Source organism: Bradyrhizobium sp. HKCCYLRH2060 (assembly GCF_051168135.1).
Lineage (GTDB): Bacteria > Pseudomonadota > Alphaproteobacteria > Rhizobiales > Xanthobacteraceae > Bradyrhizobium.
The window spans coordinates 340,943-566,826 of record NZ_JBNPUK010000001.1 but is presented as its reverse complement, the minus strand read 5'-3'; the positions used below and the strand labels follow the sequence as shown (position 1 = coordinate 566,826).

General features: G+C 66.2%; 208 protein-coding genes, 2 tRNA genes and 1 pseudogene (1 of these 211 cut by a window edge). 88 read left to right on the top strand and 123 right to left on the bottom strand.

The annotated features are described in order from the left end of the window. A protein-coding gene (locus ACQR10_RS02480) for an outer membrane lipoprotein carrier protein LolA (protein WP_410051387.1) crosses the window boundary here: on the top strand, positions 1-67 show its end. 722 nt of this gene lie to the left of the window's left edge; the window shows 67 of its 789 coding nt (coding positions 723-789); the start codon falls outside the window, past its left edge; its stop codon occupies positions 65-67. Positions 68-86: 19 nt separating this feature from the next. Here the strand turns inward: ACQR10_RS02480 and ACQR10_RS02475 are convergent, their stop codons facing one another. Next, positions 87-1,157: a DUF2336 domain-containing protein gene (locus ACQR10_RS02475; protein ID WP_316215437.1), complete on the bottom strand. Its 1,071-nt coding sequence runs from the start codon at positions 1,155-1,157 to the stop codon at positions 87-89. 230 nt (positions 1,158-1,387) lie between these two features. On the opposite strand from ACQR10_RS02475, the gene ACQR10_RS02470 reads away from it, so the two are divergent. The 3 genes from ACQR10_RS02470 to ACQR10_RS02460 all read left to right on the top strand — a co-directional run bounded on the left by ACQR10_RS02470 (position 1,388) and on the right by ACQR10_RS02460 (position 5,872). After that, on the top strand, positions 1,388-2,926 hold the full coding sequence (locus ACQR10_RS02470; RefSeq protein ID WP_316215436.1) for a YifB family Mg chelatase-like AAA ATPase: 1,539 nt from the start codon (positions 1,388-1,390) through the stop codon (positions 2,924-2,926). A gap of 99 nt (positions 2,927-3,025) precedes the next feature. Next, on the top strand, positions 3,026-3,502 hold the full coding sequence (locus ACQR10_RS02465) for a hypothetical protein (protein ID WP_316183044.1): 477 nt from the start codon (positions 3,026-3,028) through the stop codon (positions 3,500-3,502). 135 nt (positions 3,503-3,637) lie between these two features. Then, complete coding sequence (locus tag ACQR10_RS02460) at positions 3,638-5,872, top strand: PAS domain-containing hybrid sensor histidine kinase/response regulator (RefSeq protein WP_316215435.1); 2,235 nt, start codon at positions 3,638-3,640, stop codon at positions 5,870-5,872. Positions 5,873-5,920: 48 nt separating this feature from the next. On the opposite strand, the gene coaA is transcribed toward ACQR10_RS02460, so the two are convergent. The 7 genes from coaA to hisB all read right to left on the bottom strand — a co-directional run bounded on the left by coaA (position 5,921) and on the right by hisB (position 10,685). Then, positions 5,921-6,877: a type I pantothenate kinase gene (gene coaA, locus ACQR10_RS02455; protein ID WP_315800864.1), complete on the bottom strand. Its 957-nt coding sequence runs from the start codon at positions 6,875-6,877 to the stop codon at positions 5,921-5,923. A 32-nt stretch (positions 6,878-6,909) separates the two neighbouring features. Continuing rightward, positions 6,910-7,233: a phosphoribosyl-ATP diphosphatase gene (locus ACQR10_RS02450; RefSeq protein WP_316183042.1), complete on the bottom strand. Its 324-nt coding sequence runs from the start codon at positions 7,231-7,233 to the stop codon at positions 6,910-6,912. Positions 7,234-7,310: 77 nt separating this feature from the next. Next, on the bottom strand, positions 7,311-8,087 hold the full coding sequence (hisF, locus tag ACQR10_RS02445; protein WP_316183041.1) for an imidazole glycerol phosphate synthase subunit HisF: 777 nt from the start codon (positions 8,085-8,087) through the stop codon (positions 7,311-7,313). An 11-nt stretch (positions 8,088-8,098) separates the two neighbouring features. Further along, positions 8,099-8,833, bottom strand: a complete 735-nt coding sequence (gene hisA, locus ACQR10_RS02440; protein ID WP_316215434.1) for a 1-(5-phosphoribosyl)-5-[(5-phosphoribosylamino)methylideneamino]imidazole-4-carboxamide isomerase — start codon at positions 8,831-8,833, stop codon at positions 8,099-8,101. Between the two features lie 59 nt (positions 8,834-8,892). Further along, positions 8,893-9,543 carry an imidazole glycerol phosphate synthase subunit HisH gene (gene hisH, locus ACQR10_RS02435; protein ID WP_316215433.1) on the bottom strand — a complete coding sequence of 217 codons (651 nt, stop codon included), beginning with the start codon at positions 9,541-9,543 and terminating at the stop codon, positions 8,893-8,895. Next, positions 9,540-10,064, bottom strand: coding sequence for a DUF2628 domain-containing protein (locus tag ACQR10_RS02430; protein ID WP_315800869.1), 525 nt, complete (start codon positions 10,062-10,064; stop codon positions 9,540-9,542). Before ACQR10_RS02430 ends, hisH begins: the two co-directional genes overlap by 4 nt. Before the next feature lie 27 nt (positions 10,065-10,091). Then, positions 10,092-10,685: an imidazoleglycerol-phosphate dehydratase HisB gene (hisB, locus tag ACQR10_RS02425; RefSeq protein ID WP_316215432.1), complete on the bottom strand. Its 594-nt coding sequence runs from the start codon at positions 10,683-10,685 to the stop codon at positions 10,092-10,094. A gap of 195 nt (positions 10,686-10,880) precedes the next feature. Between hisB and hslV the strand changes: the two genes are divergently transcribed. The 4 genes from hslV (at position 10,881) to ACQR10_RS02405 (ending at position 14,755) form a co-directional block, all read left to right on the top strand. After that, entirely contained in the window at positions 10,881-11,441 is a 561-nt protein-coding gene (gene hslV, locus ACQR10_RS02420; protein WP_315750519.1) for an ATP-dependent protease subunit HslV, read from the top strand. Between the two features lie 3 nt (positions 11,442-11,444). Continuing rightward, a complete protein-coding gene (locus ACQR10_RS02415) occupies positions 11,445-12,044 on the top strand; it encodes a DUF2585 domain-containing protein (RefSeq protein ID WP_316215431.1) in 600 nt (199 codons plus the stop codon). Between the two features lie 50 nt (positions 12,045-12,094). Then, positions 12,095-13,399 (top strand): ATP-dependent protease ATPase subunit HslU, encoded by a 1,305-nt coding sequence (gene hslU, locus ACQR10_RS02410; protein WP_316215430.1) that lies wholly within the window; start codon positions 12,095-12,097, stop codon positions 13,397-13,399. A gap of 234 nt (positions 13,400-13,633) precedes the next feature. Beyond that, complete coding sequence (locus ACQR10_RS02405) at positions 13,634-14,755, top strand: hypothetical protein (protein ID WP_316215429.1); 1,122 nt, start codon at positions 13,634-13,636, stop codon at positions 14,753-14,755. Between the two features lie 3 nt (positions 14,756-14,758). Here the strand turns inward: ACQR10_RS02405 and ACQR10_RS02400 are convergent, their stop codons facing one another. The 3 genes from ACQR10_RS02400 to ACQR10_RS02390 form a co-directional block, all read right to left on the bottom strand. Further along, a complete protein-coding gene (locus tag ACQR10_RS02400; RefSeq protein WP_316215428.1) occupies positions 14,759-15,334 on the bottom strand; it encodes a Smr/MutS family protein in 576 nt (191 codons plus the stop codon). 12 nt (positions 15,335-15,346) lie between these two features. Continuing rightward, positions 15,347-16,969 (bottom strand): murein transglycosylase A, encoded by a 1,623-nt coding sequence (gene mltA, locus ACQR10_RS02395; RefSeq protein WP_316215427.1) that lies wholly within the window; start codon positions 16,967-16,969, stop codon positions 15,347-15,349. A 167-nt stretch (positions 16,970-17,136) separates the two neighbouring features. After that, on the bottom strand, positions 17,137-17,838 hold the full coding sequence (locus ACQR10_RS02390; protein ID WP_315800876.1) for a Tim44/TimA family putative adaptor protein: 702 nt from the start codon (positions 17,836-17,838) through the stop codon (positions 17,137-17,139). Between the two features lie 384 nt (positions 17,839-18,222). Between ACQR10_RS02390 and secB the strand changes: the two genes are divergently transcribed. Further along, on the top strand, positions 18,223-18,711 hold the full coding sequence (gene secB, locus ACQR10_RS02385) for a protein-export chaperone SecB (RefSeq protein WP_315716797.1): 489 nt from the start codon (positions 18,223-18,225) through the stop codon (positions 18,709-18,711). A gap of 60 nt (positions 18,712-18,771) precedes the next feature. On the opposite strand, the gene dnaQ is transcribed toward secB, so the two are convergent. The 4 genes from dnaQ to ACQR10_RS02365 are packed head-to-tail and all read right to left on the bottom strand — an operon-like array spanning position 18,772 to position 21,623. After that, entirely contained in the window at positions 18,772-19,470 is a 699-nt protein-coding gene (gene dnaQ, locus ACQR10_RS02380) for a DNA polymerase III subunit epsilon (RefSeq protein WP_316215426.1), read from the bottom strand. 56 nt (positions 19,471-19,526) lie between these two features. Continuing rightward, positions 19,527-20,126 (bottom strand): dephospho-CoA kinase, encoded by a 600-nt coding sequence (coaE, locus tag ACQR10_RS02375; RefSeq protein ID WP_316215425.1) that lies wholly within the window; start codon positions 20,124-20,126, stop codon positions 19,527-19,529. 37 nt (positions 20,127-20,163) lie between these two features. After that, a complete protein-coding gene (locus ACQR10_RS02370) occupies positions 20,164-20,772 on the bottom strand; it encodes a Maf family protein (protein WP_315800880.1) in 609 nt (202 codons plus the stop codon). 11 nt (positions 20,773-20,783) lie between these two features. Beyond that, entirely contained in the window at positions 20,784-21,623 is an 840-nt protein-coding gene (locus ACQR10_RS02365; protein WP_315800881.1) for a pyruvate, water dikinase regulatory protein, read from the bottom strand. Positions 21,624-22,038: 415 nt separating this feature from the next. Between ACQR10_RS02365 and hemJ the strand changes: the two genes are divergently transcribed. The 7 genes from hemJ to ACQR10_RS02330 all read left to right on the top strand — a co-directional run bounded on the left by hemJ (position 22,039) and on the right by ACQR10_RS02330 (position 30,177). Further along, entirely contained in the window at positions 22,039-22,461 is a 423-nt protein-coding gene (gene hemJ / locus ACQR10_RS02360) for a protoporphyrinogen oxidase HemJ (protein ID WP_315800882.1), read from the top strand. A 240-nt stretch (positions 22,462-22,701) separates the two neighbouring features. After that, a complete protein-coding gene (gene rho, locus ACQR10_RS02355) occupies positions 22,702-23,967 on the top strand; it encodes a transcription termination factor Rho (RefSeq protein ID WP_315740414.1) in 1,266 nt (421 codons plus the stop codon). A gap of 163 nt (positions 23,968-24,130) precedes the next feature. Beyond that, positions 24,131-25,468, top strand: coding sequence for a tRNA uridine-5-carboxymethylaminomethyl(34) synthesis GTPase MnmE (gene mnmE, locus ACQR10_RS02350; protein WP_316215572.1), 1,338 nt, complete (start codon positions 24,131-24,133; stop codon positions 25,466-25,468). 225 nt (positions 25,469-25,693) lie between these two features. Continuing rightward, positions 25,694-27,571, top strand: a complete 1,878-nt coding sequence (gene mnmG / locus ACQR10_RS02345; RefSeq protein ID WP_316215424.1) for a tRNA uridine-5-carboxymethylaminomethyl(34) synthesis enzyme MnmG — start codon at positions 25,694-25,696, stop codon at positions 27,569-27,571. 12 nt (positions 27,572-27,583) lie between these two features. Continuing rightward, entirely contained in the window at positions 27,584-28,243 is a 660-nt protein-coding gene (gene rsmG, locus ACQR10_RS02340) for a 16S rRNA (guanine(527)-N(7))-methyltransferase RsmG (protein WP_316215423.1), read from the top strand. A gap of 34 nt (positions 28,244-28,277) precedes the next feature. Continuing rightward, positions 28,278-29,129 carry a ParA family protein gene (locus ACQR10_RS02335; RefSeq protein WP_315800885.1) on the top strand — a complete coding sequence of 284 codons (852 nt, stop codon included), beginning with the start codon at positions 28,278-28,280 and terminating at the stop codon, positions 29,127-29,129. 151 nt (positions 29,130-29,280) lie between these two features. After that, positions 29,281-30,177, top strand: coding sequence for a ParB/RepB/Spo0J family partition protein (locus ACQR10_RS02330; RefSeq protein WP_315800886.1), 897 nt, complete (start codon positions 29,281-29,283; stop codon positions 30,175-30,177). A gap of 354 nt (positions 30,178-30,531) precedes the next feature. On the opposite strand, the gene holA is transcribed toward ACQR10_RS02330, so the two are convergent. Genes holA through leuS form a run of 3 tightly spaced genes read right to left on the bottom strand, consistent with a single transcriptional unit; the run spans position 30,532 to position 34,741 of the window. Further along, on the bottom strand, positions 30,532-31,560 hold the full coding sequence (holA, locus tag ACQR10_RS02325; protein WP_316215422.1) for a DNA polymerase III subunit delta: 1,029 nt from the start codon (positions 31,558-31,560) through the stop codon (positions 30,532-30,534). Positions 31,561-31,578: 18 nt separating this feature from the next. Then, the gene (gene lptE / locus ACQR10_RS02320; RefSeq protein ID WP_315800888.1) at positions 31,579-32,130 is read right to left on the bottom strand and encodes an LPS assembly lipoprotein LptE; all 552 of its coding nucleotides are present in this window, start codon (positions 32,128-32,130) and stop codon (positions 31,579-31,581) included. Next, a complete protein-coding gene (gene leuS / locus ACQR10_RS02315) occupies positions 32,117-34,741 on the bottom strand; it encodes a leucine--tRNA ligase (RefSeq protein WP_316215421.1) in 2,625 nt (874 codons plus the stop codon). The genes lptE and leuS overlap by 14 nt, the downstream gene beginning before the upstream one ends. A gap of 324 nt (positions 34,742-35,065) precedes the next feature. Between leuS and ACQR10_RS02310 the strand changes: the two genes are divergently transcribed. Beyond that, on the top strand, positions 35,066-36,052 hold the full coding sequence (locus ACQR10_RS02310) for a GGDEF domain-containing protein (protein WP_315800933.1): 987 nt from the start codon (positions 35,066-35,068) through the stop codon (positions 36,050-36,052). 20 nt (positions 36,053-36,072) lie between these two features. Here the strand turns inward: ACQR10_RS02310 and ACQR10_RS02305 are convergent, their stop codons facing one another. Beyond that, complete coding sequence (locus ACQR10_RS02305) at positions 36,073-37,770, bottom strand: sensor domain-containing diguanylate cyclase (protein ID WP_315800890.1); 1,698 nt, start codon at positions 37,768-37,770, stop codon at positions 36,073-36,075. 108 nt (positions 37,771-37,878) lie between these two features. Between ACQR10_RS02305 and ACQR10_RS02300 the strand changes: the two genes are divergently transcribed. Further along, on the top strand, positions 37,879-38,565 hold the full coding sequence (locus tag ACQR10_RS02300; RefSeq protein WP_315800891.1) for a YggS family pyridoxal phosphate-dependent enzyme: 687 nt from the start codon (positions 37,879-37,881) through the stop codon (positions 38,563-38,565). Between the two features lie 24 nt (positions 38,566-38,589). Here ACQR10_RS02300 and ACQR10_RS02295 read toward each other — a convergent pair whose 3' ends face one another. Together ACQR10_RS02295 and ACQR10_RS02290 are read right to left on the bottom strand one after the other, a co-directional pair. Next, positions 38,590-39,375: a 2-keto-4-pentenoate hydratase gene (locus tag ACQR10_RS02295; RefSeq protein WP_316215420.1), complete on the bottom strand. Its 786-nt coding sequence runs from the start codon at positions 39,373-39,375 to the stop codon at positions 38,590-38,592. Between the two features lie 19 nt (positions 39,376-39,394). Beyond that, positions 39,395-39,916 (bottom strand): L,D-transpeptidase family protein, encoded by a 522-nt coding sequence (locus ACQR10_RS02290; protein ID WP_316215419.1) that lies wholly within the window; start codon positions 39,914-39,916, stop codon positions 39,395-39,397. Positions 39,917-40,190: 274 nt separating this feature from the next. Between ACQR10_RS02290 and ACQR10_RS02285 the strand changes: the two genes are divergently transcribed. Next, positions 40,191-40,877: a response regulator transcription factor gene (locus ACQR10_RS02285; protein ID WP_315716813.1), complete on the top strand. Its 687-nt coding sequence runs from the start codon at positions 40,191-40,193 to the stop codon at positions 40,875-40,877. Positions 40,878-40,943: 66 nt separating this feature from the next. After that, positions 40,944-41,387 (top strand): cyclic nucleotide-binding domain-containing protein, encoded by a 444-nt coding sequence (locus ACQR10_RS02280; protein ID WP_315716814.1) that lies wholly within the window; start codon positions 40,944-40,946, stop codon positions 41,385-41,387. Positions 41,388-41,613: 226 nt separating this feature from the next. Here ACQR10_RS02280 and ACQR10_RS02275 read toward each other — a convergent pair whose 3' ends face one another. The 4 genes from ACQR10_RS02275 to rsmI form a co-directional block, all read right to left on the bottom strand. Beyond that, on the bottom strand, positions 41,614-42,429 hold the full coding sequence (locus tag ACQR10_RS02275; protein WP_315805600.1) for an exodeoxyribonuclease III: 816 nt from the start codon (positions 42,427-42,429) through the stop codon (positions 41,614-41,616). Between the two features lie 115 nt (positions 42,430-42,544). After that, positions 42,545-43,486 carry a glutathione synthase gene (gene gshB, locus ACQR10_RS02270; RefSeq protein ID WP_316215418.1) on the bottom strand — a complete coding sequence of 314 codons (942 nt, stop codon included), beginning with the start codon at positions 43,484-43,486 and terminating at the stop codon, positions 42,545-42,547. Between the two features lie 33 nt (positions 43,487-43,519). Next, positions 43,520-43,930 (bottom strand): YraN family protein, encoded by a 411-nt coding sequence (locus tag ACQR10_RS02265; RefSeq protein ID WP_316215417.1) that lies wholly within the window; start codon positions 43,928-43,930, stop codon positions 43,520-43,522. Beyond that, positions 43,917-44,876, bottom strand: a complete 960-nt coding sequence (gene rsmI, locus ACQR10_RS02260) for a 16S rRNA (cytidine(1402)-2'-O)-methyltransferase (protein ID WP_316215416.1) — start codon at positions 44,874-44,876, stop codon at positions 43,917-43,919. Before rsmI ends, ACQR10_RS02265 begins: the two co-directional genes overlap by 14 nt. Positions 44,877-45,180: 304 nt before the next feature. Here rsmI and ACQR10_RS02255 point away from each other — a divergent pair, with 304 nt between their 5' ends. Continuing rightward, positions 45,181-46,389: a penicillin-binding protein activator gene (locus tag ACQR10_RS02255; RefSeq protein ID WP_316183022.1), complete on the top strand. Its 1,209-nt coding sequence runs from the start codon at positions 45,181-45,183 to the stop codon at positions 46,387-46,389. Positions 46,390-46,402: 13 nt separating this feature from the next. Here the strand turns inward: ACQR10_RS02255 and hemW are convergent, their stop codons facing one another. The 3 genes from hemW to rph are packed head-to-tail and all read right to left on the bottom strand — an operon-like array spanning position 46,403 to position 48,901. Then, positions 46,403-47,560, bottom strand: coding sequence for a radical SAM family heme chaperone HemW (gene hemW / locus ACQR10_RS02250; RefSeq protein ID WP_316215415.1), 1,158 nt, complete (start codon positions 47,558-47,560; stop codon positions 46,403-46,405). Continuing rightward, positions 47,547-48,191 carry an RdgB/HAM1 family non-canonical purine NTP pyrophosphatase gene (gene rdgB / locus ACQR10_RS02245; RefSeq protein ID WP_316215414.1) on the bottom strand — a complete coding sequence of 215 codons (645 nt, stop codon included), beginning with the start codon at positions 48,189-48,191 and terminating at the stop codon, positions 47,547-47,549. The genes hemW and rdgB overlap by 14 nt, the downstream gene beginning before the upstream one ends. Continuing rightward, on the bottom strand, positions 48,188-48,901 hold the full coding sequence (rph, locus tag ACQR10_RS02240) for a ribonuclease PH (RefSeq protein ID WP_315716822.1): 714 nt from the start codon (positions 48,899-48,901) through the stop codon (positions 48,188-48,190). Before rph ends, rdgB begins: the two co-directional genes overlap by 4 nt. 174 nt (positions 48,902-49,075) lie before the next feature. On the opposite strand from rph, the gene hrcA reads away from it, so the two are divergent. Together hrcA and grpE are read left to right on the top strand one after the other, a co-directional pair. Beyond that, a complete protein-coding gene (hrcA, locus tag ACQR10_RS02235) occupies positions 49,076-50,164 on the top strand; it encodes a heat-inducible transcriptional repressor HrcA (RefSeq protein WP_315805607.1) in 1,089 nt (362 codons plus the stop codon). Positions 50,165-50,294: 130 nt separating this feature from the next. Continuing rightward, the gene (gene grpE, locus ACQR10_RS02230; protein ID WP_315805608.1) at positions 50,295-50,915 is read left to right on the top strand and encodes a nucleotide exchange factor GrpE; all 621 of its coding nucleotides are present in this window, start codon (positions 50,295-50,297) and stop codon (positions 50,913-50,915) included. Positions 50,916-51,070: 155 nt separating this feature from the next. Here grpE and ACQR10_RS02225 read toward each other — a convergent pair whose 3' ends face one another. Then, on the bottom strand, positions 51,071-52,006 hold the full coding sequence (locus ACQR10_RS02225; protein WP_315805609.1) for a hypothetical protein: 936 nt from the start codon (positions 52,004-52,006) through the stop codon (positions 51,071-51,073). 198 nt (positions 52,007-52,204) lie between these two features. Then, the gene (locus tag ACQR10_RS02220; protein ID WP_315805610.1) at positions 52,205-53,713 is read right to left on the bottom strand and encodes a hypothetical protein; all 1,509 of its coding nucleotides are present in this window, start codon (positions 53,711-53,713) and stop codon (positions 52,205-52,207) included. Between the two features lie 354 nt (positions 53,714-54,067). On the opposite strand from ACQR10_RS02220, the gene dnaK reads away from it, so the two are divergent. The 11 genes from dnaK (at position 54,068) to ACQR10_RS02165 (ending at position 65,325) form a co-directional block, all read left to right on the top strand. Further along, on the top strand, positions 54,068-55,963 hold the full coding sequence (dnaK, locus tag ACQR10_RS02215; RefSeq protein WP_315805611.1) for a molecular chaperone DnaK: 1,896 nt from the start codon (positions 54,068-54,070) through the stop codon (positions 55,961-55,963). Between the two features lie 143 nt (positions 55,964-56,106). Next, entirely contained in the window at positions 56,107-57,237 is a 1,131-nt protein-coding gene (gene dnaJ / locus ACQR10_RS02210) for a molecular chaperone DnaJ (RefSeq protein WP_315805612.1), read from the top strand. A gap of 242 nt (positions 57,238-57,479) precedes the next feature. Then, positions 57,480-58,082 (top strand): class I SAM-dependent methyltransferase, encoded by a 603-nt coding sequence (locus ACQR10_RS02205; RefSeq protein ID WP_315805613.1) that lies wholly within the window; start codon positions 57,480-57,482, stop codon positions 58,080-58,082. 45 nt (positions 58,083-58,127) lie between these two features. Then, positions 58,128-58,706, top strand: coding sequence for an NADPH-dependent FMN reductase (locus tag ACQR10_RS02200; RefSeq protein WP_434911774.1), 579 nt, complete (start codon positions 58,128-58,130; stop codon positions 58,704-58,706). Positions 58,707-58,712: 6 nt separating this feature from the next. Beyond that, entirely contained in the window at positions 58,713-59,444 is a 732-nt protein-coding gene (pyrF, locus tag ACQR10_RS02195; RefSeq protein WP_434911773.1) for an orotidine-5'-phosphate decarboxylase, read from the top strand. Between the two features lie 33 nt (positions 59,445-59,477). After that, positions 59,478-59,780: a DUF1330 domain-containing protein gene (locus ACQR10_RS02190; RefSeq protein WP_172113622.1), complete on the top strand. Its 303-nt coding sequence runs from the start codon at positions 59,478-59,480 to the stop codon at positions 59,778-59,780. 95 nt (positions 59,781-59,875) lie between these two features. Next, complete coding sequence (gene dapB / locus ACQR10_RS02185) at positions 59,876-60,694, top strand: 4-hydroxy-tetrahydrodipicolinate reductase (protein ID WP_315805616.1); 819 nt, start codon at positions 59,876-59,878, stop codon at positions 60,692-60,694. Between the two features lie 24 nt (positions 60,695-60,718). Continuing rightward, positions 60,719-61,342, top strand: coding sequence for a 2,3-bisphosphoglycerate-dependent phosphoglycerate mutase (locus ACQR10_RS02180; RefSeq protein WP_434911772.1), 624 nt, complete (start codon positions 60,719-60,721; stop codon positions 61,340-61,342). Positions 61,343-62,325: 983 nt separating this feature from the next. Next, on the top strand, positions 62,326-62,790 hold the full coding sequence (locus ACQR10_RS02175; RefSeq protein WP_434911771.1) for a DUF6932 family protein: 465 nt from the start codon (positions 62,326-62,328) through the stop codon (positions 62,788-62,790). After that, on the top strand, positions 62,787-64,085 hold the full coding sequence (locus ACQR10_RS02170; RefSeq protein WP_434911770.1) for a helix-turn-helix domain-containing protein: 1,299 nt from the start codon (positions 62,787-62,789) through the stop codon (positions 64,083-64,085). Before ACQR10_RS02175 ends, ACQR10_RS02170 begins: the two co-directional genes overlap by 4 nt. A gap of 1 nt (position 64,086) precedes the next feature. Then, positions 64,087-65,325 (top strand): beta family protein, encoded by a 1,239-nt coding sequence (locus ACQR10_RS02165; RefSeq protein WP_434911769.1) that lies wholly within the window; start codon positions 64,087-64,089, stop codon positions 65,323-65,325. Positions 65,326-65,334: 9 nt separating this feature from the next. Here ACQR10_RS02165 and ACQR10_RS02160 read toward each other — a convergent pair whose 3' ends face one another. Then, a complete protein-coding gene (locus ACQR10_RS02160; protein ID WP_434911768.1) occupies positions 65,335-66,234 on the bottom strand; it encodes a methylated-DNA--[protein]-cysteine S-methyltransferase in 900 nt (299 codons plus the stop codon). A 317-nt stretch (positions 66,235-66,551) separates the two neighbouring features. Beyond that, the gene (locus ACQR10_RS02155; RefSeq protein WP_434887939.1) at positions 66,552-67,085 is read right to left on the bottom strand and encodes a DUF2244 domain-containing protein; all 534 of its coding nucleotides are present in this window, start codon (positions 67,083-67,085) and stop codon (positions 66,552-66,554) included. Positions 67,086-67,107: 22 nt separating this feature from the next. Between ACQR10_RS02155 and nth the strand changes: the two genes are divergently transcribed. The 4 genes from nth to ACQR10_RS02135 all read left to right on the top strand — a co-directional run bounded on the left by nth (position 67,108) and on the right by ACQR10_RS02135 (position 71,325). Beyond that, the gene (gene nth / locus ACQR10_RS02150) at positions 67,108-67,944 is read left to right on the top strand and encodes an endonuclease III (RefSeq protein WP_434895458.1); all 837 of its coding nucleotides are present in this window, start codon (positions 67,108-67,110) and stop codon (positions 67,942-67,944) included. Between the two features lie 209 nt (positions 67,945-68,153). Next, on the top strand, positions 68,154-69,206 hold the full coding sequence (locus ACQR10_RS02145; RefSeq protein WP_434911767.1) for a type III polyketide synthase: 1,053 nt from the start codon (positions 68,154-68,156) through the stop codon (positions 69,204-69,206). Then, on the top strand, positions 69,203-69,709 hold the full coding sequence (locus tag ACQR10_RS02140; RefSeq protein ID WP_434846125.1) for an isoprenylcysteine carboxyl methyltransferase family protein: 507 nt from the start codon (positions 69,203-69,205) through the stop codon (positions 69,707-69,709). Before ACQR10_RS02145 ends, ACQR10_RS02140 begins: the two co-directional genes overlap by 4 nt. Next, positions 69,706-71,325 (top strand): DHA2 family efflux MFS transporter permease subunit, encoded by a 1,620-nt coding sequence (locus tag ACQR10_RS02135; protein WP_434911766.1) that lies wholly within the window; start codon positions 69,706-69,708, stop codon positions 71,323-71,325. The genes ACQR10_RS02140 and ACQR10_RS02135 overlap by 4 nt, the downstream gene beginning before the upstream one ends. Here the strand turns inward: ACQR10_RS02135 and ACQR10_RS02130 are convergent. Further along, positions 71,263-72,015 carry a sulfate transporter family protein gene (locus tag ACQR10_RS02130; RefSeq protein ID WP_316215403.1) on the bottom strand — a complete coding sequence of 251 codons (753 nt, stop codon included), beginning with the start codon at positions 72,013-72,015 and terminating at the stop codon, positions 71,263-71,265. The two genes, ACQR10_RS02135 and ACQR10_RS02130, sit on opposite strands and share 63 nt — an antisense overlap. A gap of 76 nt (positions 72,016-72,091) precedes the next feature. Further along, on the bottom strand, positions 72,092-74,737 hold the full coding sequence (locus tag ACQR10_RS02125; RefSeq protein ID WP_410051385.1) for a heavy metal translocating P-type ATPase: 2,646 nt from the start codon (positions 74,735-74,737) through the stop codon (positions 72,092-72,094). A 46-nt stretch (positions 74,738-74,783) separates the two neighbouring features. On the opposite strand from ACQR10_RS02125, the gene ACQR10_RS02120 reads away from it, so the two are divergent. Beyond that, on the top strand, positions 74,784-75,059 hold the full coding sequence (locus ACQR10_RS02120) for a metal-sensitive transcriptional regulator (RefSeq protein WP_015663319.1): 276 nt from the start codon (positions 74,784-74,786) through the stop codon (positions 75,057-75,059). 12 nt (positions 75,060-75,071) lie between these two features. Here the strand turns inward: ACQR10_RS02120 and ACQR10_RS02115 are convergent, their stop codons facing one another. Next, complete coding sequence (locus ACQR10_RS02115) at positions 75,072-76,049, bottom strand: YiiX/YebB-like N1pC/P60 family cysteine hydrolase (protein WP_316215401.1); 978 nt, start codon at positions 76,047-76,049, stop codon at positions 75,072-75,074. Between the two features lie 194 nt (positions 76,050-76,243). Between ACQR10_RS02115 and ACQR10_RS02110 the strand changes: the two genes are divergently transcribed. Continuing rightward, the gene (locus tag ACQR10_RS02110) at positions 76,244-77,656 is read left to right on the top strand and encodes a flavin monoamine oxidase family protein (protein WP_316215400.1); all 1,413 of its coding nucleotides are present in this window, start codon (positions 76,244-76,246) and stop codon (positions 77,654-77,656) included. A 144-nt stretch (positions 77,657-77,800) separates the two neighbouring features. On the opposite strand, the gene ACQR10_RS02105 is transcribed toward ACQR10_RS02110, so the two are convergent. The 7 genes from ACQR10_RS02105 to rpmI all read right to left on the bottom strand — a co-directional run bounded on the left by ACQR10_RS02105 (position 77,801) and on the right by rpmI (position 84,486). Beyond that, positions 77,801-78,745: an MBL fold metallo-hydrolase gene (locus tag ACQR10_RS02105; protein WP_316215399.1), complete on the bottom strand. Its 945-nt coding sequence runs from the start codon at positions 78,743-78,745 to the stop codon at positions 77,801-77,803. A gap of 33 nt (positions 78,746-78,778) precedes the next feature. Continuing rightward, positions 78,779-79,555 carry a sulfite exporter TauE/SafE family protein gene (locus ACQR10_RS02100; protein ID WP_316215398.1) on the bottom strand — a complete coding sequence of 259 codons (777 nt, stop codon included), beginning with the start codon at positions 79,553-79,555 and terminating at the stop codon, positions 78,779-78,781. Then, positions 79,552-81,960, bottom strand: a complete 2,409-nt coding sequence (gene pheT, locus ACQR10_RS02095) for a phenylalanine--tRNA ligase subunit beta (protein WP_316215397.1) — start codon at positions 81,958-81,960, stop codon at positions 79,552-79,554. The genes ACQR10_RS02100 and pheT overlap by 4 nt, the downstream gene beginning before the upstream one ends. Continuing rightward, on the bottom strand, positions 81,957-82,454 hold the full coding sequence (locus ACQR10_RS02090) for an endonuclease domain-containing protein (protein ID WP_434911765.1): 498 nt from the start codon (positions 82,452-82,454) through the stop codon (positions 81,957-81,959). Before ACQR10_RS02090 ends, pheT begins: the two co-directional genes overlap by 4 nt. 155 nt (positions 82,455-82,609) lie before the next feature. Next, positions 82,610-83,692 (bottom strand): phenylalanine--tRNA ligase subunit alpha, encoded by a 1,083-nt coding sequence (pheS, locus tag ACQR10_RS02085; protein WP_316215396.1) that lies wholly within the window; start codon positions 83,690-83,692, stop codon positions 82,610-82,612. A gap of 156 nt (positions 83,693-83,848) precedes the next feature. Next, positions 83,849-84,208, bottom strand: coding sequence for a 50S ribosomal protein L20 (gene rplT, locus ACQR10_RS02080; RefSeq protein WP_012040570.1), 360 nt, complete (start codon positions 84,206-84,208; stop codon positions 83,849-83,851). 77 nt (positions 84,209-84,285) lie between these two features. Then, entirely contained in the window at positions 84,286-84,486 is a 201-nt protein-coding gene (gene rpmI / locus ACQR10_RS02075; RefSeq protein ID WP_008539890.1) for a 50S ribosomal protein L35, read from the bottom strand. Between the two features lie 261 nt (positions 84,487-84,747). On the opposite strand from rpmI, the gene ACQR10_RS02070 reads away from it, so the two are divergent. Then, complete coding sequence (locus ACQR10_RS02070; protein WP_315805634.1) at positions 84,748-85,128, top strand: hypothetical protein; 381 nt, start codon at positions 84,748-84,750, stop codon at positions 85,126-85,128. Between the two features lie 94 nt (positions 85,129-85,222). Here ACQR10_RS02070 and infC read toward each other — a convergent pair whose 3' ends face one another. Continuing rightward, positions 85,223-85,762 carry a translation initiation factor IF-3 gene (infC, locus tag ACQR10_RS02065; RefSeq protein WP_434911789.1) on the bottom strand — a complete coding sequence of 180 codons (540 nt, stop codon included), beginning with the start codon at positions 85,760-85,762 and terminating at the stop codon, positions 85,223-85,225. A gap of 327 nt (positions 85,763-86,089) precedes the next feature. Here infC and ACQR10_RS02060 point away from each other — a divergent pair, with 327 nt between their 5' ends. Continuing rightward, positions 86,090-86,875 carry an alpha/beta hydrolase gene (locus ACQR10_RS02060; protein WP_316215395.1) on the top strand — a complete coding sequence of 262 codons (786 nt, stop codon included), beginning with the start codon at positions 86,090-86,092 and terminating at the stop codon, positions 86,873-86,875. 11 nt (positions 86,876-86,886) lie between these two features. Here ACQR10_RS02060 and queG read toward each other — a convergent pair whose 3' ends face one another. Both queG and ACQR10_RS02050 read right to left on the bottom strand, forming a co-directional pair. Further along, positions 86,887-88,071, bottom strand: a complete 1,185-nt coding sequence (queG, locus tag ACQR10_RS02055) for a tRNA epoxyqueuosine(34) reductase QueG (RefSeq protein ID WP_316215570.1) — start codon at positions 88,069-88,071, stop codon at positions 86,887-86,889. Then, a complete protein-coding gene (locus ACQR10_RS02050) occupies positions 88,020-88,712 on the bottom strand; it encodes a glutathione S-transferase family protein (protein ID WP_316182999.1) in 693 nt (230 codons plus the stop codon). Before ACQR10_RS02050 ends, queG begins: the two co-directional genes overlap by 52 nt. 357 nt (positions 88,713-89,069) lie before the next feature. Between ACQR10_RS02050 and ACQR10_RS02045 the strand changes: the two genes are divergently transcribed. Further along, positions 89,070-89,876 carry an undecaprenyl-diphosphate phosphatase gene (locus ACQR10_RS02045; RefSeq protein ID WP_316215394.1) on the top strand — a complete coding sequence of 269 codons (807 nt, stop codon included), beginning with the start codon at positions 89,070-89,072 and terminating at the stop codon, positions 89,874-89,876. A 126-nt stretch (positions 89,877-90,002) separates the two neighbouring features. Here the strand turns inward: ACQR10_RS02045 and ACQR10_RS02040 are convergent, their stop codons facing one another. Next, on the bottom strand, positions 90,003-90,971 hold the full coding sequence (locus ACQR10_RS02040; RefSeq protein WP_316215393.1) for a complex I NDUFA9 subunit family protein: 969 nt from the start codon (positions 90,969-90,971) through the stop codon (positions 90,003-90,005). Positions 90,972-91,195: 224 nt separating this feature from the next. Here ACQR10_RS02040 and ACQR10_RS02035 point away from each other — a divergent pair. Next, a tRNA-Leu gene (locus ACQR10_RS02035) sits at positions 91,196-91,282 on the top strand. Positions 91,283-92,420: 1,138 nt separating this feature from the next. Next, the gene (locus ACQR10_RS02030) at positions 92,421-93,152 is read left to right on the top strand and encodes a hypothetical protein (RefSeq protein ID WP_316215392.1); all 732 of its coding nucleotides are present in this window, start codon (positions 92,421-92,423) and stop codon (positions 93,150-93,152) included. 75 nt (positions 93,153-93,227) lie between these two features. On the opposite strand, the gene ACQR10_RS02025 is transcribed toward ACQR10_RS02030, so the two are convergent. The 5 genes from ACQR10_RS02025 to ACQR10_RS02005 form a co-directional block, all read right to left on the bottom strand. Further along, positions 93,228-94,148, bottom strand: a complete 921-nt coding sequence (locus ACQR10_RS02025) for an NAD(P)-dependent oxidoreductase (protein WP_316215569.1) — start codon at positions 94,146-94,148, stop codon at positions 93,228-93,230. Between the two features lie 139 nt (positions 94,149-94,287). Further along, positions 94,288-94,716, bottom strand: a complete 429-nt coding sequence (locus ACQR10_RS02020; protein ID WP_315805640.1) for a hypothetical protein — start codon at positions 94,714-94,716, stop codon at positions 94,288-94,290. A 127-nt stretch (positions 94,717-94,843) separates the two neighbouring features. Beyond that, entirely contained in the window at positions 94,844-96,136 is a 1,293-nt protein-coding gene (locus tag ACQR10_RS02015; RefSeq protein ID WP_434874523.1) for a TRAP transporter large permease, read from the bottom strand. Further along, positions 96,127-96,672, bottom strand: a complete 546-nt coding sequence (locus ACQR10_RS02010; protein ID WP_316215390.1) for a TRAP transporter small permease — start codon at positions 96,670-96,672, stop codon at positions 96,127-96,129. The genes ACQR10_RS02015 and ACQR10_RS02010 overlap by 10 nt, the downstream gene beginning before the upstream one ends. Before the next feature lie 110 nt (positions 96,673-96,782). Then, positions 96,783-97,754 (bottom strand): TRAP transporter substrate-binding protein, encoded by a 972-nt coding sequence (locus tag ACQR10_RS02005; RefSeq protein ID WP_316178966.1) that lies wholly within the window; start codon positions 97,752-97,754, stop codon positions 96,783-96,785. Between the two features lie 461 nt (positions 97,755-98,215). On the opposite strand from ACQR10_RS02005, the gene ACQR10_RS02000 reads away from it, so the two are divergent. The 7 genes from ACQR10_RS02000 (at position 98,216) to ptsN (ending at position 105,061) form a co-directional block, all read left to right on the top strand. Then, on the top strand, positions 98,216-98,830 hold the full coding sequence (locus tag ACQR10_RS02000) for a ribonuclease D (protein WP_434911764.1): 615 nt from the start codon (positions 98,216-98,218) through the stop codon (positions 98,828-98,830). Between the two features lie 159 nt (positions 98,831-98,989). Beyond that, positions 98,990-99,691 carry an LPS export ABC transporter periplasmic protein LptC gene (gene lptC, locus ACQR10_RS01995; RefSeq protein ID WP_434911763.1) on the top strand — a complete coding sequence of 234 codons (702 nt, stop codon included), beginning with the start codon at positions 98,990-98,992 and terminating at the stop codon, positions 99,689-99,691. Between the two features lie 4 nt (positions 99,692-99,695). After that, the gene (locus ACQR10_RS01990; protein ID WP_315805646.1) at positions 99,696-100,382 is read left to right on the top strand and encodes an LptA/OstA family protein; all 687 of its coding nucleotides are present in this window, start codon (positions 99,696-99,698) and stop codon (positions 100,380-100,382) included. A gap of 354 nt (positions 100,383-100,736) precedes the next feature. Then, a complete protein-coding gene (lptB, locus tag ACQR10_RS01985) occupies positions 100,737-101,750 on the top strand; it encodes an LPS export ABC transporter ATP-binding protein (protein WP_434911762.1) in 1,014 nt (337 codons plus the stop codon). Positions 101,751-101,961: 211 nt separating this feature from the next. Beyond that, positions 101,962-103,596, top strand: a complete 1,635-nt coding sequence (rpoN, locus tag ACQR10_RS01980) for an RNA polymerase factor sigma-54 (protein ID WP_316178970.1) — start codon at positions 101,962-101,964, stop codon at positions 103,594-103,596. 72 nt (positions 103,597-103,668) lie between these two features. Continuing rightward, positions 103,669-104,271 carry a ribosome hibernation-promoting factor, HPF/YfiA family gene (gene hpf / locus ACQR10_RS01975; protein WP_315741249.1) on the top strand — a complete coding sequence of 201 codons (603 nt, stop codon included), beginning with the start codon at positions 103,669-103,671 and terminating at the stop codon, positions 104,269-104,271. 328 nt (positions 104,272-104,599) lie between these two features. Beyond that, positions 104,600-105,061, top strand: coding sequence for a PTS IIA-like nitrogen regulatory protein PtsN (gene ptsN, locus ACQR10_RS01970; RefSeq protein WP_315805649.1), 462 nt, complete (start codon positions 104,600-104,602; stop codon positions 105,059-105,061). Here the strand turns inward: ptsN and ACQR10_RS01965 are convergent. The 10 genes from ACQR10_RS01965 to ACQR10_RS01920 all read right to left on the bottom strand — a co-directional run bounded on the left by ACQR10_RS01965 (position 105,022) and on the right by ACQR10_RS01920 (position 114,016). Further along, positions 105,022-106,026 carry a sulfotransferase domain-containing protein gene (locus ACQR10_RS01965; RefSeq protein ID WP_434911761.1) on the bottom strand — a complete coding sequence of 335 codons (1,005 nt, stop codon included), beginning with the start codon at positions 106,024-106,026 and terminating at the stop codon, positions 105,022-105,024. The two genes, ptsN and ACQR10_RS01965, sit on opposite strands and share 40 nt — an antisense overlap. A 187-nt stretch (positions 106,027-106,213) precedes the next feature. After that, the gene (locus ACQR10_RS01960) at positions 106,214-106,720 is read right to left on the bottom strand and encodes a GNAT family N-acetyltransferase (RefSeq protein WP_434911760.1); all 507 of its coding nucleotides are present in this window, start codon (positions 106,718-106,720) and stop codon (positions 106,214-106,216) included. 144 nt (positions 106,721-106,864) lie between these two features. Continuing rightward, positions 106,865-107,128: a DUF1150 family protein gene (locus ACQR10_RS01955; RefSeq protein ID WP_009026315.1), complete on the bottom strand. Its 264-nt coding sequence runs from the start codon at positions 107,126-107,128 to the stop codon at positions 106,865-106,867. Between the two features lie 58 nt (positions 107,129-107,186). Continuing rightward, positions 107,187-107,612 carry an Hsp20 family protein gene (locus ACQR10_RS01950; RefSeq protein ID WP_006613108.1) on the bottom strand — a complete coding sequence of 142 codons (426 nt, stop codon included), beginning with the start codon at positions 107,610-107,612 and terminating at the stop codon, positions 107,187-107,189. Between the two features lie 134 nt (positions 107,613-107,746). Then, a complete protein-coding gene (locus tag ACQR10_RS01945; protein ID WP_315805652.1) occupies positions 107,747-108,826 on the bottom strand; it encodes a sn-glycerol-3-phosphate import ATP-binding protein UgpC in 1,080 nt (359 codons plus the stop codon). Between the two features lie 138 nt (positions 108,827-108,964). Continuing rightward, positions 108,965-109,813, bottom strand: a complete 849-nt coding sequence (ugpE, locus tag ACQR10_RS01940; RefSeq protein ID WP_315805653.1) for a sn-glycerol-3-phosphate ABC transporter permease UgpE — start codon at positions 109,811-109,813, stop codon at positions 108,965-108,967. Further along, the gene (gene ugpA, locus ACQR10_RS01935; RefSeq protein ID WP_315805654.1) at positions 109,813-110,694 is read right to left on the bottom strand and encodes a sn-glycerol-3-phosphate ABC transporter permease UgpA; all 882 of its coding nucleotides are present in this window, start codon (positions 110,692-110,694) and stop codon (positions 109,813-109,815) included. The genes ugpE and ugpA overlap by 1 nt, the downstream gene beginning before the upstream one ends. 49 nt (positions 110,695-110,743) lie before the next feature. Then, on the bottom strand, positions 110,744-112,063 hold the full coding sequence (gene ugpB / locus ACQR10_RS01930) for a sn-glycerol-3-phosphate ABC transporter substrate-binding protein UgpB (protein WP_316178976.1): 1,320 nt from the start codon (positions 112,061-112,063) through the stop codon (positions 110,744-110,746). Positions 112,064-112,266: 203 nt separating this feature from the next. Then, positions 112,267-113,469, bottom strand: a complete 1,203-nt coding sequence (locus ACQR10_RS01925) for a CaiB/BaiF CoA transferase family protein (RefSeq protein ID WP_316215385.1) — start codon at positions 113,467-113,469, stop codon at positions 112,267-112,269. A 121-nt stretch (positions 113,470-113,590) separates the two neighbouring features. After that, positions 113,591-114,016: an organic hydroperoxide resistance protein gene (locus ACQR10_RS01920; RefSeq protein WP_316178980.1), complete on the bottom strand. Its 426-nt coding sequence runs from the start codon at positions 114,014-114,016 to the stop codon at positions 113,591-113,593. Between the two features lie 166 nt (positions 114,017-114,182). Between ACQR10_RS01920 and ACQR10_RS01915 the strand changes: the two genes are divergently transcribed. Next, positions 114,183-114,644, top strand: a complete 462-nt coding sequence (locus ACQR10_RS01915) for a MarR family winged helix-turn-helix transcriptional regulator (protein ID WP_315805658.1) — start codon at positions 114,183-114,185, stop codon at positions 114,642-114,644. A 36-nt stretch (positions 114,645-114,680) separates the two neighbouring features. On the opposite strand, the gene ACQR10_RS01910 is transcribed toward ACQR10_RS01915, so the two are convergent. The 3 genes from ACQR10_RS01910 to ACQR10_RS01900 all read right to left on the bottom strand — a co-directional run bounded on the left by ACQR10_RS01910 (position 114,681) and on the right by ACQR10_RS01900 (position 115,858). Next, a complete protein-coding gene (locus ACQR10_RS01910) occupies positions 114,681-114,917 on the bottom strand; it encodes a GIY-YIG nuclease family protein (RefSeq protein ID WP_315805659.1) in 237 nt (78 codons plus the stop codon). Between the two features lie 379 nt (positions 114,918-115,296). Beyond that, positions 115,297-115,372, bottom strand: a tRNA-Ala gene (locus ACQR10_RS01905). Positions 115,373-115,453: 81 nt separating this feature from the next. Beyond that, entirely contained in the window at positions 115,454-115,858 is a 405-nt protein-coding gene (locus tag ACQR10_RS01900; RefSeq protein ID WP_315805660.1) for a TIGR02300 family protein, read from the bottom strand. 151 nt (positions 115,859-116,009) lie between these two features. On the opposite strand from ACQR10_RS01900, the gene aroA reads away from it, so the two are divergent. The 12 genes from aroA to ACQR10_RS01840 all read left to right on the top strand — a co-directional run bounded on the left by aroA (position 116,010) and on the right by ACQR10_RS01840 (position 128,106). Continuing rightward, positions 116,010-117,347, top strand: coding sequence for a 3-phosphoshikimate 1-carboxyvinyltransferase (aroA, locus tag ACQR10_RS01895; RefSeq protein WP_315805661.1), 1,338 nt, complete (start codon positions 116,010-116,012; stop codon positions 117,345-117,347). Continuing rightward, the gene (gene cmk, locus ACQR10_RS01890; RefSeq protein WP_434838703.1) at positions 117,344-117,982 is read left to right on the top strand and encodes a (d)CMP kinase; all 639 of its coding nucleotides are present in this window, start codon (positions 117,344-117,346) and stop codon (positions 117,980-117,982) included. The genes aroA and cmk overlap by 4 nt, the downstream gene beginning before the upstream one ends. Positions 117,983-118,231: 249 nt before the next feature. Further along, a complete protein-coding gene (rpsA, locus tag ACQR10_RS01885; RefSeq protein WP_315741235.1) occupies positions 118,232-119,941 on the top strand; it encodes a 30S ribosomal protein S1 in 1,710 nt (569 codons plus the stop codon). Positions 119,942-120,252: 311 nt separating this feature from the next. Continuing rightward, positions 120,253-121,233 (top strand): signal peptide peptidase SppA, encoded by a 981-nt coding sequence (gene sppA, locus ACQR10_RS01880; protein WP_434911759.1) that lies wholly within the window; start codon positions 120,253-120,255, stop codon positions 121,231-121,233. Positions 121,234-121,402: 169 nt separating this feature from the next. Further along, positions 121,403-121,720, top strand: coding sequence for an integration host factor subunit beta (locus ACQR10_RS01875; protein WP_315803967.1), 318 nt, complete (start codon positions 121,403-121,405; stop codon positions 121,718-121,720). Positions 121,721-121,797: 77 nt separating this feature from the next. After that, positions 121,798-122,190 carry a lipopolysaccharide assembly protein LapA domain-containing protein gene (locus ACQR10_RS01870; RefSeq protein ID WP_434895476.1) on the top strand — a complete coding sequence of 131 codons (393 nt, stop codon included), beginning with the start codon at positions 121,798-121,800 and terminating at the stop codon, positions 122,188-122,190. A gap of 77 nt (positions 122,191-122,267) precedes the next feature. Next, on the top strand, positions 122,268-122,927 hold the full coding sequence (locus ACQR10_RS01865) for a phosphoribosylanthranilate isomerase (RefSeq protein WP_434911758.1): 660 nt from the start codon (positions 122,268-122,270) through the stop codon (positions 122,925-122,927). Continuing rightward, on the top strand, positions 122,924-124,147 hold the full coding sequence (gene trpB / locus ACQR10_RS01860; RefSeq protein ID WP_316215381.1) for a tryptophan synthase subunit beta: 1,224 nt from the start codon (positions 122,924-122,926) through the stop codon (positions 124,145-124,147). The genes ACQR10_RS01865 and trpB overlap by 4 nt, the downstream gene beginning before the upstream one ends. Continuing rightward, a complete protein-coding gene (gene trpA, locus ACQR10_RS01855; protein ID WP_315803963.1) occupies positions 124,144-124,980 on the top strand; it encodes a tryptophan synthase subunit alpha in 837 nt (278 codons plus the stop codon). Before trpB ends, trpA begins: the two co-directional genes overlap by 4 nt. A gap of 94 nt (positions 124,981-125,074) precedes the next feature. After that, positions 125,075-126,013, top strand: a complete 939-nt coding sequence (gene accD / locus ACQR10_RS01850; protein WP_315803962.1) for an acetyl-CoA carboxylase, carboxyltransferase subunit beta — start codon at positions 125,075-125,077, stop codon at positions 126,011-126,013. Continuing rightward, positions 126,010-127,353 (top strand): bifunctional folylpolyglutamate synthase/dihydrofolate synthase, encoded by a 1,344-nt coding sequence (locus ACQR10_RS01845; protein WP_434874530.1) that lies wholly within the window; start codon positions 126,010-126,012, stop codon positions 127,351-127,353. Before accD ends, ACQR10_RS01845 begins: the two co-directional genes overlap by 4 nt. A gap of 12 nt (positions 127,354-127,365) precedes the next feature. Further along, positions 127,366-128,106, top strand: coding sequence for a metallophosphoesterase family protein (locus ACQR10_RS01840; protein ID WP_434911757.1), 741 nt, complete (start codon positions 127,366-127,368; stop codon positions 128,104-128,106). Positions 128,107-128,108: 2 nt separating this feature from the next. Here the strand turns inward: ACQR10_RS01840 and ACQR10_RS01835 are convergent, their stop codons facing one another. The 12 genes from ACQR10_RS01835 to ubiE all read right to left on the bottom strand — a co-directional run bounded on the left by ACQR10_RS01835 (position 128,109) and on the right by ubiE (position 146,660). Continuing rightward, positions 128,109-129,119, bottom strand: a complete 1,011-nt coding sequence (locus tag ACQR10_RS01835) for an ATP-dependent DNA ligase (RefSeq protein ID WP_434911788.1) — start codon at positions 129,117-129,119, stop codon at positions 128,109-128,111. A 143-nt stretch (positions 129,120-129,262) separates the two neighbouring features. Further along, positions 129,263-129,583: a thioredoxin gene (gene trxA / locus ACQR10_RS01830; RefSeq protein ID WP_015663255.1), complete on the bottom strand. Its 321-nt coding sequence runs from the start codon at positions 129,581-129,583 to the stop codon at positions 129,263-129,265. Between the two features lie 98 nt (positions 129,584-129,681). Beyond that, positions 129,682-133,155, bottom strand: coding sequence for a double-strand break repair helicase AddA (gene addA, locus ACQR10_RS01825; RefSeq protein WP_434863691.1), 3,474 nt, complete (start codon positions 133,153-133,155; stop codon positions 129,682-129,684). Beyond that, a complete protein-coding gene (gene addB / locus ACQR10_RS01820; protein WP_316215377.1) occupies positions 133,149-136,295 on the bottom strand; it encodes a double-strand break repair protein AddB in 3,147 nt (1,048 codons plus the stop codon). The genes addA and addB overlap by 7 nt, the downstream gene beginning before the upstream one ends. A gap of 349 nt (positions 136,296-136,644) precedes the next feature. Next, on the bottom strand, positions 136,645-137,367 hold the full coding sequence (locus tag ACQR10_RS01815) for a nucleotidyltransferase family protein (RefSeq protein WP_315803957.1): 723 nt from the start codon (positions 137,365-137,367) through the stop codon (positions 136,645-136,647). A gap of 150 nt (positions 137,368-137,517) precedes the next feature. Further along, positions 137,518-137,823, bottom strand: a complete 306-nt coding sequence (locus ACQR10_RS01810) for a PilZ domain-containing protein (protein WP_008963143.1) — start codon at positions 137,821-137,823, stop codon at positions 137,518-137,520. A 179-nt stretch (positions 137,824-138,002) separates the two neighbouring features. Next, entirely contained in the window at positions 138,003-139,544 is a 1,542-nt protein-coding gene (tsaE, locus tag ACQR10_RS01805) for a tRNA (adenosine(37)-N6)-threonylcarbamoyltransferase complex ATPase subunit type 1 TsaE (RefSeq protein WP_316179001.1), read from the bottom strand. Continuing rightward, positions 139,541-142,048 (bottom strand): sensor histidine kinase, encoded by a 2,508-nt coding sequence (locus tag ACQR10_RS01800; RefSeq protein ID WP_316215376.1) that lies wholly within the window; start codon positions 142,046-142,048, stop codon positions 139,541-139,543. Before ACQR10_RS01800 ends, tsaE begins: the two co-directional genes overlap by 4 nt. A gap of 189 nt (positions 142,049-142,237) precedes the next feature. Next, positions 142,238-142,696 (bottom strand): dUTP diphosphatase, encoded by a 459-nt coding sequence (gene dut / locus ACQR10_RS01795; protein WP_316179005.1) that lies wholly within the window; start codon positions 142,694-142,696, stop codon positions 142,238-142,240. Then, positions 142,693-144,120 (bottom strand): bifunctional phosphopantothenoylcysteine decarboxylase/phosphopantothenate--cysteine ligase CoaBC, encoded by a 1,428-nt coding sequence (gene coaBC / locus ACQR10_RS01790; protein ID WP_434848395.1) that lies wholly within the window; start codon positions 144,118-144,120, stop codon positions 142,693-142,695. The genes dut and coaBC overlap by 4 nt, the downstream gene beginning before the upstream one ends. 207 nt (positions 144,121-144,327) lie before the next feature. After that, positions 144,328-145,902, bottom strand: coding sequence for a 2-polyprenylphenol 6-hydroxylase (gene ubiB, locus ACQR10_RS01785; RefSeq protein ID WP_315803952.1), 1,575 nt, complete (start codon positions 145,900-145,902; stop codon positions 144,328-144,330). Then, complete coding sequence (ubiE, locus tag ACQR10_RS01780; protein ID WP_315803951.1) at positions 145,899-146,660, bottom strand: bifunctional demethylmenaquinone methyltransferase/2-methoxy-6-polyprenyl-1,4-benzoquinol methylase UbiE; 762 nt, start codon at positions 146,658-146,660, stop codon at positions 145,899-145,901. The genes ubiB and ubiE overlap by 4 nt, the downstream gene beginning before the upstream one ends. Before the next feature lie 105 nt (positions 146,661-146,765). On the opposite strand from ubiE, the gene mutM reads away from it, so the two are divergent. Beyond that, entirely contained in the window at positions 146,766-147,647 is an 882-nt protein-coding gene (gene mutM, locus ACQR10_RS01775; RefSeq protein ID WP_316215374.1) for a bifunctional DNA-formamidopyrimidine glycosylase/DNA-(apurinic or apyrimidinic site) lyase, read from the top strand. A gap of 78 nt (positions 147,648-147,725) precedes the next feature. Beyond that, on the top strand, positions 147,726-148,199 hold the full coding sequence (locus ACQR10_RS01770) for a cyclic nucleotide-binding domain-containing protein (RefSeq protein WP_315803949.1): 474 nt from the start codon (positions 147,726-147,728) through the stop codon (positions 148,197-148,199). A gap of 252 nt (positions 148,200-148,451) precedes the next feature. Here ACQR10_RS01770 and ACQR10_RS01765 read toward each other — a convergent pair whose 3' ends face one another. Both ACQR10_RS01765 and ACQR10_RS01760 read right to left on the bottom strand, forming a co-directional pair. Then, positions 148,452-149,255 (bottom strand): ParA family protein, encoded by an 804-nt coding sequence (locus tag ACQR10_RS01765; RefSeq protein WP_316179014.1) that lies wholly within the window; start codon positions 149,253-149,255, stop codon positions 148,452-148,454. 452 nt (positions 149,256-149,707) lie between these two features. Next, the gene (locus ACQR10_RS01760; RefSeq protein WP_316215373.1) at positions 149,708-151,060 is read right to left on the bottom strand and encodes a peptidoglycan-binding protein; all 1,353 of its coding nucleotides are present in this window, start codon (positions 151,058-151,060) and stop codon (positions 149,708-149,710) included. Between the two features lie 151 nt (positions 151,061-151,211). Between ACQR10_RS01760 and ACQR10_RS01755 the strand changes: the two genes are divergently transcribed. Next, on the top strand, positions 151,212-152,015 hold the full coding sequence (locus tag ACQR10_RS01755; RefSeq protein ID WP_315803981.1) for a HesA/MoeB/ThiF family protein: 804 nt from the start codon (positions 151,212-151,214) through the stop codon (positions 152,013-152,015). A 252-nt stretch (positions 152,016-152,267) separates the two neighbouring features. On the opposite strand, the gene ACQR10_RS01750 is transcribed toward ACQR10_RS01755, so the two are convergent. Then, positions 152,268-153,272 (bottom strand): aldo/keto reductase, encoded by a 1,005-nt coding sequence (locus ACQR10_RS01750; RefSeq protein WP_316215372.1) that lies wholly within the window; start codon positions 153,270-153,272, stop codon positions 152,268-152,270. 122 nt (positions 153,273-153,394) lie between these two features. On the opposite strand from ACQR10_RS01750, the gene ACQR10_RS01745 reads away from it, so the two are divergent. Then, positions 153,395-154,324 (top strand): LysR family transcriptional regulator, encoded by a 930-nt coding sequence (locus tag ACQR10_RS01745; RefSeq protein ID WP_315803945.1) that lies wholly within the window; start codon positions 153,395-153,397, stop codon positions 154,322-154,324. Positions 154,325-154,451: 127 nt separating this feature from the next. Here the strand turns inward: ACQR10_RS01745 and ACQR10_RS01740 are convergent, their stop codons facing one another. Then, a complete protein-coding gene (locus tag ACQR10_RS01740) occupies positions 154,452-155,453 on the bottom strand; it encodes a 2-hydroxyacid dehydrogenase (protein ID WP_315803944.1) in 1,002 nt (333 codons plus the stop codon). Positions 155,454-155,866: 413 nt separating this feature from the next. Here ACQR10_RS01740 and ACQR10_RS01735 point away from each other — a divergent pair, with 413 nt between their 5' ends. Beyond that, positions 155,867-156,352: an SH3 domain-containing protein gene (locus ACQR10_RS01735; protein WP_315803980.1), complete on the top strand. Its 486-nt coding sequence runs from the start codon at positions 155,867-155,869 to the stop codon at positions 156,350-156,352. 107 nt (positions 156,353-156,459) lie between these two features. Here the strand turns inward: ACQR10_RS01735 and irrA are convergent, their stop codons facing one another. After that, on the bottom strand, positions 156,460-156,930 hold the full coding sequence (gene irrA, locus ACQR10_RS01730; RefSeq protein WP_316215567.1) for an iron response transcriptional regulator IrrA: 471 nt from the start codon (positions 156,928-156,930) through the stop codon (positions 156,460-156,462). Positions 156,931-157,385: 455 nt separating this feature from the next. Between irrA and fabA the strand changes: the two genes are divergently transcribed. From fabA to ACQR10_RS01710, 4 genes are all read left to right on the top strand, one after another. After that, a complete protein-coding gene (gene fabA / locus ACQR10_RS01725; RefSeq protein WP_316215371.1) occupies positions 157,386-157,907 on the top strand; it encodes a 3-hydroxyacyl-[acyl-carrier-protein] dehydratase FabA in 522 nt (173 codons plus the stop codon). Between the two features lie 76 nt (positions 157,908-157,983). Then, on the top strand, positions 157,984-159,207 hold the full coding sequence (gene fabB / locus ACQR10_RS01720; protein ID WP_316215370.1) for a beta-ketoacyl-ACP synthase I: 1,224 nt from the start codon (positions 157,984-157,986) through the stop codon (positions 159,205-159,207). Between the two features lie 146 nt (positions 159,208-159,353). Next, positions 159,354-160,154 (top strand): enoyl-ACP reductase FabI, encoded by an 801-nt coding sequence (gene fabI / locus ACQR10_RS01715; RefSeq protein WP_315803941.1) that lies wholly within the window; start codon positions 159,354-159,356, stop codon positions 160,152-160,154. A 226-nt stretch (positions 160,155-160,380) separates the two neighbouring features. After that, the gene (locus ACQR10_RS01710; protein WP_434911756.1) at positions 160,381-162,366 is read left to right on the top strand and encodes an autotransporter outer membrane beta-barrel domain-containing protein; all 1,986 of its coding nucleotides are present in this window, start codon (positions 160,381-160,383) and stop codon (positions 162,364-162,366) included. Between the two features lie 18 nt (positions 162,367-162,384). Here ACQR10_RS01710 and ACQR10_RS01705 read toward each other — a convergent pair whose 3' ends face one another. From ACQR10_RS01705 to rimP, 11 genes are all read right to left on the bottom strand, one after another. Beyond that, positions 162,385-163,200, bottom strand: coding sequence for a hypothetical protein (locus ACQR10_RS01705; RefSeq protein ID WP_434911755.1), 816 nt, complete (start codon positions 163,198-163,200; stop codon positions 162,385-162,387). A gap of 76 nt (positions 163,201-163,276) precedes the next feature. Further along, a complete protein-coding gene (locus ACQR10_RS01700) occupies positions 163,277-164,116 on the bottom strand; it encodes a hypothetical protein (protein ID WP_316215367.1) in 840 nt (279 codons plus the stop codon). A 115-nt stretch (positions 164,117-164,231) separates the two neighbouring features. Next, the gene (locus tag ACQR10_RS01695) at positions 164,232-164,702 is read right to left on the bottom strand and encodes a GNAT family N-acetyltransferase (protein ID WP_316215366.1); all 471 of its coding nucleotides are present in this window, start codon (positions 164,700-164,702) and stop codon (positions 164,232-164,234) included. A 146-nt stretch (positions 164,703-164,848) separates the two neighbouring features. Then, positions 164,849-167,005 (bottom strand): polyribonucleotide nucleotidyltransferase, encoded by a 2,157-nt coding sequence (gene pnp / locus ACQR10_RS01690; RefSeq protein ID WP_315803936.1) that lies wholly within the window; start codon positions 167,003-167,005, stop codon positions 164,849-164,851. A gap of 359 nt (positions 167,006-167,364) precedes the next feature. After that, the gene (rpsO, locus tag ACQR10_RS01685; protein ID WP_009025947.1) at positions 167,365-167,634 is read right to left on the bottom strand and encodes a 30S ribosomal protein S15; all 270 of its coding nucleotides are present in this window, start codon (positions 167,632-167,634) and stop codon (positions 167,365-167,367) included. Positions 167,635-167,636: 2 nt separating this feature from the next. Then, the gene (gene truB, locus ACQR10_RS01680) at positions 167,637-168,743 is read right to left on the bottom strand and encodes a tRNA pseudouridine(55) synthase TruB (RefSeq protein ID WP_316215365.1); all 1,107 of its coding nucleotides are present in this window, start codon (positions 168,741-168,743) and stop codon (positions 167,637-167,639) included. Next, the gene (gene rbfA / locus ACQR10_RS01675; protein ID WP_315716923.1) at positions 168,743-169,159 is read right to left on the bottom strand and encodes a 30S ribosome-binding factor RbfA; all 417 of its coding nucleotides are present in this window, start codon (positions 169,157-169,159) and stop codon (positions 168,743-168,745) included. The genes truB and rbfA overlap by 1 nt, the downstream gene beginning before the upstream one ends. A 163-nt stretch (positions 169,160-169,322) precedes the next feature. Next, positions 169,323-172,085 (bottom strand): translation initiation factor IF-2, encoded by a 2,763-nt coding sequence (infB, locus tag ACQR10_RS01670; RefSeq protein ID WP_315803933.1) that lies wholly within the window; start codon positions 172,083-172,085, stop codon positions 169,323-169,325. A 77-nt stretch (positions 172,086-172,162) separates the two neighbouring features. Next, complete coding sequence (locus ACQR10_RS01665; protein ID WP_315803932.1) at positions 172,163-172,876, bottom strand: RNA-binding protein; 714 nt, start codon at positions 172,874-172,876, stop codon at positions 172,163-172,165. An 80-nt stretch (positions 172,877-172,956) separates the two neighbouring features. Next, on the bottom strand, positions 172,957-174,579 hold the full coding sequence (gene nusA, locus ACQR10_RS01660; protein WP_316215364.1) for a transcription termination factor NusA: 1,623 nt from the start codon (positions 174,577-174,579) through the stop codon (positions 172,957-172,959). 14 nt (positions 174,580-174,593) lie between these two features. Continuing rightward, on the bottom strand, positions 174,594-175,355 hold the full coding sequence (rimP, locus tag ACQR10_RS01655) for a ribosome maturation factor RimP (protein WP_316215363.1): 762 nt from the start codon (positions 175,353-175,355) through the stop codon (positions 174,594-174,596). A gap of 424 nt (positions 175,356-175,779) precedes the next feature. On the opposite strand from rimP, the gene ACQR10_RS01650 reads away from it, so the two are divergent. Then, entirely contained in the window at positions 175,780-176,856 is a 1,077-nt protein-coding gene (locus ACQR10_RS01650; protein ID WP_316215362.1) for a DUF2336 domain-containing protein, read from the top strand. Between the two features lie 21 nt (positions 176,857-176,877). Here ACQR10_RS01650 and ACQR10_RS01645 read toward each other — a convergent pair whose 3' ends face one another. From ACQR10_RS01645 to tsaB, 12 genes are all read right to left on the bottom strand, one after another. Then, complete coding sequence (locus ACQR10_RS01645) at positions 176,878-177,615, bottom strand: tRNA (guanine(46)-N(7))-methyltransferase TrmB (protein ID WP_315803928.1); 738 nt, start codon at positions 177,613-177,615, stop codon at positions 176,878-176,880. Further along, complete coding sequence (locus tag ACQR10_RS01640; protein WP_316215361.1) at positions 177,612-178,739, bottom strand: M20 family metallopeptidase; 1,128 nt, start codon at positions 178,737-178,739, stop codon at positions 177,612-177,614. Before ACQR10_RS01640 ends, ACQR10_RS01645 begins: the two co-directional genes overlap by 4 nt. A gap of 323 nt (positions 178,740-179,062) precedes the next feature. After that, positions 179,063-179,479 (bottom strand): helix-turn-helix domain-containing protein, encoded by a 417-nt coding sequence (locus ACQR10_RS01635; RefSeq protein ID WP_006615449.1) that lies wholly within the window; start codon positions 179,477-179,479, stop codon positions 179,063-179,065. A gap of 232 nt (positions 179,480-179,711) precedes the next feature. After that, a complete protein-coding gene (gene lnt, locus ACQR10_RS01630) occupies positions 179,712-181,322 on the bottom strand; it encodes an apolipoprotein N-acyltransferase (RefSeq protein WP_316215360.1) in 1,611 nt (536 codons plus the stop codon). After that, positions 181,319-182,488, bottom strand: coding sequence for a hemolysin family protein (locus ACQR10_RS01625; protein WP_315803926.1), 1,170 nt, complete (start codon positions 182,486-182,488; stop codon positions 181,319-181,321). The genes lnt and ACQR10_RS01625 overlap by 4 nt, the downstream gene beginning before the upstream one ends. 2 nt (positions 182,489-182,490) lie before the next feature. Then, complete coding sequence (gene ybeY / locus ACQR10_RS01620) at positions 182,491-183,000, bottom strand: rRNA maturation RNase YbeY (RefSeq protein ID WP_315803925.1); 510 nt, start codon at positions 182,998-183,000, stop codon at positions 182,491-182,493. A gap of 62 nt (positions 183,001-183,062) precedes the next feature. Further along, positions 183,063-184,040, bottom strand: a complete 978-nt coding sequence (locus ACQR10_RS01615; protein WP_316215359.1) for a PhoH family protein — start codon at positions 184,038-184,040, stop codon at positions 183,063-183,065. Between the two features lie 64 nt (positions 184,041-184,104). Beyond that, the gene (gene miaB / locus ACQR10_RS01610; RefSeq protein ID WP_316215358.1) at positions 184,105-185,502 is read right to left on the bottom strand and encodes a tRNA (N6-isopentenyl adenosine(37)-C2)-methylthiotransferase MiaB; all 1,398 of its coding nucleotides are present in this window, start codon (positions 185,500-185,502) and stop codon (positions 184,105-184,107) included. Positions 185,503-185,557: 55 nt separating this feature from the next. Further along, the gene (locus ACQR10_RS01605) at positions 185,558-186,277 is read right to left on the bottom strand and encodes an HAD family hydrolase (RefSeq protein ID WP_315803922.1); all 720 of its coding nucleotides are present in this window, start codon (positions 186,275-186,277) and stop codon (positions 185,558-185,560) included. Further along, positions 186,270-186,725 carry a Fur family transcriptional regulator gene (locus ACQR10_RS01600; RefSeq protein WP_315803921.1) on the bottom strand — a complete coding sequence of 152 codons (456 nt, stop codon included), beginning with the start codon at positions 186,723-186,725 and terminating at the stop codon, positions 186,270-186,272. The genes ACQR10_RS01605 and ACQR10_RS01600 overlap by 8 nt, the downstream gene beginning before the upstream one ends. A gap of 43 nt (positions 186,726-186,768) precedes the next feature. After that, positions 186,769-187,251 carry a ribosomal protein S18-alanine N-acetyltransferase gene (gene rimI / locus ACQR10_RS01595; protein ID WP_315803920.1) on the bottom strand — a complete coding sequence of 161 codons (483 nt, stop codon included), beginning with the start codon at positions 187,249-187,251 and terminating at the stop codon, positions 186,769-186,771. After that, positions 187,248-187,949 carry a tRNA (adenosine(37)-N6)-threonylcarbamoyltransferase complex dimerization subunit type 1 TsaB gene (tsaB, locus tag ACQR10_RS01590; protein ID WP_315803919.1) on the bottom strand — a complete coding sequence of 234 codons (702 nt, stop codon included), beginning with the start codon at positions 187,947-187,949 and terminating at the stop codon, positions 187,248-187,250. Before tsaB ends, rimI begins: the two co-directional genes overlap by 4 nt. Before the next feature lie 254 nt (positions 187,950-188,203). Between tsaB and ACQR10_RS01585 the strand changes: the two genes are divergently transcribed. Continuing rightward, the gene (locus ACQR10_RS01585; protein WP_316215357.1) at positions 188,204-189,886 is read left to right on the top strand and encodes a methyl-accepting chemotaxis protein; all 1,683 of its coding nucleotides are present in this window, start codon (positions 188,204-188,206) and stop codon (positions 189,884-189,886) included. Between the two features lie 82 nt (positions 189,887-189,968). Here the strand turns inward: ACQR10_RS01585 and ACQR10_RS01580 are convergent, their stop codons facing one another. The 4 genes from ACQR10_RS01580 to murJ form a co-directional block, all read right to left on the bottom strand. Next, positions 189,969-190,538 carry a NifU family protein gene (locus tag ACQR10_RS01580; RefSeq protein WP_316179056.1) on the bottom strand — a complete coding sequence of 190 codons (570 nt, stop codon included), beginning with the start codon at positions 190,536-190,538 and terminating at the stop codon, positions 189,969-189,971. 108 nt (positions 190,539-190,646) lie between these two features. Next, entirely contained in the window at positions 190,647-191,141 is a 495-nt protein-coding gene (locus ACQR10_RS01575) for a universal stress protein (RefSeq protein WP_315716941.1), read from the bottom strand. A gap of 154 nt (positions 191,142-191,295) precedes the next feature. Then, complete coding sequence (trpS, locus tag ACQR10_RS01570) at positions 191,296-192,348, bottom strand: tryptophan--tRNA ligase (protein ID WP_316215356.1); 1,053 nt, start codon at positions 192,346-192,348, stop codon at positions 191,296-191,298. 48 nt (positions 192,349-192,396) lie between these two features. Then, positions 192,397-193,956, bottom strand: a complete 1,560-nt coding sequence (gene murJ, locus ACQR10_RS01565; protein ID WP_316215355.1) for a murein biosynthesis integral membrane protein MurJ — start codon at positions 193,954-193,956, stop codon at positions 192,397-192,399. Between the two features lie 70 nt (positions 193,957-194,026). Here murJ and ACQR10_RS01560 point away from each other — a divergent pair, with 70 nt between their 5' ends. Next, the gene (locus ACQR10_RS01560) at positions 194,027-195,028 is read left to right on the top strand and encodes an adenosine kinase (protein WP_315803914.1); all 1,002 of its coding nucleotides are present in this window, start codon (positions 194,027-194,029) and stop codon (positions 195,026-195,028) included. A gap of 191 nt (positions 195,029-195,219) precedes the next feature. On the opposite strand, the gene ACQR10_RS01555 is transcribed toward ACQR10_RS01560, so the two are convergent. Next, the gene (locus ACQR10_RS01555) at positions 195,220-196,410 is read right to left on the bottom strand and encodes a serine hydrolase domain-containing protein (protein WP_316215354.1); all 1,191 of its coding nucleotides are present in this window, start codon (positions 196,408-196,410) and stop codon (positions 195,220-195,222) included. 340 nt (positions 196,411-196,750) lie between these two features. On the opposite strand from ACQR10_RS01555, the gene ACQR10_RS01550 reads away from it, so the two are divergent. Both ACQR10_RS01550 and ACQR10_RS01545 read left to right on the top strand, forming a co-directional pair. After that, positions 196,751-197,071 carry a hypothetical protein gene (locus ACQR10_RS01550; protein WP_315803912.1) on the top strand — a complete coding sequence of 107 codons (321 nt, stop codon included), beginning with the start codon at positions 196,751-196,753 and terminating at the stop codon, positions 197,069-197,071. A gap of 153 nt (positions 197,072-197,224) precedes the next feature. Further along, positions 197,225-198,718 (top strand): NAD-dependent succinate-semialdehyde dehydrogenase, encoded by a 1,494-nt coding sequence (locus ACQR10_RS01545; RefSeq protein ID WP_316215353.1) that lies wholly within the window; start codon positions 197,225-197,227, stop codon positions 198,716-198,718. 39 nt (positions 198,719-198,757) lie between these two features. Here the strand turns inward: ACQR10_RS01545 and ACQR10_RS01540 are convergent, their stop codons facing one another. Continuing rightward, entirely contained in the window at positions 198,758-199,360 is a 603-nt protein-coding gene (locus ACQR10_RS01540) for a hypothetical protein (protein ID WP_316215352.1), read from the bottom strand. Between the two features lie 295 nt (positions 199,361-199,655). Here ACQR10_RS01540 and ACQR10_RS01535 point away from each other — a divergent pair, with 295 nt between their 5' ends. Both ACQR10_RS01535 and ACQR10_RS01530 read left to right on the top strand, forming a co-directional pair. Continuing rightward, positions 199,656-200,345, top strand: coding sequence for a phytanoyl-CoA dioxygenase family protein (locus ACQR10_RS01535; protein ID WP_316215351.1), 690 nt, complete (start codon positions 199,656-199,658; stop codon positions 200,343-200,345). A 148-nt stretch (positions 200,346-200,493) separates the two neighbouring features. Beyond that, positions 200,494-201,123 (top strand): glutathione S-transferase family protein, encoded by a 630-nt coding sequence (locus ACQR10_RS01530; protein ID WP_315803908.1) that lies wholly within the window; start codon positions 200,494-200,496, stop codon positions 201,121-201,123. Positions 201,124-201,148: 25 nt separating this feature from the next. Here ACQR10_RS01530 and ACQR10_RS01525 read toward each other — a convergent pair whose 3' ends face one another. Both ACQR10_RS01525 and ACQR10_RS01520 read right to left on the bottom strand, forming a co-directional pair. After that, complete coding sequence (locus ACQR10_RS01525; RefSeq protein ID WP_316215350.1) at positions 201,149-201,547, bottom strand: VOC family protein; 399 nt, start codon at positions 201,545-201,547, stop codon at positions 201,149-201,151. 95 nt (positions 201,548-201,642) lie between these two features. Continuing rightward, positions 201,643-202,731, bottom strand: coding sequence for a mandelate racemase/muconate lactonizing enzyme family protein (locus ACQR10_RS01520; protein ID WP_316215349.1), 1,089 nt, complete (start codon positions 202,729-202,731; stop codon positions 201,643-201,645). Between the two features lie 171 nt (positions 202,732-202,902). Here ACQR10_RS01520 and ACQR10_RS01515 point away from each other — a divergent pair. Together ACQR10_RS01515 and ACQR10_RS01510 are read left to right on the top strand one after the other, a co-directional pair. Then, positions 202,903-203,540 (top strand): annotated as a pseudogene (locus tag ACQR10_RS01515) (HAD hydrolase-like protein). Between the two features lie 113 nt (positions 203,541-203,653). Further along, entirely contained in the window at positions 203,654-204,331 is a 678-nt protein-coding gene (locus ACQR10_RS01510) for a nitroreductase (protein WP_316215348.1), read from the top strand. A gap of 141 nt (positions 204,332-204,472) precedes the next feature. Here ACQR10_RS01510 and ACQR10_RS01505 read toward each other — a convergent pair whose 3' ends face one another. Beyond that, positions 204,473-204,952: an Lrp/AsnC family transcriptional regulator gene (locus ACQR10_RS01505; RefSeq protein ID WP_315803903.1), complete on the bottom strand. Its 480-nt coding sequence runs from the start codon at positions 204,950-204,952 to the stop codon at positions 204,473-204,475. A gap of 134 nt (positions 204,953-205,086) precedes the next feature. Between ACQR10_RS01505 and ACQR10_RS01500 the strand changes: the two genes are divergently transcribed. Next, positions 205,087-205,479 (top strand): nuclear transport factor 2 family protein, encoded by a 393-nt coding sequence (locus ACQR10_RS01500; protein WP_315803902.1) that lies wholly within the window; start codon positions 205,087-205,089, stop codon positions 205,477-205,479. A 953-nt stretch (positions 205,480-206,432) separates the two neighbouring features. Here the strand turns inward: ACQR10_RS01500 and ACQR10_RS01495 are convergent. After that, entirely contained in the window at positions 206,433-207,347 is a 915-nt protein-coding gene (locus ACQR10_RS01495) for a phosphoribosylaminoimidazolesuccinocarboxamide synthase (protein WP_316215347.1), read from the bottom strand. Between the two features lie 39 nt (positions 207,348-207,386). Continuing rightward, positions 207,387-208,304: a pirin family protein gene (locus ACQR10_RS01490; protein ID WP_315803900.1), complete on the bottom strand. Its 918-nt coding sequence runs from the start codon at positions 208,302-208,304 to the stop codon at positions 207,387-207,389. A 140-nt stretch (positions 208,305-208,444) separates the two neighbouring features. Here ACQR10_RS01490 and ACQR10_RS01485 point away from each other — a divergent pair, with 140 nt between their 5' ends. Next, complete coding sequence (locus tag ACQR10_RS01485) at positions 208,445-209,497, top strand: helix-turn-helix domain-containing protein (protein ID WP_316215346.1); 1,053 nt, start codon at positions 208,445-208,447, stop codon at positions 209,495-209,497. Between the two features lie 141 nt (positions 209,498-209,638). Further along, positions 209,639-211,045 carry a serine hydrolase domain-containing protein gene (locus tag ACQR10_RS01480; RefSeq protein WP_316215345.1) on the top strand — a complete coding sequence of 469 codons (1,407 nt, stop codon included), beginning with the start codon at positions 209,639-209,641 and terminating at the stop codon, positions 211,043-211,045. Positions 211,046-211,053: 8 nt separating this feature from the next. Here the strand turns inward: ACQR10_RS01480 and ACQR10_RS01475 are convergent, their stop codons facing one another. Further along, a complete protein-coding gene (locus ACQR10_RS01475) occupies positions 211,054-212,424 on the bottom strand; it encodes an MmgE/PrpD family protein (RefSeq protein WP_434911754.1) in 1,371 nt (456 codons plus the stop codon). A 117-nt stretch (positions 212,425-212,541) separates the two neighbouring features. Between ACQR10_RS01475 and ACQR10_RS01470 the strand changes: the two genes are divergently transcribed. Further along, positions 212,542-213,684, top strand: a complete 1,143-nt coding sequence (locus tag ACQR10_RS01470; RefSeq protein WP_316215343.1) for an FUSC family protein — start codon at positions 212,542-212,544, stop codon at positions 213,682-213,684. Between the two features lie 5 nt (positions 213,685-213,689). Here ACQR10_RS01470 and ACQR10_RS01465 read toward each other — a convergent pair whose 3' ends face one another. The 3 genes from ACQR10_RS01465 to murA all read right to left on the bottom strand — a co-directional run bounded on the left by ACQR10_RS01465 (position 213,690) and on the right by murA (position 217,728). Further along, a complete protein-coding gene (locus ACQR10_RS01465) occupies positions 213,690-215,075 on the bottom strand; it encodes an MATE family efflux transporter (RefSeq protein ID WP_434848394.1) in 1,386 nt (461 codons plus the stop codon). A gap of 707 nt (positions 215,076-215,782) precedes the next feature. Further along, entirely contained in the window at positions 215,783-216,262 is a 480-nt protein-coding gene (locus ACQR10_RS01460; RefSeq protein WP_315803894.1) for a DUF2867 domain-containing protein, read from the bottom strand. A 170-nt stretch (positions 216,263-216,432) separates the two neighbouring features. Next, positions 216,433-217,728: a UDP-N-acetylglucosamine 1-carboxyvinyltransferase gene (gene murA / locus ACQR10_RS01455; RefSeq protein WP_315803893.1), complete on the bottom strand. Its 1,296-nt coding sequence runs from the start codon at positions 217,726-217,728 to the stop codon at positions 216,433-216,435. Between the two features lie 321 nt (positions 217,729-218,049). Between murA and ACQR10_RS01450 the strand changes: the two genes are divergently transcribed. Continuing rightward, complete coding sequence (locus ACQR10_RS01450; protein ID WP_434863675.1) at positions 218,050-220,044, top strand: acetoacetate--CoA ligase; 1,995 nt, start codon at positions 218,050-218,052, stop codon at positions 220,042-220,044. A 62-nt stretch (positions 220,045-220,106) separates the two neighbouring features. Here ACQR10_RS01450 and gyrB read toward each other — a convergent pair whose 3' ends face one another. The 4 genes from gyrB to dnaN all read right to left on the bottom strand — a co-directional run bounded on the left by gyrB (position 220,107) and on the right by dnaN (position 225,641). Beyond that, entirely contained in the window at positions 220,107-222,542 is a 2,436-nt protein-coding gene (gene gyrB, locus ACQR10_RS01445) for a DNA topoisomerase (ATP-hydrolyzing) subunit B (RefSeq protein WP_315803891.1), read from the bottom strand. A 296-nt stretch (positions 222,543-222,838) separates the two neighbouring features. Then, complete coding sequence (recF, locus tag ACQR10_RS01440) at positions 222,839-223,975, bottom strand: DNA replication/repair protein RecF (protein ID WP_315803890.1); 1,137 nt, start codon at positions 223,973-223,975, stop codon at positions 222,839-222,841. A gap of 81 nt (positions 223,976-224,056) precedes the next feature. Next, positions 224,057-224,425: an endonuclease domain-containing protein gene (locus ACQR10_RS01435; RefSeq protein WP_316179097.1), complete on the bottom strand. Its 369-nt coding sequence runs from the start codon at positions 224,423-224,425 to the stop codon at positions 224,057-224,059. 97 nt (positions 224,426-224,522) lie between these two features. Then, on the bottom strand, positions 224,523-225,641 hold the full coding sequence (gene dnaN / locus ACQR10_RS01430) for a DNA polymerase III subunit beta (protein WP_315803888.1): 1,119 nt from the start codon (positions 225,639-225,641) through the stop codon (positions 224,523-224,525). Positions 225,642-225,884 lie beyond the last annotated feature (243 nt).

Genomic DNA, 225,884 nt, shown 5'->3' with positions numbered 1-225,884 from the left:
CAAGAAGCTCGACCCGGCGATGTTCAAGATCGACTTCACGGCCTACCCGTCGACCCCGCCGGGCTGACGACGCTTCCCGCGCTCGCTCAGCGCGATTCGAGCCCGCGCACCTTCCACTGCGCTTCGGACAGCGCAAGCTTCTCGAAGCGCTTGCGCGCCTCCTCGAGGTCATCGGCCGGAAGCGCGTCGCAGCCGGGCCGGCCGCGCAGGATCATCGACGTCGTGGGCCAGCTCAACCGCGCGGCCTTGCAGGCCAGCAGCAGGTCGGTGACGCGGTCCTCCTCCAGCAGCGATTCAATCGTCTCGATCGAGACGACGCAGAGCAGCGACAGCGCCGCGATCACGGCGGGATAGTCGCCGGTCACGCAGAAGCGGTTGACGGCGGAATCGCCGAGTTTGCCGGTCCGGCTGAGGGCTGCGACCTCCGCCTTGACCTGCTGATAGTCCCAGATCGCGCGCATCGCCGCACCGGGCGAGCGGGTCGGCGTCGCCTGCAGGGTGGCGCGGGTCGCCGGCGGTGCGGCCTTGATGAAGCGGGCGCGGGCGCCCTCGCTGGCCGCGGCGACGAAGGCGCGCGACAGCTTGGCCGGCAGGTCGGTGCGCAGCGCGAGCTTCTCGGCGAGATCCTCGTCGCGCTCGGCGATCTTGAACAGGCTGCGATAGCCGTCCTCGGACAGCTTTGACGTGAGGTTCTGCGCCAGCGCCATGCGCACCGCCGGAAAGCCGCGCGCGATCAGCTGCGTCGTGAGATTGTCGCCGATGCCCCTGCGGCTGGCGATCGCGGCCAGATGCGCCGGGCTGCCGGTGCGGATGAACTCGGCGAGGTCGCGCTCGGTCAGCACCGCCGCCTTGGCCAGCATCGGCCCGGCGACGCGCAATTCGGGATGCACGGCGAGCATCCGCGCCGTCGCGTAAGGCGCGCGTTCGACGCCGGCGAGCGCCATGCTCAGCTCGGCCAGCAGCTCGGTCGCGACCTGCGGCATCAGCCTCGCAAACATCTGATCGTAGAGATCGAGCTGCTCGGCGGACGCCGGCCGCGGACCGGCCAGGAACAGGCTGGTGGTCCGGCGCAGCATGTCGGTGGCGAGCTCGGACACCGTCCGCGCATCACCGGCGGGCGTCTTGGCGGTCGGAGCTGCCGCGGGCGCTGGAGGCATCACACGTCCCTCGTTGGGCGCCTCTCGGCCGTGACGGAGGCGCGGGTCGATCATCGATTGCGGAAGAATGCGAAGGCCGGACTAAAGGCGCGTTAAGCCCAGCGGCCGGAGCTGCAACCTCACGCGGCTGTCGTTAATGGATTGCAGCAGAGCGCGGCAACGACAATGTTCCCGTATTGTTCTTGCGAACAATGCCTGCTTCCGCTAGCCTCCCTGCCCGGAGGGGCATCATGGTCCAGCGCGTTTCCACCGTCGCCTTCGAGGGGATCGAGGCCCGCGCGGTCGACGTGCAGGTCCAGGTCGCGCCCGGACTGCCGGCATTCGCGATCGTCGGACTGCCGGACAAGGCGGTGTCGGAAGCGCGCGAGCGGGTGCGCTCGGCGCTGATCGCCTCCGGTCTGGCGCTGCCGGCGCGGCGGATCACCGTCAACCTGGCGCCGGCCGACGTGCCGAAGGAAGGCAGCCATTACGATCTGCCGATCGCGCTCGGCCTGATGGCCGCGATCGGCGCCATTCCACCGGATGCGCTCGGCGGATTCACCGTGCTCGGCGAGCTCGGCCTGGACGGCTCGATCGCGCCGGTCGCCGGCGTGCTGCCCGCCGCCATCGGCGCCAATGGCCGCGAGGAAGGCCTAATCTGCCCGGCCGCCTGCGGCGCCGAGGCGGCGTGGGCGAGCCCCGATCTGCAGATCATCGCGGCGACATCGCTGATCCAGATCGCCAACCATTTCAAGGGCACGCAGGTGCTGTCGCGGCCGCAGCCGAAAATTCAGGAGGCGCCGGCCAGCCTACTCGACCTGCGCGACATCAAGGGTCAGGAGAGCGGCAAGCGCGCGCTCGAGATCGCCGCCGCCGGCGGGCATCATCTCTTGATGATCGGCTCGCCGGGCGCCGGCAAGTCGATGCTGGCGGCGCGGCTGCCCTCGATCCTGCCGCCGCTGTCGCCGGCCGAGCTCTTGGAAGTGTCGATGATCGCCTCGGTCGCCGGCGAGATCGAAGGTGGCGCGCTGACCAACCGGCGGCCGTTCCGCAGCCCGCATCATTCCGCCAGCATGGCGGCGCTGACCGGCGGCGGCCTGCGCGCCCGCCCCGGCGAGATCTCGCTGGCGCATCAGGGCGTGCTGTTTCTCGACGAGTTGCCGGAGTTCGATCCGCGCGTGCTGGATTCGCTGCGCCAGCCGCTGGAGAACGGCGAGGTCTCGATCTCGCGCGCCAACCACCGCGTCACCTACCCTGCCCGCTTCATGCTGGTCGCGGCGATGAATCCCTGCCGCTGCGGCAACGCCTTCGAACCCGGCTATGCCTGCAAGCGCGGCCGCATCGACCGCTGCACGGCCGACTACCAGACGCGCATCTCCGGCCCGCTGATGGACCGCATCGATCTGCGCATCGAGGTCCCCGCCGTCACCGCCGCCGACCTCATCCTGCCGCCGTCGAAGGAAGGCTCGGCCGAGGTCGCCGCCCGCGTCGCCGCCGCGCGCGACCTGCAGCGCGCACGCTATGCCAAGGCCGGCCTGCCGCATATCCGAACCAACGCCGAGGCGCCGGCCGCCGTGCTCGACGATATCGCCAGGCTCGATGTATCAGGCCAGAAGCTCTTGCGCGAGGCCGCCGAGACGATGCGGCTGTCGGCGCGCGGCTATCACCGCGTGCTGCGCGTGGCGCGGACGCTCGCCGATCTCGACCACGCCGATGCGATCGGCCGGCTGCATCTGGCCGAGGCGCTGTCGTATCGCGCGCTGGCGGAGGACAGTCGTCACGCGGCGTGACTGCCCGCCCCTTCAACACTCTGGTAACGACTTCTCTTTACGCTCCGACAACCATAAGGCCCGCGTTTCGTCCTCAGGCCTGCCGCGTCGGTGCGTATCATGTTGCGTTTCAAGGTCATCGTTTCGGCCGTGCCGCTGATCGCGGCCGTGGTCATTGCCAAGGTCGAATTGGCACCCTCCCCGCAGCCCTGCATTGCCGTCGGCGCCGACAGCGCCTCGCTTGGATCGGCGCCGTTCCACGCCGATCTGCATGTCGACTTCACCGACGATCCCGCGCTCGCCACGGTGCGCGTGGCCCTGGCGGACAGTCCGGAGGCGGCCGATGTCGTCGTGGTCGACGATGCGCCCGTGGAAGAGGATCGGGGTTGCGGCATCACGGCCGCCACCCAGGTCGTCGCGATCGCGGCTGATCGCCTTGCGGGTTCGCAGCGGATCTATCTCGCCAGCGATGATGCCGATGGCCGCGCCGACTATCGCATCTACGTCCGCTCCAGCCACACGACGGCCAGGGACGCCGCCGCACTGATCGTCGCGGCCCGCAATCATTCCTCATCGCCGGCCAATCCGGTTCTGTGACTCGGGCTAACCCCCGGTTCACCATCTCTGCACCGCCGGCTGGCGTGGGCATGACCTTTCAAAGTCTCAGCAATACCGACGCCGCATGGTGCGGGTCGGCGAGGACATTGGGATCGGAAGCTGGGGATGATCGAGATGGGACCGATTTTTCACGTCAGGCTGCGCCTGCGCCGGTTCATGCGCCGTCACCGCACCATCTTCGCGATCCTGCGCTCGCTGATGATCTTCTCCGCCGGCTTCGGCGGCGCCTACGGCTTCATCAAGGCCAGCGTCTCCCCGAACTCCGGCTACAATCCGCACGCCTTCGCGATCGGCGCCAGCTTCCTGTTCGCGCTCGCCTGCGTCGGCCTGGCCACGCTCAGCATGCGGCTGCGCTTCGTCGCCAGGAAGCTGCACAAGATCGCACTTCACAACGAGGTGCTGGCCGACCGGAACTGGGAGCTCCAGGAAGCCGAGCAGCGCGCCCGCAATCTGTTCGAGCAGCAGGGCGATCTCATCGTCATGCGCGCCCGCGACGGCACCATCGTCTTCGTCAACGACGCCTATTGCCGGATGGCGGGTCTCGACCGCGACAATCTGCTCGGCAGCGCGTTCACCTTCCAGCTGATCGAGCAGGGCGACAGCGCGCTGGAGCCGAACGGCACGCGCGTCCACGACCAGCGCATCGAGAGCGCGATCGGACCGCGCTGGATCGCGTGGCGCGAGGCGCTCGTGCGTTCCGACGCCGGCCAGCCCGCCCTGCTGCAATGTGTCGGCCGCGACGTCACCGACCGCACCGAAACCGAGCGCGCGCTGGCGGAGGCGCGCGACCAGGCCAACGCCGCGAACCGCGCCAAGTCACGCTTCCTGGCGATGGCGAGCCACGAGATCCGCACGCCGCTGAACGGCATCCTCGGCATGAGCGGCCTGTTGCTCGACACGCAGCTCACGCCGGAGCAGACGACCTACGCCAAGGCGGTCCGCACCTCGGGTGAGGCCTTGATGTCGCTGATCAACGAGCTGCTCGACTATTCCAAGATCGAGGCCGGCAAGCTGGCGCTCGAGGCGCAGCCGTTCTCGCTGGCGGCGCTGATCGAGGAGATCACCGAATTGCTGGCGCCGCGCGCGCAGGCCAAGCAGCTGGAGATCGCGGCCTATCTCGACGAGCGGCTGCCGACCTGGGTGACGGGCGACGCGGCGCGGCTGCGGCAGGTGCTGCTCAACCTCGCCGGCAACGCCATCAAGTTCACCGCGACGGGCGGCGTTGCCCTGATCGCCGAGCCCGGCATCTGGCCGAACGAGATCAGCTTCCAGGTGCGCGACACCGGCATCGGCATCGCAGCCGACGCGCAGGAGCGCATCTTCCGCGAATTCGAGCAGGCCGACGACAGCGTGGCGCGCAGCTTCGGCGGCACCGGGCTCGGGCTCGCGATCTCCGACCGGATCGTCAAGCGCATGGGCGGGCGCATTTCGCTGCAAAGCCAGCTCGGCGCCGGCTCGACCTTCGAGGTGGCGGTGCCGCTGCCGCCGGCGCTGGAGCGCGGCGAGCAGAACAGCTTCCGCGGCCCCGACCTCGCCGGACAGTCGATCATGCTGGTCGCGCCGGCCGGGCTGCAGGCCGAGCTGATCGAACGGCGCCTGCAGAACTGGGGCGCGCAGACCTGCCTGGTCGCGGAGGCCGAGGTGGCGGAGGCCCTGCTGCCCGAACGCGCCTGGCATGCCGTGCTGGTCGACGACGCCATCGGCAGCGATGAATCGCTGCGTCTGGGCCGGGTCGCGCACCACCATACGACACGGCTGATCGTGCTGGTGACGCCGGCGAGCCGCCACGAGCTGGCACCGGCGGCGCCGTTTCACGGCTATCTCGTCAAGCCGCTGCGGGCCGCCTCGCTCGCCGCGCGCGTGAGCTTCGATACCGACGGCACGGTCCTCGCCGACGATCCGGTCCCGACGATCGCGCCGCCGATCGCGGCTCAGGCCGGCGCGGGCCTGTCGATCCTCGTCGCCGAGGACAACGACATCAACGCGCTCCTGATGCGCTCGCTGCTGACCAAGCTCGGCCATCACGCCGACATCGCCGTGCATGGCGAAGCCGCGCTCGACTCCTGGCTCGCGGCGCGCTCGGCCGGCGCACCCTATGATCTGATCCTGATGGACGTGCAGATGCCGAAGCTCGACGGCATTTCTGCCGCCAGGCGCATCCGCGCCATAGAGGCCAGCGAGCCCGGCGGGCGCACCCCGATCCTGGCGCTCACGGCCAATGCCCTGGTCGAGGACCGTTACGCCTGCTTCGAGGCGGGCATGGATGGGTTCCTGGTCAAGCCGATCGATCGCGACAAGCTCGACGAGGCACTGGCGAATCTGGCGGCGGCGCGACAGGTGCCAGCGTAAGGAATTAGTTGGGGCGGATCAGCCCGGCGCCGCGCCCGCCGGCCCCGTTTACAGCCGCCTCAGCGCCACCGTCTCGATCTCGTGATCCGCGCCCTTCTTCAGGATCAGGGTCGCGCGCGGCCGTGTCGGGAGGATATTGTCCTCGAGATTGGCCAGGTTGGTGCGCTCCCAGATCGCGATCGCGGTGGCGATGGCCTCCTCGTCCGACAGCAGCGCGTAGCGGTTGAAGTAGGACCTGGGATCATGGAACGCCGTGTCGCGCAGCGACAGGAAGCGCTTGACGTACCATTTGCGCAGGATCGCCTCGTCGGCATCGATATAGACCGAGAAGTCGAAGAAGTCGGAGACGACCGGCACGGCCTTGCCGTCGCGCGGCAGCGGACCGGTCTGCAGCACGTTGACGCCTTCGACGATGAGGATGTCCGGCTGGTCGATCTCGGTCCACTGATTGGGGACGATGTCGTAGCTCAGATGGGAATACACCGGCGCGCGCACCGGATGGCGGCCGGCCTTGATGTCGGACAGAAAGCCGAGCAGCCGCGGCAGGTCATAGCTTTCCGGAAAGCCCTTCTTCTGCATCAGGCCCTGCCGCTCCAGCACCGCGTTCGGATACAGGAAGCCGTCGGTGGTGATGAGATCGACCTTGGGCCGCGGCGACCAGCGGGTCAGCAACGCCTGCAGCACGCGCGCAGTGGTCGACTTGCCGACCGCCACCGAGCCGGCGACGCCGATGATGTAGGGCATCTTGCGGTCGCGGATGCCGAGGAACTGACGCTGCGCGTAGTACAGCCGCTGCGCCGCGTCGACATACATCGACAGCAGTCGCGACAGCGGGAGGTAGATGTCCTCGACCTCCTGAAGGTCGAGACGATCGTGCATCGACCGCAGCTTGGAGAACTCGCCGGGCTCCAAGGTCATCGGCGTGTCGTTGCGCAGCTCGGCCCATTGTTCGCGGGTGAAGACGCGGTACGGATTATATTGTTGTTCGGTGGTGCGCATATCCATGACGCTGCCCTTCGTTTCCCCGCCGCCGCGCCCTACTCCGTCTTGCGCGACGCCTTTTCTTCCAGCCCCGATTGACCGGTGCGCTTGCCGAGCGCCGCCTCGACCTCCTCGAGCCGGACGTCGCGCGACTTCAACAACACCAACAGATGAAACAGCAGATCGGCGCTTTCGGAGATCAGATGCTCGCGGTCGGTGCCAACAGCGGCGATGACGGTCTCGACCGCCTCCTCGCCCATCTTCTTGGCGCATTGCGGCGGCCCCTTGTCGAGCAGCTTGCGCGTATAGGACGCCTCGCCGCCCGCCGCGGCGCGCGCGTCGATGATGGCAGCGAGATCGTGAAGCGTGAAGCGGGACATCAGCCGGTACTCGGAACGCCTGCCCGACCACGGCGGCCGGACCAGCGTTCATCTAACATTTTTGCGACGCAATGTCGTCAGGGATCGAGCCGCATCGGCAGGCCCTGGCGCACCATGTGCTCCTTGGCCTGCCGAATGGTAAATTCCCCGAAATGGAAGATCGACGCCGCCAGCACCGCGGTCGCGCGGCCCTCGCGGATGCCGTCGACCAGATGATCGAGGTTGCCGACACCGCCGGAGGCGATCACCGGCACCGGGACGCTGTCGGCGACCGCCCGGGTCAGCGGCAGGTCGAAGCCCTGGCGGGTGCCGTCGCGGTCCATCGAGGTCAGCAGGATCTCCCCTGCCCCCAGCGATACCACCTCCTGGGCATATTCCAGCGCATCGATGCCGGTCGATTTGCGGCCGCCATGGGTGAAGATCTCCCAGCGGCTTCCGCCGCCAGGCCGCGACACGGACTTGGCGTCGATCGCGACCACGATGCACTGCTCGCCGAACTTCTCGGCCGCCTCCTTGACGAATTCGCGCCTGCTCACCGCGGCCGAATTGATCGAGACCTTGTCGGCGCCGGAACGCAGCAGGGTCTTGATGTCGTCGATGGTGCGCACGCCGCCGCCGACCGTGACCGGCATGAAGCAGGCCTCCGCCGTGCGCCGGACGACGTCCAGCATGATGCCGCGGTTCTCATGGGTGGCGGTGATGTCGAGGAAGCAGAGCTCGTCGGCGCCGGCGGCGTCATAGGCGATCGCCGCCTCCACCGGATCGCCGGCGTCGCGCAGATTGACGAAGTTGACGCCCTTGACCACCCGTCCGTCCTTGACGTCGAGGCAGGGAATGACGCGGACCTTGAACATCCTGTTTTCTCCTACGCACGCGCCGCGCGGATCAGCGCCAGTGCTTCCGCGGGATCGAGGCGGCCGTCATAGAGCGCGCGGCCAGCGATGGCGCCTTCGAGCTTTTTCGCCCGTGGTGCCAGCATCGCCTTGACGTCCTCGATCGAGGCCAGGCCGCCGGAGGCAATCACGGGGATCGAGATGGCATCACCGAGCGCGATCGTGGCCTCGAGATTGAGGCCCTTGAGCAGGCCGTCGCGCGCGATGTCGGTGAAGATGATCGCGGCGACGCCGGCGTCCTCGAAACGCCTGGCGATGTCGAGCGCCGTGACCTCGGAGGTCTCGGCCCAGCCCTCGACGGCGACCTTGCCGTCGCGGGCATCGAGTCCGACGGCGACGCGGCCGGGGAAGGCCTTGGCTGCGGTCTTCACCAGCTCGGGATCGCGCACCGCCGCGGTGCCGATGATGACACGGGTGATGCCCTTGGTCAGCCAGGCCTCGACCGTCGCGAGATCGCGGATGCCGCCGCCGAGCTGCACCGGCATCTTGACAACTTTCAACATCGCCTCGACCGCATGCGCATTCATCGGCTTGCCGGCGAAGGCGCCGTCGAGATCGACGACGTGGAGATAGTCGAAGCCCTGGTCGGCGAAGCTCTTGGCCTGCGCGGCGGGGTCGAGGTTGAACACGGTGGCGCGCGCCATGTCGCCCTGCTCCAGGCGCACGCACTGGCCGTTCTTCAGATCGATGGCAGGAAACAAAATCATCTGAGCTGTCTTTCAGGCAAGCGCCCTGCCCGCCTCCTGGACGGACAGGCGCGCTGCGCTCACGGCTTCCACTTCAGGAAGTTGGAAATGAGGGCGAGACCGAAACGCTGGCTCTTCTCGGGATGGAATTGCGTGCCGATCGCGGTGTCCTTGCCGACGATCGCGGTGACCGGTCCGCCGTAATCGGCGCGCGCCAGCACGTCGTTCTCGTTGACGGCATTCAAGTGATAGGAGTGCACAAAGTAGGCATGCAGGCCCTTCGGCCCGAGCGGCAGCCGCTCCAGCACCGGATGCTCTTGCAGCACATCGAGCGTGTTCCATCCCATATGCGGGATCTTCAGGCTCTCGTCGCGAGGCGTGATCTTCTCGACGTCGCCGGAGACCCAGTCGAAGCCGTCGGTGGTGACATGCTCCTTGCCGCGCGTCGCCATCAGCTGCATGCCGACGCAGATGCCGAAGAACGGCCGCGCCTTGTGGCGCACGGCCTCGGTCATCGCCTCCAGCATGCCATCGACGGAGTCGAGTCCGCGGCGGCAGTCGGCGAAGGCGCCGACGCCGGGCAGCACGATGCGGTCGGCGCGATACACCGTGTCCGGATCGCGCGTCACCACGACCTTCTGCGGATCCGCCATGCCGCGCGCGGCGCGCTCGAACGCCTTGGCGGCGGAATGCAGATTGCCGGAGCCGTAATCGATGATCGCGACACTCATCGTCCACCTCCGGGTTCTGGGAACAAGCCAATGATGCTGGCATGCGGTAGCGGCGGCGGGTGCTGCCCATTGCCATTGTCACGCGAGGGCGGCGGTGCGCCGCGATCGACGGTGTAGTTGCTGTAGCCGAGATCGCTGCGCCGGGCGGCCCAGCGCTCGAAGAAGCGGCGCTCGGCGGCATCGAGATCGTCGGCCACGACGACGTCGAGCTGGCGCCAATTGCCGCGCGAATAGCTCCAGCGCTTCAGGCTCGAGGCTTCGAGCCCGAGCAGGATCGCAAGCAACAGATCGATTCCGGCAATCGCGGCGCCGCTGACGCCGACGCGTACCAGGACGACGTCGAGCGCGATCATCAGCAGGGCCCAGACCAGCATCGCAAGCCAGAGGCGATGCCAGGCCAGCCAGACGGCGCCGAGCACGGCGGCCCAGAAATGGAAGCCGTCGCGGATGAAGACGAAGCGATCGGTCGAGCGCAGATCGGCTCCGGCGGCGAGGGGAGCGTGAACCGTATAAACGGGCATGTCGAAATTCCCTTGGGAGGAGGGAGGTCAGCCGCCGAGCTGACCCTTGGTGGATGGCACTTCGCCCTTGTTGCGCGGGTCGATCGCGAGCGCGGTTCGCAGCGCCCTGGCCAGACCCTTGAAGCAGGATTCGGCGATATGATGGGCGTTCTCGCCGTACAGCGTCTCGACATGCAGCGTGATGCCGGCGTTCATGGCAAAGGCGTTGAACCACTCGCGCACCAGCTCGGTGTCGAACTCGCCGATCTTGTCGCGCGCGAAGGTCGTGCGGAACACCAGCATCGGCCGGCCCGACACGTCGATCACGACGCGCGTCAGCGTCTCGTCCATCGGCATGTGGATCGAGGCGTAGCGGGTGATGCCGGCCATGTCGCCGAGCGCCTGGCGCACCGCCTGGCCGAGGGCGATGCCGACATCCTCGGTGGTGTGGTGGAAATCGATATGCAGGTCGCCGACCGCCTTGACGGTCATGTCGATGCGGGAATGCCGGGCCAGCAGATCCAGCATGTGATCGAAGAAGCCGATCCCGGTCGCGATGTTCACGACGCCGGTGCCGTCGAGGTTCACGGACACCTCGATCTCGGTCTCTTTGGTCTTGCGCTTGATGGTCGCGCTACGCATGGGGTCAGCTTTCCCTTGAAAACGCGGCCCTTTTATCAGGCGGATGACACCTTAGCTACTGCGGGATGACGCCCCGGACGCCTGATCTCGGGCCATGGTGAGCGGATTTCAAGGCCTGACAGGGCAGGGCAGGGGCCCGGTAATTGTATCCCGACGCCTCAGCCCCTAAATCAGGGCATCAACCAGGGATCCCCCATGCACGCATCTTCGAACGAGCCCACCGTCTGGCACGGCACCACGATCCTGACCGTCCGCAAGGGGGGCAGGGTGGTGATCGGCGGGGACGGCCAGGTCTCGATCGGCCAGACCGTGATCAAGTCCAATGCGCGCAAGGTGCGCAAGCTCGGCAAGGGCGACGTCATCGGCGGCTTCGCCGGCGCCACCGCCGACGCGTTCACCCTGTTCGAGCGGCTGGAGAGCAAGCTGGAGCAATATCCGGGGCAGCTGACCCGGGCCGCGGTCGAGCTCGCCAAGGACTGGCGCACCGACCGCTACCTGCGGCGGCTGGAGGCGATGATGATCGTGGCCGACAAGGAGGTCTCGCTGGTGCTGACCGGGACGGGCGACGTCCTGGAACCGGAGGCCGGCGTGATGGCGATCGGCTCCGGCGGCAACTATGCGCTGGCGGCCGCGCGGGCGCTGATCGACACCGACAAGGACGCCGAGAGCATCGTGCGCCGCTCACTCGACATCGCCGCCGACATCTGCGTCTACACCAACCGCAACATCACCATCGAAGCGCTGTCGGCCGAGTAGACGATGACCGCGGACGAGATCGGCGCCCCGTCCCGGCTTTGGTCCGGACCCTGGCTCATCCTGGCGCTCGGTCTGCTGGCGCTGCAGGCCGCACTGTTGTTCGCGATGGGCCGGCTGCCGATCTGCGCCTGCGGCACCGTCAAGCTGTGGCACGGCGTGGTGCAGAGCTCGGAGAACTCCCAGCATCTCACCGACTGGTACACGTTCTCCCATGTCATTCACGGCTTCCTGTTCTATGCGCTGACCGCGCTGGTTCTGCCGTTTCTGCCGTGGCAGGGGCGGCTGATCATCGCGATGCTGATCGAGGGCGCCTGGGAGCTGGTCGAGAACTCCAGCTTCATCATCGAGCGCTATCGCGCCGCCACGATCTCGCTGGACTATTTCGGCGACAGCATCGTGAACTCCGTCGGCGACACCTTGGCGATGATGACCGGCTTCCTGCTGGCGCGGGTGCTGCCGGTCTGGCTGACCGTCGTGATCGCAATCGCGTTCGAGATCGGGGTCGGCCTGCACATCCGTGACAACCTGACCCTCAACATCCTGATGCTGATCTATCCAACCGAGGCGATCCGGCAGTGGCAGGCCGGGCCGCCGCTCCTGTGACGGCGGAAATCCGGCTTGCCCTCATCCCCGTCCGACCCTAGCTAGAGCCCATGACCGACTTTTCCCCCCGCGAAATCGTCTCCGAACTCGACCGCTACATCGTCGGCCAGGCCGACGCCAAGCGGGCGGTGTCCATTGCGTTGCGCAACCGCTGGCGCCGGCTGCAGCTCGATGCAGGCCTGCGCGAGGAGGTGCTGCCGAAGAACATCCTGATGATCGGCCCGACCGGCGTCGGCAAGACCGAGATCGCGCGGCGGCTGGCCAAGCTTGCGGGCGCGCCATTCCTCAAGGTCGAGGCGACCAAGTTCACCGAGGTCGGCTATGTCGGCCGCGACGTCGAGCAGATCATCCGCGACCTCGTCGAGGTCGCGATCGCCCAGGTCCGCGAGCGCAAGCGCAAGGACGTCGCCGCCCGCGCCCAGCTCGCCGCCGAGGAGCGCGTTCTCGACGCGCTGGTCGGCGCCAATGCGAGTGCTGCGACGCGCGACTCGTTCCGCCGCAAGCTGCGCGCCGGCGAGCTGAACGACAAGGAGATCGAGATCGAGACGCAGTCCTCCGGCGGCGGCCTGCCGATGTTCGAAATCCCCGGCATGCCGGGCGCGCAGATGGGCGCGATCTCGATCGGCGACATCTTCGGCAAGCTCGGCGGCCGCACTAAGACACGGCGCGTGACGGTCGAGGCCTCGCACGACATCCTGATCGCGGAAGAGTCCGACAAGCTGCTCGACAGCGAGCAGTTGGTGCAGGAAGCGATCGGCGTGGTCGAGAACAACGGCATCGTGTTTCTCGACGAGATCGACAAGATCTGCGTGCGCGAGAACCGCGCCGGCGGCGACGTCTCGCGCGAGGGCGTGCAGCGCGACCTGCTGCCGCTGATCGAGGGCACGACGGTCTCGACCAAGCATGGCGCGGTCAAGACCGATCACGTCCTGTTCATTGCCTCGGGCGCGTTCCACATCGCCAAGCCCTCGGACCTCTTGCCGGAGCTGCAGGGACGATTGCCGATCCGGGTCGAGCTGCAGGCGCTGACGCGCGACGACATGCGCCGCATCCTGACCGAGCCGGAGGCATCGCTGATCAAGCAATATGTCGCGCTGATGCAGACCGAGGGCGTGACGCTCGACATCACCGACGATGCGATCGACGCGCTCGCCGACATCGCGGTTGCGGTGAATTCGACGGTCGAGAACATCGGCGCGCGCCGGCTGCAGACGGTGATGGAACGCGTGCTGGACGAGATCTCCTTCAACGCCTCCGACCGCGGCGGCGAGACGATGCGTGTCGACGCCGCCTATGTGCAGCAACACATCGGCGACCTCGCCAAGAACACGGATCTCAGCCGGTTCATTTTGTAAGAGGCGTCGCCCTTCAGCCTCTGCGCTCTTTCGCACAGGCGTAGCGTCACCCTCCGCTGTCGTCCCCGCGAAGGCGGGGACCCATAACCACCGAAGCTGATTGTCACTCAAGATGGCGGCTCCAGCCCTGCCTCATCACGTACAGCGGTGGTTACGGGTCCCGGCTCAAGGCCGGGACGACAGCGGTGGGTGTGGCGGCGAGCTTGCCTCCATCTCTCACCGCTCGGACATCGCATGACGGCCGCCTACAGCCGGCACTGGCGCACGATGCTCGCCGTCAACGCCGCGGTCATGCTCGGCGTGTTCCTGCACAAGCTCACGCTGCCGCCCTACATTCCCTACATCCACCTGCTTGTCGACTATCACCACGGCTTCATCAAGCGCGCGCTGATCGGGGCCATCGTCGGGTTGTTCACGACGAAGGTGCCGGCGTGGCTGGTGTTCGCGTTGGGAGGCCTCGTCTGGCTGATCACGTTCGGATTGTTCGTCCAGCTATTCCGCCGAACATTCGGATTGAACAGCGCACAGCTCCCGCTGTTCGTCTTCACCGCTGGCTCGCCGTTCGTGTTCAAGAACTTCCTGTTCACGCTCGGGCACTTCGACGTCTATGGCTGTCTTGGTGCCATCATCCTGATGCTGGTGCCGGCGGGCTCGCTCGGCTACGTCCTGCTCGCTGCGCTGACCTCGGCGGTGCTGGTGCTGATCCATCACATCCATCTGCTGATGTACGTGCCCACCATCGCCGCCATCGTCGTGCTGCGCTACTACTTGCCGCGCAGGACGACGCGCCTCGACATGGCCGTCGGCGGAGCCGCACTGATCGGACTCGGCGCGCTGTTCCTGACGGCGCAGTTCCTCGGCACGATGCCGCTGCCGGAAGCGGACTTCACAGCATATCTGCGGACCCGCATGGCCGATCCGACACGCGCCGAGCTCTTGCAGTTCGCTTACGTGTGGTACCAGCCACTGACGAAGGAGGTGCAGGACACCTGGGCAAGACTGCCGTCGAACCTGCTCGGCTTGCCCGTCTATGCGCTGCTGCTCTGGCTTCACGCGCCGCTCTGGCGCACTTTCAGGGACCTGATTGGCGCGCTGGAAGAGCAGCGCCATCGCCAGATCGTCATCGCCGCGCTGGTTGTCATCACTCTCGCTTACCTCGTGATGTTCGCGATGGTGTTCGACTATTCGCGCTGGATCTCGAGCTGGGTGGTCTGCATGGTGCTGATGCTGCACGCGGTGAAGACGCTGCCCACCACAAAGCCTGTGGCCCTCATCGACGCCGGCGACCGCACGACCACGATCCTGGGCTGGATCGTCACCGCCATCCCGCGCGTCGGCATCATCCGGCCGTTCTGACGCTCAGCCCCGGGCGCGCCTGATCCGGACATAGAGCGCGCCGGCACCGCCATGTCCCACATGAGCCTCCTCGAAGCCGACAATCAGCGAGCGGAATTCCGGCAGGCTCAGCCAATGCGGCACCTGGCGCCGGAGCACGCCGCGTTCGGGATCCGCACCGATCGTACCCTTGCCGGTGATGACGAGCACGAAGGTGAGCCCGTCATGCTGGGCGCGATGCAGGAAATGATGCAGCGCCTGGTGCGCCCGGCTCTGGGTCATGCCGTGCAGATCGAGCCGCGCATCGATCTCGCTGCGGCCGCGCGACAGTTTCGAGCGCTCCTTGCGGCCGAGCGAGACCAGAGGCGGGATGGCCGGCCGGGCCGGCTTCGGCACGACCACCGGCGCGACCGGCCGCGGCGTCATCATCGGCTTGTCCGGCTTCGGCTCGGCCGTCACCATCGGAGGATGCGGCCGCACCGGACGCGGTGTCTTGCGCAGCGGCTTGAGCTGGCGCGCGACCGTCTCCCACAGCGTACGCTCGTCCTCGGAGAGGCCACGCTTGCGACGGCCGCGGGGCGGCTCGGGATCTTCAGACATGGAGACGGCTTGTCATCGGCGGTTGCGGTGGCGCCTGCCATAACGCAATCGGCGGATATTGCGATCACTTTCGATACGGGGGCGGGCCTCGGGCAGGGGCACGGGCTGTGGTGCCACGACGTTCTGCGCCACCGTGGTCGCCGGGCTTGCGCTCGCGGCGGGAGCAGAGGCTTTCGCATCGTTGACCGGAGAGGCGGCGGCTTTGTTGGCCTGGTTGGCCTGCCCCTGATCCTTGACCTGATCCTTGGCTGCCTCCTTCGGCAGCACCTGCGGAAACAGTTTTGCGATCTTCTCCGACGGCCGTGCATCCGGCAGCGGCATCTTGCGGCCACGCGCAACCGGATCGAGGCTCTTCGGCACCAGCATCACGAACTGGATGCTGTGCTTGAGACGGCCGGAAACCTTGCCGGCGTCCTGGCCGGCGCCGAAATAGAGATCGGCCCGCGCAGGTCCGACGATCGCCGAGCCCGTATCCTGCGCGATCATCAGCCGGTGGAACGCCGTCTTCGACTTCTCGGATTCGATCGGCAGCTCGCCGGTGATGAAGAACGGCGTGCCATAGACGTGCAGCGACTTGTCGACCGCGATCGAGCGGCCCGGGGTCAGCGGAATGCCCTGCGCGCCGACCGCCTCGTCCTTCTCCGACAGCTGCACCTCGCGGAAGAAGATGTAGGAGCGGTTCATCCGCCGCAGCTCGTTGGCACCTTCCGGATTCTGCTCCATCCAGTCGCGGATGCGCTGCATCGACATCTGCTCGCGTGGAATGATGCCGCGCTCGATCAGGATGCGGCCGACCGGTGTGTAGGGAAGGCCATTATAGGCATCGTAGTTGATGCGAATGGTCGAGCCGTCGTCGAGACTGATGCGCGCCGATCCCTGGATCTGGGCAAACAGCAGGTCGGTCTGGTTCCTGAGCCACGCGATCTCCAGGCCGCGCCCCTCGATCGCACCGTCCTCGATCTCGGCGCGGTCGTAGTAGGGGACCAGCTTGCGCCGTCCGATCTTGCGATAGACGGGGCCCTTGTTGGGCAGACTCGTCGCATCCTGCTTGAAACCACGGACAAACAAATTGGAGGGCCGGCGATAGACTGGAACGTTGTAGACCTCATTCTGGGTCCGCGAGCCCTCGATGACGGGTTCGTAGTAGCCGGTGACGAAACCGTCGGCATCGCCGAGCTTGGAGATCCTCAGCGGCTCGAAGTGCCGTTCGAAAAAAGCCCTTGCCGCAGCATTGTCGGCGAGATCGGTGGCCCGAGCATCGCGACAGGGGTCGCGCAGGGAATCACCCAGCGCCTTACCATCCACCCTGCCATCCGGCGCTGCATCCGTCTTCGCGGCGATCGGCTTGCAGCTGGCGCGGAACGTCCGATAGGCCGCGAGCTGATCGTCGTCGTTCCAGCCGGGCACGTCGGTCCAATCCATCGGCAGGTACTGGCTGTTGCTGATCTCGAGCGGCCAGTCGAGCTGCGGGTAGGGCAGGTGGCGCATCGGCGGCGTCGCCGCCCGATGGCGCGCGCGAACCGCCTCGGCTGCATAGGGGGCGAGCGCCACGGCAGCGACGCTCAGGGCGAGCACCGGCGTCCAGTAGGTCAGGCGGCGGGCGGTAAAACCCCGCTTCCAAATTTCGCGAACCATGCTTGCACCATCAAAGTACCACTCAACGCGAAATTCAGAGAAAACGGGATGCTGAAAAGATCCGTGTCAAAAATCGAGGATGCGCCTCTTCACGCGCCTCACGCAGCCGGTCGACAACGGGAGCAGGCGATCTCCCAATGTAACGCCAGCGGCGGCAGCCTATTCCATCAATGGCTGCCGGTTCCGACCAGCTTCCAGTTCGGATCGCGCGAGCCGGTGTCGCGGGCGAAAGTCCAGATGTCGGTGATGTCGGCGACCTTGTCCGGATTGCCGTCGACGATGTTGCCGCCCTTGTCGCGTGTCACCGAGATCATCTGCGAGACGAAGCGCACGGTGACCTGCGCGGTGCGGTCGCGCAGCTCGGCGCCGACCAGTTCGGCGGTATCGATGGAGACGAAGCGGGTTTCGGTCTTCTGCTCCTGCTTCTCACGCTCCTTGATGACGGCGTCGAAACTCTCATAGACCTCGGACGACAACAGGTCGCGCAACGCGCGGCGATCGCCATTGGCAAACGCCAGCACGATCATCTCGTAGGCGCTGCGCGCGCCGGTCAGGAAATGGCGCGGATCGAACGAGGAGTCGTCGGCGACGATCGCATCGAGGCCACGGGCGAGCGGCGTGCCCGGCTCGGCCAAGCCACGCCAGCGATCGCCCGGCGCCGGCATCTCGCCGCCGGGAACCGCAGCCGAGGGGTCGATGGGCTTGTTGGGAACCGGCATGACGTGGTTGTCCTGCGCGCCCTGGACCGCGTTTCGGGCGGCATGATCGAACGGCGTCCGCTCGCTCCCGGTGCGCTGCCCGAGCACGGCGCGCAGGCGGATGAAGATGAAGACCGCCAGCGCCAGGAAGATGATGGTATAAATGTCCACGTCGTGTTCGCTTTCTGACTTGTCGAGCCGAACGCGGAGCCCGGCCACCGGGCACCTGTTCTACAGGATCCAGGTAAAGACCCGTGAATCCCTGGTCGTCCCGGATGTAGTCATCGAATTGGGCCCGGCCAATGGCGCATTGTGGCGCGCCGATCCTAACCCTTTTCCCCCTCAAGGGGAAATCCGATCGGCCCCGGATTGGAACAGGGGAGGCCCGTCTCCGGTTCCCTCCGACGGCCGATGCGACAAATAGAGGCATACTGGCCGGATCGAGCGGTTGCTTCGGCCCTTGACGGCGTCGGTGGCTCGTCCTTGTGGAACAAGCCGGCCCTATGGTAGCCACGCGCCGCAACGACCCGCCCTTTTTGCCTGGAGAACACTGCGATGACCAACGGTAACGGCGCCACTCCCGAGGCGGCTCCTCCTCCCCAACTGAACGTGCTGGCGCAATATATCAAGGATCTCTCGTTCGAGAATCCGAACGCTCCGCAGTCCCTGGCGCCGCAGGGCCAGCCGCCGCAGATCAACATCCAGATCAATGTCGGCGCCAATGCGCTGAACGACACCGAGTATGAGGTGACGCTGACGATCGAGGGCAAGGCCGAGAGCGGCAGCCAGGTGATGTTCAGCTTCGAGCTGGTCTATGGCGGCGTGTTCCGGCTGGTCAACATTCCGCGCGAGAACCTGTCGCCGATGCTGCTGATCGAATGCCCGCGCCTGCTGTTCCCGTTCGCCCGCGAGATCGTCGCCAACTCGGTGCGCGACGGCGGCTTCCCGCCCCTGATGCTGGACCCGGTCGATTTCGTCGGCCTGTACCGCCAGAACATGGAACGTCAGGCCGCGGCCCAGGGCGGCCAGGTGCTGTCGAGCTGATCGTTTCGCTCTTTAAAAGTTTGATGTTTGCAGGGCGTGATCCGCTGCCGATCAGGCGGATCACGTGCCGGCGAGAAACTCCATCCAGATCGGCTTGTCGCCGAGGGTAGCGATGAAGGCGCGATGTGCCTCTCGCTCCGCCTCCGTGACCCGCGGCAACAGCGGCTGCTCGCGCTGACGGCGCGGCGTCTCGCCGGCGGACCCGATGCGGATCTCCTGGCTGTCCTGGGTCAGGATCAGCTGCGACTGCCGCGCCCCGACCAGATCGACATAGACCTCCGCCAGCAGCTCGGCGTCGAGCAACGCGCCGTGCTTGGTCCGGCGTGAGTTGTCGATCGCATAGCGCGAGCAGAGGTCGTCGAGACGGTTCGACACGCCAGGATGCTTGCGACGTGCGAGCAGCAGCGTATCGACCAGACGATCCCTGGGAATGGCCGCGCGCTTGACCCGGTCGAGCTCGGCATTGATGAAGCCGATATCGAACGAGGCGTTGTGGATCACCAGCGGGGCATCGCCGATGAACTCCAGGAACTCCTCGACGACCTCGTGAAACAGCGGCTTGTCGGCCAGGAACTCGCTCGACAGGCCGTGAACCGCGAACGCCTCCGCCGGCATGTCGCGTTCGGGATTGATGTAGCGATGGTAGACTTGGCCGGTAGGCATGCGGTTGATGATTTCGACACAGCCGATCTCGACGAGGCGGTCGCCGCGCAGGGCGTCGAGGCCGGTGGTTTCGGTGTCGAGAACGATCTCACGCATCTGATTTGATCCGTCTGACTTGATCCGTCGAAATTCCGCGCGGCCGGATTTGCGAATCAGCCCCGGCGCTGCGGCATTCTAACGACCTCCGCCAGGATGTCGCGGATGCGTGCCCGCACCGGATCGAGCCCGTGCGAGGTATCCACGACGAAATCGGCGCGCTTGCGCTTCTCGGCATCCGGCATCTGCCGTGCGAGCAGCGCATCGAGCGCTTCGTTCGTCATCGTGCCGCGCGCCAGGATGCGCTGACGCTGGATCTCGGGCGAGGTCGACACCACGACCACGGCATCGACGCGCTTGTCGCCGCCGGTCTCGAACAGCAAGGGAATATCGACGACGGCAACCGGCACGCCGGACCGCTCGGCGTCGTCGAGAAATTTCTGGTGGTAGGAGCGCAGCATCGGATGCACGATCGCCTCGAGCCGGCGGATCGCAGCGGGATCGCCGACGACCTTCGCCGACAGCTTGGATCGATCCACCTTGCCGTCCACCGTGGTTCCAGGGAATTCGGCTTCGATCGCCGGCGCGGCTTCGGCTTCATAGACCTTATGAACGGTCGCGTCGGCGTCGTAGACCGGGACGCCGGCTTCGGCGAACAGCTTCGCGGTCGTCGACTTGCCCATGCCCATCGAGCCGGTCAGACCCAGCACTCTCATCCGCGGTCACTCCCCTTACGCGTGGCTGCGGTCGGCATCAGATCCTGAGCAGCTTCGCTTCGCGAAAATAGGCGAGCAGCGGCAACAGCGGCAGGCCGAGGATGGTGAAGTGATCGCCGTCGATCCGGTCGAACAGGTGCACCCCGAGCCCCTCCAATTGATAGGCGCCGACGCTGGATGTGACGGCGTCGCCGGCGGCATCGAGATAGGCGGCGATCTCGGCCTCAGAGAGGGCGCGCATCGTCATCCAGGCGACGGCGACGTGCGAGAACAGCACCTCGCCGTTGCGGACCACCGCGATGGCCGAGTGCAGCGCATGGGTGCGCCCGCCCAGCGCCAACAATTGCTGCATGGCATGCTGGCGGCCGGCCGGCTTGTTGAACATGCGCTCACCCAATGCGAGCGTCTGATCCGCGCCGACCACATAGGAATTGGGCCTGCTTGCCGAGACCGCAGCGGCCTTCGCATTGGCGAGGTGTAGCGCAATCTCGTAGGGCGCGACCAGGCCGGCTTCGGCCTGGACCGCGCGTTCGTCGATATCGGCCGGAAGCGCCTCACACGCGAGTCCTGCGTTCGCGAGCAGCATCCGCCGCGCGCGGCTCTGCGATGCCAGAATGAGAGGCTCGTCACTGCACCAGATGGACATTGATCCGCTCACTAGTCCGGAAGCCGCTGCCGCTGCCGGTCGGTATAGAGTTTCAGGATCGCGGCGGCCGTCTCCTCGATCGAGCGCCGCGTCACGTCGAGCATGACCCAGTTGAACTTCGCACTGAGCTTGCGTGCATAGGCGACCTCGTCCGTCACCGACTGCTTGTCGACATAGTTCTCATTGCCGGATTCCGCACCCATGCTGAGCAGGCGATTCTGCCGCACCTGGATCAGCCGCTCCGGGGTCGCATGCAGGCTGACGACCAGCGGTTTCTTCAATGTCTCGAGCTGGTGCGGGATTGGAATGCCCGGGACCAGCGGCACGTTGGCTGTGCGCACGCCGCGGTTGGCGAGATAGATCGAGGTCGGAGTCTTCGAGGTCCGGCTGACGCCCACCAGCACCACCTCGGCGTCTTCGAGGCCGTCGACCATTTGCCCGTCATCGTGGAGCATCGTGTAGTTCAGCGCATCGATGCGGGCGAAATATTCGGCATTGAGCACGTGCTGCGCACCGACGCGGCCGGCGGTCGACGCGCCGAGATAGGCCTCGAACAGCTGCATCACCGGACCGATGATCGACAGGCTCGGAATGTTGATCTGCTGGCACTTGCCTTCGAGCCGGCTGACCAGGTCCTTCTCGAGCAGGGTGAACAGCACGATGCCCGGCGCTTCCTCAATCTCGTCGAGCACGCGGTCGAGCTGCTTCTGGCTCCGCACCAGCGGGTACACGTGCTCGACCGGGGTCACGTTGGTGTATTGCGCGGCGACTGCTCGCGCGACCGTGATCAGGGTTTCGCCCGTCGAGTCGGAAACCAGATGCAGGTGAAAATAGTTGCCGGTGCTGGGCATCAAATCCTTAACGATCTGTGAATCCCTGTGAAGGATGGGACCAAAAAGCAGCCGCCGACCGCGCCCCTTTGGATAACCCCGATTCTTCTGCACATGGTCGCCGTCCGGGACAACGCCAAGCCGCAGGCCGATGATATCGGGACGACGTTCGTTTGTCTCTGGATAAGCTGTCGACGGATTTCGGCAAGCGTTTGAATCGCATTGAACTCTGGAGCGATCCGGCGGGCGCGGCTCGCATGTTGAGGAATGTGAACAAGCTGCGGGCAGACTGCGGATGACATTTCATGAGTCCAATCCACCGCTACCTAGACTCAAACCTTAAGATTCTAAAATTATTTGGTTTGGAGGGGACTGAGCGAGCGGATATGTCTCAGCACGCAAGCTTATCGCTGCCTGAGAGGACCGCGCGTTTCCGATGTATGAGTGGATCAAGGCCCTTCACGTCATCGCTGTCATCGCGTGGATGGCCGGCATGCTGTATCTGCCGCGGCTGTTCGTCTATCATTGCGAGGCCGAGATCGGCTCGAAGCAGTCCGAGACGTTCAAGGTTATGGAGCGGCGCCTGCTGAAGGCGATCATCAATCCGGCGATCACCGTGACTTGGCTTGCCGGACTCTATCTGGTCTGGGCCGGCCACTGGTATACCAGCGGTTGGTTTCATGCAAAATTTCTCCTGGTGCTGATCATGTCGGGAGTCCACGGACTGTTCACCCGCTGGGTCAGGGAATTCGGCGCCGACAAGAACACCCGGAGCCAGAAATTCTACCGCTATGTCAATGAGGTACCGACGGTGCTGATGATCGGCATCGTGATTCTCGTGATCGTCAAGCCGTTCTGACCGTTTCCCAGGGAATACCGCTCCGCTGCAGATGCCTTGCAGACGACGGCGCGATTTTCTATATTATGGATATCCCACCCCACGCAGGCGGATGTGGTTGCGTTCCGGCTTGACCGGCCGCCGCATCAGGTCTGGTGCCTCATCGGCGCCAACCTTGCTCAGACCTGCGGACCTCATTTTCGTCCGCCTTCCCACAGCCACCTCGCATCCCTCCCAAGTCGCTTCCACAGGACCACCCCAATGCGGGAAATCAAACTACAGGACCTCAAGTCAAAGACGCCGGCCGAGCTCGTCTCCTTCGCGGAGGAAAACGGGGTCGAGAACGCCAGCACGATGCGCAAGCAGGAGCTGATGTTCGCCATCCTCAAGCAGCTCGCCATCCAGGAAATCGACATCATCGGCGAGGGTGTCGTCGAGGTTCTTTCTGACGGTTTCGGCTTCCTCCGCTCGCCCGATGCCAACTACCTGCCCGGTCCGGACGACATCTATGTCTCGCCGTCGCAGATCCGCCGCTTCGGCCTGCGCACCGGTGACACGATCGAGGGCCACATCCGCAGCCCGAAAGAAGGCGAGCGCTATTTCGCGCTGCTCAAGGTCAACACGCTGAACTTCGAGGATCCCGAAAAGTCCAAGCACAAGGTCAATTTCGACAACCTCACGCCGCTGTTTCCGGACGAGCGCTTCCGGCTCGAGCTGGAGGATCCGACCCGCAAGGATCTGTCGCCGCGTGTCATCGACATCGTCGCTCCAATCGGCAAGGGCCAGCGCGCACTGATCGTTGCGCCGCCGCGCACCGGCAAGACCGTGCTGATGCAGAACATCGCGCACTCGATCACGGCCAATCATCCCGAGTGCTACCTGATCGTGCTGCTGATCGACGAGCGTCCGGAAGAAGTCACGGACATGCAGCGCTCGGTGAAGGGCGAGGTTGTGTCCTCGACCTTCGACGAGCCGGCGGCGCGTCACGTCCAGGTCGCGGAGATGGTGATCGAGAAAGCCAAGCGCCTGGTCGAGCACGGCCGCGACGTCGTCATTCTGCTGGACTCGATTACCCGCCTCGGCCGCGCCTACAACACGGTCGTGCCGTCCTCCGGCAAGGTGCTGACCGGCGGTGTCGACGCCAACGCGCTGCAGCGGCCGAAGCGCTTCTTCGGTGCCGCGCGCAATATCGAGGAAGGCGGCTCGCTGACCATCATCGCGACTGCTCTGGTCGATACCGGCAGCCGCATGGACGAGGTCATCTTCGAAGAGTTCAAGGGCACCGGCAACTCCGAGCTCATCCTCGACCGCAAGGTCGCGGACAAGCGGACCTTCCCGGCGATCGACATCGCCCGCTCCGGCACCCGCAAGGAAGAGCTCATCACCGAGCCGCAGAACCTCAAGAAGATGTACGTGCTCCGCCGCATCCTCAATCCGATGGGCACGATGGACGCGATCGACTTCCTGCTCGACAAGCTCCGCAGCACCAAGAGCAATGCCGAGTTCTTCGAATCCATGAATACCTGATTGGACCACGGTCTCGATCTGGACGGGGGCGCTCTTCGGAGCGCCCTTTTTGTTTGCGGGACTGTATCAGGCGCGGGCGCCACCGCTCGTCGGCGGCATCCGACGTAAAGCATGCCGCTGCAAACCGATTGTGTTTCGCTGCCGGCAAGCCCAACTGAGGATGATGCATCCTCACGATCAGACCATCTTTGCATTGTCCTCGGGACGGCTGCCGAGCGCGATTGCGATTGTCAGACTCTCTGGCTCACATGCGGGATCTGCCCTTCGGCTGCTGGCGGGAAGATTGCCGGTGCCGAGGACTGCAACACGCGCCTTGTTGCGCGATGGCGGTGGCGAAGCGATCGACGATGCCGTCGTGCTGTGGTTTCCCGGACCCGCAAGCGCCACCGGCGAAGATGTCGCCGAGCTGCACGTCCATGGCAGTCGTGCCGTCATCGCGGCGGTGTTCTCGGTCCTCTCGACGATGCCGCAGATGCGCCCGGCCGAGCCGGGCGAGTTCACGCGGCGCGCGTTCGAGAATGGCAAGATCGATCTGACCGAGGCCGAGGGGCTCGACGATCTCATTCATGCCGACACTGATCGCCAGCGGCGCCAGGCGTTGCGCCAACTGAAGGGCCTGCTCGGTGACAAGGCGCGAAGCTGGCGGGAGCAGATCATCGAAGCGGCGGCGCTGATCGAAGCCGGGATCGACTTTGCCGACGAAGGCGACGTGCCGACCGAGCTGATGGCGCCGGCGCTAGCGCGGATTGAACAACTCCTGACGGAGATCGAGACCGTTTTGTCAGCGCAGGGCCGGGCCGAGCGACTGCGCGACGGCCTGACGGTCGTCATCGCCGGACCTCCAAACGCCGGCAAGTCGACATTGATGAACCAGCTCGCCCGGCGTGAGGTGGCGATCGTCTCGCCCCATGCCGGCACCACGCGCGACGTCATCGAGATCCAGCTTGATCTCCAGGGCTATCCGGCCACGGTGATCGATACTGCGGGGATCCGGGAGACGGATGATCCGGTGGAGCAGGAGGGTGTGCGCCGAGCTCGCGATCGGGCGGCGCAGGCCGATCTCGTGCTGTGGCTGTCCCAGGATGATCAGGCGGAGGCAGAGCGTCGAACCGGGGTGCCCGTCTGGCTGATCCGCAACAAGATCGACCTGCCGGCCGCCCAGGAAAGAGTGGTGGCGTCGGTGCAAAGCGCGGAGCGCGGTTTTGCGATCTCGGCGAGAACTGGAGCAGGTTTGTCCGAACTGCTGGAGGCCCTGGTCGGCTTCGCAGGTGACTTCTTTGGATCGACCGAGAATGGCCTGATCACGCGGGAGCGGCAACGAACGCTGCTCGAGGAGACCGCGGCCGCACTTCGCCAGAGCATTGCGGACGTAGATCTCGGGGAGGAGCTCGCCGCGGAGGAGCTGCGGATCGCCGCCCTCGCGCTCGGGCGCCTCTTGGGGCGGGTTGACATCGAGGATGTGCTGGACGTGATCTTTCGCGAGTTCTGTATCGGCAAGTAGCGACGGCAACGGTCGGCGCGACAGATATACTTAATGAAGCGTTGCTTGGTTAACGGACCCTCAACTGTTTCACGTGAAACAGGGACGGAACTCTTGCGACGTTTCACGTGAAACGAGTTCCGATCTCAGGGTGCTGTTTCACGTGAAACGTCCTCGCCTTGTCGTGGCGAATGTTTCACGTGAAACGTCTTCCGAGCGTTGTCTGCAAGCGTTAGATAAGCCCCCATGATCCAGCATCTGACATCCTACGACGTCATCGTCATCGGTGGCGGCCACGCCGGCTGTGAAGCTGCAGCGGGTGCGGCGCGCATGGGCGCCCGGACCGCACTGATCACCCATCAGTTCGCGACAATCGGGGCCATGTCCTGCAATCCGGCCATCGGAGGTTTGGGGAAAGGACATCTGGTTCGCGAAGTCGATGCTCTCGACGGCTTGATGGGCCGCGTCGCCGATGCCGGCGGCATCCAGTTTCGGGTTCTGAATCGCCGGAAGGGACCCGCCGTTCGAGGTCCGCGCGCCCAGGCCGATCGCAAGCTTTATGCCGCAGCGATGCAGTCGGCGATCCGGGAGACCGCGAACCTCTCTGTGATCGAAGGCGAGGCGGACGAACTGATCATCACGGACGGCCGGGTCACGGGCGTGCGGTTGGCCGACGGCCGGACCTTTGTCTGTGGTGCTCTGGTCATCACGACCGGCACGTTCCTCCGTGGTCTGATTCACCTCGGTGAGCGGACCTGGCCGGCGGGCCGGGTCGGCGAAGCCCCGGCGCTGGGACTCTCCCAGTCCCTCGAAGCCATCGGATTTCGTCTCGGCCGGCTCAAGACCGGGACCCCGCCGCGTCTGGATGGATCGACGATCGACTGGACAGCAGTCGAGATGCAGCCCGGCGACGATCCGCCGGAGCCGTTCTCCGTCCTGACCGATAAGATCACCACCCCGCAGATCCAATGCGGCATCACCCGGACGACGACCGCGACCCATGAGGTGATCCGCGCCAATGTCCATCGCTCGCCGATGTACTCCGGGCAGATCAAGTCGACCGGGCCGCGCTATTGTCCCTCGGTCGAGGACAAGATCGTTCGCTTCGGTGATCGCGACGGCCACCAGATCTTCCTGGAGCCGGAAGGACTCGACGACACGACGGTCTACCCGAACGGCATCTCGACCTCGCTGCCGGAGGAGGTTCAGCTCGCGCTACTGCCGACCATCCCGGGTCTCGAGCGGGTCCGGATGATCCGGCCCGGCTATGCGATCGAGTATGACCACGTCGATCCGCGTGAGCTCGAGCCGACACTGCAGACCAGGCGGATGAAGGGTCTATTCCTGGCCGGTCAGATCAACGGCACGACCGGGTATGAGGAGGCCGCGGCTCAAGGCCTGGTCGCCGGCCTCAATGCGGCGCTGGCCGCAGGCGGCGGCGCGCCGGTCGTGTTCGATCGCGCCGACGGTTATCTCGGGGTGATGATCGATGACCTGGTCACGCGGGGAATCACCGAGCCGTATCGGATGTTCACCTCGCGCGCCGAGTATCGGCTGACGTTGCGGGCGGACAATGCGGACCAGCGACTGACCGACAAGGGCATCGCACTCGGCTGTGTCGGCAATGAGCGTGCGTGTTTCCATCGAAGCAAGATGGATGCGTTGGAGGCTGCCCGTTCGCTGGCGAGGTCGCTGACGATCACGCCCAACGAGGCGGCTAAGCATGGCCTCACGCTCAACAAGGATGGCCAGCGCCGCTCGGCCTTCGAGCTGATGGCCTATCCGGAGATCGGCTTCTCCGAGGTGAGGGTGATCTGGCCGGAGCTCGGCGCGATCGATGCCGCCATTGCCGCGCATCTCGAGATCGATGCCAAATATGATGTCTATGTCCGCCGCCAAAGCGACGACGTCGATGCCTTCCGGCGCGACGAGGGGTTGGTGCTCGGTGACATCGACTATGCGCTCGTTCCGGGTCTTTCCAATGAGGCGCGGGCGAAGCTGGCGGCTGCCAGGCCCTGGACGATCGGGCAGGCGGGCCGGATCGACGGCATGACGCCGGCGGCGCTCGGAATTCTCGCGGCCTATCTTCGCCGCGAAGCGCGTCGCAGCAAGGCCGCGGGCTGAAGGGCGTTTCACGTGAAACAGGCAGTGGCGTCCAAGGTGATCGAATCCGACAAGGCGGCTGCGCTCGCCTTGACGCCCGTTTCACGTGAAACGGAGCAGCGCCTCGATCGCTATGTCTCCCTGCTGCTGGAGTGGCAGGCCAAGACGAATCTCGTCGCGCCCTCGACCTTGCCGCATCTCTGGACCCGGCACATTTCGGATTCGCTGCAGCTTCTCGATCTCGCGCCCGACGCCCGGATCTGGGTCGATCTCGGCAGCGGCGGCGGGTTTCCGGGCGTCGTCCTCGCCTGCGCGCTGGCCGAGCGGCCCGGCGCCCAGGTCCATCTGGTCGAGCGCATCGCCAAGAAGGCGGCGTTCCTGCGCGAAGCAATTCGCGTCACCGGCGCTCCGGGGATCGTGCATTTGTCAGAGATCGGGGATATCGTGGAGAAGTGGAGTGGGCGAGTCGATTGCGTGACCGCACGCGCGCTGGCTCCGCTACACCAACTCATCGGCTTTGCGGAGCCCCTGGTGAAAAAAGGCGCGAAAGCGCTGTTTCTCAAGGGTCAAGATGTAGAAGCGGAATTGACCGAATCTACTAAGTATTGGAAAATTGAGCCGAAACTTCATTCCAGCCGGACGGGCGGGCAGGGCTGGATCGTCGCAATCGATTGCATCGAGCGACAGAGCTGAATTCCGTCAAGACGACAACCAATGGCGATCGCGCATGGCCGTAATTGATCAGATTTATCAAGAAGATAGGGCTCCTCACCCGGAGGGGCATCCGCGCATCCTGGCGCTCGCCAACCAGAAGGGCGGGGTTGGCAAGACCACGACCGCGATCAATCTCGGCACGGCGCTGGCCGCGATCGGCGAGCGCGTGCTGATCGTCGACCTCGATCCGCAGGGCAATGCCTCGACCGGGCTCGGCATCGACCGTGGCAGCCGCAACTGCTCGACCTATGACGTGCTGATCGGCGAGGCCTCGCTGCGCGACGCCGTCGTTGCGACGGCCGTGCCACGGCTGCACATCGCCTCCTCGACGATGGACCTGTCGGGTCTGGAGCTCGAGCTCGGCTCCAGCGCCAACCGCGCCTTCCGTCTGCGCGACGCGATCGCCGGTCTCAACAACAACGTCTCGCCGGAGAACGACTACACCTACGTGCTGGTCGATTGCCCGCCGTCGCTGAACCTGCTGACGGTCAATGCGATGGCGGCGTCGGATGCGATCCTGGTGCCGCTGCAGTGCGAGTTCTTCGCGCTCGAAGGTCTGTCGCAATTGCTGCAGACCGTGGAGCAGGTGCGCTCGACCCTGAACCCGAACCTGTCGATCCACGGCATCGTGCTGACGATGTTCGACTCGCGCAACAACCTGTCGAACCAGGTGGTGGCCGACGTCCGTCAGTTCATGGGATCGAAGGTCTACAACACGATGATCCCGCGCAACGTGCGCATCTCGGAAGCACCGTCCTACGGCAAGCCGGTGCTGGTCTACGATTTGAAGTGCGTCGGCAGCGAGGCCTATCTGAAGCTCGCCACCGAAGTCATTCAGCGCGAGCGTGACCTGCGCACGAACTGACCTTGCCTCTGCTCCGGGCACCTCGTCGCCCGGATCTCATTTGAGGACGGCAGCGGATCCGGTCAGGATCCGCTCCCTCGTTCATTGTGCCGGCGGGACTGATCGGCAGCAGACGCAAGCGGAGCGTGACGTGAATCCAAAGGAGAAGGCGATGGCCGACGAGTCGCGATCGCGATTGGGCCGGGGTCTTGCAAGTCTGATCGGTGACGTCGGCCGCGAGGCCGGCGCGCCGCCGGAGCGGCCGCGCAATCAGCGCAAGGTGCCGATCGAGTTTCTCAAGCCCAATCCGCGCAACCCGCGCAAGACGTTTTCCGACGGCGAGCTCGCCGAGCTCTCGGCCTCGATCAAGCAGCACGGCGTGATCCAGCCGATCGTGGTGCGTCCGGTGAAGGGCCAGCACGACCGCTACGAGATCATCGCCGGCGAGCGGCGCTGGCGCGCCTCGCAGGCCGCCGGCCTGCACGAGGTGCCGATCGTTCCGGTCGATGTCAGCGACAGCGACGCGCTGGAGCTCGCGATCATCGAGAACGTGCAGCGTGAGGATCTCAACCCGATGGAGGAGGCGCAGGGCTATCACGCGCTCGCCAACGAGTTCAAACGCAACCAGGAAGACATCGCCAAGATCGTCGGCAAGAGCCGCAGCCACGTCGCCAACATGATGCGGCTGACCAAGCTGCCGGCCGAGGTGCAGGGCTTCATCGCGACCGGGCAGATCTCGGCCGGTCATGCGCGCGCGCTGATCAACCTGCCGGATCCGATGTCGGCGGCGAAGAAGATCATCGCGGAAGGATTGAACGTCCGGCAGACCGAGGCGCTCGCGCATGAAGAGGGCGTGCCGGAGCGCAAGCCGCAGAAGCCGCGCAGCGCTGGAGGCAGCGCGACGGCGGAGAAGAAGGACGCCGACACCATCGCGCTGGAGAAGCGCGTCGGCGATGCGCTCGGCCTTTCCGTGTCGATCAGCCACCGCGACCCCGGCGGCACGGTGCAGATCACCTATCGCAGCCTGGAGCAGCTCGACGAGGTGATGCGTCGGTTGGAGCAGGGTTAGATGTGAGTTGGCGGCGCTTACTGCGCCGCGGTCTCTCATGAGTTCGTTGCCCCGAACTCACATTCGTCAAGCACGAGCATGACGAGCTACTAATGAGTGACGAGAGTGGCCTGCATGTGTCCTCGTCGCGTCTGCCTCTGCTGATCTCGGCTCTCTCCTCCGTCATTCCGGGGCGCGCGTAGCGCGAACCCGGAATCCATTTTACGGCAGATGACGCAGCCCGATGGATTCCGGGTTCGCCGCGCTGCCGCGCGTCGCCCCGGAATGACGCCGGAGATTGGAGCGCGGTCGCTGGCCAACTTGGGGTGTGCGCTTCGTCACCGCCGCTGCCTCAGCCGACGTTACGTAGACGCGTCACCCCTTCCGCCGTGCCGCGACCGCGATCGACAACAATGTCCGCTGCGCGATCGCTGCTGCGAGCCCCGGCTGCTTGCGCATGTCGAGCGCGGCCGTCCCCAGCTGGTCGATGATCGGCAGCAGCCGGGCAGGGGAAAAATTGCGCAGCGCGACTTCCGCGCTCGGCTTGCGCGAGAAGTGCAGCCGGGGGAAGCCGCCTTCGAGGATGGACGAGACCGGCGTGCCGGAAGCGACGGCGAGCGCCGATTTGTGCAGCCATGCCGCATGTCGCTGCGCAGCGGAGATGATGACGCCGGGATAGGTGCCGGCGATCATCGCCTTGCCGAACTCGGTCTCGACAATTTCGGGCTTGCCGCCGAAGGCGCCGTCAACGATCGGGTCGAGCTTCATCTCCGAGGCGTCCGCGACCACGGCCATCACATGGTCGAGCGTCACCTCGCCTTCGCCATGGGCGAACAGGGTCAGCTTGCGCAGCTCGTTGCGCGAGGCCTGGCGGTCGCCTCCGAGCAGCGCCATCAGATAGGCGCGAGCGTCGGGCGCGATGCGCAGGGCCGCGATGCGCAATTCGTCGTCGATCAGCTTGGCGAGATCGCGCTCGGTGTCCGGGTAGCAGCCGATCGCGACCGCCGTTCTGGCCTTCTCGCAGATCTTGCGCAGTGGCGAATCGGGGCGGATGTCGCCGGCCTCGATCACGATGCGGCAATCCCGCACGTTCATCTCGCTGAGCGTCTCGACGCCGCTGGCGAAATTGCGCGACCCGGCGCGGACTCGGATGGCTCGCCGGCCGCCGAACAGCGGCACGGTCATGGCTTCGTCGACGAGGCGCGACGGCTCCGCGGAGAGCTCGTCACCATCGAGCCTGACCACGGAGAACGGATCATCGGTGTTGTCGACGGCCGACGCGATAAGGGCCTCGGCGCGTTCGCGAACCAGGCCCGTATCCGGTCCGTACAACAGGATCAGCGGACGCGCGGCGTCCGGCTTGGCCAGGAAGGCATCGATGTCTCGTCCGCGCAGCGCGACCACGGCGATGTCAGCCGTGCGTCAGGTGCCCGCGGTGAAATAGGCCGCGAGCCGCGTCTTGATCTTCTCGGCGACCTCCTCGGAGGCGCGATCCTCGGCGTCACGGAAGGCCCGCTGCCGGGCGAAGCGCTGATACGAGCCGGGGATGTCGTAGGAGGTGCGCGCGAAGGTCGTTCCGGTCATGACCGACTTGTTGGTCGCCAGCTCGACCAGATTGTACTGCACGTCGAGGCCGACATTCTCGGTGGTCGGCAGGCCGGTGGTCTGCGAGACGATCAGCGAGGACCGGCTGGTCTGCAATCGCAGCACCAGCTTGTGGGTCGGCGCCGTGCCAGTTGCGGTGCCGTAAAGCTTGAAGGCGAGCGCGTTGCGGATGCCGACGCCGATGCGCGCCTCGGGCGAGGCGTTCGGCTTGTCGACCGGCGGCAGCTCGATGCCGGCAAGCTTTTCACGCAGGCCGGGCGTACCGTCGGTATGCTCCGCATACATCGGCTGGAAGCAGCCTGCCGTCAGCGCGGCCAAAGCGGCCACGGCAACAAGCCGAGCAGCGATCCGAAACCTAGCCGACGACATTCACGATCCTCTTGGGAACAATGATCACCTTGCGGACGGGTTTGCCATCCAGCGCCAGTTTTACTGCATCGAGGGCCAAAACGGCAGCCTCAATTTCCGGATTCTGCGCGTTGCTGGCGACTGTGACTTCTCCGCGCTTCTTGCCGTTGACCTGGACGACCAGGCTCATGCTGTCCTCAACCAGCAAATCTCGTTCGATTTGCGGCCAGGACGCCTCCGAGATCAGCCCAGTGTGGCCCAGCACCTGCCAGCATTCCTCGGCCAGATGCGGCATCATCGGTGAGAACAGCTGCACCAGGATCCCGGCGGCCTCGCGAATTGCCCAGGCCAGGTCGGCCGCCGGCTTGGCCGGCCGCGCCAGGACGTCGCCCAGCGCATTGGCGAACTCGCGAATATGCGCCAGGCAGACGTTGAAGTGCAGCCGCTCGATGCCGCCGGTCACCTTGTCCAGGGCGCCGTGGGCCGCCTTGCGCAGCGCCAGCGCGTCGGGGCCGAACGCGGCCGGGCGGGAGGAGGCGGCCCCGGCGGAAGCCGCGACCGATTCGTTGACCAGCCGCCAGAGACGCTGGACGAAGCGCGCCGCGCCCTGCACCCGCTCGTCGCTCCAGATGACGTCGCGGTCCGGCGGCGAGTCCGACAGCATGAACCAGCGCGCGACGTCGGCGCCGTAGCTCTCGATGATGTCGTCGGGGTCGACCGTGTTCTTCTTCGACTTCGACATCTTCTCGATCGGGCCGATCGTGATGTCCTCGCCGGTCGCGCTCAGCACCGCGCGGCGGCCATTGCCGCCAACCTCGATCTTGACCTCGGCCGGGTTCACATAAGTGCCGTCGGCCTTCTGGTAGGTCTCGTGCACCACCATGCCCTGCGTGAACATGCCGGCGAACGGCTCGTCCATGGCGACGTGCCCGGTGGCCTTCATCGCGCGGGTGAAGAAGCGGCTGTAGAGCAGATGCAGGATCGCGTGCTCGACGCCGCCGATATACTGGTCGACCGGCATCATCCGGTTGGCCACCTCAGGCGTGGTCGGCGAGGTCTCGTTCCACGGATCGGTGAAGCGCGCGAAGTACCAGGACGAGTCCACGAAGGTGTCCATGGTATCGGTTTCGCGCAACGCCTTGCCCCCGCATGTCGGGCAAGTGACGTGCTTCCAGGTCGGATGGTGATCGAGCGCATTGCCTGGCTTGTCGAAGCTGACGTCGTCCGGCAGCACCACCGGCAGGTCCTTCGGCGGTACCGGCACGACGTCGCACTTGGCGCAGTGGATCACCGGGATCGGACAGCCCCAATAGCGCTGCCGGGAGATGCCCCAGTCGCGCAGGCGGAAATTGACCTGGCGCTCGCCGACGGCAGCGCCGCCACGCTGCTCGGTCTCCAGCCGCTTGGCGACCTCGTCCTTGGCCTGCGCGATCGTCATGCCGTCGAGGAAGCGCGAATTGATCAGCCGGCCGTCGCCGTCGAAGGCGGTGTCGGTGATGACGAAGCTCGACGGGTCCTGGCCCTCGGGGCAGACCACCGGGACATTGCCGAGGCCGTATTTGTTGACGAAGTCGAGGTCGCGCTGGTCGTGCGCCGGACAGCCGAAGATGGCGCCGGTGCCGTATTCCATCAGCACGAAGTTCGCGACATAGACCGGCAAGGTCCAGCTGGGGTCGAAAGGGTGCACGGCGCGGATGCCGGTGTCGAAGCCCTGCTTCTCCGCGGTGTCGATCGCCTCCTGCGCGGTTCCGATCCGCTTGATCTCGGCGATGAACGCGGCGAGCTCCGGGTTCTTGGCGGCCGCGGCTTGCGCCAGCGGATGGTCCGCCGAGATCGCCATGAACTTGGCGCCGAACAGCGTGTCGGGCCGCGTCGTGAAGATCTTCAATTCGGTCTCGCCCGCCGGCGTCGTCTTGGGATCCAGCGCAAAGCGGATCAACAGGCCTTCGGAGCGGCCGATCCAGTTCCGCTGCATCAGCCGGACCTTGTCGGGCCAGCGGTCGAGACCATCGAGCGCGTCCAGCAGCTCCTGCGAGTACTTCGTGATCTTGAACACCCACTGGTTCATCTCACGCTGTTCGACCACCGCACCGGACCGCCAGCCGCGGCCGTCGATGACCTGCTCGTTGGCGAGCACGGTCATGTCGACCGGATCCCAGTTGACCTTGCGCTGCTCGCGCTCCACCAGCCCGGCTTGCATGAAGTCGAGGAACATCTTCTGCTGGTGCTTGTAGTAGGACGGATCGCAGGTCGCGAATTCGCGGGCCCAGTCGAGCGACAGGCCGATCGAGCGCAGCTGCTTCTTCATCGCGGCGATGTTGTCGTAGGTCCATGCCTTCGGCGCGACCTTGCGCTCGATCGCGGCGTTCTCCGCCGGCAGGCCGAACGCGTCCCAGCCCATCGGATGCAGCACGTTGAAGCCCTTGGCGCGCATGAAGCGCGCCAGCACGTCGCCGAGCGTATAATTACGGACATGGCCGATATGGATGCGTCCCGACGGATAGGGAAACATCTCGAGTACGTAGTATTTCGGACGCGGATCGTCGTTCCTGGTGGCGAAGATCGCCTTCTCGTCCCACTGGCGCTGCCAGCGCGGCTCGGCTTCACGGGCGTTGTAGCGTTCGGATGTCATGGAATCGCTTATAATTTTCGAGGATTCGCGTCGTTTGAAGACGGCGGACTAGGCCACAAAAGCGGCAGCCCGGTCAATGGGGCGACAGATGATGATACCATTTTGGGCATCCGCTAAGCGACGGTAATCGCGAGTTTTTTTGCAGCCTCCGCCGGCTGTGTCGAAGGTCCGATTGAGGCACGGTTAAGACTTGAATGGGAGACTGAGTGCATACATCCAGGCATCAGCCCGCATCTGGGATCACTCCACATCGTGTCCGGCGCTACGTTCGACGAGCTTGACTTCGAGTACGCGACGACGGTCGCGGAAAAGGCCATGAAATCCATGGCTCAACAGCGCGTGCCACCGACGCCTAACAACTTCCATCTGTGGTTCAAGTACTCACTGGGCTCGGCGTCGGATCTCAAGCGCGCCGTCGACATCCTGGTCAGCAACAAGCGCAAGTTCGACAAGACCACCAACCAGGCGCTGTTCGACACCTATATCGGCCAGCAGGGTACGGAAGCGGCTGTCGTCCACAAAGTCTCGCAGCAGTTGCATGGCGTGATGGACTCCGCCAAGCAGTATCTGACGGCCGCGATCGCCGACAACCGCACGCACATGGCGGCGATCGATGGCGTCGCCGAACGCAGCGAGCAGGGTGTCGATCCGAAGATCCTGATCGAGAACCTGGTCAGTGAGCTCGCCCAGGCAACCGCGCGTGCGGCGAAACTCGAAGCGAGCTTTGCCGAGAAGTCACGCGAGCTCGACACCATCCGGGACTCGCTCAACAAGTCGGAGCAGCGCGCCCGCACCGACACGCTGACCGGATTGCCGAACCGGCGCGCGCTCGAAGAGTTCTTCCGCCATGCACAGGTCGAGGCGATGGAGCGCGACGAACCGCTCAGCATTCTCCTGATCGACGTCGACCACTTCAAGAAGTTCAACGACAATTACGGCCATGGCGTCGGCGATCAGGTGCTGCGCCTCGTCGCCAAGGCATTGCGCGAGCGCGTCCGCGACAAGGATCTTCCGGCGCGTTACGGCGGCGAGGAACTGATCGCGGTGCTGCCGCAGACCGACCTCGAAGGTTGCACCGTCATCGCTGAGCGCATCCGGCGCACCATCGCCGACTGTCAGTTCACGCGGCGCTCGACCGGCGAGGTGCTGCCGCAGATCACGGTGTCGATCGGCGTCGGCCAGTTCCAGTTCGGCGAATCGATGGCTGATCTGATCGACCGTTGCGACCGCTCGCTGTATCTCGCCAAGAAGCTCGGCCGAAACCGCGTGGTCACCGAGCTCGAGCTCGACCGGAAGCTCGCGGTCGGCTGATCGCTGGCCGCGGCGCAGCCCTATCCGGCGCGTGCCACGCCGCTCCTGTCATCCGCGACATCCGCGAAGCCATGCGCGATGACCGTGTTGCGGCCGCGATGCTTGGCCGCATAGAGCGCGGCATCGGCGGCTTCGATCAGGTCGGAGGGCATCAGCGACTCGTTCGGCCGGGTCGAGGCGACACCGACGCTCACGGTGACGCATCGATGCGCCGACGTCGCGTGCGGCAGCTCGAGCTCCAGCACCGTGGCGCGCACCTGCTCGCCGACCGCGAGCGCCTCTCTCGCACCCATGCCCGGCAGCAACAGGCAGAACTCCTCACCACCATAGCGGCCGGCGAAAGCCGTCATTGCACCGGCGATCTGCGACAGCGTCTCGCCGAGACGTGACAGGCAGGCGTCGCCCTCAGGGTGCCCATAGGTGTCGTTGTAGAGCTTGAAGTGGTCGACGTCGATCATCAGCAGCGACAACTCGGTGCCGGCCTGCTGCGCGCGGCTCCATTCGACGTCGATGCGGTTCTGGAAGCCGCGGCGGTTGGCGAGGCCCGAGAGCATGTCGATCGACGCCATCACCGTCAGCCGGTCATTGGCGGCGACCAGCTCGCGCTCGCGCTGGCCGAGTTTGGCGGCCATCGCATTGAAGGACTTTGCCAGCGGAACGAACTCCGACGGCAGATGCTTGGTGGTGACGCGCGCCGACCAGTGGCCGTGGCCGAAGCGCTTGGCGGTCGCGGCGAGCATGCTGACGGGCTTCACGATCAGCTTCTCGGCGGCGATCAGCGCGCCGAGCAGCACGATCAGGCAGACGAGGCCAGCCTGCAGATAGGCATTGCGGATCTCGCGGTCGATGGCGGCGGTGACGCGCGTCTCATCGATGCTGACGATCAGCCGCGAGCCGGTGTCGGCGATCCGGGTGAAGGTGATCGCGCGCTTGGAGCCATCCGCCGCCGTGAAACTCATCGTCTCGGACGGCTTGCCCGAGCTCAGCGCGGTCTCGGCAACGGCCGACAACAACGGCACGCTGTCGAGCGGCCGGCCGATCAGCTCGGTGCGGTCGGCGGGCGCCGCCAGCACGGTTCCCTCGCTGTCGATCAGCACCGCCGTGATGCCGGGACGGCCGCCAAGATTGCTCATGATCTTGGACATCCATTCCAGGTTCACGCTCGCCAGCATCACCGCGTCCGGCTCGCCGGTGATGGCGCCGACCGGATAGGCGGCCATGACGATCGGCACGTGCGACGGTTTCGACAGCAGGTAGTCGCTGAACACGAAATCACGTGATTCCTGGGCGCCACGGAAATATGGCCGGTCGCTGAAATCGAGCCCGACATATTGGTTGTTGGTCGAACACTGGATGCGGCCGTCGCGGCCGGCGATCATCAGGGTGCGGATCCACGGCAGGGTCGCCGGCAGGCTGGCGCGCATCATGTCGCAGCTGCGGCTCACGCCGGTGCTCGACGCCCGGACATAGGCGGTCGATTTCAGCACCGTCTCCACCGACATGATGACCTCGCGCTGCATGTCGGCGCTCTGCCGGGCGAGGCTGGAGAATTCCTCCGATGCGAGCGCGATCTGCCTTGTCCTGGCGCCTTCCAGCGAGCGCGCACGTTCCAGCATCAGCGGCGCCACCAGGATCAGGGCGAGCAGCGCCAGCCGGGCGCGGATCCCCATCAGCCGGTTCAGCTTCACTCTATTGCGATTGAACCGGATGCTTGGCATTTCTTCCCCCTACCCCCGGCCGTGGAGGGTAAGGAGAAGGGCTCAAGAACCTTTTCTCGAACTGCGTAAAATTGCAGCCAAACCCGTAATCTACCGACGGACGCCATCGTGCCTGATGAATCGAACGCCTCAACCTCGTCCTCGCCGTCCGCGCTCGCCGCCGTCGAGCAGGAGATTCTGCGGGCCTGCCGCGACGCCAAACGTGATCGCGGCTCGGTCACGCTGATCGCTGTGTCGAAGACCTTCGATGCCGACGCGATCGAGCCGGTGATCGCGGCCGGACAGCGCGTGTTCGGTGAAAATCGCGTTCAGGAAGCCAAAGCCAAATGGCCGCCGCTGATGGCCGCGCATCCGGGACTCGCGCTGCACCTGATCGGGCCGCTGCAATCCAACAAGGCCAAGGAGGCGGTGGCGCTGTTCGACGCCATCCATTCGGTGGACCGGCCGAGCCTGTGCGTGGCGCTTGCCAAGGAGATTTCCGCCCAGGGCCGGCATCCGCAACTGTTCATCCAGATCAACACCGGCGAGGAGCCGCAGAAGGCGGGCATCGCGCCCGGCGACGCCGACGCCTTCATCGCCGCCTGCCGCACGGATTACGGGCTCACGATTTCAGGGCTGATGTGCATTCCGCCGGTCGACGAAGCACCCGGGCCGCATTTCGCGCTGACCGCCAAGATCGCCGCCCGCAACGGCCTCGCGCATCTGTCGATGGGCATGAGCGCCGATTTCGCCATCGCCATCCAGTTTGGCGCCACACATGTCCGTGTCGGCTCGGCGATCTTCGGGCATCGCTGAAGAGGGCGCGGTCGCGGCAGGTCCCTACTCGAACCGCACCGATACCTGCCCCAGATCGCCGAAATCGGCCTCCATGTGGTCGTCGCTGTCGATCGGCAGCGGCGGATGACAGGTGCCGGTCGTGATCACCTGCCCTGCTCGCGCGGGCACGCCGAGCGCGCTGAGCTCGTTGACCAGCCAGGCCAGCGCGATCAGGGGATCACCGAGCACGTTGCGGCCGTGGCCGATGAAGGTCTCGCCACGCAGCGTGATCCGCGGCCGCTCCGCGATCAGGTCGCGGCTGCGCCAGTCGGCGGTGCTGGCCTCGCCCAGCACGAACAGATGCGCGCAGGCATTGTCGGCGATCAGTTGCGCCTCGCCGGCACTGACGAAGTCGGCGAACCGCGAATCGGGAATTTCGATCGCGGGGTGCAGCGTGTCGACCGCGGCCAGCACCTCCGCGACATTATAGGGTGTCGGCCGGGGCGGCAGATCGCGTCCGAGGCGGAAGGCGAATTCCGGCTCGGCGACCCGCATCGCGTTGCCGGCCATCGACGCGGTGCCGCCGACCGGCAGCACCGTTTCGGCCAGGATTCGCCCGGCCATCGGACCGGCGACATTGATATGGCGCTGGCCGGCCTCGCTGGTCGCCGCAATCTTCCAGCCAAATAGCGGCTTGGGCGAGTGGCGCTCGAGCTCGGCCTGGATCGCATAGCCCTCTGCGCGGTCGCGTGGACGCAGCTCCGGCGGCAGCGCCGCCAGCTTCCGGCCTTCGCTCCAATGCTGGCGCAGGATGCCCGAGGCGCTGGCTGGCTGATCCGGTGCGCGCATGACGTCGTCCTTCCTTCCATTATTGGATGACGATCCTGGTGCGCGGGCCGATCCTTTGCAACAGACGCAGCATCGCCGGTCGGGTCATGGCCACGCAGCCTGCGGTCGGGCCGAAATTCGGCCGCGCCAGATGCAGGAACACGGCGCTGCCGCGGCCCGCGATCCGCGGTCGCGTGTTGTGATCGATCTCGATGATGAAGTCGTAGAGATGGTCCTGGCGCGCCAGCCGGTCCCCGGGCCGGTCGCCGCGTAGCCGGATCGCCCGATTGTAGTGCCGGTCGGCCGGGTCCTCGCACCAGGCGTCCTCCGGACCGATCCCTCGGATCGGAAGAAAGGTCCGCGGACGCGGATGACGATCGGCCCGCCACCACAGCTGCCGGGGCCGGAAGGTCCCCCGGGGGGTGCCACCATCGCCCTCGCGCTTGTTGGCCAGGACGCCGCCGCGGCCGAGCGCCACCGGGATGACATGGCCCCAGACATGGAGCCAGCCGCGCTGCCGCGACCCGGCTTTGGCGCGAATCGAGATTCGCGATGCTGGCATGCCAGGCTTCACCTTCGATAACGACATGAAACAACGTGCCTTTTCATTGCCACGGATTGCCCGGTAATTGCCTTAATGTCGGCAAATGGTCCGCCGCGAGGGTCGAACAGGACAATCATCTCAATCCCTGCTCAATTCTGGAGTAGAGTCCCGGGCGCTTGTGAATCGGTAACAGCCCCCTACTTCAAGACGGAACAGGGCTGATGAGCCTGTTTGCCCACCGTTGACGGCGCCACCCATCCGATCCCGCCGGCGCCACCTAGAGGATTGTACAATGGCCAATGCCCGCAAGATCCTGATCGTGGATGACGACACCGATCTGCGCGATGCCCTGATGGAGCAGCTCTCGCTGCATGACGAGTTCGAAGCCCAGGCCGTCGATACCGGCGCCAAAGGCGCCACCGCCGCAAAGGCCAATTCACCCGACCTGGTTCTGATGGACGTCGGCCTGCCCGACACCGATGGCCGCGAAGTGGTGCGGTCCCTGCGCAAGGGCGGCTTCAAGGCGCCGATCATCATGCTGACCGGGCACGATACCGATTCCGATACGATTCTCGGGCTCGAATCCGGCGCCAATGACTATGTCGCCAAGCCGTTCCGCTTCGCCGTGCTGCTGGCCCGCATCCGGGCCCAGCTTCGCCAGCACGAGGCCAGCGAGGACGCGGTGTTCTCGGTCGGCCCCTACAGCTTCCGGCCGGGCTCGAAGATGCTGACCGGCGCCAACGCCCGCAAGGTGCGCCTGACCGAGAAGGAAACGGCGATCCTGCGCTTCCTGTATCGCGCCGGCCAGCAGCCGGTGTCGCGCGAGACCCTGCTCCAGGAGGTGTGGGGCTACAATTCCGGCGTCACCACCCACACCTTGGAAACGCACATTTACCGTCTGCGTCAGAAGATCGAGAAAGATGCCGCGAATCCGGAGATTCTGGTGACGGAGGCCGGTGGCTACAAGTTGGTACCGTGATAGGTTCGGGGATGGCGGTTTCGCCATTTATGATATTGGTTCCATTCAGCCTTCCCCGGGCCCTTGATGTCGATCGAAGACGATATTGCGCTATTGGAGCGCGTCCCAACATTGCGCCTGCTGGGAAGCGACTCACTTCGCATGATCGCCATCGGCTCCGAGCAGCGTAACATCCAGAGCGGCGAGACCCTGTTCCGCGAGGGCGACACGGCCGATTGCGGCTATGTCGTCCAGCGCGGGTCATTGCGCATCAGCGACGAGGTCGGTGCCGAGATCGTCGCGACGCCGACCATGCTGATCGGCGAGCTGGCGCTGCTGGTCGAGATGCGGCGTCCGGCGACCGCGACGGCCCTGGAATATTCGACCGTGGTGCGGATCTCGCGCAGCCTGTTTCAGCGTGTGCTCGAGAGCGACGCCAAGGCTGCGCGCCGGCTGCGCGACGAGTTCGCCCACCGCGCCAGCCGAATCGCCAACGACATCATGGCGGCCGGGGCCAAGCTGACGTCGTGACGGGGCTGGCGGCCGCCCGAGGTCTACGCGGACCTCTTGCCGATGCAGCACGATCGTCTCGCTTGAGTTTGGCTCCTTCCCCGCCGTCATGGCCGGGCTCGTCCCGGCCATCCACGTCGTCCGGCGTGCTAAGAACGGCGTGGATGCCCGGGACAAGCCCGGGCATGACGATGTGGGGACAGGCGAATGACAAACTCGGCACTGACGGGTCTGTCTGGTCGCGCCGTCAAACGTCCAGCGTCACCGTGACCGGCACGTGATCCGACGGCCGCTCCCAGCTGCGGGCGTCGCGCAGGATCCTGAAGTCGCTGACCCGGTCCTTCAAGGCGCGTGACACCCAGATGTGGTCGAGCCTTCGGCCGCGATCACCCACGGTCCAGTCGGCGGCGCGGTAGCTCCACCACGTGTAGACCTTCTCCGACATCGGGATGCGTTCGCGGGCGACGTCGACCCATTCGCCATGGGTCTGCGCCGCCAGCAGCTTCTCGCATTCGATCGGCGTGTGCGACACCACCTTCAGGAGCTGCTTGTGCGACCAGACGTCGTGCTCATGCGGCGCGACGTTGAGGTCGCCGACCAGGATATGCCGGTCGTCGCCGCGCGGATGCAGCGGCTCGCACGCCTTCAGTTCGTCGAGGAATTGCAGCTTGTGCTCGAATTTGGGATTGAGCGCGGGATCGGGAATGTCGCCGCCGGCCGGCACATAGAAATTATGCAGCACCAGCGGCTGCGCGAGCTGCGCCTTCTCGCCGAATGCCACGGTGATGTGGCGCGAGTCCACCTTGTCGCAGAAGGTGCGGACGTTGGTCTCCTCGAACGGCCATTTCGAGATCACGGCGACGCCGTGATAGCCCTTCTGCCCGTTCAGTGCGACGTGCTCATAGCCGAGCCGCTTGAAGCGCTTCAGCGGGAAAGCGTCGTCGATGCACTTGGTCTCCTGCAGGCACAGGACATCGGGCCTGACCTGCTTGATGAGCTTGGCGACGAGGTCGATGCGCAGGCGCACCGAGTTGATGTTCCAGGTGGTCAGGACGAGACGCATGAGAATGGCGTCATAGCATGAATTGCGCCGATGTCAGCGATTCCGCCTCGCCTCTGACGCATCGGACTGATCGCGTTGGTTGGCCTTATCCCCAGCGAAGTGGGACGGCGCTTGATCAGCGCCGTTTGCTCTCGATGACGTCCCATACGCGGGCCGCGATGTCGGGTCCGCCGAGCCGCGAGATCGCCCGGATGCCGGTCGGCGAGGTCACGTTGATCTCGGTGAGGTTGCCGTCGATCACGTCGATGCCGACCAGCAATAGCCCGCGCGCGCGCAACTCCGGACCCAGCGTATCGCAGATCTCGCGCTCGCGGGCGCTGAGATCGGTGGCCTGCGCGGCGCCGCCGCGCACCATGTTGGAGCGCAGATCGTCGGTCGCCGGCACGCGGTTGACGGCGCCGGCGAACTCGCCGTCGACCAGGATGATGCGCTTGTCGCCATGCTTCACCTCGGGGAGGAAGCGCTGGATCACCCAGGGTTCCTTGAACGTCACCGAGAACATGTCGAACAGCGAGCCGAAATTCATGTCCTGCGGCATCACGCGGAACACCGCCGCGCCGCCATGGCCATGCAGCGGCTTCATCACCACGGCGCCGTGCTGATCGCGGAAGGCGTTGATCTCGTCGAGGTCGCGCGAAATCAAAGTCGGCGGCATCAGTTGCGGGAAGTTCATCACGAACAGCTTTTCCGGCGCGTTGCGCACGCTCGCGGGATCATTGACCACCAGCGTCTTCGGATGGATGCGCTCGAGGAAATGCGTCGAGGTGATGTAGGCGAGATCGAACGGCGGGTCCTGGCGCAGGAGCACGACGTCGAACGAGGTCAGCGCGGTCGGCTTCGGTTCGCCGAGCGTGAAGTGGTCGCCGACCTGGTCGCGCACCGTCAGCGCCTGCACCGGCGCATACAGCTCCTCGCCGCGCAGCGACAGCTTGTCCGGCGTGTAATAGCACAGGCCATGGCCGCGCCTCTGCGCTTCGAGGAGCATCGCGAAGGTGGAGTCGCCGCGGATGTTGATGCGCGCGATGGGGTCCATCTGGACGGCGACGTTCAGTTTCATGGGCAGGTCCCTGCTCTCTGCAATCAGTTCATGTCAGGTGCTGGCGTCGAACGCCGCTACCAGATGGCGCGGCAGGCTGCGCGGCGCAACCAGAATCGCGTCGAAGCGCAGCTCCAATTCGGCATGGTCGGGATGCGCCATCAGCCACGCCTGCGCGGCATTGATGATGCGCTGCTGCTGGCGCGGCGTCACCGCATAGGCGGCATCGTCGAGCGAGGCGCGCGCCTTGACCTCGACGAACGCCACGAGGCCGCGCTTGCGCGCGATGATGTCGATCTCGCCATGCGGCGTGCGGAAGCGCTTGGCGAGGATGCGATAGCCCTTGGCGATCAGCAGCGCTGCCGCGCGGGTCTCCGCCGATAGTCCGGTGCGAAAGGCGGCGACGCGCTCCGGCGCCGCCGTCTTGGCCGGCTTGTCGGCGGACGCGCGCTCAGTCTTCGCCATCGGCCGACCCTGACCGCGCGTCCTTCGCCAGCTCGAGCGCGCGCGCATAGACTTCGCGGCGCGGCCGGCCGGAGAGCTCGACCGCATGCATGACGGCATCCTTGACGCTCGATCGTTGCAGCAGATCCTTCAGCACGGCGTCGAGGGCATCCGCTGTCAACACGCCGGCACCGCGTGGCGGCGGACCGATCACCAGCACGAACTCGCCGCGGGTTTCGAGATCGCCAGCCGCTGCAGCGAGATCGCCGATGGCGCCGCGCAGCACCTCCTCGTGCAGCTTGGTGAGCTCGCGGCAGATCGCGGCCTGGCGTCCCGCCATGGCCTCGGCGAGATCGGCCAGCGTCTCCTGAACCCGGCTGCCGGCCTCGAACAGCACCAGCGTCGCGTCGATGCGCGCGAGCTCGGCCAGCCGCGCGCGCCGCGCCTGCTGCCTGGCCGGCAGGAAACCCTCGAAGAAGAAGCGGTCGGTCGGCAGCGCCGCGACGCTGAGCGCCGCGAGCACGGCGGACGGGCCCGGCAGCGCTGTGACGTCATGCCCGGCCTCGCACGCCTCGCGCACCAGCTTGTAGCCGGGATCGGAGATCAGCGGCGTGCCGGCGTCGGACACCAGCGCGATGGCCGTGCCTTCGGCGAGGCGCTGCAGAATCCTGGGCCTGACGGCTTCGGCATTGTGCTCATGATAGGCTGCGAGTTCCGCGCTGAGGCCGTAGCGCTCGGTCAGGCGCCGCGTGATTCGCGTGTCCTCGCACAAGATGAGATCGGCGCCGGCCAGGGTTTCCAGCGCGCGCAGTGTGATGTCGCCGAGATTGCCGATCGGCGTCGCCACCAAGTGCAATCCAGGCCGCGCCTTGGGCGCGGCAACGATCTGCCCCGCCACCAGATAGGTCGGCGTGGTGGAAGATTTGCCGTCGTCCGGCGACGTCTTGGGGATTGCCTTCGCGCCCATCGAGGTAATTTAAAGGGCCTGCCGCGGGATTGCCACAGGGGAACAGCCGCGCGGCGATTTGAAGTTCCGGGATCGGCATCGCCGCGTCGCCATTCATCGCCGATTCAAGTCCGAAACGGCACATCGATGGGGGTGTGGACGAGCAGGGGATAGGCCGTGCAAAACGTCGAATTGATCGGCGGTGTGGCGCTGACAGCCTTTTGTTTTGCTTAACTATTCGTCGACAATATGAGTGAATCGGCACGGCCTTGCGGACGTGCGTTTGGGGAACTTCTGGCCGGTCTCGGCCGAACGAAGAGATGCCATGGTGGGCCCGCGTCATCCCAACTCTCTCGGTCCGGGACCCCATGGGGTCGCCCGGCGAACGGCGCTGGGCCTGATCGTCGGCGCGCCGCTGCTGTCGGCGTGCTCCAACGTGCAGCAGGGCTTCAACCCGTTCGAGCAGCCGACGGCGCCGGCCGGACCGCCGCAGCAGCCGGCGGTGGCCGGCAACGGCCAGGTCAAGGTCGGGCTGATTCTGCCGCTGTCGGCGTCGGGCAATGCCGGCGTCGCCGCGCAATCGATGAAGAACGCGGCCGAGATGGCGCTGGCCGAGTTTCAGAACCCCAACATCCAGCTCCTGATCAAGGATGACGCCGGCAGCCCGCAAGGCGCGCAGCAGGGCGCGCAACAGGCCTGCGACGAAGGCGCCGAGATCATCCTCGGCCCGCTGTTCGCCGGCTCGGTGCCGGCGACGGCCCAGGTGGCGCGCACGCGCAACATCTCGGTCATCGCCTTCTCGACGGATTCGAGCGTGGCGGGGCGCGGCGTCTATCTGCTCAGCTTCCTGCCGGAGTCCGATGCGAGCCGCATCGTCGAATATTCCGCCAGCGTCGGCAAACGCTCGTTCGCGGCGCTGCTGCCCGACAATGCCTATGGCACCGTCGTCGAGGGGGCGTTCAAGACTGCGGTCAGCCGCCGCGGCGGACGCATCGTGGCATTCGAGAAATATTCCGGCGACCGCACCGGGCCGGCGCGCACGGTGGCGCAGGCGCTCGGCGGCGCCGATGCGCTGCTGCTGGCCGACGACGGCGAATCGGTCGCGGCGACGGCCGATGCGCTGACCGCTGCCGGCGCCAATCTGCGCAACATCCAGCTGCTCGGCACCGGGCTGTGGGACAATCCGCGCGTCTATGCCAGCGCCAGCCTGCAGGGCGGCCTCTATGCCGCGCCGGATCCGTCCGGCTTCCGCGCTTTCGCCGGACGCTACCGGACGCGATTCGGCGGCGATCCCGTACGCACCGCGACCCTCGCCTATGATGCGGTGGCGCTCGTGGCCGCGCTGGCGCGCACCCAGGGCAACCAGCGTTTCGCGCCCGATGTCCTGACCAATGCCTCCGGCTTCGCCGGCATCGACGGCCTGTTCCGGTTCCGCAGCGACGGCACCAATGAGCGCGGGCTTGCGGTGATGCGCGTCGGTTCGGGTGGCGGACAGGCGGTCGCCGGCGCGCCGAAAAGCTTCAGCGCGACGTGAGTCGCAGCGCTCCTCAGGCGGCGAGGTCAGCGACGACCGCGTCGAGCACCGGAAAGCCGTCCTGGGTCACGCGCAGCCGTCCATCCGGATCGACTGCGATGGCGCCCTCCTCGCGCAGCAGCGCGATGCGGCGCGGATCGAGCGTGCGGCCGGAGATCCTCGCGTAGCGCTGCGGGTCGATGCCCTCGGCCAGTCGCAGTCCCATCAGCAGGAATTCGTCGGCGCGCTCCTCGCGGTTGAGCTCGTCGTCGGTCATCACACCGTGACCGTTCGACTCGACCCGCATCAGCCAGGCCTCGGGCCGCTTGTCGGTTGCTGTGGCGTGCCTGATGCCGCCGATGTCGAGCCGGCCATGGGCGCCGGGACCGACGCCGGCGTATTCCTGGCCGCGCCAATAGATCAGATTGTGCCGGCACTCCGCGCCCGGGCGGGCATGGTTGGAGATTTCGTAGGCTGGCAGTCCGTGACGGCCGCAGATCTCCTGCGTGACGTCGTACAAGATGCGCGCCAGGCCTTCATCCGGCGTCTTGAGCTTGCCCGCGGCATGCAGGCCGAAGAACGGCGTGCCTTCCTCGATCGTCAGTTGATACAGCGACAAATGCTCGGCCGCCTCGCCGATCGCGCGCGTCAGCTCCTCGGTCCACATCGCCGGCGTCTGGTCTGGCCGCGCATAGATCAGATCGAACGAGTAGCGCTCGAACGCATGGCGCGCGATCGAGACCGCCTTCATCGCCTCTTCGGCGGTGTGCAGGCGGCCCAGCATCTTGAGCGACGCATCATCCATCGCCTGGACGCCGAGCGAGACGCGGTTGACGCCGGCGGCGCGATAGCCCGCAAAACGCGTCGCCTCGACGCTGGTCGGATTGGCTTCCAGCGACACCTCGACGTCACCGGCGACATGCCAGTGCTTTCCGATCGCATCGAGGATCGCGCCGACGGTCTGCGGCTGCATCAGCGACGGCGTGCCCCCGCCGAGAAAGATCGAGCTGACGGTGCGCGGCCCGATGCGGGCGGCGGTGGTCGCGATCTCCTGCGCGAAGGCGCGGGCGTAGCGGTCCTGGTCGATGGCGGCATGCCGGACATGACTGTTGAAGTCGCAATACGGACATTTCGACAGGCAGAACGGCCAGTGCACATAGACGCCGAACGCTTCGCTGTCAGCGCTGGTCAAGGCAGATCTCCGCGAGCTTCACGAAGGCGCGCGCCCGGTGCGACAGGCCGAGGCCGAGCGGCGGCAGGCCGTGCTTCTCGATGCTGGTCATCTCGCCGAACGTGCGATCGTGCCCTTCTGGCAGGAACATCGGGTCGTAGCCGAAGCCGGCCGTGCCGCGCGGCGGCCAGACCAGCGTGCCGTCGACCCGCGCCTCGACCTCCTCGACATGGCCGTCCGGCCATGCCACGCACAGCGCCGAAACGAAATGAGCGCCGCGCTGGTCGGCACCCGCGGCGCCGCGCTCCTGCAGCAGGCGCTCGATCCGCGTCATCGCGCCGGTGAAATCCTTGTCCGGTCCGGCCCAGCGCGCCGAATAGATCCCCGGCGCACCGTCGAGGGCGTGAACCACGATGCCGGAATCGTCGGCAAAGGCCGGAAGCTGCGCGGCCTCGGCCGCGGCGACCGCCTTGATGCGGGCGTTGGCCTGGAAGGTCTCGCCGGTCTCGTCCGGCTCGCCCAGGCCGAGATCGCCGGCCGACACCGCCTCGACGCCATGGGGGGCGAGCAGCTCGCGCATCTCGGCAAGCTTGCCGGGATTGTGGGTCGCGATGACGATGCGACCGGTGAGCCTGCGGTGCGGACCGTTCACGCGACCGCCATCTTCTGCAGGTCGACCAGCCGCGCGACGCCCTTGCGGGCGAGCGCCATCAGCGCCAGGAACTCGGCCTCCGTGAACGGCGTCTTCTCCGCCGTGCCCTGCACCTCGATGATGCGGCCGTCGCCGGTCATGACGAAATTGGCATCGGTCTCCGCCTCGGAATCCTCAGCGTAGTCGAGATCGAGCACCGGCGTGCCGTTGTAGATGCCGCAGGAGATCGCGGCGACGTTGGCGCGCAGCACCTCGGTCTTGATCATGTTGCGCGACTTCATCCACTTGATGCAGTCGGCCAGCGCGACCCAGGCGCCGGTGATCGACGCCGTGCGCGTGCCGCCATCGGCCTGCAGCACGTCGCAGTCCACCGTGATCTGGCGCTCGCCGAGCGCTTCCAGGTCGATCGCGGTGCGCAGCGAGCGGCCGATCAGGCGCTGGATCTCGACGGTGCGGCCGGTCTGCTTGCCGGCGGAGGCCTCGCGCCGGGTTCGCTCCAGCGTGGCGCGTGGCAGCATGCCGTATTCGGCGGTGATCCAGCCGCGTCCCTGGCCCTTGAGCCAGGGCGGCAGCCGGTCCTCGAGCGTGGCGGTGACCAGCACATGGGTGTCGCCGAACTTCACCAGGCACGAGCCCTCGGCGTATTTGACGACGCCGCGTTCCAGGCTCACGGCCCGCAGTTCATCCGGTGCACGGCGGCTCGGCCGCATGATTCTCTCCGTGAAAGAGGCGAAAGAGGGTGTTTGACGGCCTTGTAGGAGCCGCGACCGGCAGCGGCAAGGGTTTATCAAGGGTCCGTCGCTCCCGGAGCCCCCTCCTCATGACCGGCTTGCCACCGAGCCGCCGCATGGACACATTATAGGCAGCTGGGAGGAGTGCATCTGGTGGCCCACCACGATCCGATCAACCTGATGACACCGCCGGCCGGTCTGGCGCAGCTGAACGAGCGCTCGCGCGAGATCTTCCGGCAGATCGTCGAAAGCTATCTGGCGACCGGCGAGCCGGTCGGCTCGCGCAACATTTCGCGGCTGATCGCGGTTCCGCTGTCGCCGGCCTCTGTGCGCAACGTCATGGCCGATCTCGAGCAGCTCGGCCTGATCTACGCGCCGCACACCTCGGCCGGCCGGCTGCCAACCGAAGCCGGCCTGCGCTTCTTCGTCGACGCCCTGATGCAGGTCGGCGACATGACGGAGGCCGAGCGGCAGTCGATCCAGAGCCAGCTCGCGGCCGTCGGCCGGGCGCAATCGGTCGAGGCGGCGCTGGATGAAGCGCTGACCCGGCTGTCGGGTCTGACCCGTGCCGCCGCCGTGGTTCTGACCGCCAAATCCAACACCCGGCTGAAGCACATCGAGTTCGTCAGGCTCGAGCCCGAGCGCGCGCTCGTCGTTCTGGTCGGCGAGGAAGGACAGGTCGAGAACCGGGTCCTGACCCTGCCGCCGGGCGTGCCGTCCTCGGCATTGACCGAGGCGTCCAATTTCCTCAACGCCCGGATCAGAGGGCGGACGCTGGCGGAAGCGCGGCTCGAACTTGAGACCGCGCTGGCGCACGACCGTGCCGAGCTCGACCAGCTGACGCAGAAGGTGATCGCCGCCGGCGTCGCGAGCTGGTCCGGCGGCGACAGCGACGAGCGGCAGCTCATCGTGCGCGGCCACGCCAACCTGCTCGAGGACCTGCATGCGCTCGAAGATCTCGAGCGTGTCCGGCGGCTGTTCGACGATCTCGAAACCAAGCGCGGCGTCGTCGATCTGCTCGGGCGCGCGGAGAGCGCGGAAGGTGTCCGCATCTTCATCGGCTCGGAGAACAAGCTGTTCTCGCTGTCGGGCTCGTCGACGATCGTGTCGCCCTATTCCGACGCCACGGGCCGCATCGTCGGTGTGCTCGGCGTCATCGGTCCGACCCGGCTCAACTATGCCCGGGTGATTCCGACGGTCGATTATGCCGCGCGCCTGGTCAGCCGGCTGCTGGGTGGCTGATGCGTGAGATGGTTAATCCGCGGACGGCGTCTCCGGCGGGCCGGTCAGGCTGCGCTTGATTTTCGACGCTCAAAGCACGATATCCCGCCCCATATCCCCAAACCCGTCAGCCGAACTTGCGAGTCTGTCCATGACCGATCCCGACCTGCATAAGAATGATCCGGAAAACCCGGCGCAGGCCAGCGAACCCGTCGTCTCCAAGCCCTACATCATGCCCGATGATCCCGAGGCCGGCTCGGCAGAGGCCCTTGCCAAGGAGGCGGCCGACGCGCGCGACAAGATGCTGCGCACGCTGGCGGAGATGGAGAATCTGCGCAAGCGGACCGCCCGCGAGGTCGCCGATGCGCGCATGTACGGCATCACCGGCTTCGCCCGTGACGTGCTCGACATCGCCGACAATCTGCAGCGCGCGCTCGATGCCGTGCCGGCGGAGACGCGCGACAATGCCGATGCGGGCCTGAAGTCGCTGATCGAGGGCGTCGAGCTCACCGAGCGCTCGCTGCTCAACACGCTGGAGAAGAACGGCGTCAAGAAGTTCGATCCGACCGGACAGAAGTTCGACCCCAATTTCCAGCAGGCGATGTACGAGGTGCCGGATCCGTCGGTGCCGTCCGGCACGGTGGTGCAGGTCGTGCAGGCCGGCTTTATGATCGGCGAGCGCGTGCTGCGCCCCGCCCTGGTCGGCGTGTCCAAGGGCGGCGCCAAGGCGGCGCCCGCGGCGAGCAACGATCAGTCGAACAGCGCCGCCTGACGGCGAGCACGGGCACGCGTTCTGCGGCCGTCCTGTTGTCGAACGAAGAAGCCACGGGCAGCGATGCCCGTGGCTTCTTGTTTGTCGGCGCGACCTTGTAGTTCGTCTCGCGGCGAGCAGCCGGCGTGATCACGCCGTCCGATGCCGGGCTGGTCTCAGCCTCTTGGCTGGATGCCGTCGCGGACGGCACGGAACCGCGGGAAGGCCGCCGACCACTGGTCGCGCGGCGCGCTGCCGATGATCCGCAACGTGTTCGGCCCGCCGAAGCGCAGCCACTGCACCACCGTCACCGGCGTATTGTCCTTGCCGCTGGTGGCGTCGATCCGGGTCTCATAGGCCGGCTGGCCGTCGATGCGGATCGGCTCGGACATCGTGATGCGCGCTTCGCGGACGCCCGGAATGGTGGTGGCCGCCTGCTGCGCCACGCGCGCGCGGTCGCCCGCCTCCGGGGCCACGCCGGCCACCAGCCCGATCACCACGAAGGGCGCGGCCTCGAATCCCTTGTCCTCCTCGCCGTCGGCGAGGATCAGGGCGCCCGGCCCGAGCGTGCGGATGGTCTTGAACCCGGAGAGGTCGGTGACCTTGAACGGCATCATCGCGAGCTGCTCGTCGACCGGAACGTCCTTGCGGACGACGGCGGAGGCGAACATCTGGCGCACGGCATCGTCGGTGTAGATCCGGCTCGCGGTCTCCGGGATCTGCACGGCCACGTAGCCGGAGAAGCCGTTGCCGGGCAGGATCATCGAGTAGCGCCGCACCGGCGTGTTGCCATCGCGGCCGTTCTCGACGGTATAGTAGGCGGTGCCGGCGGCGGTCTCGATGCTCTCCGGCTTGACGCTGCCTGTCCCGGCGGGATTGGCGGTAAACGCGTTCTTCACCTCGCCATAGGCGGCGGCGGGCAGTTCGGTCAGCAGCACCTTCACGCTCTGGTCCTCGGTTTCGAAGCCGGAGAACGTCTTGGCCTTGGCGAGCCCGACCAGCGGCGCGAGCCCGATGCGGACGCCGGGCGGAAATACGGCGTCAGTGGCCCATGCGGGGTGCAGCAGCGAGATCAGCAGGGTGGCCGCGGTGAAGAGTCGAACGATCATCATCAAACATTGCCTCGTTGACCGGGGCCGCGCGCCGAGGCGGTCGGGGGTCCTCGCCAGCGTGGTCTTCGGCGGGCACGCTTTTAGCGGCTTTGCGCCCCCCGCAACAGGCCGGGCGCGCGGTTTTGATCGCCTGCGGCGGTCGGCGCGCTCCGGCGGGGCACATTTTGCCTCAAAAGGCGGATTCAGGATGGTGCAGCGCTAGCCGCGCTTCAGGATTTCGACGCCGTCGACGGTCTGTACCAGCACATAGGGCGCGAGCAGGGCCCTGAGCTCGGGGTCGGAACGCGCCCAATCGCCCCAGTCGCTGTTCTGATTGTCGATCAGGACGACGTCGGGCGGCTGCTTCCGGAAGTCGGCGATGATCCCGGCGCGTTCGCGTTCCACATAGGGCGCGAGCCGCTGCGCCGTCTGTGAATCGATGGTTCCGTCCTGTTGCGATCGGCGGACGATTTCCCGGACCCAGAACGCCTCCTGGCGCGAGATCCAGGTGCCACCGAGGGTCCGCACCATCGGGTGGCCGATGACCGCGGCCGCGCTGAGCACCAGCATGCTCGGTCGCGGCCCGAGTCGCGCCACCTGGGCTTCGATCTGCCGGACGTCGACGCTGCCATTGAACCAGAAGCAGGTCTGCACGAACAGCACGGCGCCGGCGAGAGCGGTGGCGACCTGCGGCCAGCGCCGCATGTCGCGGCGGGTGTCGATCGCCGACGCGGCGAGGCCGGCGGCGAGCAACGCCAGCGCGACCATGGGATAGGCGTGATAGCCCCAGCCCTTCTGCTGCGCGACGAACGACACCAGGAATCCGAGCGATCCGGCCAGCGTGGTGAAAGACGCCGCGTCGCGCGCGTGCTGCCGGCGTTGGAGGAGGAGAATGGTGATCGCTGCGGCAAGCCACAGGCCCATCGGCAGGGTCACGAGGATGGTCGGCACCGGCGCCTTCAGGAGCAGATAGACGTCGCGGACCAGCGGATAGATGAGCGTGAAATATTCGGGAAAGAACAGGTAGATACAGGCCGCGTTGAGCAGCACCAGCGCCGCGGCGATCCAGTTCTCCAGCGCGAACAGCACGCGCCAGTCGCGCGCCTGCGCGGCGGCGGCGAGAATGCAGAAGCCGGCGCTGAAGGCGAAATAGGGCTTGAAGCTCATCGTGAGGCCGGCGCTGAGCCCGGCGATGAGCACGGCGGCCGGGCCCACCCGCTCGCCCCTGGCGCGCAGGATGTACACCGCGATCGCCGGCAGGATCGTGATCAGGGCCAGGTGTTCCCGCTGGCCGAAATCATACATCGGCGCGATCAGGAGCAGGGCGGCCGTCCACGCCGCCAGCCAACCGTCGGCGAGGCGATGGCGCAGCGCCGATGTCCGCAGCACCAGCCACACCAGCGTCAGGGATGCCGCGGCCAGCGCGAAGATCAGGATGTTCGTCGCCAATTCGGGCCTGAGATGGATCGCACGCGCCAGCGCGACGGCCAGCAGATAGACCGATCCGGCCATCGGCGGATTGGTCTCGAGGATGTCGACGTAGAGCCGCTGGCCATCGAGCATGCGCTCGCTGACGAGGAGCCACCAGCTGACATCGACATTGAGGGGAAGGGTGTATCGCAGCCACGCCGCTGCAACCACGATGGCGCAGATCAGCAGTCCGGGGAACGTGGCCTGGCCGGCTTCGCGCGCACGCTGCGGAAAGCCCCAATCGGTGTCGATGACCATGCCTCATTCCCGTCCCAGGAGTGCGGCAGGCTAGGGCCCGTGGGTTAACAACGCATTTCGGCCATCGGGGCAGATCCGGAGTACCGGATTCGTTGCTCCCTGCCCGCGACCGCACCCTCCCGTTTAGGGCGCTGCCAAGGTCGATTGGCCCTTCTTGATGAGTCCGCGAGGTCGTTCGGCGAGGGCCGTGATTTTCGTGGGGTCGAACCCCTGGTCCGGTCCTTGCGGGCCACTCCCCCCCTCCTATATGACGCTCATCGTCGCAATATCGCGAGCATTTGATCTGAGGGGGTTTTGGATGGGGGCGCCGTCAGGGCCCCACCCAACCTGCCGCAAAAAGAAGGATATGAGACCATGGGAAAGGTCATCGGGATCGATCTCGGCACCACGAATTCGTGTGTGGCCGTTATGGACGGCAAAACGTCGAAGGTCATCGAGAACGCCGAGGGCATGCGCACCACGCCGTCGATCGTTGCCTTCAGTGACGACGGCGAACGTCTGGTCGGTCAGCCGGCCAAGCGCCAGGCCGTGACCAACCCCGAGCGCACCTTCTTTGCGGTCAAGCGCCTCATCGGCCGCCGCTACGATGACCCGATGGTCGAGAAGGACAAGAAGCTCGTCCCCTACAAGATCGTCAAGGCCGGCAACGGCGACGCCTGGGTCGAGGCCGACGGCAAGACCTATTCGCCCTCGCAGGTCTCCGCCTTCATCCTGCAGAAGATGAAGGAGACCGCGGAAGCCCATCTCGGCCAGAAGGTCGACCAGGCCGTCATCACCGTCCCCGCTTATTTCAACGACGCCCAGCGTCAGGCCACCAAGGACGCCGGCAAGATCGCGGGCCTCGAGGTTCTGCGCATCATCAACGAGCCGACCGCGGCGGCGCTCGCCTACGGCCTCGACAAGACCAAGGCCGGCACGATCGCCGTGTACGACCTCGGCGGCGGCACCTTCGACGTCTCGATCCTGGAGATCGGCGACGGCGTGTTCGAGGTGAAGTCGACCAATGGCGACACCTTCCTCGGCGGTGAAGACTTCGACATGCGTCTGGTCAGCTACCTCGCCGACGAATTCCAGAAGGAGCAGGGCATCAACCTGCGCAACGACAAGCTCGCTCTGCAGCGCCTGAAGGAAGCTGCCGAGAAGGCCAAGATCGAGCTGTCGTCGACCACGCAGACCGAGATCAACCTGCCCTTCATCACCGCGGACCAGTCCGGTCCGAAGCATCTGACGATGAAGCTGACCCGCGCCAAGTTCGAGGCGCTGGTGGCCGACCTCGTCGAGAAGACCATCGAGCCGTGCCGCAAGGCGCTGAAGGATGCCGGCCTGACCGCCGGCGAGATCGGCGAAGTGGTGCTGGTCGGCGGCATGACCCGCATGCCGAAGATCCAGGAGATGGTGAAGCAGTTCTTCGGCAAGGAGCCGCACAAGGGCGTCAACCCCGACGAGGTGGTGGCGATCGGTGCCGCGATCCAGGCCGGCGTGCTGCAGGGCGACGTCAAGGACGTGCTGCTGCTCGACGTGACCCCGCTGTCCCTGGGCATCGAGACCCTGGGCGGCGTGTTCACCCGCATCATCGACCGCAACACCACGATCCCGACCAAGAAGAGCCAGGTGTTCTCGACCGCCGAGGACAATCAGAACGCGGTCACCATCCGGGTCTTCCAGGGTGAGCGCGAGATGGCGGCCGACAACAAGATGCTCGGCCAGTTCGACCTGATGGGCATTCCGCCGGCCCCGCGCGGCATGCCGCAGATCGAGGTGACGTTCGACATCGACGCCAACGGCATCGTCAACGTGTCGGCCAAGGACAAGGCCACCGGCAAGGAGCAGCAGATCCGCATCCAGGCCTCGGGTGGTCTGTCGGAAGCCGACATCGACAAGATGGTCAAGGACGCCGAGGCGAATGCCGCGGCGGACAAGAAGCGCCGCGAGGCGGTCGACGCCAAGAACCATGCCGACGCGCTGGTGCATTCCACCGAGAAGGCGCTGGCCGAGCATGGCTCGAAGGTCGCCGACACCGAGCGTCGCGCCATTGAGGATGCCGTCAGCGACCTCAAGGAAGCGCTGAAGGGCGACGATGCCGAGGCGATCAAGGCCAAGACCAACACCCTGGCCCAGGCGTCGATGAAGCTCGGCGAGGCGATGTACAAGCAGCAGGCCGAGAGCGACGCGGCCCGCGACGCCGCCAAGGATGACGTCGTCGACGCGGAGTTCACCGAGGTCGACGACGACAAGAAGAAATCTGCTTAACTGAGGCAGAGGTAATGACCATGACCCCCATGCCAAAGAGCGCTTTCAGCGGCTCGTTGGATGGGGGTCATTTTCATTGACCCGGAACGCGCGGCGATCGCGCCAGCCGTTCCTGTTGGGCGAAGTTCGGGCGGGTTTGATTGATGTCCACCAAGCGCTGCTACTACGAGACCCTGGAAGTCGAACGCGACGCCGACGAGGGCAAGCTCAAGGCCGCCTTCCGCAAGCTGGCCATGAAGTGGCATCCGGACAAGAATCCGGGCGATGCCTCCAGCGAAGTGAAATTCAAGGAAATCAACGAGGCCTATGAGGTGCTGCGCGACGCCGACAAGCGCGCCGCCTACGACCGCTATGGCCACGCCGCCTTCGAGCAGGGCGGCATGGGCGGCGCGCACGGCTTCGGCGCCGGCTTTGCCTCCTCGTTCTCCGACATCTTCGAAGACCTGTTCGGCATGGCCGGCCAGCGGCGCGGCGGCACGGGGCGCGAGCGCGGCGCCGACCTGCGCTACAACATGGAAATCACCCTGGAAGAGGCGTTCCAGGGCAAGACCGCTCAGATCGAGATTCCGGTCTCGGTGACCTGCGAGTCCTGCTCCGGCACCGGTGCCAAGGCCGGCACCAAGCCGAAGACCTGCGCGATGTGCGGCGGCGCCGGCCGCGTCCGGCAGGCGCAGGGCTTCTTCACCCTGGAGCGCACCTGCCCCGGCTGTCATGGCCGTGGCCAGATGATCGAGGACCCCTGTCCGTCCTGCTCCGGCTCCGGCCGCGTCACCCGTGACCGCACGCTGTCCGTCAACATTCCCCAGGGCGTCGAGGACGGCACCCGCATCCGTCTCGCCGGCGAGGGCGAAGCCGGCCTGCGCGGCGGACCGCCCGGCGATCTCTACATCTTCCTGTCGCTGACGGCCCACGAGTTCTTCCAGCGCGACGGCGCCGACCTGCACTGCCGCGTGCCAATCTCGATGGTGACGGCGGCGCTCGGCGGCGAGTTCGAGGTGCCGACGATCGACAAGGGCAAGACCAAGGTCAAGATTCCCGCCGGAGCGCAGTCCGGGCGCCGGTTCCGGATCGCGGCCAAGGGCATGCCGGTGCTGCGCTCGCGCCAGACCGGCGACATGTATGTCCAGATCGTGGTCGAGACGCCGCAGAACCTGACCAAGAAGCAGCAGGAGCTGCTGGCCGAGTTCGAGAAGCTGTCGTCCGGAGCGACCCAGCCCGAGGCGGCCGGCTTCTTCACCAAGGTGAAGGACTTCTTCGGCAAGGCGGCGAGCTGAGCCGTGAGTTCAAGCAAGCACGGCCTCGTGGTTTCGCCGAATGATTTCGGGATTCAGATTCAGAGGTCGAGCGAATTTGCTGCTCTGCACATGCAAAAAATTATCGAATGCAACTGTAAGAGCGCGGACCCGCCAGCCTTAATCGTACGTTACGGTTCGGCTTGACCGTCCCGCCTGCGCCCTATACGTCTTTGTGACTCTTTTCTGACATCGCCGTGAAAGCGGTCCCGTCTGGTACCGAGATGCCCCTGCAAACGTCCGTGCGTGCGTCGAAAAAGCCTCTCCGTCTGGACGACGAAGTGCGCTTCCTCCGCTCATGGATCGAAAAGCCGCTGCATATGGGCGCCGTCATGCCGTCGGGCCGGCTGCTGGCGCGGACCATGGCGCAGTACGTCGATCCGCACGGCACAGGCCCTGTCATCGAGCTCGGACCGGGCACCGGCGCGATCACCAACGCGCTGGTCGAGCGCGGGGTCGATCAGAAGCGGCTCGTGCTGGTCGAGTACAATCCGGGCTTCTGCGCGTTGCTGCGCGACCGCTACCCGCAGGCCAAGGTGGTCCAGGGCGACGCCTATCGCCTCCGCGACACGCTCTGGAACGTGCTCAGCGCCCCTGCCGCGGCCGTCGTCTCCGGCCTGCCGCTCGTGACCAAGCCGATGCTGACCCGCATGAAGCTGATCCGCGACGCGTTCGCGGCGATGTCGCCGAATGCGCCGTTCGTGCAGTTCACCTATTCCGTCGTGCCGCCGATTCCGAAGTCGCTGCCCGGCGTCACCACGCAGGCCTCCGAGCGCATCTGGATGAACCTTCCGCCGGCGCGCGTCTGGGTGTATCGCAAGCCCTGACCGGCGGCCGCGATCCTTCGTGGCGGGTCGCTGACCGACCTCACGATGTCCGCGCTGAAGATCCTCATCATTCCCGGCTCGACCCGGGCCGGCTCGCACAACGCGAAGCTCGCCGCGGCCGCCGCCTATCAGTTCGTGCAGGCTGGCGCCGACATCACCCGTATCTCGCTCGCTGACTTCCCGCTGCCGATCTACGACGCCGACCTCGAGGCGCAATCGGGCATGCCGCATCACGCCGTGAATCTGACGCGCATGATCGGCGTCCATCATGCCGTGCTGCTGGTGACTCCGGAATACAACGCCTCGGTGCCGCCGCTGCTGACCAACGCCATCACCTGGATCTCGCGCGTCGACGAGCCGCCCGGCAGCCGCGGCGCGGTGTTTCGCAGCCGGCCTTTCGCGATCGCCGCCGCTTCCGAGAACCGCTTCGGCGGCATCCGCGCGCTCGCCGCCTTGCGGCTGGTGCTGACCGCCTGCAATGCGACGGTGATCCCAAGCCAGCTCGCGCTGGCCTTCGCCGACAAGGCCTACAACGACATGGACCGGCTCAAACTGCCCGCTGACGTCACCGCGCTCGACGCGCTGGTGCGGGAGCTGATCGCAACAGCGCAACATACGATGTGAGGTGACATGCCGACCGAGATTGCTCCGCGCGACCGCCTGATCGTGGCGCTCGACCTGCCCGGCGTGGCCGAGGCCGAGGCGATGATCGCCAGGCTGGGCGAAGCCGTGACGTTCTACAAGATCGGCATGGAGCTGACCTATGCCGGCGGCCTCGGCCTCGCCGGGCGCCTCGCGGCCGAGGGCAAGCACGTCTTCATGGACCTCAAGCTGCACGACATTCCGACCACGGTCGAGCGCGCCACGAGGCAGATCGCCCGGCTCGGCGCCCGTTTCCTTACCGTGCATGGCTTCTCGCAGAGCATGCGAGCGGCGCTCGCCGGCGCCGCCGGCTCCAGCCTCGAGCTGCTCGCCGTCACCGTGATGACGTCCTACGATGATGCCGACCTCGCCGCCGCCGGCTACGCCATGGGCGTCAAGGAGCTCGTCGCCAGGCGCGCCGTGCAGGCCAAGGAGATCGGCATCCACGGCCTGATCCTGTCGCCCGAGGAAACGGCGCTGGTGCGTCCGCTGGTCGGGCCTGACATGCAGCTCGTGACCCCCGGGATCCGCCCGGCGGGATCCGACGTTGGCGACCAGAAGCGCATCATGACCCCGGCCCTGGCGATCGCCGGCGGCGCCGACCGCCTCGTCGTCGGGCGTCCCGTCACCGGCGCGGCCGATCCGGCGGCGGCCGCCGAGAGCATCGTCGCCGACATCGTCGGCGCGGTCGCGCTGGTCGGCAAGAGCAACCGAGCTTAAGCAAGAGCGAACGAGAGCAAGGAGACGACAGGGATGCCCAAGGCCTATTGGATCGCGCGGATCGACGTGCATAACATGGATGGCTACAAGGAATACGTCGCGCAGAACGGCGCGGTGTTCCACCAGTATGGCGCCAAGTTCCTGGTCCGCGGCGGCCAGTACGAGACCAGGGAAGGCACCTCGCGCTCGCGCAACGTCGTGATCGAGTTCAAGGACTATGCGACCGCGCTGGCGTGCTACAATTCTCCCGAATACCAGCGGCTCGTGGCAATGCGTGCGCCGCATTCGCAAGGCGATCTGGTGATCATCGAGGGCTATGACGGCCCGCAGCCCTGATCGCCGCCCGCCCCACACCACGCGCGACCTGGCCTCGCTCGGTTGCCGCCGCCATCGGCCCCGGCTATAGCCCTTGAAGGAGCGGAGGAGCTGAGATGTCCAAGATGCGCTTGATCGTTGCCGGAGCTGGCGGCCGCATGGGCCGCGCCCTGGTGCGTGCAATCGCCGAGACCGACGGCGCCGTGCTGGCGGGTGCGCTCGAAGCCCCCGGCTCGGAGCTGATCGGCAAGGACTCCGGCGCCCTCGCCGGCCTGCCTGCCAACGGCATCAAGCTGTCGGGCGACCTCTGGACCATGTCCGCCGAGGCCGACGGCATCCTCGATTTCACCGTCCCGGCCGCGACCATCGCCAACGTCGCCATCGCCGCCGAGCGCGGCATCGTCCACGTCGTCGGCACCACCGGCCTGTCGTCGTCGGACGACGCCGTCATCAAGAGCGTCACCAAGCGCGCCATCGTCGTGCAGTCCGGCAATATGAGCCTCGGCGTCAACCTGCTGGCGGCGCTGGTCAGGCAGGTGGCGAAGTCGCTCGACGCCGGCTTCGACATCGAGATCCTCGAGATGCATCACAAGCACAAGGTCGACGCGCCCTCCGGCACCGCGCTGATGCTGGGACGTGCGGCTGCCGACGGCCGCGGCATCCCGCTCGACCAGCACTCTGCTCGCGGCCGCGACGGCATCACCGGCGAGCGCCGCGCTGGCGACATCGGCTTCGCCTCGCTGCGCGGCGGCACCGCCGCCGGCGATCACAGCGTCATCTTCGCCGGTCCCTCGGAGCGGCTGGTGCTGTCGCACCAGGCCGAGGACCGCATGATCTTCGCCCATGGCGCGCTGAAGGCGGCGCTGTGGGCGCATGGCAAGCCGCCGGGCTACTACACGATGGACGACGTGCTCGGCCTCAAGGATCTGTTCTAGTTCAACGTCGATGGAAGCGAACTGATGAGCGAACGTCTCCTGGTGCTGGTGCGCCACGGCCAGAGCGAGTGGAATCTGAAGAACCTGTTCACCGGCTGGAAGGATCCGGACCTGACCGAGCAGGGCGTGGCCGAGGCCAGGGAGGCCGGGCGCAAGCTGAAGGCGCAGGGGCTCGTCTTCGACGTTGCGTTCACCTCGGTGCTGACGCGCGCCCAGCACACGCTCGACCTGATCCTGACCGAGCTCGGCCAGACCGGCCTGCCGACAAGTAAGAATCTCGCGCTCAACGAGCGCGACTATGGCGACCTCTCGGGCCTCAACAAGGACGACGCCCGCGCCAGATGGGGCGAGGAGCAGGTCCACATCTGGCGCCGCTCCTACGACGTGCCGCCGCCCGGCGGCGAAAGCCTCAAGGACACGCTGGCCCGCGCGCTGCCCTACTACGTCCAGGAGATCCTCCCGGGCGTCCTCCGCGGCCAGCGCACCCTCGTCGCCGCCCACGGCAACTCGCTCCGCGCTTTGATCATGGTGCTGGAGAAGCTCTCCCCGGAAGGCATCCTGAAGCGCGAGCTCGCCACCGGCGTGCCGATCATCTACCGGCTCAACGCGGATTCGACCGTGGAGTCGAAGCTGGACCTGGCGGGCTGATCGAGCACGCAGGCTAAGCGAGCTAATCAGCTCGTCATGCCCGGGCTTGACCCGCCTGCGCGGCCGAAGCCGCTTCGGCGCGGCGAAGGCCCGGGCATCCATCCCCTTCGATCGACTGTTTTCAAAGAAGCTGGATGGCCGGGTCAAGCCCGGCCATGACGGTCTGAGTGACCTAACCGCGACCGGCCACTCAGATCGCGGTTCGCGGACGCGTGCCTGGACACACTCCGCGCAGTACGGCCGCGCCAAACGTCTTTCCCCGATTCACATCTCAAACAACTAAGACACAGCTCCGCGATCTCGCGGCGTCATCGCCCGAGTCCTGCATCGAACCATGTCCCTCCGAAAATCGAGAGGGCGCAGGGAATGCCGGGTGAAGGCCTCACCCATGGCCCGCCTGCGTCAAAAAATGCAGGCGGCAGGTACCACAGGTGCTGCCGATCATCCGGCATTCCCTGCGCGACGGTCTTAACGCTTATACGCAGTCTCCCTGGTGCGCCGGGCTTGTTGGCCACCATCCCCACGCGAAGCGAAGCTTCGTCGTGAGTTGATACCAGCGTCGGGGTATCAGGACCCTGCGACTTCACGTCCGCAATCCAGCCGTTCGTCGGCGCGCCCGAAGACACGCTGCGGCAGACTGCGGCCATCGCCTCCCCACCTCGCGTGTCGTGACGATCGCGCGCAACGCCCCTCTCGTTGAGGCGGGATGGAGGGATAAGATCATAAATTCGGAAAAAGCTCAAGTCAATTTTAAGAACCAGAATTCTCGCTCTGCAAGTCCATTTCGTCGGGCTTGAGGATTTCCTCCAAACTCCAGGGAGAGCGACCGGACCGAACTTTGGCCCACGTCGTCGCGATTTCGTTAAGGTCACTGGCAGCGGCAGTCCCGACCGAGCAGGCGTTGATGTGCGGACAAGAAAAACTGGTGCGTTCGGGGGTTTCCCGGTGTTGCCGAGGTCATGACACAACGATATTGTTGTGTTATGATTCCTCAGCTTGTAGAGTTGGCGGGCGCACCTTTCGCTGTCCTGCCTCCCGGCATTCACTGGGCAACGATGGATGAAATCCGGACTCGTTTCGGACAAGCCTCCCGTCGTGCTTGGCTATTCGATGGAATATCGGCCGTGGCCGAGGCCTTACAGCGAGCAAAGTGCGCGCGGATGTACATAGATGGAAGCTTTGTGACCCAAAAACCCGAGCCCAACGATTTCGACGGATGTTGGGACGCGACGAATGTTGTTGCCGCCCTTCTTGATCCCGTCCTTCTCGACTTTAGCAACGGTCGAGCCAAACAAAAACTAAAGTATCGAGGAGAAATGTTCATCGCTGGCATGTCCAACGGCGGATCGCAGCCGTTTCTGGATTTCTTCCAGCGCGACAAGTTCACTGGGGAAGCGAAGGGGATTATCGGCATCGAACTCGGGTCGACGTATGGAGCGCTACGATGATAACAAACGAGCGCCAGTACAAAATCACAAAAAGCGAAGTTGATCGCTTCAGAACAGCCCTTCAAGAGTTTAACGAAATTGAACTCATTAAGCAGGGCATAGATCCAGTCATAGTTGCCGCGCAACGTAGTTCTTTGGAGCAGCAACTACACGATCTTCGTGTTCAGATCTCTGAGTACGAAACTCTGCGATCCGGAAACGTAACCCGCCTCTTCCCTAGCTCAATTCGTGAAATCGGTCAGTCCTTGATCGAGGCAAGGGTCGCTCGGAATCTCTCTCAGCGCGAGTTAGCTGAACGTCTTGGGATGAAGGAGCAGCAGATTCAAAGGTATGAGCAAGAGCGATATTTGACTGCCAACCTGAATCGCATAGCGGAAGTCGCAGACGCTCTACAGTTCGATTTGGTTGCCTTCTTCGAATCGAGGACTGATATGGTTCTCGAAGAAATCGCACCTAACCTCAAACGTGGCTTTGATGTAGGCAAGCTCCCTATCAAGGAGATGAAGAAGCGTGGTTGGCTGTCCACGATCAAGCTGCCGCAGCAGCTAACCGGACCACTGAGCGACGCTCAGCTAGCTGCCGCCTTTGTGTCGCAGGCAGTTAGCACTTACGCGCTACACAGGCAGAACATCCGACTAGGATGTAAGCAGGATGAATATGCACTACTCGCTTGGAAGGCGCGCATATTGCAGAGAGCAAGAGATTTGGAGGTCCGGACTCCGGCGGGTCCGCTAGAGGCGGCGCAGTCGCTTGTCCCATCTCTGGTTCGATTAAGTCCGAGAAAGACCGGCCCTATAGAAGCTATAGAGTTGCTCCGACGTCACGGAGTAATCGTCGTGATCGAACCTCATCTACCGGCGACCCATCTAGATGGGGCGGCGATGATGAGTGATGATAAGCCGATCATTGCTCTTACTCTTAGGCATGATCGCTTTGACAATTTCTGGTTTACGTTGTTGCACGAGCTTGGGCATATCTTTCTTCATCGGAATCAGGGTCTAAAAGATGGCTTCTTTGACGAGGAGGGGGCGCCGTCAGCTGATGAACTTGAAAGAGAAGCTGACAATTTTGCTGAAAGCGCCCTGATACCCACTGAAGTGTGGGCAAAGTCGTTCGTCCGGTTCACTCGAGACAAGAATCAAGTGTTAGAATTCGCGAAGAATCACGGCATATCGAGTGCGGTGGTCGCTGGACGGCTCCGTCGTGAACGCAAGGACTATTCACTATTTAGTGAACTCGTTGGTCAAGGGCAGTTGCTGAAGATGATGTCTTCCGCAGGATTCCTGGAGAAATGAGATGCCGGCAATTGCGACGTTCAGGCATACTGATTGCTTGGCGATAATGAAGTGGAAGCAGGGCGAGCGAGCCGCACTTTCGACGTATAGCGCGAGTGCCAGCCGTCTTCATGTTCTCTTCGAAATACCGCCTGCTGGCGACTATGATCAGGAGAAACAACGGCCGCTGACGCCGACAGAGCACATCCGTTTGTTCGGTAAGAGACTTTGCGACGCTTGGGGAAACCGTGTTGTCTTCATTGACGCCGGATATATCGATGATGAACGCCATAAGGAGGGCTTCCCTAGACACCCGTTGACCGAGCTAATCGAAAGGGCTCGAACAGCTGGCGCGTTGGCGTGCCCAGCTATTTCTCCAAGTCACTCGACTGAATATGTTCGGGCTGTGAAGCGATTTGTTGAATGGAATCCCGGCTATCCCGTCTGTGTCAGGGTCCAGGCAAAACATCTCGATAGTCCGACGTTCCAAGCCGATTTGGAAAGTCTTATTCGTGATTTGAGATGCCGTCCGTCTGATTGCTTCCTCGTTTTGGATTTCCGGGCCTTAGACGCGCCTACAAGCGAAGCAGAGGATCAATTCGTTGAAAACCTCGCTGACCGTCTGGCTGAGATGCCCTTCCTGCACGACTGGTCCGGTCTGGCAGTAGCACTGAGCTCCTTTCCTGCAGAAATCAAAATGAAGCCCGGCCAAGTCAAAGAATTCCCGCGAACTGATCTGTCTGTCTATAAGAAGCTAATTCAAAATCGAAAGGTTCTCCTCCGAACTCCTATGTTTGGCGATTATGCTCTGGATACGTCACCCATTGTGAAGCCGCAGCGCCGGACACCGTCGGCCCAGCTGCGGTATTCAACCCCGAACCAATATGCCGTAGCGAAAGGAACGACAGTTAAAAAGCCATTCGGTTACGAATCGATCTTTCCCGTCGCCGATCTTCTCACCTCGCAGAGCTTCTTTATGGGAAAGGAATTTAGCGCGGGCGATGCCTTCATTGTTGGTCTCCAAGAGCGGCCGCCTGCAACCGGGAGCGCGTCAACTTGGCGGTGGGCTTCCACGGACCATCATCTGACTTGCAACCTTCGTTGGCTCTCGGAGCTTTACGGTCTTAGGGTCGCCGACGCAAAAGTGGAGTCGGAGCCGTACAGACAGTTGGAATTCACTTATGCAGAGAGCCCAAGCACGGCGCCTGAGGCGTCGGACAACAGAAATCAAGTAAGTGGGACGAAGGACGGTCGTCGCTAGATCAACTTCCTACCCCATCCCCACCTGCCCAGCCTCCCACCCGATCATCGCCTGCTTGCGCGTCAGGCCCCAGTGATAGCCCGTCAGCGCGCCGGTCTTCCCCAGCGCGCGGTGGCACGGCACCACGAACGAGATCGGGTTCTTCCCGACCGCCGCGCCCACCGCGCGCGAGGCCTTTGGCGACTCCAGCCGCGTCGCGATGTCTGAGTAGCAGACGGCGCGGCCCATCGGGATCTTGAGCAGGGTTTCCCAGACGCGGACCTCGAAATCGGTGCCGATCAGGACGACGCGCAGCGGCTGGTCGGGGCGCCACAGGGTCTTGTCGAAGATGCGCTGGGCGAGGCCGGCGGTGCCGGCGACGTCCTCGACGTAAGTGGCGCGGGGCCAGCGGCTCTTCATGTCCGCGAGTGCGGAGGCCTCCTCGCCGGGGTCGGCGAAGGCGAGGCCGGCGAGGCCGCGCGGGGTCGCCATCACCAGCGCGAGGCCGAACGGGCAGGGGTGGAAGCCGTAGCGCAGCGTGGTGCCGGCGCCGCCGGTCTTCCATTCGCCGGGCGACATCGCCTCGTGGGTGACGAACAGGTCGTGCAGGCGGCCGGGGCCTGACAGGCCGGAATCGAGCGCGGCGTCGAGCACGCTGGCCGAGCCCTTCAAGAGACCCTTGGCGTGGTCGAGGGTCAGCGCCTGCATGAACGCCTTCGGCGTCAGGCCGGCCCAGCGCCGGAACAGGTGGTGCAGCTCGTCCGGCGTCAGGCTGGCGGCGTCGGCCATGTCCTCGATGGTCGGCTGCCGGCGCCAATGCTCCGAGATGAACGCGATCGCGCGGCGCACGGCGTCGTAGTCGCGCAGGTCAGCGGATTGTTGCGGGCCCGGCTTGGCCAGGGCGGAATCGTGAATGGCGAGGGTCATCATGGGTCCGGATGTAGGGCGGCCGGGGCGGGGACTCCACCCGATTTCTGATCGCGGGGCTAGGGGGGCGGCCGGTTTTGGTCTGATCCGGGACGGTGCTGGCTTGCTCCGTCATTCCGGGGCATCGCGCAGCGATGAGCCCGGAATCCATAACCACGAGAAGACGTGTGAGGCGAGATGCCCACTCCTCGCGTGCCCCACATGATGTCCTGTGGGTATGGGTTTCGGGCTCGCGCTGCGCGCGCCCCGGAACGACGGCGGAGGTGATGGTGCGTACTTCCGTCTGGGTACCAGACCCGCCGCGCAGTCCCGCCGGCCCGCTACAGCGGATTATACACCGGCCCGCGTTTCGCGGCCTGCAGCCCGGCCGTCAGGGCTTTCGCAAAGCTCGCCTTTTCCTCCGGCCCGAGAAAGCTCGCGATGGCGACGCGCTGGCCACGGGCGACGAGGTACAGGCGCTCGATGCCGAACTCCTCGTGGGTCTCCTGGTCGAGCCGCACCCACAGCGGGTTGAAGCGCCATTCCATGACATGGCCCTTGTGGCTCACGCGGCGCAGGCGCAGCTCGGTCAGGGTGATCGTCACGTCCTCATAGGCGTTGGCGCGGCGGAAGTTGACCTTGAAGGCCCAGTAGATCGCCAGCGCGTCGAGGCCGAAGAAGCCGAGCACCGGCCAGGCGCCCATCAGCAGCGAGGCGAGGCCGCCGATGAAGCTGATGGCGCAGACCACGACCATCAGGACCAGAAAGCCGGTGCGGCCGAGCGAGCGATGCGGCGTCAGCCGGGCCGAGAACAGCTCGGGATCAGCGGCGGCGGTGCCGGTCTCCTGATACGCAAAAGCATTGCCTGGCGTCATGGGGCCTCAGTATACCCGGATCATGGCCAAAATCACCCGCCCCCAACGCGCCAAGCCGGCGCCGGTTCGCAAGCCTGCCAAGAAGGCCGCCAAAAAGGCCGCGAAGGCCGCGCCCAAGACGGCCTCCAGGCCGGCAGCGAAAAAGGCCGCCAAGCCGAGCCCGGCGGCGAAGTCCAAGGCCGGCGCGGTCAAGCCGGTCAAGAAAGCCTTGAAGGCGATCAAGCCCTGGACCCCGGCCGAGATCCGCGAGGCCTTCAGCCGGTTCGCGCAGGCCAATCCGGAGCCGAAGGGCGAGCTCGAGCATCTCAACCCCTACACCCTGCTGGTCGCCGTGGTGCTGTCGGCGCAGGCGACCGATGCCGGGGTCAACAAGGCGACGCGGCCGCTGTTCAAAGTCGCCGACACGCCGGAGAAGATGATCGCGCTCGGCGAGGAGCAACTGCGCGAGTACATCAAGACCGTCGGCCTCTACCGCACCAAGGCCAGGAACGTGATCGCGCTGTCGCACAAGCTGATCAACGAGTTCGGTGGCGAGGTGCCGCGCACGCGCGCGGAATTGGAGTCGCTGCCGGGCGCCGGACGCAAGACGGCGAACGTCGTGCTCAACATGGCGTTCGGCGAGCACACGATGGCGGTCGACACTCACGTGTTTCGCGTCGGCAACCGCACGGGGCTGGCCCCCGGCAAGACCCCGCTCGAGGTCGAGCTCGGGCTGGAGAAGGTCATTCCCGCCGAGTTCATGCTGCATGCCCATCACTGGCTGATCCTGCACGGCCGCTACACGTGCCTGGCGCGCAAGCCGCGCTGCGAGCTGTGCCTGATCAAGGACCTCTGCCGCTGGCCGGAGAAGACCGCCTGATACGTTGTCGGTGACGAACGGTTTCGCGCGAGAACGCGTTTGACAGTCACTATTGTGTCACGGCGCGACGCCGTCTCACCATGGCCGGGCCACATCGCCGCCCGCATTGGACATAAGATGACAGCCGTAATCCGGGGCGATGTGAGTGGCGCGTGTTAGTTCCCGCGTTCTCGGACCCTTCTGCGCCGGGACGTTGAAGGATCAGCCGCATGGACAACACTGCCGCACTCGTGTCGCTCGCGACCTCGGTGCCACCGCATCAGTTTCGCCAGAACGAGGTGATGGAGGCGGCGCGCGTGGTGCTGTCGCCGCGCTTTCCGCAGTTCGATACGATGGCGAGCCTGTTCGCCAACACCGGCATCCGCCAGCGCTACGGCGTCAAGCCGATCGAATGGTACATGGAGCGGCGCGGCTGGCCGGAGCGCACGCAGGCCTATCTCGAAGGCGCCGAGGCGCTGTTCGTCGACGCGACGAACAAGGCGCTGGCGCAGGCCGATCTCACGGCTGCCGAGATCGACACCATCGTCAGCGTGAGCTCGACCGGCATCGCGACGCCGACCTTGGAGGCGCGCGTCGCCGGCCGCATGGGCTTCCGCTCCGATGTCTCGCGCGTGCCGGTGTTCGGGCTCGGCTGCGCCGGCGGCGTCTCCGGCCTGTCGATCGCCGCGCGGCTGGCGCAGGCGCGGCCCGGCACCAATGTGCTGTTCGTGACCTTCGAATTGTGCACGCTTGCGGTGCGCCACGACGAGCTGAGCAAGGCCAACATCGTCGCGCTCAGCCTGTTCGGCGACGGCGCGGCGGCCGCGATCCTGCGCGCCGGCGATGGCGGCCAGACGCGCGTCGAGGCGACCGGCGAGAAGCTGTGGCCGGATACGCTCGATATCATGGGCTGGAGCGTCGATCCCGAAGGTTTTGGCGTGATCTTCCAGCGCACGATTCCGGACTTCGTCACCGAGAACATGGGCCCCGCGGTCAACGAGATCCTCGGCAACATGAAGCTGTCGGCCGGCGACGTCGACCGCTTCGTCTGCCATCCCGGCGGCGCCAAGGTGATCACGGCGCTGGAGCGCGCGCTGTCGATCGGCCAGGGCACGCTGGATCATGAGCGCGAGATCATCGCCGACTACGGCAACATGTCCGCGCCGACCGTGCTGTTCGTGCTGGAGCGCGCCCGCGCGCGGGGCTTGCCGCCGCGCTCGGTGCTGACCGCGCTCGGACCCGGTTTCACCGCAAGCTGCGTATCATTGAGGAACGCCGCATGACCTTCGCCGCCTTCGTCCTCGCCCTCGTCACCATGCAACGGCTCGGCGAACTCGTGCTCGCCCGCCACAACACCCGCCGCCTGCGCGCCATGGGCGCGGTCGAGGTCGGGGCGGATCATTATCCGCTGATGATCTCGATGCACGCGGCCTGGCTGGTGTCGCTGTGGCTGCTCGGCGCCGACCAGGAGGTCGATCCGTGGCTGCTGTCGGGCTTCGTGGCTCTGCAGGGCCTGCGCTGGTGGGTGCTCGCGACGCTCGGTCCGCGCTGGACGACGCGCATCATCATCCTGCCCGGTGCGCCGCTGGTGACCGATGGTCCCTATCGCTATATCTCGCATCCGAACTACCTGGTGGTCGCGGCCGAGATCGCGCTGCTGCCGCTGGCGCTGCATCTGCCGCTGATCGCGCTGATCTTCTCCGGGCTGAATGCGGCGGTGCTGTTCATTCGCATCCGCGCCGAATCCGAGGCGCTCTCGGGCATCGGCGGCGGCCAGACGGCATGAGCGGGTCGGCCGCGCCGCAGGATCGTCCGAGCCTCGCCACCTGGCTCGGCTTCATCCTGATGTGCGTCGGCATGTTCATGGCGATCCTGGACATCCAGGTTGTGGCGACGTCGCTGCCGACCATCCAGGAGGCGCTCGGCATCACGCCGGAGGCGATGAGCTGGATCCAGACGGCGTATCTGATCGCCGAGATCATCGCCATTCCGCTCACCGGCCTGCTCACGCGCGTGTTCACGTTGCGCTGGCTGTTCACAGGCGCCGTCGGCATCTTCACCGCCGCCTCGCTCGGCTGCGCGTTCAGCGGCGATTTTCACACGCTGCTGGCGTTCCGCGTGCTGCAGGGCTTCTTCGGCGGCCTGTTGATCCCGGTCGTGTTCTCCGCCGTCTTCCTGCTGTTTCCACCGCGCCTGCACGCGGTCGCGACCACCATCGGCGGCGTCGTCGCGGTGCTCGCGCCGACCGTCGGGCCCGTGGTCGGCGGCTTCATCACCAACACCTGGTCGTGGCCCTGGCTGTTCCTCATCAACATCGTGCCGGGTGTCATTGCCGCGCTGGTGACGCCTGGCCTGCTGCCGAAGCAGCGCATGGACCTCGCGGAGCTCGACAAGCTCGACCTGTTTGCGCTGCTGCTGCTCGCGGTCTCCCTGGCCAGCCTCGAGCTCGGGCTGAAGGAGGCGCCGAAGGGCGGCTGGCTGTCGTCGAACTGCATCGCGTTCCTGGTGCTGAGCGCGTCGTGCCTCACCTTGCTGATCCAGCGCCTGCTGGCCTCGCCGTATCCGATCCTGCGGCTCGGCAGCTTCCAGCGGCGGTCGTTCACGCTCGGCTGCCTGTCGAGCTTCTGTCTGGGCATCGGGCTGTTCGGCTCGGTCTATCTGATGCCGGTGTTCCTCGCCTTCGTGCGCGGGCACGATGCATTCGAGATCGGCAAGATCATGCTGGTGACGGGCGTGGCGCAATTGATCGCGGCCCCGCTGGTGACGGCGCTGGACGGCAAGGTCGATGCGCGTCTGCTGACGGCGTTCGGCTTCGTGGTGTTCGGCACGGGGCTTGCGGCCAGCGCGTTCCAGCCGCCGACGGCGGACTATCAGGAGATGTTCTGGCCGCAGGTGGTGCGCGGCGTCGGCATCATGTTCTGCCTGCTGCCGCCGACGCGGATCGCGCTCGGCGACCTGCCGCAGGCCGAGGTCGCCGACGCCAGCGGGCTGTTCAACCTGATGCGCAATCTCGGCGGCGCCATCGGCATCGCGCTGATCGACACCATCATCTACGGCCGCGTCACCTTGCATGCGCAGGCGTTCCGCGACCGCCTGATGGCCGGCGACACCGCCGCCGCCAAGGCGATCGGGCTGGCGCCGGAGCTGCTGCGCAACCGGCCGCGCGGCGTCTCCGAGGAGCAGGCGATCGCCTATGTCCGGCCGCTGGTGGAGAAGGCCTCGCTCGCGCTGTGCGTCAACGAGGCCTGGTCGCTGCTCGCAGGCATAGCCCTGCTCGGCTTCCTGCTGATTCCGTTTGCGCGCAACAAGGCCGTGAGCCTGTCGCCGCGGATGATGGCGCTAGAGGCTGCGCAGCCGGCGCTCCGGCGACGGCTCGATCAGCTCGGGCCGCGGTCCGGATAGGCGCTTGTGCAGGTGGACCATGAAGGCCATGCCGAACAGCGGCGTCGCCAGGTTTACGATCGGGATGGTGACGAAGGCCGCGATGATCAGGCCCGCGGTGAACACGGTCACCGCATTGTCGCGCCGCATCGCCTTGGCCTCCGCCGGCGGCCGGAAGCGCATCGCGGCGAGCTCGAAATATTCACGGCCGAGCAGCCAGGCGGTGGCGAGGAAGAAGATCACGAAGCCCGCGCCGGCCAGGAACACGAAGGGCAGGGCGACCAGATAGACCAGGATGGTAAGGCCGGCGGCCTTGAGGCCTTCCGCGATCGCGACGCCGAAAGGCAGGGCGACGCCGGGGCGTTCGGCCGGATAGTGCTCGCGCTCGACGAGGTCGGCGACGTCGTCGACGAACAGGCTTGCGATCAGCGACGTGATTGCCGGCATCAGCATGATGCCGCCGAACACCACGCCGAACCCGGCGGCGATCGAGATGATCCAGGTCAGCACCTCCAGCGTGCCGTGCGAGTTCGGCCCGAGCATGGCTTCCGCCCAGCCCTCGCCGGCGGTCGCCAGCCAGGTCAGGAGCCGCTGCAGCCCGATCGCGAGCACCGTGACCAGCACCAGCGCCAGCCCGATCGAGCGCCACAGGATCGAGCGCATCGGCGGCGACAGAATTTGCGAAATCGCCTTGATGGCGGCGTCGATCATGGCGGGGTCCCTCGCTGCAAAGCCCGCGGCAGAGGTAGACATGCCGGCGGGCTTCGGCAAGTCCGCCGGCATCGCATCAAAGATCGGTCGCCCGCAGCCGCAGCGCGTTTCCGACCACGCTGACCGACGACAGCGACATCGCGGCGGCGGCGATGATCGGCGACAGCAGGATGCCGAACACGGGGTAGAGGATGCCGGCGGCGATCGGGATCCCGGCGGCGTTGTAGATGAATGCGAAGAACAGGTTCTGGCGGATGTTGCGCATCGTCGCCGCCGACAGTTTGCGCGCCCGCGCAATGCCGCCGAGGTCGCCCTGCAGCAGCGTGACGCCGGCGCTCTCCATCGCCACGTCGGTGCCGGTGCCCATGGCGATGCCGACATCGGCCGCGGCGAGCGCCGGCGCATCGTTGACGCCGTCGCCGGCCATCGCGACGATCTTGCCGCTGGCGCGCAGACGCGCGACCACCGCGCTCTTCTGCTCGGGCAGCACCTCGGCCTCGACCTCGGTGATGCCGATCTTGCGCGCGACCGCGGTGGCCGTGGTGCGGTTGTCGCCGGTCAGCATGATCACCTTGATGCCGTCGGCCGCGAGTGCCTTCAGCGCCTCCGGCGTCGAGGCCTTGACCGGATCGGCAATCGCGAACAACGCGGCCGGCCTGCCGTCGACGGCCATCGTGATCACGGTCGCGCCCTCTTCGCGCAGCCGCTTGCTCTCGACTCCCAGCGTATCGGTGATGATGCCGAGCGAGGCGAGATAGGTGGCATTGCCGAGCACGATGGCCTTGCCGTCGACCTCGCCGCGCGCGCCCTTGCCGGTCGGCGCGTCGAAGTTCTTGACGTCGGTGAGCTTGATGTTGCGCTCGCTCGCGTGACGGACGATGGCCTCGGCCAGGGGATGCTCGCTGGCGCGCTCGACGCTGGCGGCCAGCCGCAGCGCCTCCGCCTCGTCGAAGCCCTGAGCCGTGACGATGCTGGTCACCTTCGGCTTGCCCTCGGTCAGGGTGCCGGTCTTGTCGACGACCAGCGTATCGACCTTCTCCATCCGCTCCAGCGCCTCGGCGCTCTTGATCAGCACGCCGGCCTGGGCGCCGCGGCCCACCCCGACCATGATCGACATCGGCGTCGCAAGACCGAGCGCGCAGGGACAGGCGATGATCAGCACGCTCACGGCGGCGACGAGGCCGAAGGCGAAGCGCGGCTCGGGACCGAACGCGTACCACGCGACGAAGGCGGCAATGGCAGCAGCGATCACCATCGGCACGAACCAGCCCGCGACCTGGTCGGCGAGGCGCTGGATCGGCGCGCGCGAGCGCTGCGCATCGGCGACCATCTGCACGATCTGCGACAGCAGGGTCTCGCGCCCGACCTTGTCGGCGCGCATCACGAAGCTGCCGGTCTGGTTCAACGTGCCGGCGATGACGCGCTCGCCCTCGTCCTTCGTCACGGGCATCGACTCGCCGGTGACCAGCGATTCGTCGAGCGACGAGCGGCCTTCGAGAATGACGCCGTCGACCGGCACCTTCTCGCCCGGGCGCACGCGCAGCCGGTCGCCGACCGCGAGCTCGGCGATCTCCACCTCATGATCGTTGCCGTCGGCATCGAGCCGCCGCGCCGTCTTCGGCGCGAGTTGCAAGAGCGCCTTGATGGCGCCCGACGTCGCCTCGCGCGCCCGCAGCTCCAGCACCTGGCCGAGCAGGACGAGGACGGTAATGACCGAGGCCGCCTCGAAATACACCGCCACCGCGCCGCCATGGCCGCGGAACGCCGGCGGAAACGCCTGCGGCGCCAGGGTCGCGATCACGCTGTAGACATAGGCGACGCCCGTGCCCATCGCGATCAAGGTGAACATGTTCAGATTGCGGGTCTGCACCGATTGCCAGCCGCGCACGAAGAACGGCCAGCCGGCCCACAGCACCACCGGCGTCGCCAGCGCGAACTGGATCCAGTTCGACAGCACGGGATCGATCAGTCCGTGACCGCCGATCAGGTGGCCGCCCATCTCCAGCACGACAACAGGGGCCGACAGCACAGCGCCGACCCAGAACCGTCGTGTCATGTCGGCGAGCTCGGGATTGGGCGCATCGTCGAGGCTGATGACGTCGGGCTCCAGCGCCATGCCGCAGATCGGGCAGGTGCCCGGGCCTTCCTGCCGGATCTCGGGATGCATCGGGCAGGTGTAGATCGTGCCCGCCGGCATCTCCGGCGGCGGCTCGCGCTCGCCGAGATATTTGTCGGGCTCAGCCGCGAATTTGGTGCGGCAGCCGGCCGAGCAGAAATGGAAGGTTTGACCCGCGTGCTCGAAGCGATGCTTCGAGGTCGCGGGATCGACGCTCATGCCGCAGACGGGATCCTTCACCTTCGCATCGTCATGCTGATCTGGGTGATGGTCGTGACCGCCACAGCACGACGCAGCGGCTGCGGGCTCGGCCCCCGCGAGATATTTGGCGGGATCGGCGGCGAACTTGGTGCGGCAGCCCGCGGAGCAGAAGTGGAACGTCTGTCCCTGGTGCTCGAAGCGGTGCTTCGAGGTCGCGGGATCCACCGACATGCCGCAGACCGGATCCGTCACCTTCGCCGCCTCAAGCGCTGGCGCGGCGCCGGCACGATCGCTGCAACAACCGTCCGCGGATGCATGTTTGTGTCCGGTTTCCACCGCGCCCGCGTGCGATCCACAGCCGCATCCGCCCTCCGCGCCACCATGCTCGTGTCTGGTTTCCGACATCGCCAAGCCTCTTGAAACCTATACCCTGTAGGGGTATATACGCTCCATGCGCGACGACATCAAGACATCCTGTCAGAAACGTTTGAGCCGGATCGAAGGGCAGGTCAGGGGCCTGTCGAAAATGGTCGAGGACAACCGCTACTGCATCGACATCGTGACCCAGATCTCCGCTGTCCGGGCGGCGTTGCGCCGGGTCGAGGAGGAGATCCTGCGCGACCACGTCGCGCATTGCGTCGAGCACGCCATCGCATCCGGCGACAAGGCCGATCAACGGCAGAAGATCGCGGAGTTGATGGATGTGATCGGCCGGTCGGATCGCTGAGGTCAGCCCGGATCAGACTGCCACCTTGTTGCGGCGGCGTGCGGTCGGACGTGGTGCGATTTTTCGCACCGGCTCGGCGACGAGAAAATGCTCGTTGACCACGAGCCGCTCGCCGAGCTTCGCAACTATTTCCTCAGCCGCAGCCTGCTGCGTCGCTTCTTCGTCAGCCGTCTCAGGAACGAGCGGCGGCGCTGTGACGGCTCCTGGAAACACGGCGAACTCGCCCGCTACCTCCGCGAGCGGCTTCTGCTTGTCGGCCCAATGCAGCGTCGTGTAGTCGAACCCGTTGACGATGGTCGGCTTGACGATCTCGAAATAGGGCGAGATGTCGAAGTCGCGCGGCATGTATAGCGACGAATCCCGGATGTGCAGGATCTCGCGCTTGGCACGCCGCGATGGCGCCCGCGTGATCTTGGGCAGGATCGGATAGCGCACCGCATCGAAGGCCTGTGCGATCAGCGCCGAACAGATCATCTTGGTCGGATCGCCCGAGCCCAGCGCGATCATGCGCCGCCGCCAGCGTTGCGGAATCGGCATCGGGATCAGATAGCGCATCAGGTCGACGATGTTCTTGGTGTCGTAGCCGAAGCCGATGCGGTTGATGGCATAGCGGCACACCGTGTGCCGGTCCTCATACGTCAAGCCGACCGGACGGCATACACGGGTGTGGTAGGCGAAATATTTCGACAGCGGCGCCGAGATCACGCCATCGCCGACATAGGCCTCGACCAGCACGTGCGGCTCGCCGTCGGGCTCGACGGCGCCGTCGATCGGTCCGACATAGAGCGCGGCATGCGACCAGGTCGACTGCGTGAGGTATTTGATGATGCCGGAAATACGGCTGTTGCCCTCGACGAGCAGCACGTCGCCGGGCTGGACATCCTTGCGCAGATAGTCCGGATCGCTCGGCGTGAACGGCTCATAGCCGGGGATCTCCTTCTGGAGATAGGCGGCAATCAGCTTGCCGATGTGATCAAGCACGATACCCATAACGCTCCCCGGGCGACCTTGGCCGGTCGCCGGCTTTTTCCCTTCTTCCATGATGGTCGATTGCGGTTGCAATTTGGTTCATAGTCGACGCGTTCTGCGCGGTATCACGTTTACCATCCCGGTTGCCGCAGCGCGGCAGATGCGGCAAATTCGGCGGGTATTCGTTTGATTCAAAAGCTTTCGGAAACCATGTCATGAATGTCACGCGCCGCGGCTTCCTCTCCGCTTCCGCGGCGCTGGCCGCGCTGCCTATTGCCGGCCGCACCGCGCAGGCGGCTGTTCCACGCGACGCTGACATTGTCGTGATTGGGGCGGGGGCGGCGGGAATCGCCGCGGCCCGTCGCATCGTCGCGGCCAACCGCAAGGTCGTGGTGCTGGAGGCCGCGCCGCAGCCCGGTGGCCGTTGCAGCACGGATGCTGCCACCTTCGGCGTGCCGTTCGATCGCGGCGCCCGCTGGCTGCTCAACGCCGACGGCAATCCCATCAGCAGGCTCGCGCGGGGTCTCGGGCTCGATCTCGTTGCAGCTCCCGTCGGGCAGAAGATCCGCGTCGGCCGGCGCAACGCGCGGCCCGGCGAGACCGAGCAGTTCCTGGCGGGGCTGGTGCGCGCCAATCGCGCCGTCGACGAGGCGGCGCGCGGCAAGCTCGACACTTCCTGCGCCGCGGCGCTGCCGAAAGATCTGGGCGACTGGACCAGCACCACCGCCTTCGTGCTCGGCGCCAGCGCGACCGGGAAGGATCTCGCCGATCTCTCCGCGATGGACAAGGCGCGTGCGCAGGATCGCAGCGCGCCGCTGGCCTGCCGCCAGGGGCTGGGTACCTTCATCGCCAGGCTCGGCGAAGCGTTGCCGTTGTCGCTGTCGACTCCGGCAACGCGCGTCGTGTGGGCCAACCGCGACGTCGCGGTGGAAACGCCGGCGGGGCGAATCGCGACGCGCGCCGTCATCCTCACGGTGTCGACCAACGTGCTGACATCAGGTGCCATCAAGTTCGCGCCCGAGCTGCCCAAGCGACAGCTCGACGCCGCCGCCAAGCTCAGCCTCGGCAGCTATGATCACATTGCGCTGATGCTGGCGGGCAATCCGCTCGGCCTGTCGCGGGACGAGGTCATCATCGAGCAGAGCAATTCCAACCGCACCGGTCTGCTGCTTGCCAATATTGGTGGATCGTCGCTCTGCACCGTCGATGTTGCCGGCGCCTTCGGCCGCGAACTCTCGGCGCAGGGCGAGGCGGCGATGGTCGACTTCGCCAGGGAGTGGATCGGCAAGCTGTTTGGAAGCGAGGCCGCCGCGGCGGTGAAAGCGTCCGCAGCCACGCGCTGGAACCAGGCGCCGGGCGTGCTCGGCGCGATGTCGGCGGCCACGCCCGGCAGCCAGGGGGCGCGCAAGATCCTCGGCGAACCCCTCGGTCCGCTGTTCCTGGCGGGCGAGGCGACGCACGAAACGCTGTGGGGCACGGTCGACGGCGCCTGGGACTCCGGCGAACGCGCCGCCGAAGCCGCGCTGCGCCGGATCGGCGCGTTGAAGGATCTCGAGCCGGAGCCGAGCAGTGAGCGGCAACGACCACGCCGTCGCGGCAAGGTGCGGTCGGCCTCGCCTGAGGATTGAAGTAGGGTGGGTAAAGGCGTAGCCGCGCTGTGTCCATGGTCGAGATCGTCGTGGCGCCGTGCCCACCATCTTGCTGATGAGTCGCAGGTGGATGGTGGGCACGCTGCCGCCTTGCGGCGGCCGCTTTGCCTACCCCTACGCGAGCTACACGGGCAACTTCAGCTCCATCAGGTCCTTCGCGATCACGATGCGGCCCGAGTAGTTCTTCTTCACGTCCCGGGTCCAATCCTCGTCCGTCACTTCGGGATCATCACCGGGCACGAAGTGGCTAAGCACCAGCACCTTCACGCCTGCCGCCGCGGCGATGCGCCCGACGTCCTCGGTCGTCGTGTGGCTGTCGAGCAGGTGCTTCTTCAGCGTCGAGCCGTTCTTCGTTTTGGCGACCAGACGATCGACCGCCGGCACATACATGCACTCGTGCACGAGCACGTCGGCCCCCTTGGCGAACTCGGCGAGCTTCGGATTGTAGGCGGTGTCGCTCGAGAACACGATCGTGCCGTCCGGGGTCTCGAACTTGTAGGCGAAATTGTCGGTGATCGGCGGATGCGGCGTGCGGAACGCGGTCACGGTGACCTCAGCCGTCTTCAGTACGATCCCGTCCGCGTCGATGTCCTTCGCGACCAGGAGGGGCCGCGGATCTGGCCGGCCTTCGTCCGCGATGCGGGTGTCGACGTCGAACTTGTTAGTCTCCCAGAAACTTCTGGTCATCGCCTCCAGGCCCTTCGGTCCGAACGACTGGATCGGCGTCGACAATCCTGCGGCCCAGGCGTTGTAGAACAGATTGCCGTATTCGAGATTGTGATCGGAATGGTGATGGCTGATCAGGATGTACTTGACCGATGGGATCGGAACCCCGGCACTGACGAGCTGACGGCTGACGCCCATGCCGCAATCGATCACGAACGGCGTGCCGTTGACGACGACGAGATTGGCCGGATTTGAAGCGCCCACGCCGACGCGGGGGCCGCCCTTGGTGCCGAGGAAGACGATCCGCGTGGCGGTCTTCGCGCCTTGCGCGAAGGCCGCGGGCGCCGCGATGGCGCCGGCCGTTCCGAGCGCAAGCTTGAGCATCGTTCGCCGATGGATCACGGTAGCCTCCCTGTCTGCTTCGTTGCAGGAAGGCTAGCCCCGCCCGAGCATGCCGTCGAGGGCCGGCAAGCCGGCGATCACGGCGATTGCGATCAGCGCATAGCAGATCGCGCGGAACACCTGTTCGCTGGCGCGGCCGAACAGCAAAGCGCCGAATGCGACGCCAAGCGCGTAGACCGGCCCGATCAGCAGCGAGAGCTTCAGCGAATCCCAGGTGATCAGACCGCTCATTGCGTAGCTCACCATCGCGAAGAAGTCCGATGCGCCGAAGAACAGCACGATGTTCGCCCGCGCGATCTTTGGCGGGATCGGGCGTCCCAGCCAGTAGCCCACGATCGGCGGGCCCCCGGTCTGCGCCAGTCCGCTGCAGAATCCGGAGATACAGCCGACAGCGACCGACAGCGCGGTGTACTCCCTGCCGCGATAGCGCCAGCCGGACAGCAGCAGCGCAAGCAGCGCGATCACGAAACCGGTGATGATCCAGCGGACGGTGACCGGGTCCAGCCGGCTGAGGAACCAGGTGCCCACGGGTACGCCGACCAACGCGCCCGCGACGATCACCGCGGTGGCCTTGCGGTCGGCCTCGCGCCAGGCGGGCGCCACCATCGGGGCCATCGAGACGAAATCGATCACCAGCAGCAGCGGCGCGACCAGACGGGGCGTCGCAAAGCTGCTCGCGAGCGGCATGAAGATCAGCGCCGCGCCGAAGCCGGAGAAGCCGCGCGCGGTTGCGGCGATGAACGCGACGATCGCCAGCGCGACCGCCGCGAACAGGCTGAGATCGGCAGGGATGAGCCCGGACAGGCTCATCCGCGCAACGTGCCGCCGGTCTTCTTGGCGACGTCGGCGGTGATCTTCGCCGCGACGGCGTCGATCTCCTCGTCGGTCATCGTCTTGTCACGCGGCTGCAGCGTCACGGCGATCGCGACCGACTTCCTGCCGTCCTCGATGCCCTTGCCCTCGTAGACATCGAACACGGTGACATCGGTGATCAGCTTCTTGTCGACGCCCTGTGCGGCGCGCACGATGTCGCCGGCCTTGACCTTGCGGTCGACGATGAAGGCGAAGTCGCGCGACACCGGCTGGAATGCCGAGAGCTCCAGGACCGGCTTGGCGCGGGTCGGCTTCGCCTTGGCGGCCGGAATGCGATCGAGGATGACTTCGAATGCGACGAGCGGGCCGTCGGCCTTGAGCGCCTCCAACGTGCGTGGATGCAGCTCGCCGAAATGGCCGAGCACGTTCTGCGGTCCCATCTGGATGGTGCCAGAGCGACCCGGATGCATCCAGGCCGGACCGCCGGCAACGATCTGCAGCGACGCCATCGGCGCGCCGGCCGCCGCCAGCACGGCCAGCGCATCGGCCTTGGCGTCGTAGGCACTGGCCGGTTGCGATCCTGTCCAATGCCGGCCGAGTCCCTTCGCCGACGCGATGCCACGGCGGATGCCACTCGCGGCCACGAACTGATCCGCGGGGCCATCGCCCTTGAAGACCTGCCCGACCTCGAAGATCGCCGCATCGCCGAAGCCGCGATCGGCGTTGGCCTGCACCGTCGCGATCAGGCCCGGCAACAGGCTCGGGCGCATGTCCGAGAGATCGGCCGCGATCGGATTGGCGAGTGCGAGTTCGGCCTTGCCGCCGCCGAACAATTCGGCGGCCGGCTTCGAGATGAACGACCACGTCACGGCCTCGACCATGCCGCGCGCGGCCAGCGCGCGCTTGGCGCGCCGCGTGCGCAATTGCAGCGGCGTCAGCACCGGCTTGCGCGGCGCATCGCCGCGCTCGAACGGCGTCATAGGCACCTTGTCGACGCCGACGATGCGCACGATTTCCTCGACGATATCGGCCTTGCCGTGCACGTCGCTGCGCCAGGACGGCACCGCGACCTTCACGACGGGCCCGTTGCCGGCGACCACGAAGCCGAGATGCGTCAGGATCCGCCGCATCTCGGTCAGCGGCACATCGATGCCCGCCAGCCGCTTCACCTCGGTCAGGGGGAAGTCGACGATGCGGTCATCGCCGAAGGGATTGCCGACGACGAGGGTCTCCGATGGCGTGCCGCCGCACAGGTCGAGCACGAGCTTGGTCGCCATCTCCAGGCCCGGCACCATGAAGGCGGGATCGACGCCGCGCTCGAAGCGATAGCGCGCGTCCGAGTTGATGCCGAGCTTGCGGCCGGTCTGGGCGATGTTGATCTCGTTCCACAGCGCCGATTCGATCAGCACGTCGGTGGTGCCTTCATCGCAGCCGGAGGCCTCGCCGCCCATGATGCCGGCGAGCGATTCGACAGCGGCGTCATCGGCGATGACGCACATCGAATCGTCGAGCGTGTAGGTGCGGCCGTCCAGCGCCAGCAAGGTCTCGCCATCGCGGGCGCGGCGGACGACCAGGTTGCCCTTGACCTTCTTGGCATCGAACACGTGCAGCGGGCGCGCGCGGTCGAAGGTCATGTAGTTGGTGATGTCGACCAGCGCGTTGATCGGGCGCAGCCCGATCGAGGTCAGGCGCTGCTGCAGCCATTTCGGCGACGGGCCGTTCTTGACGCCGCGCACCAGCCGCAGCGCGAAGCCGGGACAGAGCTTCTCGTCTTCGACCACGACTTTCACGGGACAGGGGAATTCGCCCTTGATCGGCTTGATGCCGGGATCCTTGAGCTTGCCCATATCGGCGGCCGCGAGGTCGCGCGCGATGCCGTGCACGCCGGTGCAGTCCTGGCGGTTCGGCGTCAGGTTGATCTCGAACTGGGGATCGCCGAGGCCTGCCCATTCGGCGTAGGGGGTGCCGATCGGCGCATCCGCCGGCAGCTCCATGATGCCGTCGTGATCGTCGGAGATCTCAAGCTCGGCCGCCGAGCACAACATGCCGCGGCTTTCGACACCTCTGATGGTGCCGACCGAGAGCGTGATGTTCTTGCCGGGGATGTAGGTGCCGGGCGGCGAGAACACCGACACCAGTCCCGCGCGCGCGTTCGGCGCACCGCAGACCACCTGCACCGGCGCGCCACCGTCACCGGTATCGACCATGCAGACGCGCAGCCGGTCGGCGTTCGGGTGCTGCTCGGCGGAGACGACGCGCGCAATCCTGTACGGCGCGAGCAGCTTCGCCTTGTCCTCGAGATGTTCGACCTCGAGGCCGATCATCGTAAGCTTGTCGGCGATCTTCTCGACCGGCTCGTCGGTGTCGAGATGGTCCTTCAGCCAGGACAGCGTGAATTTCATGGCCGCATGCCTCGGATCTTGCTGGTGTTTGTATCGTGAGTGTGGTCGTGTTCGCTGTCTTGGTCGCTTGCGACGCTCTCTCCGCTCCCTCCCCCCTTGTGGGGGAGGGGTGGGGAGGGGGGTAAGCCGCGGGCGCGGTCGGCAATGGCTTGGCGGATTGCCGCAACAACACCTTCCAGATTCGAGGTCACCTGCTCATTAGTGAAGCGGAGGACCTCGAAGCCTTCGGCTGCGAAGAAGGCGTCACGCTCGGCGTCTCTTGCCTGCCGTTCGGTGAAATCGTGCGACTCGCCATCGAGCTCGATCACGAGCTTGGCCGAGAAGCAGGCGAAGTCTGCGATGTAGTTGCGAAATGGCACCTGGCGGCGAAAGCTGGCGCCGTCAATTCGGTCGGCCTTGATGTAGCGCCACAGCAGCGTCTCGGCGCGCGTCATCGCCTGGCGAAGTTGCTTCGCTCGGTTGCGCTGGCGGTTGCTGACAACGGCGTGCGGCATCCTGGGCTACCCCCCTCCCTGACCCTCCCCCACAAGGGGGGAGGGAACGGAGAGACCGATGGTTGTCGAAGTAAGAGCGCGCAGATCCCAGCCCTCCCCCGCAAGCGGGAGAGGGAGTCCTAGCGTTTGCTGGGAAACATTGGGGCCGACAATCGTCACGTGCTCAATCCCCCGGCCAGCGTCGGCACCTCCAACGGCTTGAAGCCGTAATGCGACAGCCAGCGGACGTCGCCTTCGAACAGCTGGCGCAAATCGCTCATGCCGTATTTGAGCATCGCGATGCGGTCGATGCCCATGCCCCAGGCGAAGCCTTGATATTCGTCGGGATCGATGCCGCAGGCGCGCAGCACGTTCGGGTGCACCATGCCGCAGCCGAGAATCTCCAGCCAGTCCTCGCCCTCGCCGAAGCGGATCTCGCCCTTGTCGCGGCGGCACTGGATGTCGACCTCCAGAGACGGCTCGGTGAACGGGAAGAACGACGGCCGGAATTTCATGTTGATGTGGTCGACCTCGAAGAACGCCTTGCAGAACTCGTGCAGGATCCATTTGAGGTGGCCGAGATGCGAGCCCTTGTCGATGACGAGGCCCTCGACCTGGTGGAATTGCGGCGTGTGGGTCGCGTCCGAATCGATGCGGTAGGTGCGGCCCGGGCAGATGACGCGGATCGGCGGCTTCTGGCTCAGCATGGTCCGCACCTGCACCGGCGAGGTGTGGGTCCGCAGCAGCATGCGCGAGCCGTCCGGCTTCGGATTGAAGAAGAACGTGTCGTGCATCTCCCGCGCCGGATGGCCTTCCGGGAAGTTCAGCTTGGTGAAGTTATAGTCGTCGGTCTCGACGTCGGGACCTTCGGCGATCGAGAAGCCCATGTCGGCGAAGATCGTGGTCAGCTCGTCCATCACCTGGCTGAGCGGATGGATGCGCCCGGTCTCGGTCGGCGAATCCTGCAAGGGCAGGGTGACGTCGATGGTCTCGGCGGCGAGGCGAGCATCGAGCGCCGCGGCCCTGAGCACCTCGCGGCGCGCGGTCAGCGCCTGCGTGACCTTGTCCTTGGCGAGGTTGATCGCCGCGCCCTGCGTCTTGCGCTCGTCCGGCGACATCTTGCCGAGCGTCGCCAGCAGCGCCGAGATCGAGCCCTTCTTGCCGAGCGCTGCGACGCGGACGGTTTCCAGCGCGGCTTCATCGCCGGCGGCGGCGATCTGGTCGAGGATCGAGGTTTCGAGCGAGGCGAGGTCGGACACGGGCAAAATCTCCGCGGGACAAAAGGCGGCTGGGTTGTCGCCGCGCCGGCGACAGGGGTCAAGCGAAAGCAGGCAAGCAAACCGGCATGTCGCCGGATAGCAAAAAGCGGCCGAGAGCATCGGCCGCTTTTGACATCCTCACGATGCGCTGGGCGATCAGGCGGCGAGCGCCGCCTTGGCCTTCTCAACGATCGCCTGGAACGCGGCGGGCTCGTTGATCGCGAGATCCGACAACACCTTGCGGTCGACGGTGATGCCGGACTTCGACAGGCCGTCGATAAATCGGCTGTAGGTCAGCTCGAACGGGCGCACGGCGGCGTTCAGGCGCTGGATCCAGAGCGCGCGGAAGGTGCGCTTCTTGCGCTTGCGATCGCGGAACGCATACTGGCCGGCCTTTTCGACGGCCTGCTTGGCGGTGCGGATCGTGTTCTTGCGGCGGCCGTAATAGCCCTTGGCGGCCTTGAAGACTTTCTTGTGCTTGGCGTGGGCGGTCACACCGCGTTTGACGCGAGACATGCCGGAAATCCTTGGATTCAGAGATGACGATCAGCCGCGGCTTTGAGGCGGCCAGGGGTTCGGAAGCGGGAGGCCGGTCAGGCGTTCGGCAAGAAGTACTTCTTGACGTTGTCGCCGTCGGTCTTGAACAGCACGCGGGTGCCGCGCAGCTGCCGGATCTGCTTCTTCGTCCGCTTGATCATGCCGTGGCGCTTGCCGCGCTGGGCGTGCATCACTTTGCCGGTGGCAGTCACCTTGAAGCGCTTTTTGGCGCCGGATTTGGTCTTCAGCTTGGGCATTTGGCTCTCCTTGATGCCAACGGCAAGCCGCCCGCAAAAGCGGCGCCATCCGGCGAAAATGCTCGTTAGAGCGTTGGTTGTGCTCAGGTTTCGGGTCCAAACGAGGATCCACCCGCACAGAAACATCGCCACGGCAGCCCTTGATCAGCCGGGCGACGAAGGCCGCGCTTATGCCAGAGACAAAGCCAGTTGGCAACGTCGAACCACGGAATCGGCTATTCCGACCCATGATCAGCCGACCATGACAGTCGAGGATCGACCATGACCCGCCTCATTCGCCGCGCCATCTCCGCCGCCCTTACGACCGCGCTGCTGACGGGCCTCGCAGGCCTGCCGGCGAGGCCTGCGCACGCTGCCGGCTTCGATGGCGCCTGGACCGTGCTGATCATTACCGAGGCCGGCAGTTGCGACCAGGGCTACAGCTTCCCGATCCGGATCAGCAGGGGCCGGGTCCTCTCGAACAGCACCGCCAACATCACCGGCTCGGTTGGCCGCGGCGGCGCCGTCACCGTGCGGGTATCCCAGGGTGGCGCCTCGGCCAGTGGCACCGGCCGGCTCGGCGCCACCTCAGGTTTCGGTCGCTGGAGCGGCAAAGGCTCGTCCGGAACCTGCCGCGGGCGGTGGCAGGCGACGCGGTCCTGACCCCGGCCCGCAAGAGCGGTCCTGGCGGGCGCCCTCAAGAGAAAAGCCCGCCAAACGCGTGGCGGGCCCGGCTTCGGGTGTCGGTGTGCTGGACCTAGCGCGGCGCCAGAACCATGACCACCTGACGGCCCTCGAACCTGGCGTCCTGCTCGACCTTGGCGAACGCTGCGACGTCGGATTTCACCTTGTCGAGCAGCTTGGTGCCGATCTCCTGGTGCGCCATTTCGCGGCCGCGATAGCGCAGCGTGATCTTGACCTTGTCGCCCTCTTCGAAGAACCGCTGCATCGCGCGCATCTTCACGTCGTAGTCGTGGTCGTCGATCATCGGGCGGAGCTTGATCTCCTTGATCTCAACGACCTTCTGCTTCTTGCGGGCCTCGGCGGCCTTCTTCTGCGCCGAATATTTGTACTTCCCGTAGTCCATGATCTTACAGACGGGAGGCGTGTTGTTCGGCGAAATCTCGACCAGATCCATGCCGGCGTCAGCGGCCATCTTGATCGCGACAACGGTCTCGACGACACCACGGTTGGTGCCTTCGGCATCGATCAGCTGGATCTGCGCATTGCGAATCTCATCATTGGTGCGCGGCCCGTCTTTGACGGCAACGGGCGGGGCTCGATTGGGGCGGCGAATGGGTAGTTCTCCAAGGTTGTGGAAGAAGGCGGCTAGTTTGAAGGAAGATGCTTTCGCGGGCAAGGTCGCAACTGTCCGGTGCGTCGAAATTCCGCCCGGCCGTCGCGGCTCCTGCGACGCATGCGCGAGACTCGTGCGTCGATGCATTCCCCCAAGGAAGCCACACGGCCGAGAATTGCGATCAAACTCGCGCTTTTTCGGGCCCTCGTGGTTCCGCCGGGGGACATAGAGTGCGCCGCGCGCTTTCGCAAGCGGCAGCGTCAAGCTTGGCCGATTGACGGAAACGGCCGGTTCGCCCACACAACACCCGACAGCGAGTAACGATCCATGAACCCTGCTGCAGAGAATGCCGATCCGCCTGTCTTCATCACCGTCGGCGCGGGCGAATCGTCGCGCCGGATCGCGGTGCGGGCGCGGCCAGGCCATCCGCCCGGGCTGTTCTGGCTCGGTGGCTTCAATTCCGACATGAAAGGCACCAAGGCACTGGCCCTCGATGCCTGGGCCGCCGGGCGCGGCCGCGCCTGCGTCCGCTTCGACTATTCCGGGCACGGCGAATCCGGCGGACGCTTCGTCGACGGCACGATCAGCCGCTGGCTCGAGGAGAGCGTTGCCGTGTTCCGGCAATTCTGCCGCGGACCGCAGGTCGTGGTCGGCTCCTCGATGGGCGGCTGGATGGCGCTGCTGCTGGCGCGCGCGCTGCTCGAGGAACCGGCCGAAGCGACGCTGGCGGGCCTGGTCCTGATCGCCCCGGCGCCCGATTTCACCGAGGAGCTGATGTGGAAGGGCTTCTCGCCGGCGGTCCGGACCGAGATCGAGACCAACGGCGTCTGGATGCGCCCGTCGGAGTACGGCGAGCCCTATCCCATCACCAGGGCGCTGATCGAGGACGGGCGTCATCATCTCCTGCTCGGCGGTGCCATCAAGATCGGCTGCCCGGTGCGCATCCTGCAGGGCGCGCAGGACCCGGACGTCCCCTGGCAGCATGCGTTCGCGCTGACCCACCGCCTGCCCGCCGAAGACGTGGTGCTGACCATGATCCAGGACGGCGACCACCGGCTGTCGCGGCCACAGGACATCACGCGCATGCTGGCCGCCGTTGGCGAGATAGGCTGAGGCGGCCGGCTTCAGCATCGGACTTGCCATTCCGCGCGGACGCTCGCGGCGGCCTCGGTCGCCAGCGCAATCGTCGCACGTTGGGCAAAAGCCCCCGGGTCGAGCAGTTGCGCCAAGGCCCAGGCGGCGGCACCGCGCACCAGCGGACTCGGATCGGTGGCCAGCCGCTCGGCGGACGGCGTCAGCGCCACATCGCCGGAGTTGCCGATCGCGATCAGCACGTTGCGCAGGAAGCGGTCGCGGCCGATGCGCTTGATCGGCGATTTCGCGAACAGCGCGCGGAACGCGGCATCGTCGAGCGCGGCCAGCTCCGCCAGTGAAGGCGCGCGCAACGCGTCGCGCGCCGCCAGCTTCGCCTCGCGTCCAGCCTGCGCGAACTTGTTCCACGGACAGGCGGCGAGGCAGTCATCGCAGCCGTAGATGCGATTGCCCATGGCCTTGCGGAACTCGCGCGGGATCGGCCCCTTGTTCTCGATCGTCAGATAGGAGATGCAGCGCCGTGCATCGAGGCTGTAGGGGGCCGGGAAGGCCGCGGTCGGGCAACTGTCGAGGCAGGCCCGGCAGGAGCCGCAATGATCGAGCTCCGGCGCATCCGGCGGCAGGTCCAGCGTGGTGTAGATGGCGCCGAGGAACAGCCAGGAGCCGAAGCCTGATGACACCAGGTTGGTGTGCTTGCCCTGCCAGCCGAGCCCGGCCGCTTCGGCCAGCGGCTTCTCCATGACGGCCGCGGTGTCGACGAACACCTTCACGTCACAGCCGGCCTGCGCGACCAGCCAGCGCGCGAGCGTCTTGAGGTTCTTCTTGATGACGTCGTGATAGTCGTCGCCGCGGGCATAGACCGAGATCGCAGCATTGCTGCGCTGGGACAGCACCGCGCGCGGGTCCTCGTCGGGGCCGTAATTGACGCCCAGCATGATGATGCTGCGGACCTCGCTCCACAGCGTTGTAGGATCGGTGCGGCGGGACGGCTCGCGGGCCAGCCAGTCCATGTCGCCGTGCTGGCCGGCGGCGAGGAAGCGTTCGAACGCGGCGGCCCGTTCGGCGCTCACGACCGGGGCGGTGACACCGACGACATCGAAGCCCAGCCGCTGCGCCTCGGCGGTCAGCGCCGCCTTCAACGTCTCCGGCGTGGGCCTGTCGGCGCTCAGAAGTCCAGATCCACATAGGTCCGCGACGCCGGCACGCCCGCCAGCCAGTCGGACAGCAGCGGCCGGAACGACGGCCGCGACTTCACCCGCGCGTACCACGCCTTCGCGGCGTCGTCCTCGATCCATGGCACGTCGCCCAGGTAATCGATCGCCGACAGATGCGCGGCGGCGGCGAGGTCGGCATAGGTCAGGCGGTCGCCGGCCAGGAAATTGCGCCGCTGCGCCAGCCAGCCGATATAGGCGAGATGATAGCGCACATTGGTCTTGGCGGCGCGAATCACGTCGGTCGACGGCGGCCCGCCGCCATCCTCCTCGCTCATGAAGCGCTTGTAGATGCGCTCGGTGACCAAGAGATTCGAGGCCTCCTCGAAGAACTTGGTGTTGAACCAGTCCATCAGCCGGCGCACCTCGATGCGCTCGGCCGCCGTGCCCGGCATCAGCCGGCGATCGCCCATCTCAAGCCCGCAGGTCTCATCGATGAATTCGGCGATCACGCCGACACCCGGCACCGGCGGCAGGCCTTCGACCGACAGCACCGGCGTGGTGGCCGCGGGATTGAGCACGAGAAACGCCTCGCGGCGCTCCCAGGCGCGTTCCTCCACCAGGCGCAGATCGAGCCCGTATTCGCCGAGCACCAGCCGGACGAAGCGTGAATGCGGGCAGAAGGGATGGTGGAAGAGCGTGTACATGGAGCCTTTCGACGATTCCGCGGCTGCGGCGCTTAACGAACAATCAACCATCGGTTCGCACCGATGCCTCGTCCCGATACCGGCGCGCGGTTGCGCTCGCGAATCGGACCATTAGCGCATGGTCGGCGAAAGTGTAAGCAGTAGGGCGACGGGTCAGCATGCGGGAAACGACGTTCGGGGAACACGCGTCGGTGAGCTGGATCGGCCCTCCGGACCCGTCGCGTTCTGATTCGTAAGCTGCGCTCACGCGCCGGTTCATTCATCCGATAGGACCGCCCATGCCGCTTTTTGCAATTGCGGGCGGGGGCCGAATAGGCGAGAAGGGCGGCGTTTTGCCGGCAATCCAGGATCCGATCAATGATGTCAGATACGCTGCGGGCGGTGCTTCTCGGCATCATCGAGGGCGTCACCGAGTTTCTTCCGGTATCCTCGACCGGCCATCTGCTGCTGGCGGAGCGCTTCTTCGGGCTCGGTGACGAGGGGTTCTGGAAGAGTTTCGCGATCCTGATCCAGCTCGGCGCCATCCTCGCCATCGTCGCGCTGTACTTCTTCAAGCTGTACCGCGTCGCCATCGGCGCGCTGTCGAACGCTGACGATCGCCGCTTCATCATCGGCGTGCTGGTCGCCTTCCTGCCCGCGGTCGTCGTCGGCCTCATCGCCGGCAAGTACATCAAGGCGCTCCTGTTCGATCCGTGGGTCGTGTGCTTCTCGCTGATCGTCGGCGGTGCCATCCTGCTGTGGGTCGATCAGATCGATCTCAAGCCGCGCGAGCACGACGCCACGCGCTATCCGCTGATGATGTATCTGTGGATCGGCGTCGCGCAGTGCCTGGCGATGATCCCCGGCGTGTCGCGCTCCGGCGCCACCATCGTGGCGGCGATGCTGCTCGGCGGCGACAAGCGCTCGGCGGCGGAATTCTCCTTCTTCCTGGCGATCCCGACCATGGTCGGCGCCTTCGTCTACGACTTCTACAAGAGCCGCGCCGAGATGACGTCCGATCACCTCGGCCTGATCGCGATCGGCTTCGTCGTGTCCTTCATCACCGCGATGATCGTGGTGAAGGCGTTCCTCGGCTACGTCACCCGCCATGGCTTCGTGCTGTTCGCCTGGTGGCGCGTCATCGTCGGCACGATCGGCCTGATCGCGCTGGCCCTCGGCAAGTAAGTCGGCCCGTCTCTCTCCGCTCGTCATTGCGAGCGCAAGCGCAGCAATCCAGTGTGGTGGGCGGGACTCTGGATTGCTTCGTCGCTTCGCTCCTCGCAATGACGGCGTTTAGCAGGGCGGCCCTTCTCACGCGTTCTTGCGCTGGAACTGCCCGGCGGGACGGAAGCGCCAGAGATATTGCGGGGCGACCGCCTCGAGTGAATCCGGCGTGATGCCCAGGCCCTGAAAAGTCAGGCCGGCCGCCTTCGCCGCCTCCGACACGACGTTGTCGTGGCGCAGCAGCTCGACCTGGTCGGGCGTCAGCTTCAGCGGCCCCGGCGCGAACTGCAGGAAGGTTGCCTTCATCTTCGCCAGTCCGAACGGCACCGGCAGCAGCGCGCGGTCGCGGTCGGTGATCTCGAGGATGATTTTCAGGATCTCCCGGAAGCTCAGCACCTCCGGTCCGCCGAGCTCGTAGGTCGCGCCGGCCTGCGCCTTGCCGTCGACCGCATCGGCCACTGCTGACGCGACGTCGCCGACATAGACCGGCTGCATCTTGGTCTCGCCGCCGCCGATCAGCGGCAGGAACGGCGAGATCCGCGCCAGTCCCGCAAAGCGGTTGGTGAACTGGTCCTCGGGGCCGAACACGACCGAAGGGCGCATGATCACGGCCTCGGGCACCGCGGCCAGCACGGCGGCCTCGCCGGCTGCCTTGGCGCGGGCATAGCTCGACGCCGACTCCGCATCGGCGCCGATGGCCGAGACATGCACCATGCGGGTGCCGGCAGCGGCGGCCGCCTTGGCGACGGTGGCGGCGCCCTCGGCCTGCACGGCCTCGAAGGTCTGCGCGCCGCTCTCGGTCAGGATGCCGACGAGGTTGATCGCGACATGGCTGTCGCGCATCGCGGCCGCGACCGAGTCGGGATAGCGCAGATTGGCCTGTACGGCGTGGATCTGGCCGACCCGGCCGAGCGGCTGCAGGTGGCCGGCGAGCTCCGGCCGGCGCACCGCGACGCGGATGCGGTAGTCGCGCTTGGCCAGCGCCCGGACCACGTTGCGCCCGACGAAGCCGGAGCCGCCGAAGACGGTAACCAATGTGTCCAGATTCGATGCCATGGAATGCTTCCTGGGATTGCATCGGGCGGTCGGGCCGCCCCGACGAGAGGGCTCTGAGCGGCGATTCGCACCCCGCGGGCCGCCATCCTGGCCCGCTGTATAGCCCATCGTCCGCACCGCGGAAAAGTGGCCGTGTTTTTGCGCATGGCTTCAGAAAAATTGTCATCTTGGGCCTTCGGCGGTTTGACAAGCCGCCGTTCGATCCGTACACACCGCCTCCACATGCCCAGGTGGCGGAATTGGTAGACGCGCTGGCTTCAGGTGCCAGTGGCTTAACGGCCGTGAAGGTTCGAGTCCTTTCCTGGGCACCACGCTACGCCTTTCAGGCTACGCGTGGCGCCGCCGAGCTAAGGCTCGGTTTCGATTTTTCCCCGATATCGCCGTAGCTGCCGAAGTCGCCGGATCGCACGCTCTGTGTTTCGCGGACGATCGTCGCGCATTTGCGGCTTTCGCCGTGAGCTCCGTTTCGAGCCATGACAACACCTCACTGCATTTTTGATCATGCCGCACCGACGGTCAGCTCCCCTCCCCCTTGCGGGGAGGGGTTGGGGGTGGGGGTCCACGAGTCCCGCTGCGACTGATCCGCACCTCGCTTTTCTTCTCTGAAAGTGACGGCGCTCGCCATCGGCGTCAGCGTCCGGAGACCCCCACCCCCGACCCCTCCCCGCAAGGGGGAGGGGAGAGGACCGAGACCGCGGCGAGAGCTTGATCCAATCGCGCAACAACGAAAAACGAGGTGTCTCCTGCACGAAGATGCATCTCGTGTATCAGTCATCCTCATCGTCTCGGATCTCGTGCGCTGATCGGAAATCAGTCTGGACGAGCCTCCTCATCCTCGCGACGCATCCGCGCCCGAGTCATGCTGATCGTCTCGCCCTCTAAATCATGAGGGCGCAGGGAAGGCCGGGTGCCGACCGCACCCATGGCCCGCCAGCGGAAGAAAATGCTGGCGGCAGGAACCACAGGTACGCGCCGGAGCATCCGGCCTTCCCTGCGCAACGGTTTTAACGGCTGCTTCGCGTTCTCCCTGGTGCGCCGTGCTTGTTGGCCACCATCCCCCACGCAATGCGCCAGCATTACGCCAGGTTGATATCAGCGTCGGGATATCAGGACCGCGCGACTTGACCGTGCGTGCATCGCCGTTCGTCCGCGCGATTAGTTCACGCTGCGCCGACACACGCCCATCGCATCCCACTGCCAACGTCTCGTGACGGTCGCGACACGCCCCTCATGCGGCAGCAGGGATGCGCGGAAATGTGCAGCTGATTTGCCCGACGGCGCAAGGGCCGATGCTGCGACAGACTGGCACGACGGGCAGTTTGTGCATGGCGGCCATACTGATAGCTCCGGCGTCATTGCGAGCGAAGCGAAGCAATCCAGGGCTCCGGGCATCGCCCTGGATTGCTTCGTCGCTTCGCTCCTCGCAATGACCGTGGCTGGGATCGTGCCGTGAACCGCTGGGATGAGATCTGCAACTTGCCCGTGTTATTGGTCTGCAAGATCACGACGTGGGATCGTGTATATAGAGGTTGGGCTAATCATAGCTGGATCGTCACGATCTGGCAGATGATCGCAACATCGAACAGGATCGTCATGGCGGATCACCTCGTTGTCGGCCTCTCGGCCTGGATCATCCAGGACGGCAATTACGGTGATTTCACGCGCGGCGACCGCACCGCGTTCGCGCTCGAATTCTGGGCGCAGCCGCCACTGACGCGAGTCGAACCGCGAGACGAGATCATCGCCTCAATGGCGCATCGCGGAAGTGCGATATATGAAGTCGTCGCGCGCGTTGTTCATGTTGCCGAGGATTGGTGGGCGATCGACGTCGGCGTTCTTGTGTATCAGTACAGCAGGCCACCGGACTCTGCGCAGCCCGGCGCCTGGCTGCGGGGAAACGTCTTCATCGGGATCGATCCATTTCTCTATTTCGAGGACTGCGGCCGCCGGCCTGGCGCGCCCGCGCTGGTCTACGAATGGAGCATCGACAAGATCGAGATTGAGACCGCGCCATTCGTAGAAGTGAGCCCGCGGCGATTTGAGCGTGATGCCAGTCAGCTCGGCTGGCGGGAGGTCGCCGCGACGACAGCCTGGGAAGACGACTCGGGCATGGGAGACTATTTGCTCCATTGCACGCTGCTCGCCGGCCCTCGTTTGCCTCGCAGCAAGGATCTGCCGTAGACGCGCGACCTAGTCGCTGCGAAGCATGTTGCTGGCGCGATCTCGTTGTCAGCGAGGCAAAGTCCGACGTCCAGGTCACTCCGTGCGTGACGCCGCGATCACGCGCGCCAGCACGGGCCAATACAGATCGCCATAGCCAGCTTCGATGGCCTCTCGCAATCGTCTGTCGGCGAGCTCCGCGCCCGGCAGGTCGATCTGCACGGACCTGGCGAGATCCAGCGCGTAGCCGATGTCCTTGCGCGCATATTCGGTCGAGAACGCCCGCTCCGGGTATGTGTCGGACAGCATCGCCTTCATGCCGTGGTTGCGCAGCGCGAAGCTGTCGGCGGAGCCCTTCGCGAGGGTCTCGAACAGCAGCTTGGGATCGAGGCCCGCACGCTTGGCGGTCTCCAGCGCCTCGCCGAGCGCGACCACGGTCTGCATCAGCACCATGTTGTTGAGGATCTTCACGACCTGGCCGGCGCCGACGCCCCCGCAATGGGTGATGTCGGTGGCGAACAGCGCGATCAGCGGCCGCAGCCGTTCGAACGTCGCCGCGTCGGCCCCGACCATCACGCTCAGCGTGCCGTCCTCGGCCGCCTGCCGGGTGCGGGCGATTGGCGCATCGGCGAAGGCGGCGCCCTTGGCGGCGAAACGGGCGGCGAGCTCCCGGCTGGCCTGCACCGGCGAGGTGCCGAGGTCCACGATGGTGTGACGCGCCTCGACGTGGCGGAGCAGGCCGTCATCGCCGTCGCACACGGCCTGGACATGCTTGCCGCTCGGCAACGCCATGAAGATCAATTCGGCCTCCCGCGCCAGCTCCGCGAGCGACGCGGCCCTGATGACGCCGACCTCGGCGAGCCGCTCCAGCGGGGCGTCCGCACGATCGAAGCCGAACACCGTGGCGCCGGACTTCCGCGCCAGATTGCGGCACATCGGCTCGCCCATGACACCCAGACCGATGAATCCGATCGCCGCCATTGCAAGCTCCCTTTCATTCGGACCTGCCTGTCCGATCGACCATGGTGCCGCTCTGCGGGGCAGCCCAGTCCAGATCCGGATAGTCGTCTGAATATTCGCCGGTGTCGATCGAGCAGACGATCCTGCCGCTCTTGCCGGCAGCACGGACCTCGTTGCCGAGTTTGCGATCTGACCGTCAGGGGAGCGAATCCGGTTGGTCCTTGCCTTCGGGACCGCGGGACTTGCGAAAAGGATACACCGTGATGCCGATGGCTGCGCCGAGCGTTGCGATGCGCAGCAGCAGGTCGGCGGAGATCGTGGTCTCAAGCGCGGGGAATTCGCGGCCGCCCTCGAAGCCGTAGGAAAAGGTGCGCGACGTGCAGCCGTTCCACAGCGCCCTCGCGGGTTGGGGCAGCGATTCGATCAGCGTCAGGAATTGCTCGGTGCATGTGGTCGGATCGGGGGATTCTGTCGTGTTGATCTCCAGGACCAATAGAAACTCCCGCTCATGCTCCGCATGATGCAGAATGTACACGCTCTGATCCAGATGCGCGATCAGCGGCGTGAAGTCGAATGTCGACTTCAACGCCAGATCGAGATTCAGGAAATGCGAGAGTGCGGCCATCCTCGCTCACGCGGATTGCTGTGGCGACAGGTGTCGAGTGTACCGCGAGCAGTCGCGGCAGGTCGAGGCCGAACGCATCGGGATGCGGCGGAGGATCGCCGGCCGAAGCCGGCGATCCTCGGGACGACTATCCCTTATACCCCATCAACAGCCGCGGCAGCCACAGCGAGAAGGCGGGGACGTAGGTCACGAACATCAGAGCGGCGATCAGCGCGGCGTAGAACGGCAGGATGGTGCGCATGACGGCGCCGACCGAGATGCCGCCGATGGCGCAGCCGACGAACTGGGTGGTGCCGACCGGCGGGGTGTTGAGGCCGAGCGCGCAGTTGATCAGCATCAGCATGCCGAACTGAACCGGATCCATGCCGGCCTTCATCGCGATCGGCAGAAAAATCGGCGTGCAGATCAGGATGGTCGCCGCCATGTCCATGAAGGTGCCGAGCAGGAACAGGATGACGTTGATCAAGAGGAAGATCATCCAGGGCTGCGTCGAGACCTTGCTCATCAGGTCGCCGGCGAAATCAGCGACCTCGTAGAGTCCCATCAGGTACTGGAACATGGTGGAGACGCCGATCAGCAGCAGCACGACGCCGGTGGTCTTCACCGCCTTGGCGGCGGCGCGCAGGAAGTTGGCCAGGGTCATCGTGCGGTAGATGAAGAACGTCAGCAGGATCGTGTAGGTCACCGCGACGGCCGCGGACTCCGTGGCGGTGAAGACGCCGGACAGGATGCCCGTCAGGATGATGCCGACGATCAGAAGGCCGGGCAGCGCCGCCGCGAACGAGCGGAAAACTTCCGGCCAGCCTGGAAACTTGCCGGCGGGATAGCCGCGCTTCACGGCGACCGCGTAGGCGGCGACCAGCATGCAGACCATCAGCACCAGCGCCGGCAGGAGACCGGCGGCAATCAGGGCGCCGATCGACACCTTGCCGCCGGCGGCGAGCGCATAGATGATCATGTTGTGACTGGTCGGCATCAGCGCGCCGACCAGCGAGGCGTGGGTGGTGACGTTGACGGCGTAGTCGGTGTCGAACCCCTCCTTCTTCATCATCGGGATCATCACCGCGCCCATCGCCGAGACGTCGGCGACGGGAGAGCCGGAGACGCCGCCGAACAAGGTGCAGGCGACGACATTGGACATGCCGAGTCCGCCGCGGATGTGGCCGACGAGATTCTTGGCGAGCTTCACGATCTTGTCGGCGACGCCGCCATGCAGCATCAGCTCGCCGCTGAAGACGAAGAACGGGATGGCGAGGAACGAGAAGATGTTCATCCCCGACATCATCTGCTGGAAGATGACGGCGACCGGCAGGCCTTCATACAGAATGGTGCAGATCGCGGAGAGGCCGATGGCGAAGGCGACGGGAACGCCGAGGATGAGAAAGCCGAAGAACGTGACGCCGAGAATGATCAGTTCCATGACGGGATGACCTCTTCACCGCGCAGGAGAGCAATGATGTGCTCGATCGAGAAGGAGACGATCAGGAGCCCGGAGACGACCAGCGGGACGTAGCGGACGAGCTCGGGCAGGCCGAGATTGGCGATCTTCACGGTGCCGACGGAGGCGCCGAGGATCCAGCCGTTGTAGGCCATGGCGATGCCGAACAGGGCGACCAGCACGTGAATCACGATCTCGATCTTCTCGCGCGTCGAGTCCGGCAGCATCACGAGGAGACTATCCATGCCGATATGTCCGGCGTCGCGGACGCCGACGGCGCCGCCGATCAAGGTGACATAGAGGATCAGGACCAGCGCCAGGTTCTCGGTCCAGGTCGGGCTGGAGTTGAGCACGTAGCGGCCGAACACCTGGTAGAACACGATGGTGACGATGACGAGCAGGCCGGCGACGGACAGATACATGCCCAGCCGCGCGATGATGGCGTTGATCCGCGTCAGCGGGCCGCGTGACGGGCGTCCCTCCCCATGCTCGTGGTCGCCGACATGTGGGTCTGTCATTCCCGTCCCTCCCCTGGCTTTCCTCCGGCGCCGCCTGATGGCGGCGCCGGACCGTGTGATTATTGTTCTTGGTAGGTGTCTTTGAAGTCGCGATTGCTACGTCGCTACTCTTACTTCGTATCCTGGATGCGCTTGACGAGGCTCGAGAGCTTCTCGTCGCCGGCGAACTTCTGGTAGACCGGCTTCATCGCGTCGACGAATTCCTGCTTGTTGGCGATCGTCACGACCTGGACGCCGGCGGCCTCGACGGCCTTGCGGGAGGTCTGCTCGCGCTCGTCCCACAGCTTGCGCATGACCGGCACGGAGTCCTTTGCCGCCTTGCGGATCATCGCCTGGTCCTCCTTGCTCAGGGTGTCCCAGACCTTCTTGGACATCACGAGGACTTCGGGCGCCAGCGAGTGCTCGGTGACGTTGTAGAACTTGGCGGCCTCGAAATGGCGCGAGGATTCGTAGGACGGCCAGTTGTTCTCGGCGGCGTCGACGAGGCCGGTCTTCAGCGCGGTGTAGACCTCGCCATAGGGCATCGGGGTCGGGTTGGCGCCGAGGCTCTGGATCATGCCGACCCAGAGGTCGGACTGCTGGACGCGGATCTTCAGGCCCTTGAGGTCGGCGAGCGACTTGACCGGCGCCTTGACCGTGTAGATCGAGCGCGCGCCGCTGTCGTAATAAGCGAGGCCGATCAGGCCCGCGGGCTCCATGGCGGCCAGGATCTCGTCGCCGATCGGACCATCGAGCACGGTGCGCATGTGCTGCGTGTCGCGGAACACGAAGGGCAGGCACAGGGCCACGGTCTCCGGCACGAAATTGTTCAGCGGCGAGGAGTTGATCCGCATCATGTCGAGCGCGCCGATCTTGAGCTGCTCGATCGTGTCCTTCTCGGAGCCGAGCGCCCCGTTCGGAAACACCTTGACGCCGAGCTTGCCGCCGCTCGCCGCCGCGAGCTGCTTGCCCATGAACTTGACGGCTTCGACGGTCGGATAATCGGCGGGGTGCACGTCGGCGGAGCGGAAATCGCGCGCGGTCGCCAAGGGCGACGAGACCGCCAGCACAGCGGCCGCAATGATACCTGTAAGTGCCTTCATCCTGGCTTCCTCCTCATGTGATTATGTCGTTGTCGGCAGATGCTGCGGCCGCCTTGGGTCGCTGCACTTCAGATGCGAAGTCATGCGACAATATCACGCGTACGGCCAGGGGCATTTTCTGTCCAAGCCAAAGGCGGCATCGATCAATGCAAGAGTTGCATCGATCGACGGGGTGCGATCTGGCGCGATGCAACCGGCGGGTCGACCGCCTCATGAGGAGGGCGTCGCCTCGACCGGCCGCGGCGGCACCTGCCGGCGCCAGCTCGGATGCGATCACCTGGCCCCGTCCGGCCCTTGCGCCCGGGCGGCGGGGCTGGCATTCCCACGGCTGATCTCCGGACCGGCCCGGCGCGTTTGCCGGTTGGTTACCAGCGCCGGGCTAGAGCCGGTTCCCGAGCGCTTCCCGCGGCGTTGCTCCGGCCCGTCGCATCCGATTTCGATTCGACGAGGTTTTGACAGCCATGACCGTACGCCTGCACCGCGGCGACCTGCCCGATCTCTCCCGCTATACCTCGTCGGTCGCGATCGACACCGAGACGATGGGGCTCAATCCGCACCGCGACCGGCTGTGCGTGGTGCAGCTGTCGCCCGGCGACGGCTCGGCCGATGTGGTGCAGATCCCGAAGGAGCACACCGACGCGCCGAACCTGAAGGCGCTGCTCGGCAACCCGGACATCACCAAGATCTTCCACTTCGCGCGCTTCGACGTCGCGGCGCTGTTTCACGCGTTCGGGGTGATGCCGCAGCCGGTGTACTGCACCAAGATCGCCTCGCGGCTGGCGCGCACCTATACCGACCGCCACGGCCTCAAGGATCTCGTGCGCGAGCTGCTCAATGTCGATCTCTCCAAGCAGCAGCAGTCGAGCGATTGGGGCGCAGATACGCTCAGCGAGCCGCAGCTCGCTTATGCCGCCTCCGACGTGCTGCACCTGCATGCGCTGCGCGAGAAGCTCGACGTGATGCTCGCGCGCGAAGGGCGGCTGGCGCTGGCGCAGGCCTGCTTCGCGTTCCTGCCCCACCGGGCCACCCTCGATCTGGGCGGATTCGAGGCCGAGGACATCTTCGCGCATTCCTGACGGGGGCGAATCGCAGACGTGTTCACGATCATTAATGTCTCGTAATGATCGCGAGGCCCTTGCGTCGCGATTTCGCGCCAGTTCCAGGCTGCAATGGTGGGGCCCCCCATGGTAGGATGGGCGCTGTTTCGCGCGCATCCCGTGTCCGTCGGAGCCCTGGTGAACTCGGTCCACAACCCCGCCTATGATCCCACCCTGCAGGCGCGCTTTGCGGTCGCGGCGCGCCACAGCCGTTTCGTGCGCGTGCTGCGGGTCGCGGTGCCGGCGGCGGTCGGACTGGCGATGGCGGTGGTGATCGGCATCGCCCTGTTCAATCCGTTCCACATGGAAATCAACACCCCCAATCTCACCGGCAACCTCGTCATCTCCGGCCGCAAGATCACGATGGAGACGCCGCATCTGACCGGCTTCACGCCGGACCAGCGGCCCTATGATCTCGTCGCCCGGAGCGCGGTGCAGGACCTCACCGATCCCGATCACGTCGAGCTCAACATCCTCCGCGCCAAGGTGCTGATGGAGGATCAGTCGACGGTGACGTTGAAGTCCAATACCGGCGTGTTCGACACCAAGCAGCAGCAGCTCGAGCTGAAGAAGGACATCCTGCTGACGACGTCGACGGGCTACGAGGCGCGGCTGAGCCGGGCCTCGGTCGACATGGCCAAGGGCACCGTGAGCTCGGACGAGCGCGTCGACGTCAAGCTGACCAACGGGACGCTGTCCGCCGACCGCCTGCGCATCACCGACAATGGCGAGGTCATCCGCTTCGAGGGCAACGTCATGATGAACCTCGACAACGTCAATGCCGCTCCGGCCACGACCGCGAGCGCCGATTCCGGCCGTCCGGCCCGCAACGTGAAGTGAGCTCATGACGACGTATCGTTTGATTGCCGCGGTCCGGCGCGGCGCCTCGTTCGGTGCGCTGGCGCTGATCGCGTTCGCCGATCCGCTGCAGGCGCAGAGCGCGACCACCGGGGTGCCGAACGCGCTGCAGGGATTTTCGCAGAACCGCGACCAGCCGATCCAGATCGAGGCCGCTGCGCTCGAGATGCGCGACAAGAAGAAGGAGGCGACCTTCACCGGCAACGTCAAGGTCGTGCAGGGCGATACCACCATGACCTCGAAGTCGCTGGTGGTGTTCTACGATGGCGGCGCCCAGCCGGGCGGCGCCAAGTCGAGCAAGGCCACGCCGGCGGCGACGCCGGGGCCGGACGGCAGCTCGGCGATTCGCCGGTTGGAGGCGCGCGGCGACGTCAAGGTGACGCAGAAGGACCAGGTCGTGACCGGCGAGACCGCGGTCTACGACACCAAGACCAACATGATCTCGATGCAGGGCGGCGTGGTGCTGACCCAGTGCAAGAACGTGATGCGTGGCGACCGCCTGACGGTGGACATGACCACCGGCGTGTCGCGCGTCGAATCCGACAGCGGGCGCGGCGTGCAGGTGCTGCTGCCGCAGGCCGGCGCAGGCGCGGGCGGCGGCTGCGGTCCGTCGACCGCCTCGGCTCCGGGCAGCGCTGCGCCGCTGCAGCTCGGTCCAGGCAAATCGAAGTGACTTCAATTATTTAGCAAAACGCCGGCGGCCCAGTTGAACCGCGCCGCTGCTGCCTCTATCTAGCGGGCGGGCGGTTCTGTCGCAGGACCGATGTAACGGGAGGCCGTGGAGCCCGTTGCATGGCTGCGAAAGAGTGATGCCGGACACGATTGCGATCTTGCGATCGGTCGCCAGCATGGCGACCGCGACTTCGCCGTCAGACGACAAACTCCGAAGCGCGGCCTGCCGCGCTTTGGCCGGCCTCGCGCTCCCTGTGATCCGCGAGAGAGGTGAGATGCGTTCGCTCGCGGTGAGCGGGCGAGCCAGCGCTGCGGTCGGTGACGGGCAGCCTCGAAGGGCGTAAGCGAAGCGGGGATGGTGGATCTACTCGGCATGTTTCGTGGGCGTCCCGCCAAGCGCGGCCAGCGAGGCTCGGCGCGCCGGCGCGACGACATCACGGCCATGGACGATCCGTTCGGCCATTCCTACAGCGATGATCCGCTCGCCGCGCTCGCCGACTCCGTGCGCGATGAAACGGTGCCGCGCATCAATCCGCGCTCGCCGCAGAACACCGAGCAGATCCAGCGCAAACGGCCGGCCTCGCAGCCCGTGCCCGCCAAGCCGCGCAACAATGGCGCGGGCGGCGGCCCGCAATTGCTGCGCCGGCCGGGCTTCCTCGCCGTGCATTCGATCGAGAAGAGCTTTGGCAGCCGCCAGGTCGTGCGCGGCGTCTCGATCTATGTCCGCCGCGGCGAGGCCGTCGGCCTGCTCGGGCCGAACGGCGCCGGCAAGACCACCGTGTTCTACATGATCACCGGGCTGATCAAGGCCGATCGCGGCGCCATCGAGCTCGACGGCCACGACGTCACGCGGCTGCCGATGTATCAGCGCGCGCGGCTCGGCATCGGCTACCTGCCGCAGGAGGCCTCGATCTTCCGCGGCCTCACCGTCGAGCAGAACATCCGCGCCGTGCTCGAGGTGGTCGAGCCGTCGCGGAAGAAGCGCGAGCGCGAGCTCGACGCGTTGCTGGAAGAGTTCACCATCACGCGGCTGCGCAAGTCGCCGTCGATCGCGCTGTCCGGCGGCGAGCGTCGCCGCGTCGAGATCGCGCGCGCGCTGGCGACGCGCCCGAACTACATGCTGCTCGACGAGCCGTTCGCCGGCATCGATCCGATCGCGGTCGGCGACATCCAGCAGCTGGTGCGCCATCTCACCAACCGCGGCATCGGCGTGCTCATCACCGACCATAACGTCCGCGAGACGCTCGGCCTCACCGATCGTGCCTACATCGTCTATGCGGGGCAGATTCTCACCGAAGGCAGCCCGGAGGAGATCGTCGCCGATCCCGACGTGCGCCGGCTGTATCTCGGTGAGGAATTCCGGCTGTAGGGTTGCCGACGCGCTGTTTGTCCGCTTTGTCGGACACAGGACGGGTCGCGGAAACGCTGCGAATACCGCTGTTTCCAACTGCTTTGCGAGGGCCGGTAACCTCGTCTTCCGCGCGCGCCATACTCCCTTTTTCTTATTCGTCAAGCCGTGTACATCGCGCGCAGATTAGGATAAGCAAGAATTGGACCAGTAAGGGAATGTTCTTGCTCCCATGGCGTTGACGCAGAGATTAGAATTCCGCCAGTCGCAGTCGCTGGTGATGACGCCGCAGCTGATGCAGGCGATCAAGCTGCTGCAATTGTCCAATCTCGACCTCTCCACGTTCGTCGAAGAGGAGCTGGAGCGCAACCCGCTGCTGGAGCGCGCGAGCGACGGTCCGGAAGCGCCGGTCGCCGGCGAGCAGCAGATGTCCGAGCGGGCCGAGTTCTCGGAAGGTGGCGAGGCCGGCGGCGACGATTTCGGCGAGGGCGCGAGCGGCGGCGAGAGCTTCGAGGGCGCCCAGGACGACTGGATGAGCCGCGATCTCGGCACCCGTACGGAGATCGAACAAACGCTCGATTCCGGGCTCGAGAATGTGTTCTCCGAAGAGCCCGCCGAAGCGGCCGCGCGGACCGCGCAGGATGCCGCGCCGACCACCTACACCGAATGGGGCGGCGGCGCCTCCGGTGATGAGGACTACAATCTCGAAGCCTTCGTCGCGGCCGAGACCACGCTGTCGGATCATCTCGCCGAGCAGGCGGCGGTGGCCTTCACCGCGCCGGCCGACCGCATGATCGGCCAGTACCTGATCGATCTCGTCGACGAGGCCGGCTATCTGCCCGCCGATCTCGGCCAGGCCGCCGACCGGCTCGGCGCCGAGCAGGCCGACGTCGATGCCGTGCTCGGCGTGCTGCAGACGTTCGATCCGCCCGGCATCTGCGCCCGCAATTTGAGCGAATGTCTCGCGATCCAGCTGCGTGAGCTCGACCGCTACGATCCGGCGATGCAGGCGCTCGTCGAGCACCTCGATCTCCTGGCCAAGCGCGACTTCGTCGCCCTTCGCAAGCTGTGCGGCGTCGACGACGAGGACCTCGTCGACATGATCGGCGAGATCCGCAGGCTCGATCCGAAGCCGGGGCTGAAGTTCGGCACCACGCGCACACAGACCATGGTGCCCGACGTCTACGTCCGCCCGGGTCCCGACGGCGGCTGGCTGGTCGAGCTCAACAGCGACACGCTGCCGCGCGTCCTGGTGAACCAGCACTATTACTCCGAGCTGTCGAAGACGATCCGCAAGGACGGCGACAAGTCCTACTTCACCGACTGCCTGCAGAACGCGACGTGGCTGGTGCGTGCGCTCGATCAGCGCGCCCGCACGATCCTGAAGGTCGCGACCGAAATCGTGCGCCAGCAGGACGGCTTCTTCACCCACGGCGTCGCGCATCTGCGGCCGCTCAACTTGAAGGCCGTTGCGGATGCGATCCAGATGCATGAATCGACCGTGTCGCGCGTCACCGCCAACAAATACATGGCGACCAATCGCGGCACGTTCGAGCTGAAATATTTCTTCACCGCCTCGATCGCATCGGCCGATGGCGGCGAGGCGCACTCGGCGGAAGCCGTGCGCCATCACATCAAGCAATTGATCGATGCGGAAGATCCCTCCGCAATTCTCTCCGACGACACCATCGTCGAGAAGCTGCGGACCGCCGGCATCGACATCGCGCGCCGCACGGTCGCGAAATACCGGGAGGCGATGCGGATACCGTCCTCGGTGCAGCGCCGCCGCGACAAGCAGAGCATGCTGGCGCATGCCCTGTCGGCCCCCGCCAGCGCCGACCGTACCCGGGATGCCGCGTCAGTTTGACCGTGCCCCGCGATTGCGCCTTAACCAAATAGGCTTAGTGTCACACTTGGTTCACATGAATCGAGGCGACACATGACCCTGCGGATTTCCGGAAAGAGCATCAGCGTCAGCGAAGCGCTGCGTGGGCGCGTCAGCGAGCGCACCGACGAAGTCTTGCGAAAATACTTCGACGGCAACTATTCCGGCCATGTCACGCTCTCCAAGGACGGTTTCGGGTTCAAGACCGATTGCGCCCTGCACCTCGATTCCGGCATCACGCTCGAGGCCGAATCGAATGCGCCGGACGCCTATGCCAGCGCCGACCAGGCGCTCCTGATGATCGAGAAGCGCCTGCGCCGCTACAAGAGCCGGCTGAAGGACCGCTCGGGGCGCAAATCCCATGCGGCCAATGCGGCGCTCGCCAATCTCGACGGCGCGGTGCTGGATGCGCCGAGCTATGTGATCGAGGCGCCGGCCGAGGGCGACGAGGAGATCACTGGCTACAGTCCGGTGATCATTGCCGAGAACACCACGGCGCTGAAGCGGCTGTCGGTGTCGGAAGCGGTCATGGAGCTCGATCTTTCGGGGGCGCCCTGCATGGTGTTTCAGCATGGCTCCAGCGGCCGGGTGAACATCATCTACCGCCGCGCCGACGGCAATATCGGCTGGGTCGATCCACCGGCGGTGAAACCGTAGTCACGCGGATGCGTTCCAGGGATCTCCTGGCGGCGCGAAAACCGGTTCCCGATCAGGCGGTTGGCGGACGGGTTGCGACGTCACGCCACGGCAATGAAGGGATGCGACCAAGCGGTTGGGGCGCTGGCGCCTTCAGGCCGCCACGCTCCGGCGATCTTTAAGGATAGGCTGCGGGAACACGCTTGCGGGTGTTGGCACGGCCGTTGCGTTGGGGTAGAAGCCCCACCCATCGGACACGGGTTAAGCCCGCCTGCCGCCTCAGCTTCTTGACGCCGGTCTGTCCCGACCTATTTCGCACCCTGACGGTTCAATCACCTCGGAACGCCCTATGCCGATTACCGATCTGGTCGCACCCGAGGCGATCGTGCCGGCTTTGAAGGTCATCAGTAAGAAGCAGGCGCTGCAGGAGCTTGCCGCCCGCGCGGCTGCGCTGACCGGGCAGAACGAGCGCAACATCTTCGAAGTGCTGCTGCAGCGGGAGAAGCTCGGAACCACGGCCGTCGGGTATGGCGTGGCGATTCCCCACGGCAAGCTGCCGAAGCTGGAGAAGCTGTTCGGCCTGTTCGCCCGGCTGGAGCGGCCGATCGATTTCGAGGCCATGGACGGCCAGCCGGTCGATCTGGTGTTCCTGCTGCTGGCGCCGGAAGGCGCCGGTGCCGACCATCTAAAGGCCTTGGCGCGGATCGCCCGGCTGCTCCGCGACCAGGATGTCGCCAAGAAGCTCCGTGCCTCGCGCGACGCCCAGGCGATCTATTCGGTGCTGGCGCTGCCGCCCGCCTCCGCGGCCTGACGTCGTATCGCGCCGCCGCCCTGCAACGACCGGGAAAGCCTGCTGGCGAGCTTCCGCGCCGCACTGAACCCGCTCGTCCGCGCGGGTGGGTGCAACGGCGTCGGCTCGTAGCCGAACTCGACGACGAGCTCCTGGAACGCCTCGCTGCGGAGCAGGTCGAAATGATGTGGCATCATTCGCTCCTGGTAGATGCCGACTTTCCGGCCCCGTCCTGACGACGTCAGACCGCGCCCGAGCACATCGAGCTCCGCGGCCGTCTTCCGCGGCAGCCCCAGGTAGTCACAGATGCCGTGAAGGACGGGAAACGACGACCGCGCCACATCGTCGGCCGCGAGCTCTGCATAGAGCTCTTCGAACCTCACGGTCAGGCAGGCCGGCGAGTCCAGCCAGCTCATGAAGTTCTTGATGCCGGACCGGGGCAAAGAGAGGAGGGTCGACGTGATTCGGGAGGCGTCGTCGGGGTGAGCAGCCGATCCGGCCGCCCGCAGATAGGCGTTCCACTTCCGCATCTTCGGGTAGGCCGCCGAATGGTAGACGAAGTCGACCCAGCTCACGACGATGTCGCGGGGGTCGCGGACGATGAACAGCATCTTGTGGTCCGGTCTGCCCAGCAGGTATTGCTCGAGATACGGACAGTACTCGGTGTGCGAGGCGCAGGAGTAGCCGGAGCTCAGGGCCGACGCCCAGAGCGGCGCCGGGAGCGCGCGTCCGTAGTCGAGCGAGCCGTCGGGATTCAGCCTGCTGATCGATGACGTGTAGGTGTGATAGCCGACATCGACGTGACCACCCAGCGCTCTGACGAGTTCGACCAGCAGGTACGTTCCTGCTTTCGGCACGCTGTTGCAGATGACGTAGTAAGGGCTCGGTCCCGGCGGAGGACTGTCCACAAAGACGTGCCGGTTGGGGAGGGTCCCGCGTGCAAGCTCTCGATAGACGCCGCCTGCATCAAGCCGTGATCCATGCATTTGCCATCCCTACACATGCTCGTCACACATCGGACTAGCGCGTGCCGCAACGGGGACAACTTAAGGATTGGACACCTTCGCCTTGAACCCGGTTGGATTGTATCTGGTTGTCAAATCGACCGTTCCAGACATCGATGGAAACAAATTTCTCAAAGGCGCTTTCAGCAGCCGCGTCGTCTGACGCCGGCTATCGCAACGATCTCGCCATGTAGCGCACCGTCTTGGCGCCGCCATGGATGCCGGCCGTCGCCAACGGCGCGAAGCCGAGCGCAGCATGAAACGCGTCCGACTGCGGATTGGGCGGATCCAGATTGACCTCGCAGACGATGTGGTCGTGGCCCGCCGCGGTCGTCTCCCGAATCAGCTCCTCATAGAGCTGCCGCGCCAGGCCCCGGCCGCGGGCGGCAGGCGCCACCACGATGCGGTCGACATAGACGAACCGATCGTAGCGCGCCCGGAACCAGCGGTGATTCGGATTGTCATAGGCGGCGGCGTGATCCAGCGCGATCACCAGCGCGTCGGCCCAACCAACGCGCCGGGCGCGCCAGGCTCGATCGACCAACTGCACCAGCGCATCGGGCGAGAGCCAGGACAGCTCCGAAGCATGCGCATTGTTGAGCGCGAGCAGTGCGTCCGCGAGCGCACGGTCTGCGCTCAGCTCTGCGGCGCTCAGGGGAGTTGTCGGCAACGTCATGCGCGGCGCTCGCTCCGGGCAGAAAAAAGGGCCGCCCCCGTTTCCGGGGACCGCCCTCGTGTCAGTGCGTGAGCCACATGGATCTCGTGAGCATCAAGTCTCACGAGACGCGGTTGCCGCAGGCGCTGCGGCGCGGCCTTTGCGTCAGTGCACGCTCACGGCCTGGAGTTCGTGGCTCCAAGCATTCGCAATCGCGGCTTCGCGGCTGTCGGTGAGCATGATCGGCGTGCCGTCAGCGGCATGCAAGGCGAACAGCTTCAGTCCCGGCGCGATGTGCGGTGCCTGCGGAAACAGTCCCGGTACGTCCTCGGAGCGGATCTGCTTCACATAAGCAATGTGGCCCTCGCCCAAGGTAGCCAGCGACTCCAGGGAGACGGGGGATTCCGACGCAACATTACCTTCAGTCATGGTCTCGACTCCTTCTGAGACTCAAGCGGTCGAGTCCGCTACTCGTTCCATCAAACCATTATTCGTGTTCATTGATCGCTATTGTCTTAACGATCCGCTCAGGCTCCGGCCTGGCCAGATCGACCGACAACAACCCGTTCTTCAGGTCCGCACCGAGCACATGCATTCCCTCCGCCAGCACGAAGGTGCGCTGGAAGTGGCGCGCGGCGATGCCGCGATGAATGTATTGCCTGGTCTTGTCGTCCTGCTGCCGGCCGCGGATGACCAGCTGGTTTTCCTCAATGGTGACATCGAGTTGGTCGCGGGTGAAACCCGCCACCGCCAGCGTGATCCGCAGACGCTCGGGCTGGCCATTGGTGCGTTCGAACCGCTCGATATTGTACGGCGGATACCCGTCGGCACCTTTGACGACGCGGTCGAGCACGCGCTCGATCTCGTCGAAGCCCAGCAGAAACGGACTGGAGAGCGAAGGAACACGAGACATGGTTTACAAAGTCCTCTCGAAGCGACTTTGATGTATCAGGGCCCTGTCGGCACCCCTTGAGCAGCAATATGGGCACGATCCGGGGTGCGTTCAAGCACCCCGAATGCGCCGGAACGGTCAGCCTGTGGAAGGGCTTAAGCCGATAGCCGCTGCCGGCCGTCGGCCGAGAACAGGTGCAGCTTGGCCCGCGGCGCCACGGCGCGAATCCGCGCGCCGATCTCCGGCGCGGCCGTGCCCGGCAGCCGCACGATGATGTCGTTGGCGGTGGCGGAGAGCCGGTCGTCGCTGCCGGCGTCCTGGCGCGCGCCGTAGACATAGGTTTCGGCGCCGACGTGCTCGATCGCTTCGACGCGGAGGTCGAGCCCGACCCCGCCCGCCGGAACGGTGTCGCCGAGCTCGAAATCTTCAGGGCGGATGCCGAGCTGGCCGGCATCGGCGGGAACCGCGTCGGCACCGTGCAACTGGGGACGGAGGCCATCGACCGGCATCAGGTTCATCGGCGGCGCGCCGATGAACGATGCGACGAAGGTGGTGGCGGGCTTCTGATAGATCTCGAGCGGATTGCCGATCTGCTCGACCTTGCCGCCGTTCATCACCACCAGGATGTCGGCGAGCGTCATCGCCTCGAGCTGGTCGTGGGTGACGTAGATCGCGGTGGTGTTGAGCCGGCGCTGCAGCTTGCGGATCTCGACCCGCATCGCGATGCGCAGCTTGGCGTCCAGGTTGGAGAGCGGCTCGTCGAACAGGAACACCTTGGGCTGGCGCACGATGGCGCGGCCCATCGCCACGCGCTGGCGCTGGCCGCCGGAGAGCTGGCGCGGCTTCCGCTCGAGCATGGTGCCGAGCTCGAGGATGCGAGCGGCGTCCTCGACGCGCGTCCTGATCTCCTTCTCGGCCATGCCGCGATTGCGCAGGCCGTAGGCCATGTTGTTGTAGACGGTCATATGCGGATAGAGCGCGTAGTTCTGGAACACCATCGCGATGTCGCGATCGGCCGGCTCGATCGCATTGACGATGCGGCCGCCGATGTCGATCTCGCCCGAGGTGATCGTCTCGAGCCCCGCGACCATCCGCAGCAGGGTGGATTTGCCGCAGCCCGACGGGCCGACCAGCACGCAGAACTGACCGTCGCCGACATCGATATCGACGCCTTTGATGGCTTCGAAGCCGCCCTGGTAGACCTTGCGGACGTTGCGGAGGGTGACGTTGGCCATGGAATGATTACCGGTAGAGGTTGAGCAGCGGGCGGTGGCAGGCGAATGGCGAATGGGGAGTGGCGAGGAGGGGAAGGCGAACGGCTCCTGATGCCCGTATGGCCCTATTCGCTATTCGCCACTCCCTATTCGCCGTCCTCACTTTTCCGTCTCCACCAGCCCCTTGACGAACAGGCGCTGCATGACGACGACGACGAACACCGGCGGCAGCATCGCGAGCACTGCGGTCGCCATGACGATCGGCCACTCCGTCAGCGCGTCGGTCGTCGTGATCATCTTGCGGATGCCGATCTGGATGGTCTGCATGTCGTCGCGCGTCGTGATCAGCAGCGGCCAGAGATATTGATTCCAGCCGAGGATGAACAGGATCACGAATAGCGCCGCCATGTTGGTGCGCGACAGCGGCAGCAGGGTGTCCCAGAAGAAGCGGAACGGCCCGGCGCCGTCGATGCGGGACGCCTCCAGCAGCTCGTCCGGCACGGTCATGAAGAACTGGCGGAACAGCAGCGTCGCAGTGGCGGACGCGATCAGCGGCAGCGCGAGCCCCGCATAACTGTCGAGCATATGGAGGTCGGCGACGATCTTGTAGGTTGGATAGATGCGCACCTCGACCGGCAGCATCAGGGTGATGAAGATGAGCCAGAAGATCGGCATGCGGAACGGGAAGCGGAAGTAGACGACCGCATACGCCGAGATGATCGAGATCGCGATCTTGCCGACGGCGATCGAGAGCGCCATGACCAGCGAGTTCAAAAGCATGGTCGCAACCGGCTCGCGGGTCGAGCCGCTCGTGCCGACGAAGATCGTCTGATAGTAGGTCGACAGGAAGTGCCCGCCCGGCAGCAGCGACATCTGCCCGTTGGCGATCACCGCATTGTCCTGCGTCGAGGCGACGAATGCGAGATAGACCGGGAACGCGACGATCGCGATTCCGATCCACAGGATGACATGCGCGACGTAGCGTCGAATGCCTTCTTGCTCGACCATCAGTAGGTCACCTTGCGCTCGACGAAGCGGAACTGGATCGCCGTCAGCACGATGACGATGACCATCAGAACGACGGATTGTGCAGCCGAGGAGCCGAGATTGCCGCCGAGCAGGCCATCGGTGTAGACCTTGTAGACCAGCGTCTCGGTGGACTTGCCAGGACCGCCGCGGGTCATCGTGTCGATGATGCCGAACGTCTCGAAGAAGGCGTAGACGATGTTGATCACCAGCAGGAAGAAGATGGTCGGCGACAGCAGCGGGAAGGTCACGGTCCAGAACCGCCGCATCGGCCGTGCGCCATCGATCGCGGCGGCTTCGAGCACGCTCTTGGGGATGCTCTGCAGCCCGGCGAGGAAGAACAGGAAGTTGTAGGAGATCTGCTTCCAGGCGGCCGCGAGGATGATCTGCAGCGCCGCCTGGTCACCGTCGAGCAGCGGATTCCAGTCGATGCCCATGGCGCGCAGATAGCGCGAGATCACGCCGAGCGAGGGATGCAGCATGAAGATCCAGAGCACGCCCACCACCGGCGGCGCCACGGCATAGGGCCAGATCAGCAGCGTCCGGTACAGCGTCACGCCGCGCAGCGGCTTGTCCGCCATGACCGCGAGCAGCAGCGCGACCGACAGCGACGAGAATGCGATGGCGAAGGAGAAGCCGAAGGTGCGGAGAATGGCTTCAAAATAGTCCGGCTGGCTGAGCAGGTCGGCGTAGTTCTCGAACCAGACGAAGCTCGTGGACAGGCCGAACGCGTCCTGCAGCAGGAACGACTGGATGACGGCCTGGATGGCGGGCCAATAGAAGAAGATCAGCACGATCGCGAGCTGGGGAGCGACCAGCACGAACGGCAGCAGCTTTGACTGGAAGATGGCGTTCTTCTGCATGATCGGTCGGCGAGCCGGCAGGCCGCGGGTGGCCTGCCGGCTCTTGGCCTTATTTCACGGCCGTCTTTTCGAACTGGCGCAGCATCTGGTTGCCGCGCTCGACGGCGGCGTCCAGCGCCTGCTTGGCGGTCTTCTTGCCGGCCAGAGCCTGCTCGATCTCCTCCGACCAGACGTCACGCAGCTGCACCATGTTGCCCAGGCGCAGGCCGCGGGAGTTCTCGGTCGGCTCCTTGTTGGTCAACTCGAGCAGCGGGGTCTCCAGATAGGGCTGATCCTTGTAGAAGCCCTCGGCCTTGGCCTTGGCATAGGCGGCCTTGGTGATCGGCAGATAGCCCGACGCCTTGTGGATGTAGACTTGGCGGTCGGTGTCCGAGAGGAAGGTCAGGAACTTGGCGACGCCCTTGTACTCATCGGCCGACTTGCCGCCCATGACCCAGAGCGAAGCGCCGCCGATGATCGAGTTCTGCGGCGCGCCCTTCACGTCGGGGTAATACGGCATCGGCGCGGCGGTGAAGGCGAACTTCGCCTGCGCCTTGACGTTGCCGAAGAACGCCGACGAGGTCAGGTAGATCGGGCATTCGCCCGAGGTGAAGCGGCCCTCGCCGGTGTTGGTGCGGCCGGCGTAGTCATAGGTCTTGTCCTTCTGCAGCTCGACCAGGTTTTCGAGATGCTTGACCTGCAGCGGACCGTTGAACTCGAGCACGGTGTCGAAGCCGTCGAGGCCGTTGGCCTTGCTGGCGAGCGGCACGTTGTGCCACGCGGAGAGCTGCTCGAGATTGACCCAGGTCACCCACGAGCCGGAGAAGCCGCAGGTCGGGTGGCCGGCCGCATGGAGCTTCTTGGCGGTCTCGAACAGCTCGGGCCAGGTCTTCGGGATCTCGGCGTTGACCTTCTTCAGCTCATCGAGATTGACCCACATGACGGTGGAGGACGAGTTGAAGGGGAAGGACAGCATTTCGCCCTTCGAGGTCGAATAGTAGCCGGTGATGGCCGGCAGGTAGCTCTTGGGATCGAACTTCTCGCCGGCGTCCTGCATCAGCTTGTAGACCGGCTTCACGGCGCCGGTGGCGGCCATCATCGTGGCAGTGCCGACCTCGAACACCTGCATGATATGCGGCGCATTGCCGGCGCGGAACGCGGCGATGCCGGCATTCATCGTGTCGGCGTAGTTGCCCTTGTAGGTCGGAACGACCTTGTAGTCGGTCTGCGAGGCGTTGAAATCGTTGGCGAGCTTGACGATGACGTCGTTGTTGGCGCCGGTCATCGCGTGCCACCACTGAATCTCCGTCACCGCGTGTGCGGGTGCGGCGGCGCCAAGGACCAGCGTGGCTGCCGCAGCGGCGGCTGTCCAGAATTGTCGAAGTGACATTAAAAAAATTCCTCCCATGGAACGTCATCGGCGTCGCGGCCGTAGCAGCGCGAGATGACAGTTTTGTGAATGTATAACCGGTTGGATCGTCAGCGGAAAGCGCGTTCATCGCCGCGGAACGCAGCGACTTGCGGGAGACGGTAGCGGCGCCGGGGTGATGCCCGGGCGGCGCTAGCGTTGGGAGACGACAGGCCGATGGCTCCTCAGCGCTTGCGCTCGGCGCAGACCGTGCCCTCGGACAGCAGGGCCTGGATCTCGTGCTCCGAGTAGCCGAACTCGCTGAGCACCTCCTGCGCGTGCTGGCTGTACTTCGGCGGGATGGAGCGCAGGCTCGGCTTGGTGCGTTCGAGCCGGATCGGCGACGCCACGCCCTTGTACCAGTCCTTCTCGATGACATCGCCGCGATAGATCGTGTGCGGATTGGTCAGCGCCTGGTCGATCTTCTGCACGGGTCCTGCCGGCAAACCGGCCGCAAGCAGGCGGTCGCACAGCGGCTCCGCCTCGAATTGGCTGAACACGGCGGCGAGCTCGGCGCGCAGTGCCTCGCGATTGGCGACGCGATCCTTGTTGCGGGCGAAGCGCGGATCGGTGCCGAGTTCCGGCCGGCCGATTTCCTTGGCGAGCTTGCGGAAGGTGCCGTCATTGCCGACGCCGATGAAGATATCGTCGGTCCTGGTCGGGAAGATCGCATAGGGCACGAGGTTCGGATGCTCGTTGCCGGTCAGCGACGGCGGCTTGCCATGCATGAAGTAGTTTGCGGTATGCGGATGCATGATCGCGAGGCCGGTCTCATACAGCGTGACCTCGAGGAACTGACCGAGCCCAGAACGCTGCCGTTCCGACAGCGCCATCAGGATGCCGATCGCGGCATAGAGGCCGGTCGTGATGTCGACCAGCGGCACGCCGATCCGCATCGGCCCGCTTTGCGGCGAGCCGGTCGCGGCGATCATGCCGGTCATCGCCTGGATGATCGCGTCATAGCCGGGATTGCCGCCGCGCGGACCGTCGGCACCGAAGCCGCAGATGCGGCAGTGCACCAGCTTGGGGAATTTCTCGCGCAGCGTGTCGCTGCCGATGCCCCACTTCTCCAAGGTGCCGGGCTTGAAGTTCTCGATCAGCACGTCGGCGGTCTCAAGCATCCGCATCAGCACGACGCGGCCGCCCTCGGACGCGAGATCGAGGCCGATCGAGCGCTTGTTGCGGTTGATCCCGACGAAATAGGCCGCGTCCTCGTCGTGGAACGGAGGGCCCCAGTCGCGCACTTCGTCGCCGGCCGGCGGCTCGACCTTGATCACGTCGGCGCCGTGATCGGCCAGGATCTGCGTGCAATAGGGCCCGCCGAGCACGCGCGTCAGATCGATCACGCGCAGTCCGGCCATGGCGCCGGGAGCAAATTGAGGTGTCATCGGATGTCGCGAGGTTGGTTTCAGCTCGCGATCATTAAGCATTGCTGCGGCGGTGGCGCAAACGGGGGCTGCCATGCGGCAGGACAACGGAGGTCGTCCTGCCGCACGACGGAATTGAAGCTCAGACGACGGTCAGCTTGACGTCGACATTGCCGCGCGTGGCGTTGGAATAGGGGCACACCTCATGCGCCTTGGCGACCAGCGCCTCGGCGTCAGCCTTGGCGAGGCCGGGCAGAGAGACGGCGAGCTCGACGGTGATGCCGAAGCCGCCTTCCGAGCGCGGCCCGATGCCGACGGTGGAGGTCACCGACGTGTCGGCGGGAACCTTCGGGCCGCCCTGCGAGCCGACGAACTTCATCGCGCCGATGAAGCAGGCGGCGTAGCCGGCCGCGAACAGCTGCTCGGGATTGTTGCCGGCGCCGCCGCCGCCACCGAGCTCCTTCGGGGTGGAGAGCTTGACCTTGAGCGAGCCGTCGAGGGTCGCCGCCTCGCCGTCGCGGCCGCCGGTGGCCTTGGCGCTGGTCGTGTAGAGCACGTTCACGGACATGGAGTGTCTCCTGGTTGGACGAATTCAGTGAGTCCATATTGCACACAATTAGATTGTGCGCAATATAATTGTTCGGTAGAAAATTCGTGATCGGTGCGCCGGGCCCGTTGTCGATGCGAGGCGTGCAGGCTCAAGATGCCGATAGGATCGACCTGTGGTGACCTCGATGCGAAAGAAGTCCGCGGCAGACCTGCCGCTCCAGCTCGGCAACCAGCTCTGCTTCGCCGTCTATTCGACCGCGCACGCCTTCAACCGCGTCTACAAGCCCCTGCTCGACCGCCTTGGCCTGACCTATCCGCAATATCTGGTCATGCTGGTGCTGTGGGAGCAGGACGGCCTGACGGTGAAGGACATCGGCGCGCGGCTGTTCCTCGATTCCGGCACGCTGACGCCGCTGCTGAAGCGGATGGAGGCTACGCATCTGGTGAAGCGGACCCGGTCGGCCGAGGACGAACGGCAGGTGCTGGTCACCCTGACGAGCCAGGGCGCGAGCCTGCGCGACAAGGCAAGAGCGATCGTGCCGCCGGCGATCCTGGACGCAACGGGATGTTCGATCGCGGAGCTCACGGATCTGCACGGCAAGCTGGTGAAGCTGCGGGAGCGGCTCGATGCGGCGGCGGAGGGGTGAGACGTCCCGCCAGATCAGCCTCGGAGCACCGCATCGTTAGAGGCGCTTCTTCGCAAACGCCCGACCTGAGCCAGATTTGAGATACTTCTCGAAGGCGAAGGCCTGCTTCACGTCGTTGAAAGCGATGTAAGTCTTGAGCCGCCACGGCCGAAACTTCGAGGTGTGCGGGACTTCGCCTGCATTGTGCTTCGCGACCCGAGCCGGGACGTCGTCTGTGATGCCGGCGTAGAAGTGCTCGCCATCGAGGCTTTCGAGGATGTAGACAAACTTCATGGCAGGCCGCCCCGACCCTTCTAGGTACGATTGTGGCAGGCGATGCCGCTTAGGGTCTACAGCTTCGGTCGAATGAGCAGTTCGAAGGAGGTGGCCTTATCGCCCGGAGCCCAGGTCCGCCTTCGCCCTTCGGGCTATGGCGCGACAGCCCTCGCACGCTTCGCGCAATTGGCGGATTAGGGTGGCTTGCCGAGCCGAAGCTCGCGAAGCGACGGAGAGGGGGGGTATCGTCGTGCGGAGCGAAGTCCGCCTTCGCCTTCCCGCCTCCGCCAAAGAGGGCTCCGGCGTCCAGGCTACGGCGCGACAGCCTTCGCTCGCTTCGCTCAATTGGCAGATTGGGGTGGCTTGCCGAGCCGAAGCTCGCGAAGCGAGCGAAGGCTGGTGGAGCCAGGCGGGATCGAACCGCCGACCTCTTGCATGCCATGCAAGCGCTCTCCCAGCTGAGCTATGGCCCCTGAACCGAACCGGCGGTCTGGGTGACCGCCGGGGAGCACCGTGAACCACAGTTCGCGGCTGATCTCAAGTGTCTTCGACGATTATTCTTCGTCGCCGCCGACATCACCGATGATGTCGGTCACGTCCTCGTCGCCTTCTTCCTCGTCGGCGATGAAGGTCGAGTCATCATCCTCGTCATCGTCGAGGGTCTCGTCGATCTCGATGTCGTCCTCCGATTCGGGAACGACGGCCTTGACCTTGCCGGAGTTCTCCTCGGCATCGGCCTCCTCGAGCGACACCAACTCCTCGGCCTCGGCGGGCTCAACCACGTCGGCCGCCGCAGCGGCACGCGCAGCCTCGCCGCGCATGGCGCGGGTCGGAGCCACGGGCGCGATCGGCACGACCTCGCCGGTGTAGGGCGAAATCACCGGGTTCTTGTTGAGGTCATAGAACTTTTTGCCCGTGGTCGGGCAAATGCGTTTGGTTCCGAGCTCGGATTTGGCCACGTGCAGGCGTCCTGGCAATGTCTGAAAAGCGGTGTCTCACTTGGCTAGTTGCCGCGCCGCTGTCAATAGCGCTGTCAACGGGAAAATCACCGCTCGTGACGGAGGGCGGGGGCTGTGATACCTGCCGCGTCCGAAACACGAGGATCCCGCCGTGAGCACGTCAGCCGCCCCGACTCCCCTGGAATCACGCGCCTCCGGGCCCCTCTCGGGCACGATTCGCGTGCCTGGCGACAAGTCGATCTCGCACCGGGCGCTGATCCTGGGGGCGCTGTCGGTCGGCGAGACCCGGATTTCCGGCCTGCTCGAGGGCGAGGACGTCCTCAACACCGCCGAATCGATGCGATCCCTGGGTGCCAAGGTCGAGCGCACCGGCGACTTCGCGTGGACCGTCCGTGGCGTGGGGGTCGGCGGCTTCGCCCAGCCCAGCACACCGCTCGATTTCGGCAACTCCGGCACCGGCTGCCGGCTGGTGATGGGCGCCGTCGCCGGCTGCCCGATCACGGCCGTTTTCGACGGTGATGCCTCGCTGCGCAGCCGTCCGATGCGGCGCATCCTCGACCCGCTGGCGCTGATGGGCGCGAAGGTGGTGTCGATCGCCGAGGGCGGCAAGCTTCCGTTGACCCTGCAGGGCGCCGGCAACCCGGTGCCGATCGAATACCGCACGCCGGTGGCTTCGGCCCAGATCAAGTCGGCGGTGCTGCTCGCGGGCCTCGCCGCGCCCGGTGTGACCACCGTGATCGAGCAGGAGGCCAGCCGCGACCATACGGAGCTGATGCTGAAGCATTTCGGCGCGGAGATCGTGACCACGCCGGAAGGGTCTCATGGCCGCCGCATCGCGCTGACCGGCCAGCCGGAGCTGTGTGGTGCCCCCGTGATCGTTCCCGCCGACCCGTCCTCGGCCGCGTTCCCGCTGGTCGCCGCGCTGATCGTCGATGGCTCGGACCTCGTGCTGTCGGACGTGATGACCAACCCGCTGCGCACCGGCCTGTTCACGACCCTGCGCGAGATGGGCGCCTCGATCGAGGAGGACGACGTCCGCGGCGATGCCGGCGAGCCCATGGCCCGGCTGCGCGTGCGCGCCTCGAAGCTGAGGGGCGTCGTCGTGCCGCCCGAGCGCGCGCCGTCGATGATCGACGAATATCTCGTCTTGGCCGTCGCCGCCGCCTATGCCGAGGGCACCACCGTGATGCGCGGCCTGCATGAGCTGCGCGTCAAGGAATCCGACCGGCTGGAGGCCACCGCGGCGATGCTGCGTGTCAACGGCGTCAAGGTCGAGATCAGCGGCGATGACCTGATCGTCGAGGGCCGCGGTCACGTGCCGGGCGGCGGCATCGTCGCGACCCACATGGACCACCGCATCGCGATGTCCGCCCTCGTGATGGGCCTCGCGTCCGACAAGCCGGTCACCGTCGACGACACCGCCTTCATCGCCACCAGCTTCCCGGATTTCATCGCGCTGATGTGCAAGGCGGGCGCGGATTTCGCATGATCATCGCCATCGACGGCCCGGCGGCCTCGGGCAAGGGCACCATGGCCAAGCGTCTCGCGGCGCATTACGGCCTCAGGCACCTGGATACGGGCGTGATCTACCGGGCCGTTGCCCATGCGCTGCTGACCGCCGGCATCGACCTCAAGGACGAGGTGCGGGCGGCGGACGTCGCCATGAGCCTGGATCCCTCGACCTTCGACAATCCGGCGCTGAGGTCGCACCAGGTCGGGTCTGCGGCCTCCGTGGTCTCGGCGTTGCCGAAAGTGCGCGAGGCGCTGGTGGCCTTCCAGCGTCAGTTCGCAAGCCAGCCACCCGGTGCCGTGCTCGACGGCCGCGACATCGGAACCGTGATCTGCCCGGACGCCGAGGTGAAGATCTACGTCGTCGCCGATCCCCGCATCCGGGCGCATCGTCGCACGCTCGAGGCGCTTTCACGGGGGGAACCGGCCGACGAGGCGGCCATTCTGGCCGACATCCTGGCGCGCGACGAGCGTGACCAGAACCGGGCCGTCGCGCCTTTAAAACAAGCCCCGGATGCTTACTTGCTTGACAACTCCCATTTGGATATAGAAGGCGGCGTCCGGGCCGCCATCGACATCGTCGAGGCCGTTCGAGCGGGCCGCCAGCGGGTTTGATTTCCGCGGCGTCATTGGAGGAATGCCCGCTCCCGCCCTTGACCGTCGATAGCTCGATTGCGGTTCAATCGAGTCCGATCATCCGGACGCACTTCATACGTATCGCATGTGCAGGCACTGCCGGCCCGCGTCGTTTGCGCTTATCGCGCTGACAGCGCGGACGTCTGGGGATTTGTGGACCTCCAGGCACTGTCCATTCGATGCGCCGATCAACCCAAGCTGGCGAGAATGTCCGCATCTGGAGAACAAATGGCTTCGAGTACCTCTGCTTCTTCCTACAATCCCAGCCGCGATGATTTCGCCGCGATGCTGGACGAGTCCTTCACCAAGGGCAACCTGCAGGAAAGCTCTGTCGTCAAGGGCAAGGTTGTTGCGATCGAGAAGGACATGGCCGTCATCGACGTCGGCCTGAAGACCGAAGGCCGCGTGGCGCTGCGCGAATTCGCCGGGCCCGGCCGTGACAGTGAATTGAAAGTCGGCGACGAGGTCGAAGTGTTCCTCGATCGCATCGAGAACGCGCTCGGCGAAGCGGTGCTGTCGCGCGACAAGGCGCGCCGCGAAGAGAGCTGGGGCAAGCTCGAGAAGGCGTTCCAGAACAACGAAAAGGTCAACGGCGTCATCTTCAACCAGGTCAAGGGCGGCTTCACCGTCGACCTCGACGGTGCCGTGGCCTTCCTGCCGCGCTCGCAGGTCGACATCCGTCCGATCCGCGACGTCGCGCCGCTGATGAACAACTCGCAGCCGTTCCAGATCCTCAAGATGGACCGTCGCCGCGGCAACATCGTCGTGTCGCGCCGGACCGTGCTGGAAGAGACCCGCGCCGAGCAGCGCCAGGAGCTGGTGCAGAACCTCGAAGAGGGTCAGGTGATCGACGGCGTCGTCAAGAACATCACCGATTACGGTGCGTTCGTCGACCTCGGCGGCATCGACGGCCTGCTGCACGTCACCGACATTGCCTGGCGCCGTGTCAACCATCCGACCGAGGTGCTGAGCATCGGTCAGACGGTCAAGGTCAAGATCATCAAGATCAACCACGAGACGCACCGCATCTCGCTGGGCATGAAGCAGCTGCTCGACGATCCGTGGCAGGGCATCGAGGCGAAGTACCCGCTGCAGGCCCGTTTCCATGGCCGCGTGACCAACATCACCGACTACGGCGCGTTCGTCGAGCTCGAGCCGGGCATCGAAGGCCTGATCCACGTCTCCGAGATGTCGTGGACCAAGAAGAACATGCACCCCGGCAAGATCGTCTCGACCTCGCAGGAAGTCGAAGTGCAGGTGCTCGAAGTCGACAGCGTCAAGCGCCGCATCTCGCTCGGTCTCAAGCAGACCATGCGCAACCCGTGGGAGGTCTTCGTCGAGAAGCATCCGACCGGTTCGGTGGTCGAGGGCGAGGTCAAGAACAAGACCGAGTTCGGCCTGTTCCTGGGTCTCGAAGGCGACGTCGACGGCATGGTCCATCTCTCGGACCTCGACTGGAAGCAGCCGGGCGAGCAGGTCATCGACAACTACAAGAAGGGCGACATGGTCAAGGCCGTGGTGCTCGACGTCGACGTGGAGAAGGAGCGCATCTCGCTCGGCATCAAGCAGCTCGAAGGCGATCCCTTCGCCGAGCCGGGCGATGTCAAGAAGGGTGCGGTCGTCACCTGCGAGGTGCTCGACGTCAAGGACGGCGGCATCGACGTCAAGATCACCGGCACCGACTTCACCACCTTCATCAAGCGCTCCGAGCTGGCGCGCGATCGCAACGATCAGCGCACCGAGCGGTTCGCCGTCGGTGAGAAGGTCGATGCCCGCGTGATCCAGTTCGACAAGAAGGCCCGCAAGGTCCAGGTGTCGATCAAGGCGCTGGAAGTCGCTGAAGAGAAGGAAGCCATCGCGCAGTACGGCTCGTCCGATTCGGGCGCGACGCTGGGCGACATCCTGGGCACCGCGCTCAAGAACCGCGACTCAAAGTAAGCCTTCGCGTCCTGTGATCAGATCAAAGCCCCGGCTTCGGCCGGGGCTTTTTTGTGCCCCCGGGGCATTTCGATCCGCCCCTCGCCATCGCATATGCGGATACGCCCGGCCATGACGACGTGGCGAGAGATGAGAGCAAGACTCCGATCATCGAATACGCTAGCCCTGCGGCCTGCTCGGAGCCCGTCGACCCTTTGACGGCTTCGTGGCGGAGCCTTCCTTTCTTCAAATTGCGCCGCGATTGATGTAATCGGATAACGAGATATTCAGGCTGCGGATGCAAAACGCGCCGAGACTTCCAGGAGCTGTCCATGTCGCTTGATTCGGATGTGATCGTCGATCGCCGCAGGCTGCGCCGCAAGCTGACGTTCTGGCGGGTGGTCGCGGTGCTGATCGCGGTCGCGGCTCTTTCCGCCATCGGCCTCGCCATGTCGCCGCGCGGCCGCACCGTGCTGTCGACCACCGGCTCGATCGCCCGCGTCAATATCGAGGGCCTGATCCGTAGCGATCATGAGCGAGTCGAGGCGCTGGAGCGGCTCGAAAACTCCTCGGCCGAAGCCGTCATCGTCCACATCAATTCGCCGGGCGGCACCACCGCCGGCTCCGAGCAGCTCTACGATTCGCTGGTCCGGCTGAAGGCGAAGAAGCCGCTGGTCGTCGTCGTTGAAGGTCTCGCGGCGTCCGGCGGCTATATCGGCGCGATCGCTGCCGATCACATCGTCGCGCAGCAGAGTTCGCTGGTCGGTTCGATCGGCGTGCTGTTCCAGTACCCCAATGTCGGCGAGCTGTTGAAGACGGTCGGCGTGAAGATCGAGGAGGTCAAATCCTCGCCGCTGAAGGCCGCCCCCAACGGCTACGAGCCCACCAGCCCGGAAGCGCGTGCGGCGCTCGACGCCCTGGTCAAGGATTCCTACGCCTGGTTCCGCGGACTGGTGAAGGATCGCCGGGCCATGAATGATGAGCAGTTGGAGAAGGTGGCCGACGGCCGCGTCTTCACCGGCCGGCAGGCGATCGAGCTGAAGCTGATCGACGAGCTCGGCGACGAGAAGACCGCGGTCGCCTGGCTCGTCGCTAACAAGAACGTCAAGAAGGACCTTCCGGTGCGTGACTACAAGCTCACGCCGCGGTTTGGCGACCTCACCTTCCTGCGAACGGCCACCTCGATCGCGCTCGACGCCGTCGGCCTGTCCGGAATCGCCCGCCAGCTCGAGCACACCGGCGTGGTCCAGGCGGTCGATCGCATCAGCCTCGACGGCATGCTCGCGCTCTGGACGCCCGCGCCGGGCAATTGAACTCGCCAAGACCATCCTCGGGACGATCTTCCCGTTTCGCGTGTGCCATGGCGAGGCCCCGTACCCGGCCTCGCCCCCCGATTCACGGCCGCGATGAATGATTTAGCGTCTTGACAGTCCAGCATATTTTCACGGAAATGGGACCTGTCTCCCCGGGTACATTTTCTCGATGATCAAATCCGAGCTGGTTCAGCGTATCGCCGAGCACAACCCGCATCTCTACCAGCGGGATGTCGAGAACATCGTCAACGCGATCCTCGACGAGATCGTCGCGGCGCTCGCCCGCGGTGACCGCGTCGAGCTGCGCGGCTTCGGCGCCTTCTCGGTCAAGCATCGGCCGGCCCGCGCCGGGCGCAACCCACGGACCGGCGCTCATGTCCCGGTGGACCAGAAAAGCGTCCCGTTCTTCAAAACGGGCAAGGAAATGCGCGAGCGGCTGAACCGAGACAATCCCGCGGGCGCTGCGGCTGACGACTCAGACGATTGAAGCATCTCGCGCCGGCCGTGCTAGTCGTCGGCGGCTGATTTCGAGGCGAATCCGGCCTGACTGAAACGAGCGAGCGCATGCGAAAATTCTTCACTGTCGTGGTCGTCCTTCCGCTGCTGGTGCTGTTCGTCATCTTCGCGGTCGCCAATCGGCATTTCGTTACCGTATCGTTTGATCCGTTCAACGCGACCGATCCGGCGCTCGCGGTATCGGTCCCGTTGTTCGCCTTGATCATCGCCGTCGCGATCCTGGGCGTGATCGCAGGTGGTTGTGCCACCTGGATCGGCCAACGCCGCTGGCGGCGGGCCGCGCGCCGTCATCAGGCCGATGCCGAAGCGGCCCGTGCGCAGGTGGCGCAGTTGAGCGCCGCGGCGCGTGCAAATCAGGGCTCGGCACAATCTCTGGTTCCGGCGGCGCCGGCGCGGCTTTTCGCCCCTTATGGGCGAGACAAGCAGGGCGCCGCGTTGTAGAAGGCGCCCAAGCTCGGCGGCCTTGGAAGCCGCCGGCTTCTGGTGATCCTTTCCGCCCGGACGTGCGTTGTTCATCGATGTCCCTGCTCGTCAAAATCTGCGGCCTGACCACGCCCGATACCCTCGCTTCGGCGCTCGACGCGGGCGCCGACATGGTGGGCTTCGTGTTCTTTCCGCCGTCCCCACGCCATGTCGGCCTGACGGCCGCGCGTGAGCTGGGCCGTGACGTCAGGGGGCGCGCGCTCAAGGTGGCGCTGACCGTCGATGCCGACGACGCGATGATCGAAAATATCGTCGAGACGCTGCGGCCTGATCTCCTGCAGCTGCATGGCCGCGAAAGCATCGCGCGCATCCGCGACCTCAAGCAGCGCTTCGGCCTGCCCATCATGAAAGCCATTCCGGTCGCGACCGAGGCCGATCTTGCGCCGCTGGCGGGCTACGCCGATGTGTGCGACCGCATCCTGTTCGACGCGCGGGCGCCGAAGGATGCGACCCGTCCCGGCGGACTCGGGGCTACCTTCGATTGGCGTCTGCTGCAGGGCCTGAAACTCGATCGCCCGTTCATGGTGTCCGGCGGCCTGAGCGCCGACAACGTCGCCGAGGCCGTGCGGATCACGCGCGCCGGCGGCGTCGACGTGTCATCCGGCGTCGAGCGAACGCCGGGTGTGAAGGATTGCGACATGATCCGGGATTTCATTCGCGCGGCGCGGGCCGCTGAAGAGTTGAGCGTTCAATGACGACAGCCATTCCCAATTCCTACCGCAGCGGTCCTGATGACCGCGGTCACTTCGGCATCTTCGGCGGCCGCTTCGTCGCCGAAACCCTGATGCCGCTGATCCTCGACCTGGAAAAGGCCTATGCGGAGGCCAAGGCCGATCCGGCATTCCACGCCGAGATGAACGGCTACCTGAAGAACTACGTCGGCCGGCCCTCGCCGCTGTATTACGCGGAGCGGCTGACGGAGCATCTCGGCGGCGCCAAGATCTACTTCAAGCGCGAGGAGCTGAATCACACCGGCTCACACAAGGTCAACAACGTGCTCGGCCAGATCATGGTCGCGCGCCGGATGGGCAAGAAGCGCATCATCGCCGAGACCGGCGCCGGCCAGCATGGTGTGGCCACCGCAACGCTGTGCGCGCGCTTCGGGTTGGACTGCGTGGTCTACATGGGCGCCGTCGACGTCGAGCGGCAGCAGCCGAATGTGATCCGCATGGAGATGCTCGGCGCCAAGGTGGTGCCGGTGCAGTCCGGCGCCAAGACGCTGAAGGATGCGATGAACGAGGCGCTGCGTGACTGGGTCACCAACGTCCACAACACGTTCTATTGCATCGGCACCGTCGCCGGCCCGCATCCCTATCCGATGATGGTGCGCGACTTCCAGTCGGTGATCGGCAGCGAGACGCGCGCGCAGATGCAGGAGGCCGAAGGCCGCCTGCCGGATTCGCTGATCGCCTGCATCGGCGGCGGCTCCAATGCGATGGGCCTGTTCCATCCGTTCCTCGATGATCCCTCCGTCGAGATCTACGGCGTCGAGGCCGCGGGCCACGGCCTCACGCAGCTGCATGCGGCATCGATCGCCGGTGGCCGTCCCGGCGTGCTGCACGGCAACCGCACCTATCTGCTGATGGATGAGGACGGACAGATCGAGGAGGCGCATTCGATCTCGGCCGGTCTCGACTATCCCGGTATCGGACCGGAGCATTCCTGGCTGCACGAGGTCGGCCGCGTGAACTATTTGTCGGCGACCGATGAGGAGGCGCTGGCCGCGTTCCAATTGCTATCGCGGCTCGAAGGCATCATCCCGGCGCTGGAGCCGGCGCATGCGGTCGCCAAGGTCATGGAGCTCGCGCCGAAGAAGCCGAAAGACCACCTGATGGTGGTCAACATGTCCGGCCGCGGCGACAAGGACGTGCCGCAGGTGGGGGACATCTTGCGAGGAAGGGCGAAGGCATCGTGACCAGCCGGATGGATGCGCGTTTCGCGCAATTGAAAAAGGAAGGCCGCTCGGCGTTCGTCACTTTCGTGATGTCAGGCGACCCTGATCCTGAAACCTCGCTGGCGATCGTCAAGGCGCTGCCGCAGGCTGGCGCCGACATCATCGAGATCGGCATGCCGTTCACCGATCCGATGGCCGACGGTCCGTCGATCCAGGCGGCGGGCCTGCGCGCGCTGAAGGCCGGCATGACCCTGAGGAAGACGCTGCAACTGGTGCGCAGCTTCCGCGACAGCGATGTCGACACGCCGATCGTGCTGATGGGCTACTACAACCCGATCTACATCTACGGCGTCGACAGGTTTCTCGACGATGCCAAGACCGCCGGCGTCGACGGCCTGATCATCGTCGACCTGCCGCCGGAAGAGGACACCGAGCTCTGCATCCCCGCGCTGAAGGCCGGGCTCAACTTCATCCGGCTGGCGACGCCGACCACCGATGACAAGCGGCTGCCGGCGGTGCTCGCGAACACCTCCGGCTTCGTCTACTACGTCTCGATCACCGGCATCACCGGCGCGGCGGCCGCGGATTCGTCGGCTGTGGGCGCCGCCGTGGCGCGCATCAAGCGCCATACGGCGCTGCCCGTCTGCGTCGGCTTCGGCATCCGGACACCGGAGACGGCCCGCGCCATCGCAGCCCATGCCGATGGCGCCGTGGTCGGCACCGCCCTGGTCGACGCACTCCGCGCCAGCCTCGATGCCGAGGGCCGCGCGACCGCCAAGACCGTCAGTGCGGTCGCCGATCTGGCCGCCGCTCTCGCCCAGGGCGTGCGCGGCGCGCAACAGGCCGCGGAATAGGCCGTCAACCACTATCCGAGCGGATGTCGCGGCCGTCTTGCCGTGACCCCGCCGTCCCGCCATATATCCGGGCGACCGCAACACGGAGCGACACATGAACTGGCTTACCAATGTGGTCCGGCCGAAGATCCGCAACATCCTGCGCCGCGAGACGCCGGAGAACCTCTGGATCAAGTGCCCGGATTCCGGACAGCTCGTGTTCTACAAGGACGTCGAGGCCAACCAGTTCGTCATCCCCGGCTCCAACTACCACATGCGCATGGGCGCGGTGGCGCGGCTGAAGTCGATGTTCGACAACGAGACCTGGTTCGACGTCGCGCTGCCCGAGGTCACGCCCGACCCGCTGAAATTCCGCGACGAGCGCCGCTATGCCGACCGCATCAAGGATGCGCGGGCGCGGACAGGCATGAACGATGCGGTGAAGGTCGGCTTCGGCAAGCTCGAAGGCATGGGCGTCGTCATCGCCGTGCAGGATTTCGATTTCATGGGCGGTTCGCTCGGCATGGCCGCCGGTGAGGCGATCGTGCGTGGCCTGGAGCTCGCGGTCGAGAAGAAGTCGCCGTTCATCGTGTTCGCGGCCTCCGGCGGCGCGCGCATGCAGGAAGGCATCCTGTCCCTGATGCAGATGCCGCGCACCACGGTCGCGGTCCAGATGCTGCGCGAGGCCAAGCTGCCCTACATCGTCGTGCAGACCAATCCGACCACCGGCGGCGTCACCGCGTCCTACGCGATGCTCGGCGACGTCCACATTGCCGAGCCCGGTGCGCTGATCGGGTTCGCCGGCGCCCGGGTGATCGAGCAGACCATTCGCGAGAAGCTGCCCGAAGGTTTCCAGCGCGCGGAATACCTGCTCGACCACGGCATGGTCGACATGGTCGTGCACCGTCATGACCTGCGCCCGACGCTGGCGCGGCTGTGCCGATTGCTGACCAAGGCGCCGGCCATCGAACACGCCAAGCCCGCGCCGCAGCTGCCGCCGCCGGCCAAGCCCGCCGAAGCCGCGGAAGCGCCGGCGGTCGCAACGAGCGCGTGAACGATTCTGCCGCCCAGCCAAGACCGTCGCTCGACGAGCTGATCACGCGGCTTTCTGCCCTGCATCCGAGCCGGATCTCGCTCGGGCTGGATCGCATGCACCGGCTGCTGGCGCAGCTCGGTCATCCCGAGCGCAAGCTGCCGCCGGTCATCCACGTCGCCGGCACCAACGGCAAGGGCTCCACGGTCGCATATCTGCGCGCAATGCTCGAGGCCGCGGGGCTGCGCGTCCACGTCTTCACCTCGCCCTGGTTGGTGCGCATCAACGAGAGCTATCGGCTCGGCCAGGTCGGCGGTGGCGTCCTGGTCGAGGACGACGAGCTGATCTCCGCGCTCTTGGAGTGCGAGCGGGTCAATGCCGGCGCGCCGATCACCTTCTTCGAGGTCAAGACCGTCGCGGCCTTCGTGCTGTTCGCAAGGCATCCAGCCGATGTCGTGCTGCTCGAAGTCGGCCTCGGTGGCCGGCTCGATTCCACCAATGTTGTCGAGCAGGTCGCGGCCTCCGTGCTGACGCCGATCAGCATGGACCACATGGAGTTTCTCGGTGACACCCGCGCGCTGATCGCGGCCGAGAAGGCCGCCATCATCAAGCGCGGCTGCCCGGTGATCTCGGCGGCGCAGGAGCCCGATGCGATGGCCGTGATCGAGCGCGAGGCCAGGCGACAGCGCGCGCCGTTGTTTGCCGCGGGCGAGAGCTGGCACGTCAGTGTCGAGCGCAACCGGCTGGTCTATCAGGACGACCGTGGTCTTCTTGATCTTCCGGCGCCAAAACTGTTCGGCCGGCATCAGTTCGACAATGCGGGCCTCGCGATCGCGACCTTGCGCGCGGTCGATCAGTTCAAGCTCGCCACCAAGGCGTTCGAGGACGGCATCGTCGGCGCCGAATGGCCGGCGCGCATGCAGCGGCTGTCGAGCGGCGCGCTCACCGCGATCGCGCCGCAGGGCGCGGAGATCTGGCTCGACGGCGGCCACAATGCCGAAGGCGGCCGTGTCGTCGCCGCGGCGATCGGGGATCTCGAGGAGCGCGTGTCGCGGCAGCTCGTCGTCATCGTCGGCATGATGGGCAACAAGGATGCCGCGGGCTTCCTGGTCAACTTCGCCGGCCTGACGCGCCACATCATCGTCGTGCCGATTCCGAACGAGAGCAAGGCGATGGCACCGGCTGATCTGGCCGCCGCCGCGCGCACGCTCGGCATGCGCGTCGAGATCGCCGATGGCGTCGCGTCGGCGCTCGCCGGCATCGCGCGGCTTGCCTATGAGGTCCCGCCGCGTATCCTGATCACGGGGTCGCTCTATCTCGCGGGCCACGTGCTCGACCTCAACGGCACTCCGCCGACCTGAGAGGAATGGCGCATGCGCTTTGCCGCGATCGCAGATGTCCACGGCAACCATCTCGCGCTGGAGGCCGTGCTCGCGGATATCAGTGCGCAGGGCGTGACCGAGATCGTGAACCTCGGCGACATGGCGAGCGGCCCGCTCGACGCGCGCAAGACGATGGATCTGCTGATGCCGCTCGATGCGGTGCATGTCCGCGGCAACCACGATCGCTGGCTGATCGATCGACCGCCGGAGAAGATGGGCGCATGGGAGCGGCCTGCTTACGCCCAGCTCGAAGCTGATCATCTCGACTGGTTGCGCACGATCCCGGCGACGGCCGTGTATCGGGACGAGGTGTTTCTATGTCACGCGACGCCCGATGACGACAACGTCTACTGGCTCGAGCGCGTCGCTCAGGACGGTGCGATCACTTGTGCGCTGCTCGACGACATCGAGCGACTGGCCGCCGGCATTTCGCAATCATTGATCCTGTGTGGCCATACCCACACGGCCCGTGCGGTGCGCTTGCGTGACGGTCCGCTGATCGTCAATCCGGGCAGCGTCGGCAGCCCCGGCTATTCCTACAACGTGCCGCATCCGCATGTCGTGCAGGCCGGCACGCCTGATGCGCGCTACGCGATCCTTGAGCTGACGTCGTCCGGCTGGAGCGTGAGCTTCCGCCACGTGCCCTATGATCACCGATCCATGGCTGCGCTCGCGCGCGCCAATGGCGACGAGGAATTTGCATCGGCGCTTGCGACCGGCTGGATCCGCTGAGCTCACGCGAGCAGTTTCCAGGGATCAGCGACCCTCTGCTCGAGCTGCTCGAACGTGCATTGCCTCGGCGATTTGTCGGGCCGCCAGCGCAGGATCGAGGTGCCGTGGCGAAAGCGCTCGCCGGAGAAATGGTCGTAGCAGACCTCGATCACCAGCTTCGGTTTCAGCGGACACCACTCCGCGGAGCGCTCGGTCGACCAGCGGCTCGGCCCGCCCGGCGCATTGCCGGTGAAGCCGGGTGGCGAGATCAGCGGCTCGAGCTTGTCGGTCAGCGCGGGCTTCTCGTCCTTCTTGAGCGCGGAGGTGAAGCCGACGTGATGCAGCAGGCCGTCATCGCCGTAGAGGCCGAGCAGCAGCGAGCCGACCAACTTGCGCCCCTGGGCGCCCTTGTTGGTGGCGTAGCGGAAGCCGCCGATCACGCAATCGGCCGAGCGATAGCGCTTGATCTTCTGCATGCCGTCGCGGTTGCCTGCCTGGTAGGGCAGGTCGATGCGCTTGGCGATCACGCCATCCGAGCCGCCGCCGGATTGCGCCAGCCAGTCTTGCGCGGTCGCAAAGCGCGTCGTCGCCGGCGACAGCCGAAACGTCGGGTGCCCGGCGAAGTTCGCTTCCGCAAACGCCTCCAGCGCCGGCCGCCGCTCGTGCAGCGTGTGCGTCACGAGCTCCTTCTTGCTACTCGCCAGCAGATCGAAGGCGAGGAACAGCGCCGGCGTCTCCACCGACAGCTTCTTCACCCGGCTGGCGGCGGGATGAATCCGCTGCAGCAACGCATCGAACGAGAACGACTTCACCTGCGGCACCACCAGCTCGCCGTCGAGGATGAAGCTGGTTGCCTTCAGCTGGCGCGCCGCGGCGACGACCTCGGGAAAGTAGCGCGCAAGATCCTCGCCGGCTTTCGACTGCATCGTCACCTGAGCGCCCTCGCGCGCGAGCAGGCAGCGGAAGCCGTCCCATTTCGGCTCGTATTGCCAGTCCTCGCCGCGCGGGATTGCATCCACCGAGCGCGCCTCCATGGCCAGCAAACCGGATTTGCGGGAGGGCGAGCGATGGGCGCGGGCGGGCATGGCGACATCCGAAAACGCTGAAACACACCCCCTCAACGCGAACGGCCGGCGATTCCGCCGGCCGTTCGACAAAAATCCTGGATCGTGGAGCGTCAGACCGCCGACGAGATCCACTGCTGCAGCTTCGCCTTCGGCGCAGCGCCGACTTGGCGCGAGGCCATCTCGCCGCCCTTGAATACCATCAGGGTGGGGATCGACATCACGCCGTACTTCGAGGCCGTCTTCGGGCTCTCGTCGACGTTGAGCTTGACGATCTTGACCTTGTCGCCCATCGCGCTCGAGATCTCGTCGAGGGCGGGCGCAATCATGCGGCACGGGCCGCACCACTCGGCCCAGAAGTCGACCACGACCGGGCCGTCGGCCTTGAGCACTTCGCTTTCGAAATCGGCGTCGGAAACCTTGCCAACGGCCATGGAATTACCTCGTTCGGTTGGAGGGAGCGGCGCGGACGCGCCGCCTCAGCGTGGGTGTCAAAGTAGGAATGGCGTGATGCCGGGTCAAGCGGGCTCACTCAGTCGTGCTGGGATGGCAGCACGGCGTCCAGCGCGGAGGCCGGAAGCTCCATGAATTCAGGAGCTTCGGTCCAGAGCAGCGCGGCGCGGACGTTTCGTCCGGGGTACAACTGGCCGAGCACGGCGCGGTACAGCGCGAGCTGCCGGACATAGGCCGGGGGCACGTCGGCGAGTCCCGAGGGCGGCTGCTGGTTGGTCTTGAAGTCGACGATCAGCACCTCGACCTCGGTCACCACCAGTCGGTCGATCTGGCCGGAGACCAGCGCCGGAGGCTGGCCGGCCAGTGCGAGGCGGCCCACGATCGAGACTTCCGCCCGGCTCCCGGCCGCGAACACCGCGGCAAAGCGCGGGTCTTCCACCACGGCGAGCACGCGTTCCGCGAGTCCCGCGCGCTCGTCCTCCGGCCAGTCGGCGGCGTTGCGAATCAGATATCGCAGCGCGGCATCGCGCCGCCGCTCCGGCGGCACCTCGGGCAGCGACTGCAGCAGGCGATGCACCAGCGTGCCGCGCTGCATCGCGAGGCTGCGCGCGGCCAGCGATTCGCCCGTGCGCACCGGCCGCTCGTCGGCGGACGGATCGGATGGCCGGAGCACGGCGACCTCGCCGGGCGCCTCCGCCGCCGCCGTGCGCAGCCACGCCGGCAGCTCGACGGCCGTCTCGACCATGCGCTGCGTTTCGTCAGCAGCGGTTTCCGCGATGTCCTCGGCCCGCGCGTAGCGCTTGACCGGCCCGTCCTCGGTTTCGATCACCTCGACCTGCAGGCCCGCCGCATCGAGGCCGCGCGCCATCAGGTCGTACCAGCTGCCGCCGCGGACGTTGTTCATGTTGCCCGGCATGCAGCCGCCGATGACCAGCCGATCCGCGGCGCGCGTCATCGCGACATAGAGCAGCCGCCGATATTCGTCCTCGGTTTCCTTGAGCATCGCCGTGCGCGCCGCAGCCACGGCTTGCGGATCGTCGGCCTTGCGGCCGGCCCAGACCACGATCTCCTGCTCGCCATGCGGCACGTGGATCAGCCGCAGCCGCTGCGAATCCGCCGGCGATGACGTCGTGTCGACCAGGAAGACGACGGAGGCTTCGAGGCCCTTGGCGCCGTGCACGGTCATGACGCGCACCTCATCGCGCGAAATCTCCATGTCGCGCTTCACCTCGGTGTCGGCGGCGCGCAGCCAGGCGATGAATCCCTGCAGCGAAGCCGGCGCCTTGCGCTCATAGGACAGCGCCAGCTCCAGGAATTCGTCGAGCGCGTCGTTCGCCTCGTGGCCGAGTCGCGCCAGGATGCGGCGCCGGCCGCCATCGCCGCCAAGCAGCCAGGCATAGAACGCGAACGGCGTGTCCTCAGACGCACGGCGCTCGCATTGCTGCAGGCGTCGGACGACCGCCTGCAGCCGCTCGTCGTCAGCGGCATGTGCTGTGAGAGCATCATGCAACGAGCCGCGGCGCTGCCACGCCAGCTTGAACAGATCGTCATCGTCGAGCCCGAACAGCGGGCTCTTCAGCGCGGTGGCCAGCGCCAGATCGTCCTGCGGCAGCAGCAGCGCGTCGGCGAGGTTCATCAGGTCGATGATCGCGATGTGCTCGGTCAGCTTGAGCCGGTCAGCGCCGGCGACGGGGATGCCGGCGTGCTTCAGCGCCTGGATCACGGCATCGAATGCGTTGCCGCGCCGGCGCACCAGGATCAGCATGTCGCCATAGCTGAGCCGCCGCCGCGCGCCGTCATGGCCGGTCATCGTGCCTGTCAGGATCAGCCGCTTGATCTCGGCCTGGATGCGGCGCGACAGCTTCACCTCGGGGCTGGTGACGGAGACGCCGTCGAACGGCGCCCGCCAGCCCTCGATCTCCTTGCGGTCGTCGCGTTCGCACAGGCTCCAGAGCTCGACCATGCTCGGCCCGGCATCGGTCAGCGCGTTGTGGATGGGATGGCCGATGTCAGGCGAGTGGATGCTGCTGTAGACCTCGCGCTCGCGGAATACATGGTCGACCGCGTGCAGCACCGTCGGCCCGGAGCGGAACGAATAGGTGAAGGACACCGGATCGAACAACAGCCCGGCGTCGGTGAAGCGCTTCTGCAATTGCCGCCGGCGCGCATCGAACTCGTGCGGGTCGGCGCCCTGGAACGAGAAGATCGACTGCTTCTCGTCGCCGACCGCGAAGATCGTCCGCGTCAGGCCGTCGCGCGCGCCGGCGCCGGCGGTGAACTCCTCGATGATGTGGGCAACGATGTCCCACTGCCGTGGGCTCGTATCCTGGGCCTCGTCGATCAGCACGTGATCGACGCCGCGGTCGAGCTTGTAGTGGACCCAGCCGGCGGAGACGCGGTTGAGCATCGCCAAGGTCTTGTCGATCAGGTCGTCATAGTCGAGCAGCCCGCGTTCCTCCTTCTCGCGGCGATAGTTCGCGGCTGCCGCTGTCGCGATCTGCAGCAGCGCCTCGGTGCGGTCGCGCACGACAGCGGCGCGGCGCTTCTCGATCAGGCGGTCGAGCCGACGCGCTTCGGCGTCGAACAGGCCGGCAAGGCCGGGATTGCTCTCGGCGAACTTCTTGGTCAGCAGCGATTTGCGCGGCTGCTTGTCGTCGGTGAGAAACAGCCGGAGATATTCGTCGACCTGATCGGCTCCAGAGAACGCCAGTGTAGCGCGAAGTTGCTCCGCCTGCTTCTGGTCGGTCTTGGCGCCGCCATCCAGCCGGGCGGCGATATCGGTCCAATCCGCACGCGGCAGATTGGGACCGTCGACCATGTCGCGCTCGATGGCTTCCAGCGTCTCATCCGGCGCGATGCCGAGCACCTCGCCGAGATGCTGCGCGGCGACCTCGACGCGGCCGGCGCCATCGGTCCAGGCCATGAAGTGATCGCGGCTGAGACAGGCCTCACGGACGACGTCCTTGAAGGTCGAATCGGCCGCATTGGTCATCGCCACCTGCAGCGCGCGGCCGACCGCGCTGTCGGGGGCCCTGGAGGCATCGAGCAGCACCTTGAGATTGGCGCGCTCCATCATCTCGGTCTGGTCGCGCTCGTCGAGCACCGAGAACCGCGCGGGAACGTTGGCCTCGAATGGAAACTGCTGCAGCAGCCGGGTGCACAGCGCGTGGATGGTCTGCACCTTCAGCCCGCCCGGCGTCTCCAGCGCGCTGGCAAATAGTTTGCGCGCCGAGGCGCGCAGCTTCTTGTCGGGGTTGGGAATGCCGGTGGATCGGATCGCGTCATCCAGCGCGTCGTCGTCGAGCGTCACCCAATGGCCGAGCGTCGAGAACACGCGCTCGGCCATGTTGGCGGCGGCGGCCTTGGTGAAGGTGATGCAGAGGATCTTCTCCGGCGGCACGCCGTCGAGCAGCAGCCGGATCACGCGCTGCACCAGCACATGCGTCTTGCCCGAGCCGGCATTGGCCGACACGAACGCCGAGGCCGCCGGGTTCGATGCGCGCGTCTGCGCCTCGCGCACGGCCTGCGGAATGGGGCGGGGCGCCTTCACCATTCCTCCACTCCCAGGCCGCCGGCCGCCGACCATTCCTTGATGCGGGCGAGGTCGTCATAGCTGCCGTAGCGGTTGGCCCACATCGACAGGTTCAGCGAGGTGTAGCCCTGATTGACGTCCTCGAAGCTGCGGATCAGCGCTTCGAGTTTTTCGCGCGCCTCCTGCGCGGCCTGGTCCGGATGCTGCGGCGGGTCGCTCTTGTTGATCTTCAGCTCGAGAATGCGCTCCTCGCCCGGCGGGTTGTTGCCGGACAGCCGGACATAAACGAGCTGGCTGATCAGGCTGCCGGCCGGAATGCCGTCGAATCCGCCCTCGCGGAGGATCGCGGCTTCAAGCGTGAGCTGCGGCGACAGGCCCATGCGCACCTGCTTGGCCGTTGGTGGCTGCCCGGTCTTGTAGTCGAGAATGGCGTAGGTGCCCTCGGCACGCTGCTCGATGCGGTCGGCGCGCGCCGACAGCATGAAGGTACGGCCATTGTCGAGCGGAATGCCGATTTCGCCGCGGATCTCCGCGGTGATCGCGCCGATCTGCGCGCGTCGCGCACTCTCCCACGCCGCAAACCAGCCGGCGATGCGCTGGAAGCGAGGCCACCACAGCGCCCGCGCCTCGGGACGCTCCATCAATGGTGCAAAATGCTTCTCGCCGATCACGCGTAGCGCATGCGCCGGATGCAGCGGCAGCGCATCGGCATAAACTTGCGTGAACTCGCCGATCGCCTCGTGGATCGCCGAGCCGCGATCGGCGGCCGACAGCGGCATGTCGACGGGATCGAGCGGATCGAGCCGCAGGATGTAGCGCGCGAAGATGGTGTAGGGATCGCGCAGCCAGTCCTCGATCGCGGTCACCGACATGCGCAGCGGCCGTGCTGCCAGCGGCGGCTTCGGCGCCGGCTGCTCGATCGGCTTCACGGTCGCGGGCTGGTCGAGCACCTCGGCATAGCGGACGTAGATGTCACCGCGCGCCTCCGCCGCCTTCCAGCGCTCGGCGCCGGCGACGGCTTCGAGCCGATGCAGGAAGCGCGAGGCCACGGCGGGCGCGCCGCCGGACTTTGCGGCGTGGGTCAGGATCACCTCGGGCGCGCCGAGCAATTGCGCGAAATCGTGTGCTGATAGTCCGATGCGGCGCTCGGGCAGGTCGAGGCCGAGCTGATGCCGCATCGGGCGGCTGAGCCAGGGATCGATGCGCGGCGCCGGCGGCCAGATGCCCTCGATCAGGCCGCCGACGATCATGCGGTCGGCCTGCATCAGCCGGGCTTCGAGCGGACCGTAGATCTGCAGCTGCGCGCCGTGGCGCTCGGGGCGGCGCACCGCGCGATCGGAGAAAGCGGTATGGAACAGATCCGGATAATCCGCCAGCGGCGCCATCAGGCCGCAGCGCTCGCCGGACGCGAGCAGGTCGTCGAAGCAGCGCGCCAGCGCGGCGCCGTCGCGATCGGTGAAGGCGGTGCTGAGGCCGACATCGTCGGTCGACAGCGCAATCAGCACCTCACGATGCCGCGCCGCGAGCTCAGCGAAATCCTGCGGGCGCGGCGAGGCGAGGTTTTCCAGCGGCGCCAGCGCCGTCTGCAATTGCGCGATCAGCGCGCCGGCGCGGTCGAGCTGCTCGGGACTGAGGCGCGCGCGTGGCTCGGCCTTGTGCAGCGATGATACCTCGCCCTGGTGCAGCTTGGTGTGCTCGTCGCGGAAGCGCGCGAAGTCGCGCGCGAGCCCGCCGGTTCCGGCTTGCGGCCGCGTGCCGCGCAGCACCGCGAGCTCCAGCGTCTCGATGGCACTCTTCCAGCCATTCGCGGCGCGGCCGAGCCGGCACAGCGGATGCTTGAGCAGCGCCAGCAGGGTCGGCGGCTCCAACCCGCGCGCGGCGGCTTCGGCGGCGAGGCGCGCGAAGATGCCGGCGGGCGTCTCCAACAGCGCATCACCGCCGGAGTCGTCGAAGGTGAGGTGCCAGCGCGCTAGCGCCGCCATCACGCGGCGGGCCAGCGCGCGGTCCGGCGTCACCAGCGCGGCCGATTTGCCGAGATGGCGCGCCTCGCGCATCGCGATCGCGATCGCCAGCGCCTCCATCTCCGGATTGGGCGCAGCGACGACCGCGAGGTTGTCCATGGCTTCCGCGATGTTGGCGGCGATGTCGAACTGGCGCAGCCGCTCGTGCCAGACGGCGGTCGCCTCCGACGGCCGCATCGCCTCTGAGATCAACACCTCCCGGCCGCCGCGGCCGGTTGGGACGAGACGGACCACGTCGCGCCGGTCCAGGCCGAAGCGCTTGAGCAGCAGATGCATGGCATATTGCGGATGGTTGACCGCGGGCGGCGTCAACACGCGGCCGGCGCGGTCCCTGGCACCGCCGATCGAATTCCACGCGGCTTCGTCGAGATCGGTGTCGAGCCCAGGCAGCACCACCGCGCCATGCGGAAGCTTGGCGACGGCGAGCAGGAATTTTGCCGTCGCCGGCATCGAGCCGGTGGAGCCGGCGGCAATGACGGGACCATCGGCATGCGCCGACAGCCGCGCGGCTTCGGCCGCGATCAACAGATCGCGCCGCGCCGCCGGCTCGATGCGCTCGATCTCCTGCAGATAGGCCGGCCACGCGGTCCGCGCGATGCGCAGGAACTCGAGCGAATACTGCCAGTATTTGTCGAGCTGATCCGGCACCAGCGCGTCGAGCGCGTCCCACGACACGCCGCGCGTCACCATGTCGTCGATCAGCCGTGCGAGGTCGCCGGCCAGCGCGAGCGTCGAGGCGGGCCCGCCGATCACCAGCGGCGCCGACACCGGCGTCTTGGCCCAGGCCGCCACCAGCCGTGCCAGCGTAAGCCGGCGCTGCAGGTCGTCGAGCCGTTCCGGGATCTCCAGCGGCGCGGGCCCGAGGAACGCGTCGCGATCCTCGGCGAAGGCAAGCTCGTCCTCATCGATGTCGCCGAGCGCGACGAGGCGCGGCAGCACCGCGGCATCGGTCTTCAGCTCGTCGAGGAACATTTCGCGCGCGACACGGAGCGAACGGCGCGTCGGCAGATACAGCGTGGCGGTCGCGAGTCGGGCCGGATCGCTGCGCGCCTCGAAGCCGTCGACCAGCCGGCCGTCGACCAGCGCCGCGATCACGCTGCGCAGGAACGGCGCCGAGATGGGAACGGTGAAGACGCGCATGGCCTGCGATTCGGGTTGCCCAGGCCGTCTATATAGGGAGCGATCGGGCGGAGGTCATATCCGGGGTGTGGATGGGTGTTGATAGCGCCGCGACCGCTCCGATGTTGGACGCCGCACGCGGGGAGCCGCTCTGCGGCCGCGATCTCAGCTGTCGTAACCCGCTTTCGCGGGCGGTGAGAGCTGAGTTGCTGGAACCATCCGCCCACCTTCATCGTCACCGACAGCGCGGCGAAGCAATCCACGGCTGAGCACGGGACTCTGGATTGGGTCGCTGCGCTCGCAATGACGGAGAAAAGCCGCTGCGCTCCGGATGACACCGAGTGTGAGGTGATGGCTTCGCCCCGGGGGTCTACGCCGCACTCTCCAGCAGCGCCTCTTCGGCTTCCATCACAGCAGCCGGCGTCCCGACATGCATCCACACGCCTTCGAGGCGGAGGCCGAACAGGCGGTCCTGCTCGTTCGCCTTGTCGAACATCTTCGTCAGCGAGAACTCGCCCTTCGGCGCGCCGTCGAAGATCGCCGGCGAGATGATCGCGGCGCCCGCATAGACGAACGGCACCACCTGATGCTCCCGCCGCTTGCGCAAGGTGCCGTCGGCGAGCATCGCGTAGTCGCCTTGACCCGCGTAGCCGATCGAGGTCGCGGTCGGCGCCATCAGCAGCATGATGTCCATGCGTTCGGGATCGAACGCGTCGGCGAGCCGGGACAGGTTCTGGCGCACGCCCTCGATCCACATCGTGTCGGAGTTGACGTGGAAGAACGGCTCATGGCCGAGCAGCGGCAGCGCCTTGACGACGCCGCCGCCGGTGCCGAGCACCTGGTCGCGCTCGTCGGAGATGATCACGCGGGGCGTGCTGCGCGCGGCCGTGTGCTCGATGATCTGGTCGGCGAGATAGTGGACGTTGACGACGGCTTCGGTGACGCCGGCTTCGGCGAGGCGGTCGAGCACATGGTCGAGCAGCGGGCGGCCGGCGACGCGCACCAGCGGTTTGGGCATCGTCTCGGTCAGTGGGCGCATGCGCAATCCGAGACCGGCGGCGAGGACCATGGCTTTGTGCGGTTTGACGGGCATCTTCAGGGCATCTCGATCAACGGTGGTGCGAATCATACCACGCAAGAACATCTATCGTCTCGGCCGGTTGCGATAGCCTGGGCCGATGACGAATATGCGACGGCTGCCCGGCCGTCGTGATGCAAGATGCCGCAGGCTGTCGTGGCTCGGTCAGGCTTCGGCCGTGGCGCGCTTGTTGGTCTTCTTCTTGCCCTGCTTCAGGAAGGTGACGCCGATCTGGTCGCCATTGACCCAGGCCAACTCGCAGCGCCGGTAGGCCAAGCCGGTCGACGACAACAGCAGGAAGAACTCCTTCAGGTGCAGGCCTTCGACCGAGCCCTCGACCGTCAGCTTCGCCCCGGTCTCCGAGACGTCCTCGATGGTGCAGTTGCGGCGCCAGGTGCCGTCGATGCCCATCATGAAAGCCGGGATGCCGCGCTCGAAGACGACGCGTTCGCCCTTCATCCGCTCTGCCATCGCAACCTCCATTCACGCGCGGCGCGCAACCGGCGCCGCGGGGGCAAGGTAAGGGGGGATGGCTAAGAACCGGTAAAGCTACGGTGTGAGAGCGATGGTGCGAGCTTGCCATGGCGACGGTCGGCTCCCCTGCCCGCATGGGGGAGGGGAGTGGACCGTCGGTGCCATGAGAGGATGCTTCAAGCTATGCCCGCCGGCGGCGGCACGTTCGCCGCGTACCAGTCGCGCAGCGGCTCCAGTGCGGGATGGGCCAGCGACCGGTGGAGATAGTCCCAGATGCGGGGCTGGTGCTTGAGGTAATGCGGCTTGCCGTCGCGGCGGTTGAGGCGGGCGAAGGTGCCGAGCAGGCGGGTGTTGCGCTGGGCCGACATGATCGCGTAGTGCGCGCTGAATTCGTCGGCGTCGAACTCCGTCGACGCAGCTTGGCGCGCGGCGATGTAGCGCTCTCGGAGCGCCCGCTCGATCTCGGGCGACACGTCGATCCGGGCGTCCTGCGCCAGGGAGACCACGTCGTAGGCCGGTGGTCCCATCACCGCGTCCTGGAAGTCGATCACGCCCACGCGGGCGATGCCGTCGCGCGCGGGCAGCCAGAGCAGGTTGGGCGAGTGGTAGTCGCGGATCACCCAGGTCGGCCTAGATGTCGGCTTGGCCGCGAGCGGCGCCTCCAGCATCTCCCGCCATATTTCCAGGAATTCGGCCCGCAGCACCTGCGACAGCTCCACGCCACGGTCGGGCAGGTACCATTCGAGCATCAGGCCGATCTCGATCAGCATGGCTTCGGCGTCGAAGGTCGGAACCTCGTAGGTCACCTGCGGCGCCAGCGGCAGCACCGAGGGGACGTCCTGCGCGTGCAGCGTGGCCAACAGATCGGTCGCGGCCTCGTAGCGCTCCACGATCGGTCGTGGCGGGTCGCCCTCGATCACGCCCTCGCGTCCCAGATCCTCGGTGATGAGAAAGCCTTGGCCGAGATCGGCGTCGTTGATCTTCGGCGCCGAGATGCCGCGCCCGCGCAAGGCCGCGGCGATCGCGACAAAGGGGCGGACGTCCTCCGCGAGATGCACGGCGCCGCTATAGGGCTTGCCGTTGTAGGTCGCCGGGCCGTCGGGCCGCTTCGGCGAGTTCATCAGGATGGAGACGCGCTCGCCCTTGTGGAGCCGCGCATAGGAGCGGGTCGAGGCATCACCGGCCATGCGCTCGCGGCGCGATTTGGCGTGCCCGGCCTCGGCGAGGAATTCGCGCAAGGCTTTCAGCCGCGCAACCACCGCGGCCGCCTTGCCGCTGCCGGTGACCTCGGCGCTGCGGGCGGTGTCGCCCTGCGATGGATCGTGGCGCAGCGCGATGTCGACGCGGTCCAGCGGCAGAGCGTTGCCGGCGCGCTCCGGCCATTCGATCAGCACGACGGTCGCCTCCGGCAGCGGCGACAGGCCGATCTCCTCGAGCTCCGATGCATCGCTGATGCGATAGAGATCGGCATGCACCAGCGGGAAGCTCGGCAGGTCGTAGCTCTGCGCCAGAGTGAAGGTCGGACTGGGCACCTCCAGCTCGTCGTCGCCGGCGAGGTAGCGGATCATCGCCCGCGCCGCCGCGGTTTTGCCGGAGCCGAGATCGCCGGTGAGCGTGATCAGCGCGCCCGGGCCGATCAGCAGCGCGAGGTCGGCCATGAGAGCGGCGGTGGCGGCTTCGTCCGCGAGCGCGGTGGTGAATGTCAGCTGGTCCGTCATTCCGCGGCGTTGCGTTGCGCGACGTGGTCGGTCGGGAAGTCACAGGTGACCGTGGTGCCCTTGCCGACCACCGAATCCATCCGCACCCTGCCGCCATGCAGCTCGACGAAGGAGCGCACCAGCGACAGGCCGAGGCCGGCGCCGCGATGGCGCGAGCCCTGCGAATGGCTCTCGAACCATTCGAACACCTTGTCCTTCACCTCGGGCGGAATGCCGGGGCCGGAATCGGTGACCGCGAAGGTGACGCTGTGATCGGTGCGGCGGGCGCTGACGACGACGCTCGAATCCGGCGGCGAGAAGCCAACGGCGTTGGCGAGCAGATTGTAGAGCACCTGCACGACGCGGCGCTCGTCGCCGACGAAGGAGCCGACATCGGGGTCGACCGCAATCGTCAGGCGGATGCGATCGGTGGCGAGGCGGTCCTGCACGCCCTCGGCCGCGGCCTCGATCGCCTTGGCGGCGTCGACCGGCCCGAGCTCGAGCTTCATCGCGCCGGCATCGATGGTGGCGAGGTCGAGAATGTTGTTGGTGAGCGCGAGCAGCGCGTTGGTGGATTTGGTGACGTAGTCGAGATACTCGGCCTGCTTCGGCGTCAGCGGTCCCGTGGATGGATCCGACAGGAAATGCGCGAAGCCGATGATCGTCGTCAGCGGCGCGCGCAGCTCGTAGGACACGTGGTGGACGAAGTCGATCTTCATCTGGCCGGCGGCTTCGAGCGCCTCGTTGCTCTCGCGCAACGCCCGTTCGACATTCTCGGTATCGGTGATGTCCTGGAAGGTGAGCATGGTCGCGCCGTCGGGCAGGGGACGGCTCATGCAGTCGAGCACGCTGCCGTCCTTGCGCTCGAGCTTCAGCGCCGCGTCGAGCCGGTTCTCGATCGAGGTGATCGCCTCGCGGATGGTGCGCCAGGCGACGGCGTCGTCATAGAGCTGATGGCACCAGGATTCCACGGTGTCGATATGCGGATGCTCGCGCAACTGATCCGGCGACAGCCGCCACATCTTGGCGAAGGCCGGATTGAACAGCTCGACCCGGCCGTTCGAGCCGAACACCGCGACGCCTTCGGCGAGGCTGTCGAGGGTCTCGCGCTGGACCCGGATCAGGCCGTCGAAGCGGCGGGCAAGCGCGAAGCTCTCGGTGACGTCGTCGAACAGATAGGTGACGCCGCCTTCCGGGTTCGGCGTGGTGACGACCGATAATGCGCGGCCGTCGGGCAGGAACCAGGTGTCCTTGGCGGCCTCGACGGCGCGATAAGCCTCGTGAAGCTTGGCCTTCCAGGCCCGGAAGTCGGCCTGCTCGGGCAACTTGCGCGCGGCGCGAAGACGGTCGAGCACCGACGAGTCATCGGGCTGACTGTCCAGGAAGGCGGGATCGAGACCCCACAGTCGGCGATAGGAGTCGTTGTAGAAGGCGAGCCGGCGCTGGCCGTCGAACACGGCCACGCCCGAGGACAGCTGGTCGAGCGTGCGCCGGTGTGCTTCCCGCATCCGCACCACGGCCGCATCCAGCGCCGCCGCCTCGCTGGCATCGATGGCGACGCCGGCGCTGCCGTGGCCCAGCACGAAGGCGCGCACGTCATACATGCGGCGCTCGCCGCCGGTCACGATCGGCAGCCGGCCCTCGAAACGGCCGTTGGCGCCGAGCGCACGCTGCAGGTCGATACGGTCGGCCGAGTCGAGCAGCTCGATGTTGCGGCCGATCGCGTCCGGCACGTCGCGGGCGTCCGCGGCGCGGGCATAGGCCGGGTTGACGTAAGCGAGGGCGCCATTGGCCTGCCGCGCCCAGATCGGCCACGGCAGCGCCGATGCCAGCGCGCGCAGCGACTCCGTCTCCTCGCCGAGCGCCTTGAAGCGGAGCTGCGTCTCGGCGAGCTCGCGGCGCAGGCCGGACAATTCGCGGATGCGCACGATGGCCTGCCCGCCGATGGCGCGGCCCATCGCCTCGATCGCATGGCCGTGCGAGGTGGTGAGATTGAGCATGAAGCCTTCGCCCGCTTCGCGCAGCGCGTCGACGGCGCGGTCGAGCTGCAGCGCGGGCTCCGGCGGCAGCCAGGTTCCAAAGGCGAGAATGCGCTGCGGCTGATCCTGCGGCACCAGCATCGAGGTGTCGCCGGAGATCTGCGGGCGATGGCCGCCGGCCGGCCAGGCGATCAGGATCTGCGGCTCGGCGAACAGCAGCGCACGGTAGCGATCGGCCTGCAGTTGCAGCTCGGCGACATTGGCACGCAGCCGCGCTTCCTTGCGCGCGGCCGCAAGACGCGTGCGCACCAGCGCGACCGCGGCGACCACGGAGAAGCCGAGCAGCGCCAGCATCGCCGTGACCTCGGCGATATCAGGACGGCTCAGCTCGAACAGCGTCGTGATCGCATCCGGCGGCACGCCATCGCCCGCGAAGCCCGGTGTCGCCGGCGCAAGCGCAGTCGCAGCGAGACCCATCAGGCCTTTGCGCGCAAGTGACGTGCACGACAGCAGCGTCTGACGCATCACCACGATCACGCCCGACATATTTGCCCCAAACCGCACGAAGTTCCGCGCGGCGCCGATCGCGTCGACCGCGCCGTCTCACGAATCAATCAACCATAACCGCTTCGGGACTCCAGCGGTAAGAGTCCAGACCGTGAACGGTGGTTGCGCCTGAGGAAAATGCGTCCGCCGATCGACTCTTTCGAGTCGGAACAGTGGCAAGCCCGTAGTTCAACGGCCCGTCGAGCCGAAGCCGCCGCTGCCGCGCGCGGTCGTCGTCAAGCTTGTCGCGAGGCTGAGCTCGGCGCGCACCACGGCGGCGATCACCATCTGCGCGATGCGCTCGCCGCGACGGATCGTAAACGGTTCCTTGCCGTGGTTGATCAGCAGCACGCAGATCTCGCCGCGGTAGTCCGCGTCCACCGTGCCCGGTGCGTTCAGCACCGTGACGCCGTGGCGTGCAGCGAGCCCCGAACGCGGCCGCACCTGGGCCTCGTAGCCGTCGGGCAGCGCGATCGACAATCCCGTCGGCACCATCGCGTGGCCGCCTGACGCAAGGACGAGCGGTGCATCGGCCGGAACCGCGGCGAGCAGATCGAGCCCCGCGGCATGTGCGGTCTGATAGGCCGGCAGCGGCAGGCCTTCGCCATGCGGCAGGATCTGCACGTCGATCGCGATCGTCTGTGTCACGCAACGGGTCCCATGGTTCTGGCAATCTCGGCAACGAGCGCCGTCGCGACCTCGTCCTTGGTCATGATCGGCCAGGACGCGACATGGACGCCATCGGCGTCCTTCGTCAAGAGATGCACGGTGTTGCGGTCGCCGCCCATCACGCCGGTCGCAGGCGAGACGTCGTTGGCGACGATCCAGTCGCAGCCCTTGCGGGCGAACTTGGCCTTCGCGTTGTCGATCAGGTGCTCGGTCTCGGCGGCGAAGCCGATCACGAGACCTGGCCGCTTGTCTTTGAGCTTCGAGATCGTTGCGAGGATGTCGGGATTCTCAACCAGCGTGAGCGGCGGAATCGCCTTGTCCGTCTTCTTCAGCTTCTGGCCGCCCTCATTGGCGACGCGCCAGTCGGCCACCGCCGCGGCGAAGATCGCGACGTCGGCCGGCAGCTCGGCCTCGACCGCTTCCAGCATCTGCCGTGCCGACTCGATATGCGTGACGTTGACGCCCTTGGGATCGGCGAGCTCGACCGGCCCCGCGATCAGCCGGACGTCGGCGCCGGCGGCCTGCGCGGCGGCGGCGATCGCAAAGCCCTGCTTGCCGGAGGAGCGGTTGGCGATGTAGCGCACCGGATCGATCGGCTCGTGCGTCGGTCCGGCCGTGATCAGCACGCGGCGGCCGGCGAGCGGGCGCGGCGTCGGCGGCTTGAGCATGGCGACGACGGCGTCCGCGATCTCGATGGCCTCGGCCATGCGGCCGACGCCGGCCTCGCCCTTCTCGGCCATCTCGCCGGCGTTGGGGCCGATCATCTGGACGCCGTCGCGCTGCAGGGTGGCGGCGTTGCGGCGCGTGGCCGGGTTGCTCCACATCATCGGGTTCATCGCCGGCGCCAGCAGGATCGGCCGGCTCGCCGCGAGCAGGATGGCGCTGGCGAGGTCGTCGGCGGCGCCGTGCGCCATCTTCGACATCAGGTCGGCGGTGGCCGGCGCGACCACGATCAGGTCGCAGTCGCGCGCGAGGCGGATGTGGCCGACGTCGAACTCGCTGCGCGCGTCGAACAGATCGGTGAACACGCGGTCGCCCGACAGCGCTGACGCGGCCAACTCGGTGACGAACTGCGTCGCCGCCTTGGTCAGCACGCAGCGGACGCGGATGTGGCGTTCCTTCAGACGGCGGATCAAGTCGAGCGACTTGTATGCCGCGATGCCGCCGCCGATGATCAGGGTGACGCGCGCTTCACGGGCGGCGCCGGGCTGAGGGAGACCAGGCTCAGGCAGAGCGGCTGGAGCTGGTGCTGCCGTCGTCGGCTCGGACGGATCGACCGGCTCGATCAGCGCGCGCAGGATGACCCGGACTTCCTCCTCGACGGAGCGCCCGTTCTGCGCCGAGCGCAGTCGTAGATAGGTTTTGAGCGAGTCGTCGAGCTTGCGGATGGTCAGGCTGGCCATGTCCGCCTCCCCAGCAGGGTCCAGATGCAAGCAATGCTAGCAGAAATTGATCGCAGTGCAATCAATGTAGGGTGGGCGAAGCGGCCGCCGTAGGCGGCAGCGTGCCCACCGTCGATCGGCAGGCTCCAGGGTGAGACGGTGGGCACGGCATCACCGCCATCTCGTACGACGAGACAGCACGGCTGCGCCTTTGCCCACCCTACGAATCTACAGCCTGAGCACCGCGAACAAAATGCCGATGAAGGTCAGCGCGATGACCCACAGCGCGATCGCGCGCCAGCGGCTCTTCTTGCCTTCGGTGCGGCCCATGGCGGCGATGGTCTCGGGCGACAGGCGGAGGCCGTCGCGGGTCATGGTCTCCATGTGCTCGAGCACGGCGGCAGCGCGGGCGGCGAGTAGTGGCAGGGTCGCGGTCAGCCGGGCCAGCTCGCCGATGCCGGTGACGGCGCCTTCGATCCGGCCGATCGGCCCGAGATTGCGCTCGATCCATTCGCGCACCACGGGGTCGGCGACCTTCCAGATGTCGAGCTTGGGATCGAAGCCGCGCGCGACGCCCTCGACCACCACCATGGTCTTCTGCAGCAGGATCAGCTCGGGCCGGGTGCGCATGTCGAACAGGCCGGTGACCTCGAGCAGCAGGGTCAAGAGCTTGGCCATCGAGATTTCTTCGGCCGTGCGGTTATGGATCGGCTCGCCGATGGCGCGGATGGCCTGTGCGAAATTCTCCACCGAATGATGCGGCGGCACGTAGCCGGCCTCGAAATGTACTTCGGCGACGCGGCGATAGTCGCGGGTGATGAAGCCGAGCAGGATCTCGGCCAGGAAGCGCCGCTCCTTCATCCCGAGCCGGCCCATGATGCCGAAATCGACCGCGACCAACCGTCCCTGCTGGTCCAGGAACAGGTTGCCCGGATGCATGTCGGCATGGAAGAAGCCGTCGCGCAGGGCGTGGCGGAGAAAGCTCTGGATCACCTTGCGGCCGACGTCGGGCAGATCGACATTCGCCTCCGCGAGCCGGGCGTGATCGTTCAGCGCGATGCCGTCGATCCACTCCATCGTCAGCACGGTGTTGGCGGTCCGGTCCCAGTCGACCGCGGGCACGCGGAAATCCGGATCGTCCTTGATGTTCTCCGCCATTTCGGAGAGCGCAGCGGCCTCCAGGCGAAGGTCCATCTCCATCGCGACCGAGCGCGACATCGTGTTGATGACCTCGACCAGCCGCAGCCGCCGCGCCTCCGACGAATGCGCCTCGGCCTTTTCGGCGACGAAGAAGAAATCGGAGAGGTCGCGGCGGAAGCGCGCAGCGACGTTCGGCCGAAGCACCTTCACCGCGACCGGACGACGAATGCCGTCGCGCTCGACCTCGCCGCGATGCACCTGCGCGATCGAGGCGGCGGCGACCGGCGGACCGAGATGCGTGAACAGCTGGCTGATCGGGCGTTCGAGCGCGGTGGCGATGACGGCCTCGGCCTCGGCCTGCGGGAACGGCGGCAGCCGGTCCTGCAGCGATTCGAGATCCCGCGCCATGATGACGCCGACGACGTCGGGCCGGGTCGCCAGGAACTGGCCGAGCTTGAGATAGGCCGGGCCCATCCGCTCCAGCGCGCGCGACAACCTTGGCCCGGACTTGGCGCCGGGGCGCTCGATGAGCCGCGCCAGCTTCAGCGCGAGCTGGCCCGGCGGCGGCGCCAGGCTCGGATCGACGGCGCCGAACACGCCCTCGCGCGCGAACACCAGGGCGGCCCGGGCGAGCCGCGTAATGTGGGTGAGTGCGGAGATCACAAACGCCAGCCGGAATGAAGCGCGACGATGCCGCCGGAGAGAGTCTGCCAGGACACGCGGGAGAAGCCGGCCGCCGAGATCATCTCGGCGAAGGCGTTGGGCCGCGGAAACTGGCGGATGGATTCGACGAGGTAGCGGTAGGACTCGGCATCGCCGGTAACGGCGCGGCCGAGCTGCGGGATCACGTTGAAGGAGAACAGGTCATAGAGCTTGTCTAGCCCTGGCATCTCGACGGTGGAGAACTCCAGGCACAGGAAGCGGCCGCCATGCTTGAGCACGCGGAATGCCTCGGCCAGCGCCAGCTCGATCTGCGGCACGTTGCGGATGCCGAAGGCGATCGTATAGGCGTCGAACGAGCGGTCGGGGAAGGCGAGCTTCTCGGCATTGCCCTCGACGAAATCGACCCGGTCGTCGAGACCCAGCTTGTAGGCGCGCTGGCGCCCGACCTCGAGCATGTCTCCGTTGATGTCGCACACGGTCGCATGGAAGCCGGCGCCGGCCTTCCTGGCGGCGCGGAAGGAGATGTCACCGGTGCCGCCGGCCACATCGAGCAGCGCAAACGGCGCATCGCTCTTCGGCGGATTCAGCGTGTTGATCATGATGTCCTTCCAGACGCGGTGCAGTCCACCCGACATCAGGTCGTTCATCAGGTCGTAGCGCTGCGCCACGCTGTGAAACACGTCGTTCACCAGCGTCTGCTTCTCGCCCAGAGGCACGTCCCTGAAGCCGAAATGAGTGGTTTGGTCCGGCTGATCCATCACCCTTACTCCGATACGGCACCATAGCGCTGATGCGGCCAAGGCGCTATCACGTCAGCCGGACAAGGTGAATGGTCGCGGATGCAAAAGGTGAAATGAGCAGGGATGCCTGAGCTGCCCGAAGTCGAGACCGTCCGGCGCGGGTTGCAGCCGGTCATGGAAGGCGCTGTCATCGTCAAGGCCGAGGCCCGGCGCGGCGATCTCAGGTTTCCGTTTCAGCCCGATTTTGCCAAGCGCCTGCAGGGCCAGACCGTCACCGGGCTCGGCCGGCGTGCCAAATATCTGCTGGCCGACCTCGGCTCGGGCGACGTGCTCTTGATGCATCTCGGCATGTCCGGCTCGTTCCGGGTGATCAAGCCGGAGCACGAGGAGACGCCGGGCGAGTTTCACTATCCGCGCGGCAAGGACAGCGTGCACGACCATGTCGTGTTTCACATGTCGTCGGGCGCCGACATCGTCTTCAACGATCCGCGCCGCTTCGGCTTCATGAAGATCATCGGCCGCGGCGACATCGAGACCGAGCCGCATCTGAAGGGCCTCGGGCCGGAGCCGCTCGGCAATGAATTCGATGCCGCGATGCTGGCGCGCGCCTGTGCCGTCAAGAAGACCAGCCTGAAGGCCGCGCTGCTCGACCAGCGCGTGGTCGCCGGGCTCGGCAACATCTATGTCTGCGAGGCGCTGTTTCGCGCCCATCTGTCGCCGCGGCGTCTGGCGGCGACGCTGGCAACGAAGAAGGGCGAGCCCACGGATCACGCCACGCGTCTGGTGGAGGCGATCCACGCCGTGCTCAACGAGGCGATCCGCGCCGGCGGCTCGTCGCTGCGCGATCACCGCCAGACATCAGGCGAACTCGGCTATTTCCAGCATTCGTTCCAGGTCTATGACCGCGAGGGTGAGCCATGCCGGACGGACGGCTGCAGCGGCGTGGTGAAGCGCTTCGTGCAGAACGGCCGCTCGACCTTCTGGTGCCCGAAGTGCCAGAAGTGATGTCGCGGCCGAGGAGCCGGCACGGCCGGCCATCCCCGGTCTGCTTGTGGCGGACGGGAGTGGGCGTATACTGCCGCCATGGCTGTCAGCTCGCCCGACCTGAAAGCATTTCTGCTCGCGACGCCGTTCTTCGGCGGCCTGCTTGATGCGAGCCTCGATCTGCTGGTCTCGATGCTGGTCGAGCGGCGCTTCGACAAGGGCGCCGTGGTCGTCGCCGAAGGCGAGGCGGGGCGCTCGATGTTCGTCGTGCATAGCGGTACGCTGGAGGTCAGTGAGCGCCTGGAGACGGGTGCCGCGATCCATATGTCGCGTCTCGAGCCCGGGGATTTCTTCGGCGAGATGACCCTGCTCGACATGCAGAACAGATCGGCCACCGTGGTCGCGGAAGCGCCGACCGTGCTGTACGAGCTGACGGCGCAAAAGCTGTATGCCTTCTACAAGGCTGACATCCACGCCTACGTGATCGTGCTGCAGAACATCAATCGCGAGCTGTGCCGCCGCCTGCGTCGCGCCGATGCGCGGATCAAGATGCGGGAGGGTGGGTCGCGGTAGGCGAGCGGGCGGCGAAGCAGTGCGAAGCGTGCTCGATCTACGGCTGGGCTACTCCTTAACCTCGCCCCGCTTGCGGGGAGAGGTCCGATTGCATCGTGAGATGCAATCCGGGTGAGGGGGTACAGGTCTCACCACGAACACTTCCCGCGTGTCTGCCCCGCGTCTGCCCCTCACCCCAACCCTCTCGCCGCAAGAGCGGGGCCAGGGAGCGCACCGCCGTCGCGGCAGAAGCTCGGGTCTAACTAACGAGGACTACAATCCCGCCTTCCAGTTGATGCCGTTGTCGGCCCAGGTCGGATACACCCGCGCCACCGGCAGTTTCGCTTCCTCGGTGGGCGGCGTCAGCATGATCGGGAATTCGACCTCGGCGTGCTCGCTCGCGTCCTTCAGTTCGCCCGCGTCGTGCATGACGTGATCGCCTGCAAGCTTGCCGGCGGTCCAGCGCCACAGGCTGCGAATCTCCTGCGCCGATTTACCGGCCGCATCGAACTCGCTGACGCCGAGACCGGCGGCGAGCGCGTCCTGGTGGTCGTTGCGCATCATGATGAAGGGCTGCGCCAGCACCTCCGCGATGTCGCGTGGCGCGTCGGCGTCGAGCGCCGTCGTCGCATCGGTGACGCGATGGCCGCCGCGGATCGGGGCCTGGTTGAGCACGAAGGCGAACGGCTTGCGCCAGGCGCGCACGATGCTCAAGGTCGGTGCTGTCGCTTCGATGTCGGCGACGCTCGGACGCGCCGGAATGAGGCACAGATCGCAGTGGCGGATCGCGGCCGTCGTGGACGCCGTGATGCCGGCCCCGGTGTCGATCACGCAGACAGTGAAGCCGTCGCGGGCCAGCGCTTCGAGGCGAGGCTCGATCATCTTGGCGTCGTAGCCGGCTTCGACGATCGGCTCGCCCGCGGCGCGGCGCGCCTGCCATTTGGTCAGCGTGCCCTGACGATCGGTCTCGATCACGCGCACCTTGTGGCCGGCCTGCTGCGCGGCCACGGCCAGACCAATCGCCAGCGTGCTCTTGCCGCTGCCGCCCTTCTGCGTGGCCAAAACGATCGTGTACATCGGGAGACAGTCCTTCGGATGTTGACGGAACTTATGAGAACGCCAAAGCTGAGTGCATCGCGGTTGCGCGGTGCGGAGCTATTCTCGCTCAGGACAGTCCCGGCCCGATCCGACTAACAGAGGGATCGCGGTGGTCCGAATCAGCACGCCGACAAAACTGTTCGAACTATCTCACGCTCGGCCTGTGCCTGCACAGACCGGTTGACTACGGCGGGAGCCGTTCCGAGTTGATAGCAAGGTGCTAGGAAGTTGAGCGGCAGCGAGCCGCGGGCGAGCGATCGGCATCGCCGAGCATCATCCCATGCAGTCGCGATGCTGCACGTCCGATCCCCGCCGGCCGCCGTTGGGCCCTTAATTTTTTCTAAAACGACATGCTTAACATTGCGTAAACGCTGCCGCGCCGCAGTGCACAGCGGCACGATCGGCGATGCCGAACCGGTTTGGCGCAGGCTCTACTTCCGCACGCAGATCACGCGCACCGTGGCCGCCTTGGCGTCGAGCGAGGTTCCGTCGGGCTTGACACCATGCGAGGCGAGAAACGCACGCGTCGCATCGGCGCTGACCATCACGACCTGTGTCGATGGGATCAGTGCCGTGCCCGCGAGGACGCCGGGCTTGAGCAAGGTGACGCCGGCGAACTTGCCGTCGCCGTCGAGCGCTGCCGCTCCGGAAAAGCCGAGCCCGGGCGCCGGCGCCAGCGAGGCGTCGCCGGTGCCGTTGGCGGCGAGCTGCGCCTTGACGGTGCTGATCGCGGCACCGCCGCCCTGGCTCTGCGGATCGGCGATGCCGACGATGTCGACCGACGATTTCGCACTGCCGCCCGACAGCGCCAGCGGCTTCAGGCCGCGCCCGCCGTAGATGCGCAGCAGCGCCAGGCCGCGCTCCTTGTCCTCGGCCACGCGCTCGGCATGGCCGAACCCGGGAATGGTGATTGCCACGCAGCCGTCGGTCACCTCGCGATCGGCGATGATGGCGCCGTCCTGGGTGGCGACGATGCCGGTGCCGTAATCGACGCGGCGCCGTGGCGCGGGCTGCGCGGCCAATGTCGACGGGAACGCGGTGAAGGCGCTCGACATCGCGATCACGACCGGCTCGACCGTGTTCTCGGTCGCCTGGTCGTAGAGGATGGTCAGGATGCGCACCTCGTCGCCCCGAAAGGTGCCGCGGATGTAGAACTTCTTCAGGTTCTGCAGGCCCGAGAGCACGAAGAAGTCGGGCTTCACCACGCTGTAGTCGACGGTGCGGCCGGCTTCCTTCTTTTCACGGTCGGCCAGTGCCGCGGTGGTCGGGTTGGCCTCCTTGCGGCGCGACAGCACGACCTGCACGGTGCCGGTGGGCGATGTCCATTTCGAGCCGTTGCCGTCGCTGGTCTGCTGCGGCACCAGCTTGGTCGGGATGCCGAGCCGGGCCCCGCTGACCGGCTCGGTCACGAGCTTCCAGCCGACGCCCTCCTGCTTGCGGCGCGCGGTGTCGGCAAGCACGGCGCGCTCCTGCGGGTTCAACACGCCGGTCGGCTTGCCGCCGGATAGCTTCTGGTACTCCTTGATCGCATTGACCATGCGCTCGCTGACGTCGCCGGTGATGGCGCCATTGTATTGGCCAACCCAGGCAAGATCGGATTGCAGCGCAAGCCGCTCGGCCTGGCTCATCGCATTGGCGGTGTCGGCGGGAGCCTGCACGCCCGGGCGCGCAGGCTGGGTCGCGACGGGCTTGGGCTTGGCGCCGGGCATCGTGGGCGTCTGTGCCTGCACCGACGCGCACGCGGCGATCCCGCAGATGAAGGTTGCCGTGGCCAGCCGTCTCATGACAAATCCCGATGCTCTTGCCGCGCCGCCAAATAAGCACATCTGCTTGGTCGGTCACAATCCGGCGAGGGTTCAGTGCGGAGATCCGCCGTCTTCGCCATGGGCCGGCAATGGGCTGACAGCGATGCGGCGGCGGAAGGACGGTGTAACGATGCTGAGCGACGAAGAAGTGGAGCGCTATGCCCGTCACATCGTGCTGCGCGATGTCGGTGGTCCCGGTCAGGCGGCGCTGAAGCGCGCCGCGGTGCTGGTGGTCGGCGCAGGCGGCCTCGGCGCGCCGGCACTGATGTATCTCGCCGCCGCCGGCGTCGGCACGATCGGCGTGGTCGACGACGACGTCGTATCGCTGTCGAACCTGCAGCGCCAAGTCATCCATGCGACCCCCGACATCGGCAGGCCCAAGGTCGAGAGCGCCGCCGAGCGCATCAATGCGCTCAATCCGCATGTGAGCGTCGTGGCGCATCGAAGCTGGCTCAATGCCGACAACGCGCTCGATCTGATCGGCGGCTATGACCTCGTGCTCGACGGCTCCGACAATTTCGACACGCGCTATCTCGTCTCCGACGCCTGCTTCCTGGCCGAGAAGCCGCTGATCACCGGCGCGCTCGGGACTTTCGATGCGTCGCTGACGACGATCCGCGCGCATGAGCGGAACGAGAAGGGCCAGTTCAATCCGACCTATCGCTGCCTGTTCCCCGAGCCGCCGCCGCCGGGCACGGTGCCGGCCTGCGCGGAAGCCGGCGTCATGGGCGCGCTCGCCGGCATGCTGGGATCGATGATGGCGCTGGAGGCGATCCGGGAGATCGTCGGTTTCGGCGAGGGTCTGGTGGGACGGCTCTTGATGCTGGACGCGCGCACGATGCGGTTCGAGACGCTGCGCTACGGGCGCGATCCGGCGAACCCGTTGAATGGCGACGGGCCTGTGATTGCGGATTTGAGTGCGCACCGAAAGTGAGGTGTGCGTGAGCCGAGAGGCCGCCACGCATCTAGTTGTCGGTCATGAGTTGAGAGACTCTCGCCTCACTCTCCGCTGTCGTCCCGGACAAGCCGGGGCGACGCGATAGCGTCGGCGCGGCGCCGATCCGGGATCCATACTCCGTGAACGTGATGAGGCGCGCGGAATTGACGGCCTGCCCGTTTCAGACGTCACGCGATATGGGTCCCGGCGTTCGCCGGGACGACGCCGAGGGGCTTGCCCGGTCTCGGCTCACATTCGCTTCCCGCGCTCACTGTCCATGTGGACCAGCTGCGACTCCGGATAGCGTTCGCCTGCCGCGACGCCAATCGGGAAGGCCTTGTCGAGCGCAGCGAGTTGCACTTCGGTGAGCTTGACGCAGAGCGCGCCGAGCGCCTCGTCGAGGCGGTCGCGGCGGCGGGCGCCGACCAGCGGGACGATGTCGTTGCCCTGCGCGGCCACCCAGGCGATCGCGACCTGCGCCGGCGTGGCGCCGACCTCGTCGGCGATGCTGCGCAGCGTGTCCACGAGGGTAAGATTCCGGTCGAGATTGTCGCCCTGGAAACGCGGCGAATGGCCACGGAAATCAGCGGCATTGGCGCGGTCCTTCGACCAGTGGCCGCTGATCAGTCCGCGCGACAGCACGCCGTAGGCGGTGATGCCGATGCCGAGCTCGCGGCAGGTTTGCAGGATGTCGCTCTCGATGCCGCGCGAGATCAGCGAATATTCGATTTGCAGATCCGCGATCGGGTGCGCCTTGTGCGCCCGGCGGATCGTCTCGGAACCGACCTCCGACAACCCGATATGCCGGATGTAGCCGGCCTGTTTCAGCTCGGCCATCGTGCCGATGGTCTCCTCGATCGGCACCTTGGGATCGAGCCGCGCCGGGCGATAGATGTCGATGGCGTCGACGCCGAGCCGCTGCAGCGAATAGGACAGGAAGGTCCTGATGGCCTCGGGCCGGCTGTCATAGCCGAGCCAGCTCCTGTCGGGGCCGCGCAGCGCGCCGAACTTCACGGAGATCTGCACGTTGCGCGGACCGGCCGAGGCCAGCGCCTCGCGGATCAGCATCTCGTTGTGGCCCATCCCGTAGAAGTCGCCGGTGTCGAGCAGCGTGATGCCGGCGTCGAGCGCGGCGTGGATGGTGGCGATGCTCTCGGACCGGTCGGTGGGGCCGTAGAAGTCCGACATGCCCATGCAGCCTAGTCCGATGACCGAAACCTCGGGGCCGGTCGAGCCGAGTTGGCGGGTTTGCATGATCAATCTCCTCTTGCTGGCGCAGGCGGCCTGCTGGTCCGCCCGGACAACGCGGATATCGGCGGATTTCCGCGGTTCGAAAAGCTGGACAATTCCGAATGGACTGTTCAGCATGTCGAACAATGAGCGAGCCGGACCTCCGTGATCTTCAAGCCTTTGCTGCCGTGGCTCGCAGCGGCAATTTCCGCCGCGCCGCGCGCGAGCAGGGGCTCGCGGCATCCAGCCTCAGCCAGCGGCTCAAGGAGCTGGAGCAGCGGCTCGGCGTCCGGCTGCTCAACCGGACCACGCGAAGCGTCGGCCTGACGCAGGCCGGCGAGGCGCTGCTGGCACGGCTCGAGCCTGCGCTGTCCGAGATCGAAGCGGCGATCCATCAGGTGCGCGGCCAGCAGCAGGTCGCGGCGGGACGCCTGCGCATCAATGCGCCGCCGCCTGCGGTCGATCTGGTGCTGGCGCCGATGGTCGCGCCGTTCCTTCAGGCCTATCCGCTGATCGAGCTCGAGATCGTCGCCGACAGCGGCTTTGTCGACATCGTGCAGGCCGGGTTCGATGCCGGCGTGCGCTATGGCGAGCACCTGGCGCAGGACATGATCGCCGTACCGCTCGGCGAAACGCAGCGCTACGCCATCGTCGCCTCACCGCAATATGTTGCGCAGCATGGCCGTCCCGCGCATCCGCGCGACCTGCTGCAGCATGGCTGCATTCGGACGCGCTTCTCGTCCGGTGCGATGCTGGAATGGGAGTTCGAGAAGGACGGGCAGGTGATCAGGATCGCGCCGCCGGCTCGGCTGATCGCGGTCCAGCTCGGTCTGGCCTTCCGTGCCGCCTGTGACGGCGTTGGCTATTGGGCGACCTTCGAAGGACATGTGCGTGATGCGCTGGCGGATGGCCGCCTCGTCAGCGTGCTCAACGATTGGTGTCCGCCGTTCCCCGGGCCGTATCTGTATTATCCGAGCCGACGCCAACCACCGCCGGCGCTGGCAGCGTTCGTGTCTTTCGTCGGCGAGTGGCGGAAGCGGGCGGGCGGCCGGACCGAGCTGTCGTCCCGGCCTTGAGCCGGGATCCATAGCCACCGAACTGAATACGTTATGCGCGATCAGCCGCGCGCCCGTTTTCAGACATCGCGCGGTATGGGTCCTGCGTTCGCAGGGTCGACACCGATTGCTGAGATGGCTGGTCGGCCTACAGCATGCTCGGCAGCACGCGGTCCGGTGGGCGGTGGTTGTCGAGGAAGGTCTTGATGTTGATGATGACCTTCTCGCCCATCTCGACGCGGCCCTCGATCGTGGCCGAGCCCATGTGCGGCAACAGGGTCACCTTGCCGGCTTTGGCGAGCCGCACCAGGCGCGGGTTCACCGCCGGCTCGTGCTCGAACACGTCGAGGCCGGCGCCGGCGATGTCGCCGGCTTCGATCAGCCGCGTCAGCGTCTCCTCGTCGATCACCTCGCCGCGCGCGGTGTTGACGATGTAGGCGTCCTTGCGGATCAGCTTCAGCCGGCGCGCCGACAGGAGATGGAACGTCGCCGGCGTATGCGGGCAGTTGACCGAGATGATGTCCATCCGCGCCAGCATCTGGTCGAGGCTCTCCCAATAGGTGGCGCCGAGCTCGTCGGCGATCACCGGCGCGACCGGTCGGCGGTTGTGATAGTGGATCTGCAGGCCGAAGGCGCGGGCGCGCCGCGCCACCGCCTGGCCGATGCGGCCCATGCCGATGATGCCGAGCCGCTTGCCGCCGATGCGGTGGCCGAGCATCCAGGTCGGCGACCAGCCCGCCCAGTTCTTGCCCTCGGTGAGCACCGAGGCGCCCTCGATCAGCCGCCGCGGCACGGCGAGGATCAGCGCCATGGTCATGTCGGCGGTGTCCTCGGTGAGGACCTTCGGCGTGTTGGTGACGGTGATGCCGCGCGCCACCGCCGCGGCGACGTCGATGTTGTCGACGCCGTTGCCGAAGTTGGCGATCATGCGCAGCTTGCACTCGGGCTGATTGAGAATGTCGGCGCTGATGTGGTCGGTGACCGTCGGAACCAGCACCTCGGCGGTGCGCACGGCGTCGGCGAGCTGCTCCTGGCTCATCGGCTCGTCGTCGAGATTGAGCCTGGCGTCGAACAGCTCGCGCATGCGGGTCTCGACCGAGTCCGGCAGCTTGCGTGTCACCACGACGAGGGGCTTTTTCCTACCTGACATGTGCTGCTCTCATGAGATCCTTCAGACCTCATTAACCGGGTTCGCCGAAACTACCGTCGTCGCCTGAGAGCGGCGCTTCCCTGGACTGGTCGTGTCGGATCTCGCAGGTGGGCCGATCCGTCCCTGACAGGGCTTCGCGAGCGATTCTCAGGCGCTTCCTGGCCGCTTGTGTTCGGTCCTGTCTAGCAGAAGGCCGGGCCAAGACAAGAAGCCAACGGCGGGTCGGGACTGGCGCTTTCGGCAAGCCCTCTCCGAGCACGAAGGGGGGCAGCCGGGCGGTTCGATGGGGATCGGGCGAAGGATCGCAACGCAATCCGCTTTGATCGGAGCGCGGGTCGATCCTTTCGAGGGAGAGTAAGTTGAGTAAATCGACGTTGTGGCGTTTGGGTGCTGTCGTGGTGCTGCTGGTCTGTCTGTTCGACGTTGCCGTCGGCAGGGGCCGCGTTGCGGCGAAGGACTCCGTTCTCACCACCAGCGGCCTGCCGGTGCCGCGCTATGTCAGCCTGAAGTCGGATCATGTGAACGTTCGCGCCGGTCCGACCAAGGACAACGACGTGGCCTGGGTCTATACGCGCTCCGGCCTGCCGGTCGAGATCACCGCGGAATATGAGAACTGGCGCCGCGTGCGCGATTCCGAAGGCTCGGAGGGGTGGGTCTATCACTCCTTGCTGTCGGGGCGCCGCACGGCGGTGGTCACGATGAAGAACAAGGACGATCTCGCCCCAATCTACGAGAGCGCCGACGCCACGAGCGGGGTCACCGCGCGGCTGCAGGCCGGCGTCGTCGCGCAAGTGAAGAAATGCGGCAACGGCTGGTGCCACGTGCTCGGCAATGGTTTCGAAGGCTGGATCCAGCAGCAGCGGCTGTGGGGCGTCTACGCCGACGAGCAGGTTAATTGAAGGCCCAGGTCAGCACCATGCGCTGACCTCTGTCCTGACGCGCGCCCGACACAAAAATGCCCGCAGCGGCTGCGGGCATGATGCTTCTATGACGATGTTCCGGAGGCTCAACGCTTCTTGCGCAGCCGGACGACCATGTCGATCCGGGCGATCTCGTAACCTTCGGGCGCCTCCGGCAGCTTCGACAACGCCAGATGCTGGTCAGGGATGTCGACCAGCTCGTGGTTGTTCTCGAGATAGAAGTGATGGTGGGCGGTGACGTTGGTATCGAAATAGGTCTTGGTGCCGTCAACGCTGACCTGGCGCAGCAGACCGGCGTCGGTCAGCTGGTTCAGCGTATTATAGACCGTGGCGAGCGAGACCGGAACCTTGGCCAGCGTCGCTTCCTCATAGAGCATTTCGGCGGTCAGATGCCGCGCACCTTTGCCGAACAACAGCCAGCCCAAGGCCATGCGCTGGCGAGTCGGGCGCAGCCCGGCCGCCTGCAGCATCTCGTTGACGTCGTGCCATGGGCAGCCATTGAGTGCCGGCTGCCGGCCGTTCCCGAGATCCGGGTTGCCGCGATCATGACCATTCATCGAGGCGTTGTTGCTGACATCCACTTCAAGCACCGCACAATTCGCTCTCATCCACAACTGATATAGGAAGAAACCCATTCAGATGCAAGCTTATCGCAACTAACGTATCTAGAACGCCCCTAAACTGCATTTGCCGCCCGGTTCGGGCGCGGGCCCCGGTGCTGCGTCGATTTACCTGGATACGCGCATTGACGCCGCAATCCTCTATGTTAGAGAGCGCCCGGACCCGATTTGCCCTGCCATGGTGAGCGCCGGCGGCCGTGATGGCCATGTGCGCGAATCCAGGCGTCGTTAAGCCCGCCGCCGACAGCGGTCATGTTCGCCAGGTGCGATGGCCCAGCCTTCGTGCCGACGCGATGACCGGCCAGCGCGGCGCGGAAGGGGGCGGCGCGCGGGAAGGGTCCATGTCGCGCGGCACAAATTCCACCGGGGATCGTTGAGAAAGGCCACCAAGCATGCTGGATCGGCGCAGCGCATATGAATACGAGGACCTGCTGGCCTGCGGCCGCGGGGAGCTGTTCGGCCCCGGCAATGCGCAACTGCCGCTGCCGCCGATGCTGATGTTCGATCGGATCGTCGAGATCTCCGAGACCGGCGGCGAGTACGGCAAGGGTGTCGTCCGCGCCGAGCTCGACGTGAAGCCGGATCTCTGGTTCTTCGGCTGCCATTTCAAGAATGATCCGGTGATGCCGGGCTGTCTCGGCCTCGATGCGATGTGGCAGATGGTCGGCTTCTACCTCGGCTGGACCGGCGGCGCAGGGCGCGGCCGCGCGCTGGGCCTCGGCGATCTCAAGTTTTCCGGCCAGGTTCTGCCGACCGCCCGCAAGGTTGTGTACAACGTCGACATCAAGCGCGTGATGCGCTCAAAGCTGGTGCTCGGTATTGCCGACGGGTGGCTTTCGATGGATGGCGAGATTATCTATCGCGCCAAGGACCTGAAGGTCGGCCTGTTCAAGCAGGACGCCGCGCCGACTTGAACCGGCAGGCTGCGACCACAGACAGTGCAGCAGGCACGACTGCAACACAACACACGAGCAAGGTGAGGCGGACATCATGAGGCGGGTTGTCATCACGGGCATGGGCATCGTCTCATCGATCGGCAACAACACCCAGGAGGTGCTTGCCAGCCTGTACGAGGCGAAGTCCGGCATCTCCCGTGCTGAGAAATATGCCGAGCTTGGGTTTCGTTCGCAGGTGCAAGGCGCGCCGACGCTGAATCCCGCGGACGTGGTCGACCGCCGCGCCATGCGCTTCCTCGGCGAGGGCGCCGCGTGGAATCACGTCGCCATGGAGCAGGCCATCCTCGATTCCGGGTTGGAGCCGACCGACGTCTCCAACGTCAGAACCGGCATCATCATGGGCTCCGGCGGGCCCTCGACGCGCACACTGGTGGAAGCGGCCGACATCACCCGCACCAAGGGCCCGAAGCGCGTCGGTCCGTTCGCCGTGCCGAAGGCGATGTCGTCGACGGCCTCGGCGACGCTGGCGACCTGGTTCAAGATCAAGGGCGTCAACTACTCGATCTCCTCGGCCTGCGCGACGTCCAATCATTGCATCGGCAATTCCTACGAGATGATCCAGTACGGCAAGCAGGACGTGATGTTCGCCGGCGGCTGCGAGGAGCTCGACTGGACGCTGTCGGTGCTGTTCGACGCGATGGGCGCGATGTCGTCGAAGCACAATGACACGCCCGCGACCGCGTCGCGGCCCTATGACGTCACGCGCGACGGCTTCGTCATCGCCGGCGGCGCCGGCGTCCTGGTGCTGGAAGAGCTCGAGCGCGCCAAGGCGCGCGGCGCCAAGATCTATGGCGAGATCGTCGGCTATGGCGCGACCTCGGACGGCTACGACATGGTCGCGCCGTCGGGCGAGGGCGCCGAGCGCTGCATGCAGATGGCGCTGTCGACGGTGAAGACGAAGATCGACTACATCAATCCGCACGCAACCTCGACGCCTGCCGGTGATCCGCCGGAGATCGAGGCGATCCGCAAGGTGTTCGGCTCGGGCGAGAAGTGCCCGCCGATCGCGGCGACCAAGGCGCTGACGGGCCACTCGCTCGGCGCCACCGGCGTCCAGGAGGCGATCTATTCGCTGCTGATGATGAAGAACGGCTTCATCTGCGAGAGCGCCAACATCACCGAGCTCGATCCCGCCTTCGCCGACATGCCGATCGTGCGCAAGCGCATCGACAACGCCAAGCTCGGCACCGTGCTGTCGAACTCGTTCGGCTTCGGCGGCACCAACGCGACGCTGGTGTTCAAGCAGCTCGACGCTTAAGATTTCAATAGCACTGGTTTCGTCGGCATCATGGCCGGGCAGCAGCGCGAAGCTCCTTCTTCGCACCGATGTCCGGCCATTGGCGTCTCGAAGGCGGAACGATCATCCTGGCTGGGCCGATCCCGGCATGACGAAGGAGAGACATCATGCAGGGTCTGATGAAGGGCAAGCGCGGGCTTGTCATGGGCATCGCCAACGACCATTCGATCGCCTGGGGCATCGCCAAGACGCTGGCTGCGCATGGCGCCGAGATGGCCTTCACCTATCAGGGCGACGCGCTCGGCAAGCGCGTCCGCCCGTTGGCCGACGAGCTCGGCGTCAAGCACGTGCTGCCTTGCGACGTCGAGGACATCGCCAGCGTCGATGGCGTGTTCACTTCGCTGCGCGAAGCCTGGGGCGGGCTCGACTTCATCGTCCACGCCGTCGCTTTCTCGGACAAGAACGAGCTCAAGGGCCGCTATGCCGACACCTCGCGCGAGAATTTTGCGCGCACGATGCTGATCTCCTGCTTCTCCTTCACCGAGATCGCCAAGCGCGCCGCCGAGCTGATGCCGGAGAGCGGCGGCAGCATGATCACCTTGACCTTCGACGGCTCCAACCGCGTGATGCCGAACTACAACGTGATGGGTGTCGCCAAGGCCGCGTTGGAAGCCTCGGTGCGCTATCTTGCCGCCGATTACGGCCGCCGCAGCATCCGCGTCAACGCGATCTCGGCCGGCCCGGTGCGCACGCTGGCGGGCTCGGGCATCGGCGACGCCCGCTTCATGTTCGCGTTCCAGCAGAAGCACTCGCCGCTCGGCCGCGGCGTGACCCTGGAGGAGCTTGGCGGCTCCGCGCTGTATCTGTTGTCGGAGCTGTCCGGTGGCGTCACCGGCGAGATCCACTACGTCGACTCTGGATATAACGTGATCTCGATGCCGCGCCCCGAGGATCTCAAGGCGGACTGACCTCCGCGCGCATCGGCGGTATCGGGGGGCGCGAGACTCCGTCCTCCGATCGACCCAAATTTTCCCAGTTGAAGACAATGTTCCTGAACGGCTAATCAGGAGGCATTGGCGCAACTCTTGCGGTTGGCTGTTGCGATGACGCTGCGATGCATCATGACCGGTGCATCGGCCGCGGCCGTCAGCCAGACGCTCGCGCCGGCAGCAAGACAAGTCGTGGGGGCGATTGATGCTGCGTTCGAAAGTCCGTGTCATCGCTCTCTGCGCGATGACCGGCATCGTGCTTGCGGCAGGGGGCGCAGGGCCGGCGAAGGCGCAATCGAGCGTCTGGGACTCCACGATCTCCAACACCAACTGGTATGTGCCGACGGCGCAACTGCTCGCCTACCTGTCGCCGAAGACGGGCTTCTCCAATCCGGTCCCGATCGGTGACCAGACGTTGTGGACCCTGGGCACCGCGACCAACGGCGCCTTCACCGGCACCAGCGTCGCGCAGCTCAGGATCGGCCCGGCGCTGCTGACGGACACCTCGACCATCCAGGGCTTCGTCACCACCAGCGGCCAGATCACCATGCTGTTCACGCCGACCGGCGGCGGCACTGCGACCGTCGGGCTCGGCTATATGCGCAACGTCAACGGCGTGACCAGCATGGAAATGCAGATGATCACCGGCGACAGCCTGCTGGCGACGCATTGGGCCTACATGCTGCCCTATGATCCCGCGACCTTCACGCCGCCGCCGTCAGCACCGGTGCCGGCCAACTCCGTCCCGCAATGGGCATGGACCGCCGGCACGCCGTGGCGGATCGTCAGTCCGACATTGTTCGGCACGCAGGCGCCGGGCCGCTTCGTCATCACCAACTATCAGAACGGCTATTTCTGGGGCGCGGGCGTCGCGCCGACGGGCAGCACGGCCGGTGGCTTCACCCTGCTCGGCTCGGTCACCCCGGAGGGAAGCGTGCTGTTCAATACGCTGTCGCGTGGCAGCCTGACCAGCCTCTATGGCGCGATGAGCGGCAATGCGTCGAATGCGCAGATGGTCACCTCGACGTATGATCTCACGGGAAGCATGACCGGCGATCTGGCGACGATGTCGCTGATCCAGCCCTATGGCACTGCGCTTCGGTCGGCCGGCGGCCGCGTCGGCCTGGAAGCCGCCGACGTGCTGTACCGGCTGTCGATGACGTCGGCCGGCTGGAGCGGATCGATGGTCTCGGGATTTGCCGCGCTCGACAATCTCAGCGGTCCCTCGCTCAGTGCCGCCGTCAAGCAGACGCTGCCGGTGCTGACCGGGGCGGCGTCGCAGGCAACCTATGTCAGCCAGCAGGCCTTCCGGCAGACGATGACCAACAGGCTCGATGAGGTCAGCAGCACCGGCTGGGCTGCTGGCCGCAATGTCTGGATGCAGCCTCTCGGCGGCACCGCGCAGCAGACAGGACGTGATGGCGTTCCGGGGTATAGTGCCGTCGGCGCGGGTCTGGCGCTCGGCGCCGATGTGGCCGTCTCGTCCCGCGCCATCATCGGCGGCGTTCTTGGCTATTCTCATCACACGATCAGCGGAAGCGACGATGCGCTGCCAAACCGTCTCGGTCTCGCCTCCTATCAGCTCGGGCTCTATGGGGCCTACGCCGTCAGTTCTGATGTCACCTTCGACTATCAGCTCGACGGCGGATCGAGCGACAACGGCGAAAGCCGGTCACTGAACTTCATGGGTGCGTCCGCCGGCGGCAGCTATCGTTCCTACAGCGGCCACGCCGGTGCGGGCATCAAGACCCGCATTCCGCTGCGAGACGACCTCGCGCTCGTTCCTGCACTGCGCCTGGACTACGGCACGGTTCGCAGCGGCTCCTATCGGGAAAGCGGTGCCGGCGGTTTCAGCCTCGACGTCGATCCTCAGGTCTATCAGGAATTCGTGACGACGGCGCAGCTGAAAGCGGTCTATGCGCCGACAACGCAGGTTCGTCTGATCAGCGATGTCGGCGTCGGCTACAACGCGCTGAACCAGGCATTGCAGATCGGCGCCGCCTTCTCCGGCGGCGGCGACGGCTTCGTCACCCGTGGCCTCGGCCTGTCGCCCTGGGTCTACTCGGCGGGGCTTGGTCTTGTCGCTGCGGGCAACGATCGCCTCGACCTCAGCGTTCGCTACGGCATCAACGCGACGCCGTCCGGCCTCGTCCAGCAGTCAGGCCATGTGGTGCTGAAGATCAGGCTGTGACGCGCCGAGCTGATGGTTCTATTCGCGCCCAAAATAAGCCGGCAGGCGCTGGTCGAGCCGGAACTTGAGCATCGAGCGCGCCATGTCACGCAGCACGTTGTTGTTCGCGGCATCCGGCGGCGAGGCGGGAAATGCGGAGTTGTCGACGTCGCCGGCATGAGACGGCGGTCCGACGCCGGACGTCAGCCGTGAGAGCAGCGCCTTGGAACTCGTGGCAGGCTCGCGCGTCTCGAATGTCGCGCCGTCATAGAGCTGGATATCGATCATGATGAAGACGTGGCTGATCCGGCCAAAACCCTCGCCCCGATTGACCACGCCGACGCCGGTGACCTCGTCGTTCGTCGAGGGTTCGCTGTCGGTCCGGCGGGTGATCACGAGGTAACGAGCGCACCCCGCCGAACCGGCCACCCTCCTGACGATGGGTGTGAGCTTCCCGTTCTCGGCCTTGACCGGGGGCGACTGATAGAACGAATCGAATGCTCCTTTGGGGACGCTGATGCGGCGGATCCCGGCATCACCCTGGGCTGCCTTCACGCGCGCGTAGACGAGATCGTCGAAACCCCAGGACACCGGCACTTCGGCGTACTCGTTGCCCAGACGGGTCATGCCGTTCTTCTGCACCGTGAAAACATCGCCGAGCGCTGAGATGACCCCGACCTCGCACGGTCCGCCTTCGCGGACGGCCATTACCGGCTTGGCAGCCTTGGCAACGCCGGCCGCCGGCCTTGCAGCAGGCTTGGCGCTCAGCGGCGGCGGTGACGATTGCGCCAGGGCGTTGGTGCCAGACCAGAGCACGGCCATGAGCAGCGGCGCGAGCCGGCGTGAAATCGTCACTGGGAAAACTCGTTGGCTGGGAGAAAAGAATGCGGACGGTGAAGCCCGTTGGAGGCGTATGACAGCGGGCGACGGTTCATTCGATCTTCAGGTAGCTCGGCAGGTCGCGATCGAGCTTCGCCGCGACCAGGCTGCGCAGGCGTTCGCGTAGCACGGTGCTGTTGGCTGCGGCGGCAAGAGGCTCGGGGAAGTCAGCATTGTCGAGCTTGTTGAGGGGATCCTCGGTGAGCCTCATGGTCTCGGCCAGCCGCGCACCGGTATCCGCCGAGAAGGAGCCGATCTTCTCATAGGAATGGCCGTCGATCAGCGTGATGTTGACGTTCGCGAACAGGTGCGAGTGCCGGATGAGTGATCCGAGGCCCTGATTGTAAGCGCCGATGCCTCTGAGCCTCAGGGTGGTGTTGGGAATGGTCGCCTCGAACCTGGTGACCACGAGGTAGCGTTCGCAGTTGGCATTCGTGGTGACGTTGCGCACGATCGAGGTCAGGCTCTCCTTCGGATCGGGCAGGAAGCGCGACGTCGGATGGTAGTATTGCTCGAACGCGCCTTTGGGATAGCCGACCCTGCGGACGGTCGGATCGCCGGCGGTCGCCGCACGCACGCGCGCCACGGCGAGGTCGTCCAGTCCCCAACCTGGCAGGGTGACCTCGTCCTCTTCGGTTTCGAACACCGTGAGGCCGAACTTGCTGACGGCGAGCTGGTCGCCGAGCGCGGCAATGACGCCCAGCCGGCAGGGACCGCTTTCAACAGCGATCGGCTTCGCCGCCGGCTTCTTTCCCGAGGACTTCTTGGCGGCGGGCGCGGCCTTGGCCGGGGCTGTCATCGTCGACGGAGCCTGGGCCCAAGCCGCAGTTGTGAAGGCAGCAGCGAGACCGACGAGCGCAAGACGGGGGATCAGCAGGAGCGGTGCGGACATGGCGGAGGTTCGAGATCAACGAAGCGAGCGGGAACCCGAACTTAGTTCGCCCGCGACGGCGCACGCAACGGTTTCCGGCCGACGCGCGCAAGATCAGCGCTTGCACGCTCCGCGATCATGAGTCCGCCGCCCGGTCGCCACGCCTCCATCGATAATATTTCATGATGCGGCCGTGCAGCGGATCAGCCTGCTTCTTTTCCAGCACGAAGCCCTCGCGTTCGTACCAGCGCCACGCCTTCTCGTTGCCTTCAGCGCAACGCAGCCAGACCTCGTCGGGCAGCAGCTCGCGCGTGAAGCTGAGCAGGCGGCGGCCGAGCGAGCGGCCCTGATGCGACGGGGCGATCATCAGCTGGTCGAGATAGAGCAGGGGCACGTTGATCGCGAGCATCGCCGCGAGCTGGCCGCCGTCATCAGCGACATAGAGGCTCCAGCCACCCTCCATCTCGCGCGGCACGCGCTCCTTCAGCAGGCTCAGCAGCGTGTCGCTCGGGCGCTCCAGCCCGGTCGAGCACCAGCTCTCCATCCAGAGCCTCGCGATGGCGTCGTATTCGTCCGGGCGAGCGGGGCGGATGACAGGATGGTGCATGTGGGGTGACCTGAAGCGGGGTGACGGCCTGGCCTCTGCATCCGCAGCCATGACCTGGGACGCGCGAGGGTGTGCGACCGATAGGACAACAAAAAAGGGCGGCTCGAAAGCCGCCCTTTGTGTTTCACTCGAAGGGTGCCCCGGCTTTACTCGCCGGCGGCTTCGCGCGCCTCGGCGGGCGCGTCCTTCTGCTTGGCCTCGAGATCCTCGCCGGTGGTCTGGTCGACCGCCTTCATGGACAGCCGGGTCTTGCCGCGGTCGTCGAAGCCGAGCAGCTTGACCTTGACCTTGTCGCCTTCCTTGACGACGTCGGTGGTCTTCTGCACGCGCTTGTCGGCCAGCTGCGAGATGTGCACGAGGCCGTCGCGGGTGCCGAAGAAGTTCACGAAGGCGCCGAACTCCATCACTTTGACGACGGTGCCGTCATAGATCTGGCCGACCTCCGGATCGGAGGCGATCGACTTGATCCACTTGATGGCGGCCTTCATTGCCTCGCCGTCGTTGGAGGCGACCTTCACGGTGCCGTCGTCCTCGATGTTGACCTTGGCGCCGGTCTTCTCGACGATCTCGCGGATCACCTTGCCGCCGGTGCCGATCACTTCGCGGATCTTGTCGGTCGGGATCTTGAAGGTCTCGATGCGCGGCGCGTATTCGCCGAGCTCGGCGCGCGCGGCGGTCAGCGCCTTGGACATCTCGCCCAGGATGTGGATGCGGCCTTCGCGGGCCTGACCCAGCGCAACCCGCATGATCTCCTCGGTGATGCCCTCGATCTTGATGTCCATCTGCAGCGAGGTGATGCCGCTCTCGGTGCCCGCGACCTTGAAGTCCATGTCGCCGAGATGGTCCTCGTCGCCGAGGATGTCGGACAGCACGGCGAAGCGGCTGCCTTCCAGGATCAGACCCATCGCGATGCCCGCGGTCGGCCGCTTCAGCGGCACGCCGGCATCCATCAGCGCCAGCGAGGAGCCGCACACGGTCGCCATCGACGACGAACCGTTGGACTCGGTCACCTCCGACACGACGCGAGTCGTGTAGGGGAACTCGTGGTGCGGCGGCAGCACCGGGTGGATGGCGCGCCAGGCGAGCTTGCCGTGGCCGATCTCACGGCGCTTGGTGCCGCCGAGACGGCCGGTCTCACCGACCGAGTAGGGAGGGAAGTTGTAGTGCAGCAGGAACGTCTCCTTGTACGTCCCCGACAGCGCGTCGATGTACTGCTCGTCCTCGCCGGTGCCGAGCGTGGTCACGACCAGCGCCTGGGTTTCGCCGCGGGTGAACAGCGCCGAACCGTGGGCGCGGGGCAGCACGCCGACCTCGCAGACGATGTTACGCACGGTCTTGGCGTCACGGCCGTCGATCCGCTTGCCGGTGTCCAGGATGTTCCAGCGGACGATCTTGGCCTCGAGCTCCTTGAACACGGCGGCGATACGGAGCTTGTCGTATTTCGGCTCCTGCCCCTCGGGGAAGAAGTAGGCCATCACCTTTTCCTTGACGGCGCCGACGGCAGCATAGCGCTGCTGCTTGATCGGAATCGCGTAGGCGGTGCGCAGGTCCTGCTCGGCGATCCCGAGCATCTCCTTCTCGATCGCGGCGTTGTCGATAATCGCGACGTCGCGCGGCTCCTTGGCGGCCTTTTCGGCGAGCTCGATGATCGCGTTGATCACCGGCTGGAAGTGACGGTGACCGAACATCACCGCACCGAGCATGATGTCCTCGTTGAGCTCCTTGGCCTCCGATTCCACCATCAGCACGGCGTCCGAGGTGCCGGCGACCACCAGGTCGAGCTGGGTGTCGGCCATCTCGTCGAGGGTCGGATTGAGGATATATTCGTCATTGGCGAAGCCAACGCGGGCCGCGCCGATCGGGCCCTTGAACGGAACGCCCGACAAGGTCAGCGCTGCCGACGCGCCGACCAGCGCCACGATGTCCGGATCGTTCTCCATGTCGTGCGACAGCACGGTCACGATCACCTGGGTCTCGTTGCGCCAGGCATCGACGAACAGCGGGCGAATCGGGCGGTCGATCAGGCGGGAGACCAGCGTCTCCTTCTCGGTCGGACGGCCCTCGCGCTTGAAATAGCCGCCGGGAATGCGGCCCGCGGCGTAGGTCTTTTCCTGATAGTCGACGGTCAGGGGCAGGAAGTCGACGCCCTCCCGCGGCGCCTTGGCGGCGACGACGGTCGCGAGCACGACGGTCTCGCCATAGGTGGCGACGACGGCGCCGTCAGCCTGGCGGGCGATCTTGCCGGTTTCCAGCTTGAGCGGACGCCCACCCCAGTCGATCTCGACGGAATGCTTGGTAAACATGGGTATCTTCTTTCATGAGATGATCGAAGGCGGACTCCCCAGAAACAAAAAAACCATGCGCAAGATTGCGGGGCGCTGGAATGCGATCAGCGGCCTGCGATCCTGCCATGGTTTTCTTATTTCGGATGGCGTCCATCCTTCTCGTAAATAACGGGCACCTTGCCCGTCACGCCCAGCGGCCGGATTGCTGCTGAAGCGTACTGCATGGTCCTGGTCGGATCAGTCGAAGAGCGTATCCGCTTCTTTCCAGATCCGGCCAGACCGCATGATCCCGGATGAGCGAACGCCGCGCGTGCGGCGTCCTCAGGATCATGTCGTCAACGCGCGCAATGACGCGCGCGCCCATTCCAACGCGAAGCTCAACGACGAATGTTGTGCTTCTCGAGCAGCGCCTTGTAGCGCGCCTCGTCGTTCTTCTTCAGATAGTCCAGCAGCGAACGGCGGGTCGACACCAGCTTCAGGAGGCCGCGGCGGGAGTGGTTGTCCTTGCCGTGGGTCTTGAAATGGCTGGTCAGGTTGTTGATGCGTTCCGACAGGATCGCAACCTGCACCTCGGGAGAACCGGTATCACCGGCCTTGGTGGCGTTCGCCTTGATGATTTCCGCCTTGCGCTCTGCGGTCACCGACATCGTCAGTCTCTTTCGTTGCGACCGGAGCTGGCAGTCAGTCCGGTCAGGTTGAACACGCGCTTGGGGATGAGTTCGCCATTGCCAATTTCGGCAAGCGCCAGAAGGCGGCCTGCGACCGTGACATAGACTGTGCCGCTAGTATTGGGCGCATCCCGTCCGCGCAACAAAACGGCCTGGCCCCGATGGAGCCTTGCCGCATCAGCCCGAGTGACGGCCAGTGCCGGGATGTCGTCCAGCGCGGTCTCAACGGGCAAGAGTGCGTCGGCGAGGCTTCCCTCACCGGACGCGGCTCTATTGCACAAAGCCTCCAACTGTTCCAGCGGAATCATGTCGTTCTCGGTAAACGGACCCACCAGGGTCCGCCGGAGCGCGCTGATATGGCCGTAACAGCCGAGGAGGCGGCCCATGTCGCGGGCCAGCGCCCGGACATAGGTTCCCTTGCCGCATTCCGCCTCGAAGACCGAATGGTCGGGATCGGGCTGGTCGACGAGGGTCAGTTCATGGATCTCGACCGGGCGCGGCTGGAGCTCGACGACCTCGCCGTCGCGGGCGAGATCATAGGCGCGCTCGCCCTGGACCTTGATCGCGGAATAGCGCGGCGGCGTCTGCTCGATCCGGCCGGTAAATTGCGGCAGCAGCGCCCGGATCGCCGCGGCATCCGGCCGGCTGTCGCTGGTCTCGACGACCCGTCCTTCGGTGTCGTCGGTATCGCGCTCCTCGCCCCAGGTCACGGTGAAGCGGTAGCGCTTGCGGCCGTCCATCACGAAGGGAACCGTCTTGGTGGCTTCGCCCAGCGCGATCGGCAGGCCGCCGGAGGCGAGCGGATCGAGCGTGCCGGCATGACCGGCGCGCTTGGCCTGGAACAGGCGCTTCACCACCGCCACGGCCTGGGTCGAGGTCATGCCGATCGGCTTGTCGAGCACGACCCAGCCATGGACGTCGCGACGATCGCGGCGCGGCTGGTTGCCCTGACCGTTTCCTTGGCGCTGCTTGTTGCGCGGATCATTGTTGTCGCGCACCGGGCGCCCGTCGGCGGAATGGATCGCCTTGGCCGCGGTCGGTTCAGCGCTCGGCGCGTCGACAGTGCCGGTTTCGGGGGGAATGGTCATCAGCTCTCTTCCGAATCCGAATTGAGGTCTCTCTGCACCGCGGGTGTTCGCAGTAATTTCTCGATCCGTTCCGCTTCGTCGAATCGCTCGTCGACCCGGAAGCGGATGTCAGGTGCAAATTTCAGGTTAACGCGCCGCGCGATGTCGCCGCGCAGGAACTTCTTGTTGCGCTCCAGCGCCGTGAGCACGACGTCCGTATCCTGTCCGCCGAGCGGCATGATGTAGATCGTGGCGAGCTTCAGGTCGGGCGACATGCGGACTTCGGGCACCGTAATGATGTGTCCCTCCAGGTCCGGATCGTGCACGTCACCGTGGCTGAGAATGTCGGCGACAGCGTGACGCACGGTCTCAGCCACGCGCAACTGACGCTGCGAGCCGCCGGAAGCGGCGCTTCCCCTCTGGTGATGGCGAGGCATTTTTCAAAAAATCCAATGGATCGTCGCCCGGCGCTGACGCGGGCGAGAGGATCATTCTGATTGAGTTCAACGACGCTTCGTTAAGTTCAAGAGGCGCAGCGATTCCGCATCTGCACGGAATCGCTGCTCACTCGAACTGCAGCGCGCTCTGTAGGATTCGGACTTACAGCGAGCGCTGGATGGTCTCCACGCGATAACACTCGATGACGTCGCCGACACGCATGTCGCCGTAGCTCTCGAAGGCCATGCCGCATTCCTGGCCGGCCTGCACTTCCTTCACTTCGTCCTTGAAGCGCTTCAGCGTCGACAGCTTGCCCTCGTGAACCACGACGTTGTCGCGGATCAGGCGGACATTGGCGCCGCGTTCGACAGTGCCGTCGGTGACGCGGCAGCCGGCGACCTTGCCGACCTTGGAGATGTTGAACACCTCGAGGATCTGCGCATTGCCGAGCATGGTCTCGCGCAGCGTCGGCGCAAGCAGACCGCTCATCGCCTTCTTCACGTCATCTACGAGGTCGTAGATGATGTTGTAGTAGCGGATCTCGATGCCGTTGCGCTTGGCGAGCGCGGCCGCTTCCTTGTTGGCTCGCACCGAGAAGCCGATGATCGCGGCGTTGAAGCCTTCGGCCAGCGTGACGTCGGACTCGCTGATGCCGCCGACGCCGGCATGCAGGATGCGGGCGGCGACCTCCTCGGTGCCGAGCTTCTCCAGCGAGCCGAGAATCGCTTCCAGCGAGCCCTGCACGTCGGCCTTGATGATCAGCGGGAATTCCTTGCGGCCCACAGTCTTCAATTGCGACATCATCTGCTCGAGCGAACCGCGCATGCCGGAGATCGAGGCTGCCGCGTTCTCGCGCTTCTGGTGCGCGCGGTAGCTGGTGACCTGGCGGGCGCGGGCTTCGTTCTCGACGACGGCGAGACGATCGCCAGCTTCCGGCGGACCGTTGAAGCCGAGCACCTCGACCGGCACCGACGGGCCTGCCTCCTGCAACGTCTCGCCCTGGTCCGAGATCAGCGCGCGGACGCGACCCATCTCGGCGCCGGCGACGATGATGTCGCCGACCCGCAAGGTGCCGCGCTGGACCAGCACGGTGGCGACCGGACCACGGCCGCGATCGAGCTTGGCTTCGATCACGGTGCCTTCGGCCGGGCGATCCGAATTGGTCTTGAGGTCGAGGATGTCGGCCTGCAGCGCGATCATCTCCAGCAGACGATCGAGATTGGTCTTGTTCTTGGCGGACACCTCGACGTCGACGACCTCGCCGCCCAGCGATTCGACCTGCACCTCGTGCTGCAGCAGCTCGGTGCGGACGCGCTCGGGACGGGCGTCGGGCTTGTCGATCTTGTTGATCGCCACGATCATCGGCACCTTCGCCGCCTTGGCGTGGTTGATCGCCTCGATCGTCTGCGGCATGACGCCGTCATCGGCCGCGACCACCAGCACGACGATGTCGGTGACCTTGGCGCCGCGGGCGCGCATCGCGGTGAACGCGGCGTGGCCGGGCGTGTCGATGAAGGTGATCTTCTTGCCGGAGTCCGGCGCGGTGACCTGATAGGCGCCGATGTGCTGGGTGATGCCGCCGGCTTCACCCGAGACCACATTGGCGTGGCGCAGCGCGTCGAGCAGCGAGGTCTTGCCGTGGTCGACGTGGCCCATGACGGTGACGACCGGCGAGCGCGGCTCGGTGTCGGTCGAATCGTCGACGACGTCGAACAGGCCCTCTTCCACGTCCGAGGCGGCGACGCGCTTGACGGTGTGGCCGAGTTCTTCCGCGATCAGCTGCGCGGTGTCGGCATCGATCACGTCGGTGATCTTGTGCATCGCGCCCTGGCGCATCAGCAGACGGATCACGTCGACCGCGCGCTCCGACATGCGGTTCGCCAGCTCCTGGATGGTGATGGCTTCCGGAATCGTCACCTCGCGGACGAGCTTCTCCTTCTGCTCGTTGGCGGCATGGCCCTTCAGGCGCTGCGTGCGGCGGCGGAACGACGCGATCGAGCGCTCGCGCACATCGTCGGCCGTGAGCGCCGTGACCACCGTCAAGCGGCCGCGCTGCTTCTGCGGACCCGGCTTGTGCGTGGTCTTCGGCGGCGGCGCGGGACGTGCGGCTCCGCCGGGCCCCCTGCGGATCTGGCGCGGACCCTCATCCTCGTCGGGACCGGCGGCAACCGCCGCCGGCGCGCGGCCGAGCGGGCCGCCTGCGGCAGGACGGGCGCCGGCCGGGCGGGCGCCCGCCGGCTGGGCGCCGCCGGGCCGCGAGCTCGGACCACCGATCTGCTGCGGCCGGCTGCCCGGTGCGCCGACGGGCCTGCCGGGGGCGGGCGTCGAGCGGGCCGGTGCGGTGGCGGCGGGCTGCGGCGCGGATGTCGCCGGACGGGGCGCCTCGCCTTCACCGAACCGCTTCTTGGCCTCGAGCTCGGCCTTGCGCTTGGCTTCCTCTTCGTGACGGTGCCGCTCTTCCTCGGCCTTGCGGCGCGCCTCGGCAGCCTCGCGCTCGGCGCGTTCGGCGGCTTCGCGCTCGGCGCGGCGGCGGGCTTCCTCTTCGGCCTGGCGGCGTTCCTCGATGTCGCGCACGCGGGCGTCGGCCAGCGCGCTGGCGCGCGCCGAGCGCTCGTCCTCTGTCAGGGTGCGGAGCACGACGCCGGAGCCGCTGCGCTGTGGACCGGACGACCGCGGCCCGGACGGGCGGTTGCTCGCCGGCGGCGGCGTCGGCGCCTTGGCGACGGTCGGCTCCGGCGCGTGCGGCGCATCGGGCGCCCCATCGCCGACACGGCGCTTGGTGCCGCGCTTCTCGACCACCACCTGCTTGCTCCGGCCATGTGGGAAGCTCTGGCGCACCGTGCCAGTCTCGACGCGCGGCTTCAGCGTCAAGGTCTTGGTCGGGACACTCAGTTTCTTGTCGCCCGGAGTGTTGTTGTCGGCCATTCAGTCGTCCTAATCTCGTTTACCTGCGTGCGGGTCTGCCGCACCGTCCCATTCGTGCAATCGTCGCGTATTCGTCGCTATGTCTTCGAAGTCGAAGCAGATTTCGTGGCCGCGGTTCCGGCAATCTTGTCAGCGTCGGCCGACCGGTATCGGACCAGTGTCTGGCTGCGCGACAGGAATGTCCTGCTCGCCGGGCCTGCGAGCACGGCAGCATGTATCACATTTGAGCGCCCAAGTGCCAAATCCAATTCTGCCGAAGTGAGACAGCAGATGATCGGAATTGTCGGGGCTTGGCCCTGACCCTCGGCGTTCGGCCGCACCAGCGCGTCGAGCTTGCGGATCCCGTCGGCTGCACCGTCCGCAGCATGGACGAGGGCTGCCAAGGTCGACCGTGACTGCCGCTGCGACAGCGCCGCTTCCACCTTGGAGAAACCGGAGACGACCTCGCCCGCCTTGGCGGCAATCCCCAGCGCTTCGATCGCGCTGCGGGCCAGCAAGGCTTCCAGGTCTTCGGGAAGGGTAGGCGGGACGCGGACGTTGGTCTTGAAGCCTCGGCTGAAATGGTGACGCCGCACCGCCTCCGCAACCGCCTGGCGCGAGGCGGTGATCCACAAGCCCCGCCCCGGCAGCTTGCGCTTGATGTCGGGCACGACCTCACCCGACGGGCCGACGACGAAGCGGATCAGCTCGCCGATCGGCCGCACTTCGCGGCTGACCGCGCACATGCGCATGGTCGCGGACTTCTCGGTCCGCGGTCCATTGTCGAGCTCGGGGTCGGCCAAAGCGAGCATGCGGTGATGCGGCTCCTCATCTCAAGCGAGCTGGGTCAGGGTGGGGGTCATTGCGGTGTCCATGGGGCGAGCCAAACGGGTCAGGCGGGCTGTCCTTCGGTCGTTTCGTCCTCATTCTCGGGCTCGGTTTCGGCCTTGGCGAGGTCAGCCTCACTGATCCAGCCGGCCTTGACGCGGGCCTGCATGACCATGGCTTCGGCGTCATCGCGGGAGACATCGAGACCGTCGAGGAAACCGGGGAATTTGGTGGCTTCGCCCCCCTCCTTGCGCTCAGTCCAGCCGACCAGATCGTCGGTGGCGCAGCCCGCGAGGTCCTCGACCGTCTTGATGTCGTTCTCGCCGAACTTGACCAGCATCTTGGTGGTGACGCCGGGCACGTCCTTCACCGCGTCCTCGACGCCGAGCTCCTTGCGCCTGGCCTCGAGCTCGGCTTCCTGCTGCTCGAGGAATTCGCGGGCGCGGGTCTGCAGCTCGGTCGCGGTCTCCTCGTCGAAGCCCTCGATGCCGGCGAGATCCTTGAGGTCGACCAAAGCGAGCTCCTCGACCGAGGTGAAGCCTTCGGACGCCAGCAACTGGCCGACAACCTCGTCGACGTTCAGCGATTCCATGAACACGCGGGTGGAATTCTCGAAGTCGGCCTGGCGGCGCTCCGATTCCTCCTGCTCGGTCAGGATGTCGATGTCCCAGCCGGTCAGCTGCGAGGCGAGCCGGACGTTCTGGCCGCGGCGGCCGATCGCCAGCGAGAGCTGGTTGTTGGTGTCGGGGACGACCACCTCGATGCGCTCGCGGTCCTCGTCGATGACGACCTTGGCGACTTCGGCCGGCGCCAGCGCGTTGACCACGAAGGTCGCGATGTCAGGCGACCACGGGATGATGTCGATCTTCTCGCCCTGCAGCTCGTTCACCACGGCCTGCACGCGCGAGCCGCGCATGCCGACGCAGGCGCCGACGGGGTCGACCGAGGAGTCGCGGGAGACAACGCCGATCTTGGCGCGCGAGCCGGGGTCGCGAGCGACCGCCTTGATCTCGACGATGCCGTCATAGATCTCCGGCACCTCCTGCGCGAACAGCTTGGCCATGAACTGCGGATGGGTGCGCGACAGGAAGATCTGCGGTCCCCGGGTCTCGCGGCGGACGTCGAAAACATAGGCGCGGACGCGGTCGCCGTTGCGGAAGACCTCGCGCGGCAGCATCTCGTCACGGCGGATGATGGCCTCGCCGCGGCCGAGGTCGAGGATCACGCTGCCATACTCGACGCGCTTGACGACGCCGTTGACGATGTCGCCGATGCGGTCCTTGAACTCCTGGTACTGCCGGTCGCGCTCCGCCTCGCGCACCTTCTGCACGATGACCTGCTTGGCCGATTGCGCGGCGATGCGGCCATATTCCAGCGGCGGCAGGGTGTCCGCGATGGTGTCGCCGATCTGGGCGCCCGGGTTGGCGCGGCGCGCATCATCCAGCGAGATCTGGTTGGAGGGGTTCTCGACCTTCTCGACCACCAGCATGTGGCGCGACAGCCGCAGCTCACCCTTCTTCGGATCGATCTCGGCATGAACGTCGGTCTCGCTGCCGTAGCGGGCGCGGGCGGCCTTGGCGATCGCGTCTTCCATCGCGGCGATCACGATGCCGCGGTCGATCGACTTCTCGCGCGCGACGGCGTCGGCGATCTGCAGCAGTTCCAACCGGTTGGCGCTGACGGCCATGGCTCAAGTCTCCTCTAGTCAGGATCGATCTCGCCCCTGCGCGCGCGGTCGGCAGCGAGGCGATGTTTCTTGGTGTTGGTCGGCAGCGGCTTCTTGGCCGGCTGCTTGTCTTTCAACTTCGGCTTCGGCTTGGCCTGGGCCGCCGGCTTGGCGTGCGGCGCCAGCGGCGGTGCGATGCCAAGCTCGCGCTTCTTCTCACGCTCGGCGGCCTTGCCGCGGCGCATGGATTCGGCGATCAGCTCGTCGGTCAGCACCATCTTGGCGTCGCCGATGTCGGTCATCGGCAGCACGACATCGGCATCCTGGTCCTTGGCGACGTCGTCGCGGGTGATGCGGACGCCGTCACCTTCGACGCCCTTGATGATGCCGCGGAAGCGTTTGCGGTTCTGATGCGCCACCGCCATCTCGATCTTCACGAGATGCCCGATATGGCGCTCGAAATCGGAGCGGCGAACCAGCGGCCGGTCGATGCCCGGGGAGGAGATCTCGAGCCGGTAGGCACGGTCGATCGGGTCGGCGATATCCAGCACCGGCGACAGCGCACGCGACACCGACTCGCAATCCTCGATCTGCATCGTGCCGTCGGGGCGCTCGGCCATCACCTGGACGGTGCAGCCGGCCTCGCCGGAGATGCGGATCCGCACCAGGCGGTACCCCATTCCCTGCAGCACGGGGTCAGCCACCGCCGCGACGCGCGCCGCGACGCCCGGCTCGACGACGAGACGGGGCTCGGTCAGGAGGTCGGTGTCAGCGGTTGCGAACGTAGGTTCCGTCATCGAGGCGTCGATCGCGTGTCTTGCTTGGTTGGGCCGTCGGGCCTGTTCGATCGCGCTCACCGGACCGATCCCGCCCGTGGCGGAGCGATCCAGGTAACAAAAAAGAGCGGGTCCGGAAGGGCCCACCCTCACTACGCGATCGTATATGAGATGATGTTTGATGGCGCTCATATAGCCGCTTTGCCGCCTGGCGGCAAGGGTCGTGTCGGCTCAAACGGCGCCTGGAACTGGGAATCTGCTCCGCGCCAGGAGTGCGGATCGGATCGTTTTCCCCGACCGGGAACGGCCGAATGCCGCGGGGTCTAACCCTCCATTCACCAAGATCGCTTAAAAATGAGCTGAGTTCGCGCTTTTCGCCTCCGTAGTCGTGCCGCACGGAGCGGAGCGCACGGAAACGTGTCGTGTTGCGTATCGAGTAGACGTCATGACCCCGGCAACCGCGCTGATCCCCGGCCTCGGCCGGATCGTCAGGCAGGGCAATGCTGAACGCGGCCTCGAGGCCACGCGCCGCATCGCCGACCTGTTCTTCGAGGATGCGACGAAGCTGCGTCCCGAGCACATCAATCTGTTCGACGGTCTCCTGATCGATCTGATCCCGTTCGCGGATCTGCCGACGCGGATCGATCTGGCGGAGCGGTTGTCGCGGCTCCTCAGGGCGCCCCGTGCCGTCGTCAGCCGGCTGGCGCGCGACGACGAGGTTGCGGTGGCGGGTCCGCTGTTGCGCCGTTCGCTCGTGCTCGACGATCCCGTGCTCATCGCCATTGCGCGCGACAAGAGCCAGGGACATCTGCTCGCGATGGCAGAGCGGACGCGCCTGTCGGCCGATATGACCGATGTGCTGGTGCGCCGTGGTGATCGCGACGTGGTGCGGCGGACCGCTGCCAATGATGGCGCCGCGTTTTCCCCGCGCGGCTATGCCGCGCTGATCCACCGCGCGAGTTCAGACGGCGTGTTGACGCTCACGGTCGGCCGGCGCGACGATGTTTCCGACGATCATCTGCGACAATTGCTGGCCGGTGCGCTCGATGTCGTCAGGCGGCGGCTGTTCGATGTGGTGCCGCCGGACAAGCAGGCGAGGATCAAGCAGGCCCTCGCCGAGCTCGCCGATGCGGCACAGGCAACAGACAGCACGCGCAATTTCGTGCCGGCGCAGCGGACCATCCTGTCGCTGTATGAAGCCGGTGCCTTGGACCAGTCGGCGCTGTTCGGCTTCGCATCCGAGCACAAATACGAGGAGGTCATCGCGGCGCTCGCCGCAATGACGGGATTGAAGATCGCGACGCTCGACCGGCTCATGTCGGGCGATCGTCACGATCCGCTTCTGATCCTGGGGCGCATGATCGGGCTCGATTGGCGCACCGTGCACACACTGATCCTGCTGCGCCTCGGACCGAAACGCGTGCCGGCGCAGCGCGACATCGACGCGATCAGGGTCAACTACGCGCGCCTGCTGCCATCGACCGCCGAGCGGGTCGTCGCGTTCTGGAAGACACGGCATTGAATGACGCCCACGGCGCAGTGGTCAGCGCCGGCGGAAGATCAGGTAGTTGGCGACGCGGCCTTCGCGCGTCGCCTTCCGTCCGTAGCGCGTCATGGTGTAGCCCGGCCAGGGCAGACGCCAGTCGTCGGCGCGCTCGGCCGTCCAGGCGAACTCGGGCGACCGGAGCAGATGCCACAGCGTCCAGGCGCAATAGTCGGCGATGTCGCTGACGAAGCGGAACTCGCCGCCGGGCTCGAGAGCGCGCGCCATCGCGGCGATCGTCGCATCCTGCACGAAACGCCGCTTCCAGTGCCGCCGCTTCGGCCAGGGATCGGGATGGATCAGGTCGATCCGCTGCAGCGATCGCGGCGGCAGCCAGGCCAGCAGTTCGGCGGCGTCGCCGGCCAGCAGCCTGATATTGCCGATGTTGTCGGCCTCGATCGCCGACAGGATCTTGGCCATGCCGTTGACATAGGGCTCACAGCCGATGAAGCCGGTGGTCGGAAACGCCTTTGCTTCGGCGGCAAGATGCTCGCCACCGCCAAACCCGATCTCCAGCCGCAGCGCGTCGACCGGCGGATCGTACAGCGTGGGCAGCACGGCATCCGCGGGAGCGGCGAGATCGAGCGCGAGATGCGGCAGCAGGTTGCCGACCAGGTCGGCCTGATGCGCCCGCAGCTTGTGGCCCTTGCGCCGGCCGAAGAACGAGCCCTGACCATGCAGGGCCGCGGTGTCGGTGTGATTGTCGTCGTCGACGGGCATGTTGATTGCGGTGCTCATCGCAGCGTTTCATAGAGGCGGTAGAGCAGCCTTGTCCGCGGCTCGATCGAGGAGATGTACATCTGCTCGTAATGCGTATGCGCGCCCTTGCCATCGACGCCGAGCCCATCGAGCGTCGCCGTGAACGGTGCGGTGAAATTGCCGTCGGAACCGCCGCCGGTATAGGTGTCGATCAGCTCGAAGCCGATTTCGTCGGCGAGCGATTTCGCATGCTCGAACAGGGCGGCGCCGGCGTTGCCCTTGACGTAAGGCGGCCGGTTCACCTCGCCGCTCACTTCGACCGTGACGCCATCGCTGCGCGAGGTCAGCCCCAGGATCTTGGGCAGGATTTCCTCGGCATCGGCAGGCGTCGGCAGCCGTGCGTCGACCTCGGCATAAGCTTCCTCGGCGATCACGTTCGGACGTGTTCCGCCGCGCACGACGCCGACATTCACGGTGATGCCGCGGGCGGGGTCGTTGAGCGCCTCGAGGGCGTGAATGACGTTGGCGAGTTCGCGGATCGCACTGCGTCCATCCTGTGGACGCGCGCCGGCATGCGCGGGCACGCCGCGGATCGTCACGTCGAACCGCGCCACGCCCTTGCGTCCGGTCACGATCTTGCCGCCGTCACGGGCGGGCTCGGTGACGAGAACGTATTTGGCCTTGCGGCCTTCCTCCTCGATCAGCGCACGCGAGGTCGGGCTGCCGATTTCTTCATCCGAGACGAACAAATGAGTAATGCCGAGCGGCGATTTTTGACCGTCTTCGCAGAGCTGACGAAAGGCGTGAAAGGCGAGATACGCGCCGCCCTTCATGTCGTAGATCCCCGGACCGTACGCGACGTCGCCGTCGACCGAGAACGGCAGCCGCGCGATGAACCCGATCGGATGCACCGTGTCGAGATGGCTCAGGACCAGGATGCCAGGCTCGTCCTGTCCCCACGACGACCGTGCGACGAGGTGGTCGCCGCAGCCGTCGCGTCCGGCGATCCGTTCGATCGTGGCATCGAGCCCGCGATAGCCACCCGCGACCAGGGAAGCCAGCTTGTTGACCTGATCAGGCGCCTCGGTCGGGGTCTCGATCTCGACCCATTGGCGGATGCCTTCGAGGATTGTGCGACTATCGAACGGGCTGCTGGTTATCATGAGCTTTGTAAATCGTTCTCGATGGTTACGAAGTGGTAGCAGGCGGTTGGGCGCACTGGCGCGTGGCAGGGCGGGCTGGCGGCCGGGACGCCGGAGTTCCAGGCCACATGTGCATAAAAAGATTTAGAGCGCGATAGCCTTTCCCGAAGGGGAGCCATCGCGCTCTATTGGTCGTGATCCAACCTGTCTATCGGCTCATTCGTCTGTCGGAACGCAGCGTGCCCAGCGCGTCGTCCGCAAACGTGCCCCGCTGATGGCCCCCCGAGGGCGCTGACATTCCTATGAGAGTGATCACGATAGGAATGTCAGCGCCGGCGCATCAGCTAGCCTTCTTCCGGAGCTTCGCGATCAGCGATCTGCTCGACCAGGTCGACGATGCTGCGACGGAGCTTCGAATCGTGGATCCGCGTGAATGCGCGGGTCAACGCCAGTCCTTCGGAGGTCGCCAGGAAATCAGACACATAGGCGGGCGAAGCGCCTTCGCCGAAAGCTTCACCGTTGGTCCCGCCACTCGGGACCCCTTCGAACAGGAAGGAGACCGGGACCTGCAGAACCTCCGAGATCTGCTGAATCCGGCTGGCGCCGACTCGATTGGTGCCTTTTTCGTACTTCTGTATCTGCTGGAACGTGAGTCCGAGAGCCTCACCAAGTTTTTCCTGGCTCATGCCCAACATGATACGGCGCATCCGCACCCGGCTGCCGACATGCTTGTCAACAGGGTTGGGCGCTTTCGTCGACATCTCTCAACTCCTCAGAATGGGCCTCGGAACGAGGCGGTCGCAGTATGCCTCAGGCGCTCGCACCGTCAATTTATGTTCGCATGTCGTACTAACGAAGACGGCCGAGCAACGAACTGGACGGCTCATGCTGCCGCGCGAGAATGCGAATTGCAGCAGCTATCTGTCAACACTTGGGGTTTTGCTTGTCAAAAAAAATCTTACTGACCCGGAAAGAATCGAGATCTTGCTGTCGTCAGGGAAGCTTTTGAGCAACACGTCTGCGAACGACGGTGCTCAGGGCGATCACTAACAGGATCGCAACCGGAATGTCGCCGAGCCTTGCATAGACGGTCGGCTGCAACGCAACAGGCAGCGCGGAATCCAGCACGCCCTCTGCGCCGAGAGGCAATTGCTTAACGATACGGCCGACCGGATCGATCACTGCGGAGATGCCGGTGTTCGCAGATCGAACTAATGGAAGTCCTTGCTCGATCGCGCGCCACTGCGCCTGCTGCAGATGCTGATGAGGACCGGTCGAAATGCCGAACCAGCCATCGTTCGTCAGGTTGACGATCCAGCCCGGTCGTTCTTCGCTCGGCACGCTGTCGCTCGGAAAGATCGCCTCGTAGCAGATCAAGGGAAGCACACGCGGGGCGTGCGGCACGTCCAGGTTGCGTCGCACCGTGCCAGGGATGAAGCCGCCCTGCACCCGCGTGAGCTGCTCGAGCCCGATCCGCTCCAGCAGAGTCTGGAACGGCAGGAACTCGCCGAATGGGACCAGATGGAGCTTGTCGTAGACCGACAGCACGGTGCCGTCGTGATCGATCACGTAGATCGAATTGTAGGCCCGGGTGATGGGGGTGTTGCGAGGCGCGTCAGGGGCGCGGACCGAACCGGTGATCAGCACCGTGCCCGGTGACAGCAGGTCGGCGATCTGGCCCATCGCGTCCGCCTCGCGGGTCAGGAAGAACGGGAACGCCGATTCCGGCCAGATCAGGACGTTGGCGTCCCGGACACCGGTGGCGTTGGGGCCGGAGGCCCGGTCCGACAGCGCCAGATAGCGGCGCATGACGTCCGCCTTGGCGCCATAGTTGAACTTCACGTCCTGCTGCAGGTTCGGCTGCATGATCCGCAGCTTGAGGTCGGCGACGAAGGCGGTCGGATGCAGCCCGAGCCGGATGACGCCGAACACGCCCATCATCACGAGCAGGGCGGCGGCCGCGGCCGGCGCCCGCCAGCGCTCACGCCAGGTCTTGCCGTCGATCAGCACTGCGGGGCTGGCGAAGATCGCGATCGTCAGGAGCGTCATGCCCCAGATCCCGATCAGCGAGCCCGCCTGCGCCAGCGCGAGCGGCTGCGACAGGGCATAGCCGAACGTGTCCCAGGGGAAGCCGGTCAGCGCGTGGCCGCGCAGCCATTCGCTCGCGGTCAGGCAGACGGCGAGCGCCAGGATGCGGGTTGCATCACGCGTCCAGATCAGCCGGGCCAACGCGAAGCCCAGCGCCGGAAACAGCGCGAGATAGGCCGGCAGGCCCAGCACGGCGAACGGCATCAGCCAGGCGAAGGTGTCGGCATCGACCAGGAACGCGTTGCCGATCCAGTACAGGCCGGGCACGAAATAGCCCATGCCGAAGCAGAAGCCGGTGAAGGCGGCAGCCGGGATGCCGCGCCGCCGTCCCGCCGCGGCGCCGTCGATCAGCCAGACCAGCACCGGGAAGGTGATCGCGAGCACCGGCCAGGCGTTGAACGGGGCCATCGCCAGCGAGGAGAGCGCGCCGGCAGCGAGCGCGATCGCCGCACGCTTCCAGCCCCAGGCCAGGACAACGCCGATGGCGAGGCCGCGAATCGTCGATGGGCGGATCACTGTGAGCTGGCTCCGTCGCCCCTTGGCGGGCTGCTATCGTCATGGACCGGCGCAGGGCCGGCCTCTGCCGGCGGCGGCTCGGCCGGGACGTCCGTGTCCGGCGGGGTCACTTCCGGCGCAACGTCTCGACGCCGGCTTTCGCGCGGCGGGCGGGGCGTGGGGCGTTCCTTGCGCGGCGCGATGCGCAGCCGCTTGACCCGGCGCGGATCGGCATCGAGCACCTCGACCTCGAAATTGCCGGGGCCGGAGATCAGTTCGCCGCGCACCGGCAGCCGGCCGACATGGTTGACGAGATAGCCGCCGAGCGTCTCCACGCCCTCGCCGGCCTCGCCCGTCACGAACTCCTCGCCGATCACCCGGCGGACGTCGTCGAGGCTGGCGCGGGCGTCCGCGATGAAGGCGTTGTCGGCCTGCCGCACGATCGCCGGCGGCTCGTCGCTGTCGTGCTCGTCGTCGATCTCGCCGACGATCTGCTCGACGATGTCCTCGATCGAGACCAGTCCGTCCGTGCCGCCATATTCGTCGACCACCAGCGCCAGATGGATGCGCGAGGCCTGCATCTGCGCCAGCAGATCGATCGCGCGCATCGATGGCGGCACATAGAGCAGCTTGCGTATGATGTTGGCCTCGAACAGCGGCATCGAGAGGTCGACTGCCTTCAGGTCGAGCCCGGCCGGCAGCGGCTTCTTGCGCCGCGCCTTGACCTCGTCCGAGACGCGCGCCTGTGCGGTGGTGAAGGCGAGCAGGTCGCGGATGTGGACCATGCCCTCGGGATCGTCGAGCGTGTCGTTGTAGACCACGAGCCGTGAATGCGAGGCACTCTCGAACAGGCTCATCAGCTCGCCGAGCGTGATGTCTCGCCTGACCGCGACGATGTCGGCGCGATGTACCATCACGTCGGCGATCCGCCGCTCGTGCAGATCGAGGATGTTGCGCAGGAGCGTGCGCTCGACCGCGGAGAAGCCGATGTCGTCGGGTGTCGAGGCGTCGAGCACGACCTGCAGGTCGTCGCGCACCGATCCGCCGCCCTTCCATCCGAACAGATTGCGCAGCGCGCGAAAAAGCCAGTTCTCGCTCGGCGAGCGGCCGAGCTCGGATGCCGGCACCACGGCCGGAAGATTGCGCGTGTTGCGCGGATTGTCGTGAATGGGTTCGGAGTCGGCCATGATCAATTCGTCCGCTCCCGGTCGGCATAGGGATCGGGGATGCCGAGATGGGCCAGGATCTCGCGCTCGAGCGCCTCCATCTCCTCGGCCTCGTCGTCGGTCTCGTGATCGTAGCCGATCAGGTGCAGGAAGCCGTGCACCGCGAGATGGCTGAGGTGCTGGTCGAACGGCTTCTGCTCCTCGTCGGCTTCGCGCCGCAGCGTCTCGTAGGCGATGGCAATGTCGCCCAGCATGCGCGGCGCGTCGTCGTCGCCACGCGGGCCGGTCGGCTGCAGCGCCGGAAACGACAGCACGTTGGTCGGCTTGTCGATGCCGCGCCAATTGCTGTTCAGGGTGCGGATGCCGTCGTCGTCCGTCAGCATCACCGCGATCTCGGCGTCGCCGACGTCCGCGTCGACCGTCTCGGCGGCGGCGACGATGGCGCGATGTATGACGTCCTCGGCGTCGGGCTGGTCCTGCCAGCAGTCGGCGGCGACGATCACCTCGGTGGTTGGAATGGGACTTTGTGGCATCCTGGTCGTTCTGTGCGGATGGCGCTTGGATCACGCGCCGATCGGCGAGCTTGCTCTCGGGGTCAGCGCGCCTTTGGGCTCTCATAGGCGGCGACGATACGCGCCACCAATTCGTGGCGAATGACGTCCTCGCCGGTGAACCTGACCTGCGCGATCCCGTCGACGCCGTCGAGCAGCCGCGCGGCCTCGGCGAGGCCCGACGTCTGGCCGTTCGGCAGATCGACCTGCGAGGGATCGCCGGTGATGATCATGCGGCTGTTCTCGCCCAGGCGCGTGAGAAACATCTTCATCTGCATCGATGTCGTGTTCTGCGCCTCGTCGAGAATGATCGCGGCATTGGTCAAGGTGCGCCCGCGCATGAAGGCGAGCGGCGCGATCTCGATCTCGCCGGCCTGCAGCGCACGCTCGACGATGCGCGCATCCATCAGATCGTACAGCGCGTCGTAGATCGGGCGCAGATAGGGATCGACCTTCTCGCGGAGGTCACCAGGCAGGAAGCCGAGCCGCTCGCCGGCTTCGACAGCCGGGCGTGAGAGGATGATGCGGTCGACTTCCTTCCGCTCGAACAGCTGCGCTGCATGCGCGACCGCGAGCCAGGTCTTGCCGGTGCCGGCCGGACCGATGCCGAACACCAGCTCGTGGCGCTTCAGCGCGCGGATATAGGAATCCTGCGCGGCGGTGCGGGCGCGCACCGGACGCTTGCGCAGGTTGATGCTCTCGAACGCGTTCTTGGCGTTCTTGGCGTCGAACTCGAACAGCGAGCCCTGCGCGACCACGGCGCGGATCGCGCCCTCGACGTCGCCCTGCGCCAGATCCTGGCCCTTGACGGCCTGCGCATAGAGCGATTCCAGCACGCGCCGCGCGGCATCGCAGCCGTCGCGGGTGCCGCCGATGGTGATGTGGTTGCCGCGGGAATCGACGACGACGCCGAGGCGTCGTTCGACCAGCGCCAGGTTCTGGCCGTAGGGGCCGACCAGGGCGGATGCGGCGCGGTTGTCGTCGAAATCGATGACGACCTGGGTCTCGGGGGGCATGGACATGTCGCGGTCGTACTTGCGGCTGGGAGCGAGGGAAGACGAATCCGATGCGCTCTTGGGCAAGTGCTCAGCCTCCGATGGACACGAGGGGCGTGGGGGAGATCACTGCCGGCGCGGCCGTGACGAGCTCGCCGAGCAGGCTGTAGCGTTCGAGACTGTCGATCCGCACCGGCAGAACCTGGCCGATGATGTCGTCGGACGCCATGACGTGAGCCGGCTGCAGATACGCGGTCCGTCCGACGAGCTGCCCGGGCCTGCGCGCTGGCCGCTCGAACAACACGTCGACGACCTGGCCGATCGCGGCCTTGTTGAAGGCTGCTTGCTGGCTGTCGATCAAGCTCTGGAGGCGCTCCAATCGCTCGTCCATCTCGGTCGCTGACACCATCTCCGGCATGTCCGCTGCCGGAGTTCCCGGACGCGGCGAATACTTGAACGAATAGGCCGCAGCGTAGCCGATTTGGTCGATCAGGGCGAGGGTGGCGCGAAAATCTTCCTCGGTCTCGCCCGGGAACCCGACGATGAAATCCGAAGAGAATGCAATGTCGTCACGGACGGCGCGGAAACGGTCGACGACTTTGCGATAATCGGTCGCCGTGTGTTTGCGGTTCATGGCGCTCAGGATGCGGTCGGATCCCGACTGAACCGGCAGATGCACGAACGGCATCACCGCTGCGAGATCGCGATGCGCCGCGATCAGGCTGTCGTCGACGTCGTTAGGATGGCTGGTCGAGTAGCGGATCCGCGCCACGCCCGGAATCTCGGCAATCCTGTAGAGCAGCCGACCCAGCGTCCAGGGCAGGCCGTCGGGGCCTTCGCCGTGATAGGCGTTGACGTTCTGGCCGATCAAAGTGATCTCGCGAACGCCGTTGTCGGCGAGCTGCGCCACGTCGTCGACGATGCGCGCCACCGCGCGCGACATCTCGCTGCCGCGTGTATATGGCACCACGCAGAAGGTGCAGAACTTGTCGCAGCCTTCCTGCACGGTGACGAAGGCCGAGACGCCGCGGGCGCGGATGGCCTCGCGGCTGGGCTTCGCCAGGAAGCCGAACTTGTCGTCGGCCGGGAATTCGGTCTCGATCGCCCGCTCGCCGCGGCGGGCCTGGGCCAGGAGCTGCGGCAGATGGTGGTAGCTCTGCGGCCCGACCACGACGTCGACGGTGGGGGCGCGGGTGATGATCTCCTGGCCTTCCGCCTGCGCCACGCAGCCGGCCACGGCGATCTGCATCGTCCGGCCGGCCCGCGCGGCGTCCTCCTTGGCGACCCGCAGCCGCCCGAGCTCCGAATAGACCTTCTCGGAGGCCTTCTCGCGGATGTGACAGGTGTTGAGGATCACGAGATCGGCGTCGCTGGCCTCGGCGGTCTCGACGAAGCCCTCAGGCCCCAGCGTGTCCACCATGCGCTGGGCATCGTAGACATTCATCTGGCAGCCATAGGACTTGATGTGCAGCTTGCGCGGCGGCGTCATGAACCCTTGCATGCAGTCGGAGGCGCGCCCAATTGGCGCCGCGCTCAGATATAGGCTAGGGGGCCGGAAATCCAGCGATCGCGGGCTTTTTCTCGGCCAGCCGGCTCAGAATCGCCGGCAACTGCCGCATGTCGTCGAAAACCAGGGTGGCGCCGGCGGCGCGCAGGTCGTCGGCGTGCCCGGGCCGGCAGTGGCTGCCGCCGTGAAACCCAAGCACCGTCATGCCGGCGGCGACACCGCCCCGGATACCGGCCGTGCTGTCCTCGACCACCACGCAGGCCGCGGGACGCGCCTTCATCTGCGCTGCCGCGAACAGGAACAGATCGGGCGCGGGCTTGCCGTTCTCGACCTGGGAGGATGAGAAGATGTGCGGGGCGAGGCGATCGTAGAGCCGGGTGGCGCCGAGGCTGACGCGCATGCGCTGGTGCGATCCGGAGGAGGCGACGCACACCGGCACGTCGATGGTGTCGAGCGCCTCCATGATCCCGTCGATGGCCGCGAGGTCCTGCTCGAAGGCGCGGAACAGGCGATCCTGCAGTTTCGGGTTGAAATCGTCGGGCAGGCTGCGGCCGAGTTCGGCCTCGACCTCGAGCTTCGCCTGTTTCAGCGACCGGCCCAGGAACCGCGCGAACACCTGCTCGGTCGTGATCGGATAGCCGCACAGGCTGAGCACGTCGGCGTGCGTCTGACAGGAGATCACCTCACTGTCGACCAGCACGCCATCGCAATCGAAAATGACGAGATCGAAATTCGAAGCCGGCGCTACGTCAGCCATTCGTCTCTTCGTCGAGCGGCACGCAATACAGCTCCAGCCGGTGGTCGACCAGCTTGTAGCCGAGCTTGCGGGCGATCTCGGCCTGCAGCTTCTCGATCTCCTCGGAGGTGAACTCGATCACCTTGCCGTCGCGCAGATTGATCAGATGATCATGATGGCTGTCGCGCATCTGCTCGTAGCGGGCGCGGCCCTCGCGGAAATCGTGGCGCTCGATGATGCCGGCATCCTCGAACAGCTTCACGGTGCGATAGACCGTGGAGATCGAGATCTTGTCGTCGACGGCGACGCAGCGCCGGTACAACTCCTCGACGTCGGGATGGTCGCAGGCTTCCGCGAGCACGCGGGCAATGACCCGGCGCTGCTCGGTCATGCGCATGCCGGTGGCGGCACAGCGGGCCTCGATTCCGGTGGAATTGAGCGCTGGCGTAGTTTTCAAGGAGGAGGTCATCGTGTCTCGCCTCAAGGATGCGCTTTCTGCCACCAAGCGCAGGTTACGACAAGTCCCGGCGCATCAGAAGCGCATTCAACTGTTCCCCGCCGGGCTGAAGGTAATAGCGTTCCCGACGGCCCACGGTCGCAAATCCGGCGCGTTCATAGAGTCGGCGGGCCGGCTGGTTGTTTTCCTCCACTTCGAGAAAGACCGTCCGGACCCCGCGCCCCGCAAGGTGCCCGAGATGCTGCAGCAACAGATCACGAGAAAATCCACGGCCGCGCTGATTTGGGTCAAGTGCAACTGACAATATTTCCGCTTCGTCCGCGCCGATCCGCGAGACGATGAAGCCTATGAGCTTCCGCCCGAGCCGCAGCCGATGGATCATGGTGTTGCGCTCGGCCAGCATCGCCTCGAACTCGCCTTCGCCCCAGCCGCGGTGAAACGAGGCGGCGTGGATCTGGGCGAGTCTGGCGGCGTCGCGCAGCGAGGCCGCTTCGATCAACGGTTTGGGGCTGCCGAGCCAGCGGAAGAACATGTTCATGACGAGATGGCCGTCTGCACCGGTTGACGCGTTGCGCCGGCGGGCGGCTTGACGTCGGGTGCGCGCAGATAGAATGGCCGCGCCGGCGCGTGCACTGGGTCGGCCGCCGCGCCGAGCCAGGCGACCCAGCCGATGTCGGGTCCGTCTTGCGAGTCGACCGCAACTGGCGCGGCTGATTCCTTCGGCCACCGCTCGGCCAGCAGCGCCGCGGCGTTGCCGACGAGGTGTGGGGCGCCGAGCCGCGCGACCGCCAGAACGTCGTCCAGCGCAGCCACCTGGGGCGCGACCAGCTCCTCGCCGTTGCCGCTCACGACTTGGTAGTAGACATGGTCGTGCCGGGCATCGATCGCCGAGATCACCGGGTTGGCGCGGTCCTCGCTGACGATCGGCGCCGCGTAGGCGGACAACGTGGTCACGCCGACGACCGGCTTGTGGGCGGCCAATCCGATGCCGCGGGCGGCGGAGAGCCCGACCCTCAACCCCGTGAAGCTCCCGGGGCCGGTCGTCACCGCGATGCGGTCGAGATCGGCGAAACCGACGCCGGATTGCTGCATCACGCGCGCGAGCAGCGGCATCAGGGCCTCCGCGTGGCCGCGCTTCATCGGGAGTGTCTCCTGCGCCCGCATCAAGGCCGAATCAGTATCCAGCACGGCAGCGGCGCAATGGTCGAGGGCAGTATCGATGGCGAGGATCAACATCCGGTCGGGTTCGCATTGAAGAGAGCGCAAATACCTATTGTGGTACCGTGATAAAGTTAGTTGACGCCTTCTTACATCCTCATCGGGAAAAACGCATCAAGGCGCAACTACTGATACGCTAAGTTACTGAACTATATGCCATTTAAGCAAATCTTTCCGCGCCTGTGGGAATTATCCGCTCGGCACGTTCGGGGGAGAGATGACGCGCCGCCCGTTGGCGGATGGCCGCCCCCGTCCCGAGAAGAGGAATTTCCATGTCATTCTGGTCAGGCAGTTCGGCATCGCGCGATGCGATGGCGCAGGTCGCGGCGATCAACCGCTCGCAAGCGGTGATCGAGTTCGACACCGACGGCACGATCATCACCGCCAACCAGAATTTCCTCGACGCGATGGGCTACTCGCTGAGCGAGATCCAGGGCCGGCACCACGCGATGTTCGTGGCGCCCGAGATGCGCGACAGTGCCGAGTACCGCGCCTTCTGGGCCGATCTGCGGGCCGGGAAGTTTCGTTCGGGGGAGTACAAGCGGTTCGGCAAGGGCCACCGCGCCGTCTGGATCCAGGCGAGCTACAATCCGGTGATCGACGGCGGCAAGCCGGTCAAGATCATCAAGTTCGCAACCGACATCACCGAGCAGAAGATGCGCAGCATCGAGGACGCCGGCAACATCGCGGCGATCGGGCGCGCCCAGGCGGTGATCGAGTTCAATCTCGACGGCACCATCATCGATGCCAACGATCAGTTCCTGAGCGCGATGGGCTACACGCTGGCCGAGATCAAGGGCCGGCATCACAGCATGTTCGTGCTGCCCGACGAACGCGACAGCGCCGCCTACAAGGAATTCTGGACCAGCCTCAGTCGCGGCGAATTTCGCTCGGGCGAGTTCAAGCGTTGCGGCAAGGGCGGCCGGGAGATATGGATTCTCGCGTCCTATAACCCGATTCTCGATGACGAGGGGCGGCCGTTCAAGGTCGTCAAATACGCCTCCGACGTGACGCAGCAGAAGCTGGTTGCGGCCGATTTCGCCGGCCAGATCGCCGCGATCCGCAAGTCCCAGGCGGTGATCGAATTCGACCTGAACGGCATCGTGCTCGACGCCAACGAGAACTTCCTCGCCACGCTCGGCTACACGCTGGCGGAGATCAAGGGTCAGCACCATCGCATGTTCATGCCGGCGGGCATGGGCGACAGCGCCGCGTATCGCGAGTTCTGGGCCGCGCTCGGCCGTGGCGAATTCCAGATGGGCGAGTTCGAGCGCGCCGGGAAGGGCGGACGACAGGTCTGGATTCAGGCGAGCTACAATCCGATCAAGGATCTCAACGGCAAGCCGTTCAAGATCGTGAAATTCGCGAGCGACGTCACTGCGCAGGTGATCAGCCGCATGAAGGGCGACAAGGTGCGCGGCATGATGGAGCACGTCGCCGCCGGCGCCGAGCAGCTCAATTCCTCGGTGCAGCAGATCGCCGATGCCATGGCGAAGTCGAAGGAGACGGCGACGGCGGCGGTATCGCGCGTCGAAGACGCGGACCAGCAGGCCAAGCGCCTGTCCTCGGCAGCCGGCGCCATGAGCAGCATCGTCGAGCTGATCGGCAGCATCACCGGCCAGATCAATCTCCTGGCGCTCAATGCGACGATCGAATCGGCCCGTGCCGGCGAGGCGGGGCGCGGCTTTGCCGTCGTCGCCGGCGAGGTGAAGAACCTGGCCACGCAGGCCAAGCAGGCCACCGATCGCATCGGCAGCGAGATCGGTAATCTCAACGGCATCTCGTCCGACGTCGTCGGCGCGCTCGGCGCCATCAAGAACGCGATCGAGAGCGTGAATGACTACGTTTCATCGACGGCGCACGCCGTCGGCGAGCAGAGCGCCGTCACCAGCGAGATGTCGGAGAACATGCGCCAGGCAGCTGCGGAGGCAGCGTCCATCGGCAAGGCGGCGTAGAGAGCGAATGGCGAATAGGGAGCAGCGAATAGGGAATGCATCTACTCGCTACTCACTATTCCCTACTCGCTCGCCCCCCTTGTCACATCGGCCGGACTTCGACCACCTCGGGCACGAAATGCTTCAGCAGGTTCTGGATGCCGTGCTGCAGGGTCGCGGTCGATGACGGGCAGCCGGAGCAGGCGCCCTTCATGTTGAGATAGACGATGCCGTCCTTGAAGCCGCGGAAGGTGATGTCGCCGCCGTCATTGGCCACGGCCGGGCGGACGCGGCTCTCGATCAGGTCCTTGATCATGCCGACCGTCTCGGTGTCGGCCTCGTCGTAGAACTCGTCGTCCTCGTCGGCGGATTCGTCATTGGCGGCACTGCCGTCGGCGAGCAGCGTCGCGCCCGACATGTAGTGCTCCATGATCGCGCCGAGGATCGCCGGCTTGAGGTGCTGCCATTCACCGTCGCTCTTGGTGACGGTGATGAAATCGGCGCCGTAGAACACGCCGGTGACGCCGTCGACAGCGAACAGGCGCTCGGCCAGCGGCGAGCGCGCGGCGGCGTCGCGGCTGTTGAATTCCATCGTGCCAGCGGGCAGCACGACGCGGCCCGGGATGAACTTCAAGGTGGCGGGATTGGGGGTGGCTTCGGTCTGGATGAACATGGTTTTCTCCGGCAGCGCCGGTTCAAGGCCGGCCTGTGGTGTCCTCATAGCAGATGGCGCGAGCGCGCGCACGATCAAGGGGGCTCGGCCGGCGTTTCCGCTCTAAGCCTATGAAAGAGCGTCGAGATCGGCGTCACCGAGATCGCCCGGCACGATCACCAGCGGGATCGGGAAGGCGCCGCTCGTCTTGGTGACATGGGTGACCAGGGGTCCCGGCCCCTCGGGGCCCGAATGGGCGGCGAGCACCAGCAGCGCGATGTCGCTGTCATGCTCGATCGTCTCCAGGATCTGCGCTGTCGGCTCACCCTCGCGGATGACCCGTTCCGGCGCGGTCACGCCGATCGCGGACAGCAGCGCCGCGGCCTGGTCGAGCTCGGCATGCGCTTGCTCCTGCGCCTCCGCTCGCATCAGGTCGGCGACCCCCAGCCATTGCTGGTTCTGATCCTCCGTTTCGATGACGTGGAGCATGACGATGCGGCCACCGGAACGGACCGCCCAGCGGCCGGCATAGCGGACCGCGCGGTCCCATTCCTCGCTGTCGTCGACCACGACCAGGCATTTCGGCGCATGGCCGGTCTGGTAGCTCTGCCGCTGCGCCGCCATCGCGTTCCCGCCTGCTGCTGCGAGTCGATCCGGCCGCGATGCTGCCACAGCCCATCTCCGTTGGGGAGAGGGCTGCGGGTTCCATGGCGCCTGCAATGACACCGGTGGTGCGGCAGCAAGGCCGACTTCGGGAGCTCGCGCCGTGCCGCTCTGGTCAGGGCTTGCGGATGAAGCCGACGATGTCCTTGGCCGTCTTCATGGTCTCCGCGGCGATGGCCTGGGCGCGGTCGGCGCCGTCGACCAGCACGGACTCGACGTAGCCGGGATCGGCGGTCAGGCGCTTCATCTCGGCGGCGATCGGCCCGAGCTTGGTGACGCACAGCTCGACCAGCGCATTCTTGAAGCTGGAGAACTGGCCGCCACCGAAATCCCTGAGCACATCGGCCTTGCTGCGGTCCGACAGCGCGGCGTAGATGCCGACGAGGTTATCGGCCTCGGGACGTGCGTCCAGCCCCTTTTCCTCGGTCGGCAGCGGCTCCGGATCGGTCTTGGCCTTGCGGACCTTCTGCGCGATCGTATCGGCATCGTCGGTGAGGTTGATGCGCGAATAGTCCGAGGCATCGGACTTCGACATCTTCTTGGTGCCGTCGCGCAGTGACATCACGCGCGTCGCGGGACCGGTGATGAAGGGTTCCGGCAGCGGGAAGAACAGGCCGTCGCCGAAGCCGTGGCTGCGGATCGAGCCGCCAAAATCATTGTTGAACTTTTGCGCGATGTCGCGCGAGAGCTCGAGATGCTGCTTCTGGTCCTCGCCGACCGGAACATGGGTGGCGCGGTACAGCAGGATGTCGGCGGCCATCAGCACCGGATAGTCGTACAGGCCGACCGATGCGTTCTCGCGATCCTTGCCGGCCTTCTCCTTGAACTGCGTCATGCGGTTCAGCCAGCCGATGCGCGCCACGCAGTTGAAGATCCAGGCCAGCTCGGCGTGTCCCGAGACCTGGCTCTGGTTGAACACGATGTGCTTCTTCGGATCGATGCCGGCGGCGATGAAGGCGGCCGTGACCTCGCGGGTGTTGCGCGCGAGCTCGGCGGGGCCGCCCCAGACGTCGATCGGCATGGTGATCGCGTGCATGTCGACGACGCAATAGATGCAGTTGTGGGTCTGCTGCATCTTCACGAAGTTGACGATCGCGCCGAGATAGTTGCCGAGATGCAGGTTGCCGGTCGGCTGGACGCCCGAGAAAACCCGTTCCACGAAGGCCATGATCACTGTTCCGGATGATGGATTTGGGCGTCGTTTGGCACGTGCGCCTCAAAGGTGCAAGTCGGCGGCGGGCTTTTGCCGGATCGCCCGGACTGTTTCGCGCCAGCTCACGGCGCGGAGGGACACGAGAAGCCCTCCGTAGAGGATGACGGCGCCGCCGATCAGGGCGCCGAGCAGCGCGGCCGCGCCGAGATGGCTGCTGCTCCAGGTGCCGGCAAAGCGTCCGGCGGCGATCCAGAGGACCGCGCCCATGACCATGGCGGCCAGCGTGATGCGCGGCAGCCGGCGTCGCGAGGCCGGGGAAAGCGCGAAGCCGAAGCGCGTGGCGCCGCGCCGGATCAGGACCGCGGCATTGGCCCAGGCACCGAGCGCGAGCCCCGCCGCGATGCCGCTTGCCGCGAAGACGTGTGCGAGCAGGAACGCCAGCGCGATCGCGACAGAGCATCCGATCAACGTCGCGCGCAGCGGCGTCTGCGTGTCCTCGCGCGCGAAGAAGGCGGGCTGCAGCGCCTTGGTCAGCACCTGCGCCGGCAACGCTGCCGCGAGCCATGTCAGCACCTGCGCCGTCGCGGCGGCATCGTCCGAACTGAATGCGCCATGTTCGAACAGCAAACGAATGATCGGCTCGTTCAGGATCATGAGTCCGAGCGTCGCAGGCAGCGCGAGCCCGATCGTCAGCTCGAGGCCGCGCGATTGCACCTCCGCGAGAGCCGCCTTGTTGCCCTCGTGCAGCGCGCGCGTCAGCTCCGGCACCAGCACCGTGCCCATGGCAACGCCGACGAGCCCGAGCGGCAGCTCGATCAGGCGGTTGGCGAAATACAGCCACGACACCGCGGACGGCGAGGTGGAGGCGATGACCGCGCCGCCGACCGCGAGCAGTTGCGGGCCGGCGCTGGCGACCATGCCGGGCAGCGCCTTGGCGAAGAAGCCGCGCATTTCCGCATGGAAGGTGATGCGCACCGGCGAGGCGAGGGGGCCATCGCGGCCTCGCCGCGCGAGCATCGCGAGCTGCAGCAGCCCGGCGACGCCGATCGTGGCGGCGAGCAGCAGCGCGGCCCTTCCAGGGTCCGGATGTTGCATCAGCAACACGATGGTCACGCTGATCAATGCCACGTTGAACAGCAGCGGGGCGAAGGCCGCGAGCGCGAAGCGTCGTTGCGCGCTGGACAGTGCGAGCAGCACCGTCGAGGGGCCGGCGAAGGCGAGATAGGGTAGCATCAGCCTGGCATCGTTGACGGCCAAGGTGAGCGTCTCTTCACCGGCGAAGCCCGGCGCGAGCAGGGTCATCACGAACGGCATCAGCAGCGCCAGCACCAGGGTGGCGGCGAGCAGGCCGGCGCTGACGGTGCCGAGCACACGGCCGGCAAAAGCTGCCGCATGTGTCGTACCAGCCTGCTGGTATATTCGCAGCCAGGCCGGCACCAGGGCCGCATTGAGGGCGCCCTCCGTCAGCAATCGCCTGATGACGTTGACGAGTTGAAACGCTGCGAGAAATGCGTCCGCAACCGGACCGGCGCCGAGCAGCGCGGCCATCAGCGCATCCCGGATGAAGCCGAGCAGGCGCGAAGCCAGTGTTCCTGACAACACAGTCACGAATGAGCGGATCATCAGGCTTCTATAGCAGCGCCGCTTGTGATAGGCCGCAGCGTTTGCAAAACGCCGTAAACGGGGCCAGTGGATGACTGACGCGAAATACGATGTTCTCGGGATCGGCAACGCGATCTTCGACGTGCTGGTGCATGCCGATGAAGCCTTTCTCGCCCGGCACGGCATGACCAAGGGCAGCATGGCGCTGATCGACGAGGCCCGCGCGGCCGCGATCTATGCCGATATGGGCCCGGCCACCGAGATGTCCGGCGGTTCGGGGGCCAACACCATCGCCGGCCTCGCCAGCCTGGGCGCGCGTGCCGCCTACGTGGGCAAGGTCAAGGACGACCAGATCGGCCGGATGTACCGGCACGATATCCGTGCCGCCGGCGTGACCTTCGATACCGCGCCCGCTGCCGACGGCCCGGCGACCGGCTGCTGCTACATCCTGGTGACGCCGGACGGCGAGCGCACCATGAACACCTATCTCGGCGCCGCGCAAAATCTCACCGCCGCGGACATCGATCCCGCGCAGATTGCGGCGGCGCGCATCATCTATCTCGAAGGTTATCTGTGGGACCCGAAGGACGCCAAGGATGCGTTCGTGAAGGCGGCGGCGATCGCGCATGACGCCGGACGCGAGGTCGCGCTGACCCTGTCGGATTCGTTCTGCGTCGACCGCTATCGCGAGGAGTTTCTCGACCTGATGCGCGGCGGCACCGTCGATCTCGTGTTCGCCAACGAGGCCGAGCTGCATTCGCTGTACCAGACCTCGGATTTCGACGGCGCGCTGAAGCAGCTGCGCGAGGACGCCACGCTTGGCATCGTCACCCGCAGCGAAAAGGGCTGCGTCGTGGTGTCGAATGACGGCGTGATCTCGGTGCCGGCGCATCCGATCGAGAGCCTGGTCGATACCACCGGCGCCGGCGATCTGTTCGCCGCCGGCTTCCTGTTCGGGCTGGTGCGCAAGACCGGCTACGAGATGGCCGGCCGCCTCGGCGGCCTGGCTGCGGCCGAAGTGATCCAGCACATCGGCGCAAGGCCGCAGGTGTCGCTGAAGGAACTGGCGGTGCAGAGCGGGCTGAAGGTTTAGGCCTGGGCTGAGGCGGCTCGGCCATTCTCTGTCGCGTGTGACACATCTCTCTCCATCGTCATGGCCGGGCTTGACCCGGCCATCCACGATCTTCGGTTTGCAGGATCAAAGACGTGGATGCCCGGGACAAGCCCGGGCATGACGCGCAACTAACAACGATCTTGCCTGCGTGGATCGAGCGTTGGGTTCTCTCACGCCGCCTTCTTGCCCGCCGCATCCAGCCCGGCATACACGCCGCGCTCGAAGCCGGCAAAGGTCTCCAGGCACAGCCGGTCGGCGAACGGCAGCAGCTGCATCAGGATCACGCCGGTGACGTCACGCGCGGGATCGATCCAGTAGTAGGTGTTGGCGAGGCCGGCCCAGGCGAGGCTGCCGGCGCTGCGGCCTTCCGGAGTCTGCGCGGTCGTGATCATGAAGCTGAGGCCCCATTTCTTGACGATGTCGGGATAGAGATCGACGTCGTTGGTCACGCCGGGCACGGCCGCGGCCATCTTCGTCATCTCGAGCTCGCCGATGTGGTTGTCGCGCATCGCCGCGACCGTCTCGGGCTTGAGCACCTGGTTGCCGTTGCCGCGGCCATTGTTGAGGATCATCCGGGCGAAGCGGATGTAGTCGCCGGCCGTGCCGTAGAGCCCGCCGCCACCCATGTGGAATTCCGGCTCCTGCTCGAGTTCGAACGGAATCGGCGCGAGACTGCCGTCCTCGCCGCGCGCATGCATGCCGACCAGGCGGGCGCGCTGCGACGGACCGAGCTTGAAGCCGGTGTCGTCCATGCCGAGCGGCGCGAACAGATGGTCGCGCAGGTAGGCGTCGAGCTTCTGGCCGCTGGCGGCCTCGACCGCCTTGCCGACGAAGTCGATGTTGATGCCGTATTCCCAGCGCGTGCCGGGATCGGAGGCGAGTGGCAGCGCCAGCGCATCGTTCTTGCAGGTGATGATGCCGGGCGTGCCGGCCTTCTGCACATAAGTGGCCATATCGCCGTTCCACATGTCGTAGCAGAAGCCGGCGGTGTGGGTCATCAGATGGCGCAGCGTGATCGCGGTCTTCGCCGGCCGCAGGATCGGCTCGCCATTGGCGTCGAAGCCGTCGAGCACCTTGGGCGCAGCGAGGTCCGGCAGCACCGTGCCGATCGGCGCATCCAGCGACAGCCGGCCCTGCTCCACGAGCTGCATCCCGGCCGCGCAGGTGATGGCCTTGGTCATCGAGGCGATCCAGAACACGCTGTCGGCGGTCATCGGGTCGTCGCGGCCGAGGTCGCGCTTGCCGAAGGCGCCTTCGTAGATGATGCCGTTGCTGTCAGCGGCAACGGCGACGACGCCGGGGATCGCTCCCGCCTCCGCCTTCTGCCGCAGCACGCCGTCGATGTCGGTCTTGTTCTGCATGGTCTCCTCCGTTCCGTTCTTGATGACGGTAGGCGATTGTTCCTCGCGCCGGCCCGGCCAGCAAGGACCGCCGGTCCCACGGCCGGTCGCGATCTCGTGATGATGCGGCGCGAACGAAGCAGCCGGGGACAACAGCGCTGCGGAGGCCACAGCGCTTCAATTTCCCGCCAGAATCATGATTAGTTCCATGTAGCCGCGAGACCGACACATGGGGGCCATGTTCCCACCACGGGCTTGCGCCTGTTGTGAGTTGCAACCATTTTTGCATTAAAGAGTTCGAGAACCGGCTTTTTCGAGCCGATGACGTGTTTTGGCGGCAATGTCCGCCGTTGGGGGCGATATGATTTCGACATGGAGCGAGTGGAAGCGGTATCCCCGCCCGGGGCGCGGTGACAATATCGAGGCGCCCATCACGCCCGGCATCTACGAAGTGCGCATTGCGGCGACCGGAGCGCTGTACGCGTTCGGCGCGGTCGACAATGTGGCGCAGGCGCTGGCGCTGCTGCCCGTGGGGCAGAAATCATGGTTCGGCCGCCGTGATCCCGCCACCTTGCCGGACCTGGAATACCGCACCTGCGCCACCTCGACCAAGGCCGACGCCAAGGCGGCGGCGGAGCGCATGATCGGCCGCCGCGAGACCTATATGAGCGGCGCGGCCTGATCCCGCGCCGGCGCGGCGGCATTCAGCATCCGGTGCCGTACAGGCACGGATCGCCGGATCGAATGTACCGTTGAGGAGGCGCACGAGTCGTGCGCTGCCGCCGGGGCTTGGCTATAGTCGGGAGAAAGATCGCTCGCTCCGAGGAGTAGCCCGATGACACCGCCCGCCGCCGCCCGTGCCTCCACTGCCGCTCCGAGCCTGCGTGACCGCCTGAAGGATCCGTCGCTGCTGCGTGAGCAGTGCTACATCGATGGTGCGTGGGTCGGTACGCCGGTGCTCCCGGTCAACAATCCCGCCACCGGCGCCGAGCTCGCCAAGGTCGCGCAACTCGGTGCTGCGGAGACCACGCGAGCCGTCGAGGCCGCCGCGCGCGCGTTCCCGGCCTGGGCCAGGCTGACCGCCAAGCAGCGCTCCAACATCTTGCGCAAATGGTTCGAGCTCATCACGGCCAACCGCGAGGACCTCGCGCTGATCCTGACCTTCGAGCAGGGCAAGCCGCTGACGGAGGCGCTCGGCGAGGTCGATATCGGCGCCGCCTATATCGAGTTCTTCGCCGAGGAGGCGCGCCGCGTCTATGGCGAGACCATCCCGACGCAGAAGCCGGATGCACGTCTCCTCGCGCTGAAGCAGCCGATCGGCGTCTGCGGCGCCATCACGCCGTGGAATTTCCCGAACTCGATGATCACCCGCAAGGTGTCGCCCGCGCTGGCGGCCGGCTGCACCGTGGTGCTGAAGCCGGCCAACGAGACGCCGCTGTCGGCGCTGGCGCTCGCCGTGCTGGCCGAGCGCGCCGGGATTCCTGCGGGCGCGCTCAACATCGTCACCGGCGATGCGCCTCCGATCGGCAAGGTGCTGTGCGAGCATCCGTCGGTGCGCTTCGTCGGCTTCACCGGCTCGACCGAGGTCGGCAAGATTCTCTATCGCCAGTCGGCCGGCACTGTGAAGAAGCTCGGCCTCGAGCTCGGCGGCAACGCGCCGTTCGTGGTGTTCGACGATGCCGACGTCGATGCCGCCGTCGAGGGCGCGATGGTCTCGAAATATCGCAACATGGGCCAGACCTGCGTCTGCGCCAACCGCCTCTACGCGCAGGACGGCATCTACGACCAGTTCGTGCACAAGCTCGCCGCCAGGGTCGCGGCGATGAAGATCGGCGACGGCACCGAGGCCGGTGTGGTGCAGGGACCGCTGATCAACGAGGAAGCGGTCGAGAAGGTCGAGCGCCACATCGCCGATGCGGTCAAGGGCGGCGCCAGGATCGTCACCGGCGGCAAGCGCCATGCGCTCGGCCGCACCTTCTTCGAGCCGACCGTGCTGTCGGACGTGAAGGCCGATGCGCTGGTCGCGCATGAAGAGACGTTCGGCCCGCTCGCGCCGGTCATTCGTTTCCATAGCGAGGCCGATGTGATCGCGATGTGCAACGCCTCGCCGTTCGGTCTCGCGTCCTACTTCTTCGCCCGCGATCTCGGCCGGGTCTGGCGCGTCGCGGAGGCGCTGGAGTCGGGCATGGTCGGCGTCAACACCGGCCTGATCACCACCGAGGTCGCGCCGTTCGGCGGCGTCAAGGAAAGCGGCCTCGGACGCGAGGGCTCGCATCACGGCATCGAGGAATATCTCGAGATCAAATACGTGATGATGGCGGGTGTCTGAACCTCGGACGCCTGAGTTCAGGCGAGGCGATATTGGGAATCAGGCCGTCTTGGGCAGCTTGTCGACCGGTACCAGGTAGGACTTGTTGCCGACCTGGAAGATGACCTTGCCGCTCTTGCCGTCGGTCGTCGAGATCTGCGACTGGCCGAACATGATGACGTTGTTGTAGACGATCCCCGTGCCCTCGCGCGTGACGCCGTTGGTCGTCACGCTGACCTGCGCCTCCTTGCCGCTGACGGACAGCACGCGGAAGCTCGCGCTCTGGCCGTTCTCGCCGGAGTAGCCGGCCCAGCTGCCGACCAGATTGCTCTCGTCGGCGGGAGGCGCCTGCTTTTCAAGCATCGCGGTGGCCTTGCCGCCGCCGGCCGAGAACAGCAGCACCGCGTTCTTGCCGTTCTTGGTGCCGAGCGTGACCGCGCCGAAGTCGATGGTCGAGCCATTGACCTGGCCGATGCCGCGCTCGGTGCGGCCGTTGTGGGTGTATTCCACCGTGGCCGCGGCGCCTCTGATGTTGACGACCTTGAAGCTCACGGTCTGGCCGTTGGCCGTCCAACTGCCCTTCCACTCGCCGAGCAGGTTGCTCTGGCGATAGACCCGCTCATTGGCGGGCGAGATCTGGTTGGTGCTTTGGATGGCGACCATGCGTGCTTCCAAGGAGCTCGATTGCTCGTTTACCCCGTATGTCGGATCGTTGCAGAGTGTTGCTAACGAGACGTAGGTCGAGGGGGTTAATGAAACGTAAACTGGCCCCGGCGAGCCGCCCGGGTCGCGGTGCGGCCCATCGTCTCAGCGTCCTCCGGAGCGATGGCGGTCATGGCCGGATGAATGCAGCAGCGAGGGGCACCTGGCGACCTGGGAGCGAGCGGACGCTTGCCGCGGAGCGCCGGATCGCCGACCATGATGCAGCGAACCACGCCCTCTCTTGTGCGAGCCCACTATGACCGCAGCCCTCACGCGCAGCAGCGTCGGCCAGCTTCAGGACGCGGAGGCGCGCCGCCTCGATGGGGATGGCTATCTGCTGCTGCGCGGTGCGATTCCGGCGGACTGGCTTGTCGCATTACGCGACGCCTTCGAGCTGGGCACGCGGCCGTCGGAGCAATGGCCGGTGCCGCGCGGCCGCGACTGGCGCCACGCCATGGTCGATCTCGATGCGACGGTGCAGCAGGTCTGCCGCCTGCCGGTGATGCTCGCCGCCGTGCATCATGTCCTGAAGGCGCCGTTCTTCCTCGGCCAGGTCGAAGGGCGCGAGCCGTGTGCCGATCGCGGCCAGCAGCCGCTGCATCGCGACGGCGTCGATCGCCGGCGCACCGACGCCGTGTCGGCGCTGGCCTTTCTCGATTCCTTCGGCCCCGACAATGGCGCCACGCAAGTGGTGCCGGGCTCGCATCGCCTCGACACGGACGATGCGCGGGCCGCGTCGTCTGCGTTCGTCACGGCAGGCGAGGCCGGCGACATCCTGCTGTTCGACGTCAACCTGCTGCACGGCGCGACGCGCAACCGCAGCGGCGCCCGCCGTCGCTCGCTGCTGATCACTTACGCCGTCTTCTCGCAGCAAGAGGACTGGCGCAGGACGCGCAAGTTGCGCGCGGTGCGGATGGATCAGGACGAGATTTTCGGGGCTGACTGATCCGGCTGCGTCATGACCACCGTCATCCCGCGGCGAGGCCGCGGGCCTGGGAACATGCCACGACGTCGATCGTGACAGCGCAGAACGACCCGCGCCGACTCGTTCCGACGTCACGCGCCCGTGGTTTGGTCAGACAGAGAGAACGCTCATGAAGCTGTACGATGCCGCAGTCGCCCCAAGCCCGCGCCGCGTGCGGATCTTTCTCGCCGAGAAAGGTCTCGCCATTCCCATGGTTCGGCTTGATCTGCGTGCCGGCGAGCAGTTCGAGCCGGAGTTTCGCGCGCTGAATCCGCAATGTACCGTTCCGGTGCTGGAGCTCGACAGCGGGGCTGCCATCACCGACGTCATCGCGATCTGCCGCTATCTCGAGGAGCTGCATCCCGCACCGCCTCTGATGGGCCGCGACGCCGAAGAACGGGCGCTCATCGAATGCTGGATCCGGCGGATCGAATGGGACGGTCTCTACGCTCTCCAGGAGGCCTTTCGCAACGGCACCCCTGGGCTGGAGCGCCGGGCATTGCCGGGTCCGCTGCCGCTCGAGCAGATCCCGGCGCTCGCGGAGCGCGGACGCCTGCGCGTCGCGCACTACTTCGCATGGCTCGACGCGCGGCTGGCCGAGCACGCCTTCGTCTGCGGGCCCGATTTCAGCATCGCCGACATCACCGCCATGGTGTCGGTCGACTTCGCAGCCCGCGCCAAGCTCGATCCGCCGAATCATCTCCATCATCTCAGGCGATGGTACGGCGAGGTTTCGAGCCGTCCGAGCGCAAAGGCTTAGGGCGGATGCGCGCCCGCGAGTCTCTTCAGCGTGATCCGAAGCGCTGTTTGGCGGTGTCGGTGACCGGCGTATAAAGACTGACGATCGTGCCCTCCGGGTCGCGGAACTGAGCGGCGCGGTTGCCCCACGGCATCGTCTTCGGCGCGTGCACCACCTCGACCTCGTCCTTCAACCGCGCGAAATCACCATCCACGTCATCGACCTCGAACTCCAGAATGGCGCTGCGATTGGCGCCGGGCTCGGCGCTGCCCTCCTTGAACAGCGCCACGGTCTCGGCGCTGCCGATCGCGAGTGTTCCGCGCGACGTGACGATCTCGGCGAACACCGGCGCCAGCCAATCCGCCGTCTGCTCGGTGACCTTTTCGTAGAAGCTGACCACGGCCTTGATGTCGGCCGCCACCAGACGGGTCGATGCGAACTTCATGACTTTTACCTTGCGTTCGAGGATCGGTCCCCGACCCGCTATCGCAGGGCTGCTGACAGCCTTGTGTCAGCAGTGGTGTCCGAGCATCGGCCGCATTACGCCGCGAGCTTCGCCAGCCCCTCCCAGTCGAACGCGATGCCATGGCCCGGCCGCGCCGGCGCCTGGGCCAGGCCATCCCTGAGCACGAGCGGATGCTCGATGTAGCGGTCGAGGCCAAAACCGTGAGCTTCGAGAAACGACCGGTTCGGGCAGGCCGCCAGCAGGTGCACGGTGATGTCGTGCGCGCCATGGCTGGTCACCGGCAGGTTGAACGCCTCGGCGAGCCGCGCGATCTTCATGAATGCGGTGACGCCGCCGCAATTGGTGACGTCGGGTTCGGGATACGACACCGCGCCGGCGGCGATGTAGTTCTTGAAGTCCCACAGCGAGCGCAGATTTTCGCCGGCCGCGATCGGCACGCCGCCGGCGCTCAGGATGCGCGCGTGGCCGGCGATGTCGTCGGGAATGGTCGGCTCCTCCAGCCAAGTGAGATCGAACGGCTGCAACGCGCGGGCGGCGCGGATCGCCTCCTCGACCGTCCACTTCATGTTGGCATCGGCCATCAGAGGAAAGCCGTCGCCGAGATGTTGCCGCATCGCCTGCACGCGCGCGACGTCGGCGGAGAGAGCCGGCCGGCCGACCTTCATCTTGATGGCGCGAAAGCCCTTGGCGAGATTGTCGTCGGTCTGCTTCAGCAGAGCGTCGACCGACAGATCGAGGTCGATGCCGCCGGCATAGCAGGGCACCCGGGCATCGAAGCCGCCGAGCAGCCGGAACAGCGGCAGCTTCGCGCGCCGCGCCTTCAGATCCCACAGCGCGATGTCGAGCGCCGACAGCGCCAGCACGACCGGACCGCCGCGCCCGCCATAATGCAGGCCCCACCACACCCGATGCCAGATCGCCTCGGTGTCGTCGGCCTCGTGCCGCGCAACCAGATCGGGGATCTCGCGCCTGACGATGTCGGCGACCGCGGGGCCGTTGCGGCCGACCGTGTAGGTGTAGCCGACACCCTCCGCGCCGTCGGCATCGCGCACCCTGCACGTGATCAACTCGAAGGCTGTCATCTCGCCATGCGTGCTGTCGGACAGCGTGACGGAAAGTGGGATGCGATAAAGACCGGTCTCGATCGATGCGATCACTGCCATCGGCTCGGTTCCTTCCCTGGCGTTTTTTATCAGCGTAGGCCTGCGGCGGACCGCGGGCAATTGCTCAAGCCATCGGCCTGATGCATTCATTGTCGCGGCGGAACTGATGCCCGCGTCTGCGCGGCACGGAGCGGGCGTTTACGCGTCTCACACCGGCCGCTATGCTCGGACATGTCTCCGGTTCACTCAGTGCTGCTCGACCTCGACGGCACGCTGATCGACTCGCGCCCCTGCGGTCGCTCGGTCATGCGCCTGACGACACGCTCGACGTCACCGCCGTGATCGGTCCGCCGCTGCAGGACATGCTGCGTGTGCTGCTGCAGGCCCACGGCGACGGTCGCGTCGACGAGGCCGTCGTGGCCTACCGCGAGCACTATGGCGAGATCGGTCTGTTCGGCAGCACGCTCTATCCCGGCATCCGGGAGGCGCTGCAGGCAATGCACGATGCGGGCTTGCGCATCTATCTCGCAACGTCGAAGCGCGAGCTGTTCGCGCGGCGCATCCTGGAGCATCTCGATCTCATATCGTATTTCCAGGCCATTCATGGCTCGGTGCCGTCGGGTGCGCTGGATCACAAGCCCGAGTTGCTCGCGCATATCCTCACCGAACGGAATATCGCAGCGCGCGACAGCCTCATGGTCGGCGACCGCCGCCACGACATCGCAGGCGCCCATGCCGTGAAGATGCGGAGTCTCGGCGCGCTCTGGGGCTATGGCAGCCGCGACGAGCTCGAAACCGCCGGTGCAGACCGTCTCGTGGAAAATCCAGATGATCTGGCGCGCGCGGTGCTGACGATGCTGAGGCGTTAGTCCGGTTCGAGGCGGTGACGCAGATGATCGCCTGCGCGTCGCAACCTTGCACTGGAACCGGAAAGTCGCGAAGATCGCGGCCAGCTCAGGGATCATTCCGGGAATACCAGCATATGCAGTTTGACGACGTCATCCTCGGCCGCCGCAGCATCCGTGGCTACAAGCCGGATCCGGTGCCGCGGGCGCTGATCGAGGAAATCCTCACGCTGGCGATGCGCGCGCCATCGTCGATGAACACCCAGCCGTGGAATTTCTACGTCATCACCGGCGAGCCGCTCAACCGCATCCGTGCCGGCAACACCGAGCGCATGCTCGCCGGCGTGCCGCAGTCGCGCGAGTTTCGCATCGGTCAGCCGTTCGACGGCGCGCACCGCGAGCGCCAGATCGGCGTCGCCAAGCAATTGTTCTCCGCGATGGGCATCGCGCGCGACGACAAGGAGAAGCGCCAGGACTGGGTGCTGCGCGGCTTCCGCCAGTTCGACGCGCCGGTCTGCATCATCGTCACCTATGACCGCGTGCTCGACGGCAGCGACGACACGCCGTTCGACTGCGGCGCCGTCACGACCGCGCTGGTCAATGCCGCATGGTCGCGCGGGCTCGGCGCCGTCATCAACAGCCAGGGCATCATGCAGTCCCCCGTCGTCCGCGAGCACGCCGGGATCGCCGACGACCAGGTCATCATGAAGAGCATCGCGCTCGGCTGGCCGGATCATGATTTCCCGGCCAATGCCGTGGTGTCGGAACGGAAGTCGGTGAAGGACGCGACGGTGTTCGTGGGGTTCGAGGATTAGTTGCGCGCCGGGGAGATGAGGTCCGTAGACCGATGAGGCCAATGACGTGCGTTGTCGGATCCAAGCTGTAGCGTGGGCAAAGCCGCCGCCGAAGGCGGCAGCGTGACCATCGTCGACCGGCGCATTCGTCTGCCGATAGCGTCACTGCACGTGCTGCAGCGGCAGCGGTGCCGCGGCCTTGCGGGTCTGGATCGCGATGTTGCTTTTGACCTCGCGGACGATGGGCAGGTTCAGCAGCCGCTCGACCAGGAACTGCCGGTAGTGCTCCAGGTCGGCCGTGACGACCTCGAGCAGATAGTCCGACTCGCCGGAGACCAGATGGCAGGCCAGGACTTCCGGCATCGCGCAGACGGCCTCTTCGAAGGCCAGAGCGTGTTCGTTCGCATGTCCCGCGATCTTGATCGCGAGGAATGCCGAGAATCCGAGGCCGACGCCGTCGCGATTCAGGACCGCGCGATAGCCCTGGATGACGCCGTCCTGCTCCAGCCGCTTGACGCGACGAAGACAGGGAGACGGGGACAGGCCGACCCGGTCGGCCAACTCGACATTGCTGAGCCGGGCGTCGGCCTGCAATTCCCCGATGATGCGCTGGTCGATCGCATCGAGCTTGGCTTTTGGCATATCTCTGACATCAGTCGCGGAAAACAGCGGGTTTATTGCGTAACGAGCCCGTAAGTTAGCACAGTTCGCAAGGACATGCGCGCCGGTTCGGGGCGAGGATGACGTGCTTCCCACGAGCCTCCGGAGACCTGGATATGACCGACACCGCTGTGCCCCAGACGTTGCTCGATGCCGTCGAGCGATACTTCGACACCATGTTCGACTCTGATGTCGAACGATTTGACCGGGTGTTTGCGCCGACCGCGCAACTGCACGGCCTGCGTGACGAGGCTCTGCGCGTCCTGACCGCGGCCGAGTATCGTCAGCTGTTGACGACCACCCCCTCGCCGCAGTCGAAGAGCGCGCCCCGCCAGCAGGAAATTCTGCTCATCGACTTCGCATCATCCACGCAGGCGGTCGTGAAGGTTCGCGTCAGGATCGATCTGATTCTCTATCTCGACTATCTCTGCTTTCACCTGATTGGCGGCGAGTGGCTGGTGACGGCCAAGTCGTTTCATGTGGAGCGGCGTTTTGCGGACGGGAAGTAATTGTTCAGCCGACCTGCGCCAAATGCGCGCCGTACGCAACTGCCCGTCGGGCTATTCTGCCGCACCAGTTTGTGCTTGCTAATTTTCCGAAATCATGTTTCTATCCGCGCATCCCGTCCTCATGCAGAGGGGCGTACGCGTCGTCACGATACGTAGAGGCGGGGAGCGGTGGCCGCGGGTCTGTCAGGTGCTGATGCGCTGGACGATGGACAGCTCGCGGACGTTCAAGCTGTGTGGTCCTGGCGCCCCGAAGCTGGCGCCAAGTCCGCGGTGACGCGATCCCTGACAGGACGTGTCATCAGGGCGACGGGGGCAAACAAGCCGGTCCCCGGGGAGAGCGCGGAGCAGACGTAAACCCATCGCGCAGGGAGGGCCGGGATGTCTCGGCTGAACCTGTGGTACCTGCCGCCTGCATTTTTTTCCGCAGGCGGGCCATGGGAGCAGCCAGCTCCCGGCCTTCCCTGCGCCCTCGGCATTTCCAGAGGGCGGGATCGATCAGCAGAACTCGGGCCATTGCGCCGCGAGGCCGATCAGGCGCATCTTAACATGGATGGCGGGGCTCATGCATGCTCGGCGCTCGCCTCGCTTGCAATAGGGCCATTTCATATGAGGTACGGGCTGTGGCGACAAACAATCCCGGACGTTAGTTACGCCGTCATGCCCGGGCTTGTCCCGGGCATCCACGTGGCGCTCAGCGTGCTGAACGACGTGGATGGCCGGGACAAGCCCGGCCATGACGATGTGGCGACGCATGAGCGCACGACTCTGATCGCCAGATACCATGGCTCTGCCCCTTCCAGGGGAGCTCGGATTGCCTCGAATGCGATCCGGATCAGCGGCTCCCCTCCCTGCCAGCGGGGTGAGGGGGAGCACTGCCGATGCGGCATGAGTTCAGCTCACACGTCCAAACAAGAGCGCTGGTCGTGCAACCGCTGACCGCAGAAAAGCGATCCTTAGATCTTCAGCTCGCTGCCCGTCACGCGCCGGAACGCCTCCAGATAACGCTGGCTCGTCGCGTCCACTACGCTCTGCGGCAGCGGCGGCGGTGGATCGTCGCCGTTCCAGCGGCCGGCCTTGCGCTCGGCGTCGAGATAGTCGCGCAGCGGCTGCTTGTCGAAGCTCGGCTGCGGCTTCCCCGGCTGATAGGCGTCGACCGCCCAGAACCGCGAACTATCCGGCGTCATCACCTCGTCGATCAGGATGATGTTTCCATCCTTGTCGCGGCCGAATTCGAACTTGGTGTCGGCGATGATGATGCCCTGCTCACGCGCCAGCGTTTCGCCGAGCGTATAGACCGCGCGGGTCATGCTCTCCAACGTATAGGCCGTGTCGTCGCCGACCACCTCGCGCATCCGCGCAATGGTGATGTTCTCGTCATGGCCAGTCTCGGCCTTGGTCGCCGGGCTGAAGATCGCGGGCTCGAGCCTCTCACTCTCGACCAGGCCCGCGGGAAGCTGCTCGCCGGCGAGCGTGCCGCTCGCGGCATATTCCTTCCAGGCCGAGCCCGAGAGATAGCCGCGGATCACGCATTCGATCGGAAACACGGTGGTGCGCTTGCACAGCATCGCCCGCCCGAGGATCTCCTCGCGATGCGGCTGCAGCCCCGGCACCTCGGCGAGGATCTCGTCGGTGTCGGCCGAGATCATGTGGTGATGCACGACGCCTTCCAGCGCGTTGAACCAGTAGGCCGAGATCTGCGTCAGCACCGCGCCCTTCATTGGGATGGTCTCGTTCATCACGACGTCGAAGGCCGAGATGCGGTCGGTGGTCAGCAGCAGCACGCGGTCGTCGCCGACGGCATAGATGTCGCGGACCTTGCCGCGGCCGATCTTCGGGAGCGGCAGATTGCTGGCGAGAAGCGTGGTCATCGTTCGGGGCCTTCGAAAGGGAGCGTCGCCTCCCATAGCCTATTCCGGCAGCGGAATGAACTCGTGCTCCTGGGGAACAGCGGCGAAGCGGCCGGTTTTCCAGTCCTGCTTGGCCTGCTCGATGCGCTCTTTGCTGGAGGAGACGAAATTCCACCAGACGTGGCGCGGCCCCTCCAGCGCGTCGCCGCCGAGGAACATCATCCGGGTCGGCTTCACCGTGCGCACGCTGATGGCATCGCCAGGCCGGAAGATCAGCAGCCGCGGTCCCTCGTGGCGCTCGCGGGTGATCTCGACCTCGCCGTCGACGATGTAGATCGCACGCTCCTCGTGGTCCGGATCGAGCGGCACCACTGTGCCGGCCTGCGCCGTCACCTCGACATAGAACCAGGGCGAAACCATCGTCACCGGAGAGGCTTTTCCAAACGCCCGGCCGGCAATGATGCGCGCGGAGAAGCCGGTGTCGCTGACCGTCGGCAGCGCGCCCGCCGCGTAATGCTGGAAGCTCGGCGCGATCTCTTCCGATTCCACCGGCAGCGCGATCCAGCTCTGCAGGCCCAGCATGTTCTGGCCGTTCTGCCGCTGCAGATCCGGCGTGCGCTCGGAATGCGCGATGCCGCGGCCGGCGGTCATCAGGTTCATCGCGCCGGGCTGGATCTCCTGGACGTTGCCCTCGCTGTCGCGATGCATGATGGCGCCGTCGAACAGATAGGTGACGGTGGCCAAGCCGATATGCGGATGCGGCCGCACGTCCATGCCCTTGCCGGAAACGAATTGCACCGGACCGAAATGGTCGAAGAAGATGAACGGCCCGACCATCTGCCGGCGGCCATGCGGCAGCGCGCGGCGTACCGCAAAGCCGTCGCCGAGATCACGGGTGCGCGGCACGATGACGTGCTCCAGCGCATCGCACGAGGTGGGATCGCCGAATTCGGGATCGTTCGAAGGCTGCCAGCTCATGGGACGCTCCTGAGATGTGGTCACGCGAGCCTAGCAGCTTCGCGACGGCGAGGGCAGGGCATGAGGTCGCGGCGTCGGCGTGATTTGAACGGAGCGGCACTCCGGCCTAGAGTTCCGGCGCTGACAACGGATCCGTGACGATGACGCTCGACAGCCTCGATCTCGTGCTTCGCGCCGCCGCCATTGCGCTGCTCGCCGTGCTCGCCGTCGCGTTGGGACGTGACCTCGGTGGTCAATGGCGCGGCCGGCTGGCGATCGCGCTGGCGCTCGGCTCGGCCGCGCATGCGGCGACCTTCAACATCGGCGGGACGGCGGCGCCATCGCTCGCTTCCGCGCCGCTGATTGCGCTCGCGACGGCCGACATCATCGTGCTCTGGCTGTTCTGCCGCGCGCTGTTCGACGACGGCTTTGCGTTGCGCGGGCTGCACGGCCTGATCTGGCTGGCTGTGTTCGGCTTCAGCCTGATCGGCTGTCTCGTGCTCGGACCTGCCGGACATGGCCGGCTCGTGATCGTCGCCAACAATGTGCTGGCGCTCGGCTTCCTTGGCCTGACCTTGGCGCAGACCATCCGCTCCTGGTCGGCGGATCTCGTCGAGGGACGGCGGCGCATCCGGGCCTTCGTCGTGATCGCGGCGCTGTCCTACGGTGGCGTCAATGCGCTGCTGCAGATGGCGTCCGCCGGCAGCGGCCCGTCCGAGCTTGCCAATGTGGTCAATGCGGCGATGTTCCTGGTCGTGGTCGGCGCCGTCGCGCTGATGCTGCTCAGGGTCGGTGCCGGCGATGTGTTCGCGCCGGAGACACCGCCGGTCGCAGAGCCCGAAGCCACGGCTCCCAGGGCCGCGGACCGCAGGCTGGTCGACGCGCTGATGCGGCTGATGGCGGATGAGCGGATCTATCGGCGGGACAACGTCACCATCGGGATGCTGGCGACCAGGCTCTCCATTCCTGAATACCGGTTGCGGCGGCTGATCAATGGCGAGCTCGGCTACCGCAACTTCAACACCTTCCTCAACGCCCACCGTATCGAGGAGGCCAAGGCCGCGCTCGCCGATCCCGCCCAGGCCGAGGTGCCGGTCATCACCATCGCCATGGATGCCGGGTTCCAGTCGCTCGGTCCGTTCAACCGGGCGTTCAAGGCGGTGACTGGGGTGACGCCGACCGAATACCGGCGCATGAGGCTGGCCGCAGCGTGATCTGTTCGGCCTTGAAATCACGGAGGAATTCCAGAATCGGCGAGGTCCCGGCCATTCCCGGCTGGTGCGATTTGCGAAATCGGCGAGCATCCGGGCCGCAGCCGCGGTCTGGTCCGGCGGATCCAACTGCCGGAGCTCCTCATGACCAGACGCCGCCTGCTGCCTGCTCTCGTTGCCACCACCGCGCTGACCGCCCTGGCGGTCGGCGGCGCCCGCGCCCGCGATGTGCCGAAGGTGGCAACCGGCTTCATCGCCAGCGTGCTGTGCTCGGAGACCTTCGTCTCCGGTCTCGACCCGGACCGCACGCTCTCCGAGACCCGGGCCGCGATGCCTGGCGCCGGCCTGCTGAGCTGGGCAATGGACGTCCGCGTCGATCGCGCCGCCAAGGACGTCAGCGTGACGCTGCTCGGGCTCGGCCGGAGCCACGCCGTGTATCGCGACGGGCTCGGCTGCCACATGGACCATGGCGAGAGCCGCGACTGGCCGGCCGTCCGGTTGTCGCCGCCGCAGCCGGCCTTGCTGCCCGACATCGCTCCGCCGCATGTCGTGGCGCCGGCGACACCGGCGCTCGCCGCGGCGCTCGACCGCGCCTTTGCCGAGCCGGAGGTGCCTCCGTTCCGGCGCACCCATGCCGTCCTGGTGATGAAGGACGGCAAGGTGATCGCCGAGCGCTACGCGCCCGGCTTCACGCTCGACACCCCGCTGCTCGGCTTCTCCGCGACCAAGTCGATGACCGCGACCCTGATCGGCATTCTCGTCCGCCAGGGCAAGCTCGCGCTGCATGCGCCCGCGCCGGTCGCGGCGTGGCAGAACGAAAGCGATCCGCGCCATGCGATCACCGTCGATCATCTGCTGCGCCACACCGCCGGTCTCGCGCTCGGCAGCTCGCTGCAGGCCTCGCTGTTGTCGGCGCTCGAGCCGGTCAACCGGATGAAGTTCGTCGAGCCCGACCGCGCGGCCTTTGCCGAATCCATGCCGATGGAGACTGCTCCGGGCGCGGTCAGCAACTATCACGACGGCAACACCGTCATCCTTTCCCATCTCATCCGCGATGCCGCCGGCGGCAGCGCCGCGGATGTGCTGCGCTTCGCGCATCGCGAGCTGTTCGATCCGCTGGGCATGGCCAGCGTCACGATCGAGTTCGACGCCGCCGGCACGCCGGAGGGATCGAGCCAGATGCTAGCCTCGGCGCGCGACTGGGCGCGGCTCGGCCAGCTCTATCTCGACGACGGCGTCGTCGCCGGCCGGCGCATCCTGCCCGCCGGCTGGGCGGACTACGTCGCCACGCCCACACCGAACGCCTATGTCGGCCTCGGCGCCGGCTTCTGGACCAACCGCGGCGACAGTTTTGGCGCCAACTACCGCATCGCGCACGGCTGGCCGCGCGACGCCTTATTCGCCAAGGGCACGCTCGGCCAGTACGTCATCGTCATCCCATCCGAGCGCCTCGTCATCGCGCGCTTCGGTCGCACCGTGAACTGGCCGCCCGAGGCCGACGGCGTGGCGCAGCTCGTGAGCGACGTGATCGCGGCGACAAGAGGGGAATGACGCATGCGCTACACTCTCCCCAACGCCGTCGCCTGCGCCACACGGTCGAAACGCTCCAGCGACAGGATCGCATCGGCAAAGCTTTGCGCGCGGCTGCTCAGCACCGGCCGTGCCAAAGTGATGAACTTGTCGCTCATCGCCTGCGCCGACGGAAACGAGGTCGGCTCGCCCGAGGGATCATCGTGCAGCCGCTCGTGCACGCCGTCCTCGGTGGTGATGGTCACGCGGGCGCCGAACGGATGGCTGCGGCCGATCTCCAATTTGTTGTCCTGCACGACGTCGAACTTGTCGGCGAGCGCGTTGATCGCGGCGTCACCAAGGCGCGTGTAGTCGTCCCAGCCGAAGCGGCCCTGGTCGAGCGCCAGCGCGCCGGTGAAGAACATCGAGAACTGGCCGCCGACGATCGATCTCGGATGGCGCTTGGTCGCGGCGTCGCCCGTCAAGGTGATGCCGTTGCGATGCAGGCCGATCTCGACGCGCTTGACCTGGTCCGGCGTCAGATTGTGCTCGCGGCGCAGCGCGATGATGGCGTCGATCGCGGCATGGGTGTAGCGGCAGCTCGGATACGGCTTCACGCCGATCTTCATCGTCTCATAGGTGGAGCCGAGCCCGGCGACGGCCTTCTCATGGTGCGGCGTGTCGGTGTAGCCGACCAGCAGGCCGTGCCTGCCCTCGACGGATTCGATCGCGCCGACGAAGTCGTTCTTGGCGAGCGTCGCCGCGATCACGCCGTTCATCGCGGACGCACCGACCTGATAGCGCTTGTTCCAGGCGCCGTTGACGAGAAACTGCAGCGAGCCCGCCGCCTGGCTGCCGGAGACGCCGAAGGCGTAGATCAACTGTTGCTCCGACAGGCCGAACAGCTTGCCGGCGGCAGCTGCTGCGCCATAGGTGCCGGCGGTCGCGGTCGGGTGGAAACCGCGGGCATAATGCGAGGTCGGATCGAGCGCATTGCCGAGCCGGCAGCACACCTCGTAGCCGGCGACAATAGCGGTCAGCACCTCGCGGCCGGAGGCGCCGACCATCTCGCCGACGGCGAACGCGGCCGGCACCACGGGTGCGCTCGGATGCAGCGAGGAATCGGCGTGGGTATCGTCGAAATCGAGCGAATGGCCCATCGTGCCGTTGAGCAGCGCCGCGACCGCCGGCGTCCAGGTTCTGTCGTCGCCGAACACGGTCGCCTCGCCCGCCGCATCCAGCTTCAGCGCCGCCAGCATGTTCACCACCGACGGCGTCGACTCCGCCTCGCGCCGGGCGCGGATGGCGCTGCCGAGAAAATCCAGCGTCAGCACCTTGGCGCGGTCGAGCACCTCGGGCGGGATATCGTCGTATTTCAGCGCGGCGACGTAGGCGGCGAGCGTTGCGGTTTCCTGGGCCATCGTGTTTCCTCACATCGTTGCAGCCAGGGTAGGCAAGCTGATTCCGCCTTTCAAGCCGGTCCGGCCCGGTGGGAGGCTGCCATGCCGACGCGCTGGTCCGTTCGAGGTGGATGATTGATGGCGTCGTTCAAGGAGCTGTTCGGCAGGTTGCGCGGCCGCAAGGCGCAGATGTCGCTGGCCGTCCGCGGCACGGTGGCGGCGACGCTCGCTTTTGCCGTTGCCACGGCCTTCCACCTGAAGCTGCCGCTGTGGGCGGTGCTGACCTCGCTGATCGTGACGCAAGGCAGTGTCGGGCGTTCGCTGAAGGCGACGCGCGACTACATGTTCGGCACCATCGGCGGTGCGATCTATGGCGGCGCCATCACCGTGTTCATTCCGCATTCCGGCGAATTGCAGCTGCTCGGCATGCTGATCCTGGCGGTGACCCCGCTCGCCTTCATCGCCGCGATCAATCCCAGCCTCAACGCCGCCACCGTGACCGCGGTCATCGTGCTCCTGGTGCCCACGATGGGCCATCTCGATCCGCTGGGATCGGCGATCGACCGCGTGTTCGAGGTTGCGGTCGGCGCGTTCACCGGCCTCGCCGTATCGTTCATCGTGCTGCCGTCGCGGGCGCATGTCCAGATGCGCAGCGCGGCAGGCCGCCTGCTCGAACTGATCGCCGCAGCAATGACCGAGCTTCTGGCCGGCCTGTCGCGGGGGCGCGACAACGACGCGCTGCATCGGATCCAGGACGGTATCGGCACCGCGCTCACCGAGTTGAACGCGACCGGGGCGGAGGCCGAGCGCGAACGCTCGGCGCGGCTGTCCTCTGGCGCCGACACCGGTCCGCTGCTGCGGACGATCCTGCGCCTCCGCCATGACGTCGTGATGATCGGCCGCGCCAGCGTGGTGCCGCTGCCCTCGGAGCTGCAGGCACGTTTGTCGGCGCCGGTGGCGCGCGTCAGCGATGCGATCGCGAGCTATCTGCGCGGCTGTGCCGCGGCCATCCGCAACGGCTCCGGCCCACCGCCGATCTGGCCGATCCATGTTGCGGTCAAAGCCTATGCCGAGCAGGTCGCCGCCGTCCGCAGCGACGGGCTGACGCGCGGGCTGCCCGGCGATGCCGCCGAGCGCTTCTTCGCTCTGGGCTTTTCGCTCGACCAGATGCGGCAGAACCTGATCGACCTCGAGCGCGTCGTCGCCGAATGGTCCGGAGCGTCGGCCGGCAAGGTGCATCGGCCGGAGCCCGGGGAGTCGTCCGATACGGCCGGCGCCTGAACTCTTCATCGGGTCAGCCGCAGGAAGCGCACCACCAGCAGCGCGGCGTAGATCGTCGTGCCGATCGACAGGCCGATCCAGATTCCGACCGCGCCGAGCGCGGTGTGGAGGCCAAGCAGATAAGAGGCGGGGAAGCCGATCAGCCAATAGCCGAGCACGGCGAGCAGCAGCGGCACCCGCGTATCCTTGATGCCGCGCAGCGCGCCGACCGCGATGCTCTGCAATGCGTCCGTGATGAAGAACGTCGTGCCGACGAGCAGCAGCGTGGCGGCCAGCGCCGCTGTCGTTTCGGCATCGGAGATCCCGGAGCCGAGGAACAGCTGCACGATGTCATGGCGCGCAATGACGATGCCGAGCGTGAACAGCACTGCGAGTGAAAGGCCGAGCAACATCGCCATCAAGCCGGCGCGGCGAACGCCGGTCGCATCATCGCGCCCGGCGGCGTGGCCGACGCGCACGGTCGCGGCCATGCTGATCCCGAACGGCACCATGAACAGGATCGCAGTGATCTGCAGCGCGATCTGGTGCGCGGCGAGCGCGGCCGTGCTGATCAGTCCCATCAGGATCGCGGCCGCGGAGAACAGGCCGTATTCGAGCAGGAACGACAGCGAGATCGGCGCGCCGATGATGAGGAGCTGTCGCATCAGTCGCCAGTCGATACGGCCCAGTCGCGCGAGGACGTGGTAGTCGCGGAACGGCGGGCGGAACGCTGCGAACCACAGCCCGGCGAGGAACGTCCCCAGGTTGACGGTCGAGGTGGCGAGGCCGACGCCGGTCAGGCCCAGCCGCGGAAAACCCCAGTGGCCGTACAGCAGCGGATAGACCAGCAGCGCGTTGAGCGGGATCGCGGCCAGTGTGATCCAGAGCACCGGCTCGGGGCGGTTGACCGCGCCCATGAAGCTGCGCAGCGCCATGAACCACAGCATCGGCGCAATACCCCAGGCGAGGCCGCGCAGATAATCCTGCGCGGGACGCGCGACGTCGGGGGCCTGTCCGAGCGTGAGCAGGATGGCCTCGCCGTTCAGCGCGATCATCATGATCGGCAGCGCGATGAACAGGCCGGCCCATAGTCCAACGCGGAGCGCGCGCCGCACCAGCGCTGCATCCGCGGCTCCGAACGCCTGCGCGGCGAGCGGCGCCACCGCCGACATCAGGCCCATGCCGAAGGTCGAGCCGACGAAATACACCGTGCCCGCCAATGCGGCCGCCGCCACGGCATCGCCGCCGAGACGGCCGATGAAGGCGAGGTCGGTCGACATCATCGCGATCTGCGACAACTGCGTCAGCGCCATCGGTGCGGCGAGCCGGATCGTGTCCCAGAGCTCGAGCGCGAGGGGAGGCGTCGGCGCCGCCGTTGGCGGTGCGTGGTTGGTTCCGGCTGTGGAGGTCATGGTCGGGGCTATAGCAGGCCCTGCGGCGTCGTGCACATCACGGCGGGATGTTCGGTCGCAGCCGCGTGCGGCACGGAGGCGCAGCTCCACCTGGCCAAATGCGGACGGCTGCGTGAGGCGCATCGTCAATCGCATTGACGTGATCGCGTGCATGACTGACCGATCTCGCGGCGCTGACACGTCCGAGCTCTGCTTGATCGATGGCCCTCGGAAGCGAGAGGGCGCGGGGAATGCCGGGTGCTGGCCGCACCCATGGCCCGCCTGCGTAAAAAAATGCAGGCGGCAGGAACCACAGGTTCAGCCGAGACATCCCGGCATTCCCCGCGCGATGGTTGGAACGACTTATACGTATTCTCCCCGGGGACCGGGCTTTCTTGCCCCCGTCGTCAGCGGAATCGCCCGCCGGCTTGACCTCAGCGTCGGGAGGCCAGGACCATACGCTTTCGCCGTATGCGACCGCCCCTTCGTCCACGCGCCAGCCTCGAGTTGCTACCCAAGTGCGCGCTGAGAGCCGCCGCATCCACCGCATCCCCGCCCTCAACGTCCGTGACGATCGCGAAGCGCCCCTCTCATGAGGACGGGATGGCTACATTGTTTCTGATTCTTGGAATAATAGCAAGCAAAAAATTCGGAAAAACGGCAGCCGCGATATTGGCGGCTTGGGCACGGAGCGCCGGTGCGACAGCGAGCCGAAGACTCGCGTGTCATCATGCGGCTGCTGCGACCTGCCGGAGCATCGCCTTCACGACGAGCCGGTGAAACGGCTTGATCATGGCGAGATAGATGCGGCCGAGAGCATTGTGGGTCTCGACCAAGGTGGTCGCTGTCACTTGCGAGGTCGCGTGCTGAGAGGCCACGTCGACCAGGACGCGAAAGTCCAGATGCTTGTCGTCGAAGCCGAGCACGAGCCGGGCCGGCGTTTCGTCGACGACCGGAAAAATCCCGATCAGAGGACGTGGGTTGCTTGGGTCCGCGCCCGAGGTCTTCAGACCGAAGGGCCTGACCAGCAGGTTGCGGAGCTTCAGGAGCGCCGCTATCCACCAGGGCGTGTGACCGAGCATGCGCTCGGCCGCGGTGCGGGCAGCAACGGGCGGGCCGTTGATCGTGATGCGAAAGGCATCGGCGAACTCCGCGCCGGCCAGCCATCGGGTACCGTCGACGTTGGGAGTGATCTCGCTGATTGTCATGAGCGATGAGCCTCACATGTCAAGGTTGCTCGCGCGCCATGCGCGATGCGCAGCAGCATCGCACGCGCATGTCCGCGAAGCCAGTGCGCCGATGGCCTTGCGCCAGGGTCATTCAATTTCGTCATTGCGAGCTGCGCTCGCAATGACGGAGGAGAGATGTGCGTAGTAAACTACCGCCCGCGCTCCGGCACGCGGGTGATCTTCGCGCCCAGTGCGTTCAGGCGCTCGTCGATGCGTTCATAGCCGCGTTCGATCTGGTCGGCGTTGTCGATGTACGAGGTGCCTTCGGCGCAGAGTGCTGCCAGCAGCATGGCCATGCCGGCGCGGATGTCGGGGGAGACGACGCGGGCGCCGCGCAGGCGGCTGGGGCCGGCGACGATGGCGCGGTGCGGGTCGCACAGCACGATGCGCGCGCCCATCGAGATCAGCTTGTCGACGAAGAACATCCGCGACTCGAACATCTTCTCGAACATCAGGATCACGCCCTCGCATTGCGTGGCGGTGACGAGCGCGATCGACATCAGGTCGGCCGGGAAGGCCGGCCAGGGCTGGTCCTCCAGCTTCGGCACGTGGCCGCCGAAATCGTCCTTGATCCTGAGCGTCTGCTCCGAGGGCACGATGAGATCGTCGCCGGCGACCTCGCAGACGATGCCGAGCCGCTCGAAGCCCATGCGGATGGAGCGCAGATGCTCGGTACCGGCGCGCACGATGCGCAAGGGAGAGCGCGTCACCGCGGCGAGCCCGATCAGCGAGCCGACCTCGATGTGATCGGGCTGGATCGCGTAGGACGCCTGACCGAGCGTGCTGGCGCCATGGATCACCATCGTGTTGGTGCCGATGCCCTCGATGTTGGCGCCGAGCGCCACCAGGAAATGCGCGAGGTCCTGGACATGCGGCTCCGAGGCCGCGTTGCGCAGATAGGTCGTGCCGTGCGCAGCGACGGCGGCGACCAGCGCGTTCTCGGTGGCGGTGACGCTGGGCTCGTCGAGGAACACGTCGGCGCCTTTCAGGCCGGAGGCGCGCAGCTCGATCTTGTCGGTCGCGGTGACCGTGGCGCCGAGCTGCTCGAAGGCCAGGAAATGGGTGTCGAGCCGGCGCCGGCCGATGACGTCGCCGCCAGGCGGCGGCAGCGCCACTTCGCCGCAGCGGGCGAGCAGGGGTCCTGCCAGCAGGATCGAGGCGCGGATGCGAATGCACAGATCCGGATCGAGATCGGCGGCGCGGATGTCCTTGGCATGGATCGCGAGCCGGTTGCGGCCGCGCCATTCGGCGGAGGCACCGACCGAGCGGATCAGCTCGACCAGGGTCTCGGTGTCGCGGATGCGTGGCACGTTGTCGAGCGTGACCGGATGCTCGGTCAGCAGCGCGGCGGCGATGATCGGCAGCGCGGCGTTCTTGTTGCCGGACGGCTCGATCGCGCCTTTGAGCCGGTGACCGCCCTCGACGATGTATTGAATGGGCGCCATGCGGTGATGATCCGTTGTCGAAGCGTGTGGCCGCTGCCCTTGCCGGCTTCGCGACGGCGTTCGGGCACAGGGTGTCCAGCGGGATCAACCTGTTCCGCAATCCGGCGACCGCGAACCTGGTTCACGGGCCGCCGGGGTCCTCATGAGACCGACTCCTAACGCCAATTCCAAAACGGAATCAATGCCGGAAAATCGCGGCGGGCCACTTTGCCACGGCGGCGGGGCAGCGGCCGGGGAGCGCGCCGTGTTCTTGACGGCCGGTGTGGCGCGGCCGATGGTCGTTGGCTGCCGCGGCTGCGGCAGGGATGGAGAAACGCTGGAATGGCCGATGATCAAGCTGACGTCTGGACCTGCTCGGCGCAGCGACAGGCGCGCGCCAACATCCGCCGATATCTCGACTGGCTCGCTTCGCGCGGCCACAGCTTCTCCGGCTATCACGATCTCTGGCAGTGGTCGGTCGACGACGTCGCCGGGTTCTGGCGTTCGATCTGGGATTATTTCGAGGTCATGGCCGACGGCGAGATCGGCGAGGTCGTCTCGCGCGATCCGATGCCGCGGACGCGCTGGTTCACGGGGACGCGGCTGAACTTCGCCGAGCACGTGCTGCGCCACGAGTTGAGCGGCAGTCCCGATCGAGCGATGCTGCATCACGGCTCGGAGCTGCGTCCGCTGGCGGCCGCGAGCTGGGGCGAAATCGCAGGCCGCGTGCGGCGGCTCGCCACGTCGCTGCGCGAGATGGGAATCGGCAAGGGCGACCGGGTCGTCGCCTACATGCCGAACATTCCCGAAGCCGTCATCGCGATGCTCGCGACCACGGCGATCGGCGCGGTGTGGTCCTCGGCGGCACCGGAATTCGGCGCGCAGACGGTGATCGACCGATTTTCGCAGATCGCGCCGAAGCTCGTCTTCGCGGTCAACGGCTATCGTTACGGAGCGAAGGATTTCGACCGCATCGGCGATCTCGAGACGATCCTCGCGGCGCTGCCGAGCGCCGAGATGCTGGTCATGCTCGACTATCATCCGGCCGCGCGCAAGGCGCCGGAGTTTCGTGGCGGCATTCGGGCGTGGCCCGACCTGCTCGACGGTCCGGCGATCGCGCGCGACGCATTTCAGTTCGCACGCGTCGCATCGGATCATCCGCTCTGGGTGCTGTTCACCTCGGGAACGACCGGCCTGCCGAAGCCGATCGTGCACAATCACCACGGCATCGTGCTTGAGCACTACAAGTCGGCGGCGTTTCATTTCGAGATCGAGGCGGACGGCACGCTGTTCTTCTACTCGACGACAGGCTGGATGGTCTGGAACACGCTGATGTGGGGGCCGCTGATGAACGGCACCTCGGTGCTCTATGACGGCCATCCGAGCCATCCGGACGCGCGGCTGGTGTGGCGGCTCGTGGAAGCCGCCGGCGTGACCGTGCTCGGCATCAGCCCGAGCTACATCCAGCTGGTGCGGCAGCAGGGCGTCGTTCCGGGCCGCGAGTTCAATCTGGAGCAGCTGCAGTCGGTGATGCTGGTCGGATCGCCATCGACACCGGAGGTGTTTCGCTGGGTGCACGAGGCGGTCAAGCCCGAGGTCTGGGCCTCCTCGCAATCCGGCGGAACGGAGTTCTGTTCCGGTCTGCTGGCCGGCTCGCCGCTGCTGCCGACGCATGCTGGCGAGATCCAGGCTCCGGCGCTCGGCGTGGCCGCGGTCGCGTTCGACGATGCGGGGCGCGAGATCATCGACGAGGCCGGCGAACTCGTCGTGCGCGCGCCGATGCCTTCGATGCCGCTCTGCTTCTGGGGCGATGCCGATTTCGTCCGGTATACGGACAGCTATTTCGGCGTCTATCCGGGGGTCTGGCGCCATGGCGATCGTGTCCGCTTCAACGCGCGCGGCGGCTGCCACGTCTTGGGCCGTTCCGACGCCACGCTGAACCGTCATGGCGTGCGGATCGGCTCGGCGGAAATCTACCGGACGATGGAGGGGATTCCCGGTATCGTCGATAGTCTCGTCATCTGCATCGAGCAGCCGGACGGCGGCTTCTACATGCCGCTGTTCGTGCAACTCGCCCAGGGCATCGAGCTGACGGACGGGTTGCAGGACGAGATCCGCCGGCGGCTGCGCCACGAGCGCAGCCCGCGGCATGTCCCCGACGTCATCATCGGCGTGCCGGAAATCCCGATGACCCTGACCGGCAAGAAGATGGAGGTGCCGGTCCGTCGACTGCTGCTCGGCGACGCTCCGGACAAGGTCGCGAGCAAGGATGCCACCCGCAACCCGGCGGCGCTGGACTGGTTCACGCAGTTCGCGGCGGCACGGCGAGGCGGATGACAGGGGCGAGCGTCAGCCCGATGAGGACAGGCCGGACGGCTGGAGCGTCCCGGCATCTGGGCCTACACGTCGACGTTCGCCGACAGCGAGTTGTCCTGGATGAATTCGCGGCGCGGCTCGACGACGTCGCCCATCAGCTTGGTGAAGATGTCGTCGGCCTCGTCGACCTCCTTGACCCTGACCTGCAGCAGCGTGCGGGCCTCGGTGTCGAGCGTGGTTTCCCAGAGCTGTTCCGGGTTCATCTCGCCCAGACCTTTGTAGCGCTGCTGGGTGACGCCCTTGCGGCCGGCATCGATGACGGATTCGAACAGATCGACCGGGCCGTGGATCACCGTCTGGACGTCGCCGCGGCGCAAGGTGCCGGGCTTGGCATAGGCCTCCTGCAGGCGGGCCGCATAGTCGTCGAGCTTGCGGGCATCCGCCGAGGCGAGCAGCGCGTCGTCGATGACGGCGACGTCCTTGACGCCGCGCACGGTGCGTTCGAAGGTGAAGCCCTGGCCCTCGAGGAAGTGACCGATCCAGCCGCGCTCGACCTCGTCGGCCAGCACGTCGAGCCGTTTCGCGATGTACTCGGCCGCGGCGTCCGCGGTCGCCAGATCGCGGGTGATATCCGGCCGCAGCACGCCGGCGATCGCGGCCTGCTCGACGACCTTGCGATCGTAGCGGCTGTGCAGATTGCGCAGGATGTTGCGGACGATCCGCGCTTCCTCGACCAGCCCCAGCAGGTCGCGGCCCTTGCGCTCCTCGCCCTCGGCGGTCTTGAACACGCAGTCGTCGAGCCCGGTGCCGATCAGATAATCCTCCAGCGCGCGCTCGTCCTTCAGATACTGCTCGGACTTGCCGCGCATCACTTTGTAGAGCGGCGGCTGCGCGATGTAGAGATGGCCGCGGTCGATGATCTCGCGCATCTGCCGGTAGAAGAAGGTCAGCAGCAGCGTGCGGATGTGGGCGCCGTCGACGTCGGCGTCCGTCATCACGATGATCTTGTGATAGCGCAGCTTGTCGATCGAGAACTCGTCACTGATGCCGGTTCCGAGCGCGGTGATCAGCGTGCCGATCTGCTCGCTCGACAGCATCTTGTCGGGGCGCACGCGCTCGACATTGAGGATCTTGCCGCGCAGCGGCAGCACCGCCTGGAATTCGCGGTTGCGGCCCTGCTTGGCGCTGCCGCCGGCCGAGTCACCCTCGACGATGAACAGCTCGGACTTGGCCGGATCCTTCTCCTGGCAGTCGGCGAGCTTGCCGGGCAGCGAGGAGACGCTGAGCGGGCTCTTGCGGGTCAGCTCGCGCGCCTTGCGCGCGGCCTCGCGTGCCGCCGCGGCCTGGATCACCTTGCCGACGATGGTCTTGGCCTCGCCCGGATGCTCCTCGAACCAGGCGGCGAGCGCCTCGTTCAGAACGTTCTCGACCACGGGACGCACTTCCGAGGACACCAGCTTGTCCTTGGTCTGCGACGAGAACTTCGGATCTGGCACCTTCACGGAAAGAACGGCGGTAAGACCCTCGCGACAATCGTCGCCGGTCAGCGCGATCTTCTCCTTCTTCGCATTGGCCTCGGCATAGCCGTTGACCTGGCGCGTCAGCGCGCCGCGGAAGCCGGCGAGATGGGTGCCGCCGTCACGCTGCGGGATGTTGTTGGTGAAGCAAAGCACGTTCTCATGATAGCTGTCGTTCCACCACAGCGCAGCTTCCACGGTGATGCCGTTGACCTCCGAGCGCACCATGATCGGCGCCGGAACGATCGCCTTCTTGTTGCGGTCGAGATATTTGACGAACTCCTCGACGCCGCCGTCGTAATGCATCTCCTCGCGCTTCTCGACCGCGTGGCGCATGTCGGAGAGCACGATGTTGACGCCGGAATTGAGAAAGGCGAGCTCGCGCAGGCGATGCTCGAGCGTCGCATAGTCGTATTCGACGTTCTTGAAGGTCTCCGTCGAGGCCAGGAACGTCACCTCGGTGCCGCGCTTGCCCTTGGCCTCGCCGACCACCTTCAGCGGCGCAATCGCATCGCCATGGGCGAACTCGATGAGATGCTCCTTGTCGTCGCGCCAGACCCGCAGCAGCAGCTTGCTCGACAGCGCGTTGACGACGGAGACGCCGACGCCGTGCAGGCCGCCCGACACCTTGTAGGAGTTCTGGTCGAATTTTCCGCCTGCGTGCAGCTGGGTCATGATGACCTCGGCCGCGGACACGCCTTCGCCCTTGTGGATGTCGACCGGAATGCCGCGGCCGTCGTCGCGCACGGTGACCGAATTGTCCGGATTGAGGATCACCTCGACCGCGGTGGCGTGGCCGGCCAGCGCCTCGTCGATCGCGTTGTCGACGACCTCGTAGACCATATGGTGCAGGCCGGAACCGTCATCGGTGTCGCCGATATACATGCCCGGGCGCTTGCGCACCGCGTCCAGGCCCTTCAACACCCGGATCGATTCTGCGCCGTACTCGTTCGCGGTTGCAGGCTCGGTGTCGGCGATGGTTTGCCGGGCGGGTTCGGTCATGTGGGGCCTTCGGAAGGGTGGTCGAATCGGCATCGCAAACCGCATGCCGAGAGCGCTCTTTCTCTCACGAAAGAAGCCACGCGCCTAGCGCAAAGTGGCCCTTCGTAAGACATTGAAGAGATAGCGTTTTTTAACGGTTTTTCAAGGCCTGGCGAGGGTCGTTTTCGTCCCCTCCGAAAGCCGGATTCAGGCCATTCCCGCGGCTGGTTTTGAGGCGTGCGGCGGGGCTCTTTGGCCCGCGATCAGGGGCGAGTCCGGTATGACCCCGGGGGGATCCCGACCAACGGCCGAAGGCGTTACCGCCGCGCGCTGATCCGTCCGGCCTCGACGTCGAAGATCTCGCCGAGCTCGCGTAGTTCGGCAAACGCCGCGGGATCGGCGCCGGTCAGCCATACCTGGGCACCGAGCGTGCCGAGCTCGGCGAACAAAGCGGTGCGGCGGCCGGGATCGAGATGGGCGACGATCTCGTCGAGCAGCAGCATCGGCACGATGCCGGTGGTCTCGGCGACCAGCGTCGCATGCGCGAGGATGAGGCCGATCAGCAGCGCCTTCTGCTCGCCGGTCGACGCGTCGCGCGCCGGCATGTTCTTCGGCGCGTAGACGACATGGAGATCAGTGAGATGCGGCCCGTCGAGCGTGCGGCCAGCCGCGGCATCGCGCGCGCGATTGTCGCGCAGCATCGCGCGGTAGCGGTCCTCGACGGCAAGCGCCGGCTCGCTCAGCAGCGCATTCTCCATCCAGCCGTCGAGCGCGATCTCGGCGGATGGGAACGCCGAGGCTTGTCCGCGCTGGCGCAGCATCGCAGCGAGCTTCACCGCGGTCTGGCCGCGGCTCGCGGCGACGGCGACCGCGAGCTCCGCAGTCTCGCGCTCGATCGCGCCACACCAGTGGTCGTCGAAATTGCGCACCTCGAGCAGCCGGTTGCGCGAGCGCAACGAGCGCTCCAGCGCCGACACGCGGCTCGAATGCTCGCTGTCGATCGCGAGCACCAGGCGGTCGAAGAAGCGCCGCCGCTCCGAGGCCGCGCCCATGAACAAGCCGTCCATCGCAGGCGTCAGCCACACCATGCGGATGTGGTCGCCGAAGGCGGCTGCCGAGCCGACCGGTTCGCGATCGATGCGGCAGCGGCGCGTGGTGTTCGCATCGCTGCGCGGCGGCTCGATGCCGGTGCCGAAGGTCGTCAGCCCCAGCGCCCCCTCGACCTCCGCCGAGACCGCCCAGGAGCCGTCGCCCTGGTTGTCGGCGACATCCTCGAGTGTCGCGCGGCGCAGGCCGCGTCCCGGCGCGAAGAACGAGATCGCCTCCAGGCAATTGGTCTTGCCGGCGCCATTGGCGCCGACCAGCGCAACCATGTCCGCCTGCACGCTGACGCTGGCAGCGCGATAGCTGCGAAAATGCGTCAGCGCGAGGCGGTGGATGCGGGAGGGGGTCATGGGAAATCTAGGCCACACATTCGAAATCCCCTCTCCCCTTGCGGGAGAGGGTGCCGCCGAAGGCGGCGGGTGAGGGGTATCTCACGGCTCGCTCAGCTTCGTGAGGATGTCCTCTTGAACGGCGGTCGAATTGTACAGCACGTCGTTGTTCCAATAGCGAACGATGCGAAATCCTGCAGCTTTCAAGATCGCGTCTCGCTCGGTGTCTTTCTCGTTGTCAGCATGCTGGCTGCCATCGATCTCGATGATCAGGCGCTTTTCGAAGCAAACGAAATCGAGGATGAATTGCTCTACGGGCGCCTGACGACGGAATTTGTATTTCTCAAACCTGCGATCACGTAGCAGTCGCCACATGGCCGCTTCGGATTCGGTCGGCTGACGTCGCATCGTCTTGGCGAAGCCGCGGATGCGTGTGGATGTCGTCCGATGGCTCGGTGATCGTGGAGGCATACCCCTCACCCGCCTCGCTTCGCTCGGCACCCTCTCCCGCAAGGGGAGAGGGGATTTTCGTCGTGTGGCTCGTCCCAAGCGTTGCGTGCAGCGCGCCTCACACCCGCATGGGCATCAGCACGTACAACGCATTCCTGTTGTCGCGGTCCTGGATCAGGGTCGGCGAGCCGGGATCGGCAAGCCGGAGCACGGCGACCTCGCCCTCGATCTGGGCGGCGATGTCGAGCAGATAGCGCGAGTTGAAGCCGATATCGAGGGCATCCGCGGCGTACTCGACCTCGAGCTCTTCGGTCGCGCTGCCGGAATCCGGATTGGTCACCGACAGCACCAGCTTGCCGGGCGCCAGCGCCAGCTTCACGGCGCGGCCGCGCTCGGAGGAGATGGTGGAGACGCGGTCGACGGCGGCGGCGAAATCGGCCTTGTCGACGACCAGCTCCTTGTCGTTGTTCTGCGGAATGACGCGGCCGTAATCCGGGAAGGTGCCGTCGATCAGCTTCGAGGTCAGCACCACTTGGCCTAGCGTGAAGCGGATCTTGCCCTGCGACAGCTCGATCCTGATCTCGCTGTCATTGTCCTCGATCAGCCGCTGCACCTCGCCGACGGTCTTGCGCGGCACGATCACGCCCGGCATCTCGGCGGCGCCGGCCGGCTGCGGCAGGTCGACCTGGGCGAGGCGGTGGCCGTCGGTGGCGACGGCGCGCAGCGTCGGCTGCTTGGCGGTGCCGCCGGCATGCAGATAGATGCCGTTGAGGTAGTAGCGCGTCTCCTCGGTCGAGATCGCGAACTGCGTGCGGTCGATCAGGCTCTTGATGTCCTTGGCCGGAACCCCGAAGGCGTGCGTCATTTCGCCCGCGGCGAGATCCGGGAAATCGCTCTCCGGCAGCGTCTGCAGGGTGAACTTGGAGCGGCCGGCGCGGATCGCGAGCACCGCGCGCTCGCCGTCGCTCTCCAGCACGATCTGCGAGCCGTCCGGCAGCTTGCGCACGATGTCGTAGAACATGTGCGCCGGAACTGTGGTCGAGCCCGCGGTGGCGGTCTCGGCGGCCAGGGTTTCCGTCACTTCGAGATCGAGATCGGTTGCGCGCAGCGACAGCCGGGCGTTCTCGGCGCGGACCAGCACGTTACCCAGGATCGGGATGGTGTTGCGCCGCTCGACCACACGATGGACGTGGCCCAGCGACTTCAGGAGCTGCGCGCGTTCGACGGTCACCTTCATTGCACTTACCCGCCCGTTCCCAACTGATCTCGTCCTGGAATGCCGGCGGGCTAGAGCAGCGCCGCGGCCGATGGCACCTCGCGCCCGAACGGCGCTTGGCCAGCGTCCAGGAGCGTGAGGGGGAGGCGTAAAGTGGCGCGGATGAGGCTCAAGCGCAAGGGATGCGGAGCCGATTTCCCATGTTTCGGCAGGCTCTTCCGGGACCCGGAGGCAGGGGCCGAGCATGACGCCCGAGGGCAGCGT

Excerpts from the sequence above, each read along its gene's own strand:
- ACQR10_RS02370 (WP_315800880.1), bottom strand. The coding sequence starts at position 20,772 with ATGTCCATCTGGTGCAGTGACGAGCCTCTCATTCTGGCATCGCAGAGC.
- ACQR10_RS01605 (WP_315803922.1), bottom strand. The coding sequence starts at position 186,277 with ATGGCTGACGTAGCGCCGGCTTCGAATTTCGATCTCGTCATTTTCGAT.
- ACQR10_RS02280 (WP_315716814.1), top strand. The coding sequence starts at position 40,944 with ATGTCGATCGAAGACGATATTGCGCTATTGGAGCGCGTCCCAACATTG.
- coaBC (WP_434848395.1), bottom strand. The coding sequence starts at position 144,120 with ATGGCCAGCCTGACCATCCGCAAGCTCGACGACTCGCTCAAAACCTAT.
- mltA (WP_316215427.1), bottom strand. The coding sequence starts at position 16,969 with ATGGTTCGCGAAATTTGGAAGCGGGGTTTTACCGCCCGCCGCCTGACC.
- ACQR10_RS01710 (WP_434911756.1), top strand. The coding sequence starts at position 160,381 with ATGCTGCGTTCGAAAGTCCGTGTCATCGCTCTCTGCGCGATGACCGGC.
- infB (WP_315803933.1), bottom strand. The coding sequence starts at position 172,085 with ATGGCCGACAACAACACTCCGGGCGACAAGAAACTGAGTGTCCCGACC.
- ACQR10_RS02125 (WP_410051385.1), bottom strand. The coding sequence starts at position 74,737 with ATGTCGGAAACCAGACACGAGCATGGTGGCGCGGAGGGCGGATGCGGC.
- ACQR10_RS01495 (WP_316215347.1), bottom strand. The coding sequence starts at position 207,347 with ATGACCACGCTTCTCGCCAGCAATCTGCCGCTCCCGAAGATCGGCCGC.
- ACQR10_RS02405 (WP_316215429.1), top strand. The coding sequence starts at position 13,634 with ATGACGGCCGCCTACAGCCGGCACTGGCGCACGATGCTCGCCGTCAAC.
- ACQR10_RS01585 (WP_316215357.1), top strand. The coding sequence starts at position 188,204 with ATGTCATTCTGGTCAGGCAGTTCGGCATCGCGCGATGCGATGGCGCAG.
- ACQR10_RS01510 (WP_316215348.1), top strand. The coding sequence starts at position 203,654 with ATGCAGTTTGACGACGTCATCCTCGGCCGCCGCAGCATCCGTGGCTAC.
- ACQR10_RS01955 (WP_009026315.1), bottom strand. The coding sequence starts at position 107,128 with ATGACTGAAGGTAATGTTGCGTCGGAATCCCCCGTCTCCCTGGAGTCG.
- irrA (WP_316215567.1), bottom strand. The coding sequence starts at position 156,930 with ATGAATGGTCATGATCGCGGCAACCCGGATCTCGGGAACGGCCGGCAG.
- ACQR10_RS01665 (WP_315803932.1), bottom strand. The coding sequence starts at position 172,876 with ATGCTCGCTTTGGCCGACCCCGAGCTCGACAATGGACCGCGGACCGAG.
- dnaN (WP_315803888.1), bottom strand. The coding sequence starts at position 225,641 with ATGAAGGTGACCGTCGAACGCGCGCAGCTCCTGAAGTCGCTGGGCCAC.
- ACQR10_RS02305 (WP_315800890.1), bottom strand. The coding sequence starts at position 37,770 with ATGCCAAGCATCCGGTTCAATCGCAATAGAGTGAAGCTGAACCGGCTG.
- ACQR10_RS01615 (WP_316215359.1), bottom strand. The coding sequence starts at position 184,040 with ATGTCCATGCCCCCCGAGACCCAGGTCGTCATCGATTTCGACGACAAC.
- ACQR10_RS01800 (WP_316215376.1), bottom strand. The coding sequence starts at position 142,048 with ATGTCGGGCGTGATCGTGGTGATGCGTCAGACGCTGCTGTCGTGCACG.
- ACQR10_RS01525 (WP_316215350.1), bottom strand. The coding sequence starts at position 201,547 with ATGAAGTTCGCATCGACCCGTCTGGTGGCGGCCGACATCAAGGCCGTG.
- ACQR10_RS01990 (WP_315805646.1), top strand. The coding sequence starts at position 99,696 with ATGACGACGTATCGTTTGATTGCCGCGGTCCGGCGCGGCGCCTCGTTC.
- addB (WP_316215377.1), bottom strand. The coding sequence starts at position 136,295 with ATGCGCGTCTTCACCGTTCCCATCTCGGCGCCGTTCCTGCGCAGCGTG.
- cmk (WP_434838703.1), top strand. The coding sequence starts at position 117,344 with ATGATCATCGCCATCGACGGCCCGGCGGCCTCGGGCAAGGGCACCATG.
- tsaE (WP_316179001.1), bottom strand. The coding sequence starts at position 139,544 with ATGACGGACCAGCTGACATTCACCACCGCGCTCGCGGACGAAGCCGCC.
- ACQR10_RS02145 (WP_434911767.1), top strand. The coding sequence starts at position 68,154 with ATGGACAACACTGCCGCACTCGTGTCGCTCGCGACCTCGGTGCCACCG.
- ACQR10_RS02430 (WP_315800869.1), bottom strand. The coding sequence starts at position 10,064 with ATGCCCGTTTATACGGTTCACGCTCCCCTCGCCGCCGGAGCCGATCTG.
- ACQR10_RS01945 (WP_315805652.1), bottom strand. The coding sequence starts at position 108,826 with ATGGCCAACGTCACCCTCCGCAACGTCCGCAAGGTCTACCAGGGCGGC.
- dnaJ (WP_315805612.1), top strand. The coding sequence starts at position 56,107 with ATGTCCACCAAGCGCTGCTACTACGAGACCCTGGAAGTCGAACGCGAC.
- ACQR10_RS02050 (WP_316182999.1), bottom strand. The coding sequence starts at position 88,712 with ATGTACACGCTCTTCCACCATCCCTTCTGCCCGCATTCACGCTTCGTC.
- ACQR10_RS01865 (WP_434911758.1), top strand. The coding sequence starts at position 122,268 with ATGTCCCTGCTCGTCAAAATCTGCGGCCTGACCACGCCCGATACCCTC.
- ACQR10_RS02460 (WP_316215435.1), top strand. The coding sequence starts at position 3,638 with ATGGGACCGATTTTTCACGTCAGGCTGCGCCTGCGCCGGTTCATGCGC.
- ACQR10_RS02045 (WP_316215394.1), top strand. The coding sequence starts at position 89,070 with ATGATGTCAGATACGCTGCGGGCGGTGCTTCTCGGCATCATCGAGGGC.
- ACQR10_RS01875 (WP_315803967.1), top strand. The coding sequence starts at position 121,403 with ATGATCAAATCCGAGCTGGTTCAGCGTATCGCCGAGCACAACCCGCAT.
- ACQR10_RS02005 (WP_316178966.1), bottom strand. The coding sequence starts at position 97,754 with ATGAAGGCACTTACAGGTATCATTGCGGCCGCTGTGCTGGCGGTCTCG.
- ACQR10_RS02180 (WP_434911772.1), top strand. The coding sequence starts at position 60,719 with ATGAGCGAACGTCTCCTGGTGCTGGTGCGCCACGGCCAGAGCGAGTGG.
- sppA (WP_434911759.1), top strand. The coding sequence starts at position 120,253 with ATGTCGCTTGATTCGGATGTGATCGTCGATCGCCGCAGGCTGCGCCGC.
- ACQR10_RS01460 (WP_315803894.1), bottom strand. The coding sequence starts at position 216,262 with ATGACAATCAGCGAGATCACTCCCAACGTCGACGGTACCCGATGGCTG.
- ACQR10_RS01625 (WP_315803926.1), bottom strand. The coding sequence starts at position 182,488 with ATGGCCGACTCCGAACCCATTCACGACAATCCGCGCAACACGCGCAAT.
- hisF (WP_316183041.1), bottom strand. The coding sequence starts at position 8,087 with ATGTTCAAGGTCCGCGTCATTCCCTGCCTCGACGTCAAGGACGGACGG.
- lptE (WP_315800888.1), bottom strand. The coding sequence starts at position 32,130 with ATGTCGTCGGCTAGGTTTCGGATCGCTGCTCGGCTTGTTGCCGTGGCC.
- ACQR10_RS01545 (WP_316215353.1), top strand. The coding sequence starts at position 197,225 with ATGACACCGCCCGCCGCCGCCCGTGCCTCCACTGCCGCTCCGAGCCTG.
- ACQR10_RS01560 (WP_315803914.1), top strand. The coding sequence starts at position 194,027 with ATGACTGACGCGAAATACGATGTTCTCGGGATCGGCAACGCGATCTTC.
- ybeY (WP_315803925.1), bottom strand. The coding sequence starts at position 183,000 with ATGCCACAAAGTCCCATTCCAACCACCGAGGTGATCGTCGCCGCCGAC.
- rbfA (WP_315716923.1), bottom strand. The coding sequence starts at position 169,159 with ATGCCTCGCCATCACCAGAGGGGAAGCGCCGCTTCCGGCGGCTCGCAG.
- ACQR10_RS02415 (WP_316215431.1), top strand. The coding sequence starts at position 11,445 with ATGACCGCGGACGAGATCGGCGCCCCGTCCCGGCTTTGGTCCGGACCC.
- ACQR10_RS02450 (WP_316183042.1), bottom strand. The coding sequence starts at position 7,233 with ATGTCCCGCTTCACGCTTCACGATCTCGCTGCCATCATCGACGCGCGC.
- dnaK (WP_315805611.1), top strand. The coding sequence starts at position 54,068 with ATGGGAAAGGTCATCGGGATCGATCTCGGCACCACGAATTCGTGTGTG.
- mnmE (WP_316215572.1), top strand. The coding sequence starts at position 24,131 with ATGCATCCTCACGATCAGACCATCTTTGCATTGTCCTCGGGACGGCTG.
- ACQR10_RS01815 (WP_315803957.1), bottom strand. The coding sequence starts at position 137,367 with ATGCCCGTCAAACCGCACAAAGCCATGGTCCTCGCCGCCGGTCTCGGA.
- ugpA (WP_315805654.1), bottom strand. The coding sequence starts at position 110,694 with ATGCAGAAGAACGCCATCTTCCAGTCAAAGCTGCTGCCGTTCGTGCTG.
- ACQR10_RS02295 (WP_316215420.1), bottom strand. The coding sequence starts at position 39,375 with ATGCGCGCACCGGATCAGCCAGCCAGCGCCTCGGGCATCCTGCGCCAG.
- lptB (WP_434911762.1), top strand. The coding sequence starts at position 100,737 with ATGGTGGATCTACTCGGCATGTTTCGTGGGCGTCCCGCCAAGCGCGGC.
- ACQR10_RS01770 (WP_315803949.1), top strand. The coding sequence starts at position 147,726 with ATGGCTGTCAGCTCGCCCGACCTGAAAGCATTTCTGCTCGCGACGCCG.
- ACQR10_RS02205 (WP_315805613.1), top strand. The coding sequence starts at position 57,480 with ATGCCCCTGCAAACGTCCGTGCGTGCGTCGAAAAAGCCTCTCCGTCTG.
- ACQR10_RS02165 (WP_434911769.1), top strand. The coding sequence starts at position 64,087 with ATGCCGGCAATTGCGACGTTCAGGCATACTGATTGCTTGGCGATAATG.
- mnmG (WP_316215424.1), top strand. The coding sequence starts at position 25,694 with ATGATCCAGCATCTGACATCCTACGACGTCATCGTCATCGGTGGCGGC.
- ACQR10_RS02135 (WP_434911766.1), top strand. The coding sequence starts at position 69,706 with ATGAGCGGGTCGGCCGCGCCGCAGGATCGTCCGAGCCTCGCCACCTGG.
- fabI (WP_315803941.1), top strand. The coding sequence starts at position 159,354 with ATGCAGGGTCTGATGAAGGGCAAGCGCGGGCTTGTCATGGGCATCGCC.
- ACQR10_RS02220 (WP_315805610.1), bottom strand. The coding sequence starts at position 53,713 with ATGGTCATCGACACCGATTGGGGCTTTCCGCAGCGTGCGCGCGAAGCC.
- ACQR10_RS02190 (WP_172113622.1), top strand. The coding sequence starts at position 59,478 with ATGCCCAAGGCCTATTGGATCGCGCGGATCGACGTGCATAACATGGAT.
- ACQR10_RS02470 (WP_316215436.1), top strand. The coding sequence starts at position 1,388 with ATGGTCCAGCGCGTTTCCACCGTCGCCTTCGAGGGGATCGAGGCCCGC.
- rpsA (WP_315741235.1), top strand. The coding sequence starts at position 118,232 with ATGGCTTCGAGTACCTCTGCTTCTTCCTACAATCCCAGCCGCGATGAT.
- ACQR10_RS01640 (WP_316215361.1), bottom strand. The coding sequence starts at position 178,739 with ATGATAACCAGCAGCCCGTTCGATAGTCGCACAATCCTCGAAGGCATC.
- ACQR10_RS01910 (WP_315805659.1), bottom strand. The coding sequence starts at position 114,917 with ATGAAGTTTGTCTACATCCTCGAAAGCCTCGATGGCGAGCACTTCTAC.
- leuS (WP_316215421.1), bottom strand. The coding sequence starts at position 34,741 with ATGACATCCGAACGCTACAACGCCCGTGAAGCCGAGCCGCGCTGGCAG.
- ACQR10_RS01645 (WP_315803928.1), bottom strand. The coding sequence starts at position 177,615 with ATGAGCACCGCAATCAACATGCCCGTCGACGACGACAATCACACCGAC.
- ACQR10_RS02115 (WP_316215401.1), bottom strand. The coding sequence starts at position 76,049 with ATGGGTATCGTGCTTGATCACATCGGCAAGCTGATTGCCGCCTATCTC.
- ACQR10_RS01950 (WP_006613108.1), bottom strand. The coding sequence starts at position 107,612 with ATGTCTCGTGTTCCTTCGCTCTCCAGTCCGTTTCTGCTGGGCTTCGAC.
- ugpB (WP_316178976.1), bottom strand. The coding sequence starts at position 112,063 with ATGTCACTTCGACAATTCTGGACAGCCGCCGCTGCGGCAGCCACGCTG.
- ACQR10_RS01915 (WP_315805658.1), top strand. The coding sequence starts at position 114,183 with ATGCGAAAGAAGTCCGCGGCAGACCTGCCGCTCCAGCTCGGCAACCAG.
- ACQR10_RS01480 (WP_316215345.1), top strand. The coding sequence starts at position 209,639 with ATGACCAGACGCCGCCTGCTGCCTGCTCTCGTTGCCACCACCGCGCTG.
- ACQR10_RS02170 (WP_434911770.1), top strand. The coding sequence starts at position 62,787 with ATGATAACAAACGAGCGCCAGTACAAAATCACAAAAAGCGAAGTTGAT.
- ACQR10_RS01520 (WP_316215349.1), bottom strand. The coding sequence starts at position 202,731 with ATGGCAGTGATCGCATCGATCGAGACCGGTCTTTATCGCATCCCACTT.
- ACQR10_RS01555 (WP_316215354.1), bottom strand. The coding sequence starts at position 196,410 with ATGCAGAACAAGACCGACATCGACGGCGTGCTGCGGCAGAAGGCGGAG.
- ACQR10_RS01580 (WP_316179056.1), bottom strand. The coding sequence starts at position 190,538 with ATGTTCATCCAGACCGAAGCCACCCCCAATCCCGCCACCTTGAAGTTC.
- gshB (WP_316215418.1), bottom strand. The coding sequence starts at position 43,486 with ATGAAACTGAACGTCGCCGTCCAGATGGACCCCATCGCGCGCATCAAC.
- hslV (WP_315750519.1), top strand. The coding sequence starts at position 10,881 with ATGCACGCATCTTCGAACGAGCCCACCGTCTGGCACGGCACCACGATC.
- rph (WP_315716822.1), bottom strand. The coding sequence starts at position 48,901 with ATGCGGCCGAGCCGCCGTGCACCGGATGAACTGCGGGCCGTGAGCCTG.
- ACQR10_RS02015 (WP_434874523.1), bottom strand. The coding sequence starts at position 96,136 with ATGGAACTGATCATTCTCGGCGTCACGTTCTTCGGCTTTCTCATCCTC.
- ACQR10_RS01810 (WP_008963143.1), bottom strand. The coding sequence starts at position 137,823 with ATGGCAGAGCGGATGAAGGGCGAACGCGTCGTCTTCGAGCGCGGCATC.
- nusA (WP_316215364.1), bottom strand. The coding sequence starts at position 174,579 with ATGGCCGTCAGCGCCAACCGGTTGGAACTGCTGCAGATCGCCGACGCC.
- ACQR10_RS02225 (WP_315805609.1), bottom strand. The coding sequence starts at position 52,006 with ATGATGATCGTTCGACTCTTCACCGCGGCCACCCTGCTGATCTCGCTG.
- ACQR10_RS01485 (WP_316215346.1), top strand. The coding sequence starts at position 208,445 with ATGACGCTCGACAGCCTCGATCTCGTGCTTCGCGCCGCCGCCATTGCG.
- hemJ (WP_315800882.1), top strand. The coding sequence starts at position 22,039 with ATGTATGAGTGGATCAAGGCCCTTCACGTCATCGCTGTCATCGCGTGG.
- tsaB (WP_315803919.1), bottom strand. The coding sequence starts at position 187,949 with ATGTTGATCCTCGCCATCGATACTGCCCTCGACCATTGCGCCGCTGCC.
- ACQR10_RS02120 (WP_015663319.1), top strand. The coding sequence starts at position 74,784 with ATGCGCGACGACATCAAGACATCCTGTCAGAAACGTTTGAGCCGGATC.
- ACQR10_RS01755 (WP_315803981.1), top strand. The coding sequence starts at position 151,212 with ATGCTGAGCGACGAAGAAGTGGAGCGCTATGCCCGTCACATCGTGCTG.
- ACQR10_RS01600 (WP_315803921.1), bottom strand. The coding sequence starts at position 186,725 with ATGACCTCCTCCTTGAAAACTACGCCAGCGCTCAATTCCACCGGAATC.
- ACQR10_RS02130 (WP_316215403.1), bottom strand. The coding sequence starts at position 72,015 with ATGATCGACGCCGCCATCAAGGCGATTTCGCAAATTCTGTCGCCGCCG.
- ACQR10_RS01635 (WP_006615449.1), bottom strand. The coding sequence starts at position 179,479 with ATGTCGACGAAAGCGCCCAACCCTGTTGACAAGCATGTCGGCAGCCGG.
- ACQR10_RS01575 (WP_315716941.1), bottom strand. The coding sequence starts at position 191,141 with ATGGCGGCGCAGCGGCAGAGCTACCAGACCGGCCATGCGCCGAAATGC.
- ACQR10_RS02465 (WP_316183044.1), top strand. The coding sequence starts at position 3,026 with ATGTTGCGTTTCAAGGTCATCGTTTCGGCCGTGCCGCTGATCGCGGCC.
- ACQR10_RS02365 (WP_315800881.1), bottom strand. The coding sequence starts at position 21,623 with ATGCCCAGCACCGGCAACTATTTTCACCTGCATCTGGTTTCCGACTCG.
- rimI (WP_315803920.1), bottom strand. The coding sequence starts at position 187,251 with ATGAACATGTTCTTCCGCTGGCTCGGCAGCCCCAAACCGTTGATCGAA.
- ACQR10_RS01870 (WP_434895476.1), top strand. The coding sequence starts at position 121,798 with ATGCGAAAATTCTTCACTGTCGTGGTCGTCCTTCCGCTGCTGGTGCTG.
- ACQR10_RS01925 (WP_316215385.1), bottom strand. The coding sequence starts at position 113,469 with ATGACACCTCAATTTGCTCCCGGCGCCATGGCCGGACTGCGCGTGATC.
- ACQR10_RS01700 (WP_316215367.1), bottom strand. The coding sequence starts at position 164,116 with ATGTCCGCACCGCTCCTGCTGATCCCCCGTCTTGCGCTCGTCGGTCTC.
- ACQR10_RS02020 (WP_315805640.1), bottom strand. The coding sequence starts at position 94,716 with ATGGCCGCACTCTCGCATTTCCTGAATCTCGATCTGGCGTTGAAGTCG.
- fabB (WP_316215370.1), top strand. The coding sequence starts at position 157,984 with ATGAGGCGGGTTGTCATCACGGGCATGGGCATCGTCTCATCGATCGGC.
- coaE (WP_316215425.1), bottom strand. The coding sequence starts at position 20,126 with ATGAGAGTGCTGGGTCTGACCGGCTCGATGGGCATGGGCAAGTCGACG.
- ptsN (WP_315805649.1), top strand. The coding sequence starts at position 104,600 with ATGCCGATTACCGATCTGGTCGCACCCGAGGCGATCGTGCCGGCTTTG.
- ACQR10_RS01740 (WP_315803944.1), bottom strand. The coding sequence starts at position 155,453 with ATGTCAGGTAGGAAAAAGCCCCTCGTCGTGGTGACACGCAAGCTGCCG.
- ACQR10_RS02040 (WP_316215393.1), bottom strand. The coding sequence starts at position 90,971 with ATGGCATCGAATCTGGACACATTGGTTACCGTCTTCGGCGGCTCCGGC.
- ACQR10_RS01490 (WP_315803900.1), bottom strand. The coding sequence starts at position 208,304 with ATGAGCTGGCAGCCTTCGAACGATCCCGAATTCGGCGATCCCACCTCG.
- ACQR10_RS02060 (WP_316215395.1), top strand. The coding sequence starts at position 86,090 with ATGAACCCTGCTGCAGAGAATGCCGATCCGCCTGTCTTCATCACCGTC.
- ACQR10_RS01840 (WP_434911757.1), top strand. The coding sequence starts at position 127,366 with ATGCGCTTTGCCGCGATCGCAGATGTCCACGGCAACCATCTCGCGCTG.
- fabA (WP_316215371.1), top strand. The coding sequence starts at position 157,386 with ATGCTGGATCGGCGCAGCGCATATGAATACGAGGACCTGCTGGCCTGC.
- ACQR10_RS02010 (WP_316215390.1), bottom strand. The coding sequence starts at position 96,672 with ATGACAGACCCACATGTCGGCGACCACGAGCATGGGGAGGGACGCCCG.
- ACQR10_RS02400 (WP_316215428.1), bottom strand. The coding sequence starts at position 15,334 with ATGTCTGAAGATCCCGAGCCGCCCCGCGGCCGTCGCAAGCGTGGCCTC.
- hisB (WP_316215432.1), bottom strand. The coding sequence starts at position 10,685 with ATGCGTAGCGCGACCATCAAGCGCAAGACCAAAGAGACCGAGATCGAG.
- hisA (WP_316215434.1), bottom strand. The coding sequence starts at position 8,833 with ATGATTTTGTTTCCTGCCATCGATCTGAAGAACGGCCAGTGCGTGCGC.
- ACQR10_RS02285 (WP_315716813.1), top strand. The coding sequence starts at position 40,191 with ATGGCCAATGCCCGCAAGATCCTGATCGTGGATGACGACACCGATCTG.
- ACQR10_RS02475 (WP_316215437.1), bottom strand. The coding sequence starts at position 1,157 with ATGCCTCCAGCGCCCGCGGCAGCTCCGACCGCCAAGACGCCCGCCGGT.
- ACQR10_RS01470 (WP_316215343.1), top strand. The coding sequence starts at position 212,542 with ATGGCGTCGTTCAAGGAGCTGTTCGGCAGGTTGCGCGGCCGCAAGGCG.
- pheT (WP_316215397.1), bottom strand. The coding sequence starts at position 81,960 with ATGAAATTCACGCTGTCCTGGCTGAAGGACCATCTCGACACCGACGAG.
- rpoN (WP_316178970.1), top strand. The coding sequence starts at position 101,962 with ATGGCGTTGACGCAGAGATTAGAATTCCGCCAGTCGCAGTCGCTGGTG.
- ACQR10_RS02290 (WP_316215419.1), bottom strand. The coding sequence starts at position 39,916 with ATGCCAGCATCGCGAATCTCGATTCGCGCCAAAGCCGGGTCGCGGCAG.
- nth (WP_434895458.1), top strand. The coding sequence starts at position 67,108 with ATGGCCAAAATCACCCGCCCCCAACGCGCCAAGCCGGCGCCGGTTCGC.
- ACQR10_RS01760 (WP_316215373.1), bottom strand. The coding sequence starts at position 151,060 with ATGAGACGGCTGGCCACGGCAACCTTCATCTGCGGGATCGCCGCGTGC.
- trxA (WP_015663255.1), bottom strand. The coding sequence starts at position 129,583 with ATGGCCGTTGGCAAGGTTTCCGACGCCGATTTCGAAAGCGAAGTGCTC.
- pyrF (WP_434911773.1), top strand. The coding sequence starts at position 58,713 with ATGCCGACCGAGATTGCTCCGCGCGACCGCCTGATCGTGGCGCTCGAC.
- rsmI (WP_316215416.1), bottom strand. The coding sequence starts at position 44,876 with ATGGGCGCGAAGGCAATCCCCAAGACGTCGCCGGACGACGGCAAATCT.
- ACQR10_RS01835 (WP_434911788.1), bottom strand. The coding sequence starts at position 129,119 with ATGGAGGCGCGCTCGGTGGATGCAATCCCGCGCGGCGAGGACTGGCAA.
- coaA (WP_315800864.1), bottom strand. The coding sequence starts at position 6,877 with ATGGATATGCGCACCACCGAACAACAATATAATCCGTACCGCGTCTTC.
- ACQR10_RS02275 (WP_315805600.1), bottom strand. The coding sequence starts at position 42,429 with ATGCGTCTCGTCCTGACCACCTGGAACATCAACTCGGTGCGCCTGCGC.
- trpB (WP_316215381.1), top strand. The coding sequence starts at position 122,924 with ATGACGACAGCCATTCCCAATTCCTACCGCAGCGGTCCTGATGACCGC.
- ACQR10_RS02160 (WP_434911768.1), bottom strand. The coding sequence starts at position 66,234 with ATGATGACCCTCGCCATTCACGATTCCGCCCTGGCCAAGCCGGGCCCG.
- pnp (WP_315803936.1), bottom strand. The coding sequence starts at position 167,005 with ATGTTTACCAAGCATTCCGTCGAGATCGACTGGGGTGGGCGTCCGCTC.
- ACQR10_RS02070 (WP_315805634.1), top strand. The coding sequence starts at position 84,748 with ATGACCCGCCTCATTCGCCGCGCCATCTCCGCCGCCCTTACGACCGCG.
- trpS (WP_316215356.1), bottom strand. The coding sequence starts at position 192,348 with ATGGCCTTCGTGGAACGGGTTTTCTCGGGCGTCCAGCCGACCGGCAAC.
- ACQR10_RS01765 (WP_316179014.1), bottom strand. The coding sequence starts at position 149,255 with ATGTACACGATCGTTTTGGCCACGCAGAAGGGCGGCAGCGGCAAGAGC.
- ACQR10_RS02175 (WP_434911771.1), top strand. The coding sequence starts at position 62,326 with ATGATTCCTCAGCTTGTAGAGTTGGCGGGCGCACCTTTCGCTGTCCTG.
- mutM (WP_316215374.1), top strand. The coding sequence starts at position 146,766 with ATGCCTGAGCTGCCCGAAGTCGAGACCGTCCGGCGCGGGTTGCAGCCG.
- ACQR10_RS01960 (WP_434911760.1), bottom strand. The coding sequence starts at position 106,720 with ATGACGTTGCCGACAACTCCCCTGAGCGCCGCAGAGCTGAGCGCAGAC.
- rimP (WP_316215363.1), bottom strand. The coding sequence starts at position 175,355 with ATGACGGAACCTACGTTCGCAACCGCTGACACCGACCTCCTGACCGAG.
- ACQR10_RS01920 (WP_316178980.1), bottom strand. The coding sequence starts at position 114,016 with ATGTCCGTGAACGTGCTCTACACGACCAGCGCCAAGGCCACCGGCGGC.
- rpmI (WP_008539890.1), bottom strand. The coding sequence starts at position 84,486 with ATGCCCAAGCTGAAGACCAAATCCGGCGCCAAAAAGCGCTTCAAGGTG.
- ACQR10_RS01505 (WP_315803903.1), bottom strand. The coding sequence starts at position 204,952 with ATGCCAAAAGCCAAGCTCGATGCGATCGACCAGCGCATCATCGGGGAA.
- secB (WP_315716797.1), top strand. The coding sequence starts at position 18,223 with ATGACCAACGGTAACGGCGCCACTCCCGAGGCGGCTCCTCCTCCCCAA.
- ACQR10_RS02000 (WP_434911764.1), top strand. The coding sequence starts at position 98,216 with ATGACCGTACGCCTGCACCGCGGCGACCTGCCCGATCTCTCCCGCTAT.
- ubiE (WP_315803951.1), bottom strand. The coding sequence starts at position 146,660 with ATGGATCAGCCGGACCAAACCACTCATTTCGGCTTCAGGGACGTGCCT.
- rpsO (WP_009025947.1), bottom strand. The coding sequence starts at position 167,634 with ATGTCGGTGACCGCAGAGCGCAAGGCGGAAATCATCAAGGCGAACGCC.
- murJ (WP_316215355.1), bottom strand. The coding sequence starts at position 193,956 with ATGATCCGCTCATTCGTGACTGTGTTGTCAGGAACACTGGCTTCGCGC.
- ACQR10_RS02110 (WP_316215400.1), top strand. The coding sequence starts at position 76,244 with ATGAATGTCACGCGCCGCGGCTTCCTCTCCGCTTCCGCGGCGCTGGCC.
- truB (WP_316215365.1), bottom strand. The coding sequence starts at position 168,743 with ATGACCATTCCCCCCGAAACCGGCACTGTCGACGCGCCGAGCGCTGAA.
- ACQR10_RS02265 (WP_316215417.1), bottom strand. The coding sequence starts at position 43,930 with ATGGCGAAGACTGAGCGCGCGTCCGCCGACAAGCCGGCCAAGACGGCG.
- dapB (WP_315805616.1), top strand. The coding sequence starts at position 59,876 with ATGTCCAAGATGCGCTTGATCGTTGCCGGAGCTGGCGGCCGCATGGGC.
- accD (WP_315803962.1), top strand. The coding sequence starts at position 125,075 with ATGAACTGGCTTACCAATGTGGTCCGGCCGAAGATCCGCAACATCCTG.
- ACQR10_RS01965 (WP_434911761.1), bottom strand. The coding sequence starts at position 106,026 with ATGCATGGATCACGGCTTGATGCAGGCGGCGTCTATCGAGAGCTTGCA.
- hslU (WP_316215430.1), top strand. The coding sequence starts at position 12,095 with ATGACCGACTTTTCCCCCCGCGAAATCGTCTCCGAACTCGACCGCTAC.
- ACQR10_RS01435 (WP_316179097.1), bottom strand. The coding sequence starts at position 224,425 with ATGCCTCCACGATCACCGAGCCATCGGACGACATCCACACGCATCCGC.
- ACQR10_RS02090 (WP_434911765.1), bottom strand. The coding sequence starts at position 82,454 with ATGCCGCACGCCGTTGTCAGCAACCGCCAGCGCAACCGAGCGAAGCAA.
- ACQR10_RS01500 (WP_315803902.1), top strand. The coding sequence starts at position 205,087 with ATGACCGACACCGCTGTGCCCCAGACGTTGCTCGATGCCGTCGAGCGA.
- ACQR10_RS01750 (WP_316215372.1), bottom strand. The coding sequence starts at position 153,272 with ATGCAAACCCGCCAACTCGGCTCGACCGGCCCCGAGGTTTCGGTCATC.
- ACQR10_RS02155 (WP_434887939.1), bottom strand. The coding sequence starts at position 67,085 with ATGACGCCAGGCAATGCTTTTGCGTATCAGGAGACCGGCACCGCCGCC.
- recF (WP_315803890.1), bottom strand. The coding sequence starts at position 223,975 with ATGACCCCCTCCCGCATCCACCGCCTCGCGCTGACGCATTTTCGCAGC.
- ACQR10_RS01450 (WP_434863675.1), top strand. The coding sequence starts at position 218,050 with ATGGCCGATGATCAAGCTGACGTCTGGACCTGCTCGGCGCAGCGACAG.
- hisH (WP_316215433.1), bottom strand. The coding sequence starts at position 9,543 with ATGAGTGTCGCGATCATCGATTACGGCTCCGGCAATCTGCATTCCGCC.
- miaB (WP_316215358.1), bottom strand. The coding sequence starts at position 185,502 with ATGACGCCGCCGCGCAAGCTGCACATCAAGTCCTATGGCTGCCAGATG.
- ACQR10_RS01530 (WP_315803908.1), top strand. The coding sequence starts at position 200,494 with ATGAAGCTGTACGATGCCGCAGTCGCCCCAAGCCCGCGCCGCGTGCGG.
- murA (WP_315803893.1), bottom strand. The coding sequence starts at position 217,728 with ATGGCGCCCATTCAATACATCGTCGAGGGCGGTCACCGGCTCAAAGGC.
- ACQR10_RS02310 (WP_315800933.1), top strand. The coding sequence starts at position 35,066 with ATGGCTCAACAGCGCGTGCCACCGACGCCTAACAACTTCCATCTGTGG.
- ACQR10_RS01650 (WP_316215362.1), top strand. The coding sequence starts at position 175,780 with ATGACCCCGGCAACCGCGCTGATCCCCGGCCTCGGCCGGATCGTCAGG.
- rplT (WP_012040570.1), bottom strand. The coding sequence starts at position 84,208 with ATGTCTCGCGTCAAACGCGGTGTGACCGCCCACGCCAAGCACAAGAAA.
- rho (WP_315740414.1), top strand. The coding sequence starts at position 22,702 with ATGCGGGAAATCAAACTACAGGACCTCAAGTCAAAGACGCCGGCCGAG.
- grpE (WP_315805608.1), top strand. The coding sequence starts at position 50,295 with ATGACCGATCCCGACCTGCATAAGAATGATCCGGAAAACCCGGCGCAG.
- ACQR10_RS02140 (WP_434846125.1), top strand. The coding sequence starts at position 69,203 with ATGACCTTCGCCGCCTTCGTCCTCGCCCTCGTCACCATGCAACGGCTC.
- addA (WP_434863691.1), bottom strand. The coding sequence starts at position 133,155 with ATGGTGAAGGCGCCCCGCCCCATTCCGCAGGCCGTGCGCGAGGCGCAG.
- ACQR10_RS02335 (WP_315800885.1), top strand. The coding sequence starts at position 28,278 with ATGGCCGTAATTGATCAGATTTATCAAGAAGATAGGGCTCCTCACCCG.
- gyrB (WP_315803891.1), bottom strand. The coding sequence starts at position 222,542 with ATGACCGAACCCGCCCGGCAAACCATCGCCGACACCGAGCCTGCAACC.
- ACQR10_RS01465 (WP_434848394.1), bottom strand. The coding sequence starts at position 215,075 with ATGACCTCCACAGCCGGAACCAACCACGCACCGCCAACGGCGGCGCCG.
- ACQR10_RS01475 (WP_434911754.1), bottom strand. The coding sequence starts at position 212,424 with ATGGCCCAGGAAACCGCAACGCTCGCCGCCTACGTCGCCGCGCTGAAA.
- ugpE (WP_315805653.1), bottom strand. The coding sequence starts at position 109,813 with ATGGTCGAGCAAGAAGGCATTCGACGCTACGTCGCGCATGTCATCCTG.
- ACQR10_RS01550 (WP_315803912.1), top strand. The coding sequence starts at position 196,751 with ATGATTTCGACATGGAGCGAGTGGAAGCGGTATCCCCGCCCGGGGCGC.
- ACQR10_RS02100 (WP_316215398.1), bottom strand. The coding sequence starts at position 79,555 with ATGAGCCTGTCCGGGCTCATCCCTGCCGATCTCAGCCTGTTCGCGGCG.
- dnaQ (WP_316215426.1), bottom strand. The coding sequence starts at position 19,470 with ATGCGTGAGATCGTTCTCGACACCGAAACCACCGGCCTCGACGCCCTG.
- ACQR10_RS02255 (WP_316183022.1), top strand. The coding sequence starts at position 45,181 with ATGGTGGGCCCGCGTCATCCCAACTCTCTCGGTCCGGGACCCCATGGG.
- ACQR10_RS01695 (WP_316215366.1), bottom strand. The coding sequence starts at position 164,702 with ATGCACCATCCTGTCATCCGCCCCGCTCGCCCGGACGAATACGACGCC.
- ACQR10_RS01535 (WP_316215351.1), top strand. The coding sequence starts at position 199,656 with ATGACCGCAGCCCTCACGCGCAGCAGCGTCGGCCAGCTTCAGGACGCG.
- ACQR10_RS02200 (WP_434911774.1), top strand. The coding sequence starts at position 58,128 with ATGTCCGCGCTGAAGATCCTCATCATTCCCGGCTCGACCCGGGCCGGC.
- ACQR10_RS01540 (WP_316215352.1), bottom strand. The coding sequence starts at position 199,360 with ATGGTCGCCATCCAAAGCACCAACCAGATCTCGCCCGCCAATGAGCGG.
- ACQR10_RS02330 (WP_315800886.1), top strand. The coding sequence starts at position 29,281 with ATGGCCGACGAGTCGCGATCGCGATTGGGCCGGGGTCTTGCAAGTCTG.
- ACQR10_RS01745 (WP_315803945.1), top strand. The coding sequence starts at position 153,395 with ATGAGCGAGCCGGACCTCCGTGATCTTCAAGCCTTTGCTGCCGTGGCT.
- hpf (WP_315741249.1), top strand. The coding sequence starts at position 103,669 with ATGACCCTGCGGATTTCCGGAAAGAGCATCAGCGTCAGCGAAGCGCTG.